At 65.4% G+C, this 165,779-nt stretch carries 133 protein-coding genes, 5 tRNA genes and 3 pseudogenes (1 of these 141 running past the window's edge); 59 read left to right on the top strand and 82 right to left on the bottom strand.

The annotated features are described in order from the left end of the window. Positions 1-430: 430 nt before the first annotated feature. Positions 431-1,381 carry an alpha/beta fold hydrolase gene (locus tag ACW2Q0_RS03715; RefSeq protein WP_457186017.1) on the bottom strand — a complete coding sequence of 317 codons (951 nt, stop codon included), beginning with the start codon at positions 1,379-1,381 and terminating at the stop codon, positions 431-433. Between the two features lie 447 nt (positions 1,382-1,828). On the opposite strand from ACW2Q0_RS03715, the gene ACW2Q0_RS03710 reads away from it, so the two are divergent. Continuing rightward, positions 1,829-2,425 (top strand): TetR family transcriptional regulator, encoded by a 597-nt coding sequence (locus ACW2Q0_RS03710; RefSeq protein ID WP_457186015.1) that lies wholly within the window; start codon positions 1,829-1,831, stop codon positions 2,423-2,425. A gap of 97 nt (positions 2,426-2,522) precedes the next feature. Here the strand turns inward: ACW2Q0_RS03710 and ACW2Q0_RS03705 are convergent, their stop codons facing one another. From ACW2Q0_RS03705 to ACW2Q0_RS03680, 6 genes are all read right to left on the bottom strand, one after another. Next, positions 2,523-3,773 carry an Nramp family divalent metal transporter gene (locus tag ACW2Q0_RS03705; RefSeq protein WP_457186013.1) on the bottom strand — a complete coding sequence of 417 codons (1,251 nt, stop codon included), beginning with the start codon at positions 3,771-3,773 and terminating at the stop codon, positions 2,523-2,525. 210 nt (positions 3,774-3,983) lie between these two features. Then, complete coding sequence (locus tag ACW2Q0_RS03700) at positions 3,984-5,006, bottom strand: alpha/beta hydrolase (RefSeq protein WP_457186132.1); 1,023 nt, start codon at positions 5,004-5,006, stop codon at positions 3,984-3,986. Between the two features lie 233 nt (positions 5,007-5,239). Then, a complete protein-coding gene (locus ACW2Q0_RS03695; protein ID WP_457186011.1) occupies positions 5,240-15,916 on the bottom strand; it encodes an amino acid adenylation domain-containing protein in 10,677 nt (3,558 codons plus the stop codon). A gap of 386 nt (positions 15,917-16,302) precedes the next feature. Next, a complete protein-coding gene (locus tag ACW2Q0_RS03690) occupies positions 16,303-23,763 on the bottom strand; it encodes an amino acid adenylation domain-containing protein (RefSeq protein WP_457186009.1) in 7,461 nt (2,486 codons plus the stop codon). Positions 23,764-23,983: 220 nt separating this feature from the next. Then, a complete protein-coding gene (locus tag ACW2Q0_RS03685; RefSeq protein WP_457186007.1) occupies positions 23,984-24,472 on the bottom strand; it encodes a hypothetical protein in 489 nt (162 codons plus the stop codon). Next, positions 24,469-24,729, bottom strand: coding sequence for a hypothetical protein (locus ACW2Q0_RS03680; protein WP_457186005.1), 261 nt, complete (start codon positions 24,727-24,729; stop codon positions 24,469-24,471). The genes ACW2Q0_RS03685 and ACW2Q0_RS03680 overlap by 4 nt, the downstream gene beginning before the upstream one ends. Positions 24,730-24,889: 160 nt before the next feature. Between ACW2Q0_RS03680 and ACW2Q0_RS03675 the strand changes: the two genes are divergently transcribed. Continuing rightward, positions 24,890-25,783 carry a helix-turn-helix domain-containing protein gene (locus ACW2Q0_RS03675; protein WP_457186003.1) on the top strand — a complete coding sequence of 298 codons (894 nt, stop codon included), beginning with the start codon at positions 24,890-24,892 and terminating at the stop codon, positions 25,781-25,783. Next, positions 25,780-25,989 (top strand): DUF397 domain-containing protein, encoded by a 210-nt coding sequence (locus ACW2Q0_RS03670; protein ID WP_457186001.1) that lies wholly within the window; start codon positions 25,780-25,782, stop codon positions 25,987-25,989. The genes ACW2Q0_RS03675 and ACW2Q0_RS03670 overlap by 4 nt, the downstream gene beginning before the upstream one ends. A 185-nt stretch (positions 25,990-26,174) precedes the next feature. Here ACW2Q0_RS03670 and ACW2Q0_RS03665 read toward each other — a convergent pair. Beyond that, positions 26,175-26,237 (bottom strand): annotated as a pseudogene (locus ACW2Q0_RS03665) (MarR family transcriptional regulator); the annotation flags it as partial. A 39-nt stretch (positions 26,238-26,276) separates the two neighbouring features. On the opposite strand from ACW2Q0_RS03665, the pseudogene ACW2Q0_RS03660 reads away from it, so the two are divergent. Continuing rightward, a pseudogene (locus tag ACW2Q0_RS03660) lies at positions 26,277-26,480 on the top strand (transposase); the annotation flags it as partial. Between the two features lie 26 nt (positions 26,481-26,506). On the opposite strand, the gene ACW2Q0_RS03655 reads toward ACW2Q0_RS03660, so the two are convergent. Together ACW2Q0_RS03655 and ACW2Q0_RS03650 are read right to left on the bottom strand one after the other, a co-directional pair. After that, a complete protein-coding gene (locus tag ACW2Q0_RS03655) occupies positions 26,507-27,490 on the bottom strand; it encodes a DNA-binding response regulator (RefSeq protein WP_457185999.1) in 984 nt (327 codons plus the stop codon). Between the two features lie 258 nt (positions 27,491-27,748). Further along, positions 27,749-28,576 (bottom strand): M23 family metallopeptidase, encoded by an 828-nt coding sequence (locus tag ACW2Q0_RS03650; protein ID WP_457185997.1) that lies wholly within the window; start codon positions 28,574-28,576, stop codon positions 27,749-27,751. 214 nt (positions 28,577-28,790) lie between these two features. Here ACW2Q0_RS03650 and ACW2Q0_RS03645 point away from each other — a divergent pair, with 214 nt between their 5' ends. The 4 genes from ACW2Q0_RS03645 (at position 28,791) to ACW2Q0_RS03630 (ending at position 31,035) form a co-directional block, all read left to right on the top strand. Then, on the top strand, positions 28,791-29,855 hold the full coding sequence (locus ACW2Q0_RS03645; protein ID WP_457185995.1) for an NAD(P)H-dependent flavin oxidoreductase: 1,065 nt from the start codon (positions 28,791-28,793) through the stop codon (positions 29,853-29,855). Positions 29,856-29,915: 60 nt separating this feature from the next. Beyond that, a complete protein-coding gene (locus ACW2Q0_RS03640) occupies positions 29,916-30,308 on the top strand; it encodes an SCO5389 family protein (RefSeq protein ID WP_457185993.1) in 393 nt (130 codons plus the stop codon). 98 nt (positions 30,309-30,406) lie between these two features. Continuing rightward, a complete protein-coding gene (locus ACW2Q0_RS03635) occupies positions 30,407-30,631 on the top strand; it encodes a type II toxin-antitoxin system VapB family antitoxin (RefSeq protein WP_457185991.1) in 225 nt (74 codons plus the stop codon). After that, on the top strand, positions 30,628-31,035 hold the full coding sequence (locus ACW2Q0_RS03630) for a PIN domain-containing protein (protein WP_457185989.1): 408 nt from the start codon (positions 30,628-30,630) through the stop codon (positions 31,033-31,035). Before ACW2Q0_RS03635 ends, ACW2Q0_RS03630 begins: the two co-directional genes overlap by 4 nt. Positions 31,036-31,108: 73 nt before the next feature. Here the strand turns inward: ACW2Q0_RS03630 and ACW2Q0_RS03625 are convergent, their stop codons facing one another. The 6 genes from ACW2Q0_RS03625 to ACW2Q0_RS03600 form a co-directional block, all read right to left on the bottom strand. Further along, positions 31,109-32,746: a long-chain fatty acid--CoA ligase gene (locus ACW2Q0_RS03625; protein WP_457185987.1), complete on the bottom strand. Its 1,638-nt coding sequence runs from the start codon at positions 32,744-32,746 to the stop codon at positions 31,109-31,111. A 148-nt stretch (positions 32,747-32,894) separates the two neighbouring features. Further along, positions 32,895-34,010 carry a cation diffusion facilitator family transporter gene (locus ACW2Q0_RS03620; RefSeq protein ID WP_457185985.1) on the bottom strand — a complete coding sequence of 372 codons (1,116 nt, stop codon included), beginning with the start codon at positions 34,008-34,010 and terminating at the stop codon, positions 32,895-32,897. Next, positions 34,007-34,402 (bottom strand): ArsR/SmtB family transcription factor, encoded by a 396-nt coding sequence (locus tag ACW2Q0_RS03615; protein WP_457185983.1) that lies wholly within the window; start codon positions 34,400-34,402, stop codon positions 34,007-34,009. The genes ACW2Q0_RS03620 and ACW2Q0_RS03615 overlap by 4 nt, the downstream gene beginning before the upstream one ends. Positions 34,403-34,616: 214 nt before the next feature. Then, on the bottom strand, positions 34,617-35,672 hold the full coding sequence (locus ACW2Q0_RS03610) for a C40 family peptidase (protein ID WP_457185981.1): 1,056 nt from the start codon (positions 35,670-35,672) through the stop codon (positions 34,617-34,619). Positions 35,673-36,392: 720 nt separating this feature from the next. Beyond that, positions 36,393-37,283, bottom strand: a complete 891-nt coding sequence (locus tag ACW2Q0_RS03605; RefSeq protein ID WP_457185980.1) for a hypothetical protein — start codon at positions 37,281-37,283, stop codon at positions 36,393-36,395. Then, positions 37,283-38,008: a ParA family protein gene (locus tag ACW2Q0_RS03600; protein WP_457185978.1), complete on the bottom strand. Its 726-nt coding sequence runs from the start codon at positions 38,006-38,008 to the stop codon at positions 37,283-37,285. The genes ACW2Q0_RS03605 and ACW2Q0_RS03600 overlap by 1 nt, the downstream gene beginning before the upstream one ends. Positions 38,009-38,290: 282 nt before the next feature. Here ACW2Q0_RS03600 and ACW2Q0_RS03595 point away from each other — a divergent pair, with 282 nt between their 5' ends. Next, positions 38,291-39,130: a DUF1542 domain-containing protein gene (locus tag ACW2Q0_RS03595; protein WP_457185976.1), complete on the top strand. Its 840-nt coding sequence runs from the start codon at positions 38,291-38,293 to the stop codon at positions 39,128-39,130. Positions 39,131-39,663: 533 nt separating this feature from the next. After that, positions 39,664-39,739, top strand: a tRNA-Arg gene (locus tag ACW2Q0_RS03590). Between the two features lie 398 nt (positions 39,740-40,137). Here ACW2Q0_RS03590 and ACW2Q0_RS03585 read toward each other — a convergent pair. After that, positions 40,138-40,518, bottom strand: a complete 381-nt coding sequence (locus ACW2Q0_RS03585; protein WP_457185974.1) for a winged helix-turn-helix transcriptional regulator — start codon at positions 40,516-40,518, stop codon at positions 40,138-40,140. Between the two features lie 143 nt (positions 40,519-40,661). Between ACW2Q0_RS03585 and ACW2Q0_RS03580 the strand changes: the two genes are divergently transcribed. Beyond that, positions 40,662-41,069, top strand: a complete 408-nt coding sequence (locus ACW2Q0_RS03580; RefSeq protein WP_457185972.1) for a RidA family protein — start codon at positions 40,662-40,664, stop codon at positions 41,067-41,069. Positions 41,070-41,530: 461 nt separating this feature from the next. Here the strand turns inward: ACW2Q0_RS03580 and ACW2Q0_RS03575 are convergent, their stop codons facing one another. Beyond that, the gene (locus ACW2Q0_RS03575; protein ID WP_457186130.1) at positions 41,531-41,752 is read right to left on the bottom strand and encodes a nucleotidyl transferase AbiEii/AbiGii toxin family protein; all 222 of its coding nucleotides are present in this window, start codon (positions 41,750-41,752) and stop codon (positions 41,531-41,533) included. Positions 41,753-42,046: 294 nt separating this feature from the next. On the opposite strand from ACW2Q0_RS03575, the gene ACW2Q0_RS03570 reads away from it, so the two are divergent. Continuing rightward, positions 42,047-42,571 carry a tetratricopeptide repeat protein gene (locus ACW2Q0_RS03570; protein ID WP_457185970.1) on the top strand — a complete coding sequence of 175 codons (525 nt, stop codon included), beginning with the start codon at positions 42,047-42,049 and terminating at the stop codon, positions 42,569-42,571. 91 nt (positions 42,572-42,662) lie between these two features. Here ACW2Q0_RS03570 and ACW2Q0_RS03565 read toward each other — a convergent pair whose 3' ends face one another. Next, a complete protein-coding gene (locus ACW2Q0_RS03565; RefSeq protein WP_457185968.1) occupies positions 42,663-44,012 on the bottom strand; it encodes a serine hydrolase domain-containing protein in 1,350 nt (449 codons plus the stop codon). Positions 44,013-44,196: 184 nt separating this feature from the next. Beyond that, a complete protein-coding gene (locus ACW2Q0_RS03560) occupies positions 44,197-45,219 on the bottom strand; it encodes a zinc-dependent alcohol dehydrogenase (RefSeq protein ID WP_457185966.1) in 1,023 nt (340 codons plus the stop codon). Between the two features lie 525 nt (positions 45,220-45,744). Here ACW2Q0_RS03560 and ACW2Q0_RS03555 point away from each other — a divergent pair. Then, positions 45,745-46,497, top strand: coding sequence for a rhomboid-like protein (locus ACW2Q0_RS03555; protein ID WP_457185964.1), 753 nt, complete (start codon positions 45,745-45,747; stop codon positions 46,495-46,497). Positions 46,498-46,716: 219 nt separating this feature from the next. Here ACW2Q0_RS03555 and ACW2Q0_RS03550 read toward each other — a convergent pair whose 3' ends face one another. Next, entirely contained in the window at positions 46,717-48,804 is a 2,088-nt protein-coding gene (locus ACW2Q0_RS03550) for an ArnT family glycosyltransferase (protein ID WP_457186128.1), read from the bottom strand. Between the two features lie 208 nt (positions 48,805-49,012). Here ACW2Q0_RS03550 and ACW2Q0_RS03545 point away from each other — a divergent pair, with 208 nt between their 5' ends. Next, positions 49,013-49,330, top strand: a complete 318-nt coding sequence (locus ACW2Q0_RS03545) for a hypothetical protein (RefSeq protein WP_457185962.1) — start codon at positions 49,013-49,015, stop codon at positions 49,328-49,330. A gap of 213 nt (positions 49,331-49,543) precedes the next feature. Here ACW2Q0_RS03545 and ACW2Q0_RS03540 read toward each other — a convergent pair whose 3' ends face one another. From ACW2Q0_RS03540 to ACW2Q0_RS03520, 5 genes are all read right to left on the bottom strand, one after another. Next, positions 49,544-49,978: a PIN domain-containing protein gene (locus ACW2Q0_RS03540; protein ID WP_457185960.1), complete on the bottom strand. Its 435-nt coding sequence runs from the start codon at positions 49,976-49,978 to the stop codon at positions 49,544-49,546. Further along, positions 49,975-50,220, bottom strand: a complete 246-nt coding sequence (locus tag ACW2Q0_RS03535; RefSeq protein WP_457185958.1) for a CopG family transcriptional regulator — start codon at positions 50,218-50,220, stop codon at positions 49,975-49,977. Before ACW2Q0_RS03535 ends, ACW2Q0_RS03540 begins: the two co-directional genes overlap by 4 nt. Before the next feature lie 230 nt (positions 50,221-50,450). Beyond that, positions 50,451-51,290, bottom strand: a complete 840-nt coding sequence (locus tag ACW2Q0_RS03530) for an alpha/beta fold hydrolase (RefSeq protein ID WP_457186126.1) — start codon at positions 51,288-51,290, stop codon at positions 50,451-50,453. Between the two features lie 292 nt (positions 51,291-51,582). Further along, positions 51,583-52,497 carry a D-alanyl-D-alanine carboxypeptidase family protein gene (locus ACW2Q0_RS03525; protein WP_457185956.1) on the bottom strand — a complete coding sequence of 305 codons (915 nt, stop codon included), beginning with the start codon at positions 52,495-52,497 and terminating at the stop codon, positions 51,583-51,585. A gap of 236 nt (positions 52,498-52,733) precedes the next feature. After that, complete coding sequence (locus ACW2Q0_RS03520; RefSeq protein ID WP_457185954.1) at positions 52,734-52,970, bottom strand: hypothetical protein; 237 nt, start codon at positions 52,968-52,970, stop codon at positions 52,734-52,736. Between the two features lie 18 nt (positions 52,971-52,988). Between ACW2Q0_RS03520 and ACW2Q0_RS03515 the strand changes: the two genes are divergently transcribed. Both ACW2Q0_RS03515 and ACW2Q0_RS03510 read left to right on the top strand, forming a co-directional pair. Continuing rightward, positions 52,989-53,645, top strand: a complete 657-nt coding sequence (locus ACW2Q0_RS03515) for a hypothetical protein (protein ID WP_457185953.1) — start codon at positions 52,989-52,991, stop codon at positions 53,643-53,645. Positions 53,646-53,693: 48 nt separating this feature from the next. Then, a pseudogene (locus ACW2Q0_RS03510) lies at positions 53,694-53,915 on the top strand (KUP/HAK/KT family potassium transporter); the annotation flags it as partial. Between the two features lie 93 nt (positions 53,916-54,008). Here the strand turns inward: ACW2Q0_RS03510 and ACW2Q0_RS03505 are convergent. Then, positions 54,009-55,226 carry an alpha-hydroxy acid oxidase gene (locus ACW2Q0_RS03505; RefSeq protein WP_457186124.1) on the bottom strand — a complete coding sequence of 406 codons (1,218 nt, stop codon included), beginning with the start codon at positions 55,224-55,226 and terminating at the stop codon, positions 54,009-54,011. Between the two features lie 231 nt (positions 55,227-55,457). On the opposite strand from ACW2Q0_RS03505, the gene ACW2Q0_RS03500 reads away from it, so the two are divergent. Next, entirely contained in the window at positions 55,458-55,676 is a 219-nt protein-coding gene (locus ACW2Q0_RS03500; protein ID WP_457185951.1) for a hypothetical protein, read from the top strand. Between the two features lie 27 nt (positions 55,677-55,703). On the opposite strand, the gene ACW2Q0_RS03495 is transcribed toward ACW2Q0_RS03500, so the two are convergent. From ACW2Q0_RS03495 to ACW2Q0_RS03480, 4 genes are all read right to left on the bottom strand, one after another. After that, on the bottom strand, positions 55,704-56,222 hold the full coding sequence (locus tag ACW2Q0_RS03495; RefSeq protein WP_457185949.1) for a permease: 519 nt from the start codon (positions 56,220-56,222) through the stop codon (positions 55,704-55,706). Between the two features lie 57 nt (positions 56,223-56,279). Next, complete coding sequence (locus tag ACW2Q0_RS03490) at positions 56,280-57,473, bottom strand: RNA-guided endonuclease InsQ/TnpB family protein (protein WP_457185947.1); 1,194 nt, start codon at positions 57,471-57,473, stop codon at positions 56,280-56,282. 257 nt (positions 57,474-57,730) lie between these two features. Beyond that, positions 57,731-58,249, bottom strand: a complete 519-nt coding sequence (locus tag ACW2Q0_RS03485) for a hypothetical protein (protein ID WP_457185945.1) — start codon at positions 58,247-58,249, stop codon at positions 57,731-57,733. A 178-nt stretch (positions 58,250-58,427) separates the two neighbouring features. Continuing rightward, positions 58,428-59,411, bottom strand: a complete 984-nt coding sequence (locus ACW2Q0_RS03480) for an aldo/keto reductase (protein WP_457185943.1) — start codon at positions 59,409-59,411, stop codon at positions 58,428-58,430. Positions 59,412-59,583: 172 nt separating this feature from the next. Here ACW2Q0_RS03480 and ACW2Q0_RS03475 point away from each other — a divergent pair, with 172 nt between their 5' ends. The 4 genes from ACW2Q0_RS03475 to ACW2Q0_RS03460 all read left to right on the top strand — a co-directional run bounded on the left by ACW2Q0_RS03475 (position 59,584) and on the right by ACW2Q0_RS03460 (position 62,595). After that, on the top strand, positions 59,584-60,066 hold the full coding sequence (locus tag ACW2Q0_RS03475; protein ID WP_457185941.1) for a protein-tyrosine phosphatase family protein: 483 nt from the start codon (positions 59,584-59,586) through the stop codon (positions 60,064-60,066). Positions 60,067-60,405: 339 nt separating this feature from the next. Next, positions 60,406-61,176 (top strand): RluA family pseudouridine synthase, encoded by a 771-nt coding sequence (locus ACW2Q0_RS03470; RefSeq protein WP_457185939.1) that lies wholly within the window; start codon positions 60,406-60,408, stop codon positions 61,174-61,176. A gap of 125 nt (positions 61,177-61,301) precedes the next feature. Continuing rightward, positions 61,302-61,502, top strand: a complete 201-nt coding sequence (locus tag ACW2Q0_RS03465) for a hypothetical protein (RefSeq protein WP_457185937.1) — start codon at positions 61,302-61,304, stop codon at positions 61,500-61,502. Between the two features lie 313 nt (positions 61,503-61,815). Further along, positions 61,816-62,595 carry a metallophosphoesterase gene (locus ACW2Q0_RS03460; protein ID WP_457185935.1) on the top strand — a complete coding sequence of 260 codons (780 nt, stop codon included), beginning with the start codon at positions 61,816-61,818 and terminating at the stop codon, positions 62,593-62,595. On the opposite strand, the gene ACW2Q0_RS03455 is transcribed toward ACW2Q0_RS03460, so the two are convergent. Beyond that, complete coding sequence (locus tag ACW2Q0_RS03455; RefSeq protein WP_457185933.1) at positions 62,592-62,837, bottom strand: hypothetical protein; 246 nt, start codon at positions 62,835-62,837, stop codon at positions 62,592-62,594. The genes ACW2Q0_RS03460 and ACW2Q0_RS03455 overlap by 4 nt on opposite strands. A 26-nt stretch (positions 62,838-62,863) precedes the next feature. Here ACW2Q0_RS03455 and ACW2Q0_RS03450 point away from each other — a divergent pair, with 26 nt between their 5' ends. The 5 genes from ACW2Q0_RS03450 to ACW2Q0_RS03430 all read left to right on the top strand — a co-directional run bounded on the left by ACW2Q0_RS03450 (position 62,864) and on the right by ACW2Q0_RS03430 (position 68,789). Further along, positions 62,864-64,330, top strand: coding sequence for a flavin-containing monooxygenase (locus ACW2Q0_RS03450; protein ID WP_457185931.1), 1,467 nt, complete (start codon positions 62,864-62,866; stop codon positions 64,328-64,330). A 62-nt stretch (positions 64,331-64,392) separates the two neighbouring features. Beyond that, the gene (locus ACW2Q0_RS03445) at positions 64,393-66,507 is read left to right on the top strand and encodes an ABC transporter ATP-binding protein (protein WP_457185929.1); all 2,115 of its coding nucleotides are present in this window, start codon (positions 64,393-64,395) and stop codon (positions 66,505-66,507) included. After that, positions 66,507-67,244: an energy-coupling factor transporter transmembrane component T family protein gene (locus tag ACW2Q0_RS03440; protein ID WP_457185927.1), complete on the top strand. Its 738-nt coding sequence runs from the start codon at positions 66,507-66,509 to the stop codon at positions 67,242-67,244. Before ACW2Q0_RS03445 ends, ACW2Q0_RS03440 begins: the two co-directional genes overlap by 1 nt. An 18-nt stretch (positions 67,245-67,262) precedes the next feature. Further along, positions 67,263-67,931, top strand: a complete 669-nt coding sequence (locus tag ACW2Q0_RS03435; RefSeq protein ID WP_457185925.1) for a hypothetical protein — start codon at positions 67,263-67,265, stop codon at positions 67,929-67,931. 210 nt (positions 67,932-68,141) lie between these two features. Then, positions 68,142-68,789, top strand: a complete 648-nt coding sequence (locus ACW2Q0_RS03430) for an ammonium transporter (RefSeq protein WP_457185923.1) — start codon at positions 68,142-68,144, stop codon at positions 68,787-68,789. A 55-nt stretch (positions 68,790-68,844) separates the two neighbouring features. Here ACW2Q0_RS03430 and ACW2Q0_RS03425 read toward each other — a convergent pair whose 3' ends face one another. The 6 genes from ACW2Q0_RS03425 to ACW2Q0_RS03400 form a co-directional block, all read right to left on the bottom strand. After that, positions 68,845-70,086: a lipase family protein gene (locus ACW2Q0_RS03425; protein ID WP_457185921.1), complete on the bottom strand. Its 1,242-nt coding sequence runs from the start codon at positions 70,084-70,086 to the stop codon at positions 68,845-68,847. A gap of 376 nt (positions 70,087-70,462) precedes the next feature. After that, positions 70,463-70,642: an antitoxin gene (locus ACW2Q0_RS03420; protein WP_457185919.1), complete on the bottom strand. Its 180-nt coding sequence runs from the start codon at positions 70,640-70,642 to the stop codon at positions 70,463-70,465. Between the two features lie 91 nt (positions 70,643-70,733). Further along, positions 70,734-73,043 carry an ATP-dependent DNA ligase gene (locus ACW2Q0_RS03415; RefSeq protein ID WP_457185917.1) on the bottom strand — a complete coding sequence of 770 codons (2,310 nt, stop codon included), beginning with the start codon at positions 73,041-73,043 and terminating at the stop codon, positions 70,734-70,736. Between the two features lie 51 nt (positions 73,044-73,094). Then, positions 73,095-73,394, bottom strand: coding sequence for an antitoxin (locus tag ACW2Q0_RS03410; protein ID WP_457185915.1), 300 nt, complete (start codon positions 73,392-73,394; stop codon positions 73,095-73,097). A gap of 34 nt (positions 73,395-73,428) precedes the next feature. Then, positions 73,429-74,571 carry an MBL fold metallo-hydrolase gene (locus tag ACW2Q0_RS03405; RefSeq protein ID WP_457185913.1) on the bottom strand — a complete coding sequence of 381 codons (1,143 nt, stop codon included), beginning with the start codon at positions 74,569-74,571 and terminating at the stop codon, positions 73,429-73,431. Then, on the bottom strand, positions 74,572-75,297 hold the full coding sequence (locus ACW2Q0_RS03400; RefSeq protein WP_457185911.1) for an enoyl-CoA hydratase: 726 nt from the start codon (positions 75,295-75,297) through the stop codon (positions 74,572-74,574). It abuts the gene before it with no gap. Positions 75,298-75,387: 90 nt separating this feature from the next. Between ACW2Q0_RS03400 and ACW2Q0_RS03395 the strand changes: the two genes are divergently transcribed. Next, the gene (locus ACW2Q0_RS03395; protein ID WP_457185909.1) at positions 75,388-76,515 is read left to right on the top strand and encodes an NAD(P)-binding domain-containing protein; all 1,128 of its coding nucleotides are present in this window, start codon (positions 75,388-75,390) and stop codon (positions 76,513-76,515) included. A 6-nt stretch (positions 76,516-76,521) separates the two neighbouring features. Here ACW2Q0_RS03395 and ACW2Q0_RS03390 read toward each other — a convergent pair whose 3' ends face one another. From ACW2Q0_RS03390 to ACW2Q0_RS03365, 6 genes are all read right to left on the bottom strand, one after another. Continuing rightward, a complete protein-coding gene (locus ACW2Q0_RS03390; RefSeq protein ID WP_457185907.1) occupies positions 76,522-77,376 on the bottom strand; it encodes an aldo/keto reductase in 855 nt (284 codons plus the stop codon). A 92-nt stretch (positions 77,377-77,468) separates the two neighbouring features. Further along, on the bottom strand, positions 77,469-78,989 hold the full coding sequence (locus ACW2Q0_RS03385; protein WP_457185905.1) for a carboxyl transferase domain-containing protein: 1,521 nt from the start codon (positions 78,987-78,989) through the stop codon (positions 77,469-77,471). Positions 78,990-79,039: 50 nt separating this feature from the next. Further along, complete coding sequence (locus ACW2Q0_RS03380) at positions 79,040-79,642, bottom strand: GTP-binding protein (RefSeq protein ID WP_174414979.1); 603 nt, start codon at positions 79,640-79,642, stop codon at positions 79,040-79,042. Further along, positions 79,623-79,997: a DUF742 domain-containing protein gene (locus ACW2Q0_RS03375; RefSeq protein ID WP_040686485.1), complete on the bottom strand. Its 375-nt coding sequence runs from the start codon at positions 79,995-79,997 to the stop codon at positions 79,623-79,625. The genes ACW2Q0_RS03380 and ACW2Q0_RS03375 overlap by 20 nt, the downstream gene beginning before the upstream one ends. Before the next feature lie 7 nt (positions 79,998-80,004). Next, positions 80,005-80,418 (bottom strand): roadblock/LC7 domain-containing protein, encoded by a 414-nt coding sequence (locus ACW2Q0_RS03370; RefSeq protein ID WP_011207200.1) that lies wholly within the window; start codon positions 80,416-80,418, stop codon positions 80,005-80,007. Next, positions 80,415-84,665 (bottom strand): ATP-binding protein, encoded by a 4,251-nt coding sequence (locus ACW2Q0_RS03365; protein ID WP_457185903.1) that lies wholly within the window; start codon positions 84,663-84,665, stop codon positions 80,415-80,417. Before ACW2Q0_RS03365 ends, ACW2Q0_RS03370 begins: the two co-directional genes overlap by 4 nt. Positions 84,666-85,011: 346 nt before the next feature. On the opposite strand from ACW2Q0_RS03365, the gene ACW2Q0_RS03360 reads away from it, so the two are divergent. The 4 genes from ACW2Q0_RS03360 (at position 85,012) to ACW2Q0_RS03345 (ending at position 89,905) form a co-directional block, all read left to right on the top strand. Continuing rightward, positions 85,012-87,075: an AMP-binding protein gene (locus ACW2Q0_RS03360; protein WP_457186123.1), complete on the top strand. Its 2,064-nt coding sequence runs from the start codon at positions 85,012-85,014 to the stop codon at positions 87,073-87,075. A 147-nt stretch (positions 87,076-87,222) separates the two neighbouring features. Further along, on the top strand, positions 87,223-87,609 hold the full coding sequence (locus ACW2Q0_RS03355; protein ID WP_457185900.1) for a hemophore-related protein: 387 nt from the start codon (positions 87,223-87,225) through the stop codon (positions 87,607-87,609). Between the two features lie 183 nt (positions 87,610-87,792). After that, complete coding sequence (locus ACW2Q0_RS03350; RefSeq protein ID WP_457185898.1) at positions 87,793-88,509, top strand: response regulator transcription factor; 717 nt, start codon at positions 87,793-87,795, stop codon at positions 88,507-88,509. A gap of 7 nt (positions 88,510-88,516) precedes the next feature. Continuing rightward, a complete protein-coding gene (locus ACW2Q0_RS03345; protein WP_457185896.1) occupies positions 88,517-89,905 on the top strand; it encodes a sensor histidine kinase in 1,389 nt (462 codons plus the stop codon). A 78-nt stretch (positions 89,906-89,983) separates the two neighbouring features. Here the strand turns inward: ACW2Q0_RS03345 and ACW2Q0_RS03340 are convergent, their stop codons facing one another. Continuing rightward, positions 89,984-90,817 (bottom strand): LppX_LprAFG lipoprotein, encoded by an 834-nt coding sequence (locus ACW2Q0_RS03340; protein ID WP_457185894.1) that lies wholly within the window; start codon positions 90,815-90,817, stop codon positions 89,984-89,986. Between the two features lie 431 nt (positions 90,818-91,248). Between ACW2Q0_RS03340 and ACW2Q0_RS03335 the strand changes: the two genes are divergently transcribed. The 3 genes from ACW2Q0_RS03335 to ACW2Q0_RS03325 all read left to right on the top strand — a co-directional run bounded on the left by ACW2Q0_RS03335 (position 91,249) and on the right by ACW2Q0_RS03325 (position 95,834). Beyond that, complete coding sequence (locus ACW2Q0_RS03335) at positions 91,249-92,721, top strand: cytochrome b5 domain-containing protein (RefSeq protein ID WP_457185892.1); 1,473 nt, start codon at positions 91,249-91,251, stop codon at positions 92,719-92,721. An 80-nt stretch (positions 92,722-92,801) separates the two neighbouring features. Further along, positions 92,802-93,989: a type III polyketide synthase gene (locus tag ACW2Q0_RS03330; protein ID WP_457185890.1), complete on the top strand. Its 1,188-nt coding sequence runs from the start codon at positions 92,802-92,804 to the stop codon at positions 93,987-93,989. Between the two features lie 30 nt (positions 93,990-94,019). Further along, entirely contained in the window at positions 94,020-95,834 is a 1,815-nt protein-coding gene (locus ACW2Q0_RS03325; protein WP_457185888.1) for an ATP-binding cassette domain-containing protein, read from the top strand. A 490-nt stretch (positions 95,835-96,324) separates the two neighbouring features. On the opposite strand, the gene ACW2Q0_RS03320 is transcribed toward ACW2Q0_RS03325, so the two are convergent. The 4 genes from ACW2Q0_RS03320 to pdxH all read right to left on the bottom strand — a co-directional run bounded on the left by ACW2Q0_RS03320 (position 96,325) and on the right by pdxH (position 100,285). Continuing rightward, on the bottom strand, positions 96,325-96,687 hold the full coding sequence (locus tag ACW2Q0_RS03320; protein WP_457185886.1) for an FKBP-type peptidyl-prolyl cis-trans isomerase: 363 nt from the start codon (positions 96,685-96,687) through the stop codon (positions 96,325-96,327). A 42-nt stretch (positions 96,688-96,729) separates the two neighbouring features. Beyond that, on the bottom strand, positions 96,730-98,034 hold the full coding sequence (locus ACW2Q0_RS03315) for a citrate synthase (protein WP_457185884.1): 1,305 nt from the start codon (positions 98,032-98,034) through the stop codon (positions 96,730-96,732). 155 nt (positions 98,035-98,189) lie between these two features. Then, on the bottom strand, positions 98,190-99,473 hold the full coding sequence (locus ACW2Q0_RS03310; protein ID WP_457185882.1) for an MFS transporter: 1,284 nt from the start codon (positions 99,471-99,473) through the stop codon (positions 98,190-98,192). A gap of 107 nt (positions 99,474-99,580) precedes the next feature. Next, complete coding sequence (gene pdxH / locus ACW2Q0_RS03305; RefSeq protein WP_457186121.1) at positions 99,581-100,285, bottom strand: pyridoxamine 5'-phosphate oxidase; 705 nt, start codon at positions 100,283-100,285, stop codon at positions 99,581-99,583. 155 nt (positions 100,286-100,440) lie between these two features. On the opposite strand from pdxH, the gene ACW2Q0_RS03300 reads away from it, so the two are divergent. The 4 genes from ACW2Q0_RS03300 to ACW2Q0_RS03285 all read left to right on the top strand — a co-directional run bounded on the left by ACW2Q0_RS03300 (position 100,441) and on the right by ACW2Q0_RS03285 (position 106,271). Next, positions 100,441-101,589: a citrate synthase 2 gene (locus ACW2Q0_RS03300; RefSeq protein ID WP_457185880.1), complete on the top strand. Its 1,149-nt coding sequence runs from the start codon at positions 100,441-100,443 to the stop codon at positions 101,587-101,589. Between the two features lie 389 nt (positions 101,590-101,978). Next, positions 101,979-102,689 carry a polysaccharide deacetylase family protein gene (locus tag ACW2Q0_RS03295; protein WP_457185878.1) on the top strand — a complete coding sequence of 237 codons (711 nt, stop codon included), beginning with the start codon at positions 101,979-101,981 and terminating at the stop codon, positions 102,687-102,689. A gap of 283 nt (positions 102,690-102,972) precedes the next feature. Further along, on the top strand, positions 102,973-105,684 hold the full coding sequence (locus tag ACW2Q0_RS03290) for an ATP-binding protein (protein ID WP_457185876.1): 2,712 nt from the start codon (positions 102,973-102,975) through the stop codon (positions 105,682-105,684). After that, positions 105,681-106,271, top strand: a complete 591-nt coding sequence (locus tag ACW2Q0_RS03285) for a GTP-binding protein (protein ID WP_457185874.1) — start codon at positions 105,681-105,683, stop codon at positions 106,269-106,271. The genes ACW2Q0_RS03290 and ACW2Q0_RS03285 overlap by 4 nt, the downstream gene beginning before the upstream one ends. Before the next feature lie 32 nt (positions 106,272-106,303). Here the strand turns inward: ACW2Q0_RS03285 and ACW2Q0_RS03280 are convergent, their stop codons facing one another. Beyond that, positions 106,304-106,948, bottom strand: a complete 645-nt coding sequence (locus tag ACW2Q0_RS03280; RefSeq protein WP_457185872.1) for a hypothetical protein — start codon at positions 106,946-106,948, stop codon at positions 106,304-106,306. 64 nt (positions 106,949-107,012) lie between these two features. On the opposite strand from ACW2Q0_RS03280, the gene serC reads away from it, so the two are divergent. From serC to ACW2Q0_RS03265, 3 genes are all read left to right on the top strand, one after another. Then, the gene (gene serC, locus ACW2Q0_RS03275; protein WP_457185870.1) at positions 107,013-108,137 is read left to right on the top strand and encodes a phosphoserine transaminase; all 1,125 of its coding nucleotides are present in this window, start codon (positions 107,013-107,015) and stop codon (positions 108,135-108,137) included. A gap of 201 nt (positions 108,138-108,338) precedes the next feature. Next, complete coding sequence (gene sepH, locus ACW2Q0_RS03270; protein ID WP_457185868.1) at positions 108,339-109,460, top strand: septation protein SepH; 1,122 nt, start codon at positions 108,339-108,341, stop codon at positions 109,458-109,460. 526 nt (positions 109,461-109,986) lie between these two features. Then, positions 109,987-110,730, top strand: a complete 744-nt coding sequence (locus tag ACW2Q0_RS03265; protein ID WP_457185866.1) for a DUF6928 family protein — start codon at positions 109,987-109,989, stop codon at positions 110,728-110,730. Between the two features lie 205 nt (positions 110,731-110,935). Here ACW2Q0_RS03265 and tnpA read toward each other — a convergent pair whose 3' ends face one another. Continuing rightward, on the bottom strand, positions 110,936-111,352 hold the full coding sequence (gene tnpA / locus ACW2Q0_RS03260) for an IS200/IS605 family transposase (protein ID WP_457185864.1): 417 nt from the start codon (positions 111,350-111,352) through the stop codon (positions 110,936-110,938). 22 nt (positions 111,353-111,374) lie between these two features. Here tnpA and ACW2Q0_RS03255 point away from each other — a divergent pair, with 22 nt between their 5' ends. Further along, positions 111,375-112,568 (top strand): RNA-guided endonuclease InsQ/TnpB family protein, encoded by a 1,194-nt coding sequence (locus ACW2Q0_RS03255; protein WP_457185862.1) that lies wholly within the window; start codon positions 111,375-111,377, stop codon positions 112,566-112,568. A gap of 55 nt (positions 112,569-112,623) precedes the next feature. Here ACW2Q0_RS03255 and ACW2Q0_RS03250 read toward each other — a convergent pair whose 3' ends face one another. Together ACW2Q0_RS03250 and ACW2Q0_RS03245 are read right to left on the bottom strand one after the other, a co-directional pair. Further along, positions 112,624-112,935: a DUF2537 domain-containing protein gene (locus ACW2Q0_RS03250; RefSeq protein WP_457185860.1), complete on the bottom strand. Its 312-nt coding sequence runs from the start codon at positions 112,933-112,935 to the stop codon at positions 112,624-112,626. Between the two features lie 76 nt (positions 112,936-113,011). Continuing rightward, entirely contained in the window at positions 113,012-113,815 is an 804-nt protein-coding gene (locus tag ACW2Q0_RS03245) for a TrmH family RNA methyltransferase (protein WP_457185858.1), read from the bottom strand. Between the two features lie 519 nt (positions 113,816-114,334). On the opposite strand from ACW2Q0_RS03245, the gene ACW2Q0_RS03240 reads away from it, so the two are divergent. Next, positions 114,335-114,763: a YccF domain-containing protein gene (locus ACW2Q0_RS03240; protein ID WP_457185856.1), complete on the top strand. Its 429-nt coding sequence runs from the start codon at positions 114,335-114,337 to the stop codon at positions 114,761-114,763. 21 nt (positions 114,764-114,784) lie between these two features. Here the strand turns inward: ACW2Q0_RS03240 and ACW2Q0_RS03235 are convergent, their stop codons facing one another. Continuing rightward, complete coding sequence (locus tag ACW2Q0_RS03235) at positions 114,785-115,222, bottom strand: MarR family winged helix-turn-helix transcriptional regulator (protein ID WP_457185854.1); 438 nt, start codon at positions 115,220-115,222, stop codon at positions 114,785-114,787. A gap of 63 nt (positions 115,223-115,285) precedes the next feature. On the opposite strand from ACW2Q0_RS03235, the gene ACW2Q0_RS03230 reads away from it, so the two are divergent. Further along, a complete protein-coding gene (locus tag ACW2Q0_RS03230; protein ID WP_457185852.1) occupies positions 115,286-115,522 on the top strand; it encodes a DUF2530 domain-containing protein in 237 nt (78 codons plus the stop codon). Positions 115,523-115,527: 5 nt separating this feature from the next. Here the strand turns inward: ACW2Q0_RS03230 and ACW2Q0_RS03225 are convergent, their stop codons facing one another. Continuing rightward, positions 115,528-117,588, bottom strand: coding sequence for a neutral/alkaline ceramidase (locus tag ACW2Q0_RS03225; protein ID WP_457185850.1), 2,061 nt, complete (start codon positions 117,586-117,588; stop codon positions 115,528-115,530). Positions 117,589-117,715: 127 nt separating this feature from the next. Here ACW2Q0_RS03225 and ACW2Q0_RS03220 point away from each other — a divergent pair, with 127 nt between their 5' ends. Continuing rightward, positions 117,716-118,330, top strand: coding sequence for a TetR/AcrR family transcriptional regulator (locus ACW2Q0_RS03220; RefSeq protein ID WP_457185848.1), 615 nt, complete (start codon positions 117,716-117,718; stop codon positions 118,328-118,330). Between the two features lie 33 nt (positions 118,331-118,363). Here the strand turns inward: ACW2Q0_RS03220 and ACW2Q0_RS03215 are convergent, their stop codons facing one another. Together ACW2Q0_RS03215 and ACW2Q0_RS03210 are read right to left on the bottom strand one after the other, a co-directional pair. Then, the gene (locus tag ACW2Q0_RS03215) at positions 118,364-121,591 is read right to left on the bottom strand and encodes a sacsin N-terminal ATP-binding-like domain-containing protein (protein ID WP_457185846.1); all 3,228 of its coding nucleotides are present in this window, start codon (positions 121,589-121,591) and stop codon (positions 118,364-118,366) included. A 2-nt stretch (positions 121,592-121,593) separates the two neighbouring features. Beyond that, positions 121,594-123,612 (bottom strand): DUF3027 domain-containing protein, encoded by a 2,019-nt coding sequence (locus ACW2Q0_RS03210; protein ID WP_457185844.1) that lies wholly within the window; start codon positions 123,610-123,612, stop codon positions 121,594-121,596. A gap of 17 nt (positions 123,613-123,629) precedes the next feature. Between ACW2Q0_RS03210 and ACW2Q0_RS03205 the strand changes: the two genes are divergently transcribed. The 3 genes from ACW2Q0_RS03205 to ACW2Q0_RS03195 all read left to right on the top strand — a co-directional run bounded on the left by ACW2Q0_RS03205 (position 123,630) and on the right by ACW2Q0_RS03195 (position 126,778). Continuing rightward, the gene (locus tag ACW2Q0_RS03205) at positions 123,630-124,403 is read left to right on the top strand and encodes a glutaminyl-peptide cyclotransferase (RefSeq protein WP_457185842.1); all 774 of its coding nucleotides are present in this window, start codon (positions 123,630-123,632) and stop codon (positions 124,401-124,403) included. A 135-nt stretch (positions 124,404-124,538) separates the two neighbouring features. Continuing rightward, positions 124,539-126,272, top strand: coding sequence for an MFS transporter (locus ACW2Q0_RS03200; RefSeq protein WP_457185840.1), 1,734 nt, complete (start codon positions 124,539-124,541; stop codon positions 126,270-126,272). Beyond that, positions 126,269-126,778 carry a DUF2771 domain-containing protein gene (locus ACW2Q0_RS03195; protein WP_457185838.1) on the top strand — a complete coding sequence of 170 codons (510 nt, stop codon included), beginning with the start codon at positions 126,269-126,271 and terminating at the stop codon, positions 126,776-126,778. Before ACW2Q0_RS03200 ends, ACW2Q0_RS03195 begins: the two co-directional genes overlap by 4 nt. 92 nt (positions 126,779-126,870) lie before the next feature. Here the strand turns inward: ACW2Q0_RS03195 and ACW2Q0_RS03190 are convergent, their stop codons facing one another. Next, on the bottom strand, positions 126,871-127,296 hold the full coding sequence (locus ACW2Q0_RS03190; RefSeq protein WP_457186119.1) for a cold-shock protein: 426 nt from the start codon (positions 127,294-127,296) through the stop codon (positions 126,871-126,873). A gap of 201 nt (positions 127,297-127,497) precedes the next feature. Here ACW2Q0_RS03190 and ACW2Q0_RS03185 point away from each other — a divergent pair, with 201 nt between their 5' ends. Both ACW2Q0_RS03185 and ACW2Q0_RS03180 read left to right on the top strand, forming a co-directional pair. Then, the gene (locus ACW2Q0_RS03185) at positions 127,498-127,740 is read left to right on the top strand and encodes a hypothetical protein (protein WP_457185836.1); all 243 of its coding nucleotides are present in this window, start codon (positions 127,498-127,500) and stop codon (positions 127,738-127,740) included. A gap of 366 nt (positions 127,741-128,106) precedes the next feature. Then, on the top strand, positions 128,107-128,730 hold the full coding sequence (locus tag ACW2Q0_RS03180; RefSeq protein WP_457185834.1) for a transglycosylase family protein: 624 nt from the start codon (positions 128,107-128,109) through the stop codon (positions 128,728-128,730). 105 nt (positions 128,731-128,835) lie between these two features. Here ACW2Q0_RS03180 and ACW2Q0_RS03175 read toward each other — a convergent pair whose 3' ends face one another. Further along, on the bottom strand, positions 128,836-129,024 hold the full coding sequence (locus tag ACW2Q0_RS03175) for a hypothetical protein (protein ID WP_364789378.1): 189 nt from the start codon (positions 129,022-129,024) through the stop codon (positions 128,836-128,838). A gap of 117 nt (positions 129,025-129,141) precedes the next feature. Here ACW2Q0_RS03175 and ACW2Q0_RS03170 point away from each other — a divergent pair, with 117 nt between their 5' ends. After that, positions 129,142-131,433, top strand: a complete 2,292-nt coding sequence (locus tag ACW2Q0_RS03170) for a helicase-associated domain-containing protein (RefSeq protein ID WP_457185832.1) — start codon at positions 129,142-129,144, stop codon at positions 131,431-131,433. On the opposite strand, the gene ACW2Q0_RS03165 is transcribed toward ACW2Q0_RS03170, so the two are convergent. Then, positions 131,434-131,946: an LppU/SCO3897 family protein gene (locus ACW2Q0_RS03165; protein WP_457185830.1), complete on the bottom strand. Its 513-nt coding sequence runs from the start codon at positions 131,944-131,946 to the stop codon at positions 131,434-131,436. It abuts the gene before it with no gap. A 328-nt stretch (positions 131,947-132,274) separates the two neighbouring features. Between ACW2Q0_RS03165 and ACW2Q0_RS03160 the strand changes: the two genes are divergently transcribed. Continuing rightward, complete coding sequence (locus ACW2Q0_RS03160; RefSeq protein WP_457185828.1) at positions 132,275-133,090, top strand: hypothetical protein; 816 nt, start codon at positions 132,275-132,277, stop codon at positions 133,088-133,090. A 3-nt stretch (positions 133,091-133,093) separates the two neighbouring features. Here ACW2Q0_RS03160 and ACW2Q0_RS03155 read toward each other — a convergent pair whose 3' ends face one another. The 4 genes from ACW2Q0_RS03155 to ACW2Q0_RS03140 all read right to left on the bottom strand — a co-directional run bounded on the left by ACW2Q0_RS03155 (position 133,094) and on the right by ACW2Q0_RS03140 (position 137,790). Then, positions 133,094-134,485 carry a M1 family metallopeptidase gene (locus ACW2Q0_RS03155; protein WP_457185826.1) on the bottom strand — a complete coding sequence of 464 codons (1,392 nt, stop codon included), beginning with the start codon at positions 134,483-134,485 and terminating at the stop codon, positions 133,094-133,096. Positions 134,486-134,539: 54 nt separating this feature from the next. Then, the gene (locus ACW2Q0_RS03150; protein WP_457185824.1) at positions 134,540-135,175 is read right to left on the bottom strand and encodes a LysE family translocator; all 636 of its coding nucleotides are present in this window, start codon (positions 135,173-135,175) and stop codon (positions 134,540-134,542) included. Between the two features lie 39 nt (positions 135,176-135,214). Next, on the bottom strand, positions 135,215-135,883 hold the full coding sequence (locus ACW2Q0_RS03145; protein ID WP_457185822.1) for a DUF3239 domain-containing protein: 669 nt from the start codon (positions 135,881-135,883) through the stop codon (positions 135,215-135,217). 248 nt (positions 135,884-136,131) lie between these two features. Then, entirely contained in the window at positions 136,132-137,790 is a 1,659-nt protein-coding gene (locus ACW2Q0_RS03140) for a DNA repair helicase XPB (protein WP_457185820.1), read from the bottom strand. 409 nt (positions 137,791-138,199) lie between these two features. Here ACW2Q0_RS03140 and ACW2Q0_RS03135 point away from each other — a divergent pair, with 409 nt between their 5' ends. Further along, positions 138,200-138,844, top strand: a complete 645-nt coding sequence (locus ACW2Q0_RS03135) for a LysE family translocator (protein WP_457185818.1) — start codon at positions 138,200-138,202, stop codon at positions 138,842-138,844. Positions 138,845-138,951: 107 nt separating this feature from the next. On the opposite strand, the gene ACW2Q0_RS03130 is transcribed toward ACW2Q0_RS03135, so the two are convergent. Then, complete coding sequence (locus tag ACW2Q0_RS03130) at positions 138,952-140,127, bottom strand: pyridoxal phosphate-dependent aminotransferase (protein ID WP_457185816.1); 1,176 nt, start codon at positions 140,125-140,127, stop codon at positions 138,952-138,954. A 409-nt stretch (positions 140,128-140,536) separates the two neighbouring features. Then, positions 140,537-141,457 carry a sigma-70 family RNA polymerase sigma factor gene (locus tag ACW2Q0_RS03125; protein WP_457185814.1) on the bottom strand — a complete coding sequence of 307 codons (921 nt, stop codon included), beginning with the start codon at positions 141,455-141,457 and terminating at the stop codon, positions 140,537-140,539. A gap of 63 nt (positions 141,458-141,520) precedes the next feature. Between ACW2Q0_RS03125 and ACW2Q0_RS03120 the strand changes: the two genes are divergently transcribed. Then, a complete protein-coding gene (locus ACW2Q0_RS03120) occupies positions 141,521-142,102 on the top strand; it encodes a GNAT family N-acetyltransferase (protein ID WP_457185812.1) in 582 nt (193 codons plus the stop codon). 156 nt (positions 142,103-142,258) lie between these two features. Here the strand turns inward: ACW2Q0_RS03120 and ACW2Q0_RS03115 are convergent, their stop codons facing one another. The 4 genes from ACW2Q0_RS03115 to ACW2Q0_RS03100 form a co-directional block, all read right to left on the bottom strand. Beyond that, complete coding sequence (locus ACW2Q0_RS03115; protein ID WP_457185810.1) at positions 142,259-143,350, bottom strand: 3-deoxy-7-phosphoheptulonate synthase; 1,092 nt, start codon at positions 143,348-143,350, stop codon at positions 142,259-142,261. Positions 143,351-143,710: 360 nt separating this feature from the next. Beyond that, entirely contained in the window at positions 143,711-144,181 is a 471-nt protein-coding gene (locus ACW2Q0_RS03110; RefSeq protein WP_457185808.1) for a carboxymuconolactone decarboxylase family protein, read from the bottom strand. A 132-nt stretch (positions 144,182-144,313) separates the two neighbouring features. Further along, entirely contained in the window at positions 144,314-145,192 is an 879-nt protein-coding gene (locus ACW2Q0_RS03105) for an oxidoreductase (RefSeq protein WP_457185806.1), read from the bottom strand. A gap of 25 nt (positions 145,193-145,217) precedes the next feature. After that, the gene (locus ACW2Q0_RS03100) at positions 145,218-148,724 is read right to left on the bottom strand and encodes a non-ribosomal peptide synthetase (RefSeq protein ID WP_457185804.1); all 3,507 of its coding nucleotides are present in this window, start codon (positions 148,722-148,724) and stop codon (positions 145,218-145,220) included. Positions 148,725-148,859: 135 nt separating this feature from the next. Here ACW2Q0_RS03100 and ACW2Q0_RS03095 point away from each other — a divergent pair, with 135 nt between their 5' ends. Next, positions 148,860-150,479: a (2,3-dihydroxybenzoyl)adenylate synthase gene (locus tag ACW2Q0_RS03095; protein ID WP_457185802.1), complete on the top strand. Its 1,620-nt coding sequence runs from the start codon at positions 148,860-148,862 to the stop codon at positions 150,477-150,479. Between the two features lie 149 nt (positions 150,480-150,628). Here ACW2Q0_RS03095 and ACW2Q0_RS03090 read toward each other — a convergent pair whose 3' ends face one another. Beyond that, the gene (locus ACW2Q0_RS03090; RefSeq protein WP_457185800.1) at positions 150,629-151,957 is read right to left on the bottom strand and encodes a salicylate synthase; all 1,329 of its coding nucleotides are present in this window, start codon (positions 151,955-151,957) and stop codon (positions 150,629-150,631) included. Between the two features lie 93 nt (positions 151,958-152,050). Then, complete coding sequence (locus ACW2Q0_RS03085) at positions 152,051-152,815, bottom strand: DUF2127 domain-containing protein (RefSeq protein ID WP_457185798.1); 765 nt, start codon at positions 152,813-152,815, stop codon at positions 152,051-152,053. A gap of 162 nt (positions 152,816-152,977) precedes the next feature. Here ACW2Q0_RS03085 and ACW2Q0_RS03080 point away from each other — a divergent pair, with 162 nt between their 5' ends. Both ACW2Q0_RS03080 and ACW2Q0_RS03075 read left to right on the top strand, forming a co-directional pair. Continuing rightward, positions 152,978-155,431 carry a glycerol-3-phosphate 1-O-acyltransferase gene (locus ACW2Q0_RS03080; RefSeq protein WP_457185796.1) on the top strand — a complete coding sequence of 818 codons (2,454 nt, stop codon included), beginning with the start codon at positions 152,978-152,980 and terminating at the stop codon, positions 155,429-155,431. Continuing rightward, complete coding sequence (locus tag ACW2Q0_RS03075; protein ID WP_457185794.1) at positions 155,431-156,882, top strand: HAD-IB family hydrolase; 1,452 nt, start codon at positions 155,431-155,433, stop codon at positions 156,880-156,882. The genes ACW2Q0_RS03080 and ACW2Q0_RS03075 overlap by 1 nt, the downstream gene beginning before the upstream one ends. A gap of 82 nt (positions 156,883-156,964) precedes the next feature. On the opposite strand, the gene ACW2Q0_RS03070 is transcribed toward ACW2Q0_RS03075, so the two are convergent. The 10 genes from ACW2Q0_RS03070 to ACW2Q0_RS03025 form a co-directional block, all read right to left on the bottom strand. Beyond that, complete coding sequence (locus ACW2Q0_RS03070; RefSeq protein WP_457185792.1) at positions 156,965-157,684, bottom strand: polyprenol monophosphomannose synthase; 720 nt, start codon at positions 157,682-157,684, stop codon at positions 156,965-156,967. Positions 157,685-157,923: 239 nt separating this feature from the next. Continuing rightward, positions 157,924-158,109: an SPOR domain-containing protein gene (locus tag ACW2Q0_RS03065; protein ID WP_457185790.1), complete on the bottom strand. Its 186-nt coding sequence runs from the start codon at positions 158,107-158,109 to the stop codon at positions 157,924-157,926. Between the two features lie 167 nt (positions 158,110-158,276). Next, positions 158,277-158,504 carry a hypothetical protein gene (locus ACW2Q0_RS03060; RefSeq protein ID WP_457185788.1) on the bottom strand — a complete coding sequence of 76 codons (228 nt, stop codon included), beginning with the start codon at positions 158,502-158,504 and terminating at the stop codon, positions 158,277-158,279. Positions 158,505-159,103: 599 nt separating this feature from the next. Next, entirely contained in the window at positions 159,104-161,329 is a 2,226-nt protein-coding gene (locus ACW2Q0_RS03055) for an ATP-dependent nuclease (protein WP_457185786.1), read from the bottom strand. Between the two features lie 542 nt (positions 161,330-161,871). Continuing rightward, positions 161,872-162,186 carry a hypothetical protein gene (locus tag ACW2Q0_RS03050; RefSeq protein WP_457185784.1) on the bottom strand — a complete coding sequence of 105 codons (315 nt, stop codon included), beginning with the start codon at positions 162,184-162,186 and terminating at the stop codon, positions 161,872-161,874. Positions 162,187-162,455: 269 nt separating this feature from the next. Continuing rightward, positions 162,456-162,674: a DUF6374 family protein gene (locus ACW2Q0_RS03045; protein WP_457185782.1), complete on the bottom strand. Its 219-nt coding sequence runs from the start codon at positions 162,672-162,674 to the stop codon at positions 162,456-162,458. 254 nt (positions 162,675-162,928) lie between these two features. Further along, positions 162,929-163,005: transfer RNA gene (locus ACW2Q0_RS03040), tRNA-Phe, on the bottom strand. Positions 163,006-163,064: 59 nt separating this feature from the next. Continuing rightward, positions 163,065-163,138: transfer RNA gene (locus ACW2Q0_RS03035), tRNA-Asp, on the bottom strand. Between the two features lie 29 nt (positions 163,139-163,167). Beyond that, positions 163,168-163,240: transfer RNA gene (locus tag ACW2Q0_RS03030), tRNA-Glu, on the bottom strand. Positions 163,241-163,333: 93 nt separating this feature from the next. Further along, entirely contained in the window at positions 163,334-163,999 is a 666-nt protein-coding gene (locus ACW2Q0_RS03025; protein WP_457185780.1) for a TetR family transcriptional regulator, read from the bottom strand. A gap of 847 nt (positions 164,000-164,846) precedes the next feature. Between ACW2Q0_RS03025 and ACW2Q0_RS03020 the strand changes: the two genes are divergently transcribed. Together ACW2Q0_RS03020 and ACW2Q0_RS03015 are read left to right on the top strand one after the other, a co-directional pair. Continuing rightward, a tRNA-Lys gene (locus ACW2Q0_RS03020) sits at positions 164,847-164,919 on the top strand. Between the two features lie 805 nt (positions 164,920-165,724). Beyond that, positions 165,725-165,779 carry the 5' portion of an acyl-ACP desaturase gene (locus tag ACW2Q0_RS03015; protein WP_457185778.1) on the top strand. The gene runs 908 nt beyond the window's last position, so the window shows 55 of its 963 coding nt (coding positions 1-55); its start codon is at positions 165,725-165,727; its stop codon lies beyond the right edge, outside the window.

Here is a 165,779-nt window from a genome sequence, read left to right as displayed (position 1 = left end):
TCGTGACCGGCTCGACCAGGTCACGGACCGTCCGGAACGGATCATCCTCGCCCATCAGCCATCACCATCCGCCAGCATCCCGGCACCGAGTAACGCGGGTTGACTTCGTCAACGACAGCGTATCCCCGCAGGACGGCGGCGACCGAGCTATCAGGAAGGCGCTTATGGGTTCTGGCAACCCACGGTTTCGAGGGAATCGCACAAGAGGACAGGGCGACGGCCAGCGCCCGACAGCCGGATGACGAACTCCCGGTCACTATCCGCGCAACCCTGCCACCGGACTCGCGCCGGGGCCCGGCCCCGTCCATATCAGTGGGTCACCCACTTTCTTCCCACGAGGAAGCCGCCGTCGGACGCCGCCGCGAGTGGACGCGCCTGCCCGGGTACGTCAGGGGCCCGGACGCGCGCTCGGGCCGCTGGACGGAAGCGGTCAGGAGGTGGCGGGGAAAAAAGAGTTGATCTCGGCCACTACGCGGTCCGGTACTTCGTGGAGGAGATAGTGGCCCGCATCAGGGATGTCGATGCCGGTGGCCTCGGGTGCGGCGTCGTGCAGGGCCGGCAGCATGATCGGGAGGAAACCGGACTGGGTGAGAAGGCGGACCGGAATGGTCAGCGGAGTAGCTTGCAGCGCAGTGTTATCGGCTTCATCCTGGGACCAGACGCGGTACAGCTCGAATCCGGCGTGCAGGACTTGCGGACGGGAGTACACCCGGACACACTCGGCCATCTCGAGATCGGAAACGGGCTCCACGATGCCGGACTTCGACGACTTGAAGAAGTAGGCGAGGTAGGAATGCACCCGATCGGTGACGAGTTCCTCCGCGAGCGGGTTCTGCCGGTTGAAGGAGAAGTGCCACAGCAGCGATTCGAGGGCGGCGGCCTTCAGGTTCTTGCCGGGCAGCACATAGTCCATGAGGAACAGCCCCGATGCCTGCTCGCGGTACTGGGCAGCCAGCGCGTAGGCGACACCCACACCGAAGTCGTGCGCGACGAACTGCACGTTCTCCCGGTAGCCCAAGTGCTCGAGCAGCCGATGAACGTAGGTTGCCAGGACCGTTCTGGCCATCGAAGACGGATTCCCGGTGGAGTCGCCCATGCCCGGGAGATCAACGGCGATAACCGTACGACCGGGCAGCAACGAGTGCATGATCTCGCGGTACACGAACCAGCTGTGCGGCCAGCCGTGCAGCAGCACCATCACCTGCGGGCCGTTACCACCGATGACATAGTGCATCTGCACGTCGTCGATAGTGCTGAAGCCGTGTCGGAAGTCCTTGTTGAACTCGATATCGTCCCTGGTCGCCGTGTCATAACCGGGACTGAGCGACTCCTCCGAGCCCACGGTTTCGGCGGTAAGAGGAGCTCCGGAAGCTGCATTCATAATGGTTTCGTCCTTGCGTAGTGGGATGACAGCCGCGCCATGCGCTCAATTCACGTTCTGGCGATGGGACTGCGCTCGAGCACGGCCTGCTACGAACACAGGGCCGGCTCGACACACGGATAGCCGAGCATGGTCGCGCCTTCACCGGCGTCGGCCAACGACAGGCTGCGATCTTCGCGATGCGATCTACGCGAATCACCCAGTCAGCCATCGGCCCGAGTCCAGGTCGTACCTGCGTGATGTGCTCAGCCATCCGCACAGGCTCGACCATACGACAAACTTGTACTGAGTGCAACTTACGACTGAGTCCATTTATGTACACTCAATCTGAGATGATGAGTCGTGTACCGACGCGAGAGCCCAGCACTGCGCGATCCAAAAACGTCAATGGCGTTCGAATAGAGCACCGCGTTCGGTTCTCTATACTCGGGCCTGGAGGATGAGTCGGTGAACCTGCGTGAACGTAAGAAATTGGCAGCCTGGCGCGCAATCCGGACCGCAGCGCTGCAATTGTTCGACGAGCGAGGGTTCGAGACCGTCAGCGTCGAGGAGATCGCTGCCGCTGTCGGAGTCTCGCGTAGCACCTTCTTCAACTACTTCGCCAGCAAGGAAGCTGCCGTCTTCGATCAGGATCCCGAGGAACGCGATCTCTGGCGAGCGCTGATGGCGGCCCGTCCTGCCGATGAGTCCCTGTGGGACTCACTGGCTGCGATACTGATCGGCTTCAACGAACTCATCGGCGATCGGCTGCCGATGCAGCGACGTTTGCAGGCCCACTCGCCGGCCCTGGCGAAGTCGAGTTGGGACGTTGTCGGCGAACAGTTCCTCTCCGACCTGCGCGCGTGGCTGACATCGCGAGTCCCGGCAGGCGACTCCCTCGCCGCCACTCTGCAACTCAACGTGGCATTCGCGGCGCAGAACACCGCGTACCAGGTGTGGGGCCCGGAGGAGTCCTTCGACGACTACTTACACCAGTTGAAGGAGTGCCTGCACCGAGCACGCCCGATCAGTACCGATCGCCCGATCTCGGCTACCAGCTCTTGACCTGGGTCGGTCGGAGGATCGATCGCTCACACCAGCGGAGCAGGGGCGGTCAGCGCTACGAGCGCTCGAGACCCACAAGGACTTCGGACTTACTCATCTAGTTGCCCGCGACGGTCAGGTAGATCAGGGCCACGTTCAGCAGGCTGATCACGATGCCGACGAGCCAGGCCAGGGCGGTGGTCACCCGGTGGTTGACGTCGGCGCCCATCAGTACGCGGTCGCTGGTGAATCGGACCAGCGGGATCAGCGCGAAGGGGATGCCGAATGACAGCACGACCTGCGAAATGATCAGTGCACGAGTGGGATCGATACCGGCGGCGAGGATCAGGACGGCCGGGATCAGGGTGACCAGCCGCCGGACCAGGAGCGGAATCTTGCGATGCAGCAGCCCCTCCATGATCATCGCCCCGGCATACGCGCCGACCGATGTCGATGCCAGACCGGAGGCCAGCAGGCCGATCGCGAGCAGCAGAGCGGCGATCGGGCCGAGCGCATCGCCGACGGCGGCGTGCGCCCCCTCGAGGGTGTCGACATTCTCGCGGCCGCGCAGGGTGTTCGCGGCCATCAGCAGCATGGCTAGATTGACCGTGCCCGCGAGCACCATGGCGAGTCCGACGTCATATCTGGTGACCCGCAGCAACCGGGCCCGCAGCGGACCGACCTCGGGCTGACCGTGCCGATCGCGGGCCAGTCCGGAATGCAGGTACACCGCGTGCGGCATGACGGTCGCGCCGATCATGGCGGCCGCGAGTAGCACACTCTCGGTGCCCTGGAACCGCGGCAGCAGACCGCCGACTGCGCCGGAGAGCGATGGCGGCGAAATCACCACGCCGGCCAGGAAGCCGATGGCGATGACGGCCAGCAGGCCGGTGATGACCCGTTCGAACGGCTTCTGCCCGCGGCGGTTCTGCACCAGCAACAGCACCATCGAGACCACACCGGTGATAAGCCCGCCGACCAGCAGCGGCAGATCGAACAGCAGCTTCAGCGCGATCGCGCCGCCGACCACCTCGGCTAGGTCGGTGGCCATCGCGACGGTCTCCGCCTGCACCCAATAGGCAAGGCGCACTGGACGACTCGACTTGTAGCGCACCGCCTCCGGTAGCGACATTCCGGTGACCAACCCCAGTTTCGCGGAGAGGAACTGCACCAGTCCGGCCATCACATTGGCCATCACGATGACCCACACGAGCAGGTAGCCGAACTGGGCGCCCGCGCTGATATTCGACGCCACATTGCCGGGATCGACGTAGGCGATGGCCGCTACGAAGGCCGGTCCGAGCAAGGCACCGACGGATCTTGCCCGGGTCGTCGCATTCCGCGCCGACTCGACCAGGGTTGTACTCATGCAACAGAATTTTACGGCTTCCCGAACTTTTTATTTAGCAATATCCATAAAAAGGAACCGCCTGATTGTGCGATAGCGCACAACCGGGCGGTCGGTAGGAACGGCAGCCAACTGCGACATCGGCCGTCTCTCAGCGATGGCAGCGTGCCGCTGAAAGCACCGGGGCCCCGATCCCAACGGATCGGGGCCCCGGTGCTTATGAGGCGGTGCTCAGATGCCAAGGCCCTTGGCCAGGGTGGGCCAGGAGGCGTGCAGCTCGTCGTTCCAGTAGCCCCAGGAGTGGGTTCCGTTGGGCTGGAAGTTGAAGGTGGCGGGGATGCCGAGCGAATCCAGCTTCGTCTTCAGGTTATTGGTGCAGTAGTTGGTGCCCGCCTCGATGACACCACCGATCAGGATCTGGTTGGCCAGACCGCCGGGACCGGGCAGCGTGTACTGACCGTTGAGGGTGTCGTACGGGCCGGGCAGACCGTTGCCGCTCGAGATGTAGAGATCCGTACCGCGCAGACCCTCGGCGTTGATGTAGGGGTCGTTCGCCACCCAGTCCGGCCCACCGACCGGGCCCCACATGTTCTCGACATTGCCGCCGCCCCAGGTCTCGACGGTCAGCTTGACGAACTCGGAGCCGACCGGATCGCTGGTCTGGGCGCAGCCACTGTAGGCCGCAGCGGCCTTGTACAGGCCCGGCTTGGCGATCGGCAGCGCGAGCACGGTGGTGCCCGAGGTGGACAGGCCGGCGATGGCGTTGACGCCGTTGGTGCCGAGCGCGCCGTCGATCAGCGGCGGCAGCTCCTCGGTGAAGAAGGTCTTCCACTTGTTGCGGCCGAGTACCGGATCGTCCTTGATCCAGTCGGTGTAGTAGCTCCACTTGCCGCCGATGGGCTGGACCACATTGACATTCTTGTCGCCGAGGAACTTCAGCGCATCGGTCTTGGCCACCCAGGACGCGCTGTCCTCGCCGCCGCCCGCACCATTGAGCAGATACAGCACCGGACGCGGCACCGAGGCGTCGGCCGGGCGCTGCACGTCGACCGGGAAAGTCCGATCCATGGCCGCGGAGTAGACCTGCAGGCGGATGCTGCGATCGTCCTTGTACTCGGCCTTGGTGATCTTCGAGCCGTCCGGCGCGACCGGGTTCGCCAGCAGCGTCTTCGAATCGATGATCGGATCAGCCGTCGCGGTAGATGCGCCGAAGCCGGATATGACTCCCGCGAATACTGCGGCCGCCGCGATCATCGCCGCTGCACGTGTGCCGCGAGGTCGGATCAGACTACGCATCAATTTCACACCTTCGGTTCGTATCGTGATTACGGGTGGGGCTGCACCTGGCCACGAGCAGGTACCGCGGCCGACCATACGGCCTATTTGGTCGACACGATAGTGGACATCGTTACCGCAATGTTGCTCCATCATGCCCGAGCGGGCGAGCTGTGCTCACGGCCGCCCCGGAATTCGCGCGCCATCGATGATCAACGCACGCGCATCCGCTGACCATGTTCGGCCAGCCCGCCGAGGGCCCGGATCCAGTGTTCGGCGAAGGTCTTGACCTCGTCACCACCGAATACCTCGGCCGCGTAGTCGAAGCGCACGAGCAGGCCGTCGGCCGTGGCGTCGGCGGTGATATCGAGCAGCAGATCCGTGGCCGGTGCGTCGGTGTGCACGCGCGCCGGGCGCAGATCCCGATAGCGCAGCGCGCACCGGCCGGTGGGGAGTGCGCTCAGGGCCGCGGCGGTATCCGGATTGAGATAGCGCAGCAGGCCGTAACCGACACCACCGGACGGCACGGCCCCGGTGAGCCGCTTGACCTGCTCGATCGCGTCGCCCGCCGCGCGAGTTCCGACCAAGGCCTCCTGGATATCGACCCCCTCCAGCCGCAGCGGGAGCGGGTAGTCGGTGGTGAAGGCGCCGACGAGGCTGTAGGTCTCGGCCATGGCTCGGCTATCGGCGTGCAGCCGGACCACCGGGCCGATCGCTTCGGTGACGGTTTCACCCGCAGCGGTAATCTGCGCGATAGCGAGGGCGGTGAGCAGGACTTCGTCGACGCCGGCACCATGTGCGGCGGCCGCGGCTACGACGGCGGCGGTGCCCTCGGTGGTGATCGTCAGCGAGACCCGGCGCCGCGCGCGCAGGTTCGCGTTCGTGGCACCGGCCTTGGCGGCGGCGACGACGCTCAGGGTGTGGTGCCACCACGCCACTTCCTCGATGACCGCCGGGCCGCTAGCGCCCTCGGACAACACCTCGAGCAAGGCGGACAGTCCGGACTCCGGGACGGCGGGGGTGCGGTGCCTGCCGCGCGACCAGGCCAATGACAGCTTGTCGATGATGGTGCGCCAGGACGTGTCGTCCACGACGAGGCCGTTGGCGACGATGACCATGGTCGAGGGCACCTCGCGGCCGCCGACCAGGACGAAGCGGATATTGCGGCCATGGGCCGGATCGAGTTCGGTGGCGACCGCGCGCACCACATCGTCGACCGGCGGCGGTGTCTGGTCGATGCCGTATTCCAGGCCGAGGAAAGCCTCGTCGAGACGGTGCGCCTCGGCCGGGATCTCGAAGACCGGGTCGGTGTCCGCACCGTCACGGTGCAGGCGGGCCCACAGCATCGGATGCTGTTCGAGCACCGTATCGACGGCGAATTGCACCGCTTCCGGTGAAAAATTGGGCGGGATCTCCAGGGTGACGACGCGCAATTCGACACCGGAGTCCAACAGCCGCACGGCATTCGGGGTCAGCGACAGCGGGATGGGGGCGTCTTCGGGTTCGTCGGGGCGGTGCGGGACGGCGAATTCGATCGGATCGTCGTGGATCGGTGCGAAGGGGACGTGCTCGGGTTCGTCGGCGATCTGAGGGTCTTGGGGTTCGTCGGCGATCTCGGATTCGTCGGCGATCTCGGGTTCGTCGTCGTCGAGTTCCAGCACCGGTGCCTCGACCGTGGGCGGCAAGCTCTCGGCCGGTGCCGTGTCCGCGGGCGGTGCAGGAGTATCGATCCGTATCGGGATCAGCACCGATGTCGGGTAATCGTGGTCGAAGGCGGCCGGATCCTCCACCGGTGCCGCGTACTGCTGTCCCTCCGATGCCGCGTACTCGTATTCGATCGGGGCGAATGTCTCGGCTTCGGTCGGCGCCGCAGCCTCCTCGACGGCGGGTGCGGGATGCCCCGCGAGCAGGGTCGCCAGGACCGGTCCGATTTCGGCGAAGGCCGCCGGTGAAGTCATCAGCTCATGGGTCGCCTCGACCCGATGGTCGTTGATTGTGCCGTCGATATACGGCCGCCAGGCCCGGGATTCGGCGGTGTGGCCAGTGGCGCTGAAGAAGTCGAGTGTGCCGTGGAAAACCTTGTGCTGATGGTTGATTCCGAGTTCCACCGAGCGCACCGCGCCACGGTAGCTCTGGCGCAGGCGTTGCGGGGTCAGCAGCGCCAGTTCCGGGGGAATGTTCGCATACAGTATCGCCAGCGCCTCTTCGGTGAGGTTGCGGATATTGGTGTCGCCCAACAGGTCCGGGCCGATGCCGAGCTCGGCGAAGGCCGAGCGCAGCTCTCCCCAGAAGTCGGCGATATTGCCGCCGGTGCGGCTGTCCAGCATGGCCAGCAGCGCGACTTCCGCACCCGCGGACTGCAATTCGACCGCGACCGCGTGGGCCAGCGCACCACCGAGCGACCACCCGAGCAGCCGGTACGGGCCCTCGGGTTGGACCGCGCGGATCTCCTCGACATAGCGTCGCGCTATGGCGTCCAGCGAATCCGGCAGGAAGTCGGATTCGGACAGCGCGGGCGATTGCACACCGAAGATCGGGTGGTCGGCGGGCAGATACTGCGCCAGGCCCGTATAGCACCAGGACAATCCGGCCATCGGATGGATGCAGAACAGCGCCTCACCGGTGCCGTGCCGGATCGGCAGCAGCACGTCGAGCGCGGCCTCGGCATCCAATCCGTATTCGTAGGCGTCGGTTTCGTCGGCGGCCATGATGCGCTGGGTGAGCGCGGCTACGGTCGGATCGGTGAACAACCACTGCACCTGGACCTCGATACCGGTCAGCTCGCGCAGCTTGTATACCGCGCGCACGGCAGCCAGCGAACTGCCACCGAGTGCGAAGAAGTCGTCATCGGAGCCGACGCGGTCGATGCCCGATCTCCGCAGATCCAGCACTTCGGCGTAGACCTCGGCGACCGCCTGTTCCTGCGCGGTCATCGGCGCCAGGTAGGGGCGCGGGGCGAGATCGGGTGCGGGCAGCGCCGCGCGATCGAGCTTGCCGACCGGGGTCACCGGCACCTCGTCGAGTACCACCACCGCCGAAGGCACCATATGTCGCGGCAGGCTGCGCGCGGCCGATTCGGTGAGCGCACCGGTATCGATCGTCCATCCCGCCGCCGCAAGCACATAGGTGACGAGAATCTTGTCGCCCGTCGGGGTTTCCCGACCGATCGTGACGGCGAACTCGACCTCGTCGTGGCCGCTGAATACCGCGTCGATCTCCCCCAATTCGATGCGCAGACCGCGGATCTTGAGCTGGAAGTCCGTGCGACCGAGGTATTCGAGCTCCCACTCGCCCGCTTCGCCGACCCAGCGCACGAGGTCACCCGTGCGGTACAGCCGCGCACCGGGGGGACCCCACGGATCGGCGACGAAACGTTGCGCGGTCAGCGTCGGGCGGTTGTGATAGCCGCGCGCCAGGAGGGTGCCCGCGAGATACAACTCACCGGCCGCGCCAGGCGGCACCGGGCGCAGCCGCGAATCCAGCACCACCATCGGCGTTCCCGGGATCGGGCCACCGATGGTGACGCGCCCTCCGGCGATCAGCTCGCTCCAGGACGCGGCCACCGTGGCCTCGGTCGGGCCGTAGCCGTTGATGAAGTGCCGTCCCGGCTGCCATGTGGCGACCAGCTCGGGCGGGGTGGAATCGCCACCGCAACACAGGAATCGGAATTCGTCCAATCCCCGCGGATCGACGGTGCCGAGCACGGCCGGGGTGAAGATCGCGTGTGTGACCCGCTCGGTGCGCAGCAGCGCGGTCAGCTCCGGTCCGCCGAGGATGGTGGACGGCACGATGACCAGCGTCGCCCCGTTGTGGAAGGTGCACAGCCACTCCAGAATCGACGGATCGAAACTCGGCGAGCACAGATGTAGGAACCGATGCTGCGGTCCGAGCTGGAACACCGTGCTCGCCTGCGCGACGGCACCGCCGATGCCGACATGGGTCACGGTGACGCCCTTGGGTGTGCCCGTCGAGCCGGAAGTGTAGATGACATACGCCGGATGCTGCGGCAGCAGCGTCGCCAGCCGCTCGGCATCGGTGATCGGCGCTGGCGACTGGCCGGCCACGGCCGCGTGGATCGCGGGATCGTCGAGCTGGAGCCAGCTGGTTTCGGCCGACTCCTCGGGCAGCCGCTCGGTATAGGTGGAGGTGGTGATGCCGAGGACGGCACCGGAATCGATCACCATGTGCCGGATCCGGTCCGCTGGATAGGTCGGGTCGATCGGCACATGTGCGCCACCGGTCTTGGCGACCGCCCAGAAGGCCGCGACCATCTCCAGGGAACGCGGGAAGGCGAGTGCGACAAGGGTCTCGGGTCCGACACCGCGATCGATCAGCACCCGAGCCAGCCGCGAGGAGTATTCGTCCAGTTCGCGGTAGGAGATCGAGCGACCGGCGGTCCGCACCGCGACGTGTTCGGGATCGACGCTGACCGCGCTGGTCAGCAGGTCCGGCAGCAGCCGGACGGCGGGCGCCGTGCCGCGCCGCACCGGAGTCAAGGCCTGCTCTTCGGCCGCGCCGAGTAGCGATAGGTCGCCGATCGCCGCGTCGGGGCGTGCGACGATCTCGGTGAGCAGCCGGGTGAACCGGGCGGCGAACGTCTCGATCGTCTTGTCGTCGAACAGATCCCGCGCGAAGTTGAACTCGCCGCGCAGGCTGTCCTCGGTGGTGCCTGGAGCCCACATGGTCAGTGCGAGATCGAATTTCGCGGTGTCGACGGCGAAATCGACAGTGTCCACCCGCAATCCGGGCAGTTCAAAGGTGCTGGCGGGAAGGTTCAGGTACGACATCGACACCTGGAACAGCGGGTGCCGCGTGGTCGAGCGCGGTGGATTCAGCAGTTCGACCAATCGCTCGAACGGCAGGTCGGCATGCGAAAATGCCTGCAGGTCGGTCTCTTTGGCATCAGCCAGCAGCTCACCGAAGGTGCGGTCGCCGGGTACGCGCAGCCGCAGCACCAGGGTATTGACGAACATGCCGATCATGTCGTCGAGTTCGGCCGCGCCGCGACCGGCGACCGTAGTGCCGATGGCGATATCGTCGGTGCCGGACATGCGCGCCAGGAACACCGACAGCGCAGCGTGCACCACCATGAACATGGTGACGTTGTGTCGGCGGGCCAGACGCGCCAGGCCGGTGTGCACCAGCGGGTCGATCTCGAATTCGGTGCGCCCGCCCGTGAAGGTCCGCAGCGCCGGACGTGGCCGGTCCGCGGGCAGGTTCAGTTCATCGGGCAGATCGGCCAGCGCGCTCCGCCAGTACCGGGCCTGGGCCGAGATCAAGCTGTCCGGATCGTCCTCGGAGCCGAGCACAGTGCGCTGCCAGACAGTGAAATCCGCGTACTGCACCGGCAGCGGCGCCCAGCCGGGCAGCTCACCGGCGCTGCGGGCGGAGTAGGCCAGCATGACGTCGCGGACCAGCGGTGCCATCGACCAGCCGTCGGCGCCGATGTGATGGGCGACGAATACCAGGATGTGGTCACCGGAATCGAGCCGGAACAGGGTGGCGCGGAAGGGCACCTCGACGGTGACGTCGAAGCCCGCCGCGAGGATCTGGCGTACCTGCTCCAGCGCATCCGATTCCGCGATCGGAATCGGGACCAGATCGATCGGCACCTCGCTGGGTGCGAGCACTTCCTGCACCGGCCCGTCGGCGGTCTGCGGGTAGACGGTGCGCAGCACCTCGTGCCGCGCCACCACATCCTCGACCGCCGAACCCAATGCGGCGATATCGAGTTCGCCGGAAAGCCGGATCGCCACCGGTATGTGATAGGCCGCCGAGCCGGGATCGAACTGGTTGATGAACCACATCCGCAGCTGCGCCGACGATAGCGGGACCTGCTTCGGGCGCAGCCCGGCCAGCAGCGGCTGTCGCCGACCGGCACCGGCATGGGTTTCGACCTCGGCGGCGAGGCCGGCCACGGTCGGTGTCTCGAATATCGAGCGCACCAGCACCTTGGTATCCAGTGCGTCGCCGACCCGGGCCACCACCTGTGTCGCCAGCAGCGAGTTTCCGCCCACGGCGAAGAAATCGTCGTCGCGGCCGACGCGCTCGATGCCGAGCACATCGCCGAATACACCGGCCACGATCTCCTCGACCGGTGTTGCGGGCGCGCGAAAGACCTGGGTCTCGAACTCCGGCTCGGGCAGCGCGGCGCGATCCAGCTTGCCATTCGCATTGCGCGGCAAGGCCGTCAGTATGACGAACGCGTTGGGCATCATGTACGACGGCAGCACCTCGGCCAGCGCCGCCTTCAGTTCGGCGGCCGCCACCGGGGTTGCCCCGTCGGCCGGTACGACATACGCAACCAGCCGATCGCCGATGCGCGCATCGGATGCGACTCCCACCGCGGCCTGCGCGACGTCGGGTCGGGCCAGCAGCGCGGTCTCGATCTCGCCGGGTTCGATGCGGAAACCGCGGATTTTCACCTGGAAATCGGTGCGGCCGTGGTACTCCAGTTCACCGTGCTCGTTCCAGGACACCAGGTCGCCGGTGCGGTACATGCGGGCGCCGGATTCGAAGGGGTTGGCCACGAACCGTTCCGCCGTGAGATCGGTCCGCCCGAAGTAGCCGCGTGCCAATTGCGCACCGGCCAGATACAACTCGCCGGATACGCCGACCGGCACCGGTCGCAGACGCGAATCCAGGACGTAGACCTGGCTGTTCCACTCCGGCGTACCGATCGGCACCGCGAACCTGTCGGCGTCGGTGACCCGATGGTTGGTGATCGAGACCGCGGCCTCGGTCGGGCCGTACAGATTGCACAGCTGCGCGCCATTGCCCTGGCGGAATCGCTGTGCGGTGGTAGCCGGTAGCGTCTCGCCGATGGCCAGCACCCGCCGCAGCGAGCGGGACAGCTGACCTATCGACAGCGCGTCCAGCATCGATGGCACGACATGCAGGGTCGTCACCGACTCGCGCGCCATCAGCTCGTTCAGATAGGCCGGATCCCGATGACCATCCGGCGCGGCGATGACCACAGTGCCACCGCATACCGCCGCCGTCCAGAACTCCCAGACCGACAGGTCGAAGGTGGCCACCGTCTTGAGCAGCAGCACATCATCGGCGCCGAGACCGAATTCGGCTCTCGCCCAGAGCAACTGGTTGACGATCGCGCCGTGCGGAACCGCCACCCCCTTCGGCTGCCCGGTCGAACCCGAGGTGTAGATGACATAGGCGGTATTCCCCGGCAGCAGCGCACCGCGGCGTTCGGGCGCGGTGAGCGGGGCGTCCGAGTAGTTCGACAGGTCGAGCTCATCGATCGTCACGGAATTGACGGCGTCGCTGTGCAAGCCGTCGTACACGCAGGTGAGCAGGCAGAGCGGTCGCGCGGTCCGCAGGATGTGCTCGACGCGTTCGGTGGGTTGATCGGGATCGATGGGCACATACGCCGCACCGGATTTCGCCACCGCGTACATGGCGACGACCAGATCGACGGACCGTCCGATGCCCAAGGCCACCCGGTCCTCCGGGCGCACGCCGCGCTCGATCAGGTACCGCGCCAGCCGATTCACCCGCGCGTCGAGTTCGGCATAGCTGAGCTTGCGCCCTGGCTGATCGGCTACCACCGCCACCGCATCCGGCGTGGCGGCCACCGTCGCATCCAGCAGCGATACCAGCGTCGCCGTCGCATCGATCGGGTGCGCGGTGTCGTTCCAGTCCGCCAGAATCCGCGCATTCTCCGCGCCGGTGAGCAGTTCGATCTCGCCGACCCGCACCGACACATCGGCGAGCACGGCATCGAGTACCCGCACGAACCGGTTGGTGAACTCGCGCACCGTCGACTCGTCGAACAGGTCGGTGGCATAGCCGAAGTCGGCCACCATCCCGGCGGGCGCCCCGTCGTCGGTGTAGTGGTCGGCCAGCGAGATGTGCAGATCCGTCTTGGCCAGCTGCAGTTCGATATCGACCGTGGCGACCGATAGTCCGGGCAGCTCCAAGGTGGTTTCGGCCAGGTTCTGGAAGGATAGACCCACCTGGAACAGCGGATTGCGGGCGATCGAGCGAACCGGATTCAGCGCCTCGACAACGCGCTCGAAGGGCACATCGGCATGGGCGAAGGCCTCGAGATCGCGCTCGCGCACATCGGCGAGCAGCGCGGCGAAGGTATCGTCGGGCCGCACCCGGGTCCGGAACACCAGCGTGTTGACGAACATGCCGATCAGATCGTCGAGTTCGCGCTCACCACGTCCGGCGATGGGGGTGCCGACCGCGATATCGTCGGCGCCCGACAGCCGTGCCAGCAGCACCGCTAGCGCCGCGTGCACGACCATGAACAGCGAGGCGTGATTGGCCCGCGCCAGTGCATGCAGTCGCGCGTGCCGCTGCGCCGAGATCTCGAACCGCACCGATTTGCCCTGGAACGATTGAGCCGGTGGACGCGGACGGTCGGTCGGCAGCTCCAACTGGTCGGGCAACCCGGCCAGGGTCCGCCGCCAGTAGGCGATCTGCCGGGCGGCAGGCGATTGCGGATCGTCCTCGTCGCCGAGGACCTCGCGTTCCCACAGCGCGTAGTCGGCGTACTGCACCGGCAGCGGCTGCCATAGCGGTGCCTGCCCGTGTGCTCGCGCGGCATAGGCCACCATGAGGTCGCGGGCGAGCGGGCCCATTGATGCGCCATCGGCCGCGACATGGTGCACGGTCAACGCGATCACGTGCTCGCGCGGTGCCAGGCGCAACAGCGCGATCGCGACCGGAACCTCGACGGTGACATCGAAGGTCAGCACGGCGAATTCGGTGATCCGCCGCACCAGTTCGTCCTCGGTCACGTCGACCGGCACCATGGCGAACCGCGTCTGCGGCACCGGATGAATGACCTGATGCGGCCGACCGTTGCTGCTCGGATAGGTGGTTCGCAGTATCTCGTGCCTGGACAGCACATCACCGATGGCCAGCCCGAGCGCCGTCGTGTCGAGGTCACCGGTGAGCCGCACGGCGAGCGGAATATTGTCCACCGCCGAGGTCTCGGTATCGAACTGGTTGAGAAACCAATATCGCTGCTGGGCCAGCGACAGCGGAATCGACTCGGGCCGCTCCCGGGCTATCAGCCGCGGTCGACTCCGGCCGGATCCGGCGGTGCGTTCCACCACCGCGGCGAAGGCGGCGACCGTCGGAGCGTGGAACAGATCGCGGACCGCCAGCTGGGTATCCAGCGCGGCATCCAGCCGCGCGGTCACCTGGGTGGCCAGCAGCGAATTGCCGCCGAGTTCGAAGAAGTCGTCGTCGAGGCCGACGCGCGCGACGCCCAGCACATCGCCGAAGGTGCCCGCGACGATCTCCTCGACCGGCGTCGCGGGGGCGCGGAAGACCTTGGTCTCGAATACCGGCGCGGGCAGCGCCTTGCGGTCCAGTTTGCCCGTCGGTGTCAGTGGCACCCGGTCCAGCACCGTAATGCTCGCGGGCACCATATGTGCGGGCAGTTTCCGCTCTACCAGGGCCTTCAGTTCCGCCATATCGACGCCGCGCCCGTCGACGGGGTGCACATATGAGGCCAATACCGAGGTGCCGCTGTCGAGTTCGTGCCCGATGGTGACGGCGAAATCCACGCGATCGTATGCGCCGAGTACCGCGTCGATTTCGGTGAGTTCGATGCGGAAGCCGCGGATCTTCACCTGGGAGTCATTGCGGCCGAGGTATTCCAGTTCACCGGTCGCGGTCCAGCGCACCAGATCGCCGGTGCGATAGAGCCGGGTGCCCGGTTCGAAGGGATTGGCCACGAATCGGCTCGCGGTCAGCGCCCGCTGTCCCAGATAACCGCGTGCCAGTTGCGCACCGGTGACATACAGTTCGCCGACCACCCGGTTCGGTACCGGCACCAGCCGATCATTGAGCACATACGCGGCGACGCCGTGGATCGGCGGACCGAGGGTCACCGGCTCCCACGGCACCATCGGCGCGGTGATATTGGTGGCGATGGTGGCCTCGGTCGGACCGTAGGCATCGAAGAATTCGCGCAGCAGCCCACCGGCGATCGGTAATACCCAGCGCCGCACCAACTGCGGCGGACAGGCCTCACCACCGGTCACTACGACCCGCAGCTCGTCGAGTCCGGTGGGCTCCACCGAGGCCAGGGCCGCGGGCGTCACGAAGGCGTGGGTCACCCGCTCGCGCCGCAGCACCGCGGCCAGTTCCGCACCGCCGTAGACGCTCGGCGCTACCACCACCATGGTGGCCGCGCCACCCAACGCCAAGAGCAGTTCCAGCACCGACGCGTCGAACGACGGTGAGGCGAAATGCAGTGTCCGGGCGGCACTCGTCACCCGGTATCGGGTTCGCTGCTCATCGCAGAAACCGGATAAGCCCTGGTGGGTGACCATCACGCCCTTGGGGACGCCGGTCGATCCCGAGGTGTAGATGACGTAGGCGGGATGTGCGCCGTGCAGTGCTCGCACCCGATCCTGATTGGTCACCCGGTCCGCCGGATACCGTTGCAGCAGTTGCGCGGTGATCGGATCGTCGATCAATAGCCATTCAGAGTAATTGGGAAGACGGCGGCGGACCGGGGTCACGGTCAGGCCGAAGCTCACACTGGAGTCGGTCAGCATGTGCGCGACCCGATCCGCCGGATAATGCGGGTCCACCGGCACGAATCCGGCGCCGGTCTTGGCCACCGCCCACACCGCGAGCACCGAATCCACCGACCGCGGCACGGCCACCGCGACCAGATCCTCCGGTCCGACACCACGATCGATGAGCAGCCGGGCCAGCCTGGTCGAACGCTCATCCAACTCGGCGTAGGTCAGTCCCACGGAAGTGACGTCGGCATCGGCGAATACGACGGCGCGCCCGCCTGGATTCGCCTCGACGGCGGCCGCCATCAACTGCGGCAGGGTGGTGACACGCGTCCGCTGCCCCCGCGTTCGTGTCGGTCGCACCCGAGCTTGACCCGTCACCTGCGCACCGCTTCCTCATGCCGACGTTGTGCAACCACCCGAAACATGAAGGAGCTCACCTATCCTGTAATCCCTGAAACTGCTCCCCTCCCAGCGCGATGCTCAGCAGCATCGCATGGTCAGACGCCGACCGTTACCAAAATGGTCGCTTGTTCACGCCGACGGTCTACCAGTTTTCCCCGCCCTATCGCAACCGCTGCGGGGTTCGAGCAGTTCAGCAAGCCGGGGACCGATCTCGGCCAACGCTTCGGCAGAGGTCATCAGCTCGTGCGTCGCCCCGATCGGGCGATCGATGATCTCATCGGATACGAAAGGTCGCCAGTCGGCGGGTTGGGGTCGGCTCGGGCCTCGGCATCGACCGTCGCTGAAGAAACTCGAGCGCAAGATCAGCTCGCGTCGTGGACTCCCACCAATGCACCGAGGTCGACGACAACGGGGACGGCGCCGAATTCCGTTGCGGGCGAACCATCATCGAGCACCACCGCGTGTAGATCCGCCAACCCCGTCACCTCGACCGGACCGAGACCGAACCGGTCGATGAACAGATGCGTTACCCATTCGTCGGCCAAGAATGCCGATAGTGTGACGTTATCCAGTTCACCGGCGGTCACCACCACCGACGCGCCGTTCTCACCGGCCGCGACCACCTCCAGCAGCGCCGCCGCCGAATCGGCGCGACCGTACCGGAACAGCCGGGACTCGAAGGTGAGTTCGGTGCGTGCGCGCAATCGCTTGGTGGCGACGGAAATATCGTTGTAGGACAACGTAACCGCGGCGACGAAGGCCGGATCCTCACCGCGCAGCGCCTGAGTCCGGTTCGCGTAGGTCACCGGGCGCGACGATTCGGCGGCGATCTCGGCGAGCATATCCGGATCGTCGAGAGCCAGCCAGTCGATGCTGTCTGCACCCGCCCCGCCGGCTCCCATCCCGCGACTTCCATAGCCGGGCCGTGCACCGGTGGTCAGTCCGACCTTGACCTCGAGGCCAACCGGTAGCAGTCCGTCGTCGGAGGTCACCGGGGTCAAGGCGGCACCGGCCTTGAGCACCGCCCAGGTGGCGATCACCGCGTCCACACCGCGATCGAGCCGGATCGCGACACCGGTGCGTGGACCGCAACCGCGGCTGATCAGCACCCGGGCCAGTCGCGAGGACCGCGCGTCGAGATCCTGGAAGGAGATCGCGTCCTCGCCGAACACCACCGCGGGTCCGTCCGGGTCGTCCTCCACCGCGGCGACCAGCGCCTGGGTCAGCACCACACCGCTGATGACCGGCACGCCGTCGACGGCCGGCTCCGGCGCGCTCTCCGGCGCGACCACTGTGCGATCGCGTTCAGCGGCATCGAGGATATCGATATCGCCCACGCTGACCTGCGGGTCCGCGACGACCGCGGTGCAGATCCGGGTCAGCCTACGGCCGAATGCCTGCACCGTCGATGCGTCGAAAAGGTCTGTCGCGTAATTGAATACCGCGACCAGCTCGGCGGGCGCACCGTCCGCGCCATGCCGCGGCTCGAAGGTCAGCTGCAGATCGAATTTGGCCGCGACCGCACCGGTATCCAGTGCGGTGACCGTCAGACCGGGCAGTTCCAGCTTCGGCTGCTCGAGATTGTCGAACGACAGCACCACCTGGAACAGCGGGTTGTGCGCGGTCGCGCGATTCGGCAGCACCACCTCGACCACCCGCTCGAACGGGATATCGGCATTGCCGAAGGCCGACAGGTCGATCTCGCGAACATGTTCGACGAGCGCGTCGAAGGTGGTCCCCGATTCGGTCGTGGTGCGCAGCGCCAAGGTATTGACGAACATGCCGACCAGATCGTCGAGCGCGCGTTCACCGCGGCCCGCGATGGGAGTGCCGATCGTGATATCCGAACTGCCCGACAAGCGCGCCAACAGTACCGCGACAGCCGCGTGCACAACCATGAACAGCGACGAATTGTGTTCGCGGGCGATGCGAATCAGTCCGGCGTGCACCTCGGACGAGAGGGTGCAGGCGGTCGCCGCACCGCGCATGGACGGCACGACCGGGCGTGGCCGGTCCAGCGGCAGTTCGAACGCGCCGCAGTGTCCCGCCAGCTGGTCGCGCCAATAGGCCAATTGCTGTGCGGCGACGGAGTTCTCGTCGTCATCGGCGCCGATGACCTCGCGCTGCCAGATCGCGAAATCGGCGTACTGCACCTCGAGCGGCGTCCAGGTCGGGACGTCACCGGCACAGCGTGCGGCGTAGGCGAGCATCAGGTCACGGGCCAGCGGGGCCATCGAGGCACCGTCGGCCGAAATGTGGTGCACCACCAGGGCGAGCAGATGACGGTCGGGAGTATCGCCGCGCAGCAGTACGCCGCGCACCGGAACCTCCCGGTTCACATCGAATCCGGTCGACATCAGCTCGGTGATACGCATGGCGGGATCGGCGTTCGATTCGACCACGAGCCCGCCCGGCCACGCCTCGGCGACCGGCAGAATCTCCTGGTATGGCAGCCCACCCGGAGCCGACGGGTAGCGGGTGCGCAGCGCCTCATGCCGCTCGAGCACATCGGCGACCGCATCACGCAGCGCCTGCACATCGAGCGCACCGGTCAGGCCGATGCCGAGCGGGATGTTGTAGGCCGCCGAGCGGGTATCGAACTGGTTGAGCACCCACATGCGCTGCTGTGCCAGCGACAGCGGCACCCGATCCGGGCGCGCCGCCGGCACCAGCGGCGCCCGGGTTCCATTCGAGGAGCCGGGGACGATGCGCGCGGCCAGCGCTGAAACGGTCGAGGTCTCGAACAATTGGCGCACCGAGACATCGGCGTCCAACGCCTCGTTGATCCGGCTGACCGCCTTGGTGGCCAGCAGCGAATTACCGCCGAGGCCGAAGAAGTCGTCGTCCAGGCCGACATCGCGGACGCCGAGCAGTCCGGCGAATACCCCGGCGACCGCCTGTTCGATGGGGGTTTGCGGGGCGCGGTAGGCGGCGCTGCCGACGAATTCCGGTGCGGGCAGCGCCTTTCGGTCCAGCTTGCCGTTCGGGGTCAGCGGCAGCGCGTCCAGTACGACGATCGCGTCCGGAACCATATAGCTGATCAGGAATTCGGCGACCGTGCTACGCAGCTGCGGGCCGTCGACCTGCGAATCCGGCTCGGCCACAACATATCCGACCAAACGGTCACCGGCGTGCTCGTCGGAGTGTACGAGCACGACCGCCCGGCTCACCCCGGCACAGCGCAGCAGTGCCGATTCGATCTCACCGAGTTCGATGCGGAAGCCACGCAGTTGCACCTGCTGGTCACTGCGCCCGGCGTATTCCAGATTCGCATGGCCCGCGAAACCGGCCCAGCGGCCGAGGTCGCCCGTGCGATACATGCGAGATCCTGGTGCCCCGTACGGATTCGCGACGAAACGTGTCGCGGCCAGTCCGGGCCGCCCCAGGTAGCCGCGGGACAGCTGCGCCCCGCTGACGTAGATCTCGCCCGCCACCCCGACCGGAGCCGGATGCAGCCGGTCGTCGAGTACATAGCTCTCCAGACCTGGCAGAGCGCGGCCGATGGCGCTGGCCGGATTCTCGGCGAGCTGCTCATCCAAGGCCAGGAACGACACGTGCACCGTGGTTTCGGTGATGCCGTACATATTGACCAGCCACGGCGCGTGGCAGGCGTGCCGCTCGTACCAGCGCCGCAGCTGCCGCAAATCCAGTGCCTCACCACCGAATACCACATAGCGCAGCGCGAATTTGCCCTGATCGCCCGCATGGGAGGCGCGATCGGCCTCGGCGAGCTGATAGAACGCCGACGGCGTCTGGTTCAGCACCGTGACCTGTTCGCGAATCAGCAAGTCGCGCAACTGTTCCGGGGAGCGGGAAGTCAGATAGTCGACGACGACCACGGTGCCGCCGTTGGCAAGTGCACACCACAGTTCCCATACCGAGAAGTCGAAGGCGAAGGAGTGGAACAGCGTCCACACATCGGTCTCGTCGAATTCGAACATCAACTGGGTGTTGGCGAACAGCTCCACCACATTTCGGTGTGAGACGCCGACACCCTTCGGGACACCCGTGGAGCCCGAGGTGTAGATGAGGTAGGCCAGGTTGTCCGGACGCAGCCGGGACGTGCGCTCGATATCGGTGATCGGCGATTCGCCGAAGCCCGCGGTCTCGTCCAGCAGCACCACCGCGACATCCGTCGGCGGAATATCGCCGAGCAGATCGGAGGTGGTCAGCACGCAGCTCGGCTGCGCGTCGGTGAGCATGAACTCGAGTCGCCGCGCCGGATAGGTGATGTCGATCGGCAGATATCCGGCACCGGCGGTGAGCACGCCGAGCAGTGCGATGGGCAGTTGCTCGGACCGCCCGACGGCGACGGCGACCAGCGCTTCCGGCCCCGCACCGCGCGCCATCAGCGCCCTCGCCACCTGGTTCGCGCGCCGCTGCAATTCACCGAAGCTGACTGCTATATCACCGAATCGGACGGCGATCGCATCCGGACGGCGGCGCGCCTGCGCCTGGATAAGATCGACCAGTGTCACATCGGGCACCTCAGCTCCGGCCGAATTCCATTCGTGCAGTACCAGATCGCGTTCGCGGGGGGCCAGCAGATCGATATCGCCCAGTACGGCATCGGAGTCGGCCGCCACGGCGGACAGCACCCGCAGGAACCGATCGGCGAAGTCCTGCACGGTGGCGGACTCGAACAGGTCGGTGGCGTAGGTGAAGGTCGCCGTCATGCCCGGTGTGGCGGTGTCTGATTCGCGGCGCTCCCGGTGCCCTCCGTGGTTACGCTCCGCTACCGCCTCCGGGCCCGTCGCTCGCGCCGCGGGGTCTGATTCCGCGATCTCGAGCTGCAGATCGAATTTGGCGACCGGCACCGCGTGTTCCACCGCCGAGACCGTCAGACCCGGCAGTTCCAGTTCGGTGCGCGCCAGATTCTGGAAGACCAGCATTACCTGGAACAGCGGATGCCGTGCGGCCGAGCGCACCGGATCGAGCAGTTCGACCAGCCGCTCGAACGGCACGTCGGCATGACCGAAGGCCGCGACATCGACCTTGCGCACCGCGCGCAGCAACTCCTCGAAGGTCATGGCGGGATCGATCTCGGTCCGCAGCACCAGGGTGTTGACGAACATGCCGATCAGATCGTCCAGCGCCGCCTCACCGCGACCAGCCACCGCGGTGCCGATCGCGATATCTCGGGTGCCCGAGAGCCGGGCCAGCAGCACCGCGAGCGCCGCGTGCACGACCATGAATAGCGTCGAATTATGCTCGTGCGCAAGCTGTTCGAGGCGTGCGTGAGTCTCGGCATCGACATCGACGGTGACAATGGCACCGGTGTTGGATGCGGTGCTCGGCCGCGGTCGATCCGCGGGCAGATCCAATTGCTCCGGCAGCGCGGCCAATTCGTTGCGCCAGAATTCGATCTGCTGAGCGAAGACCGATTCCGGGTCGTATTCGCTGCCGAGGGTTTCGCGCTGCCACATGGTGTAGTCGGCGTATTGCACGGCCAGCGGCGGCCATTCGGGCCGTCCGCCGCGCACCCGATCGGAGTAGGCCGCCATCAGATCGCGGGCCAGCGGACCGAGCGAGAAACCGTCCGCCGCGATATGGTGCACCACGCACACCAGCACGTATTCGGATTCGTCCAGCTGGAACAGCCGCAGGCGCACGGGCGCCGTGCCCGTCACATCGAATCCGGCCAGCATCTCGGCACTGATCAGATCGAAAAGTTCCGGTGTCGTCGCGAAAGTCACCGGCAGTTCCGGCACCGCGCGCAGATCGGCGACGGGCAGGACGACCTGGCAGCCCTCGCCATCGATATCCGGATAGATGGTACGCAGGACCTCGTGCCGCTCGGTCAGATCGCGCGCCGCCGCGCGCAGTGCGTCGATATCCAGTCGCCCGGACAGTCGCACGGCGAGCGGAATATTGTTGACCGCGCTGGCCGCATCGAAGCGGTTGAGGAACCACATTCGCTGCTGCGCGTAGGACAGCGGAATCCGATCGGGCCGGAGCTGGGCGCGCAGCGTCCGGCCGTCGGCCGAACCCGCGTGCTGCTCGACCCGTTCGGCCAGTACGGATACCTTCGATGCCTCGAAGATCAGCTGCACCGGCACCCGGATATCGAGTGCGAAACCGATGCGCGCGGCGGCCTGGGTGGCCAGCAGCGAATTGCCGCCGAGTTCGAAGAAGTCGTCGTCGGCGCCGACGCGTGCGTCCGTCTTACCGCCGAGCAGCAGCGCCGCGAAGACATCGGCGATGATCTCCTCGACCGGTGTCGCGGGGGCACGGAACCGACGTGCGGCGAAGACCGGTTCGGGCAGTGCCGCCCGGTCCAGCTTGCCCACCGGGGTCAGCGGTAACTCGTGCAACACCGTGATGACGGCCGGAATCATGTAGTCCGGCAACGATTCTCCGATATGCGCGGCGAGCTGACCGGTGTCGAGCGTGGCACCCTCGCGCGGCAGCACATAGGTGACCAGGGCGGTGGTGCCCGAGGGCAGCGTCTTACCCAATGTGGCCGCGAAGTCGACATCCGGATGGGTGGTGAGCGCGTTATCGATCTCGCCGAGTTCGATGCGCAGACCGCGGATCTTGACCTGCAAGTCCGACCGGCCCAGATACTCCAGGTCGCCGGTTTCGTTGCGCCGCACCAGATCTCCGGTGCGATACAGGCGCGCCCCCGGGCTGTCGGTGTCCGCGCCGAACGGGCTGGCGACGAAGCGTTGCGCGGTCAGCTCTGGTCGATCGAGATAGCCTTGTGCGAGCACCGCACCCGAGACATAGAGCTCACCGACGACACCGGCGGGCACCGGGCGCAGCCGCGCGTCGAGAACGAAGGCGCCGACGCCCGCGACGGCGGAGCCGATGGTGACGGGTTCACCGGGGCGCAGGGCGTCGGTGCTGGTGACCATGACGGTCGCCTCGCTCGGCCCATAGGCATTGAATACCGATCGGCCGCTATCGGCCCAGCGCGCCACCAATTCCGCAGGCAGGCGGTCCCCGCCCGCCACCACGACCTGCAGGTCATGGAGATCGGCGGTATCGAGGGATTCCAGCGCACCCGGTGTGATCAGCAGATGGGTGACCTGCTCGCGGCGTAGCAGCTCCGCTAGTTCGGCGCCGCCGAATACTTTCGGCGGTGCGATGACCAGCGTCGCGCCCACCGAGAAGGTGAACAGCGTCTCCATCATCGAGAAGTCGAAACTGGGCGAACTCAGGTGGGAGACACGGGAATCCGCGTCGATCAGATAGTGCTCGCCGATCGCCGCCAGCCCCGCCAGACCCGTGTGGGTGACCGCGACACCTTTCGGCTTGCCGGTTGAGCCCGAGGTGTAGATGACGTAGGCCGGATGATTCTCATCGACCACGCGCACGCGATCGGCATAGGAGACGGGGTGATCGGGCCGGGCGGCGATGCGCTGCGCCACCACTGGATCATCCATTTCGATCCAATAGGCCGAGGTACCGAGCTTGGGCCGATGCGCCGAGGTGGTCAGGCCGTGCGCTGCACCCGAATCGGTGACGATGTGCTTGATCCGGTCCGCCGGATAGTTCGGGTCGACCGGAACATAGGCCGCACCGGTCTTCGCTATCGCCCACAGCGCGATGATCGATTCGACCGAGCGGGTGATCCCCATCGCGACGTAGTCGCCCGCGCCGATCCCGCGGTCGATCAACTCGCGCGCCACCCGGGAAGAGATGGCATCGAGTTCGCGATAGGTGAGTTCACGCTGATCCGCCGGATCACCGGTCGGGTTGAATCGCAGGGCGATCGACGTGGCGGCGGACTCCACCGCGGCGGTCAGCAACTGGGCGAACAGTGGGCTGCCCGACCTGCGGCGACGGCTCCCACGGGCAGAACGACGGGCAGTATCCATTCGAGTGTGTTCACCTCTCGAGTCGAGCCAGGACCTGCCACCTACCCTCTGACGAGGGCACTCAGCACCGGGGCCGACCCATCATAAAGCCTGCGGCATGCACAGTTACGCCTCCGCCGAAACGGAAGCGGACGTCACAACTGTGTATCGGTCGCAGACGGTCGATGTTGCGTTGCACCCCGACTCGGTGAACTACATCACAAAGAAACACCTTCACACATCAATCGTCGAGCCACCGCTCGATCTGATCGAGATCAGTGGCCGAATAGACATGCGCGCTGTCCTCGGCGTCGAGCAGCATCCAGTGGTCGGGGACCCCGGACGCGCGTTCGAGCCGATAACCCGCACGTCCGGCTCGCGTGGTGAGCTGTCGAGTCCGCACCGACACAGCGTCGTACGGATCGCGCGCCAGCGCCTCCAGCCGGTCCAGCACCTCACGCAAGGTGGCCGGTGAGTGGCCATTGTGCGGTGGTGTATCGCTCTGCGGCGCCCTCGGATAGTCGAGACCGCGCGCGGCGGCACGTTCGCGCGGACTCATCGACTGCGGAACCAACCGCCCGGACAGGACGAGCGTCTGATAGGCCGCCGCCTTCCACACGCACCGGTTGATACGGCACGCGCGATGCCGCTGCCACAGCCCGTGCGCCAGCGTCACATCCACGGCATCGCACAGCGGCGGCGCGGTGACGAGTACCTGCATGCGCGTCATACCCCCGAGGTCCCGAAATCGAATGGCTTCGTAGCCAAGGTGTTTCGGCCCAACTGCGTGATCTGGTAACGCCCCCTGTGCGCTTGGGTGGTCACGACGAGCGCACGGCCGGTCAGAGTTGCCAGGGCTTGGCGCGTCTTCCATTTCGTCAGGCTCGCCGACATCATGATCTGCTGCTCTGTAAGCATCCCTCCGCAGTTCAGCGCCCGTAAGACACGCGCATGAGCGGCGTTGAGGATTCCGTGTTGCTCGGCCATATGGTTATGTTGCTCCCCGACACGGCATCAATGGGTCCGAAGCGGCCGGTCCAATCAAAGTTGGCGGTTCGCCCAGAATTCGGACCGGTCGACACACGGGATAAGTCCGAATCGGACTGCGCCCAGGGCCGTTTCGGACCGAGCGGGGAAAAGGGGAGCAATGGTGAGGGAGGATCAACCGGACTCGACGCTGCCGCGTCGCCAACTCGGCCGCGCGCTGCGCGAGGCCCGCGAGGGTGCGGGGTTCACGCTCGAGCGGGCCGCGCGCGAGATGGAGATGGGGAAAACCTCGGTAATACGAGTCGAAAAGGGGCACAACGACAAAGTCAAGGTGCGCGATGTCGAGGGGTTCGGCCGTGTCTATGGTCTCGATGAGCAACGGATCGAGGAGCTGAAAGCCCTTGCGCAAGAAACTGCGACGAAGTCCTGGTGGCAGGGGTATCGCCATCTGATGAGGTCTGGGTACAGCACCTATCTCGGGCTCGAATCCGGTGCATCACAGCTGACCATCTATCAGCCAATGATCGTTCCCGGACTGTTTCAGTTGGTCGACTATGCCAGAGCCATCGAACAACCGTTTCTACCTGGCGACACACCAGCAGATCTCGAACGCCGAGTAGAAGTGCGATTACGGCGCACCGCGATTCTGACTCGGCAGCACAAACCGATAGCAGCTGAGTTCATCCTTCATGAGTGCGTCCTGCATACGGTCGTCGGATCGCGTGCAGTCATGGCCACCCAACTCAGGCATATTGCCGATATGAGCACTCGATCGCATATCACCGTACGGATATTGCCGTTCGCGGCAGGGTTTCCGGGCAATGCAGTTCCGGTTTTGCCATACACCATTCTCGATTTCCCGGCAGACAGTCGGAGTTTCGGGACGGAACCTCCGATCGTCTACACCGAGCACACTATCGGGACAATGTTCTTCGAGGACGACGCTGACGTGCAGCGTTACCGTGAGATCCACGACGACCTCCGGCGTGCCACACTGGACGAGCAAGCATCGAGGGACCTGCTCAGGCAGGTGGCAAGGAGATACGACCCGTGACAATCGACCTCACCGGTGCGGCGTGGTTCAAGTCATCGCGAAGTGCCAATGCTGGTGAATGCGTTGAAGCCGCCTGGCTCGAAGCCGGGCACGTTGGCATTCGCGACTCGAAGAACCCTACCGGCCCCGCGTTGATCTTCACCCCAGCCGAATGGGACGCCTTCACCGCTGACATACACAACGGCAATTTCAACCGGAACGCATAGCCCCAGCCCCGTCGAAGAAACGGCGGGTGGTCTCCAACCGTAGAGCACGATCTCCGCTGAAACGGGTCCGGCACCTGCTGACCGATTCGAGGGTCATCGCCGAAGAGGGCGTAGTGGGGGTCTGCCGGTTTCGAAGTTGCCCGAACGGTTTTTCATGCTCGACCGCACTCCTATCCGGGCGCGGCCACGTTCATCGTCTGCCGGGTCACGAACGCGCCCCGCGCGAGCTCGGAGTTCGACAAGCCCGGTGGACGAGTGTGAAGAGCCGGGCGGTCGTGGTTCAGCGCGTCGGCCGGACGCTGAAAAAACGCGCCAACGACGTGCTCGCCTACATCGACCGGCCCGCACCAGCAACGGACTCACCGAAGCGATCAACAAACACTCGAACACCTACCGGCTCCGTTCTCGGCTTCCGCAACCTCACCAACTACATAGCCAGGTCCCGGCTCGAGACCGGCGGCTTCAGGCCGCGACTACACCCTCGTCGGTGAAGAGCCCGATACCGGACCGAATCGAGCTACAGCCAGCCCCGCCTGGTCGCCTGCACACCCGCCTGGAACCGGGTGCTCGCACCCAGCCGCTCCAGCAGCCGCGCGGTGCGCCGGACCACCGTTCGACGGGACATCCCGAGCCGACGCGCGATGGTGTCATCGGTCGCACCCAGGCCCATCAGCGTCAGAATCGCCTTATCCCGTTCGTCGAGTTCGTCGGCGGTCGGATTCACCGAAATCGGCGCCGCCAGCGACCACAGCACATCGAAGGTCTTGACCAGCAACCGCAATCCGGGCGATCCGGTAATGCGCAAACCCATCGGATCCGGGCGGCGCTCGTCCGCGTGCAAGACCAGGCTCGCGCGCTCGTCGTCGCTGATGATCAGCTTGAACGGCGGCTCGGGCAAGGTGCGCGCCTGTGCCCCACTGGCATTGGTGGACAGCGCGTGCCGCAACCTTTCCGCATCCTGGTAAATGGTGTCCTGATACAGCGTCTGGTAGCGGATGCCGTCACCGATTCGAGAGCGCTTGAGCAGGAACAACTGTCGCTCGCGTTCCGGATCGCTGAGATAGGGACCGCGCTCGATCACCTTGACGCTGCTGCGGGCCGAGGTCTGGACCTCCTCGAAATCCGCGAGCATCTCCAGGCGTTCGAAAACCGGCACGATCGCGCCATTGGTGCGTGGCGAGCGGCGAACCGATCGGAACGTCTCGCTCAGTCGCGCGGCCGCGACATGCATCTGGTTGATCTCGTGCCGCCGGCGCCGCGCCTCGGCCTCGGAGAGCGATTCGGGAGCGTGCGCGTCCCAGATGGCCTCGCCGTCGGTGGACAACTGGCTGACCGCGGCCTGCAAATCGGTCAACACCTCGAGCGATGCGGCGGCGATCTCCATCGGGACACCCAGATATCCGGCGATCTCGGCCAGGCTGGATCGCGGATGATGCACCAGCACGGCGTAGGTACGCCCGTGCGGTGATCCAGGATCGAAGATATCGCCCAACGCGGTCACGACCGCGCCTCGCTGGCGCTCGGCTCCCACGTACCCTCGGGACAGACCGGGGCGATGGTTCGCTCACTGCGCTCGGCTGCGTCGACAGTTCGCTCACTGCGTTCGCTCTTGACCGAGCAATACCGGCGCTCGGCTCCGCCATGACCGAGCAATGCTCGACTGTGTCGATGGTTCGCTCGCTCACGAGGAACGAGCCCAACGACCAAACGGTCCCCGCGGGTCCCTTGTGATCGTCGGAATATCAAGCCGGGCAAGAAATCAGTGCGCCGACGGGCCCCACTGCAGTGGCACACCCTTGGATGCCAGATACGGCATCGGGTCGACCTTGTTACCCGCCTGATCCCAAATCTCCAGGTGCAGATGCGGTCCGGTCGAATTGCCGCGGTTGCCGACGGTGGCGATGACATCGCCCGTATTGACGTGCTGCCCCGCGTGCACGAACATCTCGTTGACATGGCCGTAGACCGCCACGGTGCCGTCGTCCTGCTGAACCCGCACCCACAGACCGAAGCCGGAGGCCGGGCCGGCCTCGATGACGGTACCGCTGCTCACCGAGTGGATCGGCGCACCGATCTGATCGGCGAAGTCGAGGCCGTAGTGGAATTCGCCCCAGCGGGAGCCGAATCCGGAACTGATCTCACCGGCGACCGGGCGCACCGCGGCTGCCGGCGCGAACTGTTGCTGGGCGCCCTTGAGGATCTGTTCGACCTGGGACAGCGGGCCCGCGATCTCCGGCGGCAGATTGCTGATGCCGAACGGATTGGCGACCTGGTCCGCGATCGGCGCGGCCACCGGGGTGGCGGCTGCGGGCTGCGCGGCTTCGGCTGCCGGGGCCGCGGCCTTGACCTGTTCGACAGGGAGTTCCGCCGTGCCCTGGAAGGTCATCGGCGCGGCGGCTTCCTCGTCCCCGTCGTGTGCGCCCGGCAGGAGCGGGGCGGCAATGGCAGGCGCGACCTGAGCCGCGGTGCCGATGAGGGCGCCGGCGGCAACCGCGGCACCAGCCGCGATCTTCACCCGGTCGGTGGTCGACGGCTCGGCGCGGTGCCGCGTCGGCCGACCCACAACGCCGTCGCCGATGAGGCTCATGACGGTTATAGAACTGGGGCCTACCCGATGCTGCGACAAAGCTGGTCCTAGCGTTCGACCTATAGTGGCTCAACGGATTCCGAAGTTTGTAACGTTTCGATATCCGTTGTGACGGGAACTCTACTCTGTCGTGACCATTCCGCAACCTTGTCTGCCGAATTCCCCGTTTAAGCGCTGGTCAGACACACAGGCCGGTACCTCGGGGCCGTCACCGATGCGCCACACTGAGACCGTGATCCTCAACGAGTTGAGCGTTCCGATCGTGCTCGCGCCGATGGCGGGCGGGCCATCCACCCCCGAATTGACCGCCGCGGTCTCCGCGGCCGGCGGGCTGGGCCTGCTCGCCGCCGGATATCTGACAGCTACCGATACCGCCGCGCGACTCGCGGCCACCCGCGAACTCACCACCGCGCCGTTCGGCGTCAACCTCTTCACCCCGGGGCCGGCGACCGCGCCCGAAGGTTTCTCCGACTATCTCGCCGAGTTGGGGCGTACCCACGAGGTCGGCACACCGAAGTACGACACCGACGAATGGGATGCCAAGCTGCACCTACTCGTCGACGCACCGGTCGCGGTGGTCACCTTCACCTTCGGCTGCCCGAGCGCCGCCGAGGTCTCGCGGTTGCACGAGGCCGGTTCGGAGGTCTGGGTAACGGTCACCTCGGCCGTCGAGGGGCGGATCGCGGTCGCGGCCGGCGCCGATGCGCTCATCGCCCAGGGCGCGGAGGCGGGTGGACATCGCGCCACCTTCATCGATCGCGTCACCGATGACGCCACCGATCCGCTCGGCCTGCTCGCGCTGCTGCAAATTCTCGGCGCGACCGTCGACCGGCCGATCGTGGCCACCGGCGGCATCACCACCGGCGCCGGCATCGCGGCGGCCCTCGCCGCCGGTGCGGCGGCCGTACAACTCGGAACCGTTTTCCTGCGCTCGCCGGAGGCGGGCACCGATCCGTTACATCGCGCCGCACTGGGCGCCGACACCCCGACCATGCTGACCCGCGCCTTCACCGGTCGCCGAGCACGCGGCCTGCGCAATCGGTTCATGGACGAGCATTCCGCTGCGGCACCGGCCGCCTATCCGGAAATCCATTACGCCACAGCACCATTGCGGGCCGCGGCACGGGCGGCGGGCAATCCGGACGAGGTGAACATGTGGGCCGGCCAGACCCATACGCTGGCGCCCCAGCTACCCGCAGGTGAACTGGTCCGCACCTTGGCCGCTGATGCGAAAACCGCACTGACCAAAGCGCTTTCGGGACGAATCCAGTCTTGTTGACAACAGTTTCCGATTAGAATCGAGGGGCATCGCCACAGCAATCCACGTCAGGAGAGCGTTATGTCCCTCGATGTTCCTACCGCCCTGCTCGAACGCGCCGAACGCGGCGAGATCGACGACGCCGACTTCGTCGAGGTCGTGCGGGTCTCGCTCCCCTACGCCTGGGAGGTCGTCAGCCGGGTGGCCGGTGAACTGCATTCCGGCACAGCCGAATTCGCCGACAATGTCGTTCCGCCGCCGGATGAGGTGGCCCGTGGACAGCTGTTGCGCGCCATGGCCTCCGACGCCATCCGTGGCGGCCTGGAACGCCATTTCAAGGTGAAGCTCGCCTTCCAGAACTGCCATCGCGTGGCAGCCTTCCCCATCTCCGCGGTCGGCGGCGAAACCTACACCACCTTCATCGGAACCCGCGCCCAACTGCTGAACCAGAGCCCCGAACTCCGCAACTGCTGATCAACCGCCGACTGGCGCGGTCACATCGGCCGCGCCAGCCTGTGCGCCCAGGTGATATCATTTTCTGAAAGTAGATATCAAACCTCGGGAGGCCCACGATGGCGCGAACAGTGATCGACGTTGACGACGAGGCGCTCGCCGAGGCGGCCCGCTACCTGGGCACATCGACAAAACGAGACACTGTCAATGCAGCGCTACACGAAATAGTCGATCGTCGGCGGCGCGCGGCTGCCGTAGCACGCATGCGTGAGATGGTGGCCGATGGTGAGATCGACTTCTCCATCCTCGAATCACAAGGGCATCGCGACGAGTCCGTCGCGTGACAGAACTGTTCCTCGCCGATACCAGCGCTTTGGTCCGGTTCTACCGTGGACAGACCGGACCGCAATGGGACCAAGCGGTTGACGCTGGGCTCGTCGGCATCTGCGAACCGATCCGTCAAGAATATCTGCGGGCGGTCGGCGGTACTCCGGCTTACTACGAGGCGGATGGGCTTCTCCGCGAAACCTTCCCGTACTACGCGTTGCGTGAATCAGCATGGGATGACAGCTCCGATCTGCAACGCCGACTTGCAGACAAGGGCTGGCACCAATGCGCTGGCGCGATTGATCTGCTCGTTGCTGTGACAGCCGTCCATCAGAGTCTCACTGTGCTGCACGCCGACAACGACTTCGAGACCATCGCGCGGATCACCGGCCAGCCAGTTCGGCGTATCGACCGGAATTAGCTTCTGCTCCTTTGCCGCAGCAGACGCGGATTGCCCCACAGGACAGACACGTCCACGTCTGCTGGGGAGCGGTTCAGGACAGCGTGGTGACCGTGAGGTCGCCGTCGGCGTACTGGGCGCGCAGACGCTTCTTGTCGAATTTGCCGACGCTGGTCTTGGGGACTTCCGCGATGAAGGTCCACCGCTCCGGCAGTTGCCACTTGGCGAACTTGTCGGCGAGGAACTCGCGCAGTTCCTCCGGTTCGGTGTCGGAGCCCTCGGCGAGCACGATGGCGACGAGCGGCCGCTCATCCCACTTCTCATCCGGCACACCGATAACCGCGGCCTCGGCGACAGCGGGATGGCCCATGACCGCATTCTCCAGATCGACCGAGGAAATCCATTCGCCACCGGACTTGATGACGTCCTTGGCCCGGTCGACCAAGGTGAGATAGCCGTCCGGGCTGATCTTGCCGACATCGCCGGTACGCAGCCAGCCATTGTCGAACTTATCGGGATCGATGACCGCGCCGTCCGGCGAGTAGTACGACCCGGTGATCCAGGGACCGCGAACCTCCAACTCACCCAGCGACTCTCCGTCATTGGGGATCACGCTGCCGTCATCGCCGACCAGGCGCGCCTGCACGCTGGCGGGGAAGCGGCCCTGAGTGAAGCGGTACTCCCATTCGTCGTCACCGGTCACACCGGCGGGCGGATGCGCGACGCTGCCGAGCGGGGAGGTCTCGGTCATACCCCAGGCGTGCAGAATACGAACGCCGTGCTTTTCCTGGAAAGCGCGCATCATCGACGGCGGCACCGCCGAACCGCCGACGACCACCGAGCGCAGATGCGAGATGTCCTGCGGCTTGGCGGCCAGGCCGGCGAGTACACCGCCCCAGATGGTCGGGACCGCGGCGGCGAAGGTCGGCTGTTGCGTAGCCATCATCTCCAGCAGCGGACCGGGCTGCAGGAAACGGTCGGGCATGAGGACATTCGCACCCGACATCAGCGCCGCATACGGCAGCCCCCAAGCGTTGGCATGGAACAGCGGGACGATGGCGAGCACATAGTCGCGGTTGGAGAAGCCCATACTGGTCGGCTGGCACACCTGCATGGCATGTAACCAGTTGGAGCGGTGCGAATACACCACGCCCTTGGGGTCACCGGTGGTACCCGAGGTGTAGCACATGGCGGCAGCGGATCGTTCGTCGATCACCGGATAGTCGAAGGTATCCGGCTGCGCGGCGAGCAGTTCGGAGTAGGAGTGCACCTCAACGCCCTCGGGAGCCGCCAGCGTGGCCGCATCGCCATTGGCCACGATGACGTGGCGGACGGTCTTCAGCTTGGGCAGGTACTGCTCGAACATCGGCACCAGCGTGGCATCGACGATCACCACCTGATCCTCGGCGTGATTTGCCACGAAGACGAGCTGTTCCGGGAAGAGCCGGATATTGAGCGCGTGCAACACCGCGCCCATCGCGGGTACCGCGATGTAGGCGACCATGTGCTCGTTGTTGTTCCACATGAAGGTACCGACCCGATCGCCGACACCGATTCCCAAGCCGCGCAACGCATGTGCCAAGCGCGCCGCTTCCGCGCCGAGTTCGCGGTAGGTCATGGTGCGTACGCCGGTGCCGGTCCAGGTCGAGACGGTGGAATCGCCCATGAACGTCGATGCGTAGTGCAGCAACGTCGCCAGCGACAACGGCTCGTCCTGCATGGTGCTCAACATCGGTACTCCTTTTTCTTCGCTGGCTCCGGCCGCCCGCCGAATATGAGCCACATCACACCCGGGATGCTACCCAAGAGTGCGGCGGCAGCCGGGCCGATAGCGAATCCCGTCGGCGGGGCGGATGCCTCAGTCGCCGAAGCCGTCGACCTCAGCCCGCGACATGGGCGGGATAGGCATGAACGAGGGCACTGTCGAGTCTGGGCACGGCATGGGTGAGAGTGTGCTCCGCGCCGTGGGCCAGCCGATGCGCATCGGCCAAGGTGATGGTCGGGGCGACATCCAATTCGACATCCGCATGCAGGCGGTGGCCGATCCAACGCATTCGCAGGCTGCGCACGCCGAGCACACCGGGTTCGCCGACCAGCGCCTCCTCCGCGGTGTTCACCAGGGTGGGCTCGACGCCATCCATCAAACGGCGGAACACATCTCGCGCGGCCGTGCGCAGTACGGCCAGGATCGCGACCGTAATCAGTAGTCCGACGACGGGATCGGCGAGCGGGAAGCCGAGCGCGACGCCGCCCGCACCGATCAGCACCGCCAATGAGGTGAATCCGTCTGTCCGCGCATGCAATCCGTCGGCGACCAGGGCCGCCGAGCCGATTCGCCGCCCGACCCTGATCCGATACAGCGCGACGGTCTCATTGCCGAGAAATCCGATGAGCCCTGCCGCCGCGACCCAACTCAGATGCTGGATCGGCACCGGTTCGATCAGCCTGCGCACCGCCTCGTATCCGGCGATGATCGCCGACAACGTGATCATCGCGACCACGAACAACCCAGCCAAATCCTCGGCCCGCCCGAACCCATAGGTATAGCGCCGCGTCGCCGCCCGCCGACCGAGCGCGAAGGCGATCCACAGCGGCACCGCGGTCAGCGCGTCGGAGAAGTTGTGGATGGTATCCGCCGCCAACGCGACCGAACCGGACGCCACCACGATCAACACCTGGAGCACAGCGGTCAGCCCGAGCACGACCAGGCTGATCTTCACCGCACGGATACCGACGGTGCTCGACTCCAACGCATCGTCGACACTGTCGGCGGCATCGTGGCTGTGCGGTACGAAGATCTCACGCAACGCGCCACGCAGTCCACCCGGATGGTCATGGTGATCGTGATCGTGCCGATGGCCCCATCCAGGTACATGACTGTGCGTGTGGCCGTCAGTGGTGTCGTGACTGTGCCCGTGGCTCTTGGCATCTCGGACTTCAGCACCGTGTGCAGCCGAAATACTCTGCCAGCGTTCAGGATTGCGTTCGTGACTCATTCCGCCACCGCCCGATCGCGAATGGGCAGTTCGCGGACAGAACCGGCGCCGCGGTGATGCGCGGGTACGCCGGGGCCGGCGTGTTCGGCGTTGTATACCGCGTCCACGACCAGCTGGCGAACGTGTTCGTTCTCCAGGCTGTAGAAGATGGTGGTCCCGGCGCGGCGGGTCCGGACCAGGCGAGCCATGCGCAGCTTGGCCAGATGCTGCGATACCGAGGGCCCCGGTTTGCCGATGTAATCGGCCAGATCATTGACCGAGAGCTCCCGGTCGACCAGCGCCCACAGCACCTGTACCCGGGTCGAGTCGGCCAACATGCGAAAGACCTCGACGACCAGCCCGACCTGGTCCTCCGCAAGCGGCGGCCGTAGCGGCTCTCTATCTGCATTCATACGCAGATAATAGGACAGTGCCTCCCCTTGATGTCGCGGCCCCCGCAGACCGGCCCGACGGCGACGCCCCCTGCAGGTCACCGACGGACCGGTCCACCGCAGTTCGAACAACTCATACGATTCAGCCAGTGTGAAGTGACTCGTCCATGTCAGGCCGACCTGCCGACGAAGATCTGAATGCGACGGACCATTCCAGGCCTGCCCGGTTACGGCGTCAGTACCGGCGCGCGCCCGCGAAGGGCATCGAGGACATCGGCGACATGATGACGCCGGTCCCGTAAGTGGAGGCGTGAATGACCTTGCCGTCACCGGCGTAGAGGGCGGAGTGGCTGCCGTCGTAGAAGGACACCACGTCACCCGGCTCCAACTCGTCCTGCGAGACCGGAGTACCCGAGGACAGCTGCTCATAGCTGGTGCGCGGCACCTTCACCCCCGCCTGCTTGTAGGACCACTGCACGAGCCCGGAGCAGTCGAAGGCATCCGGCCCCGTCGCACCCATGCTGTATTCGGTGCCGACCTTGCCGCGCGCCGCGTCCACAGCGATCGCGCCGTGCGTACGTTCCGGCGACACCGCGGGCGCGTGCGGTGCGGCGGGCGGCTTTATACCGAGCACGGCTGCGAGGAACCCGAGTTCGTTGCGGAAAATGTCCGAGGGGACAGTGATCCCGGTTCCCGGAATCGTCGCGGGTGTTATGGGTTCGACACCGGCGGGCACCGTTCCCGGAATCGTCGCGGGTGGCGCGGGTTCGGCACCGGCGGGCACCGACCGCCAGGCGTCGGGAGCCGAACCTACGCCCCACGGAACCGCGAAGGGCACCGAGCGCTCCCCACCAGGAATCGCTTGCAGCGCGGACCTTTCCACATCGGGTATGGCGCGCGGAGTCGACCGCTCCATCCCGAGCACGCCGAGGGGTATCGAGATTTGCCCACCCGGAATCGCGAGCGGAATCGAAAGTTCCCTGCCGCGGACCTCGACAGGTGCTCGGTCCGAAATTGCGACGGGATCCGCTACCGCGGGAATCAGCGGGAGCGTCGAACGCTCGACCCCCAAAGCCCGCAGCGACACATCGAGCGCGGGATCCGAAACAGTCAACGGCGCCGAAAGCTCCTTACCCCACACCGCAACCGGCGCGCCACCCGAAAGAGCAACAGAGTTCTCAACGGCAGGAATCAGCGGGAGCGCCGAACGTTCGATTCCCAGAGCCCGCAGCGCCACCGCAAGCCCCGGACCCGAAACAGTCAACGGCGCCGAAAGCTCTTTGCTCCGCACCGCGACCGGTGGGGCGTTCGAATGAGCAACTTCGACAGCGGAAATCAATGGAAGAGCTGAACGCTCGAGGTTCAAAATCGCGAGGGGTGCCGAGAACGGCACCCCCGGAACCGTCGGCGTTATCGAAAGTTCATTACCCGGAATCTTCAGAGGCACAGCAAGTTCCGAGTCTGGAACCGCGGGCGGTGCCGAAAGTTCCTTCCCCAGAACTTCAGCGGGCGCGGTTTCCGATGCTCGCCCATCTGCCGGAACCTCGATGCCGGGAATCGAAAACTGGTTCGGGACTTCGATTGTCCCGACACCCGGAATGGTCAGCGGCTGCGCTGACGCCTGACCTCCTGCGAGCAGTGTCGCGGCGATTGCCGCGCCTGCGATGAGTCCCGCGCCGACGGCCCATGGGAGCGCACGTCGCAGGAAACGAGAATATCGACCCTCCGTAGTTGATGCCATGATCCGGTCCTCCGATGCTCGTATCGAAGGCCCTGGCAGGTCGCGCGACGTCGCACTTGCATTGTCGCGTAGGACTTCACCAAGACCTCGAATGAATTCGAAAACCATCACGGTGATCTGTAGTCCAGCGGATCCGATCGCCATATTTCGCTCAATCCGATCGAATTATGCGACATGACACGCACATTGGCGATAACAAAAGCGTAACTATAATGAAAATGCCCCGCTGCGGAACCGCTTCGACGACGGGGCATTTCGACTCCGAATGGCTCAGGCGATGATCTGTTCCTCGATCTGTTCGGCGAGTATGCGCAGTTTCGCGGCGAATTCGCGCGCCGCCACCGGATCATTGTTCGAGCCCTTGACAATTCGTCGCGTCAGCGCGACGAACCGCGATTCCACCGCGGCGAACAGATCGACGGCCCGCACATTCGATTCGTCCCGCAACTCCCCGCGCAGCCACGCCTGCAGCAATGCGACCACCTCGGCCTTGTCGAACCGCTCGGGCAGCAGTGCGACGGCCTCGCGCAGCTTGCCCGCGGTGACCTTCACATCGCCGGCACCGGCGATCGTGGTGTACACGGTGATCGCCGCGTCTTCGCCGTGCTGGGCCGCCACCGGCAGCAGTTCGCGGACCTGCCCCTCATTGATGGCGGGCGCGACCGGATGCAATTTGGCGGCGAGTGGCCAGGCCCGAATCAGTTTGTGCGCGTACGACCGCTGCATCTCCCAGCGCTGCTCCACATACTCGTCGAAACTCGCGTGCCGCTCTCGGTAGAGGCGACCGTCGCGCACTATTTGCAGCGCCCGTCCAGCCGCCCAGAAGGCAACCCGCAGGCCGTCGATCGAGGATTCGCAAGCCGTCAACTGGGCCTGTTCGCGATCGTCGAGCGGACCGTCCGCCGCGGTTTCTTTCGGCACGGGCAGCGGCATCGTCAATACATTCACGCCGGTCGTCGGCACATTCACGCCGGTCGTCGGCGCACTCACCCCGGTTGGCGATGCGAGCACCTCCAGCGGCGCCGCGCTCAGCGGGACCGTTCGCCACTCGGCGTCCCGCAGTGGGGATACCGGCGGCGTGTGCTCGGCACCATCGGCCAACGGATTCGCGCCGCCGGTCGAACTCCTACCGATCGACCCCTTCCTACGCTGCGGAGGCATCAGGCGGACACCTCCACGGCGACCCGGTACGGACTGACCAACTCCTCACCGACCTGCCGATACTCGCCTAGATCCACGATCGGATTCTCGGCGCCCTCACCGACCTCCCCGTCGGCCGCCTCCCGATACCACTTCCATGCGCTCAAATAGGATTCGAATACGTCATATCCCGCATCCTCCAGATTTCCGCGCTGCGTGCGATATTCGGTCGACACGTTCACGCCGTTCTTCATCGTCACCGGCACCTTGGTCATCAGGACCCGTACCCGGATCTCGCGGCCGCTGCCCGCCGCTGCCTCCTCGGCGGCCTTATAGGTACTCGGCACCCGCTTTACCTCCGATGGACTGACACTGGTCAGCAGAATCAGCTCATCGCTCTGCGGTATGGCGGCCTTGAATATCTCGGCCGACTCACCGCCGGCATCGACGATGATCACGTTGAATTTCCCAGCGTTGTCGGTAATGCAGTCGTCGACGTGCCGCGACGGAAAGGCGATCAGCTTGAACGGCACCTCGATCGCACCCCTGAGCAGCCGCCGATACCAGGAATATCCGGTCTGACTGAGCGGGTCGGCGTCGATGACGAGCACACGCAATTCGTGGACCTGGGCGAAGTATGAGGCCAAGAAAAACGCCGATGTCGTCTTGCCGACGCCGCCCTTGAGATTTCCGAGCGTTATGACCAACGGTTCGGGTAGTTCCAGTGGCGCAACAGAATTCTTCATGGACAGTCCTCCGAAGGTGAGGAGTGCAGAGCTGTGCGGGCCCAATTTTCGCACAGCTGAAGTGAATTACCGCTGATTGCCGATGCGCCTTTTACCCGTGCGCGGCGCTTTCCGGGTCGGCTGTGTCCAATTGGACACAGCCGATCCCTGCCACGGCGCGGCCCGCAGCTGGCATCGCCGGACAATAGACTCACCGGACAATAGATACGGCGGTTCACCGCCCGCCGCGATGCTCAGCCGACTCTCAGCCCCCAGTAAACTCGGGGGTGACCTGGATCGAAGATGAAAGGGGCGCACGAAATGCTGTGGGTACTGATCGGCGTCGTGATCCTGCTCGCGGCGGCCTACGTCATTTACCAGACCCAGCAGGCCAAACAGCGCGCCGTACGCGAGTTCGACGACGCGGCAGCCGATGCCAGGCAGATGATCGAGCGGCTCGCGGGTCAGGTCTACAACCTGAGCGGCAGTAACGAGGCGGCCAAGCAAGCACTCGCCGACGCCTCCGAGCGGCATATCGCGGCAGGTTCACAAATCGAGCAGGCGCGCACACCGGCCCAGGCGCGGTTGGCGAAGCAGACCGCCGTCGAGGGCATGTACTACATCCGAGCCGCACGCTCCGCGATGGGCATGGATCCCGGCCCGGTCGTCCCGGCTTTGGACGGTCAGGACACCGCGGGCAAGGTCACCGAGAAACGGGTCATCGAATACGAGGGCCGAGAGGTCGCGGCATCACCGAACCCCTCCGCCGAGACCCCGAACTACTACCCGGGCGGTCGCGTCGCCGGACGCCCGGTTCCCGCGGGCTGGTACTCCGAACCCTGGTGGCGCCCCGCATTGTTCGGCGGCGCTTGGGGTTTGGGCTCGGCCCTGCTGTTCTCATCGCTGTTCTCCGGGATGGCCGGTGTCGGGTATGACGTGCAGGGGTTCGAAAGCGGTTACGGCGAGGGATATCAGGACGCGCTCGCCGCCTCGGGTGCGGATCAGGGGTACGACTCCGGCGATCAGGGCGGGTATTCCAATGATCAGGGTGGTTACGACGCCGGTGATCAAGGCGGTTACGACGCGGGCGGCGGATTCGACGGCGGCGGATTCGATGGAGGCGGATTCGACGGCGGGTTCTGACCGCCCAACCGGCCGCTGACAGATAAGAATCGCCAGCCCTGAGCGTAGCCACTCCCTTATTGTCTGAGACAATTTTGACCCCGTAGCCGTGGCGATGGCAACGATGCCTCCATCGAGAATTGAAGCACCCGAGGCTCGATCATGACGTCACCCGAATACCCCGCCGAGAACTTCCGCATCAGAACCCATGCCGAGATGCCCGCGAAAACCTAGGCAGGAAGCGAATTTTCACGATCCGAACAATAGAAGCCGACCTCACACCTAGGGCCGACGCCCAACGAGCGCCAACTCCGAATCAGCGGCGACCACACAGCCGACCTCCCCGAAGCCGAACGCCTGGCACCATCACACGCCCTACCGCACAGACAAAACAAACCACACCCTAGCAAAAGTCTCAGACAGTAATCGGCTCAGGTCCACCCTCACCCGATCCCCTCTCGACGACGCCCCCCAATCAAACCGATGCGGCCCACCCGCCCCCAACCCGGTAGACTCCCCGTGGTCCCAACCGGTGCCCCAGCACCACCAGTTCAGCCCTCGTAGCTCAGGGGATAGAGCACCGCTCTCCTAAAGCGGGTGTCGCAGGTTCGAATCCTGCCGAGGGCACCAACCTGCGATACTGTTTCCGCAGCTCAAACAGGTTTCGCCGCGGTCCCCGACAACCCGAACCGGAAGACCCCAGCTCAAATGCGGTCACTCCTCAGCTTCCATAGGGCACATCGAACATGGAACGAGAACAACATGCTGTGTTCGTTTCCGACGGGGCACCCGGTCACCGACACCGGGGCTGTCCGTGCGGCCAGGGTGTGGGGTCGGCGCCATGCACTGGTTGCATATCGCGGAGGTCCGCTTCGCCAGCGGAATCACTTTACCCAGCTGGCCTACGTCTTAGCTTTACCGTGTGGCCCCGGCTCTGCCGGGGCCACACGGGTTTTGCGGGCGGACGCCCCTCGCCAAGGATGACCAGACCACCGGGTCTGACTGAGCACACTGGTTGGCCGCAGAAGTCAGGCGTCGAAGCGACGACGGGCAGCCTCAATCTGACTGAAGTACCGGCGGGTCCAGCCGCACATCCCGTCGACCGTCGCTCGCAGAGCCTGGCCCGGCTCAGTGAGGGCGTATTCGACCCGCGGCGGGATGGTGGGGTGCGCGGTGCGCTCGACCAGGCCGTTGCGTTCCAGCATGCGCAGGTTCTGGGTAAGCATCTTGTGGCTGATCCCCTCGATCTCGTTCCGCAGCTCGCTGAAGCGCAAGGTGCGGTCACCGAGACCCTCCACGATCAGGAAGGCCCACTTGTTGGCGACTTCCGAGAAGATCTCCCGTGCCAAAGAGCCCGCACGCGCCAGGTCTGTGTCCTCGGGCGAGCCTCTGAGCTGCTTGGTCACCATAAGGTTCTCCAGTCACTGAAAAGTGCGTTCTTCCACGTCAGCGACCACTCTCCTACAGTTTCTGAGTAACCACAAGAGACCAAGAGTGTCCTGGTCGGGGCGGACCCGAACCCGCAGACGCTCAGGACGAGGAGACAAGCAGCATGGCCATCGCCTTTGTGAACCCCAGCGGATTGCCCACGATCGATGTCTACCGACAGGTGTCGATCGCATCCGGGTCGAGGCTGGTCTTCATCGCCGGGCAGGTCGCATGGGACGCCGATGCCATCACGATCGGCGAAGGCGACCTTGCCGCCCAGGTCGAGCAGAGCTATGTCAACGTCGGCACAGCCTTGACAGAAGTCGGTGGCTCCTTCGACAACGTGGCAAAGCTGACCATCTACGTCGTCGACTGGACCCCCGACAAGATGCCGCCGCTCCTGGAAGGGATCTCCAGGGCCGCCGCGAAGCTGGGGATCACGCCGGCCCCGCCGACTACGCTGATAGGCGTTGCGGCATTGGACGTCCCCGACCACCTGGTCGAGATCGAGGCCACCGCGATCCTCGACTGAACAGATGGCATTCCCGCACTGAGCGCCGAAGTGGCCAACTAGCTCGGTCGCACCCATGAACCTTCCGGGTCACAGCACTAGTAGGACTTTGTTAGGTCGGGAAGGTGTGGTGGCAGAGTGGGCAGGTGCCGATCCAGATGGCTAGGGCGCGTTCGATTTCGCGGAGGATGCCGTAGAGGGTCAGTCCTGCCCATTTTCGGGCGTTCGACGACAACCGTGACGAACAACCGTGACTTCTTTGACGACCACCGGCCCGACGATTCGTCGTCAACTTATTCGAACAGGGCGCCCATCAAGGCAAATTCGGTTACGTCTGAGGGGAGAGCTACATGCGCACGACTGTTCATCTTGTGCCTGCGTTCTCGTCCGATTTCGCGACGACGACTTTTCGGACGGGCTCGGCGCGGGGCGAGTGGGTCGCCGCGCCCGGTACCGCAAACTCCGGCGGTGTCGGTGACTACTCACGTAACGACGCCGTCGACGTCAGCAACGGCTACGCAGCGTCGCCGGGACCAACCGACCAAGTTGCTGGCTGGCGCAGATCCGGCGAGCCGCCTCATGCTGCGGTCAGACACCGGATCGATGTCTTCACTGAGCCTGCCACTCACCAGATGCGTACGGGCAAGAGCAGTTCCGCCGATGAAGTGCAACCGGTCACCGAACCCTCGGCTGACTGCCGCCAGCAGATGGGAAATCAGATAGTCGCGCTCGACCTGCTCCGGAGAACCTCCGAATGTTGGCTGTTACCCAACGAAATGCATACTACCGCAGTAGGCCACCAGCTCGTCCACCGCCCGGATTTGTCGGCGGCCCGTAGGACAACGGACACTGCGCGATCGGCACCTGGTTGTGGTCCCCCTGTTTCCGAGTCCGAGGGTGAGTTCGGCAGGTACACGATGCGCCCCATGGGTTCCGCGCGGCGAGGGATCGGCTGAAACCCGCTGAGCACATAGTCTTTTCGACCGTACAGTGGACGGATGAGCATCGTCTCGGAGTACGAGAAACTGATTGCCGACCAGACTCGCGTGCTGGGCTCCGATCATCCCGACACCCTGACCACCCTGCGTCGGCTCGCCGAGTTCCGTTTCGACTGCCGCGATTACGCGCGCGCAGCCGACGACTATGGGCAACTGCACGCGGCACGGGTACGCCTTTACGGAGCCGACCACCCGGATACGCTGACTGCGTTGTACAACCTTGCCACCAGCCGTGCGATGACAGGCGACCTCGCCACCGCGACCGCTGACTATCAGCAGTTGTACGACTCGCGTACACACGTGCTCGGCGCCGACAGCCCCGACACACTCCGAGTGCTCAATGCTCTGGCCAGCTGCCGAGCAGACGCGGGCGACCACGAAGGCGCCGCCGCCGACTACCAGCGACTGCTCGATGCACGAACCCGCGTGCTCGGCTCGGAGCACGAAGAAACCCTGCGCACCCGCGGAGACCTGATCTACCAGCAAAGCCGATTGCTTTCAGATCAACAGCAAACCCCGGACTAGTACGCTAACACCGATTGCGGCGATCAGATCGGGTAGACACCGACGATGACCAGGCGTTTTTCAGTTGCCCATGTTTTGCGTGTCAGGTGATTCAGCGGATGCCGGGCGTGCGCGGGTCCGGACCGAGGCAGGCTTGAATGACGCAGCCCGGCGGGGTATCCGCGAACGGCGGTGCCAGCGGGTAGTTCAGGCAGCTGAAGACATTGCAGCCCGGATATGCCGCGGGCCCGACGCCGAAGACCGCGAGCAGCAGATTCGTATCCACGAACCGGCTCGGATCCGCGCCCAGCGGCGGTTCGACATACGGACCGGGATCGGGCACCGGATGGTCCTGGAATGCCGCGAATAATCGGCGGAAGAATTCGTGCGGCAGCTCCGTGGTGTCCTGCAGGGCTCCCTCAATGCCCTGGTTGCTGACACTTCCGAAGACTCCGGTCCACACCACCGTCAAATCCAGACTCGGCACGATGAAGACGTTCTGCATGCCGAGTCCGACCATGAAATATATGTCGGCGGGCTGGAAGTCGTGGGACTCTTCGCATCCGAGGCCGATCCAGAACAGGTAGCCAAAGCACCTGTTCGCTGGTGACGGCTGGCGTGCCATGCGCAGATAGGTCTCGGAGAGGAGTCGCTGCGCGCCCCACCGCCCGTTATTGCTCACCAACAGACCGAGCTTGGCGAAATCGTTCGGCGGGATCAGCAGATGGGCGTATCCGTAGGTGTGCCCGGCGCGATCGCGCGCCCAGTAATAATCGCCGCGTTCGATGCCGAGCGGATCGAAAAGCTCACGCTGCGCGAACTGCTGCAATGGCTCGCCGATGGCCAATTCGATGACATAGGCGAGCAGATCGACATCGCGCTCGCTGTAGCTGAATGCCGCGCCCGGCGGATTATCCAATGGCACCCCGAGTGCCTGCACGGCACTATTCGGATCGATCGGAATCACCCCGGTAACACCCTCGGTAAGGATGCCCGCAGCCAGGCCGGACGATTCGGTCAGCAGATTCTCCACGGTGATCGACCGATGCTGCGCATCACCGAGTCCGGGTGGCAGATACCGATCGATCGGCGCTGCTATATCGAGTTTCCCCTGATCCCAGGCTATTCCGGCAAGCAGGGAGATGACGCTCTTCGTCGCACTCCAGATATTCCAGGCGACATTGCCGGTCTGATCGTTCGTCGGACCCTCACCGATCAGGCAGTTGTGCCGGAACACCTGCACATTCAACCGATTACGCCCACTGGCGAACGTCACGGCGTCCGCGAGCAGTCCCGAATCTAGTCCAACCTGTTCCGGCGCCGCCCGTTCCGGCTCCCGCCCGGACGACACCTCACACGACAGCTGCCCGGCGGGTGCGGCCTGCGCACCCCCCGCGAAAACGCTCCCAGCGACCATCGATACCGCCGCGACTCCGGCCAGGAATCCGTATATGCGACCCATAGCTCGAGGCTATCGCTCCCGACAGCGCCGGAGCGGACAACAGGCTGAGAAGTCAGGCGCGCGGCGGATCGGTACGCAAAGTGTCGTCGAGTTGACTGGTCCGGTCTCGTTCAGCACTCCCACGTCGAGGTCGCGGTGGCCTCGACCGTGGGGTTTGCGGGCTGGGTTGTCATCGCCATGTCCGTCAGTCCCGCAGGTCGAACACCAGGCGGGCGTCGACCTGTCCGGTTTCGACCGCCTTGATGGACTCATTGACCGTGTCGAGCGTGCGGGGCTCTCGGATAACGGTGGTGCGGCCCTCGGCGTGCAGCTGGAATGTTTCGGCCAGGTCGACGCGGGTGCCGACGATCGAGCCGGTGATGGTGATTCCGCCCAGCACGGTCTCGAAGATCGGTACCGAGACGTTGTTGTCGGCCGGCAGCGCGACGAAGACCAGTGTTCCGCCGCGTTTGAGGCTGCGGTAGGCCTGTTCGAAGGATCGGGGTGAGACCGCGAGCGCGATCGCGACATCCGCCCCGCCTAGCGCCTGGATCTCCGCGGCCGGATCGCTGGTCGATGCGTTGAAGCAGTATTGCGCGCCGAGACTGCGCGCCAGCTCGAGCTTGCTGTCGATGATGTCCACCGCGACCACCGATGCTCCAGCGATGCGCGCGTATTGCAGTGCCAGATGGCCAAGTCCGCCGATGCCGAAGACCGCCACCAGATCCGACGGCCGGGCGCCGGATACCTTTAGTGCCTTGTAAGTCGTGACCCCGGCGCAGGTCAGCGCGGCGGCGTCGAGCAGGTCGATACCGTCGGGAACGTGACCGACGAAGGACGCGTTGGCCTTCATGTACTGGCTCCAGCCGCCGTTGACGCCGTAACCGGTGTTCTTCTGGTCGGGGCACAGCGTTTCCCGACCCGAGGCGCAGTATTCGCAAGCGCCGCAGGCGAATCCGAGCCACGGGACGGCCACCCGGTCGCCTTCGCGCACGGCGGTGACCTCCGGGCCCAGGCGTTCGACGATCCCGATGGCCTCGTGGCCCGGCACGAACGGCGGAGCCGGTTTGATGGGCCAGTCGCCGTGCGAGGCATGGATATCGGTGTGACACAGCCCGGAGGTCTCCACCCGGACGATGACCTCGTTGGTACCCGGATCGGGCACATCGATCTGTTCGATGCGCAGCGGCTCGTGGAAGCTGTACACCACCGCGGCGGTTGATTTCATGATCGCTCCTCCATTTGTTCGAGCATCGTGAACTCGGCTGGGGTGAAAGCCTGTAACCGTCACGAAATGGTGTCGTCGTTACCGGCGATCAAATTGCCGCAACGCGCCCGCACCATCACCAGGCTGTCCGGCCGACCCGGGGCCGCATGGTTTCGGCTGTGACACTCATTGGGATTCTCCGGCTGTGTCGCGTCAATGCGAACACCGACAACCGTCGCACTCGACAGCACCGCCCAGGCAGTGCCCAAAGTCCTTGTTACCGACACCATCTGGCACCGGGCGAGTCGAGGATCCGGGGCTCGCCGACGCCCTCGCCGTGGTGACCGGTGCCAGTCGAAGGGTATTCGGGTCAACCGCCACCGTTCACGCGCTCAGCAGCATGTGTGGACGTGGCTCGAGCGGGATACCCGTTGCAACGCTCCGGACTGGTCGGACGATTCTGGCCGTGCTGATCGTGGCACACTCGGTGGATACTGTCAGCCGATTCGTCGCCTTCCGGTGGGTGTTCACCCACGCCCCGACCCGATGAGAGTCACCTTGCGCCTGATTCGCAGCTACTTCGCCGCCGCCCCGGCCACGCTGGTGTATCTGTTCACCATCCTGGTCACCTGGTGGACCCTGCGAGGCGCCGACCAAAGAGTCAGCCACCGCCTCATCCTCAGCGCGTCGACCAACCTGCACAACCTGCGGACCGAACCGCTGCAAGTGCTTGGGGCTTCCGCGTTCTGGATGGATCCGGGCAGCAACCCGACCCTGGCCATCATCGAATTCCTGGTCCTGATGGTGGCGGCCGAGCGCTGGCTGGGGACCCTGCGCTGGATCGCGACCTTTGCGCTCGGACACATCGGCGCCACTCTGATCGTCGCGACCGGAATCGCCTACGCGGTCGACCACCATCTTTTGACCACACGGGGCATCACCCACGCCGCCGATGTGGGCTACAGCTACGGGTTCATGGCGGTGGCCGCGATCTTCGCCTACCGCTTCCGCGGACTCCTGCGATTCGCTTGGGCCGCGACACTGGCCGTGATCCTCGGCATCGCCGCCTGGCGCGGTCAGACCTTCACCGATTACGGGCATCTCACCGCCATGGCCCTCGGCCTGGCCGCGTACCCGGCCGCGGCGCTGATCGCCAGGCTGTGGCGCCGCAGCCGAATCAATACTCGGCGTCGCGCCGATGCCCGTCCTCGAGTTTCGGCACCTCGTGCTGATACGGCGGGTGGCGACACCGCCGTGAACTGTTCGACGGTTGTCACCGGGACTGCCCCACTCCGGTGAACCAACCACACGATCGCTATCGATAGCTGCGCCGGATATGCCGAAGCACGGTCGTACACCACCCAACGTCATGGATGTGACACAAACCCTGTGGGGCCAGCCCTTCACCCTCGGCTGAATGCCGGTTCGACGCGGCTACGGGATAGTCGACGGGACAACGACAAAGGCCCGACGCGCAACGACATCTGTTGCGCGCCGGGCTTTTCTGTTTTCGCACGGCTATCCGTGATATCCGGTCAGGTTGTACGCCGTCGCGTTGCCGACCTGCTGGGCGGTGAAGGTGGCCGTCACCCAGTTGGTGATGTCGGTGTGCTGGTTACGACCGAAACCGCCTGGGCCACCTGGGGTTTGGGCGGGCTCCGCACCGCCCTGTTGCCGGTGCGACTGCCCACCGCCGACGGCAGGTGCCGCCCCGGCATTACGGCCGTTGTCGACGCCGGGGTCCCGATCGCTGGTCTCGCCGTTGTTTGCGCCCTGGTCACGACCGTCGTTCTGGACGATGTAGTAGGTGATCTCGCCGTCCTTCACGTCGGTCTGGAACTGCGCCAGCGTCGGTGTCGGATCACTGCCCGAGAAGCCCCCGATGGCCATGACCGCCTTGTCGCTCTGCAACTCCAGCCCGGCCGCAGCAGACGAGCCGTTGATCGCCGCCGCCCACGTCGAGTTCGTCGCCTGCAGCAATGCCGCCAACTGCGGATTGGACTGACTCTGCCCGAAGCCTGCGCCGCCGCGGCCCGACGCCTGCGCCGGCCCCACGGTCGGGCCGCCACCCGAGTGCGCGGTGCCGATGGTGGCGAAGGAGTAGGCCGCCGCACCCGACATGCTGCCGATCAGGCCGACCGTCAGCACCGCGGCCGCCAGCCGGTTGGTCCGGTGCGCCCACGGCAGCCCGATCAGCACCGCCGCCACGATCGTCACCGCCACGATCGCCCAGCGCAGCTCGGGATACCAGCCGCTGTTGCGATGCAGCAGCACGAAACTCCACACTCCGGTGACCGCCACCAGCGCGGCCAGACCGAGGCGGCCGAACGTCGTGTGCCGTTTGGTCCACATCTCATGGATCCCGATCGCGAACATCCCGGCCACGCCCGGTGCGATCGACAGGCAGTAGTACGGGTGCACCATGCCGTTCATGTAGCTGAGCACACCGCCGTCGATGACGATCCAGCCGCCGAATACGATCGCGGCCGCCCGCATCACATCGGTGCGTGGCGCACGGCCACGTGAGACCAGCACCAGCACCAGCGCCACCAGCGCGGCGGGCAGCAACCAGCCGATCTCGAATCCGAATTCACCGGTAAACAGGCGTTCCACCCCGCGCACCTGCCCGCCGAAACCACCGAATCCGCCGCGTCCGCCCGCAGGCACCTGCGGGGCTCCGGAGGGCAGCTGCGCGGCACCGGCCGCCGCATTCGCCCCGGTACTCGGACCGTTCGCCGGTCCACCCGGGCCACCCCCGTGGTTGCGGCCGAGCACCCGCGCAAAGCCGTTGTAACCCAACACCAGATTCATGAAGTTGTTGTCCGTCGAGCCGGCCAGATACGGGTGGCTCGACGTCGGCCACAGCAGGGTGACCAGCACATACCAGCCGCTGGACACCAGCAGCGCGAGCAGCGCGCCGAACAGCTGCACAATCCTGTTGCGGATCGGATTGGGCGCGGCGACCAAGTAGGCCAGACCCAGTGCCGGCAGCACCATCAGACCCTCGAGCATCTTCGCGAGGAACGCGAAGCCCAGCGCCGCACCGGCCAGCAGAATCCACCTCGTCGAGGCGCGTTCGATGGCCCGCACCGTCGCATAGGCGGCCGCCATCATGAGCAAGACCATGACCGCGTCCGGGTTGTTGAACCGGAACATCAAGGCCGCCACCGGCGTCAGCGCCAGGGCGGCGCCGGCCAGCAGGGCCGTGTAGTGACTGCCCGCCACCCGCCGCACCGCACCGTACAGCAACGCCACTGCGGCCACGGCCATGACAGCCTGCGGGACCAGCATGCTGGCACTCGAGAAACCGAAGACGCGGCCGGACAGCCCCATCACCCACTGCGACACCGGCGGCTTGTCGACGGTGATGAAGTTGGCCGGATCCAGGGAGCCGAACAGCAGGGCCTCCCAATTCTTCGAACCGGCCCAGGCGGCGCCGGCATAGAACTGGTTGCCCATGCCATTGATGGTGATGTTCCACAGGTACATCACCGCCGTCGCGATCAGCAGCACGGCCAGACCGGCACGTTCGGCGACTCTGCCGCCGAATCCGCCGACCGGATGGGAGGCCGCAGGCTGCGGCGGTATCACCGATTCGGTGTCCATAAGGGTTGTGGTCACGAAGGCTATTCAGCCCGCCGGACTCCAGAGCAACCTGTGAGCCCGCAGTGAGCTTGCCGTGACGACCGACGCAGGTATTTGACAGCGGCAGCCCAGGTCATTCACAGACACGGCGACTGTACTGAACGATCGAGCCGCCCCGGAACCGGCCGGCTCTGCGCAAACCGCGTATTCACGCTCCGAAGGGAGACTCATGTCCGTTCAATCAGTCCGCCGCCGTCGTGTCCTGGCTCGGCTTGCGGTCGCCGCCGCTGCGGTAGCCGTCCCGGTCGCCACTGTGGCGGGACCTGCTTTGGCCGAGCCGGCGGCTCCCGGCTCGCACGTGCAGTTCGTTGATGACGACTGGCACCACCATTGCGATCGGTGGGACCGTGACGATTTCTGCCGCGACCGCGGCCCCGGCGACTGGCGCCGCCGCGGCGACGGTGGCTGGGACCGCGACGGTGGCTGGGACCGCGATGGTGGCTCCCAGCCCGCCCCGGGCCTGCCTCCGACGGGTAGCAGCATGTAGGCGACGAGGAACAGCTCCTCATCCGCCATAGCCCTGGGTCGGCCCGACGCACAGCGCAATCGGGCCGACCCAGCTGACAACCCGCGAACAGACATACACCGGCTTACCCATAGCGGTCCTATTCGTGATCGGCCCCCAGAACTGGGGAGCTTGGGCGACCTGCCTCAGCCCGCCGATACTCACCAGGGAGCGCAGCGGGCACCGACAGATCGGCTAGAGATCGTCGGGCAGTAGGCGGAACGCGGCATGACCAGTGAGCGGGGTAAGTGCGCGGAAATCACGTCGGTCGAGTGTCAACACCTCCACAGTTTCGTATCGCTCGGCTAATGAAACATTGGTGGCGTCGGTGAGGTCCAGGCGCATGGCGATGTATCTGTTCTGTACCTTGCGCGCGACCCGCAACAAGTCTGCCGAGATCGTGGGCACTTCGATGCGTCCGGTGTGCTCTTGTGCCAACAACCAATCATTAACCGCATAAGCGGCTTGACGATTGAGATTTCGGGTGGTGATGTGTTCGACTTCGAGCAAGACGAGTGGAGAAACGATGGTAAGCGCCGCCTGCTGCAGTGCTGCGCGCGCGGCGGCGTGCTCGGGATCTGCGGAGTTGAAAGCGGCGACCAGACCTGAGGTGTCGCCGATCACGATCATCCAGCATCGGCTTCGGTGATCGCTCCTCGCACAGCGTTATCGATCTCGTCCGCCGTCACCGCATGCCCGTAATCGAGAACGGGGATATCCCATGCCTCGTCCCATCGGCGAGTGCGTATCGCGGCCAGATGAAAAGCTTCACGAAAATACTCGGACTCCGGCCGCCCTTCGCGGGCCGCGGCCATCTTGACCAACTCGAGGTCGGCCTCGTCGACCATGACCGTCGTCTTCTTCAAGCCCATATGGTTATGGTACCCGCACCATAACATTCTCGGCCCTACACACGGCCGTCGCCGATAGACCACAATCCCCACATCGGGCGGGCGGCAGAGGCCCTGGTGGCAGCTCGAAACTCGATCCCACTTCAACTGTCAGCGCTCACCAGAAGAATCGCCGGTCAGAACGGGCCCATCCTTAATAGCGTCCTGCCTGCGACTCGCGTTCCGCGCTCAGGATGCCTCTCGGCCGGCGGTTACAGGGCGAGCATGGCGACAGCGACCTGGTCGGCCGCGGTGTGGCGCAGAGCGGTACCCATGTCGTCGAGGACGAGCAGTCGCGCCCCTGGGATTTCGGCGGCGAGGATCTCGCCGTTGCCGACCGGGAAGAACGGGTCGACGCGACCGTGCACCACGAGCGTGGGCACCTCGAGCTCACCGAGCCGGCCCCGCCAGCGCGGGGCGCAGTCGATCCGGGCGAACACCATCCCGAGCTGGTTCGCCTGGTGCACCGCAGGATCGCTCGACGGCGTCCGGTCCCAGATTCGGGCCGCCGTCGCCCGCGCGTCCGCCGGATCGTTGCCCATCGGCTCGGCCCCCGAGGCGGCGAACGCCACGACAGCGTCCCGGTCGGTCCAGTCCGGCAGCGGGCGGGAGAACAGCGCGCCCATGACCTCGAGGTCGTGGTCCGGCAGGTCCTCGTCGACCGGGCCCGGCGCCACCGGCCGAGTGCCGACGAGGGTCAGTGCGGAGAACACGTGCGGGTGGTCCAGCGCGGCGACCTGAGCGACCATCCCACCGACGCCGACCCCACCGAGATGGGCGGTCCCGGCACCGAGCACCCCGACCAGCGCGGCCACGTCGGCGACGAGATCCCGCAGGTCGTAGGCCGGATTCTCCGGGTCGAGGGTCGTCGACGCGCCGGAGTCACGCAAGTCGTAGCGGACCACGCGCCGCCCGCCCGACGCGAGCCGCTCGCACAGCGCGGCGGGCCACGACAACATCGTTGTACCGCCGACCAGCAGGATCAGCGGATCGTCCTCGCGGCCGAAGCTCTCGATGCCGAGATCCACACCGTTCGCCCGCACCGAGGTCATGCCCCATCGAAACGCTCTCGTCATGGCTGGACTCCTGCCTGTCGGTATCGCCAGAGGTATAGACGACAGATTCACCCGAAAGTCATCGGTGTAGTCGAGATCGTGTCGCAGCCGGCGACGCCGATCTCACCAGCGCCATTGAAGATGGCGATCGCCCAGGAAATCCAGCGAATACGCCAGGCGACACTCGATCGCAAGCTCGCGGCCCGCTACCCATCCGTCCAGGTCGTAACGCTCGGTACAGGGTAGCCATCGACTCCCGGTCAACACCGCCGTCAGCGACGCGCCGGTGCTACCCGATCGGCAGCGCGCTGAGGATCGGGTCGTAGGCCCAGTTCAATATGCGCTCGGCGTCGTCCTTCGCGGCGACGCCGCTGTCGGGTGAGCTGTGCAGGACCACACCGATCAGCGGTATTCCCGCCCGGACCGACTCGAACAACAGGCACGTTCCCGCCGCGTCGGTGGATCCGGTTTTGATGCCGATAGTGCCGGGATAATCGCGCAGCAGCCTGTTCGTGGTCTGCCAGAGATGCTCGCGGTTGCCCGGACCGGCGGGCAGGTGATAGCTCTGCGATCTGGCAATGTCGCGGAACACCGGCAGGCTCATCGCGCGCAGGCCGAGCGCAACGAGGTCCGTCGGTGTGGAGTAGGTGGAGTAGTCGGTGGGGGCGGGCAGCCCGCTGGGATCGGTGAAATATGTTCCCGCCAGACCCATTTGGCGCGCGGTGTCGTTCATTTTGGCGATGAAGCCGTCTTGGCCGGGACCGTAGGCCTCGGCGAGGGTATATGCGGCATCGCAGCCCGAGGGCAGCATCATCGCGTAAAGGAGTTGCCGCGCGGTGAGCACCTCGCCGGGGACCAGGCCTGCGTTGCTTCCGCCATACTCGCTGCCGTAGGCGATGACTTCTTGCGGCACGGTAATTGTCCGATCGAGGTCACCAGCGTTGATCACGACAAGTGCAGTCATCACCTTCGCGATGCTGGCTATCGGAACCGGGGTATTCGGCTGTCGCGACCACAGCACCGTACCGGTGATTCCGTCCGCCAGCGCGGCTCCCGACGCCTGCACTCCGTCCGGCTCAGGAGCCAGCCAGGGCAACTGAATATGGGTATCGCCCGAAGCGGGGCTGATCGTGACGCCATGACCGGCCGTCACGACCAGCGTCCCCACAATGACGGACTGCAACAATCGGGCAAATGTCTGCATGGGCCATATTCTGCCGCCCGTTCCCACAAATCAGCGAAATTTCACTGACCGTATTATTGTTTACTGCGACGACAGCATGCAAACAGCTAACACAAGACATGCTGAGCTTGATGGCTCTCGCGTGCGACCGCTCGTTTAACGCCATGGCCGCGCCCCCGTGGGAAAGATCGCATTGGCCGGCAACGGATCTCACCCGCCTCTTGCCGTCAGGTACCTGCGCCCGCTCCCGACTGTGGTCAGTGCTGAAACAAACGGCGGATGCGCCTGCGGATGCCGACAGTGCCCCGAGGTATTGGCGCGGCGGTTTCGGTGGCCATTTCGAACGAGGCCGCCTGAGCGAATCGCCTGTGCAGTTGTTCGCGGACCTGGTCCGGAGTGTAGGCACGGCGACGACGCTCAGCGCGCACCACCACCACACCAGTCGCGACCACACCAGCCGCACCCGCCAATCCCACTGCCTTCCACCACCTCATACCGCATAGGCTACGTCCATGACGGGTACGAGCATCAGTCTCGATCGAGCGCTCGAGATCACCAGAACTGGCGACATCTGGCTGTTCCGTGGCCATTCGGCAGCCGACCGCGCGATTCGGATGACGACGAACAGTCCGGTGAACCATGTCGGCATGTCGGTCGTACTCGACGATCTGCCCGCGCTGATCTGGCATGCGGAGCTCGGCCGATCACTGCCCGACATGTGGACCGGAGTCGCGCACCGCGGCGTCCAATTACACAACCTCCACGACGCGGTACTGGTGTGGGCACACCGCTACGGTCAGCAGGCATGGTTGCGCCAATTGAACCGTCCGGCAACCGAAGAGATGGAAGACAGCTTGCTGCGCACCATCGCCCGACTCGACGGAACCCCCTTCCCTTCCACTGCCGGTCTCGCCGGACGCTGGCTACGCGGTCGAGTACGGCTTCCGCGACGCCGACCGAGCCGAGCGGGCGCCAAGGAGCTGGAAAGCGCGTACTGCGCCGAGATCGTGGCCGCGACCTACCAGTCGATGCGACTGCTGCCGCAGCACCGAAAACCCAACTGGTATGACCCCGGACGGTTCTGGAGCGGCGACGGGCTGCAGCTGAGTGGCGGCTACGAGCTGGGTGGCGAAATAGCCGTGCAAACACCCGCGGGGCCGAACCGCTGACGACGACGGCCGATGGTGTGCGGTATTGGGCACCGCGAACGGGGCGAGCTGGCCACCATCGACCCCGCCGATACCGAGGGACGGCTCGATCTCGAGCAGGCGTCGTACTTTCTGTCCAAGATCGAACTGCGAGCCGGGAACCAACCGTCGATGGCCAGGTGGCGCAAACGATTATTCATCGCCACCTCCTACATCACCGCCGATGCCGCCGAATACTTCGGCCTCCCCCGCGACCGCACCGTCATCATGGGTTCCCACATCGAGGTATAGCCCCGCAGCCACGCATCGCATGGCAATTGCTCGCACCGGCCGCGTCGGCGTCGGCTCCCGGTTCCGCAACGAGATGGCCGACTCGGATAAGCGTTATGGCGCGGGTCGACGGTAATCGAGCAGTTGCACGTGGCGCGGCTCCAACTCCTCGATCGTGCCGACACCGAGCAGCTTCATGGTGCGCGCGATCTGGGTCCGCAGAATGTCGATCGCGCGGTCGACGCCCGCCTCGCCCCCGGCCATCAGCCCGTACAGGTAGGCCCGGCCGATAAAGGTGAAGCAGGCGCCGAGTGCGAGCGCGGCGACGATATCGGCACCGTGCATGATGCCGGTATCGAGGTGGATCTCCATATCGTTGCCGACCTCGCGCACGACCGAGGGCAGCAGATGCAGCGGCACTGGTGCCCGATCGAGTTGGCGCCCACCGTGATTGGACAGCACGATTCCGTCTACGCCGAGCCCGGCCAGACGTTCGGCGTCGGCGACGGTCTGCACGCCCTTGACCAGTATTCGACCGGGCCAGCGGTCCCTGATCCAGGCCAAGTCGTCGAAACCTACGGTTGGATCGAACATGGTGTCGAGCAGTTCGGCAACCGTCCCGGACCAGCGATCCAGTGAGGCGAAGGCCAGCGGTTCGGTGGTAAGGAAGTCCCACCACCACCAGGGCCTACGCAAGGCGTCGATGGCACCGGACACCGTGATGGACGGCGGCACCGTCATCCCGTTGCGCACGTCCCGCAGCCTGGTGCCCGCGACCGGGACATCGACTGTCACGACAAGGGTGTCGAATCCGGCCAGCGCGGCCCGTTCGACGAGAGCCAGCGAACGATCCCGATCTGTCCACATATACAGCTGGAACCAGTTGCGCGCGTCGGGACCGGTGGCCGCGGCGACATCCTCGATCGCCGTTGTGCCCATCGTGGACAACGTGAACGGAATCCCGGCGCGTTCGGCGGCACGGGCGCCCGCGCGTTCACCCGCGGTGTGCATCATCCGGGTGAACCCGGTCGGTGCGATACCGAAGGGCAATTGGGCGGTCGCACCGAGCACGCGGACGGTGGTGTCGGTAACCGAGACATCACGCAGGATATCCGGGTGGAATTCGATGTCGGAGAAGGCTTCGCGCGTCCGCCGCAGACTGATCTCGGCGTCGGCGGCACCGTCGGTGTAGTCGAAGGCGACCTTCGGAGTGCGGCGCCGGGCGAGTTCGCGCAGATCCCAGATGGTCTGGGCGCGAGCCAGTTTGCGCCGCCGACCACCGAACGGACGGTCGAACTTCACCAGCGGCGCCAACTCTCGCGGACGCGGCATTCGGCGTTCTGTATGCACGGCAATTCCCTTCACGGTTCGGCGGCCTCGCGAACGAGCCATCTGACGAATCCCCGCCGTGGAAGCGCGGACTATGGGTCAATGGGTTCACGGTGCGGTCATGATAGGTGTCGCCGCGCGCGGAATTCGGGCTCCCCATCAGGGGGGACGGTGGATTTCGATGTCCGCACTAGGCTGCGACGCGTCACCAATCGAAAAGCGAAAGGTAGCAATATGATTCGGAAGGCCATTCTTGCGGTTACGGCCGGGGTGCTGATCAGCACACCCGCGACGGCATCGGCCGAGGTGACCGTCGTCGACCAGCCGACTACCGCACAGGAGGTGGGGTTCAGCACCGGATCGGGCGTTTCCGACGCCATCATCAACGCGCTGATCGCCGCGATCTTCGGCCCGAATGATCCGTCGACCTGCAAGTTCCCGTACTGCTTCTGAGGAACAGCCGCTGCGGCATTGCAAGCGCTACTTCGATAGCTGCGCAGGCTCGCTCCGGCGAATCCTGCGCCAGCGGGTGACCAGAAAGCCCGCGCCGAGAACCAATGCCACGGCGACGATCGCGCCGACCAGTGTGGCACCTCGGAAGCCCGGTGCGTCCACATCGAGAATTCGCTGACCAGCGTGCGCGCCATTACCGTCCCCGAGCACGATGGTGAGTGTCATCAGATTCGGGATGGCCGTCACCACGGCGGCGACCGCCGCTACCGCCGCGAGGTATCGGCCGTAGCGGCGACGCCAGACCAGCGGCGCGATCAGTAGCAGCACCAGCGGTACCGCGGTACACAGCGTGCCGAACATCAGCCCCCAGCCGATGCCCTTGGCGAAACTACCGTGCGCGAGATCCGCGATCCGCTGCCCCCACCAGCGCGGAATGAATGCCGCGAGTAGGAAATACGAGGCGACCAGCACCACCGCCGCCACCAGCAGCAGCGCGATGATTCGATTGCGCCAACGCGGCACCGAGCGACTGTCGGCCGATACCACCTCGTTCTGCTTGACGTCCTCTCCCGCCTGAAGGCGGGAGATTCCGGTCTACGCGGCTTAGGCCGCGTTCCCGGTGGGTTCCTGCTTCACAGCCTGTTGCGCACCCAAAGACGCGACTGACACCAACTCCACAGGCGTTGAACTGTCCGCACGTCCGGCGGCCAGAATGTTCATCGCGGCGTTCAAATCCCGGTCGTGGGATACCCCGCAGGTGCACGTCCACTCGCGCACGTGCAACGGTTTCGGACCGTCGATCGCGCCGCACACCGAACACATCCGCGACGACGGAAAGAACCGATCCACCTTGGCGAAGGTGCGGCCGTACCGCTGCGCTTTCTCCTCCAACATGCGGGTGAACATGCCCCACCCCGCATCGTGCACCGACTTCGCCAACCGGGTACGAGCCAATCCTTTGACGCACAAGTCCTCGACGTACACCGCTTGGTTTTCGCGGATGATCATCGTGGAGTGCTTGTGCGCCCAATCCCTGCGCGTATCGGCCACCTTGGCGTGCGCCCTGGCAACCTTCAGTCGGGCTTTCGCCCGATTCTTCGAGCCTTTCTCCTTGCGGGACAAGGACTGTTGCGCCTTGCGGAGTTTCCGCTCGGCCTGCCGCAGGAAACGCGGCGACGCGATCGTCTTGCCGTCCGACAGCACCGCGAATGTCGTCAGGCCCAGGTCGATACCCACCTCGGCATCCACCTCGGGCAGCGGTTGAGTGTCGACCTGCACCACGAACGACGCGAAATACCGTCCAGCCGCATCCTTGATCACCGTCACGCTCGACGGTTCCGACGGCAATTCCCGCGACCAGCGCACCGCGACGTCGCCAACCTTCGGCAGACGCAGCTTCCGCCCAGCGGTGACCGTGAACCGCGCGTTCTTCGTGAACCGAACCGACTGCCGATTGTCCTTCCGGGAACGGAACCGAGGCGGGGCAACCCGCGCTCCCTTCCGTTTCCCAGTCACGGACTGGAAGAAGTTGCGGTATGCGGTATTCAGGTCCGCGAGAGCCTGCTGCAACACCACCGACGACACCTCGGACAACCAGACACGCTCCGGTGCCTTCTTCGCCTCGGTTAACCGTCTCGACAGCTCGCCGTCCTTGACGTACGGCAGACCTCCAGCGCGGGCCGTTTCCCGCGCAGTCAGGGCATCGTTGAACACCACCCGCGCACAACCGAACGCCTTCGCCAACGCCACCTGCTGACCCACTGTCGGGTAGAGACGGAAGTTGTACCGAAGCTGCACCGTTCCAGTATATCGTTGCGGCGCAACAGATTCCGGCTCGCAGCATGTGTTTTAGGGCACGCTCGGGCCTTGGCGGCCCTCCCGCGTCCGCCTTCACCACCGGGCTGAAGCCCGGCGCACTAGCGGACACTCGGTAGCCATAACCACGATTATGCGCGCTCGCGCCTATTCCGTTCAGTGGCACGTTATTTCATAACCAGGCTGGCGATTATTCGAAAACGGGTACCGGACACACTGCCCGGTACCCGTTCCACGGTTCAGTTGAAATGCGCCGCGAGGATCGGAACGTCGGCACCGCGGGCCTCGCCCGCGATACACGACCCAGCCAATACCATGGCATTGCCGATCGGACCCTGTTCCACCACCAGATGACCACCCGCACCGGGCCCGTCGATAATGGTTACGGTGTTGGCCGTAGACATGCTGACGCCCCCCGGCACATGCCATGGCCCGCTGATCCGGCTGACCGCGCCATTGGACCAGTTGACCTGGCCGTCGATCTGACCGTCGACATCCCTGCAGCTACCGTTTCCGCTGAAGGTGCCGCTCACCGTGGCCTCGGACGCGGGTGTCCCCGCGCAGCCGGTGAAGTTGCCGTTCCAGGTGGCCGTGACCGGCGCGACCATAAGGCCGAGCGGACTTGTGCTGTAACTGAATTGGCCGCCAGAGCAGCCGCCGGCAATCGGCTCGGCCGTGGCCTGCTGGGCACCGGTGAATGCGGCGGCGAGTGCGGCGACAGCGACGGCCCCTGCCGCGATCCTTCGGGAAATTGCCATGACGATACCTTCTCCTTTCGATCGAACTTGATCTGATGGAGCAGCTGACGACAAGCAAACGCCAAGATCGTAGACGGCGCGTCGGGCGCAGGCTAGTCAGCCCACACATATTCCCGGGATATGCCCGTAGAGCGCACGCCGGCCCGTTTGGTAATGGGCCTACGTCCCGACCGATAATTCAGCGACCGGCGACCTTGGCGAGATGTTCCGGATAGCGCGCGCCGGCGAATGCGGTGGCGGGTGCGGCGGTATCGATGCGGGCGAGATCGTCGGCGGTCAACGTGATCTCGGCGGCGGCGACATTTTCTTCGAGGTAGGCGCGCCGCTTGGTGCCCGGAATGGGAACCACATCGTCACCGCGGCTCTGCACCCAAGCCAGCGCCAATTGTCCTGCGGTAATGCCCTTTTCGGCGGCCAACTCGCGCAAGGTCGCGACAATGGCGAGGTTGCTGTCGATGTTGTCCTCGGCGAATCGTGGTAGGCGGCGGCGCAAATCGTCGGCGGGCAGATCGGCGGTGGAGGTGATGGCGCCGGTCAGGAAACCGCGGCCGAGCGGTGAGAAGGGCACGATACCGATGCCGAGCTCGCGACAGGTCGGGAGCACTTCGGCCTCGATATCCCGTGTCCACAGCGACCATTCGCTTTGTAGGGCGGTCACCGGATGGACGGCGTGCGCGCGGCGGATGGTCGCCGCCGAAGCCTCCGAAATGCCGAGGTAGCGCACCTTGCCCGCCCGCACCAGTTCCGCAAGCGCACCCCAGGTCTCCTCGACCGGGACATTCGGATCCACGCGGTGCTGGTAGTAGAGGTCGATGTGGTCGACGCCGAGCCGGGCCAGCGACGCATCACAGCTCTGCTCGACATACGCGGCATCGCCACGGGCGCCCATGCTGCCGTCCTCGCCCCACACGATGCCGAATTTGGTCGCGAGCACGACCTGCTCGCGGCGGTCGGCGATGGCTTTGCCGACCAAACGTTCATTGGTCTCCGGGCCGTAGATATTGGCAGTGTCCAGCAGCGTCACGCCCAGATCCAGCGCACGGTGGATGGTGGCAACGGATTCGTCTTCGTTATCGCGCACGCCGTAGGCCTGGCTCATCCCCATGCAGCCCAAACCCTGTGCACCAACGGTCAGCTGACCGAGCTTCCTGATCGGAATCATGCTGGTTCCTCCTTGGTCGACGATTTCGCCATCGACGCTACGAGCTGGAGTGCACTCCAAGTCAAGCGCCGAGTCGGCGGAGCGAATGACGACCGGGCGCGTTTTGTCGAGCCGTCGCCATGACATACGGCGGCGGTACCGTAGAAGCTGGGCCTGACGCGGGGAGGCAACGATGGTGCAGATGGAGCGGCCGCCCAGGATGCGGACACCGGATGCGGATGCGCCGTGGCATGAGATCGTGCCACAGTTGTGGATGGGTGGGCATCATTACGGGAATGCCGAGGGCGTGCGGGTACCCGCGATAGTCGGAACCGAATTCGATGTGGTGATCAGCCTCTACCAGGCCGACGGGCACGGACCGGGACCGGATGTCGAACACCATCACCTCGGCATTCCGGATTCGGCGCTGCGCGCCGAGCAGCGGGCGGCGGCGCGCGAATTGGCCAGCATCGCCGCGGCCGCGGTTCGCGCCGACCGCAGCGTCATGGTGCGCTGCCAGTACGGATACAACCGCTCGGGTCTGGTTGTCGCGCAGACACTGCTCGATCTGGGACATTCGGTCGATGACGCCATCGCCCTGATCCGGCGGCGGCGCTCCCGGTACGCGCTGAACAACGAGCTCTTCGTCAACTATCTGACGACCGGGCTCGAATAGCGAAATACCAAGTGCCCCAACCTCGGTATCTACCGAGATCAGGGCACTCAAGTCTCGACAACCGATGCGAATCATCGCGGCGTATCGGCCGGATCGGCAACGGTCGGATGCGCGCCTTCGCGGTGCGCCCGGCGCGCATCCTCGAAGAACCCCGCGAGAACATCGCCGACAGCACGGCGATACCCGCACGATGCACCCGGAATTCGCCGCCGTCGCTGGTTCCGGTGAGCCGGATGACGCGATCCGCGCAGCGTGCGCGTCCGCGGATGCAACCGCCTGCGGCCGCACACCCTGCGGCGCAACGGCAAGCACCGGGAGCGCACGACCTAAGCTCGTCCGGTGGAGTTCGAGTGGGCCGAGTTGCGCAGGAGCTGCGTTGTCGCGGAGGACACAGCGGTGCTGGCGTTGAACAAGCCCGCCGGGATTTCGGTGACGGGAGAGCGCCACGACAGCGATATCGTCGAGGCGGCGGCCGCGGCGGGGGAAACGTTGTATCCGGTGCACCGGATCGACAAGGTGACCTCCGGCCTGGTGCTGTTGGCCAAGGAGCTGGGTGCGCACGGGCAGCTGACCAGGCAGTTCAATAAGCAGACGGCGGAGAAGGCGTATCTGGCGATCGTCGAGTCGACTGGTCTGCCCGATCGCGGCGTCATCGAACTGCCGCTCAGTGTCGGCCGCAAGAACCGGGTCCGGATCGCCGCGCCCCGCGAATGCATTCGCGAGCGGGCGGGCCGCTGGTGCGTAGACGAGGCGGACCTGCTCGCCACCAAGAACTACCCCTCGACCACCGAGTTCACGACGGTCCTGCGCACCGATACCCGCACCCTGCTCGCGGTGCGCCCCATCACCGGCCGCCGCCACCAGATCCGCGTCCACCTGGCCTGGATCGGCCACCCCATCGTCGGCGACCCCCTATACGACAAATCCGCCCGCTTCGACCGCACCTACCTCCACTCCTGGCAGCTCGCCCTGGCCGCCCCTTGGCGCACACCCCCAATCCTCACCCTCCAAGCACTCCCGACCCCCGACTTCTGGCACCCCCTCGACCCCACCCCCGACCCCGAGGCCCTGCTCCATCACGCCACCAACCTCCTACATACGGCCGACTAGCCCCGACGCCGCGCACCCGCGTGCAGTGACTACTCCGGCCAGCTCGGGGAACGACCGAGCACCTATGCCGGAGAAGCGCCCCGATCTCGCCGCTGGGCCGCGCCCTCGCCACGGCGGAACTGCCCGTGCTCGACCGGCACGGCCTGACCATGCGGGGCTATGTGGTCCCGCTCGGACTCGACGACGAACCCGTCTACACCCAGGCCGCACTGGCCAAGAAGATCCGCACGGACAAGACCCCGCATCATCGGCACCCTCGACGAACTTCAGCAGCGCGGCCTAATCCGGCGCGATCGGCGATCCGACCGACCGCCGCGCCCGCCTGATATCACTCACTCCGACTGGCCGAACCACCCGCGACCAGGTACAACGCGATATCCAAGAGCCGGAGAACCGCCTGCTGTCCCGGCTCCCCGCCGCCCGTCGCACGGTGTTTCTGCAGACGCTGTGGGAGTCGGTCGTCGAGCCGCCGAGCTGACTCGGTGTGCCCGCGACCACTTCCGACCCCGCGGCCTTCTACCGGTGGTCAGTCTCATGGCGACGGGTAACCCGCAGGTCATCTAGCCTGAAGAGGTGTCGGCACACGATGTCGGCACGGTCTGACGCATTGGAGCGATCCCCCAGAGAAAGCGAACGCGGATGATCCTGGTGGCACAGGTCAGCGATACCCATTTCGATCTCGGCACCCGCAATGCCGAACGCGTCGAGCGGGTCATGGCCTATCTCGCCGATCTGCGACGCAGGCCCGATGCCATTCTGGTGACCGGCGATATCACCGATTCGGGTAAACCCGAGCAGTACGCCGAGGCGCGCGTCGCACTCGAGGCCGATGTCCCGGTCTACGCCCTACCCGGCAATCACGACGACCGTGCCGCCTTCCGGACGAATCTGCTCGGCGAATCCGCCTCGACCGCGCCGGTCAACCACGCTCACCGGGTCGGCAATCTGACCGTGGCCCTGCTGGATTCGAGTATTCCGGGCGAATCCGGCGGCCGTCTCACCGAGGAAACCTACGACTGGCTGCGCGGCGTACTCGCCGGCGCGCCCGCCGACGCACCGATACTCCTCGCGGTGCATCATCCGCCCGCGCATCTGTTCAGTCCGGTCATCGATGACATCGCACTGGCCGAACCCGAGAAATTGGCCGAGGTGGTCGCCGCTGACGAACGCATTGTGGGCGTGATCACCGGACATGCCCACTCCGCCGCCACGACCACCTTCGCGGGCCGCCCGCTGCTGATCGCACCGAGCACCGCATCCGTACTCGGCGGGGAGTGGGAACTGGAACTGCCCGACCACGTCATGGACTACGCGCCGGATCCGGCCGTCGCGCTGCATGTCGTCGATGAAAATCACCGCATCACAACGCATTTCCGTAGTGTCGCGATGGGCGGCTGGATCGGCGTGCAGCCGAATTAGTGACGTACCGTCGGTTCGCGGCGGTAGGCGGCCGGTGTCGCGCCGATCCAGCGCGTGACGGCGTAGATGAAGGTGCGGGATCCGGCCATGAGTGCCACGCCGGCGATGCCGCGCGGAAAGTTCCAGGCGCGGATGCCCGGATCCGGCACCCGCTCCACAGCGGAAATTACGGCCGAAAATCTCGATAAGCCGACCCGATATACGAGCGACACCGCCGCGAGCAGTCCTAGAGTGGAACTCATCTACAGTGCTGTGAGGAGTGCCACATATGACGGCAGGCGAGCGGCTCTCGGTCCTCATCATCGGTGCCGGTTTCGGCGGCATCGGGATGGCAATTGAATTGCGGCGCAACGGTTTCGACGATATTACGATCCTGGAGCGCGGCACCGACATCGGCGGGGTCTGGCGGGAGAACACCTATCCGGGCGCCGCCTGCGATGTGCCGTCGCCGCTGTACTCGTTCTCGTATGAACCCAAGCCGGACTGGCCGCAGCGCTACTCCGGACAGGCCGCCATCCACGACTACCTGCGCGGCGTCGCCCAGCGGCACCAGCTGCTGGAGGCGATCCAGTTCGGCGCCGAGGTGACCGACGCGGAATTCGACGACGGCTCGGGCCGCTGGACCGTGCGGACCGAGGACGGCACGGCCCGAACCGCCGATGTGCTCATCTCCGCGGTCGGCCAATTGTCGCGGCCCGCCCTGCCGAACATTCCCGGCATCGACACCTTCACCGGCCGCTCCTTCCACTCCGCCGAATGGGACCATGGTGTGGAGCTGACCGGTAAACGCGTCGCCTGCATCGGTACCGGCGCCAGCGCCATCCAGTACATTCCGGCGATCCAGCCGCAGGTCGAACACCTCACACTGTTCCAGCGCACACCGGCGTGGGTGCTGCCCAAATTCGATACCGACTACACCCCGATCCAGCACAAACTCTTCGCGCGCCTGCCCGGCGCCCTGCTCGTCGAACGTTTCGGCTGGTGGGCCATCACCGAATTCATCGCACTCGGCCTGGTCGAATTTCCGTGGATCGCACGGGGGGTCGCGCAGATCGCGGCGAAACATCTGGAAGAACAGATCCCGGATCCGCAACTGCGCGCCAAACTCACCCCCGACTATCCGATCGGCTGTAAGCGCGGCCTGTTCTCCAACGACTACTACCCGGCTCTGCTCGAATCGAATGTGCAGGTAGAGACGACCGCGATCGCCGAAATCGTGCCCACTGGCGTGCGCACCGCCGACGGCACGGTGCACGAGGCGGACGTGATCATCTACGGCACCGGATTCAAGGGCACCGAATTCCTCTGGCCCATGAATATCTACGGCCGCGCGGGACACAAACTCGCCGATGCCTGGCAGGGCGGCGCACACGCGTACTACGGCATCACCGTGCCCGACTTCCCGAATCTGTTCCTGGTCTATGGACCGAATACCAATCTCGGCGTCGGCTCGATCGTCTACATGATCGAATCGCAGGCCCGCTACATCCGCCAGGCCGTCCAACTGCTCGCCGCACGTCCCGGCCACGTGCTCGAGGTGCGTCCCGAGGCGGAGGCGCGATTCGATACCGCCGTCCAGGAGCGCCTCGCGCGCACACCGTGGAACTTCTGTTCCAGCTGGTATCGCACCGCTTCGGGCCGGATCACGAACAACTGGCCGGGGCGGCAACTGGCCTATCGGCGTCGCGTCCGCAAACTCGAGTTCGCCGATTACAAGCTCGTCCGCGTCGCCTGACGCTCGAGCTCTCCACAGACAGACCACACGAACTCTGCACAGGATCCTGGCAGACTTGTCCCGTGAGTGATGTGTCCGCCCGCACCATCGAGCGCGCAGCGCTGCGCCCGATCGAATTGGCGGTGGGCGCGGTGCTCGGTGGCGCCACCGTCGCGCTGGTCACCGTCGGCGCGCTGATTCCGATCGCCGCGGCACTGCAACTGGTCGCGGCGGTGCCGCTGGCGATGATCGCGCACCGTTATCGGCTGCGCGCCCTGATCACCGCGACCGGTGCGGCCGTGCTTGTCTGCTTTGTCGCGGCGGGCCTCGTACCCGCATTCAGCATTCTCAGCTCGGCCACCATCGCGGGCATCATCGGCACGGTCAAGCGCCGACGCGGCGGGTTGCCGGCCGTGCTCGGATTATCGGTACTCGCCGGTCTCGGCTTCGCGGCCTTCGCCGTCGGATCGCTGCTGGTGCTGTCCCGGAGCCGGGATCTGCTGTTCGACACCATCCGCAGCACCGCGCAGGGCCTGGAGCGGACGGTGGCGCGCCAGCCCCAACTGGAACCGCTCGGACGCGGGATCGCCGATGCCGCGGATGCCGCGATCCGCTGGTGGTGGGCCCTGATCGGCGGCGGTGTACTGGTTGGCCTCATCGCTACGGCGGTGATCTCCTGGTACGTACTCGGCTCGGTACTCGACCGTCTGGCCTGGCTGCCCAGCCAGGACCGGCTCGACGCACCACCCGACGACCGCCCCGTCGCCCCATTGCCGGTGCGGCTGCGCGAGGTCGGCTTCCGCTATCCGGGCGCGGCGCTGGATGCGCTGTCCGGAATCGATTTGGGGGTCGATATCGGTGAATTCGTGGCCATTGTCGGCCACAACGGATCCGGCAAATCGACGCTGACCCGGCTGCTCGCCGGATATCCACCGACCACCGGCAGTGTGGACCGACCCGGCGCGGCGGGCCTGGGTCACCTGGGTGGCACCGCACTGGTACTGCAGCGCCCGGAGAGTCAAACTCTCGGCGTGCTCGCCGCCGACGATGTGGTGTGGGGTTTGTCCACCGAACTCGCGGCCGCCGTCGATATCGACGGCCTGCTGCACGAAGTCGGCCTGGACGGTATGGGCGATCGCGAGACCGCGACCCTGTCCGGCGGTCAGCAGCAGCGGCTGGCGGTGGCCGCGGCATTGGCTCGTCGCCCCGCCCTGCTCATCGCCGACGAGGCCACCGCGATGATCGATCCGGACGGTCGCCGCGATCTCGTCGCACTCCTGGCCGAATTGCCCAAACGCCATCCGATGGCGGTGGTGCTGGTAACCCATCACGAAGCCGACGCGGCCGCCGCCGACCGGGTGGTACATCTGGCCGGCGGCCGGACCGTGGCGCGAGTGCCCGCCTGGCCGCGACCCGTCGGCGGTATCCGCCGCCGTCCGCTGGGCGAAACCATCCTGCGGCTGAGCGCGGTCCGCCACACCTATAACCGCGGAACACCATGGGCCGCACCGGCTCTGCACGGTGTCGACCTGACCGTCCGACGCGGCGAGGCGCTGCTCGTGGTGGGCGGCAACGGATCCGGTAAATCCACGCTGGCCTGGATCATGGCCGGATTGATCGAACCGAGTTCCGGCTGTTGCGAATTGAGCGGTAAGCCGGTCGCGAAACAGATCGGCCGGGTGGAATTGGCGTTCCAGCACTCCCGGCTGCAGCTGCAGAAACAGACGGTCGGCGACGAGATCGCGGACTGGGGCGGACGTGCCACGGGATCCGGCGCGGTCGGACGCGCACTGGATGCGGTGGGGCTGGACCGCGCACTCGCCACCCGCTCCATCGAACAACTCAGTGGCGGCCAGGCCAAGCGCGTAGTGCTCGCGGCCATTGTGGCCAGCCACGCGCCGGTCGTCGTGCTCGACGAACCGCTGGCCGGACTCGACCCGCAGGGCCGCGCCGAAATCGTGGAACTACTTGCCCGTCTGCGTGATTCCGGACTCACCCTGATCGTCATCTCACATGACGTGCACGATATGGCCGCGGTCTGCGACCGGACCGTCCATCTCGAGGCCGGACGCATTCTGGAGACCGATCCGATCCGCGATACCGCGAACGCGCCCGCGCACCAACGGGATTCCCGCGCGACCATATCGGATCCGCGCCCGGGTAATCCGGCGTGGCGACTCGGGAACGGAGGTCGATGATGAGCGCGGTGTTGTTCCGCGAGGTGCCGGTTTCCAGTCCCGTGCACAGCCTCTGGGCCGGAACCAAGATTATCGGGGCGTTCCTGATCAGCGTGGTCCTGATGTTCTTGCCGTCCTGGCCGGTGCTCGGCGTGATGGTCGCATTCCTGATCATGATCGGCGTGGTGGCTCGGCTGCCGCTGAGCACACTGCCGCGCTTGCCGTGGTGGTTCTGGGCCGTACTCGGTATCGGGGCGTTGCTCAACGTTCCAGTCGGCAGCGAATCTGTGGTGCGTTATCTCAATGTCACGGTGTTCGGCCTGATCCTGCTCGCCGCATCGTTGCTGATCCCCTGGACGACCCCGATGAGCGATATCGCCCCCGCGCTGGCCAAACTCGGTGCCCCACTGCGCAAATTCCGGGTGCCGGTCGACGAATGGGCCGTGGTCATCGCGCTGACGTTGCGCGGACTTCCACTGCTGATGGACGAGCTCCGGGTACTGCGGGCGGCACGCCGACTGCGCCCGAAGGACGGCCTGTTCAATCGCGCCGCCGACAATCCGCTCGTCGATATCCTCACCGCCGCCATGGCGGTATCCAGCCGCCGGGCAACCGAACTGGGCGAAGCTATCACCGCGCGCGGCGGCACCGGTCAGCTCACCGCCCGCCCGAGCTCACCCGGACGCAATGACGCGATCGCGCTGACAATTGTTGTCGCGGTCTGCCTCGGCGCTGTCGTCCTCGATCTCCTGACCTGATCGGCGATACTTGCCGCTGTGCCGGACCAAGACGAGGTGCCTGCCTGGCTGCGCAAGACCGAGGGGGAGTCGCGCTGGGCCGCGACGCTCGCCGTACTGGTGATCGTGGTCTTGCAGGTCGCGCCGCCGGAACTCCGACAGCAGCCCGCCTGGCTCGTGCTACCCGTACTCGAGGTCCTGTTGCTCGGTGTGCTGGTGGTGGCGAATCCGTTCCGGCTCAACCGGGAAGAGCGTTGGCTGCGCAATGGCGGCCTGCTGCTGACCGGGCTGTTGAGTCTGGCCACGGCGGTTTCGGCGGGTCGTCTGGTATTCCGGCTGGTCGATGCGACCCTCACCGATCCGGTGATAATTCTGCTCTCGGGCGGTGCGGTCTGGTTGACCAATGTGGTGGTGTTCGGACTCTGGTACTGGGAGTTCGACCGCGGCGGCCCCGCTGCGCGCGCGCATGCGCGAAAGCCGTTGCCGGACTTCCTGTTCGTGCAGATACAGAATCCGGAGCTGACCGAACCCGACTGGGAGCCACAGTTCGTGGACTATCTCTATCTGGCGTTCACCAACGCGACGGCTTTCAGCCCGACCGATGTGATGCCGATGTCGCGGTGGGCGAAAGCGACGATGATGCTGCAATCGGCGATCTCCTTGGTGCTGGTGGTCTTGGTGATCGCGCGCGCCATCAATGCAATGTAGCGAATGGATAGCGAAGAGCTATAACAAGATTCGTCACGTTAGCAACCCCATACCCCAAAAAGCATTCCGCTAAACCTTTTGGACGCGTACTGTCTCCTCGGAGTGCGTTCTTTAGATCACATCGTGGCTCTGCACGGGGTTCGGGGGAGGATTTTCCTGTGCGGAGCGTTGCAACAGCTCGCAACTACTGATGAAGATTGGACCACCGCAATGATTCTCCGCAAGATTGCCGCTGCCGCAGTGCCGATCGTCGCCGCCGTCACGGTCGGCGCGGGCACCTCGTATGCGCAGCCGGGTCCCGCGCCCGTACCCGATATCGGGTACGAGGCAAAACTGGTGGACGACAACAAGATCGTCACCACACTGACCAATGGCTCCTTCCAGATGTCCGCCAACGCCGTGGATATCAAGGACATCGCGGGCCATACGGTGCTCACGCTGCCGCTGTCGTTGCGACAGGACGGTCTGGAATTCGCACTGCCGCATGAGATCCGCGACGCGGGCAAGGTGCTGGAGCTGACCGCAGTCAAGGACTACACGCAGGCGCAACCGGCGGCGATGCCGATCGCCTCGCCGCGCGAGAACCTGCGCGCGCAGGATAACTTCCTGTCCCAGTTCGGCCTTGCCACCGCCATCGGCGGTTTCCTCGGCACGGTGATCGGTGCCCTGGTCGGGCTCACCGGCATCATCGGCGGACCGACCGTCATCGCCAGCGTCATCGCGGGCGCGGGCATCGGCGGCATCATCGGCACCACCGTGGTCGGCGGACCGGCACTGATCATCGCGGGCATCGATCTGATCAACACCCTGGGCGCCGAGCCCAACACCACCAAATGGCAGGACGCGCCCGCCAAGTAGGATCGCGGAAACGCATTCCGGACCGCGGGGCGCGACGAATCGTCGTATCTTTTGTTTATCGTTCGTGGCAGCCGGGCGCTACCGGAACACCCGCGAAGCGATCAGCGAGGAAGTCCATCGCACCAGGCGCCTCACCGATGGCTGACACATTGTGTCCCGGCAGTGCCGAATGCACCGAGGTCAGATCGGCCCCCTGCGCACAGTAGCGATCGACGAGATCGGTGAAGCCCGCGACGGGGACCACATCGTCGGTTGTGCTGTGGTAGAGGTACATCGGCATGGTCGGTGCACTGCCGCCCAGTTCCTGCCGTTCGGTCGCCGCCCGAAATACCGGATGGAACAGCACACCGGGCACCGCAGCGAAATCGTCCACATGCGCATTGACGTACTTGACGATGAAATCCGGAGCACAGGCCGAAGCATCCTCGGCCAGGGCAGTACGACCGCGTTCGTTGAGCAGTTCCGGCACACCGGAATCCGGCTCGTTCTTGGCGATCGCGATCAAGACGAGCATGGCCAGACCCGCTTGCACGGTGCCATCGACACCGTGGGCCATGGCGGGCCAATCGGCGGGCACCCCGCCCGAGGTGATCCCGGCGAACTGGATATCGGGCGCGTACTCCGGTTGTATCTGGGCCGCCCACAGCGTCGCGAAGGCACCGCCCGAATAGCCCCACGCCCCAATGGGACTCGCCGGACCGACCCCGTCCGGCGCGAGTGCGCGCGCCGCCCTGATGCCATCGAGCACCGCATGGCCCGCATTGACGCCCTCCAGGAATCGGGAATCCGGTCCCTCGTAATCGCTGGCCACGACCGCCCAGCCGCGGCGCAGTGCCTCGGCGATAAACGGTGTATCGAGATAGGTATTCACCCCGCCGAGATCCCACCCGCCTCGCAGCGCGTACGACGGCGCGCAGCGGGTATCGAGACTGTCCTCGGCGATCTGGTACGACAGCAGCGGCCGCTGGCCGGGGCCGAACCATGGCCAATTCGGCACCAGGACGGTGGCAATCCCCGCGCTCGGCGCGCCGATCGCATCGTTGGTCCGGTACTGCACTTGCCACGCCGAAACCGGAAGCGGCAGACCGTACAACGCGATCGAGCGCGTCCGCAGCACCGCACCTGCGGGCTGCGCATCCAGTTCTATCGGTGCGGCGTAGAACGGATCCTGATCTGGCGGCGGCACCGCCCGGGCGACGGGCACTGGGGCGAATGCCACGACCGCGAGCGCGATCAGGATCGATAGAATGCCGGATCTCCGGCTACCGCCGACGAATGGTGCGTACCAAATCTTCACCGCGGCCTCCATTCCGACGCGGCGCGACGCACAATGCACCGGGAACGCGTCGGCGCCGATTTCGCCCGGCCTCGAATATCACTACCGTACTGCCTGATCAGAGGCCCAGCAACGGGCATCGGCGGGCATCGACAACGCCGTGCCTGTCCGATTTCCGACATGGATACAGGGGGACCGAGCACGCCTGGACGCGCTTCGAAAGTGGCTATCGCGCATCCGAATCATCGTCGGGCCGTACCCCGAATGTGATCGGTACCGAAATAGGAGTGTGACCATGCGGCACGGCAACGGACTGGACAACCATCATCCCGTTACGGGCCCGCGAACAGAGCTGACGGGAATGGCGGATCGGCACACCCGGTCCGCCATCGGCGATTCAGCTGTCCTTGCGGATGGCTTTCTTGGCGGCGTCCTGCGCGGCGTCGACCTGGTTCGCGAACTTGCCGTCGGTCTGCTTGTCGACGAGATCGCCCAATTTATCGATGGCGGTATCCACCTTGTCCGCGTTCTGCTGGGCCAGGTCCAGGGCCTTATTCGCCAGCTTCTTGAAATCCACCGTGCACTCCTCGTTTTCGAGCCGACACAACCGCGAACAAACGATACCCAGCGAACCCCCCGATGACCCGGCAAACCATCAGCGACCACCGTCACATATCGCCTTGCCAGGACGGATGCCAGAGGCGGCCGGTCTCGGTCCAGTTCATGAAGCGCACGGTGCCGCTGAGCTTCGGGGTCACCCACACCGCGTCCACGCGTTCCTCGGCGGTGAGGTCATTATCGAACGGAGCCGTCTTGCGCTCCAGTTTGCCGAGCTTTTCGGCCAACTCCCGCATGACCGGCTCGCTGAACCCGGTACCGACCCGCCCGACGTAATACAGCCTGCCCTCGTGCGCAATGCCGACCAGCAGCGATTTGAAGTCGCGGGCATCGCTGCGCCGCCACCCGCCTATCAGCACTCGCTGGGTGCGCCAATTGCGCTGCTTGATCCACGAATGTCCGCGCTTACCTGGCAGGTACACCGAATCCTTGCGCTTGGCGACCACACCCTCCTGGCCCTGTTGCCGGCTGTAGCGCAGCGCTTCGGCGCCGGAGCCGTCCAGTCGCGGCGGCACCCGCAGTGACGGTGCGTTGGTCGCGATCGCATCCAACACTCGGCGGCGATCCGAATACCGTTTGCGGATAAGGGAAGTCCCGTCCAAATACAGCACATCGAAGGCCACGAAGACCGCGCGCGCCGCATCGGCCTGTAGCAGACCGATATTGGCGACACCGTGATCATCGAACACCACCGCCTCACCATCGAGCACCACAGTGTGTCCGGCCAACTCCTCGGCCAGCACCGCCATACCCGGATAGCGTTTGGTCACCACATTGCCTGCCCGGCTACGCAGAGTCAGTGCCCCGGAATCTATTTCGGCGATCAGCCGGAAGCCGTCCCATTTGGTTTCGAAGCACCACTCGATGTCATCGAGTTCGGCGACCGCACCGGGCGTGGCGAGCATCGGTTGCAGACCGCGTGGAAAGGGTGCGGGCCCGGTCGGCCTAGGCACGATGAACGTGGCTTCAGGTCCGACCGGACCACTGGACACCCGGTCCGCGTCCGCCTCGGCCGGATTCTGATCGCGCATGAGATGCATCAGCCATTGCGTGCCATTGGTTCGGATCATCGCGTAGCGGCCGCGCAGCCGCTTGCCGTGAAAGGTGACGATGACCTCGTCCGCACGCCATTTCTCGGTGTCGTAGGTGCCGAAATCCCAGATGGTCATCTCCCCCGCGCCGTACTGCCCCTTCGGAATCGCACCGTGGAAGTCCAAGTACTCCAACGGATGATCCTCGGTGTGCACGGCGAGCCGGTTCTGATCCGATGAAATCGGCGGCCCCTTCGGCACCGCCCACGACACCAGCACACCGTCGCGTTCGAGCCGCACATCCCAATGCAGCCGCCGCGCATGGTGTTCCTGGACGACAAACCGATTATTCGCCCCCGGCGTGGGCGTTTCGGACGGCACCGGTTCCGGTGTCGCCGAGGCATCGCGCATCGACCGGTATTTCGTCAGCGCATCACCGGTCGACCCGGGCGGATCCAACTCGGCGAGCAGATCACCATCATCGCGCCAGCGGGCGAGCACCTCGTCGAAGCGCAAGTGCCGCAACTTCTTCCGACTCTCCAGCTCGGCCCAGGTGCGCGGTGCGGCCGCATTCGGCTCGGTGCGGCCGCGCAGCGAATACGGTGCGATGGTGGTCTTGGACGGATTATTCTGGCTCCAGTCCAGGAAGACCTTCCCGCCGCGCGCCGATTTCGCCATCGTCGCGGTGACCAGATCCGGATGCAGCTTTTCGAGATTCGTCGCTACCTGCTTGGCCACGGTGGAGGCGCCGCCCGGACTCAACTCCCGATCCAACGGCACATAGATGTGAATTCCCTTGCTACCACTGGTAACCGGAAAAGCGTGCAGCCCGATGCCCTCGACCATCTCGCGCACCGCGAGCGCGACCCGAGCGCATTCGGCCAGCCCCGCACCGGGCCCCGGATCCAGATCGAAGACCAGCCGGGTGGCGTAGCCGATCTTGTCACCGTCGAAACGCCATTGTGGCACATGGACTTCCAGCGCGGCCTGCTGTCCGATCCAGGCCAGCCCGGCCTCGGAATCGATCACCGGATAGACGACCTTGCGGCCGGAGTGTTCGATGGTGTGGCGCTCCAGCCACGACGGTGCGTGTTCGGCGAGATTCTTCTCGAAGAACGACGATTCGTCTACGCCGTTGGGCCACCGCTTGCGGGTAACCGGTCGCCCGGCGATATGCGCAAGCATCGCGGGAGTGATGGCCGAGTAATAAGCGATGACCTCGCCCTTGGTGGTTCCGGTGGCCGGATACAGCACCTTGTCGAGGTTGCTCAGCTCAACCTCGATGCCCGGCCGGCCCGGGCCGCCACCGAATTTCCGGCGGGTCACCATAAATGAATTTTAAGGGCGGGGACCGACCGATACCTGGTCCCCACCACCGGATCAGGCCGGCGGCTGTCCCGGCTCTTCGGGCTTGGATGTGGGCGGCTCTTCCGGAGCCGGCGCGGGCGGTTCCGGCGCGGGCGGTTCTGGCGCGGGCGGCTTCGGCGCGGACTGATCCGTCGGAATCGCGTTCTTGGCGGCCTGCTTGCCCTTCTCGATCTTGTCGTGGTACTTGTGGCCGGTCTTGTCGTCGAGGAACCCACCGGCCCTGTCAACCGCTTCGTTGATCTTGTCGGCGTTCTTGGCCGCCGCTTCCTTCCCCTTGCCGACCAGGCCTTTCAGGGTATCCGCGAGATTCATGCCTGCATTCCTTCCTGTCGACGATCCGAGGTACTCACCCAATATCCTCCCACCAAGAATCCCGACTCGGCACGTCATCAGGGTCGATGCGCTGGCCGGGCATCGGCACCGCCACCGCGGTCCCCGCCGCCCGCGCCGCGTCGACCATCCGGCGTACCGGCTCCGACCACCCGTGGAAGGCCAGATTGAAAGTCGCCCAGTGGATCGGCACCAACAGTCCGTGTCCGGGATCGCCGACGCCCAGGTCGGCGTGAGCCAGGACCGCCTCCTCCGGGTTCATATGCACATCGGGCCAAGCCTCGTCATAGGCCCCGATCGGCAGGAGAGTCAGATCGAACGGTCCGAGTGCCGCACCGGCCTGCGCGAAAGCCTTGGTGTATCCGGTATCACCGCCGAAGTAGACCCTTCGCGTCGGGCCGATGATCGACCAGGACGCCCACAGGGTGGTGTTGCGCATCAGACCGCGTCCGGAGAAGTGCCGCGCCTCGGTACAGGTGAGCACCAGATCCGTGCCATCGCGCTCGCGGCCCAGTGCGGCAAGGGAAACCGAACCGCCCCAATCCAATTCGACGATCCGATGTTCGGGTACACCCCAGTGCCGCAGATGTGCGCCGATGCCGATCGGCACCAAGAAGGGCGCGGCCTGCCCGATCACCAACTGACGGATCGTCGCCTTGTCCAGATGGTCGTAGTGATCATGGGAGATCAGTACGGCATCCACCTGCGGCAGCTGCGACAGCGGTGTCGGCACCGGATGCAGCCGGGCCGGACCGACCAGCGCGGACGGCGAGACCCGTTCGCTCCACACCGGATCGGTGAGAATCCGGTATCCGTCGACCTCGATGAGCGCCGATGCGTGCCCGTACCAGGTGACCGCGAGATCTGCGGCCTCGGCCGGCACATCGGGGGTGGCCAGCGGAACCGCATTGCGCGGGCGACCGGCATTACGCCGGGTCAGTGCCGACAACAGCAGGGACGGAGCGGCACCCGAGACGAACTGGGTGCTCGGCTCGGTGTTGTGGAACTGCCGATTGCGATAGCTCACCGCGCCGGTGGCATAGGGCTGAATGGCATTGATGGAAGCGCCGATCGCCGACGGGATACCCCACACCGCGCGCACCACCCAGGCGATGCCGAACGCACCGGAGGCAATGCCGACTATCTTCGTCAGCTTCATTTATCGCCCCACAAATTTCGCCGCACGTTTCTCTGCTCTGGCCAGCCGCCCCTCCTGGGCGTCCTGGCTGGTCCACGCCGCCTCCAGCGCCGCCCGCTGCTGCGTGCTCTCCGGATCCCGGGTGCCGTCATCGTTCAACTCCAACTTCAAATGCCGCAGCGAGAGCGGGGCCAGCTGGGCGATCGACTTGGCCCACGCCTGCGCGTCGGCCAGAGTGCCGAGTCGGTTGGCGAAGCCGAAGGAGTAGGCATCGGCGGCCGATACCGATTCGGCCCCGAGCAGGATGGTCCGGGCCGGGCCGCCGCCGATCAGCGAAACCAGCCGCCGCACGGTCCAGCGGTCGACAGTAATGCCCAGCTTGGCGGCCGGAATGGCGATATAGGCGTCGGGTTCCATGACCCGCAGATCCGCGGCCAGTGCGATCTGCACGCCCGCACCGAGCGCACCGCCGTTGATCGCCGCGATCACCGGAACCGGTACGGATTCGATGGTGTGCAGCATGTCGACCAGGGCCGCCAGGAATCCCTCCGAGTAGACCCCGGACAGGTCCGCGCCCGCGCTGAAGAGAGGTCCCCGACCGGTGAGCACAATCACCCTGGCATCCTCGGCGGCGGTCCACACTGCTTCGCGGAGCCGAGTGACGAGTTCGATGTTCAGCGCGTTACGCCGCTGCTCGCGCTGTAGTTCGATGGTGACGACATCACCGTCGCGGCTAACTTCGAGCATGCCTTCTCCCCAACTGACCGGTTCTAGTGGTTACATCAACTGTGCCACAGGTCGCGGCACATACCGACCGAGCCGATACGATCTCGGTTCGTGCCGACAGACTTCTCCATCCTGGTGATCGGTGCTGGTCAGGCCGGGCTGTCGGCCGGTTACCACCTGCAGCGCCTCGGATTGCGCCCCGAACGGGACTTCCTCGTGGTCGATCACGCACCCGGACCCGGCGGGGCCTGGCAGTCTCGATGGCCGTCGCTCACCCTGACCACCGTCAACCGGCTACACGACCTTCCGGGCATGTCATTTGCCGAGACCTTGCCACCTGATTCCGAAGCGGTGCCCGCGGCCACCGCGGTGCCGCGCTATTACGAGCTGTACGAGAAACGATTCGATCTACGGGTGCGCAGACCCGTCTCGGTGACCGTGGTCTGCGATCGCAATACCGACGGAACCCCATGTGCCGCGGGGCCGGATCTCGCGGCGGGGCGGGGCACGACGCTGAATGTCGAGACCGATACCGCGGGCACGATCGGGGTGCGCGGCCTGATCAATGGCACCGGCACCTGGGAGCATCCCTTCATTCCGCATTATCCGGGTGCGGAGACGTTCACCGGACGGCAACTGCACACCCACGACTACCGCACCGCCGATGAGTTCGGCGGCAAACATGTCGTCGTGGTCGGCGGCGGAGTGTCAGCGGTTCAGTTGCTCGACGAGATCTCACAGGTCACCACCACAACCTGGGTGACTCGACGCGAACCGGTATTCCGCGACGGACCATTCGCCGAGGCGGATGGCCGCGCCGCCGTCGCCATCGTGGAGGATCGGGTGCGACATGGCCTGCCGCCGGGTTCGGTGGTGTCGGTCACCGGATTGCGGCTCGACAATCGGCTGCGCGCCGCACAGGCCCGCGGGGCACTGCGGCGGCATCCGATGTTCGCGAGTATCGAACCGGAGGGGGTGCGCTGGGCCGACGGCTCGTTCCAGCACGCCGATGTGATTCTGTGGGCGACCGGATTCCGCAGTGCCCTGGACCATCTGGCCCCGCTACGCCTGCGCGGTCCGGTCGGTGGCATCACCATGACCGGCCGCCTCGCCACCCAGGTAGCCGTCGACCCGCGGATCCACCTGATCGGTTACGGCCCATCCGCGAGCACCATCGGCGCCAACCGAGCCGGCCGCGCCGCCGCCCGAGAACTCACGGCCTACCTCGGCCTGCGCTGAAATACTTCAGAGGAGCCCCATGGTGAAGTCGGTCGGATCCGGACCGATGCGGGCACCCTGGTCGAGTTCGTTGATGGCATTCATGTGATCTCCGGTGAGTTCGAAACCGAAGACGTCGAAATTGGCGGCGATGCGAGACGGGGTAACCGACTTCGGGATGACCACAATGCCCTGCTGGAGGTGCCAGCGGATAATCACCTGGGCCGGGGTGCGGCCGATCTCGCCGGCAATGGCGACGATGGTGTGATCGTCGAGCAGCGCGCCCTGCCCGAGCGGGCTCCATGCTTCGGTGGCAATGGCATTCGCATCGTGGAACGCGCGCAGCTCACCCTGGGCCAACCGCGGATGCAGTTCGATCTGGTTGACGGCCGGGATCTCGCCGGTCTCACCGATGATCCGCTCCAGAGCAGCGACGGTGAAGTTCGATACTCCGATCGAGCGGACCCGGCCCTGCGCCTTCAGCGTCTGGAAAGCCTTGAAGGTCTCGACGAAGCGATCGGCCTGCACCACCGGCCAGTGGATGAGATAGAGATCGAGGTAGTCCAGGCCGAGCCGAGCCATGCTGGCATCGAAGGCGCGCAGCGTCGAGTCGTAGCCCTGCTCGGAATTCCACAGCTTGGTGGTGACATATACCTCATCGCGCGGCAGCCCGGATTCCCGGATGGCACGGCCGGTGCCCTCCTCATTGCCGTAGATCGCGGCGGTATCGATGCTGCGATAGCCCGCCTCCAGCGCGGCGGTGACGACCGGCTGGACGTCCTCCGGCGGTACTTGGAACACACCGAAGCCGAGCTGCGGGATCACGTTCCCGTCGTTCAGCACGATCGAGGGAATGGCGCTGGTCTCGCTTTTGAAGGTCACAATCCGACCGTAGAAGTGCCGCGCCGAGTCGTCAACGAGGACCTCCGGTGTGTTGACCACTGGTTTATCGAAATTTGCCGCATTTGCGCTGGTTACCGGGGTTGATCAAGGCTTGGGAGGCCGAGGCGGCGATAGCGGGTATGGCGGGAAGCACGAATTTCGGCCAGCGGGCAGGTGCACAGCCCGGTGATTTCGTCGGCGATGGCGGCGACCATCCTGCGGGCGAATTCGACCGGTTCGTCGGCGGCGTCCGGAAATTCGGGGACGATGCGGTCGACGACACCGTCGGCGAGCAGGTCGGTGGCGCGGATGCGCTGCGCTTCGGCCAGTTCGGGGGCATGGTCGGTATCGCGGTGAACGATGGCACTCGCGCCCTCGGGCGGCAGCGGTGCGAGCCAGCTGTGCGTGGCGGCCAGGACACGGTCGGCGGGGAGCAGGGCCAACGCTCCGCCGCCGGTGCCCTGACCGAGCAGCACCGATACGGTCGGGGTCTGCAGAGTCACCAGATCGGCTATGCAGCGGGCGATTTCGGGGGCGAGCCCACGCTCCTCGGCCTCCTTCGACAGGGCAGCACCGACCGTATCGATCACCAGGACCAATGGCAGCCGCAATTCCTGGGCCAGTGCCATACTGCGCCGGGCCTCACGCAACGCGGCGGGACCCATGGTGTGCTCACCCTGCTGACCCGAGCGGTCGTGGCCGAACACAATGCACGGCTGTCCCCGAAATCGGGCCAGCGCATGCACGATGGTGCGATCGGATTCGCCCTGACCGGTACCGCTGAGCGGAACCCGTTGCGTCACATGGCGTAACAGGTCACGGATACCGGGACGCGTTGGGCGGCGCGAGATCCGAACCGATTCCCAGGCCGGAACATCCGGTGCCGCCTGCACGATCGCATGCCCGGGTGCGGCCCAACCGGATTCCGCCGCAACAGGATCCGCCACACCGCTGAGCACACCCAACGCACGATGCGCGACCCGCCGGAACACCGCAACCGGCAGTACGCCGTCGATCACGCCACTGCGGTACAGATTCTCCGCAACCTGCACGCCCTCCGGAAAATCCCTGCGGTACAACGCTTTATAGACGCGTGGACCGAGAAAGCCGACGAGGGCACCGGGTTCGGCAAAGGTGATGTGCCCCAACGAACCCCAGGACGCGAAGACGCCGCCCATCGTGGGATTGCGCAGATAGACCAGATACGGATGACCGGCAGCCTTGTGCACCGCGACCGCACCCGCGATCTTCACCATCTGCACGAAAGCGACAGTGCCCTCCTGCATTCTGGTGCCGCCGGAGGTCGGGGACGCGACCAGGGGCAGCCCGAGTTCGGTGGCTCGCTCAACCGCCGAGACAATGCGCTCGGCCGCGGCCACCCCGATCGAACCCGCCAGAAACCCGAACTCGCAGGCGATTACGGCCACGCGTCGACCACGCAGCAGACCTTCGCCGGTCAGCACGGCTTCATCGGTGCCGGCCGCCAGCTCCGCCTTGCGCAGCTCCACGCGATACCGCGGGGATGCGGCCACCGTCACCGGTGGCCGGTCCCAGCTGATAAACGAGTCCGAGTCGAGCAGTTGCCCGAGCAACTCCCGCGCCGAAATCCTCATCGAGCGAGCTTAGCCACTCGATTCGGGGCCGACGCGGTAAGCGCGAACGCTCAGTAGCCCTGCATTACCTTGCGTAGGGCGTACTCGGTGAGCGAGACCAGAGCCTGCTTGGCCGGCTCGCGACGACGAGCGTCGATCGACAGGATCGGCACATCCGCAGGCACTGCGAGCGCCTGGCGGATGTCCTCGATCGGATACCGCGGTGCGTCGTCGAATTCGTTGAGCGCAACCAGGAACGGTAGATTGCGCGCCTCGAAGTAGTCAACAGCCGCGAAGCTGTCCTCGAGTCTGCGGGTGTCGACGAGGACCACCGCGCCGATGGCGCCGCGGATCAGGTCGTCCCACATGAACCAGAAGCGGTACTGGCCCGGTGTACCGAACAGGTACAGCACCAGATCGTCGGCCAGACTGATCCGGCCGAAGTCCATCGCCACCGTGGTGGTCGACTTCATCGGAATGCCGGTCAGATTGTCGATTCCGGTACTGGCATTGGTCACCAATGCCTCGGTGCGCAGCGGAACGATCTCCGAGACGGCACCCACCAACGTGGTCTTACCGACACCGAAGCCGCCAGCGACCACGATCTTTGCCGAAGTCGGCTTGCTGGTGCGCGTATCGACCTGTGCCGTCGAATCAAATACGCCGGAGTCCACTGAGAACCCTTTCGATCAGCTCGCGACGTTCATCGTCGCTGGAATCGTCTTTCAAAGTCGCCGAAACTCGCACATGCCCGGCCTCGATGAGGTCGGCCACGAGCACGCGGGCCACCCCGATGGGAATACCCAAACGCGCTGCCACTTCAGCAACGGACGGCGATTCTCTGCACAACTCCACGATGGACGTCTCGATGTTGGTCAGTTCGAACTGCCGCTCCAGGGCGACCGGATGCGATGCGACAAGCGCCTCCAACGCCAACTCGACCGCGGGCCTGGTACGGCCCGCAGTCAAGGAGTATGGGCGAACGAGACTCGGCTCGGCGCTCCCCATGCGGTGATCGTCTATGTCCATCCCACCATCAGGAACCCATCGTGACGCGTGGCGTGGCCTGCACCGTCTGGCCAACACGCTCGACCAACAGGGCCATTTCGTAGCCCACCTGGCCGATATCGCAGGAAGTATTGGTCAATACCGCGAGATACGAGCCGTCGCCGACCGCCATGAGTAGCAGGTAGCCGTGCTCCATCTCGACCACTGACTGCAGCACGGTGCCGCCCTCGAACAGGTTCGAAACGCCTACCGAGAGGCTGGCCAGTCCGGCGGTAACAGCCGAGAGCTGCTCGGCACGGTCCACCGGCAGCTGCGCGCTCGCCGCCATGAGTAGGCCGTCAGCCGAGACCAGAACGGCATGAGCTACGCCAGGAACCTCGTTGGCGAAGTTCGAAACCAGCCAATCCAGCTGACGATTCGTACCACCTAGATCGGGGTTCATCGGTCTCCTTTATCTCCGGTTAGGTTCATTGCCTTCATTGCGCGGCCATCCCGGACGCCTTGCTGGTGACGACTCAAGCTGGACCTGATCGTTTCTGGATCGCGACGCGGCGCGCGATCGGCGTTGCCGGTGACACCGCCGGGGACCAGCCTCCCGCCCGGATTGCGTTGAGGCAAACCGGCGGCCGTCTTTGTTTCGGCCTGGGCCTCGCTGGCGCGGCGAGCCGCCTGCCAGCCCTCGTCGCCCGGTGATTCGAAGGAGGCGGCTGCTTGGGACCGGTCCTGGTTGGGATCCGAAAGCCACGCCGACATCATTTCCGCGAAGATCGGCGTCCCGCCCATCACCGAATCAGAGTCGACCGCGGGCTGCAACCTGGTCTGGAAGAACGACGCCGCCTTCTCCGGATCGGGCTTGAAGCTGTGCCTACCCGGATCGCGCGGTGCGGTCGTCGCCTCGCTCTCCGAGACCGCGGGCGTCGCGCCGCCGGCCGCGGGCTGGGCCGCACCGCGATCGCGTCGCGGCAGGCCGACGCCCGGCGGAACTTCCTTGCGCGGCAGTACGGTCGCACCCGGATCGCGCCGGGGCAGACCGGTCGGACCCGACTCGCGCTGCGGCAGGCTGTCGCGGGAAGGTAGCAGGCCGTCGCGCTGAGGCAAGCCGTTCAGCGCCTGCGCACCCGACTGACTCTGCGGCAGACCGTTCGGGGCCTCACGCTGCGGCAGACCGTTGGTAGGCGACTGACGCTGCGGTAGGCCGGTGGCATCGGGCTCCCGCTGCGGCCGACCATTCGGGGCCGAATCACGCTGCGGCAGACCACCCGTGGGTTCCCGCTGCGGCAGAGCACCGGTGCTCTCACGCTGCGGCAAACTCGAACCGGTATCCCGCGGCGGGGTGCCCGGCAGACCGGACTCACGCTGCGACACACCATTCGAGACCGAATCCCGCTGTGGCAGACCACCCAACGAATCCCGCTGTGGCAGACCACCGGTGCTCTCACGCTGCGGCAAACCGCCAAGAGCATCACGCTGCGGCAAACCACCGGATACGGAATCCCGCTGCGGCAAACTCGAACCGGTGATGCCGGTCAGACCGGACTCACGCTGCGGCAGACCATTCGAGGCGGAATCCCGTTGTGGCAAACCGCCCATGCTCTCACGCTGCGGCAAACCACCAGTTGTTTCCCGCTGCGGCAGACCACCAGAGCTCTCACGCTGCGGCAGACCACCCGTGGATTCCCGCTGCGGCAAACTTTCCAACGGATCACGCAACGGATCACGCTGCGGCAAACCACCCGCGCCCTCACGCTGCGGCAAACCACCAGTTGTTTCCCGCTGCGGCAGACCACCAGAGCTCTCACGCTGCGGCAGACCACCCGTGGATTCCCGCTGCGGCAAACTGTCCAACGGATCACGCAACGGATCACGCTGCGGCAAACCACCCGCGCCCTCACGCTGCGGCAAACCACCAGTTGCTTCCCGCTGCGGCGGACCACCCAACGCATCCCGCTGCGGCAGGCCATTCGACGTTTCCCGCTGCGGCAGACCGTTGGCAGGCGACTGACGCTGGGGCAGACCGGGGGTCGCACCCGGCTCTCGTTGCGGCAGTCCGTTCGAACCCGCCGCACGCTGCGGCAGACCATTCGATGTTTCCCGCTGCGGCAGACCCGATCCGGTATCGCGTGGCGGCAGACCGCCGGCAGCCGGTTCGCGCGGCGGCAGACCACCGGCAGCCGGTTCGCGCGGCGGCACACCGTTCGGCCCCGAGGAACGCTGCGGCTGACCGCCCGCGCCCTCGCGCTGCGGTACCCCATTGGTACCCGGATGACGCTGCGGCAGACCACCACCGGTCTGGCCGCCCTCTGGCTGCGGCACACCATTCGTGCCTGGTTGACGCTGCGGCAGCCCACCGGAATTCAGATTCCGCGGCGGCAGACCACCACCGGAGACCGTCGGCTCGGCACCCGGCCGACTGGGCGGCGGACCGCCCGGGGTGACATTGCGCCGCGGCAGATTGGCCGCAGCGAGCTTGCCGCGCTGCGGACCACTTGTTACCTGTCCGGGGGCTGGCCGCAGTGACGGACTCGACTGGGCCGACTCCTGACGCAGTCCGGAGGCACCCGAGGCCATGGTCGAACCGGGTGAACGCTGCGGCAGCCCGCCCGCCGCCGGAATCGGACCACTACCCGCGGCCGGTGCCGGACTGCTCACCGGAATCGGTCCGCTCACACCGGGATCGACGGTGACCATGACATTGCCACCGGGCGTCCTGGTGATCGCGCGCGTCTGCATGGCCGGCGCGCCCGACGGCCGTTGCAGACCGGCCGCTGCGACCTGAGGTGTCGCCTGCGGCATCGCAGTGGTCTGGCCCTTTCCGAGCACGATCAGATTGGCCGGGACTTGCACGGTGACAGTGACGCCGGGATCCCGAGCGGTATCGAAGGTCGGGCGCAGGCGCACAGTCAGTCCGTGTCGCTCGGCCAATCGGCCGACCACGAAAAGACCCATGTGTCGTGCGGTATCCGGACCGGGTGCCGCGGTCTGCTCGAGCCGCCGGTTGATATCGGCCATTTCGCTGGGCGGCATACCGATGCCGCGGTCCGCGACCTCGATGAGCATGCCTTGGTCGTGTCCCTGCGCGAAGGTGAACTTGACGTCGGTCTCCGGCGGCGACGCGCGCAGCGCGTTGTCCAATAGCTCGGCGAACAGGTGCGCCATATCCGAGGCGGCGGGCTCGACCAGCGAACCACGCGGTGTCGCACCGAGTTTCACGCGTTCGTAGTCCTCGACCTCGGAGATCGCCGCGCGCAGCACGTCCGCGATCTCGACCGGCGCGGACTTGCTGCGCCGCTGCCGGGTACCGGCGAGGATCAGCAGGTTGTCACCGTTACGGCGCATACGAGCCGCGAGATGGTCCAGCCGGAACAGGTTTTCCAGCAGGCGCGGATCCTTCTCGTCGTACTCCATCGCCTCGATCAAGCTGAGCTGATGGTCGACGAGCGACTTGGAGCGCCGGGCCAGGGTTTCGAACATGTCGTTGACCTGAGCACGCATCTGCGCCTGGTCACTGGCCAAACGCAGGGCCTGCCCGTGGATGTCGTCGACCGCGCGAGCCAGCTGACCGATTTCCTCATCGCTGCGGATCGGCATCGGCTCCAGCGGCACATCCTCGGGGGACGCGCCATTACGCAGCTGGGCGACCTCATGCGGCAGATCGCTCTCGGCCACGCGCAGCGCGGCGAGCCGCAGGCGGTGCAGCGGCACGATCATCGAGCGCGCCACGAAGACCGCGAGCAACAGCGCGGCGAGGATGGTCACGATGACGACCGCCGTGTAGGTCCACGCGCCGGCACTGGCGTTGGACACCAGCGAACTCATCGCCGAGTCGATGTCCTTGGTGGACTTGTTGACCACGCGCTCGTAGACATCGAGGCTGCCGGTCAGCGAATTCTTCAGATCACCGATCGGGATCTTGCCGGACTGCGCCTCCGGGCTGGTCAACAGCGAGATCCGATTGTCGATACCGGCCCGCAGATCGGCGATCGAGGTGTCGCCGTCGGAAAAGCGGTGGGCGAGGACGTTGAGCATCGCCCGCTCGGTATTGGCCGCGGTGATCGCGCTCTGAATGCCCGCCGCCGAACCGCGCAGCACCTCCGGGAATGCGGCGACCTCACCGACCAGCGCCGCGCGCGTGTTCAGTGAGTCGACCAGCCGCAGCCTCGCCTGCTCGATGGCCTGGTCGCTGATCTGGCCGACCGTGGTCTCGACGATGTGCACACCGTCGTTTCGGACCCGGTCGATCATGCCGATGACTTCGGCCGGGGTCTGCGTAGTGACGTTCTTGCCCTGGGCGCGCACGGCCTTGGCCTGGGTGATCATGCTGTCCAGCGACGCGCGCGCGCTGGACACACCGTCGAGCTTGCCGGCCGACGCCTCGGCATCGGCGATGACCTTGTCGAGGTCGGCCAGGTTCTTGTCCGACACGATCGAGACGTTCGGCATGATCGAAATCATCTGCGATCCGGCGGTCGTCGCCGTCTGTGCACTCAGCGCGGTGACGGCAGGGATCGCCCCGATGCCCTTCGCGGCGGCATCCAGTCGGTTCGCGTCGGCGAACTCGGTGGTAATCCTGGACACGCCGAGCCCAACTGCGACTGCCAGCGGAACGGCCAGGACCGCCGTAACCTTCCAGCGCAGGTCCCAGTTGCCGAGCGCCCAGCGTTTGCTGCCGGACCTTGCGGCGTCACGCATCTCCCACTCACTTTCCAAACTGGCCCCAACCACGTGCCATCAGCGAACCTAGACAATCGCATGCTGGCTCGACAGGCAGAGCTGGCCGAGGAACTGCGGCTGGCCGAGAAATTGCGTTTACGACGGCCCAAATAAGTGACATCAGATTCTAACGGATCAATAACAGCTTGGGTGACGTTGAGTGTAGCTACGGGCCTTGACCTGCCGATAATTGGCAAAACCAAAGGTCGCGGCACCCACCCGGGCGTCGCGTGAAGTCTGCCACAATCGTGCTGATCTATCGAGGCGGGCACAGAGGCGAGGCTAGGGAGTCACGAGTTTGGGTACAGCATCGCGTAGCGATTCGGTGGGGGGCGGTGGTCGGGCAACGGGTGGGCCGGAGCATCAGGCGTACCGTCCGGTCTATCAGACCAGCTTGGTCGATCCCGCGGAATTCTGGGCGGAGGCCGCCGAGGCGATCGAGTGGGTGGCCCCGCCGACCCAGATCGTCGATACCACGGCTCGCTCGATGGCCAGGTGGTTTCCGGACGCTCGCCTCAATACCTCCTTCAACGCTCTCGACCGGCACGTGCACGGTGGCGACACTACGGACGAGGCGGGCCGGGCCGATCAGCCCGCCCTGATATATGACTCCGCTATGACCGGCACCAGAGCCGTTTTCACCTACGCCGAACTTCTCGCGCGGGTTGCCGAGTTCGCCGGTGCGATGGTGCGTTTGGGGGTTCGTGCGGGTGACCGCGTGGTCATCTACCTGCCGATGATCCCCGAGGCGGTGATCGCCATGCTGGCCTGCGCCCGCATCGGCGCGGTGCATTCGGTGGTCTTCGGCGGCTTCGCCGCACCCGAGCTCGCCGCCCGCATCGACGATGCCGAACCTGTGTTGATCATCACTGCCTCGGGCGGCCTCGAACCGGGCCGGACGATCGAATACCCGCCGATCGTTTTGCAGGCCTTGGATCTGACCGAGACGCGCGCACCTCGTCACGTAATCGTCAAACAACGGCCACAATTTCCGACCATTCACTTCTCGGCGCCGCAGCCCGCCACCGGATCACTTCCGAGTTCCGCACAGACCATCGCGGCCCAATGGCTCGATTGGGAAGACGCCGTCCGCGATGCGGAACCCGCCGATCCGGTTCCGGTCGCCGCGACCGATCCGCTCTACATCCTCTACACCTCCGGGACCACCGGGAAGCCCAAGGGCGTGGTCCGCGACAACGGTGGACATGCGGTCGCCCTGGCCTGGTCGATGCGCAATATCTACGACATCGGGCCGGGTCAGGTGCTGTGGGCCGCCTCGGATGTCGGCTGGGTCGTGGGACATTCGTACATCGTCTACGCGCCGTTGCTCGTCGGCGCGACAACGCTGCTCTACGAAGGTAAACCGGTTGGTACGCCGGATGCGGGCGCGTACTGGCGGGTGGTCGCCGAGCACAACGTGCGGGTGCTGTTCACCGCGCCGACCGCGCTGCGCGCCATCCGCAAGGCCGATCCGGATGCCGCACTCGCCCACAGCCACGACCTGTCCGCGCTGCGCGCACTGTTCTGCGCCGGTGAGCGCCTGGATCCGGCCACCTACGAATGGGCCAGCCAAACACTGCTCGCCGATCGGCCCGACTGCCCGGTGGTGGACCACTGGTGGCAGACCGAGACCGGCTGGCCGATCTGCGCGAATCTGCTCGGCCTGCAGCAACTTCCGATCAAGGCCGGTTCGGCGTCGGTGCCGGTGCCGGGCTACCGGCTGCGGGTGCTCGATGCCGAGGGCAATCCGGTCGCACCGGGCACCGAGGGCAATATCGTCATCGGTCTGCCACTACCGCCGGGCACCCTAACCGGGCTATGGCACGACGAAGACCGCTTCCAACGCTCCTATATGTCGGCGTTTCCCGGCCACTATCTCACCGGCGACTCCGGATACTTCGATGACGACGGGTATCTCTACGTACTCGGCCGCAGCGACGATGTGATCAATATGGCCGGGCACCGGCTCTCGGCCGGCAGCATCGAGGCCGTCATCGCCGGACACGAGGCCGTCGCCGAATGCGCGGTGATCGGCCTGCCCGATGAACTCAAGGGCCAGCGGCCGATCGCCTACGTAGTGCTCAAATCCGGCGTCGAGATCGATCCGGACCGGTTACGCGACGAACTGATCGCCCGGGTGCGCGAGCAGATCGGCGCGATCGCCACATTGCACGACGCCGTCGTCGTCTCCGCACTGCCCAAAACCAGATCGGGCAAGATCCTGCGCAAGACGATCCGGCAGATCACCGCGGGCGATACCTACGAGGTGCCATCCACCATCGAAGATGCCTCGGTGCTCGCCGCACTGGAGATGCAGATCCGGGCCAGCCGCCCGCAGAAGCCCGGTCCGGAAGTCGTTGCGCCCAACGGCGATCCGATCGTGCAGTAATAACTTTGCGATCGCATTTCGTTTCACCCCTCAGGGAATCCTCAGAGATAGTTCACACCTGTGCCAGTGCCGGGCAATAGCGTCTAGAGCGCTGGAATCAACGCATCGAATGAAAACGCAACACACCGCAAAATCTGGAGGCACAGAATGAAGATCTTCCGCAGTCGCCCGGCCGTCGTCGCCCTCGCCGCGGGCGGTATGGCCAGTGTGGCCGTGTTGGTCTCCCCGGCCATCGCGACCGCGGATCCGATGACGCTGGCCGGGCCACTGCTGAACTCCGACTGCACCTTCGCGCAGGTCGATGCGGCGCTGCACGCCAAGGCCCCGCAGCTGGCGGCGATGCTCGATGCGAACCCGACCCAGAAGGCCGAACTGCAGCGCAAGTTCGACCAGCCGGTCGAACAGCGGCGCGCCGAACTCCAGGCCGCCATCAACGAGAACCCGGGCGCCGCACAGGACGCCGAGAACGATCCGCGCGCCACAGGTCTGGCCGCGACCATCCGCACCGTGGCCGAAACCTGCCACAACTACTGACACCATCCGACACGCCGATGTGACTCGCTGGATGCCGACCGGTCGACTGGTCTCGTAAGAACATGAATAACTCGCCGGGTACGCCCAAAAATGCCGAGGCACCCGAGGCAGGACCTGTACGAGAACATCGCGGCAGCTACTGGTATGGCCTAACGATCCGGGGAGGCGGTGGAGCCGAGCACAATGAGTGATGTGACCGAGCGCAGCGCGAATCCGACCGTCCTTGTCGTCGACGATGACGAGGATGTGCTCGCGTCGGTCGAGCGCGGCCTGCGCTTGTCGGGATTCCAGGTGCGGGTCGCTCGCGACGGCGCCGAAGCATTGCGCAGCGTGACCGAGCAGGCGCCGGACGCGGTGGTGCTCGATATGAACATGCCGGTGCTCGATGGCGCGGGCGTGGTGACAGCATTGCGCGCCCTGGGCAATGAAGTCCCGATCTGTGTGCTCAGCGCCCGCGCCTCCGTCGACGACCGGATCTCCGGACTGGAGTCCGGTGCCGACGACTATTTGACCAAGCCGTTCGTCCTCGCCGAATTGGTCGCGCGGATCAAGGCGCTGCTGCGCCGCCGCTCGGACGTCCCCGCCTCGGCCACGCCGGGCGCGATTTCGGTCGGCCCGCTGGAGGTCGATGTCGCCGGCTACCGAGCGCTGCTGAACGGCCGCGAAATCGAGCTCACCAAGCGCGAATTCGAGCTGCTGTCCACCCTCGCCCACAATGTGGGCGTGGTGCTGAGCCGCGAGCGGCTGCTGGAGTTGGTGTGGGGCTACGATTTCGCCGCCGACACCAATGTGGTCGATGTCTTCGTCGGATATCTGCGGCGCAAGCTGGAGGTCGAGGGCACACCGCGGCTGCTGCACACGGTCCGTGGTGTCGGGTTCGTGCTGCGAGCACCCAAGTGAGTTGGCGATGACGCCGCAGCACTCTTCCGGCACAGCGACTCCCGGGAAACGGCGGCGGCCCACATTCTCGCTTCGCACCCGGGTGGCCGCTGCGGCCGCGGTCGGCGCGATCATCATCGTCACGCTCATCGGCGTGATTTCCTCACAGGCCATCGAACGCAACAACCTGGCCCAGACCGACCAGCAGCTCACCATCGCCTCGCGATTGGTGCTCATCGATTCGGTACTGGCCGTCGGCGTACTCGGATTGGTCGGTCCGACGTACGACATGGCGGTGACGGTTCGCGACAACAACATGATCGTGGCGAGCACACCCATCCGCCTGCCCGAACAGCCGATCGGATCACATACCGTCACTGTGAACGGCACCCCGTTCCGGGTACTCACCACCACCGAGAACCAGCCCGCGGGACGCGTTGTCTCCCTTGGTATCCCGGCAACAGAGGCGGCCCGCACCACTGCCGAGCAACAGCGCTGGGTGCTCGCCGGAGCCGGACTGGCGATCACCACCGCCGCCGCACTCGGCTGGTTGCTCGCGGGCCGCGCGGTGCGCCCGATCGTCGACCTCACCCGACAGGTCGGTGCGCGCAGCGGCTACCACGATCCGGACAATCCACAGCCGCCGGTCGACGGTTCCGGGGTCCGGGAGGCGGAAAAACTCGCCGAAGCGGTGAACACCCTGCTGCAGCGGGTGGATCAGGCGCAGACCGAAACCGCCGCCGCACTGGAGACCGCACGCGATTTCGCCGCCGTTTCCGCCCACGAACTGCGCACCCCGCTCACCGCTATGCGCACCGATCTCGAGGTGCTGCGCACCCTCGACCTGAACGAGGCCCAACGCGCCGAAATCCTCGCCGACCTGCAACGCAGCCAAGGCCGCGTGGAAACTACCTTGGCCGCACTGGAACGTCTCGCCTCGGGCGACCTGACGCACGAACGCGATCATGTCGACACCGATGTCGGCGATCTGTGCGATCAAGCCGCCCACGATGCCATGCGACACTTCCCCGGCGTCACGGTCCGCATCGATACCGACGCCGAACTGATCACCCGCGGCCTGCCCGCCGGACTGCGCCTGGCGGTCGACAATGCGCTGGCCAATTCCGTCAAACACGGCCGCGCCACCGAGGCCGTCGTCTCCGCGCACCGAATCCCCGACGGACACATAATGATCACCGTCGACGACAATGGCCGCGGCATCCCCATCGACGAACGCACTGCCGTCTTCGAACGATTCTTCCGCGGCAGCCAAGCCAGTAAGGGCGGCTCCGGTCTCGGCCTCGCCTTGGTCGCCCAGCAGGCCCAATTACACGGCGGCCGAGCCTATTTCGACGACAGTCCACTCGGCGGCGTACGCCTGGTCCTCGATATTCCGGAACGCCGAATCACCATCTGAAAAGCGGAAACCGGCCGGGAGCGCGAATGACGGCCGCCACCGTCACGCATTCCCGGACCGGTTCGCGGTATCTACGCCTTACTTCGGCGGCGCGGTGACCTCGACCGGCTTACCCCACGCCGACAGCGTCACCTTGATGGTGCCCGGATCCCGCTTGACAACAGCCTGAACCAGGTTCGGGCCAGTGCCGGGCGAGGCGGCCGTCGACGGCAGCGCCGATGCCGAACCCCCCGCCGGCGGCGCGACATCCGCGATCCACAGCGTGATCGGGAACGTCCCGGCCGGATCACCCGACTTGGGGACGATGGGGTCGATGACCGTGGAGTCGATGGTGCCGGTCACCTTCACAGTGTCGGTACCGTCGACCTTCTCGCGTCCCTCCACCTTCGGGTTCTTCACCTGGGCGATGAGGTTGGCCAGACCCTTGTCCCTGTCGAGGATGACGCCCGGATCGTAGATCTGTTCCGCCGGACCGATTTTGGCGTACGCGGAGGAACCACCGCTCTGCGCGTACATTTGCTTGTCGACGACCAGGAACTTGGCCTGGATGAAGTCGGCTTCGGGCTTGGTCCGGACCTTCGCCTCGCCGATCGCCTGGCCGGCGCCCTGCGGCTGGTTGGTCACATCGGCCGAGACGCTCTCGACCGGGAGGGTTGTCAGGTTGTCCACCTTCAGATTCAGGTGCACGGCCTGCAGGGTCTGGGTGGTCCGCGCCGACTCCTGCACGATCTGCGCGGCATCGGGCAACTGCCCCGAAGGCGGCGCGGACGAGGTGGTCTTCGAGTCGGAGTTGGAGTCACAGCCCGTCACCAGTGCGGCGAACATCGATGCCGCGACCACGGCGGGCACGAGTTCCGGTCGGCGAAGTCGGATTCGGTGCGAGGTGCGTGCTCGCGCTGTCAGATCACTCAATGTTCTGCCCCCAGAAGAGTGCGAGGTCGGGTACGACCGGATGGTTTGACGGGGACAGCTGGTGCTGTCGCCCGGTGCAGTGCAGCATTTCGCCCGACAGATTAGCCTGTCGCACAGGTCAACTCGACCTCGTTCGCAAAACGAATTCAGAGGCGAGCCGCGCATGCCGCGGGAGCCGACGTTACCCTTGATTCGGTCTTCTCGCAGAGATCGGGGGGAATCCGACGCGAAAGTTACCGGCTTAAGGGATTGTTTAGTGAGATGTAAGGCGCTGGAAGCACAATGCTGTCACGAAGCCTCAGGCAGTGTGTGTGCCTTTGGGGGACATCCGGTTCGCCGGATGAAGCGCCCCCGCGCCAATCCGCGATACACGCCATAACCCCGGGGCCGACAACGGCCGCCGAACCGCGGATCAGACACGGAGGAATGCGATGACGAACAGCCAGTCGGAGGCGGAGGAGCGGGACTTCCGTAGACCGCCCGGCCCGCCTCCCAGTGGTGGCCCGCAACTGTCGAATGTGTGGGTTTACAACGGAAAAGCCTATGATCTGAGTGACTGGATCTCCGAACATCCCGGCGGCGAGTTCTTCATCGGGCGAACGAAAAATCGCGACATCACCTCCATCATCGGGTCCTATCACCGCGATCCCGAACGAATCGGACGAATGCTGGAGATATATGCCTTGGGACGCAATGCATTACCCGAGGACATCCACCCCAAGGCCAACGCACCCGACTTCCTTTTCAAAGAGGGTTTCGACAGCTGGCAGGACACACCGAAATACCGATTCGACAATAAAGACGATCTGCTGCACAAGGTCAAGGCACGACTGAAGGAGCCGGAACTGGCCGCACGCCTGCGGCGCATGGACACGATCTTCAACATCGTAGTCGCGGTGCTGGCGATCGCGTACTTCGCGGTGCAGGGTCTGCGTCTGTTCGAGCGCAGCTGGATGCCGCTGCCCGTCTTCGTCGTCCTGATGCTGCTGCTGCGTAGTTCGTTGGCCGGATTCGGCCACTACGCGATCCATCGCGCGCAAAAGGGCATGAACAAGATCTATACGAATACCTTCGATTTCAATTACGTCGCACTGGCTTTCGTCACGGCGGACGGACACGCGCTGCTGCACCACCCGCATACCCAGAGTGAAGTCGATATCAAGAAGAACGTCTTCACGATGATGATGCGGGTGCCTCGGTTGTACCGGGTGCCGATTCACACCCTCCACAAATTCGGGCACACGGTGACCGGCATGACCATTCGGCTCCTCGATGTCTGCCGCCTGACCCGCAAGGTCGGTATCAAAGATATGTACGGCACCTGGGGTGGTGCACTGCCGCACTTCATCGGTTCGTTCGGCGTGCGCGCGCTACTACTCGGCGAGTTGGTCGTCTTCACGCTGGCAGGCGACTTCTGGGCCTGGGCACTACAATTCGTGGTGACGCTGTGGATCAGTACCTTCCTGGTTGTCGCGAGCCATGATTTCGAGGTGGAAACCGAGGAACCCCCTGCCTCCGATACCGAGGACTGGGCCGTTCATCAAGTGGAGCAGGCCTACGACCTGAAGGTGATCGGAAATCGTTATATCGACTGCTTTCTCGCGGCCGGCTTGAGTTCACACCGCGTCCATCATGTCCTGCCGTTCCAGCGCAGCGGATTCGCCAATATCGCCACCGAGGACGTATTGCAGGAGGAGTCAGCGAAATTCGGCGTCGAGTGGCTGCCCGCGAAGAGTTTCTTCACCGATCGTTTCCCTGAACTCTGCCGCACCTATCTTTTGTCGCCCTCGCGCGAAGCCGAGGAACGAAACTGGGGCTTCATCCGCGAGCACTGTTCGCCTGGGGCATTGAAAACCTGCGCGGTCTACACGTTGCAGGGCTTCACCGGAATCGGCACGGTCTGAACAGATTCCGGAGATCGACCGATCGACCGCTGGATGACAGCGGCGCCGATCACCATTTTCACAAGAACGGGGAGAATCTCGTGTCAATCACTATCGATGAGGGAACGCCGGCGGCTCGTCAGGGGGACGAACACGGTCACGGCCTCGTGCAGCATAGGCTGCCACCGGCGCCGCCGACCGCGGTCGGCGTAATCGAGAGCATCGCGACCGGTGCGCCGAAGCAGCTCGTCGACCAAGCGGGCGCCGCCGCTCGGGTGGCCGAACTGTTCACCGATCCGCAGCAGCGGGCGCGGATTTCGCGGATCTACCAGAAGACGAGGATCGACGGCCGCCGACTGGTCGTCGATCCGCTCGATCCCGAATTCCTGCGATTCGGCCGGGAGCGCGGCACGATCCGGGACCGAATGAAGCTGTTCTACCGCCACGCGGTACCGCTGGCCGTCGATGTCGCGGGACGTGCCCTCGCCGGTATCGACGACGCGGCGGCGGAGATCGGCTTGCTGGTCTTCGTGACCAGCACCGGATTCATCGCGCCGGGCGTGGATGTCGCGGTCGTGAAGCAGCTCGGCTTGTCGCCGTCGGTCGGACGGGTCGTGGTGAACTTCATGGGCTGCGCGGCCGCGATGAACGGCATTCGGACGGCCGTGGATTACGTTCGGGCACATCCGGATAAGAAGGCGATGGTCGTCTGCATCGAGCTGAGCTCGGTGAACGCCGTCTTCGACGACAACATCAACGATGTCATCATCCACAGTCTGTTCGGTGACGGCTGCGGTGCGGTGGTGATCGGTGCGAGTCAGGTCCAGCAGCCGCTGGCTCCGGGCAAGGTAGTGATCCGGGACAGCTTCAGCCGGCTCTTCGATGATGCCGAGGACGGCATCGTGCTCGGTGTCAACCAGAACGGCATCACCTGTGAGCTGTCGGAGAATCTGCCCCAGTACATCTACACCGGGGTCGATCCCGTGGTCACCGAGGTCTTGCAGCGCAACGGATTGCAGAAGTCCGATGTGGATTTGTGGGCGATCCACCCCGGTGGGCCGAAGATCATCGAGGAGTCCGTGCATTCACTCGGGATCGCGCCGGAGCGCGCGGTACTGAGCTGGGATGTACTGGCCAGGTTCGGCAATATGCTGAGCGTGTCGCTCATATTCGTGCTGGAACAAATGATCCGGCAGGATGCGGCGAAGCCGATCTCGACCGGTGTGGCGTTTTCCTTCGCGCCGGGGGTCACCCTCGAAGGCATCATCTTCGACATCATTCGCCGGTAATTAGGCACCGGCCTCAGGAGCGCAGCAACCATGCAACTCATCCGATTCCTCATCTCGATCTCCTGGACGCGGATCGCGGCCGTCATCGCCGCGGGCCTCATCTGTGGTGCGGCCAATACCTATCTGGTGACTCTCATCAGGGGTGTGGTGTCGCCGGAACCGCATCCACACGTCGATATCCAGAGCTTCGCCCTCACAGGTGTGGTCATTCTGGTCGGTGGCGTACTGTCGCAGGTACTGCTGATTCGCCTTGCCCAGGAGGCGATCTACCGGCTGCGCGCGGACCTGAGTTCCGGAATCGTTTCAGCGCCGCTCGAGCATCTGGAACGGCTCGGCATGCACCGCCTGATGGCCACGCTGACCGAGGATGTGCGCTCGCTCTCGCAGGCCGTGACCGCCATTCCGAGTATCTGCATCGATGTGGCCACCATTGTCGGCTGCTTCGTTTTCCTGCTGGTGGTCTCGGGTCCGTTGTTCGCGGTGACCGTGGCGGGCACCCTGCTCGGGATCGCCTGTGTCGAGGTGATTCTCGCGCGGGTGCGCAATATCTATCGCGAGGCGCGGGAGAACGAGGACGCGCTGTTGCGGTCGTACCAGGCCGTGACGCTGGGCATCAAAGAGTTGAAGTTGCACCGGGGGCGGCGCCGCGATTTCATGCAGCGGCATCTGCTCGGTTCGGCCGCGACGCTGCGTGCGCAGAATGTCGATGCCGGATCCAAATTCTCGGTGGCACAGGGATTCGGCCAGGCACTACAGCTCGCCACCATGGCGCTGATCCTGTTCGTACTGGTCGCACCGCTCAACTTATCGCGCGATGTGATGGTCGGCTATGTCCTGGTGACGACCTTCCTGGCGATGCCGATGCAGAACTTCATGCACCGCATTCCGGATCTGCTGCGCGGTGATGTGGCGCTGGCGAAGATCCGCGCCATGAATCTGTCCATGGAGACCATGCACGACGAGGAGCGGTTGCCGTTCACCGATCGTCCCCCCGTCGACGCGGCACGGCTGGAGCTGACGAATGTCGCCTACAGCTACCGGATGGAGCCGTCGCCGCCGTTCCCGCCGGGTCCCGGCGGACCAGGACGTGGCTCGCATCCGCCAGGGCGGGGTCCACGTCCCGGCGGTCCGCGTCCGGATGTCAACGGACGTCGGTTCGTCGACCACAGCGGACACGACAACCGGCCGATGCCGCTCGGCCCTGAGGCGAACAATGGCGAGTCCGGATTCCGGCTCGGCCCGCTGGATTTGGTCTTCGAACCCGGGCAGATCACCTTCATCGTCGGCGGTAACGGCAGCGGTAAATCGACGCTGGCCAAGCTGATCACGGGACTGTATGTGCCGCAGACGGGCACGCTTTCGCTCAATGGCGAGCCGATCGACCACGAGAATATCGAGTGGTTCCGGCAGAACTCCTCGGCGATCTTCACCGACTTCCACCTGTTCGAGGAGTACCTTGGCTTCGATCGGCCCGGACTCGACGGTGCGGTGCGCCGCTATCTCGAGCAGTTGCAGATCGCGCACAAGGTGACGGTGCAGGACGGGCGGTTGTCCACCATCGATCTGTCGCAGGGCCAACGTAAACGGCTCGCGCTGTTGACCGCCCTGCTAGAGGATCGGCAGATCTATGTCTTCGACGAGTGGGCCGCCGACCAGGAGCCCAAGTTCCGCGACATCTTCTATCAGGAAATTCTCACCGAGCTCAAACAGCGCGGGAAGACCGTCATCGTGATCACCCACGATGACCGCTATTTCCACCACGCGGACCAGCTGGTCAAGCTCGATTTCGGCCGGGTGGTCGACACGACGCGGTCCGCGGAGCCCACCGGCGCCGAGCTTTCCTGACCCCGACGAAATCAGCTGCGGCCCTGATCGAACTCTCAGAGTTCGGCCGGCGACGATGCCAATTCGGAACTCTAGGGTCAGCAGGTCCGACTGAGCGCGGATACGGTGAGCGGCGGGCTGGATCAGATCCTGCCGTTGCTGCGTACGTCGCCCTTCAATCGGCCGCAGCGACGTCCTGCGGCCTGGACTATGTCGTCGGTTCGCGACCCGCGTAGTACCGTCCGCAACCAGTAGTCCAGGAGCGAGTCGGTGGTGGCGTTGCCGGCTCGGTCGGGCCGCTGCTACCACGACTCTTCACTTGATACTTTACGGCTGGTATCCCGAGCCGATCGCCCTTCTGGCTCAGGGACAGTCCGTTTCCGCCACACCGTGACAGCTGCGGGCGCTGGCTGGCTCAGGGTGTGGTTCCGGTGCTCGGGCTGGAGCGCGATCAATCGACTGCGGCCCGTGTTCCACCGAGTGGAACACGGGCCGCAGTAAGCGTTTTCGCTCAGTTGATGACGTCGAGCAGATCGATCACGAAGACCAGGGTCTTGCCGGAGAGGTGGTGTCCGGCACCGGCGGGGCCGTAGGCGAGCTGCGGCGGGATGGTCAGTTGGCGGCGGCCGCCGACCTTCATGCCGGGGATGCCATCCTGCCAGCCCTGGATCAGGCCGCGCAGCGGGAAGCTGATGGATTCGCCACGCTTCCAGGACGAGTCGAACTCCTCGCCGGACTCGAATTCCACACCGACATAATGCACCTCGACGGTGCCGCCGGGCACGGCCTCGGCGCCCTCGCCCTCGACGAGGTCCTTGATAACCAGCTCGGTCGGAGCTGGGCCCGCCTGGAATTCGATCTCCGGCTTGGTCATTCGGCTATCCCCTCTGATAGGTGACGTTGAATCGGTGTGTAATTAGCGGCTGTTGATCTCGTGGTAGTCGCGATGACCGTAACCGGTGTAGATCTGGCGCGGACGGCCGATCTTCAAAGGCTCGCTGTGCATTTCCCGCCAGTGCGCGATCCAACCCGGCAGCCGGCCCATCGCGAACAGCACGGTGAACATGCGGGTCGGGAAGCCCATCGCCTTGTAGATGACACCGGTGTAGAAGTCGACGTTCGGGTATAGCTGGCGCGAGATGAAGTACTCGTCGGTGAGCGCGGCCTCTTCGAGAGCCTTTGCGATATCGAACAATTCGTCGTCACCGCCGAGCTTGGACAGAATCGCGTCGGCATGCTTCTTGGCGATCGAGGCGCGCGGGTCGTAGTTGCGGTAGACGCGGTGCCCGAAGCCCATGAGCTTCACGCCGTCTTCCTTGTTCTTGACCTTGCGGATGAATTCCTTGACGTTACCGCCCTCGGCCTTGATGCCATCCAGCATTTCCAGCACGGCCTGGTTGGCGCCGCCGTGCAGCGGGCCCCACAGCGCGTTGATACCGCCGGAGACGGAGGTGAACAAGTTGGCGTCGGAGGAACCGACCAGGCGCACGGTGGAGGTGGAGCAGTTCTGCTCGTGGTCGGCGTGCAGGATCAGCAGCATGTCGAGTGCGGCGGCGATCTCCGGGTCGACCTCGTAGGGTTCGGCCGGGAAGCCGAAGGTCATCCGCAGGAAGTTCTCCACCAGGCTCAGCGAGTTGTCCGGGTAGAGGAAGGGCTGGCCGACCGACTTCTTGTACGAGTAGGCCGCGATGGTGGGCAGTTTGGCCAATAGTCGAATGGTCGACAGTTCGACCTGTTCGGGATCCCTCGGGTCCAGCGAGTCCTGGTAGTACGCCGAAAGCGCGTTCACCGCCGAGGACAGCACCGGCATCGGGTGCGCGTTACGTGGGAAGCCGTCGAAGAATCGCTTGAGGTCCTCGTGCAGCAGGGTGTGGCGGCGGATCCGGTCGGTGAACTCATCCAGCTGTGCCTGGGTCGGCAGCTCGCCGTAGATCAGCAGGTAGCTGACCTCGATGAAGTTCGAGGACTCCGCGAGCTGGTCGATCGGGTAGCCGCGGTAGCGCAGGATGCCCGCTTCGCCGTCGATGTAGGTGATCGCCGACTTGGTCGGCGCTGTGTTCATGAATCCGGGGTCGTAGGTCACGTACCCGGTGCTGGCCAGCAGTTTGCCGAGATCGACGCCGTCGTTGCCTTCTTTGGCCTGGGCGATCGTCATGGCGTATTCGCCGCCGGGGTAGCTCAGAACCGGCTTGGCGTCGTTGATGTGGTCTTTTTCGGGCACGGAAGGATCCCTCTCAGGCTAGGACCGTCAGCATCGGGGTGCGGTCGGCACGGCGGTGCTCTCCCCTAGACGCTAGTCGCTGCTCGCGCGGCCCGAGAACGAGGGTGCCCACCGACCGAACTCACAAACAACTTCGCCTGCCGTGAGGTTTTCACTCATCCGGACACCGGCACCGCGTGCGACCTGGCGACGCGATAGCGCACGAAGGCCGGGAACACGAGCGCAGCCAGCGACACCCCGATAACGACCAGCACACCGCCGCCTGCCGCGGCAACCGCGGTACCCAGGCTCGCTGCGGCAAAACCGTGGGCAACATCACCGATGCGCGGTCCGCCGGCGACGATCACGATGAACACCCCTTGCAGACGGCCGCGCATCTCGTCGGTGGTGACGGTCTGCAGCATGGCGATGCGCAGTGCGGCCGAGACCATATCCACCGCGCCGCCGAAGGCCGAGCAGGCCAAGGCGATCCACAGTCCAGGCCCGACGCCGAGGCCGTGACCGGTCCAGCCGACGACGACACCGAAGCCGACCATGGCCAGCCCCCAGAGCGCGATACAGACCACCACCACCCGACCTTGGCGGCGCACGTGTGAGATCCAGCCGGAGAACACCCCGCCGAGCACCGCGCCGACCGACATGGAAGCGAACAGCAGACCGAGTGCGACACCACCGCTGGCCGGGTCACCGAAGGTCTCGTGCGCGATCTGCGGATAGATCGCGCGCGGCATGCCGAAGACCATGGCGATCACATCGACCACGAAGGAAGCGAGCAGGATGCGTTGGGTCGCCAGATAGGCGAAACCGTCCAGGACAGTGCGGAATCCGGCCTTGCGCGCGGTCCCGGTCGGTGGAATGGCGGGCAGCCGCAGCACCGCCCAGAGAGTGGCGAGCAGCGCGATCGCGTCGATCAGATACAGCGTCGACAGACCCACAACAGGGATCAGCACACCCGCGAGCACCGGTCCGGCAATGGCACCGGTCTGCTGCACGGTCATGCTGAGCGCACTGGCCGCGGCCAGGTGTTCGGCGGGCAACAGCCGCGGAATCGCGGCGCTGCGGGTCGGTTGATTCACTGCGAAGAACGCCTGCTGGAAAGCGAACAGGCCGAGCACGATCCAGACGTTATCGAGCCCGGCAGCGGCCTGCACCCAGAAGGCCAAGGCGGTTACACCGGTGCCGCAGTTGGTGACGAGCATGAGCTTGCGCCGGTCCATCACATCGGCCAGCGCACCGCCCCACAGACCGAACACGATCAATGGGACCAGGCCGAACAGCCCGGCCAGACCGACGTAACCGGAGCTGCCGGTGATCTCGAATATCTGCTGCGGGACGGCCACCACAGCCAACTGCGAACCGATGACGGTGACGATGTTGCTGGTCCACAGCCGTCGGAAATCGGGATAGCGCAGCGGGGTGGTGTCGGCGAGCAGTTTCACCGACCGCAGCGTAATGAGTCGGTAGGCGGCCCACCGATGTCGGGGCAATGACGTTCAGCATCGCGCAGCGATGCGATGAGGGGGCGGTCGGGCGGCGGGTGGGTCTTCTAGGGTTGTAGTCGGTCGACCGTCATGGTTTCGCCGCTGATCCGCACCCGGATCCGGTTGTGCAGCCGCCCCCGGCGTCCCTGCCAGAATTCCACCTCGTCGGGGCGGATCAGGTAGCCGCCCCAATGCGGCGGCACCGGGATCTCGTCGACGTCGGCGAAGCGGGCGGTGGTCTCGGCCATGGTGCGATCGAGTTCGGCGCGCGAGGCTATCGGCCGGGATTGCCGCGAGGCCCAGGCGCCCAGCTGCGAATCCCGCGGACGGGAACGCCAGTAGACGGCGGTCGTCTCGGCGCCGACTTGCGCGACCGGCCCGCGCACGTGCACCTGGCGACCAAGCGCGGGCCAGACGAAGGTCGCGGCCGCGAACGGCACACTCGCCAACTGGTTGCCCTTGGCCGAGTCGTAGTTCGTGTAAAAGGTCACACCTTCCGGTGAGAGGCCTTTACACAGCACCGTCCTGGCGACCGGACGCGGCCCGGCATCGGTGAGTGCGACGGTCGCGATCACCATGGCATTGGGCTCGGGGATGCCGACGGCGGTGGCCTGTTCGATCCAGTGCCGAAGCAGCGGCTCCCAGCCGCCGGCCAGCCAGGTTTCGTCCAGATCGGTGTCCTCACCGCTGCCGAATGGCATGCCACCGTAGTCGGCCCGCATGGCGGCCAGATCGGTCGCCGGGAACAGCACCCGATCATTTTCGGCCATTTCCTGACGGAGAGATGAATTGTCCAGGTCACGCATGGGCCAGACGTTACTCCGCGGTAGCAGGGAGCTAAGGTCTTGTTGATCGGCATGTGCTTGGCGAGCCTCACCCCTCATCGACGAGAACATGCGAACCGAAGTGCAAGGAGAGTCACAACATGACTACCAGCCATGCGGTGCCCAGTGGGCAGACCGCCGTACCCTCTGATTTCGTCAGCGGCCTGGAAGGCGTGGTGGCCTTCACCACCGATATCGCCGAACCCGATAAGGACGGCGGCGCGCTGCGCTACCGCGGCGTCGATATCCAGGATCTCGTCGGCTCGCAGGTGACGTTCGGCGACGTGTGGGCACTGCTGGTGGACGGCGAATTCGGTCACGGCCTTCCGCCGGCGGAGCCGTTCCCGCTGCCGGTGCACACCGGTGACGTGCGCGTCGACGTGCAGGCTGGACTGGCCATGCTCGCCCCGATCTGGGGCTACCAGCCGCTGCTGGATATCGACGACGAGACGGCGCGGGAGAATCTGGCGCGCGCCTCGGTGATGGCGCTGTCCTATGTCGCGCAGTCCGCGCGCGGCATCTACCAGCCCGCGGTACCGCAGCAGAAAATCGACGAGTGCACCACGGTGACCGAGCGGTTCATGACTCGCTGGAAGGGCGATCCGGATCCGCGGCACACCGAGGCAATCGACGCCTACTGGGTTTCCGCGGCCGAGCACGGCATGAATGCCTCCACTTTCACCGCCCGGGTCATCGCCTCGACGGGTGCCGATGTCGCCGCGGCGCTGTCGGGTGCGATCGGTGCGATGTCGGGTCCGCTGCACGGCGGTGCGCCCGCGCGCGTGCTGCCGATGATCGAGGCCGTCGAAAAGTCCGGTGACGCACGCGCTTTGGTCAAGGGCATCCTGGACCGCAAGGAAAAGCTGATGGGCTTCGGCCACCGGGTCTACCGGGCCGAGGATCCGCGTGCCCGCGTGCTGCGCGCCACCGCGCAGCGCCTGAACGCTCCGCGCTTCGAGGTCGCCGCCGCGCTGGAGCAGGCCGCGCTCGCCGAGCTGCGTGAGCGTCGTCCGGACCGCGCCATCGAGACCAATGTCGAGTTCTGGGCGGCGGTCATCCTGGACTTCGCCGAGGTCCCCGCGCACATGATGCCCGCGATGTTCACCTGTGGCCGCACCGCCGGTTGGTGTGCGCACATCCTGGAGCAGAAGCAGCTGGGCAAGCTGGTCCGCCCGGCCGCCATCTACACCGGCCCGGGCCCGCGCCAGCCGCAGGAAGTTGCCGGCTGGTCCGCCGTCGCGCACGCGTAGCGCACGAGCTCCCCGGCTGGACATCGCGGCGGGTCCATTGCCACCGCGGTGTCCGGCTATCTGCGGCGACCTCGTCCGACAACTCGGCTACCCGCTGGACCAGGCATACGTCTGGACTGCCCGCTCGCGCGGCCGAAAACAGCGCATCCGCTGCTCCTGTGCGGCGAAAAAGACATATCGCGTAGCATCCCCGGTGAATGGCTGGGAGAGAGAGTTAACGGGGAATGCTGGATAGGAATGTGTCGCGGCGGAGGCTGATCGGGTTCGGGGCCGCGGCCGCGGCTTTCGTCGCAGGTTGCAGTACCGATAAGGGCAATACGACTGGCGCGCAATCGAGAGCGACCACCGCCGCGAACGCCGTTGACGTGCAGGCCATTCCGAGATCTCCGATGCAACAGGCGCCGGCGGCCACCTCCCCCGCGGCGGTGGCCGCCCGGCACGCCGGAGCGCAGCCGACGCAGTGGGGTATGGCGATGGACGGCATCACCAGCTCTTTCGCGGCGACCGGTAAACAAATGGCGGTCACCTTCGACGCGTGCGGCGGGCCCGGCAATAACGATATCGACGAGACGTTGCTGAATCTGCTCATCTCCCAGCAGATTCCGGCCACGCTCTTCCTCAATAAGCGCTGGATCGATGCCAATCCCGGCCGCGCCGCCCAATTGGCGGCCAATCCGCTGTTCGAGCTGGCGAATCACGGTGTGGCACACAAGCCGCTCTCGGTGACCGGCCGAGCCGCCTACGAGATCCCGGGCACCGGCTCAGCACAGGAGGCCGTCGACGAGGTCTGGTCCAATCACGAACGGCTCACCACCCTGCTCGGCAAACCGCCACGGTTCTTCCGCGCCGGTACCGCGCACTACGACGATGTCGCGGTCGCGATCGTCAACGAGTTGGGCGAGCGGCCGGTCGGTTTCAGCATCAACGCCGACTACGGCGCGACCGCGAGCGCGGCACAAGTCCAGAATGCGATGAAAGCCGCAGCGCCCGGCGCGATCTCGCTGGCGCATATGCACCGGCCGAATTCCGGAACGGCCGTCGGAATGACGGCGGCGCTGCCCGCACTGCGTTCAGCGGGGTTCACCTTTGTTCATCTCTGAGCACCGTTGCCACCGGTAGTCCGGGTCGGCACGCCGCCGTCCCGGCGAATCGCGGGGCCGAAGATCACGGAATGGAATGGACGCCTCCGGGTTCGCGCCAATAACGCGCAACCCTCGGCCGGGAGCCAGTATGGTACCGATGCTGACTGGTGTCCCGACGTCAGCCGACCGCCTGCCGGTCGCTCGAAAAACAAAGGTGAGACGGATCACGGCTGTGCACCGGACATTTCGCCGACGCGAAGTGGCCGGATCGTCCTGATCCGAGCGGAAGGCGGTATGTAGGGTGGCGCAGGGCATCTTCGCGCACACTCGGTGGCGGAATCTCGAGCAATGGCGAGTTCGCTGGAAAGTCGGTGCAGCCGTTGCACTTCCACTGGCCGCGGCCATTCTGCTCGGTGGTCTGCGCCTGACGGTCTTCTTCCGCGATTACTCCGAATACGACAATGCGGCCGACCGCATCTCCGATATTCCGGCGATTACCGCACTCGAATCGGCGGCCTCGACCGTCGCCGGCGGGCAGGTCTACGGCACCACCACCGACCAGGACCTGGTCGAATTGTCAACGGCTATTACCCAAGCCACGGTGCGCGCGGGACGTAAGGGCATCGACGCGAGGGTCGCCAGGGCGTTGAAGCAGATGACCGCGACCAGCGAGGTCATCCGCTCGGGCGGTAAGGGCGGCGGCGAGCCGGCGAAGGCCATCGAGCTGAACAACGCGATCGTCGTCGATGCCATCGCCACCGTGGACAAATTACTCACCCCGATCGGCGTCGGCTCCGTCGTGGCCGCGAAGGCCCAGCTCTCCGATGTGCTGGTCGGCAAGGTCGAGGGCTTCAACTGGCTGATGGCGGCCATGTCGGCGATCCAACAGCCGACCCAGGCCGAGAATTTCCAAATCGCCCGGGGACGCTTCCTGACCACCACCGATGCGGTCGAACGGGTATTGCCCACGGCCAAGCCGCAACTCGATCAGGTGGTGCGCCCCAATACCGCCGTACTCGAGGACATGATCGAGGGCGCGATACGCACGCACATTGTCGACCTGGTGACGTTGCGGCAGCTGGCCATCGAATCCCGCGATGTCTTCACCGGATTGACGCGCCAGATCGTGCAGGGCGTCATCCACGATGTCGACCGCAAAGTCGCCGAGGCTCGATCCGCGGCCGTTCAGGCCTCTCTGGTGGTGCTCGGCACCGTGATCGCGGCACTCGCACTCGCATTGTGGGTCGCGCACTCGCTGCTGCAGCCGCTACGCAGGCTGCGGGCGGGCGCCAGCGAACTGGCGGAGAAGGACCTGCCGAGTGAGGTCGAGCGGATCATGCGCGGCGCCAAACTCGAGGACATCGAGGTGAAACCGGTGCCGGTGCACACCGCTGAGGAAATCGGCGAAATCGCCCGCACCGTGGACGGTTTGCATACCCAGGCCCTCAAACTCGCCGCCCAGCAGCAACTGCTGCGCGATCAGGTCAACACCATGTTCGAGACCATGGCGCGGCGCAACCAGACGCTGGTCGATCGCCAGCTCAGCATGATCGAGGCGCTCGAATTCGAGGAAAAGGATCCCGAGCGGCTCGGCCACCTGTTCCGGCTCGACCACCTGGCCGCGCGCATGCGACGCAACAGCGCCAATCTGCTCGTGCTGGCCGGTACCCGCTCGCGTCACGATCGGTCCAGACCGGTCGAGGTACGCGACATTCTGCGCGCCGCGGTCTCCGAGGTCGAGGACTATCAGCGGGTAAAATCCGGTGCCACACCCGAGGGTTGGGTCGCGGGCATCGCGGCCACCGATGTAGTGCATCTCATCGCGGAGATGCTGGAGAACGCGCTGCGGGCCTCGCCGCCCGATAGCGATGTCACCTTCGCCTACAGCCGGACCCCCGAGGGCGGCCTGCTCATCGAGGTCGTCGACGAGGGCATCGGCATCGTGGCGGACGAATTGAACGAGATCAACACACGATTGGCGACACCGACCGCGGTCACCGTCGCGACGACCCGGCAGATGGGCATGTTCGTGGTCGGCAAACTCGCGGAACGGCACGGCATCACGGTGCGACTGCGCCGGACGCACGATCGTGCGCTCAGTCCGGGAATCACCGCGAGCCTGCATATTCCGCCCGCGCTGATCGAGGTGCCGTCGCAGGATTCCGATGATCCGTCGACGTTGCAGCCGGTGATTCCGATCCATCGGGATACTTTCGGCACCAAGGCGGCGGCCGAGGCAGGCGCAGGTATTACCAAGCCGACGGCCAAGACGGTGACACCGGTCGCCGAGCCCGCACCCGCGGCGCGGCGGATCGGTGCGCCGCCATCGGCCGCACCCAAGTCGACGCAGCCGGCGGAGTCCGCGGCCGATGCGCCCGCGGCAGCGCCGGTGATCACCAGTTATGGTCTGCCGAAACGGGTTCCGGGGGTCAATCGCAAGGGACATCGCAAAGCAGGCGGGGCTGCCGCGAAGTCACCGAGCACGACCGCGGCGGCCGGTGCGCTGCCATCCGCGAGCGCGGCCGATTCGGGCCCCCCGACCGGGCCGCAGGAGCGAGTGACAAAGACGACCGCGTTCTGTCGATCCGAAGAGGGGGATTCGGCGGAGTCCGTCGAATCCACGTCGGACGGGTCGGCGCAGCACACCGAGGGTGCCGCGGCGACGCCGAGCATCGCGGGCATGATGTCGGCGTGGCTGGCTGATCCGACTACCGGGGAACTACCGGTTTCGGTGAATTGGCATTCGGCGGCCGATAAAGGCTGGTCCGCGGCACAGCGGGCGGCGAATGCGATGATCACGGAAAGGACAACGTCCGGGCTACCGAAACGAGATCCAGGGAATCAGTTGGTGCCGGGTGGGGCCGAATCGGGGTCGGCGGCAACGGAATCGGCGGCGCGCACGCGCCGCGACCCGGAAACAATCCGCACAGGATTGAGCCGGTATCAGCGGGGGGTACGTGACGGAAGAGCCACTGGTAAGTTGAAACCCCTTGCAGCCGAGGATGTTCGATGACCGCACCTGAACAAGCACCACCCGAAGCCGCGTCCCGCGCGGTCTCGGCGAAAATCGTGATAGCCGGCGAAATGGGGGTCGGCAAAACCACTCTGGTCGGGGCGGTTTCGGATATCGTTCCGCTGAAAACCGAAGCGCTGATGACCGATCTGAGCTCCGAAATCGACGACACCTCGGCGGTCCCGGACAAGACGACCACCACGGTGGCCATGGATTTCGGCCGTATCACCCTGTCCGACGATCTGGTCCTGTACCTTTTCGGCACCCCGGGCCAGCACCGCTTCTGGTTCATGTGGGACGACCTCAGCCTCGGCGCGATCGGCGCGATCCTGCTGGTCGACACCCGTCGAGTGGACGAAAGTTTCGCCGCGGTCGACTATTTCGAGGAACACGGACTACCGTTCCTGGTCGCGGTCAACGAATTCGAAGGTGCCCCCAAGTTTCCCGAGGATGCCATCCGCGATGCTCTCTCGCTATCCGACGATGTTCCGGTGATGATGATCGACGCCAGGGATCGAGAGTCCGCCAAGACGGCGCTCATCGCGTTGACCGGACACGCACTGGCCCGGGTGAAAGCCAAGAGTTAGCGAAGCGGCGGCTCGGACAGCGAGCCGCCGCACTAGTCCTCGTCGAGGGAGGCGAGCCAGTCGACCGCGACGGATTCGCCGCGGTCGACGGTGAAGAAGGCGACCTCGAGGTGCTGGCCGAGATCGACGAGGCCGATCGCGGCCAGCGGTACCGGTTGGATCAGCCGCACACGCCACGGTTTCACCTCGTCCCAGGCGCGCAGTTCCAGATCCAGGCGCAGCACCGGATCGTCGCGACCGGCGTAGTCGGCGGCGACCGGTGCGGCGGCCAGCACCGTGGCATCGGCGCGGCGGCCGTCGGAGAGGATCTTGGCGATGCTCGCCCGGCCGGACTCGGCGATATCGGGCACATACAGCACCAGGCGGTCGCGATCACCCGGATCGACCCGGCAGCCGATCACGTCACCGGGCCGCATCCGCTCCAGGTCGTCCTCGCGCATCCGCTGCCGTACCCGGGTTTCATATGGCAACGCGCCTTCTACCTGCACTCGAACCCAGAAAACGTGTCCGGATTCGTTGCGTCGCGCGCGCACACCGAGGATAGTCGCCGAGCCGATCGCGCCGCGTAGGAGTAACTCGCGCCGCTGCGCATCCAATAACACACCCGTGCGCAGTCCGAAGTTCCGCGGCCCCCCACTGCGCGCTCGCCACCCCGAGCCAACCGACGCCAGGTTCATGAGCGATAACGTTAGCCGGAGTGTGGTCAGAGTCACAGCAATACCACCGTCTACCCTGTTGGCCATGAGCGCTGAGTTCCCGACCATTCCCGACGATCTCAAGCCCGCCGACGGACGGTTCGGCTGTGGCCCCTCCAAGGTGCGCCCAGAGCAGTTGCAGTCTCTGGTGTCCGTGGGCGCCTCGGTGTTCGGAACAAGTCACCGGCAGAAGCCGGTCAAGGATGTGGTGGCGCGGGTGCGCAGCGGCCTGCGCGAGCTGTTCGCACTGCCCGACGGCTACGAGGTGGTGCTGGGCAACGGTGGCACCACGGCGTTCTGGGATGCCGCCGCGTTCGGCCTGATCCGGGAGCGCTCGCTGCACCTGACCAATGGCGAGTTCAGCTCGAAGTTCGCCGCGGTGGCCAAGGGCAACCCGTTCATCGGCGATCCGATCGTGGTCTCGGCCGAGCCGGGCAGTGCCCCCGAGCCGGTTTCGGACCCAACGGCCGACCTCATCGGCTGGGCGCACAACGAGACCTCCACCGGCGTTTCCATCCCCGTGCAGCGTCCGGCTGGTTCGGAGCACGCACTGATCGCCATCGACGCCACCTCCGGTGCGGGCGGTCTGCCGGTCAACATCACCGATGCCGATATCTACTACTTCGCACCGCAGAAGTGCTTCGCCGCCGACGGCGGCCTGTGGGTCGCGCTGATGAGCCCGGCCGCGCTGGCCCGGGTCGAGGAGATCAAGGCCTCGGGTCGCTGGACCCCGGACTTCCTTTCGCTGCCGATCGCGATCGACAACAGCACCAAGGATCAGACATACAACACCCCGGCGTTGGGCACCCTGCTGCTGTTCGCCGACCAGATCGAGTGGATCAACGCCAACGGCGGCCTGGACTGGGCGGTCAAGCGGACGCTGGACTCCTCGTCGCGGTTGTACTCCTGGGCCGAATCGAGCTCCTTCGCCACCCCGTACGTCGCGGATCCCGCGCACCGCTCACAGGTCGTCGGCACGATCGACTTCGCCGACTCGGTCGACGCGGCCGCCGTGGCAAAGGTGCTGCGCGCCAACGGAATCGTCGACACCGAGCCCTACCGCAAGCTCGGCCGCAACCAGCTGCGCGTCGGCATGTTCCCCGCCATCGACCCCGAGGATGTTTCGCAGCTGACGCGTAGCATCGACTGGGTTGTCGAAAAACTGGGGTAAATCGAGCTCGGTCATTTGCGACACGCCCACTCTCGACACGCCGCGTCTTCGGGCACCGCGCGTTGAATAGAGCAGATTAGCGAGGCGCGGAGGATCTTTCGCAGATTTCCGCTTCGCGTGTCTTGCCGCGAGATCACCAGTAGTGCATTACTGTTTCGGAAAGTGGGCGGTGTCGCGAGCCGACGCGATAAGGAGGTAACGGTGCGTGAACTTCGAGTGATCGGGGTGACGCCCGACTCCACGCACATCGTGTGCATCGACACCGAGACCGGCACCAAGTACCGGCTGCCCGCCGACGACAAGCTTCGAGCCGCAGCACGCGGAGACCTTGCCCGATTCGGCCAGATTGAGATCGAGATGGAAGCAACTATGCGTCCCCGCGATATTCAAGCTCGTATCCGTGCCGGGGCATCCGTTCAACAGGTCACCGAAGAATCCGGTATGCCGCTGAGTCGGGTGGAGCGGTTCGCCTATCCGGTGCTGCTGGAGCGGGCCCGCGCCGCCGAGCTCGCGCAGAAGGCGCATCCGGTGCGCGCCGACGGGCCGGCCGCGGAAACCCTCATAGATATCGTCACCGCCGCGTTCACCGAACGCGGTCACACGCTCGAAAATGCCGAGTGGGATGCCTGGAAAGACGAGAAGGGTTTCTGGGTCGCGCAGTTGCAGTGGCAGAACGGACGTTCCGAGATCGCCGCGCATTGGCGCTACCAGCCCGACGCGCACGGCGGCTCGGTTTCCCCACTCGACGATCCCGCCTCGGATCTGATCGATCCCGACTTCGGCCGTGCCCTACGCGGCCTCGCCACCATCCTGCCGCCGCAGGCGGAGATCGAGTCGCCCGCGGTGCCCGAGCCTGCGGTAGAGACCCGGCCGGTGGAGACCCGGCCGGCCGAGACGCGTCCCGCGCGCGAGAGCACGGCGGCATCGGCGCGTCCGGCGGCCCGGACTCAGCCGACGCTGGACGAGTACTACGAGCAGCGTTCCGTCGCGGCCGGCGGTAGCGGTACGCCGGTCGGCGCGGGCAGTGGGGCAGCCGCGATTCCGGCCGCCGCGAGCACGAATCCCGTTCCGGCCGCGACTTCTTCCGCTGCGGTCACCGCTGGGACGAATATCGCGCCTACCGTCGGCAGCGCTGCGGCTGGTGCCGGCACCACCCCGTCCGCGCCCGCGGCGCCCGCTACGGCCTCGAAGCCCGCTCCGAAGCCTGCTGCGGAGGAAACGCCGAAGAAGGCGCCCGCGAAGACAGCTCGGAACAAGCGCGGTAAGGCGCCGATGCCGTCGTGGGAGGACGTGTTGCTCGGGGTACGTAGCTCGGGGCACTGACTTTCGTTCCCGCGCTGGGGGTCCGGAGGCGGATCGAGATTCAGGGCGTAGTCGGCCAGTTCGGAGCAGTCGGGTTCGGAAAATCTGGCCGCGGTCAGTCTTCGGACATAGCGCAACTTCGAGCGGCCGATTCGGCCGCGGCCGGCTTTCAGACACAGCCGGCAGTCGCGAGGCGTGGCCAGGTCTTCCGCAACGGCTGAAGCCTCCACGCCTCGGCGCATTCGGATGTTGATCAAGATCAGGTGGACATGGTGGTGGGTTTCTGTCGGCGATGCCGACGTAGTTTCCACCTGATCTTGATTTCGGGCGCCCGGCTAAGTGTTTGCTGGGAATTTGTGAGGGGTGCTGGCGTGTTCGGATGCGGAAGGGCCGATGTTGGGCGCGTAGTGCGGGTAGATTTTTCGGTGTGGCGTCGACTCGATGAGTCGACGTCGGGCGGTTCACGGTAGCGGGAGTTGCTAGAGGGCACCGTGGGTTGCTCAAAATTTGCGGAGCGGTTTGGTGCAACCATCGGGAGGTGCCGGAAATGCTGTCCAAGGCTTCGTCTCTCTGGTATGTCGACGCACAGGATCCGTTGGCGGTACTCCGCGCGAACCACGATCCGGATCCCGAAGCCGCTCTCGCGCTGGCGAAACAGCTGCACACGGATCGCGATGTCAGGCCGATCATGGTCGGTACCCTGGGCGGCTGCGCGGGCCCGGATACCGACGAGGTATACATCGGTTGCTATCCGGGGGTCACGGTGGTGTGCTCGGCGCAGGCCGCGCGGGCACATCCGACGGCGCTGCCGGAGTTGCTGGTGCGCCCGCTCGCCTCCGATCACACCTATCTGATCTCCTTCGACATAAATCTCGGCTGGGGCGCGTTCGCCCATTGGGAGCGTGGAGAATTCCGGCGCTCATTCAGCTCGACACGGGTGAACATCCTGGAAGACGAGGGTCTGCCGCTGGTGTGGGAGCGATCGTATTGGGCCGGTGATCATCCGGTGCGGTGGCACGCCGGCGAACTGCCCGACCCGCAGACCCTCCCCTTCGACCCACCCGATTTCGCCGACGCCGCCAATAACGAATGGCTCGGTTTCCACTACCGCGCCCCCGCCCCCGAAGGTGCACTGGTCGCAGGCGATATCGCGGTCTGCGGATTCACCCTCTACCCCAAGGGCCAAGCCCCCGACCCCGCCGACCTGATCCGGCTGGAGAGGCACAACGGCGACACGAAACCGAGACGAGGTCTGCTCCACTGGCTCCGGGGCAAAGACCCGGTCTCATAATCGCGCGCAACTGGCATTGCCACCGCGTTACCTGGATTGCGGGCCACACCAAGGCGACAATGTCTCCCCACCTGGCCGGACGACTCGCGCTCGGCCCGCAGTCACAGAGGTCGCGCGCGCGAGCTACCAAATGTCCGCCAGTGCGCCGGGTTTCAGCCTGGTGGTGAAGGCGGACGCGGGAGGGCCGTCAAGGCCTGAGCGTGCTCTAGACGGGACGCTGCTGCTGTTCGATGTACTGCCGCAACACACTGGTCGGCGCGCCGTCGACCGAGCCCGCGAAGTAGGAACCCGACCAGAGTCGTTGCGCGCGCCAATAGTGGTGCACGAGGTCGGGGAATTCCTGGCGCATCCGCCGCGACGACACGCCCTTGAGGGAGTTGACCAGCCGCGACAGCGCGACCTTCGGCGGGAAGTTCACCAGCAAGTGGACGTGGTTGGTTTCGCCGTTGAACTCGACCAGCTCGCATTCGAAGTCCGTGCACACGGCCCGCATGATTTCCTCCATCCGCGCCAGGTGCCGGTCGGTGAACACGCGATGCCGGTATTTGGTGACGAAAACCAAGTGGGCGTGCAGCACGAAAACACAGTGTCTACCAGTTCGGATGGATTCGTAGTCAGCCATAAACCAATGATAGAATCATCGGGTGCAGCTGCGTTACAACTTCCGTCTCTACCCGAGCGTGGGTCAGCAGCGGTCGTTGTCGAAAGCGTTCGGTTGCGCGCGGGTGGTGTTCAACGATGCGCTGGCGGCTCGCCGAGCCGCGTTCGACGGCAAGCTTGCGTATATCCCGGACAGCGAGTTGTCGAAACGGTTGACCGAAGCAAAGTACACGCTGGAACGCGAGTGGCTGGCCGAGGTGTCCAGTGTGGTCCTGCAACAGGCCCTCGCCGATCTGAACACCGCCTACCGGAACTTCTTTCGGTCGGTATCCGGGAAACGCAAGGGCGCGAAGGTTGCACCGCCGCGTTTTCGTTCCCGCAAGGACAATCGGCAGTCGATCCGGTTCACGAAGAACGCGCGGTTCACGGTCACGCCCGGCGGGAAGTTGCGGTTGCCGAAGGTTGGGGACGTAGAGGTTCGCTGGTCGCGGGAGCTGCCCTCGGACCCGTCGAGCGTGACAGTGATCAAGGATTCCTCGGGCCGGTATTTCGCGTCGTTCGTGGTGCAGGTGGACGACGAACCGCTACCTTCGGTCGATTCCGAGGTGGGTATAGACCTGGGCTTGACGACATTCGCCGTCCTGTCCGACGGCAAGACGATCGCTTCGCCCAGGTTCCTGCGGCAGGCCGAACGCAAGCTTCGCCAGGCGCAAAAGTCCTTGTCTCGCAAGGAGAAGGGCGCGGCGAATCGGGCGAAAGCTCGATTGAAGGTTGCGAAGGCGCACGCGAAAGTGGCCGATACGCGCAGGGATTGGGCGCACAAGCACTCCACGATGATCATCCGCGACAACCAAGCGGTGTATGTGGAGGACTTGTGCGTGAAAGGTCTCGCGCGCACGAGGCTGGCGAAGTCGGTGCACGATGCGGGGTGGGGCCTGTTCACTCGCATGGTGGAGGAGAAGGCCGCGAGGTATGGCCGCACTTTTGGGAAGGTGGATCGGTTCTTCCCGTCGTCGCAGATGTGTTCGGTATGCGGCGCGATCGACGGTCGGAAACCGTTGCACGTCCGCGAGTGGACGTGCACCTGCGGGGTATCCCACGACCGGGATTTGAACGCCGCGATGAACATTCTGGCCGCCGGACGTGCGGACAGTTCAACGCCTGTGGAGCTGGTGTCAGTCGCGTCTTCGGGTGCGCAACCGGCTGTGAAGCAGGAACCCACCGGAAGCGCGGCATAACGCCCGCAGGCCGGAAACCCCGTCCTTCAGGGCGGGGAGGACGTCAAAAGATCTGCTATCCCGATAGACCGCCGATGATCAAGATGAACCAGCCGAGCAGCACACCCGCCGCGCCCCCACTGATAACCCAGCGGGTCACGGGGGCCAGACGCCAGCGCCAGGCAGTGGGGGTGGCGCCGCCGACCGCGACGAGGTTGACCACGATCGCGAGCAGGGGATGGACCTGCGCCAGCGCCGAGCCGAATGCGTACACGGCGACGGCCGTCAACAGCGCGACCATGGTCGCGACGGTGAGTCCGGCGGCCCACGGGGTCGGATCCCGGTACGGCTGGTAGGGCCGGTACGCCCCGTTCGGGAAGTAACTCACGACCGCGCCTCGCTGGGACTCGGCTCCGTCGTCAGCCACGGCACGCCATGCCTATGGTTCACTCGCCGACGCTCGCTCATGACGTCCTCACCCGTTCATAGAACGCCATGGCGGCCGCTGTCGCCACATTGAGCGAATCGGTGCCGGGTGCCATCGGGATGCGGGCTCGAATATCGGTGGCTCGCATAGCTTCTTCGGTCAATCCGGGTCCCTCCGCACCGAGCAGCAGCGCCACCCGCTCCCCTGTCATCGCCGTCGCCAGATTCACCGCGGCCGGGTTCGGGGTGAGCGCGATGAGCTGGAATCCCTTGTTCCGCAATGCATTCAGCCCCTCCGGCCATTTCGGCAGTTGCGCGAACGGCACCCGCAGCACATGCCCCATCGACACCCGCACCGCTCGCCGATACAACGGATCGGCGCACCGATCGCCGAACAGGATCGCATCGACGCCGAGCCCGGCGGCATTCCGGAACATCGAGCCGAGATTCTCGTGATCGTTCACGCCCTCCAGCACCGCGACCGTGCGGGCCCGCTCGATGACGTCCTGCGCGCTCAGCTCGGCGGGCCTGCGCGCCACCGCGAGCACCCCGCGATTGAGATGGAATCCGACCACCTCCGCCATCACCTCGGCGCTCGCCCGGTAATACGGCACATCGATTCCGGCTAGATCCTCCGCGAGTTCGGCCCGCCGTTTCTCCACCCCGAGCAGCGCACTCGGCCGGAACCGCGAATCCAACATCCGCTGGACAACCACCACCCCCTCCGCGATCACCAACCCTTTGCGCCCCGGCAGATCCGGCCGCCGATCCGCGGACTTCAGATCGCGAAAGTCATCGACCCGCGAATCTCCAGGATCACCGATATCGATCACATCAGCCACCGCTACATCCTGCCGTCCCCGCACACCCCCTCCAACCTCGGCGCCTACCCGGCTCGAGTCTTCGCAGCCGCCAACCGCCTGCAAGCCAAAGACGCCGCGCAACTACGCGCTCTCGACGAGGCATTCGGCGCGGAGCGCGACGCGGTACTCGGCTGGTTCTTCTGAGCCGAGCGATCGGCAGTCGGCAGAGTTTGTTGACGCAGCCAATGAATATCTAAATATTCGGCGACATCAATGTTGGATTCACCAACAAAATTGGGGCGCGATGTCCACCGATACCCCGCGTCGCACATCGTGGGCTCGGAACCGGCCTGCAACGCGGACCCCGCCCGGGTTGGATCGAAGTCATCGCTTCATCCATCCACGGGCCAGGGCGTGGTCGGTAGGGACTGAATCCCCTGAGTTGGGCTGGTTCTACCGGCTCGACTGGGCCGAGTGTCGCTGATCGGGGATTTCCCTGAGCCCGCCTCGTACTCCGGACCGATGTCCGGATATGCCATCGGCTGGCATGCTTGATTCATGAAGCCGATTCAGCTGGTGCTCAATATCCTGTGGCTCGTATTCGTCGGGTTCTGGATGGCGCTCGGCTACATTCTCGCGGGCATCATCTGCTGCGTCCTGATCATCACGATCCCCTGGGGTATCGCCGCGTTCCGGATCGCGATCTACGTGCTCTGGCCATTCGGACGCACCACGATCGAAAAACCCTCGGCGGGTGTCGGTTCGATGATCGGCAACATCATCTGGTTCATCGTCGCCGGTTGGTGGCTTGCGCTCGGCCACCTGTTCACCAGCATCCCGCTGTTCATCTCGATCATCGGCATACCCTTCGGCTGGGCGAACCTCAAACTCATCCCGATCTCCCTGTTCCCCCTCGGTCGCGACATCGTGGACAGCGACCAACCGTTCGGCGCCCGATACGCCCGTGGCGGCTACGCACCTCGCTAGCAAACGACCCGGGGAATCGGGTTACTCCGAGTTGTCGACGAGTTGCTTCATGATGCTGACCGCGCGGGTCAGCACGACCAGTTGTTCGTCGGTGAGAGTCGAGAGCTGTTCGGTCATCCAGGCTTCGCGGGCGCTGGTTTCGTCGACGATCAGTGCCCGGCCCGCATCCGAGAGCGAGACGATGATCTGACGGCCATCAGTCGGATGCGGCTTGCGCTCCACCAATTCCAGATCGGTGAGCGAGGCTATCACACGCGTCATCGAGGGTGGCTGCACGCGTTCCTTGGCGGCCAACGCGCCCGGCGTCATCGCCCCTTCCCGATGCAGGGTGGCGAGTGCGGAGAGCTGCGTCAGCGAGATCTGCGCGTCGGCGCGCCGTCCCCGCAGATGTCGCGTCAAGCGCACTACCGCGAGCGACAGCTCACCAGCGAGAGCTCGAACATCCGATGGCGTTGTCACAGAGCAGAACGATACGGGACACGCTGGCCGGTGACCGCCTGTTCCCGCAGCTACGCTGTGACTGTGCCCCAGAATGTCCCGCAGATCCCGCCGCGCTTCACCGATCCACGGCCGGTCCTCGTGGTCGGCAGCACGCTCTGGCTGATCGCCACCATCGTTGTGTGGACCAGCGACCGCTGGGAATCCGCCCGCCCGGTGTGTCTGATGGGGTTGGCCGTCGGCCTGCTCGGCTACACGATCTTCGCTATTCAGCGCCGGGGCGCCCGCCGCGGCGACAAAGGCGCGCAAACCGGACTTTGACCGCCTCAGCTCACTTCGAACTCGTTGGTGGTGCCGGTGAAGGGGTGCAGGGTGCCGTCCGGGCTCAGACCGTCGGCGAAGTGCCGCATGCGGTAGTTGCCCGGGGTGGCGTCCGTGGGGATGTCCCAGGTGAAGCGGGCTACGGATTCGGCGAGTCCGCGTTTGCTCCAGTAGAAGCGGACGGCCCATTCACCCTCGTTGGCGACGCGGACCCAGTCACCGGATGCGTTGCGGCGCTGTACCTCCAGGAAGGTCCCGTTGCGGCGCGGGTTGTGCTTGGGGTGGGCGGAGACGAATTCGGCGGCGGCCTGGGTACCACGCGCATACCAGGCGGCGGGCTGGGTCAGGACGTCGCCGAAACCACGCCCTGCCGGCGTGGCATCGGGACCGGGCGCAGGTTGGAAGTTCGGCTGCAGATTGGATATATCGCGGGGCGCCGGTCCGCGAGGCACCTGCTGACCGGCAGCGAAAGCCGTCGCCAGACGGGTGAACTCCTGCTGGTAGGCAGGCAATGTATAGCGACCGAAGAGGGTTGAGCCACCCTCGTACTGCTGGGAGTCGTATTCCTCCGGCGTGGTCACGTATTCGTGGTACGCGTTCGCGTAGCCCTGCATCAACACCTGCTCCAGCGCGACGCCGAGCGCGGCGGCGACGGTGCGGCGGATGCGCAGTCCGGCGACGATGGTGAATTCGCCACCGCCGCAAGCCAAGTAGAGCTCGCCGATCCGAACCAGCTGAATCGGCACCACATTCGGCACCCAGGGCACCGGCGGCAAGAGCCCGAGCGGCGCGATGATCGCCTTGGGCGCCTGCGCATCCGCGAGCCAGGACGGTGCGGGCTGGCGCGGATCGCCCAGCGCATCGATGAACGGATTGCGCACCCCCTCCGGGATCGGGACCCCCGGCAGACCCGGACCGTCCTCGACGCTGCCGGCGATGAGCGAGACACCCGCGGCGGCGGGCGCGGTATGGCGCGGTTGGCCGTCGGGGGTGAATCTGCCGTCGACGGCGGTATCGGCCAGGTCGATATAACAGAGCATCGAATCGACCGGACCGCTGATGGACTGCGCGCCCGACGACGCGGTTTTCGACGCGTCGTACTGGCGCTCGCCGATGATGCGGGTGTTCTCGAACTCGTTCTCGGTCGGCCCCGAACCCGGTTGCAGATTCAGATTCGGAGACAAATCCCCCGCGTTGGTCTGCGCGAACGCGGCGACGAAATCGGCCGGACCATCGAGATAGCGAACGCCGTGCTCGGCGTGTTCATAGGAGAACGAGGCGTAGCCCTTGTTATCCGCGCTGATCAGCCGGTTCTGGTTGGTCATCGATGTGTTGTGCGTGGCGAACCAGGTGATAGCGCCGACTTGCTTGCCGCCCTTGACGAATGACAGCACGGTGACCGCCGGGTCGATGGCATTCGGGAAGTGCTGTTTATCCACATCCGGATTGCGCTCGAAGGCGACTCGCGACCGGTTGACACTCGCGTCGTGCAGTTCGGCGCGGCCCAGCGAAAGCGTACCGGGTCCGAGATCGGCGTGCGCGGCGACGATAGCCTCCACAATGCCGTTCACCTCGGCGTCGTAGACCTGCTGTTGAAATCCCAGAATCGACAGGTTGTATGCGTAATCGTTGCTGGAGCCACCGCAGGTCGCATGTGAATGCGTCGAGGTGAGCAGGACGTTCTGCTCGGTATACAGATCACCGAAGCGGCGGGCGAGTTCGAGCAGGACGCCGCGATGCACGGACTGGAAAATCATGCCGTTCTCCGCGACGGCGAACACGATTCGGCGCGCACCACTGTCGATGACGAATGCGCGAGCACGCGGGCGCAGATGGATACCCGCCGTCTGCTGTTCGAACTGCGAATAGCCCATCATTCCGCATTCGGCGGCGGGGCCGGTGATATCGGAAAGACCGCGTCCGATAAGGTAGCCAGCGGATTCGGGAGTCGCGACGGCTGGTCCGTCGAGCGCCGCCGCCACACCTGGCACGGTGGCCACGGCTGTCGCGAGTACAGCGGAACCCGCCGCGGCTCGAGCCAGCACCGTTCTGCGCGAAATCGGCATACTTGTCTCCCTTCGATCCCGTGGTGCAGCGAACCACACAGCTAGACAGTCGTCCATTCGAGATTTTCGGCCCTGCGAATTGACTGTGGCGCAGTTGCGGACTTAACTCCCTTGGGTGTCCTCCCGATTGAGCGTCGAAGAACGACGGGCCCACCTTATCGAGGCAGCCATCGGCCTCGCCGAGAAAAAGGGCGTCGCGGGCGTGACCACGCGCGATGTCGCACAGGCAGCCGGCGTTTCGCTCGGTGTGGTGCATTACTGTTTCGAAAACAAGGACGCACTGATGACCGAGCTGGTCAAGGCGTTGTCGATGGAATTGCGTGATTCTGTCGACGCCAACGAAACAGTTTGGCAAGACGTCGGAAGTGGAAAAGAAGCGCTTCAAAAATTGATACGCGCCGGACTGGAACTGATGTGGCTCAACATCGAAGCCACACCGGAACGACAACTACTCACCTACGAAACCACGACATATGCGCTACGCGAAGGGGAATCTACTCCCGCGAAAATCGCGATCGCGCGCGAACAGTACGCATTCAACGACACCACCGTCGCCGACCTCCTCGACCAGGCCCGCGATGCCACCGGCTGCCGGTTGTCCGTGCCGGTGCCGACGCTGAGCCGCTTCGCCTTGAATGTGATCGACGGTGTGGTGTTGCGCTGGTTGGTCGACGATGACAGCGAAAGTGTGCGCGGACAACTGGATCTGCTCAGCGAGATGGTCGCGAACTACGCGGAGTAGGTGGGGCGCGAGTCGATCACGATCAGGCGGCAGTCAGGCTGGGTGATGCGGGGATTGGACGTGGGTGGTTGTGCCGTCGCGCCACCAGGGGACGCGGACAGTGGTTTCCAGGGCGCCGTGTAGGCGGATCTGGAGGTCGTCGTGCAGAACCAGGTCGCCTTGCTGGTCGGGCAGTGGAAATAGTTGGCGGAGAACGACTCCCAGCGGTTCGGCGAACCAGGTGGTGTGGCGGCCCTGGCTCGTCACCTCGGCGGTGATCACCTCGGAGACCATGGGGAGATCGAGCAAGTTCGCGAGCGCGGGTGCCGTGGGGGTATCGCCTGCTATCAGGTGATCCGCGGGGACGGCGAGGCCGAACCACGGCTGGTCGAGTACCCACGCATCATCAGGGTCGACGACCGCCGCAGACAGGGCGCGCACGCGCTCGGGGAGTTCGAGTTCGGTCAGGTCGAGGTGATCCACTGCGGCGGCGAGACGGGCGTGGATTCCAGAAACCACCTCGGGTGTAGGGGTTTTCGATGGATCGGCGAGGGCGGCCAGTAGTGCGGCGGCCAGTTCCTGGGTCATGGCGTTCGGGTTCGCCAAGACTGCGCGTAAGGCTTCGGGATCGAGGTCGGGGAGCTCGAATTCGGGTAGTAGACTGACGAATTCGGTATCCGCGGGGTGGCGGAGCAGGCCGAGAGGTGTGCCGTTGACGCGCGCGTGTCTGCGCAACCACCAAGCCGTGTAGCCTTCGGGATCGGTGAGCAGTTCGCGGGTGCGCGGACTGGATGCCAACTGTCGCAAGGCCGCTGGCCAGGACGGCTCGTCGACGAGGTCCAGGTCGCGGACTGCGGCCAGTTCCGGCGGATCCTCGGGCAGGCCCGACCACCAAAGTTCCTCGTCGTCCAGGTGGTGGTCGGGGCCGGTGGGATCGGATTCGACGACAATGCTGAAGTCCCAGCCGACGCCTACCGCGCGCAGCGCCTCGACGCCGTAGCGGTCCACCAGATCCGTTGCGACGGTGCCGAACGGCGAGTCCGGTACCAGCAATTCGCGCAACGGTGCCGCGGGGAGCAGCAATTCGTCGGCGGGGAGCAATTCTCCCGTCGTGTCGGGTAATTCGAGCAGGCCGAGCCAAGACGGCAGGGCCGACGGATCGGCATGCGCGGCGAGCCGCAGCACGGCGTCGGTGGTATCGCGATCGCCCGGCCGGTCCTCCAGTTCCGCGCGTAATCCGGGATCGCTCAATAGATCCTCGCCGGTGGCCGAACGTGCGCCGAGTCGCGCGAGCAGCGGATGCACTGCCTCGGGATGCACCAAACGCGCCCAGTGCACCGGGATGGCGACATCGAGTTGGTCATCCAAAACCACCGTGCGCGCACCGGTTACCAGTCGGCCGTCCGCGAGCGGTACCGCGAGCGCGCCGAGTTCCTCGGCAGCCAATGGATCGAGAACATATGGTTCCAACGCCGCATACAGCGACCGCCACCACTTCGGGGTCCGCTCGAGCCCACCCGAAAGTTCCGCCAGCCGAGCCAGTCCCAATCTGTGCACATCCAGCACACCCAGGGCCTCGCTGTGTGCGCGCTCCGATAACTCGGGCACCACCAGCGGGCCGACGACGTCATCCAGCAGGTCGGCCAGTTCCCAACTCAGACCGGTGAATACGCTCGCTCGGATAGGCACTGCCGTTGCGTCGTGGATTGGCTCGGGCGCGAGACAGCACGCGTCGCCAGGCAGGCCCGTAGCGGTCCAATCCTCGGTTTCGGACACACCGGCACTCGCGTCATGATGATCAGCATCGCAGCCCGCTGTTCCGAGCGTTGAAAAGGCTTGGTCAGCAGTCGAATCGGCCGATCTGATATCAGCTTGTCCCGAACGCGCTGCCATTGCACCAGAGGTTTTCGGTCGCGCGGCTACAACCGGAAGCCAGGGATGGGTCTGAAGTTCGCGGATCAGTGCCTCGCGCAGAATGCCGTCGACCTCGCTACGGGCGAAGCCCGGGGTGGGGACCAGGACGAGACGGTCGCGCGGCGGGAGGGCCCGGGCGAAATCGGCATAGCCCTCGGCGAATTCGGCAATGCGGGCACCGGGGAGAACCCGTCGACGGTCTGGCTGCATCGGGATATCGGCGATCAGGAGAGCCGGTAACGACAGCTCCTCGTCCGATCGCGTGGGCGCACGCAGCACATCCTGCGCGGCCGACACCGGCCGGCCATCGCGCAGCGGCAGCAGCCAGCGTGCCCGCGCAGTTCGGTACTCCCACCAAACCCGTTGCTGCGAGCCGGGGCCGTCGATGCGCAGTTCCCGCAGCGCCAGCCCAGCGGCTAGGCGTGCGCTCAGATCTCGATCGGTGCTGCCGAATTCGAGGTCGTCGGTTTCCTTCTTCCACCCGATTGGGTCGGTAAGCCCGCGACTCGGACCCGCACGCCCGCCGCTCATGTCGGCGACGGTGTCGCCAATGCCGTCGAGCACTCCTTTTCGGCTCGGCAGACCTGAATCGCCGGCGCCGAAATCCTCGCTGCTGTGTGCGGGGCACGCTCCGCTGTGCGCGCGCGGGTGCGGGGATTCGTTGTTCAGAGCGGTGACTGTACTGGTGATCTCGTCGTCGCCGATTTGGATGCCCCGTAGGGCGGGCAGTTCCAGGAGGAGGTCGACGGCTTCGGCGCGCATCGCGGCGAGAAGGGATTGGGGGTCGATGTCGGAGCGCAGGCGCAGGACGATCTCGGTGTCTGCGGCCGGCGGTGGGGTGGCGTCGTTCGGCCAGGCCAGGCGGAGGACAGGGGGTGTGAAGTTTTCGGCCGGGTCTGGGACGGTGATCGCGTGGTCGCGCAGGGCTTTCCAGGTGAGCTCGCGCGAGAACAGCAGGGAGCCGGTGGTCGAGCGCACCTCGATCTCGTCGCTGACCGTGCGTACGGCGGTGAAGCCGACGCCGAAGCGGCCCACGCTCGCGGCCGGATCCGCCTTACCGGAGGCGCGCAGCGCCGTCAGCGCGTGCACGCCCGAAAGATCCAGCGGTGCACCGGTATTCGAGATGTGCATGGCGCCGCCGACAAGACGCACTACCACTCGCCCCGCCACACCGGCCTTGGCCGCGGCATCCGCGGCGTTCTGCGCCAACTCGGTCAGCAGCCGATCCCGATACCCCGCCCGCACCAGATCCGCCTCGGTCGCCGCATCCTCACGCAACCGCGTAGGCGAATCACGCCAAGCCGCGAGAACCCCCGCCCGCAGCCCCGACGTCCCGAACGGATCCGCGGTCACGCCCTCCGCACTCACCTCTACAATGATGACCCGAACTCCGGCCGAGCCGCGGGCCCGGGCCTATTCCCACCCGCAGAGTCAGCAGCCTCGCCCTTGGCACCGGTGATCTCGCCGTCAGCATCGACCTGCCCACCGTCATCACCCGCAGCCGCGCTGTCGGTATCGACCGCTTCACCACGAACAGCGACGGTCCCAGCATCAGTGTCCGCACTCGCGTTATCTGCGTCAGCTGTCTCGGCACCAGCACCCGCGATCCAGCTTTCAGCTCGAGCAGCACGACCATCGATATCCGCACTCGCACTGTCCGCGCTTACCGCCTCGCCATCCGCATCCCTGATCTGGCCGACAGCGTCACCGTGGGTGTCCGCACTCACCCTGTGCGTGTCGGCCGCCTCGGCTCGAACCGCGCTAGACGCGCCACCCGCACTTTCAGCGTCACCTGCGAAGTCCGCCGGCGCACCAGCGTTGGCATCCGATTCCGGCTGCGCCCCAGCAACTCCAATGCCCGGTTCACTCGCCGTATCAGTACCCAACTCGGCCACGCGGTCGACGCCCGACGCCAGAGCACCGGGCCACACGTCCGACACAGACTCGCCGACGCTCGACTGGCCCCCCGCCACGCCACCGTCGACACCGATGGTCGGCGATGCCTCGCGAACTGCCGCACCACTCACGACCGCCGCCTCAGTCGCGACATCATCAGAGGATTCCGACTGCGACGCCACAGTTTCAGCACTCGACTCGCCGGAAGTGGAGACATTTGCCGAATCCTCGGTCGCGGCCTCAGACCCTGCCACGTCAGCCGAAATCTCGGCAGCCGCACCGTTCGACTCCACCTCACCACTGGCAGATGCATCTGTGGTCGATCCAGCCGGACTTTCCGCCGCATCCGTGCCGGGCACCACGTCGCCGACCGACCCGTTATCCACATCGGACGCGCCAGGAACGCGCTCGACCCCTGCACTCGGCTCGGCCACCACGTCCGCAGCGGGATCGGATGGGGCCGCAGCGCTGGATATGTCGGCCACATCGTGGGCAACGACATCGGGCCGGCCCGATGTGCTCGACTCTGCCGCAGCATCGCCTGGCAGCTGCACGACGTCCGACTCCACCGGGCCCGTCGCGCCGGTAGGCACATCACCCGACGCGGTGCCGCTCGGCTGCGCCACAGCATCGGATTCGGCGTGCTCATCCGACTCGGCCCCAGTCGCAGCTTCGCTGGTCTCCGAGGCAGTCGGCTCGTGCTCACTGACCGCATCCGCTGCGGCTGCGGGCGCGGGCTTGCCCGGCGCCTCCGCCGGGATCACGTCGAAAGCGGCGTCGTCGTATGCCTCGTACAGTGGCGATCCACCGCCGGTGGGGACTTCTACGTCCGAGTGCGCACCGCAGCCGTATTCGGTGTGCACTACGCGACCGTCGGCGCCCATGGCGTTTCCGCAGACGCCGAAAGCGGAGCGGAGGGCGCCGGCCAGCGGGAGGTAGAAGCCGCAGCTGCCGCAGGTGGCGGGCGCGGCCTTGGCCATATCGGTTTCGGGGCCGAATTCGGAGTACCAGCGTTCGGCGGCTTCTTCGCGGCCCTCGCGGCTGAGCACCTGGGGGCGGCCGAGGCCGATTTCCAGGGCCACCTCATCAACAGCCGGATCGCCGCTCGCGACGTAGCCGGGCACCAGACGCGGATCGTTCGCGGGCGGGGCGAGCAGATCGCCGGGCGCCAGATCGCCGGGGCGGATGCGCTGCTCCCACGGGATGAAATCGGGGGCGACCAGCGCGTCCGGACCGGGCAGCAGGGCCGATTCGCTCACCGTCGCGTAGTGCGCGCCGGGTGGGGCCGCCACCACGACCGCCCACTGCCAGCCGCGGTAACCGGGCAGGGTGGCCGCGAATCGGTGGGTCGCCGCGGACTCGTCCTCCGCGGTCACACCGAGATGCGCGCCCACGCCGGTCGGCTCCAACTCCAGGAGCGCACGGCGGGCAACGTCGACGGCATCGGCAAGGATCGGCCGCACACCGGACTGCGAAACAGATACTGCGCTCACGGCCTACATTTTGCCGTATGGAGCGCAATCGGCGATCGTTGGCCGTCGTTGTCCTGGTCAGCCTGCTCGGAATCACCGGGTGTGGCGGCTCCGACGACGATCCGCCGCGACTGCACATCGAGGTGATCGGCACCCGTCCGCACGATCCGCGTGCGTTTACCGAGGGTCTGGAGGTCGACGGCACGGTGCTCTACGAAGGCACCGGCATGCCGGGCGCGTCGGGCGTGCGGGCCACCGATCTCACCACCGGTAACGAACTGACCCGGGCGGAACTGCCCCCGCCCTACTTCGGCGAGGGCGTCACCAAGGCCGGTGCCACCCTCTGGCAACTCACCTGGCGGGACCAGGTGGCGATCGCCCGCGATCCGGCGACACTAGCCGAACGCACCAGGGCGTCCTACGACGGCGAGGGCTGGGGTCTGTGCACCCGCGCGGACAGCTTGGTGATGAGCAACGGCACGGACACCCTCACCTTCCGCGATCCGGTCACCTTCGCCCCGACCGGCACCGTCACCCTCGACACCCGACACAGCGCCAAGCTCAACGAACTCGATTGCGCCGCCGATGGTTCCGTCTATGCCAATTCCTATCCCACCGACGAGATACTGCGCATCGATCCGGAAACCGGCCGCGTCCTCGCGGTCATCGACGCGCGCGGACTGCTGCCCGCGACCGTGCGCGCGGGCACCGATGTGCTCAACGGCATCGCCCAACTGCCCGGCACGGACCACTTCCTCATCACCGGCAAATACTGGCCGACCATCTTCGAGGTCCGATTCGTACCGGAGTGAGCGAGCGCAGCGAGCGACCGTCAGCACGGTCGAGTACTCGCTCGTGCCGGGGCCGAGCGCCAGCGTGGCGCAGGTATGAGCGAGCCGGGTCACCTTTCCGGACGGGTTCGAGCGGCAAGTGAACTCGAGCCGCCGATGTACGACAGAATTGACGCTGTGACTACTCCCCGCGATCCCTCCGGTTCCGACCGTGGTCCGTGGGATGGCGAGGAGTCCCCACCGATTCAGCGTCACCCCGGCTACGACCGCTACCCGCCACCCCACACCCCGCCCCGCCGGTCCTCGCTACCGCCCCTGCCGCCCGAACCACCACCGACCAAGCCGCTGCCCGGCGGCTCCGCGAAACCGGCCGCCCCCGAGCCCGAATCTCCGGCCGAGCCCCAGCGCATCCCACGCAAGCTGACCGTCACCCGGGTCGCCGCCATGCGCGGCCGTGAACTGACCTCCCGCGGCGTCGCCACCTTCCAGCGCGCCGCCAAGGCCGACGGCGCCGACAAATCCGGCCTCACCGCCCTGACCTACGCCACCATGGCGAATTTCGCCCTGGACGCCGCGATCGCGGTGGCCCTGGCCAACACACTGTTCTTCGCCAGCGCGACGGCGGAAAGCAAAACCAAAGTCGCGCTGTACCTATTGATCACTATCGCCCCGTTCGCGGTGATCGCCCCGCTCATCGGACCGATGCTGGACCGGCTGCAGCGCGGCCGCCGCCTCGCACTGGCCACCTCGTTCGGGGTGCGCGCGGTAGTCGCGGTGGTGCTGATCATCGCCTTCGACAGCTGGGCGCTGTATCCGCTCGCCCTATGCATGATGATCGGCAGTAAATCGTTCTCGGTGCTCAAGAGCGCGGTCACACCGCGCGTGCTGCCACCCGAAATCGACTTGGTACGCACCAACTCTCGGCTCACCGTTTTCGGCCTGGTCGGCGGCACCATCGGCGCGGGCGCGGTCGCCGCACTCGCCGCCGCGATCGCCGGTTCGAATGGCGCGCTGGTGCTGGCCACCGCGATCGCGATCGCGGGCACCTACCTGAGCCTGCGCATCCCACGGTGGGTCGAGGTGACCGAGGGCGAGGTACCGGCGACCCTCAGCTATCACGCGAATACCGAAGTGCTCAGCGCGGCAGCCGAAGCCGCGGTGCCGCCGCGCAAGCGCAGGCAGCCACTCGGCCGCGCGGTCGTGACCGGACTATGGGGCAATAGCGCGATTCGCGTCTTGACCGGCTTCCTGACGTTCTATGTGGCCTTCGTCGCCAAGGCGACCGAACATGGCGGCTGGCAGCAGGCCGCCATGCTCGGCGTGGTCGGCGTCGCCGCGGCGGTCGGCAATTTCGTCGGCAATGCGACCGGCGCCCGGATCAAACTCGGCAAGCCGTCGCTGGTCGTGCTGGGCTGCACGGCCGCCTGCTGCGCGGTCGCCCTGCTCGCGTTCTTCCTGAACAATCTGCTCGGCGCCGCGTTGGCGACCCTGGTCGCCGCGGCCGCGAGCGCGCTGGCGAAGGTCTCGCTGGATGCCTCCATCCAGGATGATCTGCCGCCGGAATCTATCGCGTCCGGCTTCGGCCGGTCCGAAACCGTACTGCAGCTCAGCTGGGTCCTCGGTGGCGCGGCGGGCGTACTGATGCCGACCACCTACTGGCAGGGATTCGCGTTCATCTCCGCGGTCCTGCTGTTCGGGCTGCTGCAGACCTTCATAAGCGACCGCGGCCACTCCCTGCTGCCCGGCCTCGGCGGCCACCGCCCCGAACATGCCGAGCAGGCGGTCGCGACAACCCGACACGCCGACGCCGACCGAGCCGCGCAACGCGGCCGGGAACGCGGTAGCGACACTAAGCACATGCAACAAGGCACAGGAGACCCGATCTGGTGAACAAACCAAGTACCCGCACCGTCGTCGCGCTATGCGTGGCGGCCCTACTGGTGTTCACCGTCGCCTTCGTCGGCGTGTTGACGGTGCTCGTCCGCAAGGCGGACCGCCCGGACCCGACCGTCACCGCATACGCCCACGGCAAGACCGTCACGGTGCCCCCATTCCTGTACTGCACCGTGAAAATGGAGGACTGCAAGTACGGCGAGACCGTCGTCCTCGATGTCCCCGCCGGATATCCGCTGCAGCTGTCGCTGCCGAAGAAGATCGCCGACGCGCCGTGGCTGGCGCAGCTGGTCTACGTCCTGCCCACCGGCGAGAAGGTGGACCGGGTGGTGAGCCGCAACGACTTCCCCGCGGGCGCCCTCGCCGTCACCATCGACTCGAAGCCGGAGCCCGAATTGCGGCTCGTCGGTATCGAATTGCAGCTGCCGATCCTCGCCCGCGACGAGACCGGCCGCGAGTTCTACGTTCCGCACGCGGCCTGGTCGATCAGTACCTCTCCGTAGCGACCGCAGGTCGCTCGAAAGATTCAGCCCGAAAATGATTCGCGCGCTGTCCGGTAGGCCGGGCAGCGCGCGAAATTCGTTATCCGCGAATGTCAGTGGTCGAGTTCGCGCGCGACCGCCCGCACTACTTCCGAAATGCGCTGCGCGGTCTTGCGATCCGGGTACTTACCCTTGCGCAGATCCGGCTGTACCTTGGCCTCGAGCAGGGTGATCATGTCCTCGACCATCCCGTGCAGTTCGTCCGGTGTGTGCTTGCGCGCGGCCGGTTCCTTGTGCGCCCCGCGATCGCGATCCTGGTTCTGCCGTACCGAGGGCGGCGATTCGAGCACCTTCAGACTCAGCGCCTGCGGCCCACGACGACCCGCGGCCATGCCGAATTCGACGCGCTGACCGGGCTTGAGCCCGTCGACGCCAGCAGGCAGCGCGGACGAACGGACATAGACGTCCTCACCCTCGTCCTGGGAAAGGAAGCCGAAGCCCTTTTCGACGTCGTACCACTTCACCCTGCCGGTCGGCACTGCACTCACCCGTTCGTCATCGAAACTCGGACCCCAGCGGCCCGAGCGCATCCCTCTGCCCAGGTGCTCGTCCGGCATACCGCCTCGGACAGCGCCTGTCAGCTTGCGAAAAGAACGCGCCCCACAACTATGCAGGACGCGATTGACAGCGAGTCTACCCCGGTGCGAATAACGCAAGCACATCAGTTTTACGGTCGAGCAGTGACAAACCCATCCGCGCCGCCGCCGCCCAGCCACCCACCACGTCGTGCGGGCGATCGGTTGCTGTATGTAGCACTCGGCCTGTTCGCGATCGGCTTGCTCGCCATCGTCGCCATATTTCTGACGCCGGTGCTCAGCGATTCCAACCCGGGCCTATGGCTGTATTTGCTGGCGATGTTGACGCCACTCGGTTTCCTCTGCGCCGTCGTCTTCGCACTGCGGTCCGGCCGACGATCGCGGTAAACCGTTTACCCTGCCAATCGTTACCGATCCGCAGATGTGATCCTCGTCACATAACGACGCGATAACGAAGCGGCGCGGACCCGCAACCGGCCCGTCCACACCGTGTCTCAGCTGCGCGGAAGCGTCTCCGCCGCAACCGATACCGGTCCGAGACCCGGGCAGACCCGCCGGTTACCAAATAGTGATTTTTCGCGACGATCGTCGTACGGTCTTACCCAGCCGGGACAACCGGCAACCACCGGCCCGCCGCATCCAACCTCGCCCCGCGGGTACCGGACCCCAACGGAAAGCAGGGGTGAGGGCGGGACGGACGACCTCTCAGTCCGGACCACTTGCAGATGCGTACGAGAGGCAGAAGAACCCGATATGAGTGGACGCCATCGCAAGCCAACCTCCACCGGGCGCACCGTAGCCAAGGTCGCCGTCACCGGCGCGATCATCGGCACCGCAGGTGTGGCTCTCGCTGGAAACGCCAGCGCGGCACCCGACCAGGATTGGGATCGCCTCGCGCAGTGCGAGGCCGGAGGCAACTGGGGCATCAACACCGGCAACGGTTTCCAGGGCGGACTGCAGTTCTCCCCGAGCACCTGGAATGCCCACGGCGGCGGCGAATACGCCGCGACGGCCAACCAGGCCAGCCGCGAGCAGCAGATCGCGGTCGCCGAGAAAGTCCTTGCCAGCCAGGGCTGGGGCGCTTGGCCCTCGTGCTCGGCCTCGCTCGGCCTGAGCAGCGCATCGACCCCGCGCACCGCCCCCTCCTCCACCGAGACCCCGCGTTGGAACCCGGCCCCGGCCGCGCCGCAGCAGGCCGCAGCCGACCCGAATCAGCAGGTCTTCGACGCGATCGACCGCGCCGTCGCCGTCGTACAGGGCCAGGGCGTACAGATCCCGCAGGAAGCCCTCGATTTCTTCAACGCCGCCAAGGGCACTCAGCTCGACCCGGCGATCGTGAACTTCTACGAGGCGAACAAGGGCTTGCTGCCCTCCTGAGTCGTCACGAAGCAGACCATATGAAGAAGGTCCCCGCATCCAGGTGATGCGGGGACCTTCTTCGTATCCGCGGGTTTTCCGTCCGGGTACCGAGCGGTGTGCCGCTCAGCGGTTGATCACCGTGTTCGGGTGCATATACGGCAGCTGATCGGCCGGAACCGGAAACTCGGTGTCCTCACCGAACGGCGAGAGCCCACCGGAACGAGTCGACGACAGTTCGGTGACCGCGTGGCCACCGTCCTCCACCGAGGGCCAGCCATTGTCGACATAGGGTTTCTTCGATTTGTTCACCACGATCTCATGCTAACGCGCTGCATACCGGCGCTCCTGCCGCTCCCCCGCCTCTGCGGGCCTTTTGCCGGTGCTGAGGCAGACCAGCGGACGAATATCATGCACCGTAGGCTGGAGCCGATGACTGCGACCGAATCCCTGGCCGGGTGGCTTGCGGCCCGCAGCGATGCGCAGCTGGTGGCCCTCCTCGAACTCCGGCCCGATCTGGCCGTGCCGCTGCCCTCCTCCATGGCGGTGCTCGCGGCCCGCGCCGAGCAGCGCGCGTCGGTCCTGCGTGCCACCGACGACCTGGACACACTCGAGTTCGCGATCGTGGAAACCCTCGCGGTGCATCGGGCGACGGGCTCCGGCGCGACGCCGATGAGCCGCAAGGCATTGCGCGTGCAGTTGAAAGATCGGGTGAAGGTCGCGGCGATCGACGCCGCGCTGGCCCGCCTGTCCGATCGCGCACTGGTCTGGCAAGACGGTGACGACCTACATCTGATCCCAGCCGCCGCCGAGGCGCTGCCGTGGCCGATCAGCAGCACCACCGAAATTCCGGATGCGCTGACCGAGCCCGAGGTGTTCGCGGCCCTGGCGGCCGTTTCGCCCGCCGAACGCGCGCTGTTGGACAAGCTGGCCACCACGGGCCCGCGCGGACGTACCAGGGACGCCGCACCGGGTACACCGCCCGACCGCCCGATCCAGCAACTGCTCGGCCGCCGATTGCTGCATTGGATCGACGAGGGGACGGTCGAACTCCCGGTCACCGTCGGCCAAGTGCTGCGCCGGGAGCCGGTGACCCATCCGCACGCGCTGAAACCGCCGGAGCCGACACCGACGAAGCACACCCCCGCCGAAGTGAACGCCGTCGCGGCGGGCGAAGTAGGTGAGTTGCTTCGGCACTGTGCCGACATTCTGGAGGCGCTCGGCCAGGCCCCCGCACCAGCATTGCGCGCGGGTGGGCTGGGGGTGCGGGAGTTACGCCGCATCGCCAAGCAGACCGGTATCGACGAAGCGCGCGCCGGACTGCTGATCGAACTACTGGCCGCGGCCAAACTCGTCGAGAAGGGTATGCCGGACCCGCCACCTGAATTCGACTCCACCGACGACTTCTGGGCGCCGACACCGGCCGCCGACGGCTGGCGGGACGCGCCACCCGCGCGCCGCTGGGTGGCGCTGGCACAGGCCTGGCTGGACCTGGACCGTATGCCGTGGATGATCGGCATGCGCGACGCCAATGACAAACCGCTGGCGGCATTGTCGATCGAACTGCGCACCCCGCACGCACCGCGCCACCGACGCACCATGCTGAATCTGCTGGCCGAATTTCCGACCGGCACCGGCTTGGCCCCCGCCGATATCGGTCGACTGCTGGCCTGGCGGCAGCCGCGATGGCGCAGGCACTTTCGCGCCGAGGCGGTTGAGCACACGATCGACGAGGCCGCGACGCTCGGTTTCATCGGACGCGGTGCGCTCGGTTCGCCGGCGCGGGCACTACTACGCGATTCCCCGACCAGCGCCTGCGATGCCGAGACCGAGATGGAATCGGCGCTGCCGGAGCCGATCGACCATGTACTGGTCCAGGCGGATCTGACGATCATCGCACCGGGTCCGCTGACGCCGGTGCTTCAGAGCCGGGTGGCACTCGTGGCCGATATCGAATCCGCAGGGGCGGCAACGGTTTACCGGATCAGCGAAACGTCGGTACGGCGGGCGCTCGATGCCGGGATAACCGCGGCCGAACTGCATACGCTGTTCACCACGCACTCGCGGACCCCGATTCCGCAATCGCTGACCTACCTGATCGATGACGTCGCGCGCAGGCATGGCCAGCTCCGGGCCGGTATGGCGCAGTCGTTCGTCCGCAGTGACGATCCGGCATTGCTCGCGCAGGTGCTGAGCTCGCCGGTGGCGAACGAACTCGCGCTGCGGGCCATCGCACCCACCGTTGCCATCGCCCAGGCGCCACTCGGCGAATTGCTCGAACAGTTGCGCGCGGCCGGATTCGCGCCGGCCGGTGAGGACTCCGCGGGCACCATCGTCGACCTACGCCCGCGCGGTGCCCGGATCGCGGTGCGCCCGCATGCCAGGCAGCCGTATCGTCCGACGCCGCCGAGCACCGAGCAGCTGAGTCTGCTCGTCGCGGAGCTGCGCGCGAGTGACCGGGCCGCCAGCGCCCGCAATGGCCAGTCAGTGCGTCCGGACGGCACCAGAACGAGTACCGCCGCAACCCTGGCGCTACTGCAATTGGCGGCGCGGGTGCGGCGGTCGGTCAACATCGGTTATGTCGATGCCAGCGGTGTCGCGTCGCAGCGCGTGGTCGAACCCTTGAAGGTGGGCAATGGCCAGCTCGACGCGCTGGACCCGGTGACCGGAGCGATCCGGCATTTCACCTTGCACCGGATCGCGTCGGTCGCCCTACTCGAGTAATCAGCCTTTCGCGGCGCCGAGGCAGAAAGTCACCTTCGGGTCCGGGACGGTCACGAAGCTGGTGGCATTCGCGCCGCACTGCAATTCGTCGGCCTGGCCGTCGATGCGCTGGACTACCTTGAAGGTGGCTTCGGCGGAGGAGCAGTCCACGTACTTGAACGGGTTGGTGCCGACATCGGCGTAGCAGCTGCCCTGTTTGAAGTTCGGCGCGAGGCACATGTAGGCCTGGCCGCCACTGACCAGGTCCTCGGTGTAGGTGGTGTATTCGGCCGCGCAGTCGAGTTTCTGGTCCGCGGTCTTGAATACCTTGTAAACCGCCTTCGGCGAAGAGCAGTCCTCCGGCTCGGACTTGGTGGCCGACGACGAGCTGTCGGTGACATTGATGCAGTCACCGACCTTCGCCTTGGCGGTATCGGACTTGCTTGCGTTGTCCAGCGCCGAACAACCGGTCGCCACGGCCACCAATGCGCCCACCGCCAGGAGGGCGAGCACAATGCGTGCCAGCAGCCTCATTCCTGGGAACTTCAACGTGAAACCCTCTCTCACCGAACATGTTCACGGCAGTCGTGAACGCGGTGAGGATACCGTCACGGTCGTCCGAACCGCATCAGCGGTTCGGACGGTCGACCAAATCCGGGATGCGACTCAGTACAGCCCGTACAGCCCGTGCAGTCCGGTCAGCTCCAGCAGCGCGAGGCCGACGAATTTCGGGATCAGGTTGACCAGACGACGATTCGTGAGTGGATCACTAACAGTGCCTTCCACATTACGAACACTTGGGCGCTCGTCCAGCACATGCACTCCGACGCATCCGGAGCCCGGGTCGTTACGCTTGGCGAGTATGAGGCTCGATGTGGTCGCCGTCGACCTGTACGGACTCGACCCCGCTGAGTTCATCGCCGCCAGGGCGGCACGCGTCGCCGAAGCAAAGGATGCGGGCGACAAGGAACTCGCGGCCGCAGTCGGCAAACTGCGCAAGCCGACGGTGGTTGCCTGGACGGTGAATCTGCTGGCCCGTGCGGCGCCCGATGACGTCGATGCGCTGCTTCAACTCGGGGCCGCACTGCGTACGGCGCAACAGGAATTGTCCGGCGATCAGTTGCGCGTACTGACCACGCAGCGGCAGCAGCTCGTCAATACCCTCGCCAAGCAAGCGGGTGCACTGGCCGCCGAACGCGGACACCCGGTTACCGAAGGGGTGTTGCGCGAGGTGGGCCAGACGCTGACAGCCGCGCTCGCCGATGACGACGTAGCCGAGCAGGTGCGCAGCGGGACACTCGTGACAGCGGCGAGTTATGAGGGTTTCGGACCGGGTGGCGCCACACTTACCTCGGTAAGCGGAACAGGCACAAAGAAATCCGCCGAAACCGCAGCCGATGACAATGCGCGCGGAGAACTCGATGACGCGCTCGAAGCACTCGAATCCGCGCGTGCGGCACAGGATTCAGCGCAGACCGAGGCCGACGAGTCGGCAAACCGATTGGCCGAGAGTGAATCCCGCGTCGAGGCATTGCGTGAAAAGCTGGCGCATGCCGAACAGCAGAAGCAGTTCGCCCGCACCGCCGATCGCGGTGCGCAGGATCAATTACGTGCGGCCCGGAAACAGCTCGATCGGGCCGAGCGCCGGATGGAACGGGCCCGCGAGCGCGTCGACTGAACGTCAGCCGCGCAGTGCGCCCGGAAACAGGTATTCGTCCGGCGGCGGTGTGGTGCGGTTCAACCAGGCGTCGAAGAAACCGCTCAGATCGGTCGGGGATTTCGACTGCACGAAGGTGCGGAACTCCGGCATCGAGGCATTGCCATAGGCGTGCGCGGCATTGAATTCCCGGACGGCCGCGAAGAATATTTCGTCACCGAGCTGCTTACGCAGGGCGTGCAGGAAAAGCGGGCCGCGATAGTAGACCGAGGTGAATTCATTTTCGACGCCCGGATCTTGCAGCGAAATATCCCAGAATTTCTGGTCGGCGCGGTATTTCCGAATGGTCTCGCGGTAGTCGGCGTCGACGTCCTTGCCCTCCATGCGCTCCGGCCACAGATAGTCGGCGGTGTAGCTGGCGAAGCATTCGTTGAGGCAGATATCGGACCATTGCCGCACCGAAACCGAATCGCCCCACCACTGGTGCGCGATTTCGTGCACCACGGTGTGTAGATCGGTCCACGGTGCGTAGATCGGACGGGTCTGGGTCTCCAGCGAGAACTCCAGATCCGCGTCGACATAGATACCGCCCCCGGCGTCGAACGGATAGGGGCCGTAGAGCGCCTCTTCGAAGTCGATGATTTCGGGCAGCCGCTGTTCGGTATCCCTATTGCGCTCCGCATTCGAAGCGAAGGCGCTGATCAGTGGAGTGCCGTTGGCGCGGCGCTGCTCGAGGTAGCTGAAGTGATCGATCGCGACCGTGGTCAGATAGCCGAGCACCGGTTGGTGCGATTCCCAGGTGACATTGCGCTTGGCACCGGTGACCGCGTCCTGGGTGCGCACGCCATTGGAAACCACCTCCCATTCCGCGGGAACCGATGCGTGCAGGGTGAAGGTGGCCTTGTCCAAGGGGGTGTCGTTGAGCGGATACCAGGTGGCGGCCGAATGCGGTTCCCCCGCGACGAAGGCACCGCCGCTGGGCGCATAGGTCCAGCCCGCGCCTTCGGTGTTCCTCGCCTGCCCGGCATAGTCGACGGTCACGGTGAACGGCAGACCGGGCAGCAGCGGCAGCAGTGGGGTCACCGTCAGTTCGTGCTCACCATTGCGATCGAAGGCGGCGGGCAGATTGTTCACCGAGACCATGCGCACATCCGGGCCGTCGAAGTCCAGGTCGAACATCCGCAGGGGCTCAGTGGCGGTGGCGTCGACCCTGGTCGTACCGGTGAGTTGATGGCTCGGCGGGTCGTAGTCGATGGTGACCTCGTAGTGGCCGACGTCGTAGCCGCCATTGCCGTCCAGCGGGTAGTACGGATCGCCGAGACCCGGCGCGCCGACCAGCGGATCGGCGCTCGCCGGAACCGGGGCGGCGACCAGTGCGCCGATCACGGCCACAGACAACCAGCCCGACCACCTCATACCACCACCACCCCTTTCACAGCCCCAACCGCCCCTCGGTGGATGGTAGTCGCTTCAGTCGGCGCTACCGCTGAGCGCCACCGACGCGCCGAGGCCGAAGATCATCGCACCGCCCGAACCACCGACCGCCTCGAGCCGTTGTGGCGAACGCGCGAACCAAGCCCGGGCCGAGGCGGCGAGCAGACCCCACGCGCTGTCGGAGATCAATGCGATCGCCAGGAAGATGCTGCCGAGAATCAGGAATTGCAGCTGCAGCGACCCCGCCGACGGTTCGGCGAAATGCGGCAGTACCGCCGAGAAGAATACGATCCCCTTGGGATTGGTCAGCCCGACGAAGACGCTCTGCCGGAACACCTTGGCATCGGCGGGGTCGATCCGGGCGTTCAGCGCCGCGCACAAAGCCTTGCGCTCGCGAATCGCGTGAATCCCCAGGTACATCAGATAGAGCGCGCCGGCGAACTTGACCGCGGTGAGCGCGAACGCCGAGGCCGCGAGCAGGGTACCGAGCCCCACCGAGACCAGCAGTAGCGCGGCGAAAACGCCCGCGCAGTGACCGAATGCCGAGACCAGGGCGGCGCGACGGCCGAGCGCGAGGGCCCGGCCGATGGTGAAGAGCACACCGGGTCCGGGGATGACGATGATGACGATCGATGCGGCGATAAAAGCCAGTAAGTTGGACGCCGGAACCATTTAACGAGTCTATTCGGCGGCACAAGGGGATTCGGCTGATCAGGAACCCAGGTCACCAGGGAGCTGATGGGGGTCGAGCAGCAACCGTTTGGCTGATGTGCGCCGAACCTTGTCGGCGAGTTCCAGATTATCGGTGAGCAACCGCCACTCGACCTCGCCGATGGCCGCCCGCGCCCGATCGATGACGGTGCCGTCGCGGGTGCCCCAGGCGATCGGCATGGCACTGACCGACTGCCAGCGCTCGCCGACCTGACGCGGTGCCCGATCGGTGCGCACCGCGACCGACGGCACCCGTTCACCCGCGCGCATCTCGTGTCCGGGCAGCGCCTTGACCTTCCTGACCACCAGGGCGTAGCACTGATCTTGGGTGTCCGGTTTCGAGACATCGACCAGTGCGAGCAGCACCACCCCGCCCGGATGGGTTTCGGAGACGACCGCGGGCACCAGTTCACCGTCGGCATACAGCTTGTCGACGCTGGAGCGGTGCGGCGTCCAGAACGCCACCCACAGCGCGACCGCAACGCCTAATACGAATGCGACAGCCAGCAGATAGGCCCACGGATGATCGAGCCAGATCAGGAAAGCGGTGCCGAGCCCCAGCAGGACTGCGGCACCGATCGCCGCCGCTCGAAGTCGGCGCAGACTTGCGACGACTTCGTTGACCGCGCGGGCATGCTTGCGGTCGACTGTGAAATCGAAGCGTCGCACGTCACCATTCCTACAGCGTGTTGTACAGGTCGTCCGACACCACCCTGCTCGGGTGTTCCCACACCGTTGGCGATGCAGGGTTCGGTGTTTCACCGAGTTCGCCGCGCCCGGTTCACCGGTCCAAGCAGTGGCCGGCCAGAGCCAAACTCTCCACAGGCATTGATAACCCGGCCTCCCGCACAGAGGTCCGGAGTGTCGTCGCGGACACAGGCGCCACTCTACCGAAGGGCACTGACAAGTTCGGCTGATTATCCGATGGCCGGTCCCAGCAAGTCATCGGCATCCGTAATGCGATAGGCGTAACCCTGTTCGGCCAGGAAACGCTGCCGGTGCGCGGCATATTCGGCGTCCAGGGTTTCACGTGCGACGACGGAATAGAAGTGGGCTTGGCCACCATCGTGTTTCGGCCGCAGCAGCCGACCGAGCCGTTGCGCTTCTTCCTGACGCGAACCGAATGTTCCCGAAACCTGTACCGCGACAGAGGCTTCGGGCAAATCGATGGAAAAGTTCGCGACCTTGCTCACCACCAGCACCGGAATCTCACCCCGCCGGAACGCATCGAAAAGCTCTTCGCGCTCCTTAGTTTTCGTCGAACCCTGAATGACCGGCGCATTGAGATCCGCGCCGAGTTCATCGAGCTGATCCAGGTACGCGCCGATCACCAACGTCTGCGCATCCTTGTGCCGCGCCAGAATCGATTCCACCACGGGGATTTTCGTGCGCACGGTCGAGCAGAGCTTGTAGCGCTCCTCGGGCTCGGCGGTGGCGTACGCCATCCGCTCGGCATCGGTGAGGGTGACCCGGACCTCGATGCAGTCGGCGGGAGCTATCCAGCCCTGCGCCTCGATATCCTTCCATGGCGCGTCGTAACGCTTGGGTCCGATCAGCGAGAACACATCGCCCTCGCGGCCGTCCTCGCGCACCAGGGTCGCGGTGAGACCGAGCCGCCGCCGCGATTGCAGATCGGCGGTCATCCGGAAGACCGGTGCGGGTAACAGGTGCACCTCGTCATAGATGACCAGGCCCCAATCGCGGCTGTCGAAGAGCTCGAGGTGCTTGTACTCGCCCTTGGTGCGGCGGGTGATGACCTGATAGGTGGCGATGGTGACCGGACGGATCTCCTTGCGCTCACCGGAGTATTCACCGATTTCTTCCTCGGTCAACGAGGTGCGCGCGAGCAGTTCACGCCGCCACTGCCGTCCGGCAACGGTATTGGTGACCAGGATCAGCGTCGTGGCCTGAGCCTTGGCCATCGCGGCCGCCCCGACCATCGTCTTGCCCGCACCACACGGCAGCACCACGACACCGGAACCACCGGCCCAGAACGATTCGGCCGCCATCTCCTGGTAATCGCGCAGATGCCACTGGCCGCCGGTGTAATCCAGCTCGATCGGATGCGCCTCACCGTCGACGTAGCCCGCCAGATCCTCGGCCGGCCAGCCGATCTTCAACAGCATCTGCTTGATCCGACCGCGCTCGGACGGATGCACGATGACCGTGTCCTCGTCCACGCGCGCGCCGAGCATCGGCGTGATCTTCTTGTGTCGCAGCACTTCCTCGAGCACCGCCCGATCCAGACTGACCAGCGTCAGCCCGTGCGCCGGATTCTTCACCAGCTGCAGCCGGCCGTACCTGGCCATGGTGTCGACGATGTCGACCAGCAGTGGCTGCGGTACCGCATACCGCGAGTAGCTGACCAGAGCATCGACCACCTGCTCGGCGTCATGTCCGGCGGCCCGCGCATTCCACAGCGCCAATGGCGTCACCCGATAGGTGTGCATATGCTCCGGCGCCCGCTCCAATTCCGCGAACGGGGCAATGGCCTGCCGGGCCACCCCGGCCAACTCGTGGTCGACCTCCAAGAGCAGCGTCTTATCACTCTGAACGATCAGCGGGCCGTCGGTCACAGCAGCGCCTCGCTGACGCTCGGCTCCACTGCGACCGCAGGTGCTGTGTTGATGGTTCCCTCGCTACGCTCGGTCACAGCAGCGCCTCGCTGACGCTCGGCCCCACTGCGACCGCAGGTGCTGTGTTGATGGTTCCCTCGCTACGCTCGGTCACAAGCTCTCCTCGTATATGCGACTGCGGCCCATTCTCCCCGATACCACCGACAACCCATCGGATGCGGCACTGGTCGGCCCGACGGGCGTAGCTCGCGTCGGCTTCGCACATACAGCGTGCGAGCGGCCTGTTTTGTTCCGGGCGAATGTAGTGACCGCCCGTTCTCAGCTGAATCCGGACACGCGGACCTGGTCGGTCCACCGCCGATCAACTGGACCGAGACGGGTCCGGGGCGGGTGCGCGAACATCGGACGCATGATCGAGACTGCGGCGATTCTGGGTGTGGCGGCGGCCGCGTTGGGCATGGTGCTCACACCGGGACCGAACATGATGTATCTGGTGTCGCGCAGCGTTACGCAGGGACGGCGGGCCGGATTGGTGTCGCTCGGCGGCGTCGCGGCGGGGTTCGGGGTCTATCTGGCGGCGGCAACGGCGGGTATCACCGCGGTGTTCGCCGTCGTGCCCGGCCTCTACCTGGCAGTGAAGCTGGCGGGTGCCGGATATCTGTTGTGGTTGGCCTGGCAGGCGGTGCGACCCGGCGCAACCTCGGTGTTCGCGCCCGCCGAGTTGCCCGCGGATCCGACACGGCGATTGTTCTGCATGGGATTGGTCACCAATCTGCTGAACCCGAAGATCGCGATCATGTACATGGCGTTGATTCCGCAGTTCGTCGTGCCCGCGCACGGCCGGGTGTGGTTGCAGAGTCTGTGCCTCGGGATGGTGCAGATCGCGGTGGCATTGACAGTGAACACAGTGATCGTGCTCGGAGCGGGCGCGATCGCCGCCTTCCTGACCGGTCGGCCACTGTGGCTCCGGGTCCAGCGTTACGGCATGGGCACGCTGCTCGGCGGCATCGCGGTACTGCTCGCGACCGACCGTGCGCGGCCGATGGCGGCCTGATCCCAGCAGCCGCGGGGTATGTGATCGTGTGCGCACGGCGCATGTCGATTCCGCGGTGAATACCGCACAGCACGTCGGAGAGTGGTTCGGCGTCGGCAAGGCCGCGCCTAGACTCGAACCCCCGCCCGGAGTCGGTGCACGCCCTCGTCGAGGGTTTCGTCTCGCTTGCAGAATGTGAAGCGCACCAGGTGATTCCACGCCTCGGCATGATCGGCGAAGACACTGATCGGCACGGCCGCGACGCCGAGGCGACCCGGGAGCTCCCGGCAGAAGGCCAAGCCGTCGGTCGCACCCATCGGCGTGATATCCGCGCAGATGAAATAGCCACCCGCGCTCTCCTTCACACCGAAACCGGTGTCCTTCAGCGCAGCGGTGAGCCGGAGTCGCTTGTCCGACAGCGCGTCTCGCAGTCCGGCAACCCAGCCGAGTTCATTGTTCAGCGCGTGCGCGACGGCCGGTTGGAACGGCCCGCCGGCCACGAAGGTCAGAAACTGTTTGGCCGCCAGCACACCGTCGATGAGTTCGGCCGGACCGAGTGCCCAGCCGGTCTTCCAACCGGTGACACTGAAAGTCTTTGCCGCGCTGGACACCACGACGGTGCGCTCGGCCATACCGGGCAGGGTGGCGAGGCTGATGTGCTCGTTGCCGTCGTAGACGAGGTGCTCGTATACCTCGTCGGTGAGCACCAACAGGTCATGTTCACAAGCGATTTCGGCGATCGCGGTCAGATCGGCGCGGTCGAGTACGGTGCCGGTCGGATTGTGTGGTGAATTGACGATCAGCATCCTGGTCGCGGGTGTGATGGCGGCGCGCAGGCTGTCCAGATCGAGTACGAAGCGGTCGCCGTCGGCGACGAGATGGGCCGTGCGCCGGCGCGCTCCGGCCAGGGCGACCGCTGCCGCATAGGAATCGTAGTAGGGCTCGATCAGCACGACCTCCTGTCCGGGCTCCACCAGACCGAGCACGGCGGCGCTGATCGCCTCCGTCGCACCGACGGTGACCAGGACCTCGGTGTCCGGATCGTGGTCGGTACCGTAGCGACGGGCCCGGTCGGCCGCGATGGCGCGCCGCAGCACCGGCATACCGCGGCCGGGCGGGTACTGGTTCAGCCCGTCGGCAATGGCCTGGCGCGCGACCTCGAGCATGCCCGCGGGGCCGTCGGTATCCGGAAAGCCCTGACCCAGGTTGATCGCCTCGTGCCGGACGGCTAATTCGGTCATCTCCGCGAAGATCGTGGAGGCAAAGGGGCGCAGGCGGGCGACGGTCGCGGGTTGCGGGGGCATATTCGGAGAGTAGCCCAGCAAACGCTATTGTTGCCAACCGATAGCTAATGGCTATATTTCGCTTTTGGTTTGGGGTCGCGACCTGCCCGGCCCTACATTTTCCCGACGACGAATAGCCATGCTGTGTTCCAGCTCATAAACCACCGACCTGCGACGGTATCGCGAACGGGGCGCGTTTATGGCCTGCTCCTGCCGCCGGCCGCATCACAGGTCGCCGCAACGGCCTGGGTTCCCGCGAAATATCGCACTCGACCTCATCGTCGGCTTCGGGCCCTCCACCGGCGATTGGTTCAACGCCTCATCGACCAGCAATAGCGGCATCGGGCCGGGGACTGGTTCCTGGGCTCGTCCACGCCGTAGCCGTTCGGCGGTGTCGAGCCTGGCGACGAAGGCACAGCCGGGCACCGGCTCACCCCAGGCGGACGTGGGACAGCTTTTCCGGATTAGCGAGATCGTAGGTACCCCAGACCAACCCGTCGCGAACCGCGAATCCGACCACGCGGGGCACCCCATCGAGCCGCCCGTAACCGGGGCCGACCCGGTGCACGACCAAACCTAATTGCCCATTGACCGTGGCGAATTCGAATTCCCGTGTCGGCTCCGAAAGGCCGTCCAAACCGTACTCGCGCATCAGCCCGACGAAGAAACGGGCGACCTCGTCCGCACCCGCGATGATATTGATCGCAGTGGACGTGGTGCCATTGGCATCGCCGATCAGCACCGAATCCGGGTGCAGCGCCGCGGTTATCGCGCCGAAATCACCGGCCGACAGCGCGTCGACGAACTTGCGCACCGCGGCCGCGTGCTCGCCATCGGAAACGGGCGGCGGTGCCTGCCCGACCGATTTCCTGGCCCGCACCGCCAGTTGCCGCGCCGCATCCACCGACATGCCGAGGATTTCCGCGATCTCGTCGAACGGCACCGAAAGCCCGTCGTGCAGTACGAATGCCACCCGCTGCGGCGGCGTCAGGCTCTCCAGCACCACCATGGCGGCAAGGCTGCATTCCTGTTTGCGGACCACCGCCTCCAGCGGATCCGGCATGGTCGATGGCGTGATACCGGTAACGACCGGCTCGGGAAGCCACTGCCCGACATAGTTTTCCCGGCGCACCGCGGCACCACGCAAGCGGTCCAGGCAGATTCGGCCGACCACCGTGGTCAGCCAGCCCCGCAGATCCTCGATCTCGGATTGGTGCGCACCGGCCAGCCGCAGCCAGCTCTCCTGCACCGCGTCCTCGGCGGCGCCCGCACTGCCCGTCAGCCGGTATGCGACCGAGAGCAGATGCACCCGATGCGATTCGAACAAGTCGGCGAGGAGAGCGGCAACCATTGAGCTGACTCTACGTTCCGCGCCGAAGGCTCCGACCAGCCGGTCACATGACACCATGCTCCTATGGAGGATCATCCGCTATCCGACACGACCATCTGGTTGACGCGGCCGACCGAGGCCGATATCGACGATATCGTCGAGTGCTGCCAAGAGCCCAGCATTGCCGAGTGGGTGACGATTCCAGTGCCGTACCGCCGGAACAATGCCGAATCCTTCCTCGACGACATGGTCGCACCGGGCTGGGCCACCCGCAGTCCGATCTGGGCGCTGCGGACGCGTGCCGACGGTCCGGTGGTCGGCATGATAGATCTCAACGCGCGCGACGAATCGGCGTCGGAGATCGGCTTCTGGTTGACTTCCGCGGAACGCGGCCGCGGGCTGATGTCGCGTGCTGTCGCGCTGGTGTGCGAATTCGGTTTCCAGCCAGCCGGATTGGGGCTGAGCCGGATCAACTGGCGCGCTTTCGTCGGCAATTACGCCTCGGCCGCGGTGGTCCGCCGCAACGGTTTTCACTACGAGGGCACGGCGCGACTCGGCTCCACGCAGCGCGGCTCCCGCCGCGATACCTGGCTGGCCGGACGGCTGGCGACGGATCCGCCCGGCCCGGCTTCGGATTGGCCGCCCGAGGTATTCAGCGCCGGGTAGCGAGATATAGCGCGCCGTCGGGCATGCGGACCTGCCGGATCAGGGGCGGTTCGCCGGTGCCACCGTCTGCTCCGGCCACATCCTCGCCGTCGTCGCGAGACCACGCCGAAATCCGTAGCCGCGCCCCGGCTTACACCGGGGCGACAGGCTCGGGACTCAGCGTTCGCGGCGCTGCCGCACCGCGCCGGCGAGGCGATCGAGTTGGGCGGCCGTGGTCTCCCAATCGATGCAGGCATCGGTGATGGACTGGCCGTAGGTCAATGCGTCGGCGCGCCCAAGAGTCAGATCCTGACGGCCCGCGACGAGGAAGCTCTCCAGCATCACACCGACCACGCCCGGCTCACCCGCGGCCAACCGGGCCGCGATATCGCTGACCACATCGACCTGCTTGTTGTGATCCTTATTGCTGTTGCCGTGGCTGGCGTCCACCACGATCCGCTGCGGCAGCGATGCCTTCTCCAACCGGAGACAGGCCTCGCGGACCGAGGCGGCATCGTAATTCGGGCCGGTGGTGCCGCCACGCAGGATGACATGGCAGTCCGGATTTCCGGTGGTGCGGATCAGCGCCGAGCGGCCGTCCAGGTCGGTGCCCGGGAATACGTGACTGGCCGCGGCGGCCCGTACACCGTCGACGGCCACCTGCACGTCGCCGTCGGTGCCGTTCTTGATGCCGACCGGCATGGACAGCGCGCTGCTGAGCTGGCGGTGCACCTGACTGGCCGCGGTGCGCGCACCGATGGCGCCGTAGGAGACCAGGTCCGCGATGTACTGCGGGGTGATCGGGTCGAGGAATTCACAGGCCACCGGCAGACCGAGCGCGGTGATATCGACCAGTACCTTGCGGCCGATGCCCAGGCCGGTATTGACGTCGAAGGAGCCGTCCAGATGCGGATCGTTGATCAGCCCCTTCCAGCCCAGGGTGGTGCGCGGCTTCTCGAAGTAGACCCGCATCACGACATGGAGCCGATCGTCTAGTTCAGCGGCCTTGCCGGCGAGGCGACGGGCGTAATCCAGCGCGGCGGCCGGATCGTGGACCGAACACGGTCCGACGATCACCATCAGGCGATCGTCGACACCGTTCAGCACATCGGCGGTCGCTTTACGACCGGCTCGAACCACGTCGGCCAGCGGATCGGTGATCGGGTGTACCTGGCGCACCTCGGCCGGTGAGCGCAACGGGCTCACACTCAGGGTGCGCTGATCGTCCAGATCGGAATGCCGCGCGTCGATGTCGGCTGCGGTAGTCATCGTTGGTGGGTTCCTTTACTTCGCGGCCGACCCACGGACGTGAAACCCGTCGAGCCGGTCATCATCCGGCTCGGGGTGGAGAGGTCAGCGCATGTGGTTGCCGCAGACCGACCCACCCGGGGCCGGCTTGCTAAACCAGAAATAGACGCGCTGCACGCCGCTGACTGTACCAGGGCGGTAATTTGGCGCTGTAATTTGGCCGCACCGTCGGCGCGGCGTGTTCGCGGCCCGCTTCTGTCTCGCGTCCGAGCCGTCGAGACTCGCGCCTGCGGCGCATACGCTTCGACGACTCGGACGCGAGACGGGCCGCTCGCCGAACAGTGCTCCGCCAGAGTTGGGATGGCGCGAAGAGCGCTGCTATCAGCCCAGCTGACCAGGGACGTATCCACCAGCCGGGGTGCGGACGATCACGTTCAGCCGGTTCCAGGCGTTGATTGTGGCGATGGCCGCGATGAGGGCCGCGATCTGATCGTCATCGTAGTGCTTGCGCACCTGGTCCCAGGTCTCGTCGCTGACGCCGCGGCCGTCACCGATGCGCGTGGCCTCTTCGGTGATGGCGAGGGCGGCACGCTCGGCCTCGGTGAACACGGTGGCCTCGTGCCAGGCGGCGACCAGGTTGAGTCGCACAGAGGTCTCGCCCGCGTGCGCGGCATCCTTGGTGTGCATATCGACGCACATGCCGCAGCCGTTGATCTGGCTGGCGCGGATCTTGACCAGCTCGTAGGTGGCCTTGGGCAGGGAGGATCCGTCGACGACCTTGCCCGCGGTGACGAGGCGCTTGACGTAGCTGCCGGCGATGGGGTTTTCGTAGAGGTTGAAGCGCTGTTCCATGATCTGTGCCTTTCCATTCGGTTGGGTTCACAGAGACGACGACGCGACCCACCCCAGTGTGACAATTCTGGACGTGACCCACATCACACAATATGGCACGCCTCGAGTCACCCAGCGCCGCAACCGATTCGGCTACTCGCCGAAGGTGTAGGTGACGCCGGTCAGCTTCTCCGACAGCTCCCACAGGCCGCGCGCGACCTGTTCATCCTTGGATGCAGCGCTGGAACCGGAGCGTCCCGGGTAGCCGCGCATGCCGGCCCATCCGGTCGGACCGTAGAACGCGCCCGGCTCGACCTGTTCGGTCGCCGCGAAGATCTCGGGCAGCGCACCCATTTCGGCGCTCTGCGCCAGCAGGCGGTTGGCCAACGCCATGACCGCGTCCTGGATGGATTCGGTATGCGATTGCAGTTCGGTTGCGGCATAACCGGGATGGGCGGCCACCGAAATCTTCGACGAACCCGCCGCGGTCAGCCTGCGCTGCAGTTCGTAGGCGAACATCAGGTTGGCCAACTTCGCCTGACCGTAGGCGGGCCAGCGCTGATACTTGCGGTACTCCCAGTTCAGATCGTCCAGATCGATCTTGCCGACCCGATGCGCGCCGCTGGAGACGGTGACCACCCGGTCCGAAATCTTGTCCAGCAGTAACCCGGTCAGTGCGAAGTGACCGAGATGGTTTGTGCCGACCTGCATTTCGAAACCATCGGCGGTGCGCTGCTCCGGCAGCGCCATCACGCCCGCGTTATTGATCAGTACGTCGGCCCGGTCCACCGCATCGGCGAACGCGCGCACCGAGGCCAGATCCGCGAGATCGAGTTCGCGCACCTCGGCCCGCGCCCCGATCTCCCCTGCCACTTTCTCGCCCTTGGCCACATTCCGACAGGCCAGGACCACCTGCGCACCCGCCCCGGCCAGCGCACGCGCCGCCACCGCCCCCAGGCCGCTGTTCGCGCCGGTGACGATGATCGTGCGGCCACTCTGATCGGGGATGTTCGAGGTATCCCAATGGCTCATGTCCGCCAAGTCTAGTGCGCACGGCTCACGCCTGGGCGAGGATCTGCTCGTCGGTCATCGCCGCCACCTCCAGGTACAGCTCGGCGACGGCGTCCAGGCGATCGGGTGTACCCCGCTCGGTTTCCCGCTCGACCAGCCGCCCCGCCAACCCGGCCACCGACCGGCCGACCAGCAGGTCGGCGACCAGCGCGTGCTCGACCGCCAGCCATTCCCGGATCCTGGCGACGGCCGTGGTAGCCAGCACCGAGTCACCGCCCGCACCGAAGAAGTCGTCGTGCGCGCCGATACGTTCGACACCGAGCACCTCGGCGACGATGGTGGCCAGCGCGGCTTCCAGCGACGTACGCGGACGGGCGTCCACCGCTTCGGCCGCATCGGGCTCCAGCAGTGCCACGACGGCGCGGCGATCCAGCTTGCCGTTATCGGTCAGCGGCAGCTGCTCGAGGATCTCGATGCGGGTGGGAATCATGTAGCCGGGCAACAGATCACGCACCGCGGCGACGATCTCCTCGGCGGCGCGGACCGCACCGGAGACCGCCGCCACCAGCTTCGGCGCACCCTTGCCGACAACGGCCGCCACCGCGTGCCGCACGCCCGGCGCGGTACGCAGTCCGCTTTCGACCTCGCCCAATTCCACCCGGTAGCCGCGGATCTGGACCTGATGGTCGGCGCGACCGAGGAATTCGATGGTGCCGTCGGGCCAGTAGCGCGCCATATCACCGGTGCGGTACCAGCGCAGATCGTCATGGGCGACGAATCTTTGCGCGGTGCGCTCCAGATCGTTGCGATAGCCGGCCGCGACATTCGCACCGCCGACCCACAATTCACCCGGGACCCAGTCCGGGCAGTCGCGCCCCGCCGAATTCACCACGCGGCAGCGCACATTGCGCAGCGGCACGCCGAACGGGACGGTGGCCCAATGCTCGGGCGGATCGGCGACCTCGCAAATCGTGTTGTGGATGGAGGTTTCGGTGGCACCGCCCAAACCGGCGAACCGGCACCCAGGCACCTGCCTGGCCAGCCGCCGCGCCAGCTCCGCACCGACCCAGTCGCCGCCGAGGGTGACCGCGCGCAGTGAATCGCCCAGGTGGCCGGCGCCGATTTCCAGGATCATATCGAGCATGCTCGGCACGCAGTTGAGGATCGAAACCCGGTACCGGGTCAGCAGTTCCACCCAGCTGGTGGCCTCCTCGCGCTGTGCGGCCGAGAGCGCGACCACCGAACCGCCGACGGCGAACATGCCGAACATGTCGTAGACGGAGGCGTCGAACTCCAGCGCGGACAGTCCCAGAACCCGGTCGCCCGGGCCCACCTCGAACCACGCGTTCACCGCATCGATGGTGTTCATCGCACCGCGATGCGGCACGTCGACGCCCTTGGGCACACCGGTGGAGCCGGAGGTGAACAGCACATAGGCGATCGACTCCGGATCCGGAATCACCGGCTCGACCAACGGATTCGGATGGGTGCGCACCGCCGACAGCGGCAGGCAGGTGATCTCCGGGCGGCCCATATCGGCACCGTCGACGGTCAGCGCGGCGACCACGTCACCGGTGCGCAGGATCTCCGCCCGTCGCCCGACCGGCTGATCGAAACCGATCGGCACATAGGCCGCACCCGCCGCGAGCACACCGAGTACGGCGAGGATCTGATCCGGCCCCTTCGGCAGCTGCACCGCGACGGTGTCACCCGCCCGCACCCCGATCTCGCGCAGCGCGGCCGCGACCGAAAGCGCTTGCGCGGCAAGCTCACCGTAGCTCCAGCCACCATCGTCGCCGTCGCCGCGCCACAGCACCGCCGGCGCGTCCGGCGTGCTGCGGGCATGGTCGAAGAAACCCTCGTGCAGCGCCCGTCCGGAGACCGGTCCGTCGGTCGCGTTCACCGCGGCGCGCACGGCGGCCTGAGCGGCCGGCAGGTGCACCGCGGCTTGCGCGCTCCAGCCCCCCTCGCCCGCGCCCAGCCTGCCGATCGCCGCGGTGTAGCCGGCGAACATGGCGTCGATCATGCCCGCCGGGAATGCGGATTCGCGCACGTCCCAATTGAGCAGCAGCCCGCCGCGCACCTCGGTGACCTGTGCGTCCAACAGCACCTGCGGGCCCTGCGAGATGATCCAGACCGGCTCGCCGAAGGTCTCGGTGACCGATGTGGCGAACAGCTCCCCCAGGTTGAGCGCGCTGGTGTAGACGATCGGCGCGAGCACCGGCTCGCCGCGATGTCTGCCCAGATCGCGCAGCACCTCCAGCCCGGAATACGCGGTGTGCGCAGCACATTCGTGCATCGCGCGCTGCAGTGCCCTGGCGCGCTCGGTGACCGTCACATTCTCGGTGACATCCACCTCCAACACGATCGAGGAGGTGAAATCGCCGATCACCCGGTCGATATCCGGATGCACCGGCTCCCGGTGGAACAGCGGCACATTCAGCAGGAAGCGACTCTGCGTCGACCAGCCGCCGATGGTCTCGGCGAACACCGCGGCCAGTGCCATCGCCGGTGTGATGGCGCGGGCACGCGCGGCGGCGAGCAGCCGCTGCTTGGCTTGCGGCGCCAGCCAGTGGTTGTAGCGCACGGTCCGATGCGGTTCGGCACGTTCGCTGACCGGAATGGTCGGCAGCTCCGGCGCACCGGGCAGCTGCGGCAGCCGATCGCGCCACCACCGCTTATCGCGTTCCCTGGCGGCGGCATCCACGGTGCGCTCGGTGCGATAGCGGCGATAGCTGTAGCCCTGCGGCGGCACCGTGCCACCGTGATAGAGCTCGGCGAGGTCGGCGACGAGCACGCGATAGCTCATCGCGTCACCCGCGATCATGTCGACATCCAGATGCAGCCGGGTGCGGCCGTCGGCGAGCAGACTGAGCGTCACATCGAGTACCTGGCCCTCCTCGATGGACAGTCGCTGATGAGTCTTGCTGTCGCGCAACCGCTGCAGTTCGGACTCGGCCGCTGCCGGGGTGTGCGCACGTAGATCGACAACCGAGAACACCGGACGGCCGAGAGTGTGGATGGTCTGCTGCGTGCCGTCGGGGAGAAACCTGGTGCGCAGCATCGGATGCACCGCGACCAGATCCGTGACCGCCCGCGCCAATCGCTCGGGATCGACTTCGGTACCGTCGAATTCGGCATACAGGTGCGCGGCGACACCACCGAGGTGCTGTTCCTCGCAGCGACCGATCCAATAGGCGTGCTGCATCGACCCGAGCGGGAACGGCGCGAATTCGTCTTCGGAATCTACGTTTTCGGCAACGGCTTCGACCTGCGCAGCCGCCGCGGCGGACTCGTCGACACCGAGCAAACGCGACCATTGCGCGACCGACGGCGCCGCCGCCAACTGCGCGAAGGTGATCTCCAGCCCGCGTTTGCGCCAGCCGCCCGCCAATTTCATGGTGCGAATGGAGTCCAGTCCGAGCTGGATCAGATCATCGCCGTCGGCGATCGACTCGACCGATACATCGAGCTGCTGCGCGATCGCCGCGCGAATTTCCTCCCGACCGATCGTCGTCCCCGCCCCGTCCCCCGGTCGCTGTGCTGGCTCCATCTGGCGCTGTCACTCCTTGGTCTCCGCCACGTCCGGCGGATCGAGACTGCTCGTCGGTAGCCTATCGCATTGACGTAGGGTTGCCTAACCTATGTTATGGGACCCTAATCATGAAATAGACCTTGTGAGGCGCCCGTGAGTTCGACATCCACCTCGCCCACCCATCGCGACGGCTACGTCCCCTTCCCGACCGCCGACGCCACCGCCTATCGCGCGGCCGGATTCTGGACCGGCCGCCTACTGGGCGAGCTGCTGCGCGCAACCGCGACCCGGCACCCGGACCGCACCGCACTGCTCGATGCCGACAGCGCGCGCAGCTACGCGTGGGTGGATGCCGAGGCCGACCGGATGGCGCATGGACTGCTCGCACTCGGCATCGAGCCGGGCGATCGGGTGGTCGTACAACTGCCGAATGTTCCGCAGTTCCTGACGGTCCTGTTCGGATTGCTGCGCGCCGGAATCATTCCGGTGTTGACCCTGCCCGCCCATCGCCGCGCCGAAATCGAGCATCTGGCCGGACTTTCCGAGGCGGTCGCCTACATCGTGGCCGACCGGTTCGGCGACTTCGACTACCGCGAACTGGCCGCAAGCGTCCATTCGGCGGTACCCACCCTGCGCCACGTTCTCGTACTCGGCGATCCGGGGCCCTTCACCGATCTGAATTCGATTCCCCGCGACGGTGGTTCACTTCCCGAAATCGACCCGAGCGATATCGCGCTGATGCTGGTCTCCGGCGGTACCACCGGCCTGCCGAAGCTCATCGCGCGCACTCACGACGACTACGTCTACACCGCCACCGCGAGCGCCGAGGTCTGCGGGCTGACCGAGGACGATGTCTATCTCGCGACGCTGCCCGCCGCACACAACTTCCCACTGGCCTGCCCCGGCATCTTGGGCACCGTATCGGTCGGCGCGGCCGTCACCTTCATCACGGACCCGAGTCCGGAGAGCGCTTTCGCCGCGATCGAACGGCATCGCGTCACCGTCACTGCGGTCGTGCCGCCGCTGGCCCAGCTCTGGTGCGCGGCAACCGAATGGGAGGACGCCGATCTCGGCGCACTACGGCTGCTCCAGGTCGGCGGCGCGCGACTGGCCGAGGTGAATGCGCGCGAGGTGGCGCCCGCATTGGGCGTGCGGCTGCAACAGGTCTTCGGTATGGCCGAGGGCCTGCTCAACTACACCCGCCTCGACGACACCGACGATATCGTGTGCACCACCCAGGGCCGCCCGCTCTCACCCGCCGACGAGGTGCGAGTGGTGGATGCCGGCGGCAATGATGTCGCCCCTGGCGCAGAGGGCGAACTACTCACCAAAGGCCCCTACACAATCCGCGGCTACTACCGAGCCCCCGAACACAACGTCCGCGCCTTCACCCCCGACGGCTACTACCGCTCCGGCGATCTCGTGCGCCGCCTGCCGAGTGGCCATCTGATCGTCTCGGGCCGCATCAAGGACGTCATCAATCGCGGCGGCGAGAACATCTCCTGCGATGAGCTCGAGGAACATCTGCTCGCTTACTCGTCGGTCCGGCATGCCGCCGCGGTCGGCCTCCCCGACGCCGCACTGGGTGAAAAGGTCTGCGCCGTCTTGGTCGTCGACGGCGAGATGCCCACCTTGGCGCAGCTCAAAACCTTCCTCACCGATCGCGGCCTGGCCACCTACAAACTCCCGGACCTGCTTCGCCCGGCCGACGAACTCCCGATCACCGCCGTCGGCAAGATCGATAAGAGGGCCCTGCGCGCCAGCCACGGCTGACCGAACGATCGTGGGTGGCGCGAGTCCGATCCCGCCACCCACGATCCGAACCCCGAATAACCGGGTTGCCCCAACAGTTGATTCGGAGCGCCGGCCCGTCGTGATGGGTGCGCAGATCATCCCGCGTGCGCGGGGCGAAGGTAGGCAGACTACTCACTACGGGGGACGGCTGCACGGACCAGGTAAGGCGCAACACTGCCCAGCTTTTCGCAGGTCTCCTCGAATTCCCGTTCCGGCCGCGACTGCCCGACGATGCCCGCACCCGCGCGCAGCCAAGCACCCTCGGTGGTCTGATAGACCGCGCGCAGCACCAGCGTCGCCTCCATCGCACCGCTGGGGGCGATCGTCACCACGGCACCGGAATACAGGCCGCGCGGTGCACCGTCGAGACGGAACACCGAATCGACGCCGTCCCGCTTCGGAATACCGGATGCGGTTACCGACGGGAACAAAACCTCCAGCGCGTCCCAGCTGGACCGGTCCGCCGCCAGCCGCCCACGCACCGTTGAGGCCAGATGCTGCACGCTGCCACGTTCTCGCACCGCCATGAAATCGGAGACCACGGGCGTGCCGGGATCGGCCACCTCGGTGATCTCGGCAAAAGAGGTCTGCACGGAAATCGCGTGCTCCACGATCTCTTTGGGATCGGTGACGAGGTCGGCCCGAGCCGCCGCATCGATCGCCTCGCCGAGTCCGAAGGCGCGCGTTCCGGCCAGCGGCTCCGTGGTGACCACCCGATTCTCGTCGACCGAGGCGACCAGCTCGGGACTGAATCCGGCCGCCTCGACTCCACCGAGGCGAAGCAGGAACGAACGCGCAGGGGTGTTGTTGGCGCGGCCGAGCCGATAGCTGGCAGGCACATCCACCGCGAATGGCACATCGACCTTCCTGGACAGGATGACCTTCTGATAACGGCCGGAACGGATTTCCGCGACCGCATCGGCGACCCGGTCGCGATATCCGGTCGGATCCAAGCGCACATCGATCGGATGCGCCTGCGGCAGTTCGGTATCCTGTGAGGCGGCGATGAGCTCGTAGATGTCGGCGGCTTCGGCCGGTGTCGCGCCGGAAATCCGGATGCCGAATTCGCCGAACCGCACCTCGATGCGCGGAATCATCAGATGGGCCAGTGCGGTTCGCGGATCCAGATGCCGCGTCGCATCCAATGCCCATGCGCAGAATTCGAATCCGATCCAGCCATAGACCTGCCGCCCGCCGAGCGGCAGCGTGGCGAGCGCGTTGTCGATGACGCGAGCCGGGCTCCCCGCCCAGGTCGTCGCGGTGCCGCGCCCGTCCCAGGAAACCCGCAGTTCGTTCGCGTCGAGTTCGACGCTGCCGAGCGGATCTGCCGCGAATACCCATTCGCCGGGTCGTTCGTACATCACGTATTCGCCGAAGCGCTCGGCGGCCGCCAGTAGGGACATCGCTGCCGCCGGATCGGTCACATACTCAACGCGCAAGCGTTCCGTGGTCGACAACGATCCTCCAAGTTATGCTGACCTAACTTTATCGAAAGTAAGGTTAGCATTACCTTTTATGATCCCTGCCGTGCCCGATACCACAGAAAACGGTTACTCCGCAGGCACCGCGAGCGCCGACCGCTCGACGCTCAACAAACTCTCCGAGCTGTGCTCCGCGTGATACGCGGCTCCGCCGCCGCGCACTCCGAACAACCGTTTGCTGTAGACCAGCCACACCACCGCGGCGATATTGATCAGCAGCGCGCCGATGCGCAGCACAGTGATCTTCTCGGTCAGCTCGTAGATCTCCAACGGCAGGAAAATGCTGGTCGCGACCACCGCGAAGTACTCACCCCAGCGCTTCACCAACCACAGACCCACCGCCTCGATCGCCTGCAGTGCCGCATAGGCGAGGACGCCGACCGCTACCCACAGCAGGGTCGTATTCGACAGCGAGAACGCGTCATCGATCAGATGCACGATCTTGGATCGGTCGATATCCCAGCCGATCTGATCGGCCAGCGGTCGCAGCAGCGGCAGTTCCTCGTCGAAGACCGCCCGCATATCCTCGCGCGAGGACCGGAATTTGAAGACGGCGAACGCGGCGACCACCAAGAGCAGGCAGCGCACCAAACGCTCGATCGCCAACGCCCGCATCAGCCAGCGGTCCCGCAGCAGTCGCCCGCGCGGCACCTCCGGAGCATGGTCGGCGGGCCCGGACCCGACCGGTTCGCCGGGTACGAAAGTGCCGCAGCGCAGACACCGCCACGCGATACCGGCCACGGTCTGAACCTGCAGCCGCTGCGCCAGATCCTGTTCGTCCGGCGCATAGGTGTAATGGCCGTGCCAGCCGCACGCGCGTAACGCCCAATCCATGCGCGCAGCCTAGTTCGCCAGCGCGATCGACCGCGATCGCAAACGCCGTGTCGACGCCCGATTCCCAACTCGCCCGGCCGAGTTCCTGCGCGGAATGCACTGGCGGGCTTGAATAGGGGGATCGGCAGTCGCGGCGGCCTGTCGAGAAAGGACGGTGGAGCCATGATCGATCATCTCGGGGATTCCCCCGCTTCGACACGAATAGCGGCACCCGGTTCGGTGGTGGCACTGATCGATGCGGGCTCCGGCGTGGAACGCGAACTCGTCGGCGCTTGGCTGGCCGATGACGGCATCAAACACGAACTCGGCGTCGACGCGCCCATCACCCAATTGGATCTGGATGCGGGCGCGATCGGCGATCGGCTGGTCGGGCGACACGACGACCCACTGGTGGTACCGATCCGAGTGTTGTGGCTGCCGCCGGAGCGCGACGGGGTCCGCCGCATCACCTTCGCCGACATGGCCCTACTGACCAATCCGCGCAAGCCGAACCGACTCGCGCAACGCCGTTTGGTCGCCAAATCGGACCGCCATGTGGTGCTCACCGGGCAACCGGCCCTGCTCAGCGAGTTGCGCGCCAACAACCCTGAAGCCGCGGCGCTGCTCATGAAAGGCTCCGCCGAGCCCTTCGCTCGCGCCATCGTACGCGCCGCGGTCGTCGCCCTGGAACGCGCCGAACGTTCCGTCATCGGGGACCGCTACAAGGTGCCGCGGCTGGTGGCCGAGGAGATCCTCGACTCCCCCGACTTTCTGCGCAGGCTCGAACTCATCGCCGATCAGCACGGGACGAGTCCGCACGAGGTGTACCGGCGGGCGGAGAAGGCGCTGAACGAACTCGTCGCCGCGCAAAGCAGGCTGGTCTCGGATCTGTTCACCCAGGCGATGCGCCCCGTCCACGCCTCGACCTGGAAGGTCGACTCCGATGACTCCGGCCTGGGCCGGCTGCGCGCGTTGAACCGGAGCCATCCGCTGGTCTTCCTGCCCTCGCACCGCTCGTATGTCGATGCGTTCGTGCTCGGTGATGTGCTGGCCCGCAATGACTTTCCACCGAATCATGTGATCGGCGGCGCCAATCTGAGCTTCTGGCCGATGGGTCCGATCGCCCGGCGCACCGGCACAGTCTTCATCCGCCGCAGCTTCGGTGACGACGAGGTCTACAAGGCGGCGGTCGAGGAGTACTTCGCCTATCTGCTGGCGAAGCGATTCAATATGGAGTGGTACTTCGAGGGTGGCCGCACCCGCACCGGCAAGCTGCGCGCGCCGCGCTACGGATTGCTGAATTACCTTGCCGCCGCTGTCCGTTCGAATCGGATCGACGATGTCATGCTCGTCCCGGTCTCGATCACCTATGAGCGGCTCAACGAACTGGGCGCCATCGCCACCGAACAGGTCGGCGGAAAGAAGAAGCCGGAGGGGCTAGCCTGGCTGGCGCGTTATATACGCAGCCAACAGCATTCGGCCGGACATGTCTATGTGCGCTTCGGTGAACCGCTGTCGGCGCGCGACCGCCTTGCCGCATACGGGGATCCGCTCACCCCGGCGCCGACGATCATTCCGCTGCACCGCACCGAACCGGAGGAAACCGAACCGAGCAATGTCACCGCGTCGGCCGAGGTCACCGAGCTGGAGCGAAAGGCTGTGCAGCGGTTGGCCTTCGAGGTCGCCGTCGGTATCAATGCGGTGACCCCCATCACGGTCAACGCCCTGGTCACCCTGGCGCTACTGGGTGTGCACGAGCGTGCGCTCACCCTCGGTGAGGTGCGCACCGTGCTCGCCCCCGTGCTGCGGTATATCGAGAAGCGCGATTTGCCGCGCGGCGAGTTGGCCGCGTTGCGTGATGAGTCGAGCCTCGCGGTGGTGCTCGAGCAGTTGTCGCTGGCCAAGGTCGTGACGGTGTATCGCGGTGGGCTGGAACCGGTGTACTCGATCGAATCGGGTGCGCATCTGGAGGCCGCGTTCTATCGCAATAGCGCGGTGCACTGGTTCATCAATCGCGCCATCCTCGAATTGTCCATTCTGTGCGCATTGGAGATGCAGGCACCGGATCAGCTGCGCGCGGGCTGGGACGAGGCCTTCCGGATGCGCGATCTACTGAAGTTCGAATTCTTCTTTCCGGAGCGGGCCGAGTTCTCGGCGCAGCTGACCGCGGAAATGCTACTGGTGGACCCGGATTGGTACCAGCACACCGCAGCAGACACCCTCGGCGAAGATATTCTGCACAAACTCACCGCATCCGGATTCATGATGGCGCATCGAACGCTGCGTCCGTTCGTCGACGCACAGTTGGTGGTGGCCGAGCGGCTGGCGGCCCGCGACAGCGCCGAGGAGATCGATCGCAGGGAGTTCATCGAAGAATGCGTCGCGGCCGGTAAGCAGATGCTGCTGCAGCAGCGACTGCACAGTCCGGAATCGGTCTCCACCGAATTGTTCTCCAGCGCGATCGAACTCGCCGACAACCATGGTCTGTTGACCCGCGTCAGTCGTGACTCCGCCAAGCGCAGGGCCGAATTGACCCGACGCAGAATCGAATTCGCTGACCAGCTGCGCACCATCGCCACCCGGATCTCACAGGCGGCCGCGCTCGATCCGTCCAATATGCCCGTGCGAGGGGCCTGATGGCCGAACAGCGCCCCGCGGTCCCGACGGATCTCGCGGCGGCGATCGCCGCCATCCGATCGGGGCCGCAGGGGCCGGAGGTCGCCGCGGTCTTCGACTTCGCCGCCGTTGCGGCTGGCTTCGAGCGACCATCGCTGTGGCGGCGGACGTTGCGGCGCGACAAGGGCGGAATCGTCGCAAGCACGCTGCTCGGCAGCATCCGTGACGGACTCACCGATGGCGAATACGGCCGGTTCGTCCAGCAGGCCATGCGGACACTGGCCGGTCAGCCGGAAGCCGAATTGGACGAGTTGGGCACGCGACTATTCCGGCAGCAGATCTACGGGCACCTGTATCCCGAAGCGTGGCAGCTGATCCGCACCCACGAGGCCGCCGGACACACTGTGCTACTCGCGACCGCACTGACCCGATTCCAGGTCGAACCCGCCGCGGCCGCACTCGGTATCGAACATGTGCTGTATACCCGGATGGCGACGACCGATGGTGTGCTCACCGGTTTCACGGACGGAAAAACCCTGTGGCGCAATGGCAAGGCCGATGCGGTTCGCGAATTCGCCGCGGCGCGGGGGCTGGATATCACCCGCTGCTACGTCTACGCGGATAGCATCGCCGATCTGCCACTGCTCTCACTGGCCGGGCATCCGGTGACGGTGAATCCCGATGACAAGCTCGATTCCACAGCCGCCGAAGAGAACTGGCCGGTAGTGATGTTCCGCCCGCGCCAACCGCCGCGCCCGACCGAATATCTGCGCACCGTCGCCGGATTCGCCGGACTACTGGCCGGCGCGTTGTTCGGAGTGCTGAGCAAGTCGTATACGTGTCAGCGGCGGAAGATGGCCGATGCGCTGATGGACTACGGAACCGGTGCGGCGCTCAGCGCGACCGGTATCCGACTACGCGTCAGCGGTGCGGAAAACGCCCACGCCCCGAGACCCGCCGTATTCCTGTTCAACCATCAGAGCCAGTTCGACGTGATCATCCTGCCCAAGGTGCTCGAAGGCGGGGTCACCGGTATCGGGAAGAAGGAACTGACGAAGAACCCGATTTTCGGTCCGCTGATGCGGTTCGTCGGGGTCACCTTCATCGATCGTGCGAACACCACGCGGGCGAAGGCGGCGCTGGCGCCGGTAGTGCAGACGCTGCGCGGTGGGCTATCGATCGCGATCGCTCCCGAAGGTACGCGGTCGTATACGCCGGGCGTCGGGCCATTCAAGAAGGGCGCCTTCCATATCGCGATTCAGGCCGGAGTCCCGGTGATCCCGGTGGTGATCCGCAATGCGGGCGAAATCAACTGGCGCAACTCGATAATCGCCCGCAAGGGCACCGTCGACGTGGCCATCCTCCCTCCGCTCGATGTCAGCGACTGGAACTCGCACGACATGGACGACAACGTCGAAGCCGTTCGTCAGCTATATATCGACACTCTGCTCAACTGGCCGCCACCGGACTGACACCTGGCGGCTGTCTATCCACCGGGCACCCGGTAGACCGGATGCCCGGCCGTCGGGTGGGGTGCCCGGTCGTGGTCCGGTGTCAGACCGCGCGGCCGAACAGGAGCTTCCACGGCATCAGCGCGGACTCCAGCTGGACCTTGAGGCTCATCTTGGAGGCGCCGAGGGTGCGCTCCTCGAAACGGATGGGCACCTCCGCGATCGTGATGTCCTTCTTGACGGTCCGGTAGTTCATCTCGACCTGGAAGGAGTACCCGTTGCTGCGGATCGAGGCCACATCTATCGTGCGTAGCGTGTCGGCGTTCCATGCCTTGAATCCGGCGGTCGCGTCCTTGACGCCGAGACGCAGGATCAGGTTCACGTAGAAGTTGGCCCAGGCGGACAGCGCCTTGCGGTACCACTTCCACTCGTCGGCGGTGGATCCACCGGGCACGTAGCGGGACCCGAGCACGACACCGGCATCGGTGGTGTCCAGCTTCTCCAGCATGGCCGGAATCACCTCGGCCGGATGCGACAGGTCGGCGTCCATCTGGATTACCACATCGGCCCCCTCGTCCAGCGCCCGAGTGATCCCGGCCACATAGGCGCGGCCCAATCCGTCCTTTTCGGTGCGATGCAGTACGCCGACGATATTCGGCAGCTCCGCGGCCAGCTTGTCGGCGATCTCGCCGGTCCCGTCCGGTGAATTGTCATCCACCACGAGCACATGCAGATCGGGCACCGGCAGCGCCGTCAGCCGCTCCACCGCAACCGGCAGATTCTCCCGCTCGTTGTAGGTCGGCACAACAACGGTAACCCTCAAGGGTTGCCCTCCCTGCTCACCTGTTCCAGCCCGCAGACCCACAACAGGACCCGGAGCACTCGTCTGATTGCCAAGAACCGTACTTGATCGACCTGAAGACCACCCGAGCGCCCGCACGCTCCCGCCAGCACTCGAATACCCGCGATACGCCGACTACCTCGCACATCGCGCCGTCACCCCCGCCGACCTCCCCGCATCCGCACCGAAATCAATTGCCGCACAGCATCCCTGACGCGCCCTCACTTATCGCCGTCGCGCCACTCCCGATCCCGAGAATCCTCCCGCGTATTCCGCGCATGCACGATCTCCAACGCCCGCTCAGCGGTGGCCCGATCCGGATACGGCCCCATCCGATCCCGGAACCAACACTGCTTCCCACTCTCGGCCCGCTGATGCTTCAAGCAGTAGTACCACTTCTCCGCCATTCCCCCAGCATCCCACCACCATGATCAACAGACTCCCCTTTTGCCACCCTGACGCCAAGATCCCCACACCCCGTTCGCGGGCTCTGCACCACCTGTGGGCGCGGATACGGAACGGTCGAAAGCCGGTCGTCCTGGCTTGTGACGGCCAGAACGACCGGCGCGACCGGTTAGAGGCAGCCCTTCTCCGTCAGCTGGGCGGCAGTCTCATCGGAGACAGTGATAGAGCGGCCGATATTGGCCTCCGTCAGTTCGGATGAGCTGATTCCGGCCTGTGTCGCGCAGCCGAGCAACTTGGCGTCCACGTTGACGGTTTGATCGGCGTGCGCGATGCCAGCCCCAATCATGAAGGCACCGGCCAGCGCTACAGCGAGAACACCGGTCTTGACGAATCGCATGAGATTTCCTCCTTCGAATCGCAGTCCTACGGTTCTGCTCGCACCTTGTTCACTTTCCTGGTGGTTCGGAGTACGCCCGTCCGCCGAAGCCGACGTAGCCCACCCCCTGAGTTGCAGGCTCAAACATACGCACGGACACCGATTCGTGCCGGAACATTCGCCACTTTGTCGAATTCGCCGTGCACTCCACGTGCGCTATCTCCCGGTCCCCGCGGGTCGACCAAGGTCGACTCGACCGGACGCACAGCGCGGGGTATGGACATGAAAAACCCCCTTGACCTCATACGACGTCAAGGCTTCTCCAACGCTGCTACACCTGGGAAGCCACTACCCATCCGAACGGCACTGCCCGACCACGATCGGAGCGCCATGACGACAAGACCCTTGCCGTCATGCAGCTGTAGCCTGCGACTTCGGTCCACGAACCACAGATTGTAAACTGCGCGGCAGCCGCCGCGAAGCTAACTACTTCCATTGCGCATCTATGTGAGACCGACCACCGATGATCACCTGTCGAGGGTGTGGCAGAAAACTGAAAACCAACGTGGCCGCCTCGCTGCCAACACCCTACCGCGCATACCCCTAGAAACCGGCCATATCTACTTACAAATGTCCCGGAGTAACTGTGAAATCTCCGGTGGAATCGCTTCAACGGCCATCAGTTCAGTAATCGCAGCGCCGTCTCGATCCTTCTTAAAACGAAGTTTATAGCGCTTAAACAAGCTCCCGAGGAGCTCTTCGCCAGGCACCCTGTCCAACTTGTATTCTTCCCACTGCGAAGCCAGTTGGATCTCTGCGGATTCAACAAGCCGGTCAACGCGATCCTTTTGACTGCTAAGCTCTTGCTCAAGGTCGACAAGTGCAGCCTGCGCCGCTTGCTTAATTCCTCCAGACCTCGATTCATTGAGGATCTTAGACCGGTCTGCACGATACGGACGGCATGTTTGAGTCGCGATCCTTTTTGCGACCGTCAAATCCTTCAGCTCATCAGCAATCTCGAAGAGAGCCGTACGAATTTCATCTGGGCTCACTTTCGCATCACCCAGCCTGTGACCGATATGTTTGGACAATGCAACGGGATCAATCAAATAATTCTCGATTTCGCGGCGATTCAAGACATGAAGCGTTCCAAGCCTACCAAGCTGGTCGCTAAGCTTATTTATCCCATCGTCATCTTGTTCATCACGATCTATTACAAAGAACGAATCTACCTTCCTCTTCGTCAGCAGCGCGAGGGTAGCCCCCGCAGCATAATGAGCAAAATTTCGCGAACCGCCCATGAGTACGAACCCAACGTTCTTCTCACTCAAATTTAGATTTAACTTAGTCGCAAACGATCGAATAATGGTCTCATCGGTCTGACCTTCTACGAACACCAGCCTGTCAAACATGAATACGGAGCTAAGTCGTATACCCAACTCTTTGGGTAACTCATCTTCCGCAGTCGTAGTGTCGACATGTTGCACAGATGTAGATCTGATATTCTTTACAATATATATGTTCCCGAGGTCGCCGGAATCAACAAAATTAGTCGAGTGGGTAGTCAGAAATACTTGCGTACCCTTGCTTATAGTCTTCAGATGTTGCAGCATTGCAATCTCAAGCGCTGGATGCAAATGTACCTCGGGCTCTTCCACAAGAAGAATTGCTGGCTCCTCAAACGCTACATCCAGGACCACTCGCAGCGCTTCCCTTACCCCTGACCCATTTACTTCCACCAGAAAGTCATTGACATCCAATTCGGCTTCAGGTTGATATCTGGCAGTGACGTTGGATGATTCACCGGCAAAAGCGTCGATCTTAACGCCCAGGAGCGTCTGAACTGTGCTTTGAATGCTCTTGAGCGTTAGGTCTTCCCCTCGGGTCATCTTCAGCCTAAGGAGCCGACTAGCTTCCCTCGATCCAATCGGCGCACGGCGGTCGGCCAAATGTAGGGCTCCCTCTGAGGCAAGAATCCCGAGGGTCAGGCCAATATAGTCGGGAATCGTCCCCTCCGCCCCTGCATATGCAGTTATTAGGGACGAAATCGTTTGACTGTTGGCAACATCGAGTTTCTCCTGCAGAACAATCCGACGATTCTCGATTCGCGTGCGAATCTCCTTCGAGCTTATGGAATCAGCCGCCACGAAAGACGTTATTGCGGCGATAGTCTCGTCCGAAACACTCGCAGCGCGAAGCGATCGCGTAATTGACGACTGTACGATCCGCCTTGGCCGACTCTCAATTTCCAATTCAGAGGAGCCGTCCCAGTTTTCCAAAAAGCTGTCGATACCTCTTATGTCATTTTCCAATCCCCGTATATCAAACGTCATTTTAGCGATTTCTATTGCTGCTGCATCCGAAACTTCCAGCAGGTTGTAGCGCCGCGCATCCTTGAGTTCATCGAATTCTTCGCTTATATCGACGAGCGAAAGAGACGACACATACTGAACATCTTCGGAATCTCTCTTAACTACCCGGATCTCAACACAAATTTGCAAATCGAAGTAGCGCTTGGGAAGCGCGTTTTGCACTTGAGGATATTCGGTAGCAATCGACTCGACGATCTTTGCGACCGCATCAGATCCAACGTCTACTATGCACGTAATAGATATTGGATAACTAGTGTCACGCTCGAAGTAATCAACAGTCTTATTGAGGTCAGTCTTCCTAGTTGCAACCTGCCGCAAAGCGAAGAACTTAAACAATACATCGATCGCAGCGAGGATATTCGACTTGCCTGAATTATTCTTTCCAATTAAGACATTGAAGTCGCCGAAGCTTCTGATTACAACTTCCTCGATACTCCTAAATCGTCGCACTTCGAGGCGCTCAAGTCTCATCATGTCTCTCCACTACATTCGCTAGATTGCATCGAATAGAATTCGCCCTGCGCTTAGTTTTGAACAATAGCACAAGCCGAAGCAGCGCTCTCCACACCTCATCATGAATACCCTTCGGTATTTTTCGAGAGCAGCGCAACGGCATGGTTTATGGGCAAACCGATTCGTCCTAGCTCAGCTACATATTCCCCCGGTTGATACTTACTCCGACGCGTCTGCATATGGCGGGATGTGTCAACTGTGTCGGGCTTCAGGTGTCTTCCTGCAGTTGTTGCCGAATTCAGCCGTACAGGATCAAGGGCGGCAGCGGCCCTACGGGCCGAAGCGCCGAGCTCCTGAATCGCTCACTTCTTCAACGATCGGGCAGTGCCGGGCACGAGACAGCCGTACCCGACCTGGCCTCCCGCAGTCGATTCCGAGCAGTCGAATCCCAGCCTGGTCGACTGGCTGTGGTCCGACTGCTCGGGATCATCGAGACCGTGCCTGTCGACTGGCTGTGGTGGATCTCGACGAGTTCGCTACCCGACTACTGCGCTTAGGCTTCGTCACCGGTCCTCTTTAGCCTGTTCCGCCAATAGCTGCGCCTTCGCTGCCTCGTACTCCGCACTAGCTTCTGCCAGCTGCGCCTGCGCACGGAGAGTATTGCCATGAGCCGCTGCGAGAGCCGTGTGCTTCTCTACAAGACTGTTGATCACCGCGCCAGCCTTCTCGACGATGTCCAAACGTCCCTGAGTCATCGCCGCGGCGATGGTCTTGCGAGCCTCGGCGATCCAGTGCTCAGTCTCACCGCTGTTGAGCATGGCCTCGCTGGTGGAATTGATGTCGTCACGATTCGGCTCATCGACCGAGTCATTCGTCATGCACACCATTCTGACGGAGCACACCGGCACCGACACTCATGAGGTGACCGCCGGGCTGCTCCCCACCTTCCTCATGGCCCAATCGTCTCGCTCCACTCGAACGAGTCAAGGACCACCTACGGTGTCTGCTACGCGGTGCCTACGGCATCCTTGACACGCCCGAGCTCCGCTGAGGAAGGCGGGGAGGAGCAGTCAGGGGGCGGATAGGCGATCTATCCGCTGAAGGGCAAGGCCCACGTTCGTCCGCAGCGCCTCTCACTCAGCGCCATTCACGCCGACGCGCGGGGAGAGTAGGTGTCGGACAGCGATCTATCCGCAGGCGCCCCTGGGGTTTCCTCTGCGTAGATACGCATGCCCTCAGCGATTTTGCCCGCTGCGTTCTCCAGTTGCTCGGGCGGCAGATATTTGCCGAACGTCGCAGCCTCCAGGAGTTGCGTGCGCACCTGCTCCAGGTTCATGCGTGCCCAGTCGAGTCGAGAAAGTGGCATGCGCGGAGACTACTCCGAATCGAACAAAGTTTCGATATCACCGAACGTCGATGACGCAGGGCGGACCGCCCCACCGACCAGGCGGCTATCGCTAGGCGACCGAGCCAGAGAGGTGAACATCACAATTCCGCCGTGCCCCCCACGTGCCCCAAGCCCCGGTTTTCAGCGGTCAACCAGGGTCAAGAACCGACCCATGCCCCCATCGGGTATCGATACCAAAAATCCCCCCGACCAGGTGATATGCCGAGGGGGCTTGGTGGCCAGGGCCGGGATCGAACCGGCGACCTTCCGCTTTTCAGGCGGACGCTCGTACCAACTGAGCTACCTGGCCGCAGGCACCCGTGGTGAATGCCATACGCGAAACGCCGGATTGCTCCGGCGCTTACTTTGCGACCCTGACGGGACTCGAACCCGCGACCTCCGCCGTGACAGGGCGGCGCGCTAACCAACTGCGCCACAGGGCCTTGCGTTGCTACCAACGATCCGAAGACCGTACCCCCTACGGGATTCGAACCCGCGCTACCGCCTTGAAAGGGCGGCGTCCTAGGCCGCTAGACGAAGGGGGCTCGCCCCGGATTTCTCCGGACCGGCTTCAACGGGTGTCCGTTGGGAGCTGGGATAGCTTATGACAGACTGGCCGCGTTTCCCAAATCGGCTGTTCAGGCTCCCAAACCGAGCTCTTCGAGGCGGGCCTGCGCGCGCCAGCCGTCATTGCGGAACTTCTCGGCCCACTCAGGGGTGGCCATCGCCTCCACTACGACCTCGAGCGCCTCCTGGAACCGGGCACGCAGATCGACCCCGTTGCCGAGGATGTCGATCAGATAGCGCTGGCCGGCGAGGGCTGCGGAGATGGTGCGGGTGAAGCGGTCCGGGTCGGCGTCGGCGCGCAGCTGCCCGTGATCGATGGCGCGGACCGCGAGCGCCCGGGTGGCGCGGCCGAGTATGCGACCGCCGCCGGTCTGCACATCGCGATAGAAGTCCGGTTCGATGATCAATCGGAATTCGGCCTGCACGATGATGTCGTGCTCGAGGCGCAGTGCCAACTCGTCGACCATCCCGTGCAAGACGTCGAGTGGGCCGAGATCCGTTCTGGCAAGCCAACGCTCGGCGGATATGCGGTATCGGTCGACCGCGGTCTCGAGTACCGCGCGTGCGAGATCTTCCTTGGAATCGAAATGAAAGTACATAGCGCCCTTGGTGGCGCGTGAACCTTCCAATATGCGGTTGAGCGATGCAGCGGCATAGCCGCTCTTCCCGAACTCAACGGCGGCGGACCTGATTATCGCCGCGCGTGTCCGGCGGGCCCGCTCTTGCTGCCGTGCCATGCTCGAAACGCCTCCGAAGCCTACTCGTCGCCAATCGATGCCCTAGAGGAACGGACCCTTGGCGCGAAGTTATGAGTTTTATCAATACTTCAAACCGGGATTTCGCCCCGTTTCAAACTTTCGGTACGAAAACTTGCGGAAATCCTGAAACACACCAGCTGGTATAGTTTTCCTGCCCAGGTGCGCCGCAGGGGGTGCGCACCTGGGCATTACTTCGTCTCGGATCTTCCTCCCCCGGCGTCGACTCGTAGGAAGTCGCGATCGGTCGTACCGGCCGCGACACGTTCGGGCACACCAACGATAAGCCGAATTCCGGATCGCCGGGTAGGTCGGCGATTCTTCCGTAATTCACCAAGCCGTCACGGTACCCGGAAACACCACCTGACACGCGACAAACCGAAGACTCCGGCCGCCGAACCATTCGGATATCTGTTGCGGCTAACTTCACGCAATCAAGCAAAGCGCTGCCTCGGATTTCCGAATTCGACAGCAATGCAGCACGGTTCACCCGAGTCGACCAGCGGCCCGGTCACCGCGGCGTCGACCGCGCGATACCGGCCAGCTGCCTCGCCGCATCCCCCGCGCGCTGGCCCCATCCTTCCTGCAAATCCAAAGATATTGGTACGCAACATGATTGGATGGTAGCCCGGTTCGGCAGGAATGAACAAAGCTGGGTACCAAATGTTTACCGGCAGCATCGCTTGCCGCGCACGTCGCGTTAGCCGGCGCGCAAGCACGACCCGAATCCGGTACCCGACAACCTGAGCGAACCGAACCCACACCCCAGCCGACGCGCCATGCCCCCGGTTACCCGATCCGCGCCCGGCGCACTACACTGTCCATCCGCGCCCCTATAGCTCAGTTGGTAGAGCTACGGACTTTTAATCCGCAGGTCGTAGGTTCGAGCCCTACTGGGGGCACCTTGTCAGGCGTCCGGTTCAATACCGGACGCCTGAGCTTTTTCCCGGTCCGAATGCTCTTACCGCGCGCGTCCGCTCCAGCCGTGAAACAAGTCGGGTGTCGACCAGCCCACCGCGACGACGCGGTAAAGGCGGCATTGCCTATCCTGCCCGGCGGATTACCGGCGCTGGATCAGCGCGGCGCCTTCGCCGAGGGCGAGGCGCGCTGGTCGACCGGGTCGATGTCGATGATGGGTCGAAAAATTTCAGTGTGCTCGGTGCGACGGAGGACACCGTCGGCAACGATCCAGTCGCCGAGCTGCTGCCGGCTCCGATCATGCCGGCCTACCCGGCCGAGCACCCGAGCCGTGGCGACGGCGCGCCCCCGCGGACGCGGTCAGGTGGCGGCTCCGGAGACATACTCAGGGGCTGGCGGCATCGGCAGCGCGGTCGGAGAAGCGTTGGCCGAGAACGCGAGTGGCACACTCAGCAACGCGCCGGCAGACTTCCCGTCCGTGAACGCTCACCGACTGCGGCGGCAGCACCAGCGGCTGGTTACGGCACTACTGTCGCCTTGTGCGTTACGGCACGCTGGGCTAACGACTCTCGGCGCGGACCGATAAACCCCTCACTACGGGTCGACCCCCTACACTCGGTGTGGTTGTCGAACGTCGGCGTCGACGTATGACCTCGATCACGAGGTCTCATTTGCCAGCCGGATGCGTTTCGCATCACACCTACGGTGCCGTAAGGTATGGCCGCATCGGCACACGGTCTACTCGGGGGCCTGACCAGCAAGAGCGCACACACATGAAGGGCTTGGTATATGGCAAGGGATCTGACTCAACTCGAGCTGCTCACGGAGTTGGAGCCGGTTGCCG

Source organism: Nocardia citri (assembly GCF_054065835.1).
Note: the sequence above shows the minus strand (reverse complement) of the source record. Positions and strands in the feature narration are given on the sequence as shown.

What these genes read in the sequence shown, in the direction of transcription:
- ACW2Q0_RS03715 (WP_457186017.1), bottom strand. Translation starts at nt 1,381, where the DNA reads ATGAATGCAGCTTCCGGAGCTCCTCTTACCGCCGAAACCGTGGGCTCG.
- ACW2Q0_RS03705 (WP_457186013.1), bottom strand. Translation starts at nt 3,773, where the DNA reads ATGAGTACAACCCTGGTCGAGTCGGCGCGGAATGCGACGACCCGGGCA.
- ACW2Q0_RS03700 (WP_457186132.1), bottom strand. Translation starts at nt 5,006, where the DNA reads ATGATCGCGGCGGCCGCAGTATTCGCGGGAGTCATATCCGGCTTCGGC.
- ACW2Q0_RS03690 (WP_457186009.1), bottom strand. Translation starts at nt 23,763, where the DNA reads ATGGATACTGCCCGTCGTTCTGCCCGTGGGAGCCGTCGCCGCAGGTCG.
- ACW2Q0_RS03685 (WP_457186007.1), bottom strand. Translation starts at nt 24,472, where the DNA reads ATGACGCGCATGCAGGTACTCGTCACCGCGCCGCCGCTGTGCGATGCC.
- ACW2Q0_RS03680 (WP_457186005.1), bottom strand. Translation starts at nt 24,729, where the DNA reads ATGGCCGAGCAACACGGAATCCTCAACGCCGCTCATGCGCGTGTCTTA.
- ACW2Q0_RS03675 (WP_457186003.1), top strand. Translation starts at nt 24,890, where the DNA reads ATGGTGAGGGAGGATCAACCGGACTCGACGCTGCCGCGTCGCCAACTC.
- ACW2Q0_RS03650 (WP_457185997.1), bottom strand. Translation starts at nt 28,576, where the DNA reads ATGAGCCTCATCGGCGACGGCGTTGTGGGTCGGCCGACGCGGCACCGC.
- ACW2Q0_RS03645 (WP_457185995.1), top strand. Translation starts at nt 28,791, where the DNA reads ATGCGCCACACTGAGACCGTGATCCTCAACGAGTTGAGCGTTCCGATC.
- ACW2Q0_RS03640 (WP_457185993.1), top strand. Translation starts at nt 29,916, where the DNA reads ATGTCCCTCGATGTTCCTACCGCCCTGCTCGAACGCGCCGAACGCGGC.
- ACW2Q0_RS03635 (WP_457185991.1), top strand. Translation starts at nt 30,407, where the DNA reads ATGGCGCGAACAGTGATCGACGTTGACGACGAGGCGCTCGCCGAGGCG.
- ACW2Q0_RS03625 (WP_457185987.1), bottom strand. Translation starts at nt 32,746, where the DNA reads ATGTTGAGCACCATGCAGGACGAGCCGTTGTCGCTGGCGACGTTGCTG.
- ACW2Q0_RS03620 (WP_457185985.1), bottom strand. Translation starts at nt 34,010, where the DNA reads ATGAGTCACGAACGCAATCCTGAACGCTGGCAGAGTATTTCGGCTGCA.
- ACW2Q0_RS03615 (WP_457185983.1), bottom strand. Translation starts at nt 34,402, where the DNA reads ATGAATGCAGATAGAGAGCCGCTACGGCCGCCGCTTGCGGAGGACCAG.
- ACW2Q0_RS03605 (WP_457185980.1), bottom strand. Translation starts at nt 37,283, where the DNA reads ATGCCTCCGCAGCGTAGGAAGGGGTCGATCGGTAGGAGTTCGACCGGC.
- ACW2Q0_RS03600 (WP_457185978.1), bottom strand. Translation starts at nt 38,008, where the DNA reads ATGAAGAATTCTGTTGCGCCACTGGAACTACCCGAACCGTTGGTCATA.
- ACW2Q0_RS03595 (WP_457185976.1), top strand. Translation starts at nt 38,291, where the DNA reads ATGAAAGGGGCGCACGAAATGCTGTGGGTACTGATCGGCGTCGTGATC.
- ACW2Q0_RS03585 (WP_457185974.1), bottom strand. Translation starts at nt 40,518, where the DNA reads ATGGTGACCAAGCAGCTCAGAGGCTCGCCCGAGGACACAGACCTGGCG.
- ACW2Q0_RS03580 (WP_457185972.1), top strand. Translation starts at nt 40,662, where the DNA reads ATGGCCATCGCCTTTGTGAACCCCAGCGGATTGCCCACGATCGATGTC.
- ACW2Q0_RS03570 (WP_457185970.1), top strand. Translation starts at nt 42,047, where the DNA reads ATGAGCATCGTCTCGGAGTACGAGAAACTGATTGCCGACCAGACTCGC.
- ACW2Q0_RS03565 (WP_457185968.1), bottom strand. Translation starts at nt 44,012, where the DNA reads ATGGGTCGCATATACGGATTCCTGGCCGGAGTCGCGGCGGTATCGATG.
- ACW2Q0_RS03560 (WP_457185966.1), bottom strand. Translation starts at nt 45,219, where the DNA reads ATGAAATCAACCGCCGCGGTGGTGTACAGCTTCCACGAGCCGCTGCGC.
- ACW2Q0_RS03555 (WP_457185964.1), top strand. Translation starts at nt 45,745, where the DNA reads ATGAGAGTCACCTTGCGCCTGATTCGCAGCTACTTCGCCGCCGCCCCG.
- ACW2Q0_RS03550 (WP_457186128.1), bottom strand. Translation starts at nt 48,804, where the DNA reads ATGGACACCGAATCGGTGATACCGCCGCAGCCTGCGGCCTCCCATCCG.
- ACW2Q0_RS03545 (WP_457185962.1), top strand. Translation starts at nt 49,013, where the DNA reads ATGTCCGTTCAATCAGTCCGCCGCCGTCGTGTCCTGGCTCGGCTTGCG.
- ACW2Q0_RS03540 (WP_457185960.1), bottom strand. Translation starts at nt 49,978, where the DNA reads ATGATCGTGATCGGCGACACCTCAGGTCTGGTCGCCGCTTTCAACTCC.
- ACW2Q0_RS03535 (WP_457185958.1), bottom strand. Translation starts at nt 50,220, where the DNA reads ATGGGCTTGAAGAAGACGACGGTCATGGTCGACGAGGCCGACCTCGAG.
- ACW2Q0_RS03530 (WP_457186126.1), bottom strand. Translation starts at nt 51,290, where the DNA reads ATGACCTCGGTGCGGGCGAACGGTGTGGATCTCGGCATCGAGAGCTTC.
- ACW2Q0_RS03525 (WP_457185956.1), bottom strand. Translation starts at nt 52,497, where the DNA reads ATGCAGACATTTGCCCGATTGTTGCAGTCCGTCATTGTGGGGACGCTG.
- ACW2Q0_RS03520 (WP_457185954.1), bottom strand. Translation starts at nt 52,970, where the DNA reads ATGAGGTGGTGGAAGGCAGTGGGATTGGCGGGTGCGGCTGGTGTGGTC.
- ACW2Q0_RS03515 (WP_457185953.1), top strand. Translation starts at nt 52,989, where the DNA reads ATGACGGGTACGAGCATCAGTCTCGATCGAGCGCTCGAGATCACCAGA.
- ACW2Q0_RS03505 (WP_457186124.1), bottom strand. Translation starts at nt 55,226, where the DNA reads ATGCCGCGTCCGCGAGAGTTGGCGCCGCTGGTGAAGTTCGACCGTCCG.
- ACW2Q0_RS03500 (WP_457185951.1), top strand. Translation starts at nt 55,458, where the DNA reads ATGATTCGGAAGGCCATTCTTGCGGTTACGGCCGGGGTGCTGATCAGC.
- ACW2Q0_RS03485 (WP_457185945.1), bottom strand. Translation starts at nt 58,249, where the DNA reads ATGGCAATTTCCCGAAGGATCGCGGCAGGGGCCGTCGCTGTCGCCGCA.
- ACW2Q0_RS03480 (WP_457185943.1), bottom strand. Translation starts at nt 59,411, where the DNA reads ATGATTCCGATCAGGAAGCTCGGTCAGCTGACCGTTGGTGCACAGGGT.
- ACW2Q0_RS03475 (WP_457185941.1), top strand. Translation starts at nt 59,584, where the DNA reads ATGGTGCAGATGGAGCGGCCGCCCAGGATGCGGACACCGGATGCGGAT.
- ACW2Q0_RS03460 (WP_457185935.1), top strand. Translation starts at nt 61,816, where the DNA reads ATGATCCTGGTGGCACAGGTCAGCGATACCCATTTCGATCTCGGCACC.
- ACW2Q0_RS03455 (WP_457185933.1), bottom strand. Translation starts at nt 62,837, where the DNA reads ATGAGTTCCACTCTAGGACTGCTCGCGGCGGTGTCGCTCGTATATCGG.
- ACW2Q0_RS03450 (WP_457185931.1), top strand. Translation starts at nt 62,864, where the DNA reads ATGACGGCAGGCGAGCGGCTCTCGGTCCTCATCATCGGTGCCGGTTTC.
- ACW2Q0_RS03440 (WP_457185927.1), top strand. Translation starts at nt 66,507, where the DNA reads ATGAGCGCGGTGTTGTTCCGCGAGGTGCCGGTTTCCAGTCCCGTGCAC.
- ACW2Q0_RS03430 (WP_457185923.1), top strand. Translation starts at nt 68,142, where the DNA reads ATGATTCTCCGCAAGATTGCCGCTGCCGCAGTGCCGATCGTCGCCGCC.
- ACW2Q0_RS03415 (WP_457185917.1), bottom strand. Translation starts at nt 73,043, where the DNA reads ATGGTGACCCGCCGGAAATTCGGTGGCGGCCCGGGCCGGCCGGGCATC.
- ACW2Q0_RS03410 (WP_457185915.1), bottom strand. Translation starts at nt 73,394, where the DNA reads ATGAATCTCGCGGATACCCTGAAAGGCCTGGTCGGCAAGGGGAAGGAA.
- ACW2Q0_RS03405 (WP_457185913.1), bottom strand. Translation starts at nt 74,571, where the DNA reads ATGAAGCTGACGAAGATAGTCGGCATTGCCTCCGGTGCGTTCGGCATC.
- ACW2Q0_RS03400 (WP_457185911.1), bottom strand. Translation starts at nt 75,297, where the DNA reads ATGCTCGAAGTTAGCCGCGACGGTGATGTCGTCACCATCGAACTACAG.
- ACW2Q0_RS03385 (WP_457185905.1), bottom strand. Translation starts at nt 78,989, where the DNA reads ATGAGGATTTCGGCGCGGGAGTTGCTCGGGCAACTGCTCGACTCGGAC.
- ACW2Q0_RS03375 (WP_040686485.1), bottom strand. Translation starts at nt 79,997, where the DNA reads ATGGACATAGACGATCACCGCATGGGGAGCGCCGAGCCGAGTCTCGTT.
- ACW2Q0_RS03370 (WP_011207200.1), bottom strand. Translation starts at nt 80,418, where the DNA reads ATGAACCCCGATCTAGGTGGTACGAATCGTCAGCTGGATTGGCTGGTT.
- ACW2Q0_RS03365 (WP_457185903.1), bottom strand. Translation starts at nt 84,665, where the DNA reads ATGCGTGACGCCGCAAGGTCCGGCAGCAAACGCTGGGCGCTCGGCAAC.
- ACW2Q0_RS03355 (WP_457185900.1), top strand. Translation starts at nt 87,223, where the DNA reads ATGAAGATCTTCCGCAGTCGCCCGGCCGTCGTCGCCCTCGCCGCGGGC.
- ACW2Q0_RS03350 (WP_457185898.1), top strand. Translation starts at nt 87,793, where the DNA reads ATGAGTGATGTGACCGAGCGCAGCGCGAATCCGACCGTCCTTGTCGTC.
- ACW2Q0_RS03345 (WP_457185896.1), top strand. Translation starts at nt 88,517, where the DNA reads ATGACGCCGCAGCACTCTTCCGGCACAGCGACTCCCGGGAAACGGCGG.
- ACW2Q0_RS03335 (WP_457185892.1), top strand. Translation starts at nt 91,249, where the DNA reads ATGACGAACAGCCAGTCGGAGGCGGAGGAGCGGGACTTCCGTAGACCG.
- ACW2Q0_RS03325 (WP_457185888.1), top strand. Translation starts at nt 94,020, where the DNA reads ATGCAACTCATCCGATTCCTCATCTCGATCTCCTGGACGCGGATCGCG.
- ACW2Q0_RS03320 (WP_457185886.1), bottom strand. Translation starts at nt 96,687, where the DNA reads ATGACCAAGCCGGAGATCGAATTCCAGGCGGGCCCAGCTCCGACCGAG.
- pdxH (WP_457186121.1), bottom strand. Translation starts at nt 100,285, where the DNA reads ATGGCCGAAAATGATCGGGTGCTGTTCCCGGCGACCGATCTGGCCGCC.
- ACW2Q0_RS03300 (WP_457185880.1), top strand. Translation starts at nt 100,441, where the DNA reads ATGACTACCAGCCATGCGGTGCCCAGTGGGCAGACCGCCGTACCCTCT.
- ACW2Q0_RS03295 (WP_457185878.1), top strand. Translation starts at nt 101,979, where the DNA reads ATGCAACAGGCGCCGGCGGCCACCTCCCCCGCGGCGGTGGCCGCCCGG.
- ACW2Q0_RS03285 (WP_457185874.1), top strand. Translation starts at nt 105,681, where the DNA reads ATGACCGCACCTGAACAAGCACCACCCGAAGCCGCGTCCCGCGCGGTC.
- ACW2Q0_RS03280 (WP_457185872.1), bottom strand. Translation starts at nt 106,948, where the DNA reads ATGAACCTGGCGTCGGTTGGCTCGGGGTGGCGAGCGCGCAGTGGGGGG.
- serC (WP_457185870.1), top strand. Translation starts at nt 107,013, where the DNA reads ATGAGCGCTGAGTTCCCGACCATTCCCGACGATCTCAAGCCCGCCGAC.
- ACW2Q0_RS03265 (WP_457185866.1), top strand. Translation starts at nt 109,987, where the DNA reads ATGCTGTCCAAGGCTTCGTCTCTCTGGTATGTCGACGCACAGGATCCG.
- tnpA (WP_457185864.1), bottom strand. Translation starts at nt 111,352, where the DNA reads ATGGCTGACTACGAATCCATCCGAACTGGTAGACACTGTGTTTTCGTG.
- ACW2Q0_RS03240 (WP_457185856.1), top strand. Translation starts at nt 114,335, where the DNA reads ATGAAGCCGATTCAGCTGGTGCTCAATATCCTGTGGCTCGTATTCGTC.
- ACW2Q0_RS03225 (WP_457185850.1), bottom strand. Translation starts at nt 117,588, where the DNA reads ATGCCGATTTCGCGCAGAACGGTGCTGGCTCGAGCCGCGGCGGGTTCC.
- ACW2Q0_RS03205 (WP_457185842.1), top strand. Translation starts at nt 123,630, where the DNA reads ATGGAGCGCAATCGGCGATCGTTGGCCGTCGTTGTCCTGGTCAGCCTG.
- ACW2Q0_RS03200 (WP_457185840.1), top strand. Translation starts at nt 124,539, where the DNA reads ATGTACGACAGAATTGACGCTGTGACTACTCCCCGCGATCCCTCCGGT.
- ACW2Q0_RS03180 (WP_457185834.1), top strand. Translation starts at nt 128,107, where the DNA reads ATGAGTGGACGCCATCGCAAGCCAACCTCCACCGGGCGCACCGTAGCC.
- ACW2Q0_RS03170 (WP_457185832.1), top strand. Translation starts at nt 129,142, where the DNA reads ATGACTGCGACCGAATCCCTGGCCGGGTGGCTTGCGGCCCGCAGCGAT.
- ACW2Q0_RS03165 (WP_457185830.1), bottom strand. Translation starts at nt 131,946, where the DNA reads ATGAGGCTGCTGGCACGCATTGTGCTCGCCCTCCTGGCGGTGGGCGCA.
- ACW2Q0_RS03160 (WP_457185828.1), top strand. Translation starts at nt 132,275, where the DNA reads ATGAGGCTCGATGTGGTCGCCGTCGACCTGTACGGACTCGACCCCGCT.
- ACW2Q0_RS03155 (WP_457185826.1), bottom strand. Translation starts at nt 134,485, where the DNA reads ATGAGGTGGTCGGGCTGGTTGTCTGTGGCCGTGATCGGCGCACTGGTC.
- ACW2Q0_RS03150 (WP_457185824.1), bottom strand. Translation starts at nt 135,175, where the DNA reads ATGGTTCCGGCGTCCAACTTACTGGCTTTTATCGCCGCATCGATCGTC.
- ACW2Q0_RS03135 (WP_457185818.1), top strand. Translation starts at nt 138,200, where the DNA reads ATGATCGAGACTGCGGCGATTCTGGGTGTGGCGGCGGCCGCGTTGGGC.
- ACW2Q0_RS03130 (WP_457185816.1), bottom strand. Translation starts at nt 140,127, where the DNA reads ATGCCCCCGCAACCCGCGACCGTCGCCCGCCTGCGCCCCTTTGCCTCC.
- ACW2Q0_RS03125 (WP_457185814.1), bottom strand. Translation starts at nt 141,457, where the DNA reads ATGGTTGCCGCTCTCCTCGCCGACTTGTTCGAATCGCATCGGGTGCAT.
- ACW2Q0_RS03120 (WP_457185812.1), top strand. Translation starts at nt 141,521, where the DNA reads ATGGAGGATCATCCGCTATCCGACACGACCATCTGGTTGACGCGGCCG.
- ACW2Q0_RS03115 (WP_457185810.1), bottom strand. Translation starts at nt 143,350, where the DNA reads ATGACTACCGCAGCCGACATCGACGCGCGGCATTCCGATCTGGACGAT.
- ACW2Q0_RS03110 (WP_457185808.1), bottom strand. Translation starts at nt 144,181, where the DNA reads ATGGAACAGCGCTTCAACCTCTACGAAAACCCCATCGCCGGCAGCTAC.
- ACW2Q0_RS03105 (WP_457185806.1), bottom strand. Translation starts at nt 145,192, where the DNA reads ATGAGCCATTGGGATACCTCGAACATCCCCGATCAGAGTGGCCGCACG.
- ACW2Q0_RS03100 (WP_457185804.1), bottom strand. Translation starts at nt 148,724, where the DNA reads ATGGAGCCAGCACAGCGACCGGGGGACGGGGCGGGGACGACGATCGGT.
- ACW2Q0_RS03085 (WP_457185798.1), bottom strand. Translation starts at nt 152,815, where the DNA reads ATGGATTGGGCGTTACGCGCGTGCGGCTGGCACGGCCATTACACCTAT.
- ACW2Q0_RS03080 (WP_457185796.1), top strand. Translation starts at nt 152,978, where the DNA reads ATGATCGATCATCTCGGGGATTCCCCCGCTTCGACACGAATAGCGGCA.
- ACW2Q0_RS03075 (WP_457185794.1), top strand. Translation starts at nt 155,431, where the DNA reads ATGGCCGAACAGCGCCCCGCGGTCCCGACGGATCTCGCGGCGGCGATC.
- ACW2Q0_RS03065 (WP_457185790.1), bottom strand. Translation starts at nt 158,109, where the DNA reads ATGGCGGAGAAGTGGTACTACTGCTTGAAGCATCAGCGGGCCGAGAGT.
- ACW2Q0_RS03060 (WP_457185788.1), bottom strand. Translation starts at nt 158,504, where the DNA reads ATGCGATTCGTCAAGACCGGTGTTCTCGCTGTAGCGCTGGCCGGTGCC.
- ACW2Q0_RS03055 (WP_457185786.1), bottom strand. Translation starts at nt 161,329, where the DNA reads ATGATGAGACTTGAGCGCCTCGAAGTGCGACGATTTAGGAGTATCGAG.
- ACW2Q0_RS03050 (WP_457185784.1), bottom strand. Translation starts at nt 162,186, where the DNA reads ATGACGAATGACTCGGTCGATGAGCCGAATCGTGACGACATCAATTCC.
- ACW2Q0_RS03045 (WP_457185782.1), bottom strand. Translation starts at nt 162,674, where the DNA reads ATGCCACTTTCTCGACTCGACTGGGCACGCATGAACCTGGAGCAGGTG.
- ACW2Q0_RS03025 (WP_457185780.1), bottom strand. Translation starts at nt 163,999, where the DNA reads ATGGCACGGCAGCAAGAGCGGGCCCGCCGGACACGCGCGGCGATAATC.